The sequence below is a fragment of the Pseudarthrobacter leeuwenhoeki genome (assembly GCF_055412885.1).
This window is the reverse complement of record NZ_JBVAYY010000003.1, coordinates 68,758-271,491: the sequence shown is the minus strand read 5'-3', so window position 1 is coordinate 271,491 and position 202,734 is coordinate 68,758. Positions and strand designations below refer to the sequence as shown.

174 protein-coding genes, 5 tRNA genes and 2 pseudogenes (1 of these 181 only partly in view) are annotated in these 202,734 nt (G+C 67.9%); 50 read left to right on the top strand and 131 right to left on the bottom strand.

Annotated elements, in window-relative coordinates; translation table 11 throughout:
- Positions 1–108: 108 nt before the first annotated feature.
- The 18 genes from ACZYX4_RS04295 to ffh all read right to left on the bottom strand — a co-directional run bounded on the left by ACZYX4_RS04295 (position 109) and on the right by ffh (position 16,096).
- Complete coding sequence (locus tag ACZYX4_RS04295) at positions 109–1,035, bottom strand: tyrosine recombinase XerC (protein WP_463873942.1); 927 nt, start codon at positions 1,033–1,035, stop codon at positions 109–111.
- 113 nt (positions 1,036–1,148) lie between these two features.
- On the bottom strand, positions 1,149–2,339 hold the full coding sequence (dprA, locus tag ACZYX4_RS04290) for a DNA-processing protein DprA (protein WP_463873940.1): 1,191 nt from the start codon (positions 2,337–2,339) through the stop codon (positions 1,149–1,151).
- A gap of 73 nt (positions 2,340–2,412) precedes the next feature.
- Positions 2,413–3,960 (bottom strand): YifB family Mg chelatase-like AAA ATPase, encoded by a 1,548-nt coding sequence (locus ACZYX4_RS04285; RefSeq protein ID WP_463873939.1) that lies wholly within the window; start codon positions 3,958–3,960, stop codon positions 2,413–2,415.
- Positions 3,961–4,317: a YraN family protein gene (locus tag ACZYX4_RS04280; RefSeq protein WP_463873938.1), complete on the bottom strand. Its 357-nt coding sequence runs from the start codon at positions 4,315–4,317 to the stop codon at positions 3,961–3,963.
- A gap of 483 nt (positions 4,318–4,800) precedes the next feature.
- The gene (locus ACZYX4_RS04275; RefSeq protein WP_463873936.1) at positions 4,801–5,127 is read right to left on the bottom strand and encodes a DUF2469 domain-containing protein; all 327 of its coding nucleotides are present in this window, start codon (positions 5,125–5,127) and stop codon (positions 4,801–4,803) included.
- Between the two features lie 96 nt (positions 5,128–5,223).
- Entirely contained in the window at positions 5,224–5,895 is a 672-nt protein-coding gene (locus ACZYX4_RS04270; RefSeq protein ID WP_463873935.1) for a ribonuclease HII, read from the bottom strand.
- An 11-nt stretch (positions 5,896–5,906) separates the two neighbouring features.
- Entirely contained in the window at positions 5,907–6,770 is an 864-nt protein-coding gene (gene lepB / locus ACZYX4_RS04265; protein ID WP_463873934.1) for a signal peptidase I, read from the bottom strand.
- Entirely contained in the window at positions 6,771–7,451 is a 681-nt protein-coding gene (gene lepB, locus ACZYX4_RS04260; RefSeq protein WP_463873933.1) for a signal peptidase I, read from the bottom strand.
- 116 nt (positions 7,452–7,567) lie between these two features.
- Positions 7,568–7,927, bottom strand: a complete 360-nt coding sequence (gene rplS, locus ACZYX4_RS04255; RefSeq protein ID WP_463873931.1) for a 50S ribosomal protein L19 — start codon at positions 7,925–7,927, stop codon at positions 7,568–7,570.
- Positions 7,928–8,156: 229 nt separating this feature from the next.
- Positions 8,157–8,966 (bottom strand): tRNA (guanosine(37)-N1)-methyltransferase TrmD, encoded by an 810-nt coding sequence (gene trmD / locus ACZYX4_RS04250; RefSeq protein WP_463873930.1) that lies wholly within the window; start codon positions 8,964–8,966, stop codon positions 8,157–8,159.
- Entirely contained in the window at positions 8,967–9,626 is a 660-nt protein-coding gene (gene rimM / locus ACZYX4_RS04245; RefSeq protein ID WP_463873928.1) for a ribosome maturation factor RimM, read from the bottom strand.
- Positions 9,627–9,736: 110 nt separating this feature from the next.
- A complete protein-coding gene (locus ACZYX4_RS04240; protein WP_224046810.1) occupies positions 9,737–9,979 on the bottom strand; it encodes an RNA-binding protein in 243 nt (80 codons plus the stop codon).
- Between the two features lies 1 nt (position 9,980).
- A complete protein-coding gene (gene rpsP / locus ACZYX4_RS04235; RefSeq protein ID WP_463873927.1) occupies positions 9,981–10,403 on the bottom strand; it encodes a 30S ribosomal protein S16 in 423 nt (140 codons plus the stop codon).
- Between the two features lie 204 nt (positions 10,404–10,607).
- Entirely contained in the window at positions 10,608–11,045 is a 438-nt protein-coding gene (locus ACZYX4_RS04230; protein ID WP_463873925.1) for a hypothetical protein, read from the bottom strand.
- Between the two features lie 524 nt (positions 11,046–11,569).
- Positions 11,570–12,445 carry a VOC family protein gene (locus tag ACZYX4_RS04225; RefSeq protein ID WP_463873924.1) on the bottom strand — a complete coding sequence of 292 codons (876 nt, stop codon included), beginning with the start codon at positions 12,443–12,445 and terminating at the stop codon, positions 11,570–11,572.
- 98 nt (positions 12,446–12,543) lie between these two features.
- The gene (locus ACZYX4_RS04220) at positions 12,544–13,626 is read right to left on the bottom strand and encodes an amidohydrolase family protein (protein WP_463873923.1); all 1,083 of its coding nucleotides are present in this window, start codon (positions 13,624–13,626) and stop codon (positions 12,544–12,546) included.
- Between the two features lie 74 nt (positions 13,627–13,700).
- Complete coding sequence (locus ACZYX4_RS04215; RefSeq protein ID WP_463873922.1) at positions 13,701–14,450, bottom strand: alpha/beta fold hydrolase; 750 nt, start codon at positions 14,448–14,450, stop codon at positions 13,701–13,703.
- Between the two features lie 59 nt (positions 14,451–14,509).
- Positions 14,510–16,096: a signal recognition particle protein gene (gene ffh, locus ACZYX4_RS04210; RefSeq protein ID WP_463873920.1), complete on the bottom strand. Its 1,587-nt coding sequence runs from the start codon at positions 16,094–16,096 to the stop codon at positions 14,510–14,512.
- A 152-nt stretch (positions 16,097–16,248) separates the two neighbouring features.
- On the opposite strand from ffh, the gene ACZYX4_RS04205 reads away from it, so the two are divergent.
- Positions 16,249–17,637, top strand: coding sequence for a glucose-6-phosphate dehydrogenase (locus tag ACZYX4_RS04205; RefSeq protein ID WP_463873919.1), 1,389 nt, complete (start codon positions 16,249–16,251; stop codon positions 17,635–17,637).
- Between the two features lie 96 nt (positions 17,638–17,733).
- On the opposite strand, the gene ACZYX4_RS04200 is transcribed toward ACZYX4_RS04205, so the two are convergent.
- Entirely contained in the window at positions 17,734–18,072 is a 339-nt protein-coding gene (locus ACZYX4_RS04200; protein WP_463873918.1) for a P-II family nitrogen regulator, read from the bottom strand.
- Positions 18,069–19,433, bottom strand: coding sequence for an ammonium transporter (locus ACZYX4_RS04195; RefSeq protein WP_463873916.1), 1,365 nt, complete (start codon positions 19,431–19,433; stop codon positions 18,069–18,071). The genes ACZYX4_RS04200 and ACZYX4_RS04195 overlap by 4 nt, the downstream gene beginning before the upstream one ends.
- Positions 19,434–19,678: 245 nt before the next feature.
- Here ACZYX4_RS04195 and ACZYX4_RS04190 point away from each other — a divergent pair, with 245 nt between their 5' ends.
- Positions 19,679–20,926 (top strand): MFS transporter, encoded by a 1,248-nt coding sequence (locus ACZYX4_RS04190; RefSeq protein ID WP_463873915.1) that lies wholly within the window; start codon positions 19,679–19,681, stop codon positions 20,924–20,926.
- Between the two features lie 90 nt (positions 20,927–21,016).
- On the opposite strand, the gene ftsY is transcribed toward ACZYX4_RS04190, so the two are convergent.
- Complete coding sequence (ftsY, locus tag ACZYX4_RS04185) at positions 21,017–22,228, bottom strand: signal recognition particle-docking protein FtsY (RefSeq protein ID WP_463873914.1); 1,212 nt, start codon at positions 22,226–22,228, stop codon at positions 21,017–21,019.
- A 74-nt stretch (positions 22,229–22,302) separates the two neighbouring features.
- Positions 22,303–25,908 carry a chromosome segregation protein SMC gene (smc, locus tag ACZYX4_RS04180; protein WP_463873912.1) on the bottom strand — a complete coding sequence of 1,202 codons (3,606 nt, stop codon included), beginning with the start codon at positions 25,906–25,908 and terminating at the stop codon, positions 22,303–22,305.
- A gap of 232 nt (positions 25,909–26,140) precedes the next feature.
- Between smc and ACZYX4_RS04175 the strand changes: the two genes are divergently transcribed.
- The 3 genes from ACZYX4_RS04175 to ACZYX4_RS04165 are packed head-to-tail and all read left to right on the top strand — an operon-like array spanning position 26,141 to position 30,881.
- A complete protein-coding gene (locus ACZYX4_RS04175) occupies positions 26,141–27,163 on the top strand; it encodes a 3-oxoacyl-ACP synthase III (RefSeq protein WP_463873911.1) in 1,023 nt (340 codons plus the stop codon).
- Positions 27,157–29,871 carry an alpha/beta fold hydrolase gene (locus ACZYX4_RS04170; RefSeq protein ID WP_463873909.1) on the top strand — a complete coding sequence of 905 codons (2,715 nt, stop codon included), beginning with the start codon at positions 27,157–27,159 and terminating at the stop codon, positions 29,869–29,871. The genes ACZYX4_RS04175 and ACZYX4_RS04170 overlap by 7 nt, the downstream gene beginning before the upstream one ends.
- A complete protein-coding gene (locus tag ACZYX4_RS04165) occupies positions 29,868–30,881 on the top strand; it encodes an NAD-dependent epimerase/dehydratase family protein (RefSeq protein WP_463873908.1) in 1,014 nt (337 codons plus the stop codon). Before ACZYX4_RS04170 ends, ACZYX4_RS04165 begins: the two co-directional genes overlap by 4 nt.
- On the opposite strand, the gene mutM is transcribed toward ACZYX4_RS04165, so the two are convergent.
- The 5 genes from mutM to coaD form a co-directional block, all read right to left on the bottom strand.
- Positions 30,833–31,804 (bottom strand): bifunctional DNA-formamidopyrimidine glycosylase/DNA-(apurinic or apyrimidinic site) lyase, encoded by a 972-nt coding sequence (mutM, locus tag ACZYX4_RS04160; RefSeq protein WP_463873906.1) that lies wholly within the window; start codon positions 31,802–31,804, stop codon positions 30,833–30,835. The two genes, ACZYX4_RS04165 and mutM, sit on opposite strands and share 49 nt — an antisense overlap.
- Before the next feature lie 9 nt (positions 31,805–31,813).
- Positions 31,814–32,575: a ribonuclease III gene (rnc, locus tag ACZYX4_RS04155; protein WP_463873904.1), complete on the bottom strand. Its 762-nt coding sequence runs from the start codon at positions 32,573–32,575 to the stop codon at positions 31,814–31,816.
- 21 nt (positions 32,576–32,596) lie between these two features.
- Positions 32,597–32,800 carry a 50S ribosomal protein L32 gene (rpmF, locus tag ACZYX4_RS04150; RefSeq protein WP_009356569.1) on the bottom strand — a complete coding sequence of 68 codons (204 nt, stop codon included), beginning with the start codon at positions 32,798–32,800 and terminating at the stop codon, positions 32,597–32,599.
- A 36-nt stretch (positions 32,801–32,836) separates the two neighbouring features.
- Positions 32,837–33,361 carry a YceD family protein gene (locus tag ACZYX4_RS04145; RefSeq protein WP_463873903.1) on the bottom strand — a complete coding sequence of 175 codons (525 nt, stop codon included), beginning with the start codon at positions 33,359–33,361 and terminating at the stop codon, positions 32,837–32,839.
- 174 nt (positions 33,362–33,535) lie between these two features.
- Positions 33,536–34,036: a pantetheine-phosphate adenylyltransferase gene (gene coaD / locus ACZYX4_RS04140; RefSeq protein ID WP_463873901.1), complete on the bottom strand. Its 501-nt coding sequence runs from the start codon at positions 34,034–34,036 to the stop codon at positions 33,536–33,538.
- A 48-nt stretch (positions 34,037–34,084) separates the two neighbouring features.
- Between coaD and ACZYX4_RS04135 the strand changes: the two genes are divergently transcribed.
- The 4 genes from ACZYX4_RS04135 to ACZYX4_RS04120 all read left to right on the top strand — a co-directional run bounded on the left by ACZYX4_RS04135 (position 34,085) and on the right by ACZYX4_RS04120 (position 37,488).
- A complete protein-coding gene (locus tag ACZYX4_RS04135; RefSeq protein WP_463873900.1) occupies positions 34,085–34,942 on the top strand; it encodes an SDR family NAD(P)-dependent oxidoreductase in 858 nt (285 codons plus the stop codon).
- Positions 34,939–36,147 carry an aminotransferase class I/II-fold pyridoxal phosphate-dependent enzyme gene (locus tag ACZYX4_RS04130; RefSeq protein WP_463873898.1) on the top strand — a complete coding sequence of 403 codons (1,209 nt, stop codon included), beginning with the start codon at positions 34,939–34,941 and terminating at the stop codon, positions 36,145–36,147. Before ACZYX4_RS04135 ends, ACZYX4_RS04130 begins: the two co-directional genes overlap by 4 nt.
- Complete coding sequence (locus ACZYX4_RS04125) at positions 36,147–36,938, top strand: spermidine synthase (RefSeq protein ID WP_463873897.1); 792 nt, start codon at positions 36,147–36,149, stop codon at positions 36,936–36,938. Before ACZYX4_RS04130 ends, ACZYX4_RS04125 begins: the two co-directional genes overlap by 1 nt.
- Before the next feature lie 106 nt (positions 36,939–37,044).
- A complete protein-coding gene (locus ACZYX4_RS04120; RefSeq protein WP_463873896.1) occupies positions 37,045–37,488 on the top strand; it encodes a hypothetical protein in 444 nt (147 codons plus the stop codon).
- Positions 37,489–37,594: 106 nt separating this feature from the next.
- Here the strand turns inward: ACZYX4_RS04120 and rsmD are convergent, their stop codons facing one another.
- Genes rsmD through thiL form a run of 4 tightly spaced genes read right to left on the bottom strand, consistent with a single transcriptional unit; the run spans position 37,595 to position 42,681 of the window.
- Complete coding sequence (gene rsmD, locus ACZYX4_RS04115; RefSeq protein ID WP_463873895.1) at positions 37,595–38,242, bottom strand: 16S rRNA (guanine(966)-N(2))-methyltransferase RsmD; 648 nt, start codon at positions 38,240–38,242, stop codon at positions 37,595–37,597.
- 30 nt (positions 38,243–38,272) lie between these two features.
- Positions 38,273–40,540, bottom strand: coding sequence for an ATP-dependent DNA helicase RecG (locus ACZYX4_RS04110; protein ID WP_463873894.1), 2,268 nt, complete (start codon positions 40,538–40,540; stop codon positions 38,273–38,275).
- Complete coding sequence (locus ACZYX4_RS04105) at positions 40,530–41,591, bottom strand: DAK2 domain-containing protein (RefSeq protein WP_463873962.1); 1,062 nt, start codon at positions 41,589–41,591, stop codon at positions 40,530–40,532. Before ACZYX4_RS04105 ends, ACZYX4_RS04110 begins: the two co-directional genes overlap by 11 nt.
- Positions 41,592–41,613: 22 nt before the next feature.
- Positions 41,614–42,681 (bottom strand): thiamine-phosphate kinase, encoded by a 1,068-nt coding sequence (gene thiL, locus ACZYX4_RS04100; protein WP_463873893.1) that lies wholly within the window; start codon positions 42,679–42,681, stop codon positions 41,614–41,616.
- A gap of 96 nt (positions 42,682–42,777) precedes the next feature.
- On the opposite strand from thiL, the gene ACZYX4_RS04095 reads away from it, so the two are divergent.
- Positions 42,778–43,281, top strand: a complete 504-nt coding sequence (locus tag ACZYX4_RS04095; protein WP_463873892.1) for a DUF3515 family protein — start codon at positions 42,778–42,780, stop codon at positions 43,279–43,281.
- Between the two features lie 4 nt (positions 43,282–43,285).
- On the opposite strand, the gene ACZYX4_RS04090 is transcribed toward ACZYX4_RS04095, so the two are convergent.
- The 6 genes from ACZYX4_RS04090 to leuC all read right to left on the bottom strand — a co-directional run bounded on the left by ACZYX4_RS04090 (position 43,286) and on the right by leuC (position 49,911).
- Positions 43,286–44,431: a D-alanine--D-alanine ligase family protein gene (locus tag ACZYX4_RS04090; protein WP_463873891.1), complete on the bottom strand. Its 1,146-nt coding sequence runs from the start codon at positions 44,429–44,431 to the stop codon at positions 43,286–43,288.
- A gap of 2 nt (positions 44,432–44,433) precedes the next feature.
- Complete coding sequence (locus ACZYX4_RS04085; RefSeq protein WP_463873890.1) at positions 44,434–45,486, bottom strand: NAD(P)H-dependent glycerol-3-phosphate dehydrogenase; 1,053 nt, start codon at positions 45,484–45,486, stop codon at positions 44,434–44,436.
- Entirely contained in the window at positions 45,483–46,277 is a 795-nt protein-coding gene (locus ACZYX4_RS04080; protein ID WP_463873889.1) for a lysophospholipid acyltransferase family protein, read from the bottom strand. Before ACZYX4_RS04080 ends, ACZYX4_RS04085 begins: the two co-directional genes overlap by 4 nt.
- A gap of 10 nt (positions 46,278–46,287) precedes the next feature.
- Positions 46,288–47,613, bottom strand: a complete 1,326-nt coding sequence (gene murA, locus ACZYX4_RS04075) for a UDP-N-acetylglucosamine 1-carboxyvinyltransferase (RefSeq protein WP_463873887.1) — start codon at positions 47,611–47,613, stop codon at positions 46,288–46,290.
- Between the two features lie 229 nt (positions 47,614–47,842).
- A complete protein-coding gene (gene leuD / locus ACZYX4_RS04070) occupies positions 47,843–48,445 on the bottom strand; it encodes a 3-isopropylmalate dehydratase small subunit (protein ID WP_463873886.1) in 603 nt (200 codons plus the stop codon).
- Positions 48,446–48,456: 11 nt separating this feature from the next.
- Complete coding sequence (leuC, locus tag ACZYX4_RS04065; RefSeq protein ID WP_463873885.1) at positions 48,457–49,911, bottom strand: 3-isopropylmalate dehydratase large subunit; 1,455 nt, start codon at positions 49,909–49,911, stop codon at positions 48,457–48,459.
- A gap of 124 nt (positions 49,912–50,035) precedes the next feature.
- Between leuC and ACZYX4_RS04060 the strand changes: the two genes are divergently transcribed.
- The gene (locus ACZYX4_RS04060) at positions 50,036–50,755 is read left to right on the top strand and encodes an IclR family transcriptional regulator (protein WP_056426387.1); all 720 of its coding nucleotides are present in this window, start codon (positions 50,036–50,038) and stop codon (positions 50,753–50,755) included.
- Between the two features lie 48 nt (positions 50,756–50,803).
- Here ACZYX4_RS04060 and ACZYX4_RS04055 read toward each other — a convergent pair whose 3' ends face one another.
- Entirely contained in the window at positions 50,804–52,501 is a 1,698-nt protein-coding gene (locus tag ACZYX4_RS04055; protein WP_463873883.1) for an HNH endonuclease signature motif containing protein, read from the bottom strand.
- A gap of 97 nt (positions 52,502–52,598) precedes the next feature.
- Here ACZYX4_RS04055 and ACZYX4_RS04050 point away from each other — a divergent pair, with 97 nt between their 5' ends.
- Entirely contained in the window at positions 52,599–53,135 is a 537-nt protein-coding gene (locus tag ACZYX4_RS04050) for a DUF1697 domain-containing protein (protein WP_463873881.1), read from the top strand.
- Between the two features lie 53 nt (positions 53,136–53,188).
- Here the strand turns inward: ACZYX4_RS04050 and ACZYX4_RS04045 are convergent, their stop codons facing one another.
- The 4 genes from ACZYX4_RS04045 to ACZYX4_RS04030 form a co-directional block, all read right to left on the bottom strand.
- Positions 53,189–54,805 (bottom strand): GTPase, encoded by a 1,617-nt coding sequence (locus ACZYX4_RS04045; RefSeq protein ID WP_463873879.1) that lies wholly within the window; start codon positions 54,803–54,805, stop codon positions 53,189–53,191.
- Complete coding sequence (locus tag ACZYX4_RS04040; RefSeq protein ID WP_463873877.1) at positions 54,802–56,547, bottom strand: dynamin family protein; 1,746 nt, start codon at positions 56,545–56,547, stop codon at positions 54,802–54,804. Before ACZYX4_RS04040 ends, ACZYX4_RS04045 begins: the two co-directional genes overlap by 4 nt.
- 98 nt (positions 56,548–56,645) lie before the next feature.
- Positions 56,646–56,718: transfer RNA gene (locus ACZYX4_RS04035), tRNA-Glu, on the bottom strand.
- 130 nt (positions 56,719–56,848) lie between these two features.
- A tRNA-Gln gene (locus ACZYX4_RS04030) sits at positions 56,849–56,920 on the bottom strand.
- A 365-nt stretch (positions 56,921–57,285) separates the two neighbouring features.
- On the opposite strand from ACZYX4_RS04030, the gene ACZYX4_RS04025 reads away from it, so the two are divergent.
- Positions 57,286–58,953, top strand: coding sequence for a hypothetical protein (locus ACZYX4_RS04025; protein WP_463873875.1), 1,668 nt, complete (start codon positions 57,286–57,288; stop codon positions 58,951–58,953).
- On the opposite strand, the gene ACZYX4_RS04020 is transcribed toward ACZYX4_RS04025, so the two are convergent.
- The 18 genes from ACZYX4_RS04020 to ACZYX4_RS03935 all read right to left on the bottom strand — a co-directional run bounded on the left by ACZYX4_RS04020 (position 58,950) and on the right by ACZYX4_RS03935 (position 81,901).
- On the bottom strand, positions 58,950–59,696 hold the full coding sequence (locus ACZYX4_RS04020) for an HAD family hydrolase (protein WP_463873874.1): 747 nt from the start codon (positions 59,694–59,696) through the stop codon (positions 58,950–58,952). The genes ACZYX4_RS04025 and ACZYX4_RS04020 overlap by 4 nt on opposite strands.
- 2 nt (positions 59,697–59,698) lie before the next feature.
- Entirely contained in the window at positions 59,699–61,231 is a 1,533-nt protein-coding gene (gene gltX, locus ACZYX4_RS04015) for a glutamate--tRNA ligase (protein WP_463873872.1), read from the bottom strand.
- Between the two features lie 130 nt (positions 61,232–61,361).
- Positions 61,362–62,138 (bottom strand): fumarylacetoacetate hydrolase family protein, encoded by a 777-nt coding sequence (locus ACZYX4_RS04010; protein WP_463873869.1) that lies wholly within the window; start codon positions 62,136–62,138, stop codon positions 61,362–61,364.
- A 27-nt stretch (positions 62,139–62,165) separates the two neighbouring features.
- The gene (locus ACZYX4_RS04005) at positions 62,166–62,939 is read right to left on the bottom strand and encodes an MBL fold metallo-hydrolase (protein WP_463873960.1); all 774 of its coding nucleotides are present in this window, start codon (positions 62,937–62,939) and stop codon (positions 62,166–62,168) included.
- A 66-nt stretch (positions 62,940–63,005) separates the two neighbouring features.
- Complete coding sequence (locus ACZYX4_RS04000; RefSeq protein ID WP_463873867.1) at positions 63,006–63,323, bottom strand: DUF1304 family protein; 318 nt, start codon at positions 63,321–63,323, stop codon at positions 63,006–63,008.
- 257 nt (positions 63,324–63,580) lie between these two features.
- On the bottom strand, positions 63,581–64,693 hold the full coding sequence (locus tag ACZYX4_RS03995) for a branched-chain amino acid aminotransferase (RefSeq protein WP_463873864.1): 1,113 nt from the start codon (positions 64,691–64,693) through the stop codon (positions 63,581–63,583).
- A 125-nt stretch (positions 64,694–64,818) separates the two neighbouring features.
- Complete coding sequence (locus ACZYX4_RS03990; RefSeq protein WP_463873862.1) at positions 64,819–65,871, bottom strand: 3-isopropylmalate dehydrogenase; 1,053 nt, start codon at positions 65,869–65,871, stop codon at positions 64,819–64,821.
- 217 nt (positions 65,872–66,088) lie between these two features.
- A complete protein-coding gene (locus ACZYX4_RS03985) occupies positions 66,089–66,853 on the bottom strand; it encodes a class F sortase (protein ID WP_463873860.1) in 765 nt (254 codons plus the stop codon).
- A gap of 96 nt (positions 66,854–66,949) precedes the next feature.
- Positions 66,950–67,702 carry a hypothetical protein gene (locus tag ACZYX4_RS03980; RefSeq protein WP_463873858.1) on the bottom strand — a complete coding sequence of 251 codons (753 nt, stop codon included), beginning with the start codon at positions 67,700–67,702 and terminating at the stop codon, positions 66,950–66,952.
- Between the two features lie 502 nt (positions 67,703–68,204).
- Positions 68,205–69,764 carry a methionine--tRNA ligase gene (metG, locus tag ACZYX4_RS03975; RefSeq protein ID WP_463873855.1) on the bottom strand — a complete coding sequence of 520 codons (1,560 nt, stop codon included), beginning with the start codon at positions 69,762–69,764 and terminating at the stop codon, positions 68,205–68,207.
- 9 nt (positions 69,765–69,773) lie between these two features.
- On the bottom strand, positions 69,774–70,499 hold the full coding sequence (locus ACZYX4_RS03970) for an ABC transporter ATP-binding protein (protein ID WP_463873959.1): 726 nt from the start codon (positions 70,497–70,499) through the stop codon (positions 69,774–69,776).
- A 38-nt stretch (positions 70,500–70,537) separates the two neighbouring features.
- Positions 70,538–73,327 carry an ABC transporter permease gene (locus ACZYX4_RS03965; protein ID WP_463873853.1) on the bottom strand — a complete coding sequence of 930 codons (2,790 nt, stop codon included), beginning with the start codon at positions 73,325–73,327 and terminating at the stop codon, positions 70,538–70,540.
- A 204-nt stretch (positions 73,328–73,531) separates the two neighbouring features.
- Positions 73,532–75,127, bottom strand: a complete 1,596-nt coding sequence (gene serA, locus ACZYX4_RS03960; RefSeq protein ID WP_463873851.1) for a phosphoglycerate dehydrogenase — start codon at positions 75,125–75,127, stop codon at positions 73,532–73,534.
- 126 nt (positions 75,128–75,253) lie between these two features.
- Positions 75,254–76,279 carry a ketol-acid reductoisomerase gene (ilvC, locus tag ACZYX4_RS03955; RefSeq protein ID WP_463873848.1) on the bottom strand — a complete coding sequence of 342 codons (1,026 nt, stop codon included), beginning with the start codon at positions 76,277–76,279 and terminating at the stop codon, positions 75,254–75,256.
- A gap of 64 nt (positions 76,280–76,343) precedes the next feature.
- Positions 76,344–76,856, bottom strand: coding sequence for an acetolactate synthase small subunit (gene ilvN / locus ACZYX4_RS03950; RefSeq protein ID WP_463873846.1), 513 nt, complete (start codon positions 76,854–76,856; stop codon positions 76,344–76,346).
- Positions 76,857–76,858: 2 nt separating this feature from the next.
- The gene (locus ACZYX4_RS03945) at positions 76,859–78,757 is read right to left on the bottom strand and encodes an acetolactate synthase large subunit (protein ID WP_463873844.1); all 1,899 of its coding nucleotides are present in this window, start codon (positions 78,755–78,757) and stop codon (positions 76,859–76,861) included.
- A gap of 354 nt (positions 78,758–79,111) precedes the next feature.
- Positions 79,112–80,833, bottom strand: coding sequence for a dihydroxy-acid dehydratase (gene ilvD, locus ACZYX4_RS03940; protein WP_463873842.1), 1,722 nt, complete (start codon positions 80,831–80,833; stop codon positions 79,112–79,114).
- Between the two features lie 111 nt (positions 80,834–80,944).
- Positions 80,945–81,901, bottom strand: a complete 957-nt coding sequence (locus ACZYX4_RS03935; protein WP_463873839.1) for a LysR family transcriptional regulator — start codon at positions 81,899–81,901, stop codon at positions 80,945–80,947.
- A gap of 104 nt (positions 81,902–82,005) precedes the next feature.
- Between ACZYX4_RS03935 and ACZYX4_RS03930 the strand changes: the two genes are divergently transcribed.
- From ACZYX4_RS03930 to ACZYX4_RS03915, 4 genes are all read left to right on the top strand, one after another.
- Positions 82,006–83,013 (top strand): sunset domain-containing protein, encoded by a 1,008-nt coding sequence (locus ACZYX4_RS03930; RefSeq protein ID WP_463873836.1) that lies wholly within the window; start codon positions 82,006–82,008, stop codon positions 83,011–83,013.
- A 48-nt stretch (positions 83,014–83,061) separates the two neighbouring features.
- A complete protein-coding gene (locus tag ACZYX4_RS03925) occupies positions 83,062–84,225 on the top strand; it encodes a PQQ-dependent sugar dehydrogenase (RefSeq protein WP_463873833.1) in 1,164 nt (387 codons plus the stop codon).
- A gap of 116 nt (positions 84,226–84,341) precedes the next feature.
- Positions 84,342–84,417 (top strand) — tRNA-Lys (locus ACZYX4_RS03920).
- A 250-nt stretch (positions 84,418–84,667) separates the two neighbouring features.
- Complete coding sequence (locus ACZYX4_RS03915; RefSeq protein ID WP_463873830.1) at positions 84,668–84,964, top strand: hypothetical protein; 297 nt, start codon at positions 84,668–84,670, stop codon at positions 84,962–84,964.
- Positions 84,965–85,173: 209 nt separating this feature from the next.
- Here the strand turns inward: ACZYX4_RS03915 and ACZYX4_RS03910 are convergent, their stop codons facing one another.
- Positions 85,174–85,314 carry a hypothetical protein gene (locus ACZYX4_RS03910; RefSeq protein ID WP_463873827.1) on the bottom strand — a complete coding sequence of 47 codons (141 nt, stop codon included), beginning with the start codon at positions 85,312–85,314 and terminating at the stop codon, positions 85,174–85,176.
- Positions 85,315–85,421: 107 nt separating this feature from the next.
- Positions 85,422–85,895 carry a MarR family winged helix-turn-helix transcriptional regulator gene (locus tag ACZYX4_RS03905; RefSeq protein WP_463873957.1) on the bottom strand — a complete coding sequence of 158 codons (474 nt, stop codon included), beginning with the start codon at positions 85,893–85,895 and terminating at the stop codon, positions 85,422–85,424.
- Between the two features lie 127 nt (positions 85,896–86,022).
- On the opposite strand from ACZYX4_RS03905, the gene bcp reads away from it, so the two are divergent.
- From bcp to ACZYX4_RS03875, 6 genes are all read left to right on the top strand, one after another.
- Positions 86,023–86,496: a thioredoxin-dependent thiol peroxidase gene (gene bcp, locus ACZYX4_RS03900; protein WP_463873825.1), complete on the top strand. Its 474-nt coding sequence runs from the start codon at positions 86,023–86,025 to the stop codon at positions 86,494–86,496.
- A 147-nt stretch (positions 86,497–86,643) separates the two neighbouring features.
- Positions 86,644–86,725 (top strand) — tRNA-Leu (locus ACZYX4_RS03895).
- Between the two features lie 309 nt (positions 86,726–87,034).
- Positions 87,035–87,709 carry a fasciclin domain-containing protein gene (locus tag ACZYX4_RS03890; protein WP_463873823.1) on the top strand — a complete coding sequence of 225 codons (675 nt, stop codon included), beginning with the start codon at positions 87,035–87,037 and terminating at the stop codon, positions 87,707–87,709.
- Positions 87,710–88,057: 348 nt separating this feature from the next.
- The gene (locus ACZYX4_RS03885) at positions 88,058–89,695 is read left to right on the top strand and encodes an ABC transporter substrate-binding protein (protein WP_463873956.1); all 1,638 of its coding nucleotides are present in this window, start codon (positions 88,058–88,060) and stop codon (positions 89,693–89,695) included.
- 79 nt (positions 89,696–89,774) lie between these two features.
- A complete protein-coding gene (locus tag ACZYX4_RS03880; protein ID WP_463873821.1) occupies positions 89,775–91,280 on the top strand; it encodes a malate:quinone oxidoreductase in 1,506 nt (501 codons plus the stop codon).
- Positions 91,281–91,350: 70 nt separating this feature from the next.
- Complete coding sequence (locus ACZYX4_RS03875; protein ID WP_463873819.1) at positions 91,351–94,620, top strand: efflux RND transporter permease subunit; 3,270 nt, start codon at positions 91,351–91,353, stop codon at positions 94,618–94,620.
- A 24-nt stretch (positions 94,621–94,644) separates the two neighbouring features.
- Here the strand turns inward: ACZYX4_RS03875 and ACZYX4_RS03870 are convergent, their stop codons facing one another.
- From ACZYX4_RS03870 to ACZYX4_RS03855, 4 genes are all read right to left on the bottom strand, one after another.
- A complete protein-coding gene (locus ACZYX4_RS03870; RefSeq protein WP_463873817.1) occupies positions 94,645–98,883 on the bottom strand; it encodes a Pls/PosA family non-ribosomal peptide synthetase in 4,239 nt (1,412 codons plus the stop codon).
- A gap of 84 nt (positions 98,884–98,967) precedes the next feature.
- Entirely contained in the window at positions 98,968–100,539 is a 1,572-nt protein-coding gene (locus ACZYX4_RS03865; RefSeq protein WP_463873815.1) for an aspartate kinase, read from the bottom strand.
- Between the two features lie 60 nt (positions 100,540–100,599).
- Positions 100,600–101,871 (bottom strand): diaminobutyrate--2-oxoglutarate transaminase, encoded by a 1,272-nt coding sequence (ectB, locus tag ACZYX4_RS03860; protein ID WP_463873813.1) that lies wholly within the window; start codon positions 101,869–101,871, stop codon positions 100,600–100,602.
- Positions 101,872–102,194: 323 nt separating this feature from the next.
- Entirely contained in the window at positions 102,195–103,211 is a 1,017-nt protein-coding gene (locus ACZYX4_RS03855) for a M20/M25/M40 family metallo-hydrolase (protein ID WP_463873811.1), read from the bottom strand.
- A 243-nt stretch (positions 103,212–103,454) separates the two neighbouring features.
- Here ACZYX4_RS03855 and ACZYX4_RS03850 point away from each other — a divergent pair, with 243 nt between their 5' ends.
- Both ACZYX4_RS03850 and ACZYX4_RS03845 read left to right on the top strand, forming a co-directional pair.
- Positions 103,455–104,585 carry an LLM class flavin-dependent oxidoreductase gene (locus ACZYX4_RS03850; RefSeq protein ID WP_463873809.1) on the top strand — a complete coding sequence of 377 codons (1,131 nt, stop codon included), beginning with the start codon at positions 103,455–103,457 and terminating at the stop codon, positions 104,583–104,585.
- Positions 104,585–105,046 carry a MarR family winged helix-turn-helix transcriptional regulator gene (locus ACZYX4_RS03845; RefSeq protein WP_463873808.1) on the top strand — a complete coding sequence of 154 codons (462 nt, stop codon included), beginning with the start codon at positions 104,585–104,587 and terminating at the stop codon, positions 105,044–105,046. The genes ACZYX4_RS03850 and ACZYX4_RS03845 overlap by 1 nt, the downstream gene beginning before the upstream one ends.
- 155 nt (positions 105,047–105,201) lie before the next feature.
- Here ACZYX4_RS03845 and ACZYX4_RS03840 read toward each other — a convergent pair whose 3' ends face one another.
- Positions 105,202–106,008: a transglutaminase-like domain-containing protein gene (locus ACZYX4_RS03840; protein ID WP_463873806.1), complete on the bottom strand. Its 807-nt coding sequence runs from the start codon at positions 106,006–106,008 to the stop codon at positions 105,202–105,204.
- 74 nt (positions 106,009–106,082) lie between these two features.
- Positions 106,083–106,913, bottom strand: coding sequence for a hypothetical protein (locus tag ACZYX4_RS03835; protein ID WP_463873803.1), 831 nt, complete (start codon positions 106,911–106,913; stop codon positions 106,083–106,085).
- Between the two features lie 223 nt (positions 106,914–107,136).
- Between ACZYX4_RS03835 and ACZYX4_RS03830 the strand changes: the two genes are divergently transcribed.
- Entirely contained in the window at positions 107,137–107,811 is a 675-nt protein-coding gene (locus ACZYX4_RS03830; RefSeq protein WP_463873800.1) for a DUF1684 domain-containing protein, read from the top strand.
- 4 nt (positions 107,812–107,815) lie between these two features.
- Positions 107,816–108,358: a GtrA family protein gene (locus tag ACZYX4_RS03825; RefSeq protein ID WP_463873798.1), complete on the top strand. Its 543-nt coding sequence runs from the start codon at positions 107,816–107,818 to the stop codon at positions 108,356–108,358.
- A gap of 112 nt (positions 108,359–108,470) precedes the next feature.
- Here the strand turns inward: ACZYX4_RS03825 and ACZYX4_RS03820 are convergent, their stop codons facing one another.
- The 6 genes and pseudogenes from ACZYX4_RS03820 to ACZYX4_RS03795 all read right to left on the bottom strand — a co-directional run bounded on the left by ACZYX4_RS03820 (position 108,471) and on the right by ACZYX4_RS03795 (position 115,242).
- Positions 108,471–109,628, bottom strand: coding sequence for a cysteine desulfurase family protein (locus tag ACZYX4_RS03820; RefSeq protein WP_463873796.1), 1,158 nt, complete (start codon positions 109,626–109,628; stop codon positions 108,471–108,473).
- 155 nt (positions 109,629–109,783) lie between these two features.
- Positions 109,784–110,698 (bottom strand): annotated as a pseudogene (gene nadC, locus ACZYX4_RS03815) (carboxylating nicotinate-nucleotide diphosphorylase); the annotation flags it as partial.
- Positions 110,695–112,563, bottom strand: a complete 1,869-nt coding sequence (locus ACZYX4_RS03810; RefSeq protein ID WP_463873793.1) for an L-aspartate oxidase — start codon at positions 112,561–112,563, stop codon at positions 110,695–110,697. The pseudogene nadC and the gene ACZYX4_RS03810, both read right to left, overlap by 4 nt.
- Positions 112,560–113,873, bottom strand: coding sequence for a quinolinate synthase NadA (nadA, locus tag ACZYX4_RS03805; protein WP_463873791.1), 1,314 nt, complete (start codon positions 113,871–113,873; stop codon positions 112,560–112,562). The genes ACZYX4_RS03810 and nadA overlap by 4 nt, the downstream gene beginning before the upstream one ends.
- Entirely contained in the window at positions 113,870–114,580 is a 711-nt protein-coding gene (locus ACZYX4_RS03800) for an NUDIX hydrolase (protein WP_463873954.1), read from the bottom strand. Before ACZYX4_RS03800 ends, nadA begins: the two co-directional genes overlap by 4 nt.
- 188 nt (positions 114,581–114,768) lie before the next feature.
- Entirely contained in the window at positions 114,769–115,242 is a 474-nt protein-coding gene (locus ACZYX4_RS03795; RefSeq protein ID WP_463873788.1) for an Lrp/AsnC family transcriptional regulator, read from the bottom strand.
- 177 nt (positions 115,243–115,419) lie between these two features.
- Between ACZYX4_RS03795 and ACZYX4_RS03790 the strand changes: the two genes are divergently transcribed.
- The 5 genes from ACZYX4_RS03790 to ACZYX4_RS03770 all read left to right on the top strand — a co-directional run bounded on the left by ACZYX4_RS03790 (position 115,420) and on the right by ACZYX4_RS03770 (position 120,267).
- On the top strand, positions 115,420–116,802 hold the full coding sequence (locus tag ACZYX4_RS03790) for an amino acid permease (protein ID WP_463873786.1): 1,383 nt from the start codon (positions 115,420–115,422) through the stop codon (positions 116,800–116,802).
- Positions 116,803–117,009: 207 nt separating this feature from the next.
- Positions 117,010–118,065 (top strand): thiamine pyrophosphate-dependent enzyme, encoded by a 1,056-nt coding sequence (locus ACZYX4_RS03785; protein ID WP_463873784.1) that lies wholly within the window; start codon positions 117,010–117,012, stop codon positions 118,063–118,065.
- Entirely contained in the window at positions 118,058–119,113 is a 1,056-nt protein-coding gene (locus ACZYX4_RS03780) for an alpha-ketoacid dehydrogenase subunit beta (RefSeq protein WP_463873781.1), read from the top strand. The genes ACZYX4_RS03785 and ACZYX4_RS03780 overlap by 8 nt, the downstream gene beginning before the upstream one ends.
- Positions 119,106–119,435 (top strand): biotin/lipoyl-containing protein, encoded by a 330-nt coding sequence (locus ACZYX4_RS03775; protein ID WP_463873779.1) that lies wholly within the window; start codon positions 119,106–119,108, stop codon positions 119,433–119,435. Before ACZYX4_RS03780 ends, ACZYX4_RS03775 begins: the two co-directional genes overlap by 8 nt.
- A gap of 4 nt (positions 119,436–119,439) precedes the next feature.
- Entirely contained in the window at positions 119,440–120,267 is an 828-nt protein-coding gene (locus ACZYX4_RS03770) for an alpha/beta fold hydrolase (protein ID WP_463873777.1), read from the top strand.
- Between the two features lie 37 nt (positions 120,268–120,304).
- Here the strand turns inward: ACZYX4_RS03770 and ACZYX4_RS03765 are convergent, their stop codons facing one another.
- Together ACZYX4_RS03765 and ACZYX4_RS03760 are read right to left on the bottom strand one after the other, a co-directional pair.
- Positions 120,305–120,820, bottom strand: a complete 516-nt coding sequence (locus tag ACZYX4_RS03765) for a hypothetical protein (RefSeq protein WP_463873774.1) — start codon at positions 120,818–120,820, stop codon at positions 120,305–120,307.
- The gene (locus ACZYX4_RS03760; RefSeq protein WP_463873772.1) at positions 120,817–122,136 is read right to left on the bottom strand and encodes a WXG100 family type VII secretion target; all 1,320 of its coding nucleotides are present in this window, start codon (positions 122,134–122,136) and stop codon (positions 120,817–120,819) included. Before ACZYX4_RS03760 ends, ACZYX4_RS03765 begins: the two co-directional genes overlap by 4 nt.
- Before the next feature lie 191 nt (positions 122,137–122,327).
- Between ACZYX4_RS03760 and ACZYX4_RS03755 the strand changes: the two genes are divergently transcribed.
- Complete coding sequence (locus tag ACZYX4_RS03755) at positions 122,328–122,948, top strand: hypothetical protein (protein ID WP_463873771.1); 621 nt, start codon at positions 122,328–122,330, stop codon at positions 122,946–122,948.
- A gap of 52 nt (positions 122,949–123,000) precedes the next feature.
- Here ACZYX4_RS03755 and ACZYX4_RS03750 read toward each other — a convergent pair whose 3' ends face one another.
- From ACZYX4_RS03750 to ACZYX4_RS03740, 3 genes are all read right to left on the bottom strand, one after another.
- A complete protein-coding gene (locus ACZYX4_RS03750; RefSeq protein ID WP_463873769.1) occupies positions 123,001–124,356 on the bottom strand; it encodes an MFS transporter in 1,356 nt (451 codons plus the stop codon).
- A gap of 195 nt (positions 124,357–124,551) precedes the next feature.
- Positions 124,552–126,006, bottom strand: a complete 1,455-nt coding sequence (gene hpaB / locus ACZYX4_RS03745) for a 4-hydroxyphenylacetate 3-monooxygenase, oxygenase component (RefSeq protein ID WP_463873768.1) — start codon at positions 126,004–126,006, stop codon at positions 124,552–124,554.
- A gap of 87 nt (positions 126,007–126,093) precedes the next feature.
- Positions 126,094–126,630 (bottom strand): flavin reductase family protein, encoded by a 537-nt coding sequence (locus ACZYX4_RS03740; RefSeq protein WP_463873766.1) that lies wholly within the window; start codon positions 126,628–126,630, stop codon positions 126,094–126,096.
- A gap of 169 nt (positions 126,631–126,799) precedes the next feature.
- Here ACZYX4_RS03740 and ACZYX4_RS03735 point away from each other — a divergent pair, with 169 nt between their 5' ends.
- Positions 126,800–127,516: an IclR family transcriptional regulator gene (locus ACZYX4_RS03735; protein WP_463873765.1), complete on the top strand. Its 717-nt coding sequence runs from the start codon at positions 126,800–126,802 to the stop codon at positions 127,514–127,516.
- Between the two features lie 115 nt (positions 127,517–127,631).
- Complete coding sequence (hpaE, locus tag ACZYX4_RS03730) at positions 127,632–129,125, top strand: 5-carboxymethyl-2-hydroxymuconate semialdehyde dehydrogenase (RefSeq protein WP_463873763.1); 1,494 nt, start codon at positions 127,632–127,634, stop codon at positions 129,123–129,125.
- Between the two features lie 119 nt (positions 129,126–129,244).
- On the opposite strand, the gene ACZYX4_RS03725 is transcribed toward hpaE, so the two are convergent.
- The 4 genes from ACZYX4_RS03725 to ACZYX4_RS03710 form a co-directional block, all read right to left on the bottom strand.
- Positions 129,245–130,648: an MFS transporter gene (locus ACZYX4_RS03725; RefSeq protein WP_463873761.1), complete on the bottom strand. Its 1,404-nt coding sequence runs from the start codon at positions 130,646–130,648 to the stop codon at positions 129,245–129,247.
- A 143-nt stretch (positions 130,649–130,791) separates the two neighbouring features.
- Positions 130,792–133,908 carry an AAA family ATPase gene (locus tag ACZYX4_RS03720; protein WP_463873760.1) on the bottom strand — a complete coding sequence of 1,039 codons (3,117 nt, stop codon included), beginning with the start codon at positions 133,906–133,908 and terminating at the stop codon, positions 130,792–130,794.
- Entirely contained in the window at positions 133,905–135,083 is a 1,179-nt protein-coding gene (locus ACZYX4_RS03715; RefSeq protein ID WP_463873758.1) for an exonuclease SbcCD subunit D, read from the bottom strand. Before ACZYX4_RS03715 ends, ACZYX4_RS03720 begins: the two co-directional genes overlap by 4 nt.
- 156 nt (positions 135,084–135,239) lie before the next feature.
- Entirely contained in the window at positions 135,240–136,160 is a 921-nt protein-coding gene (locus ACZYX4_RS03710; RefSeq protein ID WP_463873757.1) for an MIP/aquaporin family protein, read from the bottom strand.
- A 142-nt stretch (positions 136,161–136,302) separates the two neighbouring features.
- On the opposite strand from ACZYX4_RS03710, the gene ACZYX4_RS03705 reads away from it, so the two are divergent.
- On the top strand, positions 136,303–137,418 hold the full coding sequence (locus ACZYX4_RS03705) for an ADP-ribosylglycohydrolase family protein (RefSeq protein ID WP_463873755.1): 1,116 nt from the start codon (positions 136,303–136,305) through the stop codon (positions 137,416–137,418).
- 53 nt (positions 137,419–137,471) lie between these two features.
- On the opposite strand, the gene ACZYX4_RS03700 is transcribed toward ACZYX4_RS03705, so the two are convergent.
- Positions 137,472–138,074 (bottom strand): DUF4395 domain-containing protein, encoded by a 603-nt coding sequence (locus tag ACZYX4_RS03700; RefSeq protein ID WP_463873753.1) that lies wholly within the window; start codon positions 138,072–138,074, stop codon positions 137,472–137,474.
- A 79-nt stretch (positions 138,075–138,153) separates the two neighbouring features.
- Positions 138,154–139,173, bottom strand: coding sequence for a 3'-5' exonuclease (locus ACZYX4_RS03695; RefSeq protein ID WP_463873752.1), 1,020 nt, complete (start codon positions 139,171–139,173; stop codon positions 138,154–138,156).
- A gap of 166 nt (positions 139,174–139,339) precedes the next feature.
- Here ACZYX4_RS03695 and ACZYX4_RS03690 point away from each other — a divergent pair, with 166 nt between their 5' ends.
- Positions 139,340–140,107, top strand: coding sequence for a VTT domain-containing protein (locus ACZYX4_RS03690; RefSeq protein ID WP_463873953.1), 768 nt, complete (start codon positions 139,340–139,342; stop codon positions 140,105–140,107).
- 102 nt (positions 140,108–140,209) lie between these two features.
- Here ACZYX4_RS03690 and rdgB read toward each other — a convergent pair whose 3' ends face one another.
- The 6 genes from rdgB to clpS form a co-directional block, all read right to left on the bottom strand.
- The gene (gene rdgB / locus ACZYX4_RS03685; protein ID WP_463873751.1) at positions 140,210–140,872 is read right to left on the bottom strand and encodes an RdgB/HAM1 family non-canonical purine NTP pyrophosphatase; all 663 of its coding nucleotides are present in this window, start codon (positions 140,870–140,872) and stop codon (positions 140,210–140,212) included.
- Positions 140,869–141,627, bottom strand: a complete 759-nt coding sequence (rph, locus tag ACZYX4_RS03680; RefSeq protein WP_463873750.1) for a ribonuclease PH — start codon at positions 141,625–141,627, stop codon at positions 140,869–140,871. Before rph ends, rdgB begins: the two co-directional genes overlap by 4 nt.
- 80 nt (positions 141,628–141,707) lie before the next feature.
- Positions 141,708–142,505: an MBL fold metallo-hydrolase gene (locus ACZYX4_RS03675; protein WP_463873748.1), complete on the bottom strand. Its 798-nt coding sequence runs from the start codon at positions 142,503–142,505 to the stop codon at positions 141,708–141,710.
- Positions 142,502–143,512, bottom strand: a complete 1,011-nt coding sequence (gene murI, locus ACZYX4_RS03670; RefSeq protein ID WP_463873951.1) for a glutamate racemase — start codon at positions 143,510–143,512, stop codon at positions 142,502–142,504. Before murI ends, ACZYX4_RS03675 begins: the two co-directional genes overlap by 4 nt.
- A 336-nt stretch (positions 143,513–143,848) precedes the next feature.
- Positions 143,849–144,409, bottom strand: a complete 561-nt coding sequence (locus ACZYX4_RS03665; RefSeq protein ID WP_463873746.1) for a DUF2017 domain-containing protein — start codon at positions 144,407–144,409, stop codon at positions 143,849–143,851.
- On the bottom strand, positions 144,402–144,785 hold the full coding sequence (clpS, locus tag ACZYX4_RS03660; protein WP_463873744.1) for an ATP-dependent Clp protease adapter ClpS: 384 nt from the start codon (positions 144,783–144,785) through the stop codon (positions 144,402–144,404). Before clpS ends, ACZYX4_RS03665 begins: the two co-directional genes overlap by 8 nt.
- A gap of 37 nt (positions 144,786–144,822) precedes the next feature.
- On the opposite strand from clpS, the gene ACZYX4_RS03655 reads away from it, so the two are divergent.
- The 3 genes from ACZYX4_RS03655 to ACZYX4_RS03645 all read left to right on the top strand — a co-directional run bounded on the left by ACZYX4_RS03655 (position 144,823) and on the right by ACZYX4_RS03645 (position 147,268).
- Positions 144,823–146,151, top strand: a complete 1,329-nt coding sequence (locus tag ACZYX4_RS03655; protein ID WP_463873743.1) for a nicotinate phosphoribosyltransferase — start codon at positions 144,823–144,825, stop codon at positions 146,149–146,151.
- Positions 146,151–146,855, top strand: a complete 705-nt coding sequence (locus ACZYX4_RS03650; RefSeq protein WP_463873741.1) for an isochorismatase family protein — start codon at positions 146,151–146,153, stop codon at positions 146,853–146,855. The genes ACZYX4_RS03655 and ACZYX4_RS03650 overlap by 1 nt, the downstream gene beginning before the upstream one ends.
- Before the next feature lie 62 nt (positions 146,856–146,917).
- Entirely contained in the window at positions 146,918–147,268 is a 351-nt protein-coding gene (locus ACZYX4_RS03645; protein ID WP_463873740.1) for a hypothetical protein, read from the top strand.
- 110 nt (positions 147,269–147,378) lie between these two features.
- On the opposite strand, the gene ACZYX4_RS03640 is transcribed toward ACZYX4_RS03645, so the two are convergent.
- The 8 genes from ACZYX4_RS03640 to ACZYX4_RS03605 form a co-directional block, all read right to left on the bottom strand.
- Complete coding sequence (locus tag ACZYX4_RS03640; RefSeq protein ID WP_463873738.1) at positions 147,379–149,181, bottom strand: DEAD/DEAH box helicase; 1,803 nt, start codon at positions 149,179–149,181, stop codon at positions 147,379–147,381.
- 219 nt (positions 149,182–149,400) lie between these two features.
- Complete coding sequence (locus ACZYX4_RS03635) at positions 149,401–149,709, bottom strand: DUF3039 domain-containing protein (RefSeq protein WP_463873950.1); 309 nt, start codon at positions 149,707–149,709, stop codon at positions 149,401–149,403.
- A 90-nt stretch (positions 149,710–149,799) separates the two neighbouring features.
- Positions 149,800–150,582 carry a glucosamine-6-phosphate deaminase gene (gene nagB / locus ACZYX4_RS03630; RefSeq protein ID WP_463873737.1) on the bottom strand — a complete coding sequence of 261 codons (783 nt, stop codon included), beginning with the start codon at positions 150,580–150,582 and terminating at the stop codon, positions 149,800–149,802.
- 96 nt (positions 150,583–150,678) lie between these two features.
- Entirely contained in the window at positions 150,679–152,250 is a 1,572-nt protein-coding gene (locus tag ACZYX4_RS03625) for a transporter (RefSeq protein WP_463873736.1), read from the bottom strand.
- Positions 152,232–153,038 (bottom strand): ABC transporter ATP-binding protein, encoded by an 807-nt coding sequence (locus ACZYX4_RS03620; protein ID WP_463873733.1) that lies wholly within the window; start codon positions 153,036–153,038, stop codon positions 152,232–152,234. The genes ACZYX4_RS03625 and ACZYX4_RS03620 overlap by 19 nt, the downstream gene beginning before the upstream one ends.
- 93 nt (positions 153,039–153,131) lie before the next feature.
- Complete coding sequence (locus tag ACZYX4_RS03615; RefSeq protein WP_463873731.1) at positions 153,132–154,232, bottom strand: NADH:flavin oxidoreductase/NADH oxidase; 1,101 nt, start codon at positions 154,230–154,232, stop codon at positions 153,132–153,134.
- A complete protein-coding gene (locus tag ACZYX4_RS03610) occupies positions 154,232–155,242 on the bottom strand; it encodes a co-chaperone YbbN (RefSeq protein WP_463873729.1) in 1,011 nt (336 codons plus the stop codon). Before ACZYX4_RS03610 ends, ACZYX4_RS03615 begins: the two co-directional genes overlap by 1 nt.
- Positions 155,243–155,386: 144 nt before the next feature.
- Complete coding sequence (locus tag ACZYX4_RS03605) at positions 155,387–157,195, bottom strand: DUF8094 domain-containing protein (protein ID WP_463873727.1); 1,809 nt, start codon at positions 157,193–157,195, stop codon at positions 155,387–155,389.
- 307 nt (positions 157,196–157,502) lie between these two features.
- Here ACZYX4_RS03605 and ACZYX4_RS03600 point away from each other — a divergent pair, with 307 nt between their 5' ends.
- Positions 157,503–158,696 carry an AI-2E family transporter gene (locus ACZYX4_RS03600; protein ID WP_463873948.1) on the top strand — a complete coding sequence of 398 codons (1,194 nt, stop codon included), beginning with the start codon at positions 157,503–157,505 and terminating at the stop codon, positions 158,694–158,696.
- Between the two features lie 25 nt (positions 158,697–158,721).
- Here the strand turns inward: ACZYX4_RS03600 and ACZYX4_RS03595 are convergent, their stop codons facing one another.
- Both ACZYX4_RS03595 and ACZYX4_RS03590 read right to left on the bottom strand, forming a co-directional pair.
- Entirely contained in the window at positions 158,722–159,543 is an 822-nt protein-coding gene (locus ACZYX4_RS03595) for an alpha/beta hydrolase (RefSeq protein ID WP_463873725.1), read from the bottom strand.
- Positions 159,544–159,591: 48 nt separating this feature from the next.
- On the bottom strand, positions 159,592–159,945 hold the full coding sequence (locus tag ACZYX4_RS03590; RefSeq protein ID WP_463873722.1) for an ATP/GTP-binding protein: 354 nt from the start codon (positions 159,943–159,945) through the stop codon (positions 159,592–159,594).
- A gap of 59 nt (positions 159,946–160,004) precedes the next feature.
- On the opposite strand from ACZYX4_RS03590, the gene nucS reads away from it, so the two are divergent.
- Positions 160,005–160,700, top strand: a complete 696-nt coding sequence (gene nucS / locus ACZYX4_RS03585; RefSeq protein ID WP_463873720.1) for an endonuclease NucS — start codon at positions 160,005–160,007, stop codon at positions 160,698–160,700.
- Positions 160,701–161,216: 516 nt separating this feature from the next.
- Positions 161,217–161,420: a cold-shock protein gene (locus ACZYX4_RS03580; RefSeq protein ID WP_024365900.1), complete on the top strand. Its 204-nt coding sequence runs from the start codon at positions 161,217–161,219 to the stop codon at positions 161,418–161,420.
- An 80-nt stretch (positions 161,421–161,500) separates the two neighbouring features.
- Here ACZYX4_RS03580 and ACZYX4_RS03575 read toward each other — a convergent pair whose 3' ends face one another.
- The 27 genes from ACZYX4_RS03575 to ACZYX4_RS03445 all read right to left on the bottom strand — a co-directional run bounded on the left by ACZYX4_RS03575 (position 161,501) and on the right by ACZYX4_RS03445 (position 192,329).
- Positions 161,501–164,053: a bifunctional lysylphosphatidylglycerol flippase/synthetase MprF gene (locus ACZYX4_RS03575; RefSeq protein ID WP_463873717.1), complete on the bottom strand. Its 2,553-nt coding sequence runs from the start codon at positions 164,051–164,053 to the stop codon at positions 161,501–161,503.
- A complete protein-coding gene (locus ACZYX4_RS03570) occupies positions 164,050–165,441 on the bottom strand; it encodes an alpha/beta hydrolase (RefSeq protein ID WP_463873715.1) in 1,392 nt (463 codons plus the stop codon). Before ACZYX4_RS03570 ends, ACZYX4_RS03575 begins: the two co-directional genes overlap by 4 nt.
- A 5-nt stretch (positions 165,442–165,446) precedes the next feature.
- A complete protein-coding gene (locus tag ACZYX4_RS03565; protein WP_463873714.1) occupies positions 165,447–165,878 on the bottom strand; it encodes a DUF2550 domain-containing protein in 432 nt (143 codons plus the stop codon).
- Between the two features lie 10 nt (positions 165,879–165,888).
- Positions 165,889–166,173 carry a F0F1 ATP synthase subunit epsilon gene (locus ACZYX4_RS03560; RefSeq protein ID WP_307459655.1) on the bottom strand — a complete coding sequence of 95 codons (285 nt, stop codon included), beginning with the start codon at positions 166,171–166,173 and terminating at the stop codon, positions 165,889–165,891.
- Position 166,174: 1 nt separating this feature from the next.
- Positions 166,175–167,629: a F0F1 ATP synthase subunit beta gene (gene atpD / locus ACZYX4_RS03555; protein WP_463873712.1), complete on the bottom strand. Its 1,455-nt coding sequence runs from the start codon at positions 167,627–167,629 to the stop codon at positions 166,175–166,177.
- 81 nt (positions 167,630–167,710) lie between these two features.
- Positions 167,711–168,604, bottom strand: a complete 894-nt coding sequence (locus tag ACZYX4_RS03550; RefSeq protein ID WP_463873709.1) for a F0F1 ATP synthase subunit gamma — start codon at positions 168,602–168,604, stop codon at positions 167,711–167,713.
- Between the two features lie 76 nt (positions 168,605–168,680).
- Positions 168,681–170,318 (bottom strand): F0F1 ATP synthase subunit alpha, encoded by a 1,638-nt coding sequence (gene atpA / locus ACZYX4_RS03545; RefSeq protein WP_463873707.1) that lies wholly within the window; start codon positions 170,316–170,318, stop codon positions 168,681–168,683.
- Between the two features lie 87 nt (positions 170,319–170,405).
- Positions 170,406–171,230 carry a F0F1 ATP synthase subunit delta gene (locus ACZYX4_RS03540; RefSeq protein ID WP_463873705.1) on the bottom strand — a complete coding sequence of 275 codons (825 nt, stop codon included), beginning with the start codon at positions 171,228–171,230 and terminating at the stop codon, positions 170,406–170,408.
- On the bottom strand, positions 171,230–171,778 hold the full coding sequence (locus ACZYX4_RS03535; RefSeq protein WP_463873703.1) for a F0F1 ATP synthase subunit B: 549 nt from the start codon (positions 171,776–171,778) through the stop codon (positions 171,230–171,232). The genes ACZYX4_RS03540 and ACZYX4_RS03535 overlap by 1 nt, the downstream gene beginning before the upstream one ends.
- Before the next feature lie 52 nt (positions 171,779–171,830).
- On the bottom strand, positions 171,831–172,049 hold the full coding sequence (gene atpE / locus ACZYX4_RS03530; RefSeq protein ID WP_463873702.1) for an ATP synthase F0 subunit C: 219 nt from the start codon (positions 172,047–172,049) through the stop codon (positions 171,831–171,833).
- A gap of 78 nt (positions 172,050–172,127) precedes the next feature.
- The gene (gene atpB, locus ACZYX4_RS03525) at positions 172,128–172,928 is read right to left on the bottom strand and encodes a F0F1 ATP synthase subunit A (RefSeq protein ID WP_463873701.1); all 801 of its coding nucleotides are present in this window, start codon (positions 172,926–172,928) and stop codon (positions 172,128–172,130) included.
- Positions 172,929–173,019: 91 nt separating this feature from the next.
- Positions 173,020–173,349: a hypothetical protein gene (locus tag ACZYX4_RS03520; protein ID WP_463873699.1), complete on the bottom strand. Its 330-nt coding sequence runs from the start codon at positions 173,347–173,349 to the stop codon at positions 173,020–173,022.
- A complete protein-coding gene (locus ACZYX4_RS03515; RefSeq protein WP_463873698.1) occupies positions 173,342–173,827 on the bottom strand; it encodes a hypothetical protein in 486 nt (161 codons plus the stop codon). Before ACZYX4_RS03515 ends, ACZYX4_RS03520 begins: the two co-directional genes overlap by 8 nt.
- 119 nt (positions 173,828–173,946) lie before the next feature.
- Positions 173,947–174,972: an MraY family glycosyltransferase gene (locus ACZYX4_RS03510; RefSeq protein WP_463873696.1), complete on the bottom strand. Its 1,026-nt coding sequence runs from the start codon at positions 174,970–174,972 to the stop codon at positions 173,947–173,949.
- A complete protein-coding gene (locus ACZYX4_RS03505) occupies positions 174,969–176,843 on the bottom strand; it encodes a polysaccharide biosynthesis protein (protein ID WP_463873695.1) in 1,875 nt (624 codons plus the stop codon). The genes ACZYX4_RS03510 and ACZYX4_RS03505 overlap by 4 nt, the downstream gene beginning before the upstream one ends.
- 173 nt (positions 176,844–177,016) lie before the next feature.
- The gene (locus ACZYX4_RS03500) at positions 177,017–177,973 is read right to left on the bottom strand and encodes a glycosyltransferase (protein ID WP_463873693.1); all 957 of its coding nucleotides are present in this window, start codon (positions 177,971–177,973) and stop codon (positions 177,017–177,019) included.
- A 6-nt stretch (positions 177,974–177,979) separates the two neighbouring features.
- Entirely contained in the window at positions 177,980–178,888 is a 909-nt protein-coding gene (locus tag ACZYX4_RS03495) for a glycosyltransferase (protein ID WP_463873691.1), read from the bottom strand.
- Position 178,889: 1 nt separating this feature from the next.
- Positions 178,890–179,675 carry an L-threonylcarbamoyladenylate synthase gene (locus ACZYX4_RS03490; RefSeq protein WP_463873689.1) on the bottom strand — a complete coding sequence of 262 codons (786 nt, stop codon included), beginning with the start codon at positions 179,673–179,675 and terminating at the stop codon, positions 178,890–178,892.
- 36 nt (positions 179,676–179,711) lie between these two features.
- Positions 179,712–180,584, bottom strand: coding sequence for a peptide chain release factor N(5)-glutamine methyltransferase (gene prmC, locus ACZYX4_RS03485; RefSeq protein WP_463873688.1), 873 nt, complete (start codon positions 180,582–180,584; stop codon positions 179,712–179,714).
- A gap of 17 nt (positions 180,585–180,601) precedes the next feature.
- The gene (prfA, locus tag ACZYX4_RS03480) at positions 180,602–181,675 is read right to left on the bottom strand and encodes a peptide chain release factor 1 (protein ID WP_463873686.1); all 1,074 of its coding nucleotides are present in this window, start codon (positions 181,673–181,675) and stop codon (positions 180,602–180,604) included.
- Positions 181,676–181,868: 193 nt separating this feature from the next.
- Positions 181,869–184,037, bottom strand: coding sequence for a transcription termination factor Rho (gene rho, locus ACZYX4_RS03475; RefSeq protein WP_463873684.1), 2,169 nt, complete (start codon positions 184,035–184,037; stop codon positions 181,869–181,871).
- Positions 184,038–184,390: 353 nt separating this feature from the next.
- Complete coding sequence (thrB, locus tag ACZYX4_RS03470; protein ID WP_463873683.1) at positions 184,391–185,377, bottom strand: homoserine kinase; 987 nt, start codon at positions 185,375–185,377, stop codon at positions 184,391–184,393.
- Positions 185,378–185,379: 2 nt separating this feature from the next.
- A complete protein-coding gene (gene thrC, locus ACZYX4_RS03465) occupies positions 185,380–186,486 on the bottom strand; it encodes a threonine synthase (RefSeq protein ID WP_463873682.1) in 1,107 nt (368 codons plus the stop codon).
- Entirely contained in the window at positions 186,487–187,818 is a 1,332-nt protein-coding gene (locus ACZYX4_RS03460) for a homoserine dehydrogenase (protein WP_463873681.1), read from the bottom strand.
- Positions 187,819–189,300, bottom strand: a complete 1,482-nt coding sequence (gene lysA / locus ACZYX4_RS03455) for a diaminopimelate decarboxylase (protein WP_463873680.1) — start codon at positions 189,298–189,300, stop codon at positions 187,819–187,821.
- 5 nt (positions 189,301–189,305) lie between these two features.
- Entirely contained in the window at positions 189,306–190,970 is a 1,665-nt protein-coding gene (argS, locus tag ACZYX4_RS03450; RefSeq protein ID WP_463873679.1) for an arginine--tRNA ligase, read from the bottom strand.
- A gap of 57 nt (positions 190,971–191,027) precedes the next feature.
- Positions 191,028–192,329, bottom strand: coding sequence for a hemolysin family protein (locus ACZYX4_RS03445; RefSeq protein ID WP_463873677.1), 1,302 nt, complete (start codon positions 192,327–192,329; stop codon positions 191,028–191,030).
- Positions 192,330–192,484: 155 nt separating this feature from the next.
- On the opposite strand from ACZYX4_RS03445, the gene ACZYX4_RS03440 reads away from it, so the two are divergent.
- From ACZYX4_RS03440 to ACZYX4_RS03415, 6 genes are all read left to right on the top strand, one after another.
- Positions 192,485–193,735: an MFS transporter gene (locus ACZYX4_RS03440; RefSeq protein WP_463873675.1), complete on the top strand. Its 1,251-nt coding sequence runs from the start codon at positions 192,485–192,487 to the stop codon at positions 193,733–193,735.
- The gene (locus ACZYX4_RS03435; RefSeq protein ID WP_463873674.1) at positions 193,732–194,109 is read left to right on the top strand and encodes an ArsR/SmtB family transcription factor; all 378 of its coding nucleotides are present in this window, start codon (positions 193,732–193,734) and stop codon (positions 194,107–194,109) included. The genes ACZYX4_RS03440 and ACZYX4_RS03435 overlap by 4 nt, the downstream gene beginning before the upstream one ends.
- 173 nt (positions 194,110–194,282) lie before the next feature.
- Positions 194,283–194,355: transfer RNA gene (locus tag ACZYX4_RS03430), tRNA-Arg, on the top strand.
- Positions 194,356–194,461: 106 nt separating this feature from the next.
- Positions 194,462–195,202 (top strand): membrane protein insertase YidC, encoded by a 741-nt coding sequence (gene yidC / locus ACZYX4_RS03425; protein WP_463873672.1) that lies wholly within the window; start codon positions 194,462–194,464, stop codon positions 195,200–195,202.
- A 196-nt stretch (positions 195,203–195,398) separates the two neighbouring features.
- Entirely contained in the window at positions 195,399–196,457 is a 1,059-nt protein-coding gene (locus tag ACZYX4_RS03420; RefSeq protein WP_463873671.1) for a M4 family metallopeptidase, read from the top strand.
- Between the two features lie 59 nt (positions 196,458–196,516).
- Positions 196,517–196,834: a protealysin inhibitor emfourin gene (locus ACZYX4_RS03415; RefSeq protein WP_463873670.1), complete on the top strand. Its 318-nt coding sequence runs from the start codon at positions 196,517–196,519 to the stop codon at positions 196,832–196,834.
- On the opposite strand, the pseudogene ACZYX4_RS03410 reads toward ACZYX4_RS03415, so the two are convergent.
- Positions 196,831–197,007: pseudogene (locus ACZYX4_RS03410) on the bottom strand (AraC family transcriptional regulator); the annotation flags it as partial. The gene ACZYX4_RS03415 and the pseudogene ACZYX4_RS03410 overlap by 4 nt on opposite strands.
- Before the next feature lie 116 nt (positions 197,008–197,123).
- On the opposite strand from ACZYX4_RS03410, the gene hrpA reads away from it, so the two are divergent.
- The gene (gene hrpA / locus ACZYX4_RS03405; RefSeq protein WP_463873669.1) at positions 197,124–201,170 is read left to right on the top strand and encodes an ATP-dependent RNA helicase HrpA; all 4,047 of its coding nucleotides are present in this window, start codon (positions 197,124–197,126) and stop codon (positions 201,168–201,170) included.
- A gap of 51 nt (positions 201,171–201,221) precedes the next feature.
- Here hrpA and ACZYX4_RS03400 read toward each other — a convergent pair whose 3' ends face one another.
- Together ACZYX4_RS03400 and ACZYX4_RS03395 are read right to left on the bottom strand one after the other, a co-directional pair.
- Positions 201,222–201,650 carry an HIT family protein gene (locus ACZYX4_RS03400; protein ID WP_463873668.1) on the bottom strand — a complete coding sequence of 143 codons (429 nt, stop codon included), beginning with the start codon at positions 201,648–201,650 and terminating at the stop codon, positions 201,222–201,224.
- Positions 201,647–202,734: the 3' portion of an NAD(P)-dependent alcohol dehydrogenase gene (locus ACZYX4_RS03395; protein WP_463873667.1), read on the bottom strand. Its footprint extends 70 nt past the window's final position; 1,088 of the gene's 1,158 nt are visible here — the last part of the coding sequence; the start codon falls outside the window, past its right edge — the gene reads right to left on this strand; its stop codon occupies positions 201,647–201,649. The genes ACZYX4_RS03400 and ACZYX4_RS03395 overlap by 4 nt, the downstream gene beginning before the upstream one ends.

The following is a 202,734-nucleotide window of genomic DNA, read 5'->3' as shown; positions in this document are numbered from 1 at the left end:
AGTGGAACGCTACCGGCAGCGAGGCCGACAACCCGCCATGCCCGCAACCAAAACCACGGCCACCCCCGACAATCAGTCAGGACCAACCGCGGATCGGTGGATCAAGGCTTAGGCCCGGGGATGGGCCTGCTGGTAGCTCTGGCGGAGCCTCTCGACGGAGACATGGGTGTAGATCTGGGTGGTGGCCAGGCTGCTGTGGCCCAGGATTTCCTGCACCGCCCGGAGGTCAGCCCCGCCGTCGAGCAGGTGGGTTGCGGCGGAATGCCGCAGGGCGTGCGGACCGGTGGCGGCGGTGTCCCCCAGGGCTTCCAGCAGATCGTGGACGACACTGCGGACCTGCCGCTGGTCCACGCGCCTGCCGCGGGCACCGAGGAAGAGTGCCGGGCCGGAGGTGTCTGCGGCGAGGGCGGGCCGGCCCCGGCGCAGCCAGTCGTCGACGGCGAGCGCAGCGGGCAGGCCGTAGGGCACGGTGCGTTCCTTGTTGCCCTTTCCGAGCACCCGCAGGGTCCTACGGTCGGGATCGAGGTCGTCCATGTCGAGGCCGGCCAGCTCGCCGACCCGGATCCCGGTGGCGTACAGCAGCTCAACCATGGCGCGGTCCCGCAGCGGCAGGGGACCGCCCTCGGCGGCCGCCGATTCCGCGCCTTCAACGAGCCGAAGAACCTGCTGCTGATGCAGCACTCCGGGCAGCGACTTTTCCCGCTTCGGCGCCTTCAGCCGCAGGGCGGGGTCCGTGTCGAGCAGTTCCTCCCGGATGGCCCAGGCGGTAAAAGCCCGGGCGGTGGCGGAGCGGCGGGCCAGCGTGGCGCGGGACATTCCGCCTTCGCTCTGCGCGCCGAGCCAGCGCCGCAGGGTGCCAAGTTCCAGCCCCGCGAGCTCTTCCACCCCTTCGGTGGCCGCGTACCCCAGGAGGCTTCCGACGTCGGAGAGGTAGGCGCGCACCGTGTGGGGCGATCGCCCGCGTTCCGCCTCCAGGTAGCGGCCGAAACCCTGGGCGGCCGCGGCCAGTGCGGCGGGGATCTGCGGTGTGGACACCCCCTTACTCTCGCAGGAATCGCCCGGCGATCAAGGAGCCCGGCGGCGAGCCGCGGGTCTGGTGCCGGCCCGGGACCTGCCGCCGTCGGCCACCGCCGGAAGCCGGCGGCCGGTCAGCCTGCCGTTCCGGAGCGTTTCCAGCCGCCGCGGTGCGATTCGGCCAGGCCCAGCAGCCCGAGCCGGCCCAGGCCGGCGCGGACGGAATCCGCGGAGAGTCCCGCGACGGTGGTGAGCTTTTCGACCGAGGTGGTGGCCCGCAATGGCAGGGCGTCCAGCAGGATCAGGTCCTCCAGGGTCAGCCCGTCCTGGACTGCCGTCCGGCCGGTCTTGACCTCGGGCAGCGATTCGCCGCTGGGCGAGGCGAGCTCCGCGATCTCCCCCGCGTCGGTGACGCAGACCGCCCCTCCTTCCCGGAGCAGCCGGTGGCAGCCCGCGGAGTTGGCGCTGTGCACTGACCCAGGCACTGCCCCGACGGCTCTGCCCAGCGTTTCCGCGTGATGCGCCGTGTTCAGCGCCCCCGATCTCCATCGTGCCTCCACGACGACCGTGACGGAGGCCAGGGCGGCGATGAGACGGTTGCGCTGCAGAAACCTGTACCGCGTCGGCGCGGAGCCCGGCGGGACTTCGGCCAGGACCGCGCCCTGGTTCGCAACCGTCCTGAGCAGGTCCTCGTTGCCGGACGGGTAGAAGCGGTCCACTCCCCCTGCCATCACGGCGATGGTGGGCATGTTGCCGGAGGAGTTGCCGGCGAGGGCTGCCCGGTGGGCGTGCGCATCGATTCCGTAGGCGCCGCCCGAGATGATCGTGAATCCCCGCTGTGCGAGCGAATACGCCAGGTCGCCAGTGACGGAGGCGCCATAGGAGGTGCTGTCCCTGGAACCAACCAGCGCAATGGATCTGGCGGGCGCAGGCAGCTCCTGCTCGATGCCGCGCCACCACAGGCAGATCGGTTCCTGGAGTCCGAGGTCCGCCAGCTGGCGGGGCCACGCGTCGTCCGAAGGGATGATCAGGCGACCGCCGAGCCGCTGCATCGTGGCGAGGTCCCGTGCCGGAGCCAGATCAGGGACCCTCGGTACCCAGCGCTGCCGGGCTGTCGCCAGGCCCGTCCAGCCGCTGCCCGTGCTGTTCTCGTCCAGCAGCTGGAAGATCTCCCGTTCCAGCTCAGCTCCGGCGGCCAGCTGACCGGTGGCGATCCTCAGCGCGTCCTGCGCCCCGGCAAGGCGGACGAGCGCGAGGGCGGCAGCGTCCTGCGGCTCAAACAGCCGGGAAAGCGCTGCCCGCGCGGTCCGTTCACTCTCTGTCATGGTGTTGTCCTTTCGCAGGCTGGCGGTAAGTGATGGCGCCCCACTCCTGCGGCGGCGTCGGCGGAATGTCCTGCTAGGCGGCGGCTGCTGCCTGCCGAAGACTGAGGGCCAGTCCAATATCGTCCGGCTCCGGGACGTCCCGCAGTCCCAGGTCGGCCAGGGTCCAGGCCAGGCGCAGCACCCGGTCGTAGCCGCGGGCGGTCAGCGCGCCGCGTTCCATGGCGTGGTCCAGGATGCGGGTGGTGGGGGCGCCGAGCCGCAGGACGCCCCGGAGGACGCGCCCCGGGACCTGGGCGTTGGTTTCCATGCCGAAGGGGAGAAGCCGCTCGAGCTGGCGCTGCCGTGCAGCGCGGACGCGGGCCGCAATGGTGGCGGTGTCCTCCTCGGCCCCTGGCAGTCCAAAGTCGGCGAGCGACACCCGCTCAACCTGCAGCTGGATGTCGACCCTGTCCAGCAGCGGGCCGGACAGGCGGGCCAGATACCGCCGTCGCATTGTCGGGGTGCAGATGCAGTCGACGCCTTTGCCCGTGGCCTTGCCACAGGGGCATGGGTTGGCCGCGAGCACGAGCTGGAACCGGGCAGGGTACGCCGCTGTTCCTGCCGCACGGTGCAGCACGAGCTCCCCACTCTCCAGCGGCTGCCGGAGCGCATCCAGGACCCTGCGCTCGTATTCCGGGGCCTCATCGAGGAACAGCACGCCGCGGTGGGCCCGGGATGCGGCGCCGGGCCTCGGCAACCCCGAGCCACCTCCGATGATCGCCGCGGAGGTGGCCGTATGATGCGGGTTCTCGTACGGGGGCCTGCGCACGAGTTGAAGCGAGGCTGAGGTCAGCGAGCAGAGCGAATGGATGGCGGTCACTTCCATGGCCTCTGCGTCACCGAGGTCCGGCAGGAGCCCGGGAAGCCGTTCCGCCAGCATCGTTTTTCCTGCGCCCGGAGGACCTGTCAGCAGCAGATGGTGGGCGCCGGCGGCGGCGACTTCCAGTGCCCGCCGGGCGTCCCCCTGCCCGGAGACGTCGCGCATGTCCGGCGGCGGAAAGGACAGCGCGTCGGCTCCGGCCCCGGGTTCGTCAGGGTCAGGGGCCGGGTCGACGTCGAGGGCCAGGTCCTGCGGATCGGCGCCGAAATCGAAGGCCAGGCGAGCCAGCGTGGAGTATCCCTGTATACGGGCACCGGGCACGAGCCCGGCCTCGGCAGCGTTTGCCTGGGCCACGACGACGTCGGCGTAGCCTGCCCGTACCGCGGCCATGACGGCGGGGAGAACGCCGCGGACCGGGCGCAGCCTGCCGTCCAGGCCCAGCTCGGCGATGAACACCGTCCGGCCGGTGGAGCGGACATCGTTGGAGGCCAGCAGTGCGGCCATGGCGATGGCAAGATCGAACCCGGAGCCGCGTTTGGGCAACGACGCCGGGATGAGGTTGGCTGTGATTTTCCGGCGGCTCAGGGGAATCCCGGAGTTCTGGGCGGCCGAACGGATCCGTTCCCTGGCCTCGTTGAGCGAAGCATCGGGAAGCCCCAGAATGACGAAGGCCGGGAGCGTCTGGCCGATGTCCGCCTCCACCTCGACGATGTAGCCGTTCAGGCCCACAAGGGCTACCGCGTAGGTCCGGCCGAGTGCCATCTACGCCACCCCTTTGAGGTGTTCCACGGCGGGTGCGCCGCCGCCGTCGTCGAGCACGGCGATCACGTCGACCCGGTGCAGCGGCATGCGGAGTTCATGGACACGGCACCATGCGGAGGCCAGCCGGTGGAGCCGGGCCAGCTTGTCCACGCCGACGGCTTCGAACGGATGCCCGTACGCGAGGGACTTGCGTGTCTTCACTTCGGCGATGACCAAGGTGTCGCCGTCGAGCGCGACTATGTCGATTTCACCCTCGGAACACCGCCAGTTGCGGTCCACGATCCGCATGCCCTGGGCTTTCAGGTAACCGGCCGCGAGTTCCTCCCCGCGCCGGCCCAGCACGTCTTTAGCTCTCATGAACCCAGCCTGCGCCGCGGTGAAGGCCTGGCACAGGCGCCGGGGGCGCTATGTGGAAAACTTCCGGCAAGAACCGGCCAATCAGACACCCGGCGTTCCGGGTCAGCGACACGGAACGCCACACATTGTCAGGGCAACGCCCCAGCCAACAGGCTTCGGCAGCCACCAGGGCATCCGGCGGACACCATCACCAGTTCAGGAGGACGAACATAACAACGAAGTCAGCTTGTGGGCCGTGGTGCGACGGGCACAATGACGCCGCTGGCGAGTGCCTGGCCCTGCGGTGCCTGGCCCTGCGGTGCCTGGACTCATACCGGGGGCAACACACATGGCCATCCGGAGATGGTGCTTCGCTTTCGGGACATCAGCAAGGACGCGGACTCGGCCACACTCAGCACGACAACACCCGGCCTCAGGCAACTGCACGCCAGCAGTGGTGAGTTTCTCCGGGAGCTCGAACAGCCGGCCGGCGGGTCAGCCGGGTCAGTTCCCGAGGTCCCCGGTCTTGGGCAGGGCGAGTTCCTCGCTGCGCGGGAGCTCTTCGACGTTGACGTCCTTGAAGGTGATCACGCGGACGCTTTTGACGAAGCGGGCGGAGCGGTAGACGTCCCAGACCCAGGCGTCCTGCAGCGTCAGGTCGAAGTAGACCTCGCCGTCGGCGCTGCGGGCCTGCAGGTCGACGTGGTTGGCCAGATAGAAGCGCCGTTCGGTCTCGACCACATAGCTGAACAGCCCGACAACGTCGCGGTACTCGCGGTAGAGCTGCAGCTCCATGTCGGTCTCATAGTTTTCCAGGTCCTCGGCACTCATGGTTCCATCTTGCACCATCCGGCGCACCCCGTGCGCCACAGTCCGTCCCGCGCCACCCCTGGCGCCGGTGCCGTCCGGGCGGGACGGGCGCGGACGTCAGTCCGCGAGCAGCTGCCAGCTCACGCGGTGGTACGGCGTGGTCCCGGCGGCGCGGAGCGCCTCCTTGTGCACGGCGGTGCCGTAGCCCTTGTTCACGTCCCACCCGAAGGCCGGGTATTCGTGGTGCAGCTCGCGCATCATGGAGTCGCGTTCGACCTTGGCCAGAATGGACGCCGCGGCGACGCTCAGGCACTGCATGTCCGCCTTGACCAGCGTGTGCACCGGCGCGTCGCAGCCGGGCTCCGCCGGGCCGTCGTCGAACAGGGACGGCTGGGCCGCGGGCGAAAGCCAGTTGTGGCTGCCGTCCAGCAGCACGACGTCCGGGATCACCCCGCCGGCCAGGACCGCGAGCCAGGCGCGGTTTCCGGCGAGCCGGAGCGCGGCGATAATGCCGAGGGCGTCGATCTCCTGCGCGGAGGCATGCCCGACGGCCGAGGCTACACTCCAGCTCCGGACGAGCGGAACCAGGCGTTCGCGGTCCGCCACTTTGAGCAGCTTGCTGTCCCGCACGTCGGCCAGCAGCGTCTGCGACTGGAGGTCCACCACGGCGATTCCCACGCTGACGGGCCCCGCGAGGGCGCCGCGGCCCACCTCGTCGACGCCGGCGACGAGCCGGGCGCCGGAGCTGCGGAAGCGCCGCTCGTAGTCGAGAGTGGGGGCCTCGGACATAACGTCAGCCGCTACTTTCCGGCCGGGTCGGGCACGTCACGGAAGACGTCCGGGTAGTTGTCGAGGGCGGTGATGCGGTTCAGCGGCCAGGCGATGACGGCGGCCTTGCCTTCGATGTCGGCGATGTCGACGAAGCCGCCGTTGCTGTCCGTGTGGGCGCGCGAATCGGCGGAATGGTTCCGGTTGTCACCCATGACCCAGACCTTCCCTTCGGGAACCACGATGTCGAAGTCGCGGGCCTGGGGCGCTTCGGCGGGGTTGATGTAGGGCTCCTCCAGGGGGGTGCCGTTGACCGTGAGCCTGCCGCCGGCGTCGCAGCAGGCCACGCGGTCCCCGGGCAGGCCCACGACGCGCTTGACGAGGTGCTGCTGGGAGGTGTCCGGGAGCAGGCCAATGAACGCCAGCCCGCCCTGCACCCAGGTGAAGGGGCCCGTTTCCTTCTCCGCCGTGGGAACCAGCCAGCCCTGGGTGTCCCTGAACACGACGACGTCGCCGTGCTCCAGGGCGAACGGTTCCGGGACCAGGAGGTTCACGAAGATGCGGTCGTTCACGTCCAGGGTGTTGACCATGGACTCCGAGGGGATGTAGAAGGCCCGGAACAGGAAGGTTTTGATCAGGAAGGACAGCACGATGGCGACCAGCACCACGGTGGCCACTTCCTTCGCCCAGAGGAACAGCGGGCTGTGGCGCTCCCGGGACTTCGCCCGGCGCGCTTGCTTCGACCGGGTTTCCGCGTGGGCCCCACTGCCTGTGGACCCATGCTCCGCGCGGCCGTCCGGCACGGCAGGGTGCCCTGCGGCGGGGACGGCTGAGGAGGCGGCCCGGGGCTGGTCCTGCCCCTGCGGATCTGGAGTCCGGGGTCCGGTCTCGGGCATCTACTGTCCGTTCTTCGCTGTTGTTTTGGCGGCCTCCGCGGGCCGTCCTACTGCTGTAAATCTATCAATCGGCCAGATGATCTGGACGGGTCTGCCGATCACCCGGTCCAGCGGCACCATGCCTCCGCCGGGGGCTCCGAGAAGACTGCGGGAGTCGGCCGACAGGGAGCGGTGGTCCCCCATCAGCCAGAGCCGCCCGGCAGGCACGATCACGCTGAATTTCAGCTCGCTTGGGGAGTCACCCTCATAGAGATAGGGTTCCGCAGCTTGCTGGCCGTTGACTGTGAGCCTGCCGCCGGCGTCGCAGCAGACCACGTGGTCACCGGGGAGCCCGATGACGCGCTTGATGTAGGCCGTGTCGGCGCCGGAGAGGCCGGCCCAGTGCCCGACGCCGCTCAGAAAGTCCAGGACCGGGCCGTTGCCGCTGTCCAGCGGGGCGAAGGAGCCGCGGCCGTCGAAGACGACAATGTCGCTGCGGCCCACCGGCTCGGCGCGGAAGTCCGTGCGCGAGACGAGGATCCTGTCGCCCTCGCGGAACATCGGCTCCATCGAGGCGGAGGGGATGTAGTAGACATCGAGCCACAAGGAGCGGACCAGGCCGCTGATGAGCACAGCCAGCACCACGGCCAGCAACACAAAACGCCAGCCGAGTTTCCTGGGCTGGCGTTTTGTGTGTTCCATGATCCGTATCCTCTAACGCTTTTCTCAACTGAACAGCGCTGTTGCGGATGCTCCGGCGCTGGCCGGACACGGTCCGTGGACCCGCGGTGGAAGCCTGCGGTTGAAGTCGGAAAGGACTACTTCTTGGTCTGGAAGTCGCGCTTTTCCTTGATCTTCGCAGCCTTGCCGCGCAGATCGCGCATGTAGTAGAGCTTGGCACGGCGCACGTCACCCTTGGAGACGAGCTCGATCTTCTCGATGATCGGGGAGTGCACCGGGAAGGTACGCTCCACGCCAACACCGAAGGAGACCTTGCGGATGGTGAAGGTTTCGCGCAGGCCGTCGCCGTGGCGGCCCAGGACGAAGCCCTGGAAGACCTGGACGCGGGAGTTCTTGCCTTCGATGATGTTCACGTGAACCTTGAGGGTGTCACCCGCGCGGAAGACGGGAACATCGGTGCGCAGCGAGGCTGCGTCTACTGAATCGAGGATATGCATTGATTCACTCCTGGTGAACGCCACAGGTCCTTCACGTGGGGTCACGGCGGCCAAGCCCGGGCGAAACTGCAACCCGGAAATTCCCGCCGAAAATTTGTGAATCCGGCTCCGCCAGGAATTGACGGGACCGGGGTGCCGCGCTGTTGGTGACGCTCCCCCTGTGGCAGGTTCGCACCCAGCAGGCACAAGGACTAATTTTGCCACATCAGGGGCCGTCCAGCCAATCCGGTCAGGCAGAACCCCCGCCGGCGTCCGCGCGGCGCTCGAGATGGCCGTCGACGATGTCGTAGCCGAGGTCCGCGAAGGCCGTGCGGTCCGCGCGGGGCAGCTTGGCGGCGTCGAAGTGCTCCAGCAGGTCCGGGCGGCGTTCAGCGGTGCGCCGGTACTGCTCGTGCCGGCGCCACTGGGCGACCTTGCCGTGGTTGCCGCTAAGCAGTACCGCGGGGACCTCGCGGTCCCGCCAGCTCGAGGGCTTGGTGTAGACGGGGTACTCCAGCAGCCCGTCCGAGTGCGACTCTTCCACGAGAGACTCAGGGTTGCCCACGACGCCGGGCAGCAGGCGCCCGATGGCCTCCACCATCGCCAGCACGGCCACTTCGCCGCCGTTGAGGACGTAGTCGCCCAGGCTCATGGGCCGCACGGTGAAATGCCCGGCCGCCCATTCCATGACGCGCTCATCGATGCCCTCGTAGCGCCCGCAGGCGAATACCAGCCGCTCTTCCCCGGCGAGTTCGTGGGCGGTGGCCTGGGTGAACCGCTCCCCCGCCGGTGACGGCACAATCAGGACCGGCCCGGCCCCGTCGCCGGGGCGGTCCGCCGCGACGGCGGCCAGGGCCTGGGCCCAGGGCTCGGGTTTCATGACCATGCCGGCGCCGCCGCCGTACGGGGTGTCATCGACGGTCCGATGGCGGTCCGTGGTGAAGGCCCTGAGATCGTGGACGTTGAGCTCCAGCAGACCGTCCTGGCGCGCCTTGCCAATCAGCGACAGTTCCAGCGGCGCCAGGTACTCGGGGAAGATGCTGACGACGTCGACCCTCATTTAGGCCTTGTCCCCGGTGTCGGCGCGGCCTTCGTCGCCCGCACTGTCTTCGTCGCTGGCACGGTCTTCGGCGCCAGCTGCAGCGGACGCCGGCGTGTCGCCGGACGGCATATCCGCAGCCAGCGTATCCCCGGACTTGGCCTCGTCCTCGACATTGACCTCGAAGAGTCCCGGCGGCGGGGTGAGCAGGATGTAGCCTTCCCCCACGTTGACCTCGGGGACGATCTGCTCGACGAAGGGGATCAGGACTTCCCCGCCGTCCGTGGCGGTGACGACCAGCAGGTCCTGGACCGGGAGGGTGCGGAGGCCGGAGACCTTGCCGACCACCTGGTCACCGACGCGGACCTCCAGGCCCTCGAGCTCGTGCTCGTACCAGCCCTCGTCGTCGTCCTCGGCGTCGAGTTCCGCTGTTTCGATGAACAGCTTGGCTCCGCGGACCGTCTCCGCCTCGTTGCGGGTCTCGATCTCCTCGAAGGCGAGCAGCAGGATGTCCTTGTTCCAGCGGGCGCTGAGGATGGTGAGCGGGCCCGCCGACGCCGGCTCCACCACGAACTGGGTGCCCGGAACGAAACGGTCCCCGGGCGCGTCGGTGAGCACCTGGACGGTCACTTCGCCGCGGATGCCGTGGGGCTTGCCGATTCGTGCCACCTGAAGCTGCATCTGTTCCTCTGTTCGGGGTTGGTGTGTGGGGGGTGCGGGGGAAAACAGTCCGGCCCCTCCACCATTATCTGGTGAAGGGGCCGGACTCAAGACAAGTGTTGCTGGAAGCGTTACCGGCGGCGGTCGGTGTCGACGACGTCGACCCTGACCGGCTCGCCATCCGCCAGTGCTGCCACCACAGTGCGCAAAGCGCGTGCGGTGCGGCCCTGGCGGCCGATCACCCGTCCGAGGTCGTCCTGATGAACGCGCACTTCGAGGGTGTCCCCGCGGCGGTTGTTCTTCGCACTGACCTTGACATCGTCAGGACTGTCAACGATCCCGCGGACGAGGTGTTCGAGCGCTTCTGCCAGCAATTTACTTGGCCTCGGTGGTCTCTGCTTCGGCGTCGGCGGGAGCCTCGGCTGCATCGTCCTTCTTGGCCTTCTTGGTGATGGCTTCCGGGATGATCACGGAACCCTTTTCCGGGGTTACGAAGGGAGCCTTGGGAGCCTTGGTCTTCAAGGTGCCCTCCTGGCCCGGGAGACCCTTGAACTTCTGCCAGTCACCGGTGATCTTGAGGATCGCGGCAACCTGCTCGGACGGCTGTGCGCCGACGCCGAGCCAGTACTGGGCACGGTCCGTGTCGACCTCGATGTACGAGGGCTCTTCGGTCGGGTGGTACTTGCCGATCTCTTCGATGGCACGGCCGTCACGCTTGGAGCGTGCGTCCATGACGACGATGCGGTAGTACGGTGCGCGCATCTTGCCAAAGCGCTTAAGGCGAATCTTTACGGCCACTGTTGTGGTCACTCCTGTTTCTGAAACGGGGTCGAGCCCGGCGTTCTGCACCCGTGGGGCGGGCCATACTAGGGGGTTCTAAAAGGACAAGATCCGGACGCGGAGAGAGGGGCCACGCAGATCAAGTACCTGTTTATTGTGCCAGATCAGCGGCAGGAATTCGACTTGACACCCGCAACCGGTCCATTTCGGGGCCGAAGTGGGTCAGGACGTCCAGACGTAGAGGCCGGATTTGCTGGCGGGATCGACCTCGGCGGCCAGATCGGCGAGCTGCCGGACGAAGCGTGCGGCCTGCTCCGCCCCGAAGGGCATGTCCTCTTCGGCGGCCCAGCTTTCGGCGACGTCCTCCAGGACGTTACCCTCGCCCTCGGTCTCATAGCTGAGCAGCTCGGCGAGGGCCCGGACCATCGCCGGCGGCACCCCGAGCAGTGAGTCGCTGGCGACGTCCACCATGGCGAGCTCGTAGTCGGCGCCGGAGGCGTGGACGGCAATGCCTGCCAGGTCGCCCAGGCGCTCGACTTCGAAGTCGGTGATGTCCGTCATCCGGACGGCCCCGGAGGCCGCGGCGGCCCCGCCGTCGAGGGCGGCAGCACGCTTGAGGGCTTCATCGTGGGTGGAAACAAAGACTTCGGTGAATCCCATGGGGCTCGTCCTTAGCTGTCCGGCGGCGCTGGGCCGCTGTTTTTCTGGCGTCACTTCAGCCTAACCGCTCCGGCCCGGCGGGCACTCAGGCTGGACATGCCCTCCCCTGACTGTGACGGGTGGACAGGAAGCCACCATGTCCATCCTTGGCCGGCACCGGCGGACATGCCCCGCGGTCCTGTCAGCGGGGAATGGACATGTCCCCCGCCCTCCCCGTCGCGCCCGTCCCGCCCTCCCCGTCGCGCCCTGCCCGCCTCGCCCCGCCCGCCCCGCCCCGCCGCGGTGGACATGCTCTCCCCGGACCCGCACCAATGGACATACAGCCTCAATGTCCATTCGCTGTCCCCTGCGCTGGACATGTCCCTGGGGCTGGACAGCAGCGGTACGGGGGACCGCCGGGTGAAATAACACGGGCGGGGCAAGAACCCCAGGCCCTGAATGCGGGCAGTTGCGCCTCACGCGGGCTCCACCGGCAGGAGGCGGAACGCGGCGAACCGGGTGCCGGCGCCTGGAGCATCGGGCACTCAGCGAACGGCGACGCGGATGCGGTTGCGCCACGGGTCCTCGAAGCGCAGTTCGGCGCCGGTGTGGTGGGACGGGACCCCGGCGGTCCTAAGACGGTCGGCGAGGGCCCCGACGTCGTCCCCTGCCGGCACCTCGATCAGCACCTCGCCGAGGCCCAGGGTGTCCCGGCGCGGGCCGGCGCCACGGCTGTTCCAGACGTTCATGGCCATGTGGTGGTGGTAGCCGCCGGCCGAGACGAACAGGGCCTGTCCGTGCCAGCCCGCCGTCTTGTCGAACCCGAGTGTTCCAACGTAGAAATCCTGCGCGGACTGGACGTCGCCGACCTGCAGGTGGACGTGCCCGACGCCGGCCCGGGCCTCCCGCTGCCCGGCCACGGATTCCCCGGTGAGGTGCTGCTCGAGGTAGCGCTGCGGCGGCAGGGCCAGGCTGTCCATCACCACGTTTGTGCCCTCCCAGGACCAGGCGTCGCGCGGACGGTCCCAGTAGAGCTCGATGCCGTTGCCCTCCGGATCGGTGAAGTAGAAGGCTTCGCTGACGAGGTGGTCCGCGCTGCCGCTGAAGGACTGCGGCTCGTACCGGGCCGCGCTGGCAACCGTGGCGGCGAGGGACGGCTGGTCCTCGAACAGCAGGGCCGTGTGGAAGAGTCCGGCCTCGCCGCGGGACGGGACGCTGAGCCCGGGCGCCGGCGCGAGGTGCACCAGCGGCTTCTGCCGGCGGCCGAGGTAGAGTCCGCCGTCCTGCTCGGCCACGACGCCAAGGCCCAGGGCGCGCTGGTAGTAGTCCGTCATGAGCTTCATGTTGCCGACCTTGAGCATCACGGTGCCCATGGTGAGGTCGGCGGGAAGAAGATCCTGGGTGCTGGTTTCTGCAGTCATGTGATCGCTCCGGTGCTTCAGTGGCCACCGACCGTCGGTGACTCTCACAGGGTCAACTTACTTGAAGCTTCAATTATTCCTTATGGGCCGGGGTGGTACTAGCGGACCGGTTCCCCGCGCAGCACGATGTTCCGGAGGTCCTGCAGGACGGCCAGGTCGGAGCGGGGGTCCGCGGCGCAGACCAGGACGTCGGCGCTGGCACCGCTGGTGATCCCGTCCGCCCCCAGCCAGTTCCGGGCGGCCCAGGCCCCGGCGTCGAGGGCCGCCGGGGCGGGGAGCCCGGCGGCATGCAGCGCCTGGAGTTCGTCGACGATGCGACCGTGTTTGATCACGCTGCCGGCGTCCGTCCCGGCGTAGATCGTGACGCCGGCCTCGAAGGCTGCCAGGACACGCTCTGCCCGGCGCTCCCAGAGGGACCGCATGTGCGCTGCATACCGCGGGAACCTGGCCTGGGCCTGCGCGGCAATCTCCGGGAACGTGGCGATGTTGATGAGCGTGGGGACGATCGGCACGCCCTGTTCGAGGAAACGCGGCAGGTGTCGAGGCAGCAGGCCCGTGGCGTGTTCGATGCAGTCGATCCCGGCGTCGAGCATGTCATCGAGCGTGTCCTCGGCGAAGCAGTGTGCCGTCACGCGGGCGCCTTCGTCGTGGGCGGCCGCGACGGCGTCTTTCAGCGTCCCGGCAGGGAAGCTCGCAGCGAGGCCGCCGGCGCCGCGGTCGATCCAGTCCCCGACGAGCTTGACCCAGCCGTCGCCGGCGCGGGCCTGCTGGCGCACGGCCTCGACCAGGCCCTCGGGTTCCACCTCGACGGCGAAGCCCCGGAGGTACCGCCTGGTCCTGGCGATGTGCCGGCCCGAGCGGATGATGCGGGGCATGTCGGCGCGCTGGGCGAGCCGGCGGGTGTCGTGGACGGCGCCGGCGTCACGGACGAGCAGCGTTCCGGCGTCGCGGTCGGTCCGGGCCTGCCCCTCCGCCACCGCGGCCGGGACATCCCCGCCGGGGCCGAGGCCGATGTGGCAGTGCGCGTCGACCAGCCCGGGGATGACCCAGCCGTCCAGCACGAGGTCCGGGGCGGCGGCCGGACGGTCGAAGGTCAGCAGGCCGTCCACCGACCAGAGCCCGCGGCGTTCCGTGTCGGGGCCGGTGAGGATGGTGCCGCTGAACTCGATGATGCGGGTCATGGCTTCAAGCCTAAGCCGCAGAGCGGCCCCGGACGGCCGGGCGCCCGGTGCCGGGGCAACCGGTGCTAGGACGCCTAGGACGCCCTGGAGTGCTGCTGCCGGCCGACGCCGGCGATGAACGCCCGGATGACCCGGTTCCCCTCGGCTGAATCCTGGGGCCGGTGCCCTCCCGGCGCGGTGCGGTGCACGGCACCGGTCTCCCGCAGGTAGCCGGCGATCTCTTCATAGAGCGGTTCCCAGCCGCCGGTCAGGACCAGGGTGGGGACGCCGGGGACAATCTGCAGCGGGGCTTCCCAGGGCGGAACCTGCAGGCGCAGGCGGCGCGCCTCGCGCTGGTCTTCCGGGCCGGGGGCGCCCAAAGTCGCCTGGGCCGGGGTGTGCGCGGCGGACACCCGGCGGACGAATTCGCGGTGGAAATCCTCATCGCTGAGGTGGTGGCGGACCTCGAAGAGCGGCTGCATCAGGGCGCGGTGCGCCGCCGTCGCCGGCAGCTCCGCGGTGAGTGAGAGGCAGGCCGGTTCCACCAGGGTCAGCGAGTGCACCAGGTCCGGCCGTTCGACGGCGGCCATCATCGCGGAGATGGCCCCCTGCGAGTGGGCGACGACGTGGCCTCCGGCCTCCCCGCGGCCGTCCTCGGCCAGCGCACGAAGGACGATGGCGGCGTCGGCGGCGAAGTCCGTTTCCAGCGGTTCGGCGGCGGGGTCATACCCATGGCGGCGCAGGAACAGCGCGTCGTAGTCCAGCGCCATTCCGTGCTGTTTCGGCCACGCGGCAGCGCCGAAGCTGCCCGCCCCGTGGACGAAGACTACGCGCTGCTTGTACATGGTCTAACCCTATGACACCGGCCCGGCAACGGGCCCGCGACATCTCGGCCGGCAGGGCCCTATTTACCGCCGCCGAGGAACTTGTCGAAGCCCTTGGGCAGGTTCAGCTGGGAGGGATCGAAGTCCCCGCCCTGCTGGCCGAACGAGGCGCCGGTCGGGAGGGCCTTGGCGCCCTCGGCCCGGCGGGCCTGGGCATCCTTGAGCTCCTGGGCGGCCTTGGCCGGGTTGCCGGAGCGGGCCTTCTTCTTGGGTGCGCTCTTGGCGCCCTTGCGGGCCCCTCCGCCGCCCATGCCGGGCATCCCGGGCATGCCGGGCATCCCGCCGCCGGCAGCCATCTTCTTCATCATCTTCTGGGCCTGGGCGAAGCGCTCCAGCAGGCCGTTGACCTCGGAGACATGAACACCGGAGCCGCGGGCAATCCGGGCCCGGCGGGAACCGTTGATGATTTTCGGGGCGACGCGTTCATGCGGCGTCATGGACCGCACGATCGCCTCGACGCGGTCGATTTCACGCTCGTCGAACTGCTCGAGCTGTTGCCGGATGTTCTGCGCCCCGGGCATCATCATGAGCATTTTCTTCATCGAACCCATGTTGCGGATCTGCTGCATCTGGGCGAGGAAGTCCTCCAGGGTGAAGTCTTCCTGGTCGGCGAACTTCTGCGCCATCCGGGCAGCTTCGTCCTTGTCCCAGGACTTCTCCGCCTGCTCAATCAGGGTGAGCACGTCACCGAGGTCGAGGATGCGCGAGGCCATGCGGTCCGGGTGGAAGAGCTCGAAGTCGTCCAGGCCTTCGCCGGTGGACGCGAACATCACGGGCTTGCCGGTGACCGAGGAGATGGAGAGCGCGGCGCCGCCGCGGGCATCGCCGTCGAGCTTGGAGAGCACGATGCCGGTGAAGTTCACGCCCTCGTCGAAGGCCATGGCCGTGTTGACGGCGTCCTGGCCGATCATCGCGTCGACCACGAACAGCACTTCGTTCGGAACGATGGCGCGGCGGATCTGGCGCGCCTGTTCCATCATCTCCGCGTCCACGCCGGTCCGGCCGGCGGTGTCAACGATCACGACGTCGTGCAGGGTGCGGCGGGCTTCCTCAACGCCGGCCCGGGCGACCGAGACCGGGTCGCCGGCCGGGTGGTCCAGTTCGGTGGAGGTGGCTCCCGGGTGCGGGGCGAAGACGGGCACGCCGGCTCGCTTGCCGACCACCTGGAGCTGGGTCACGGCATTGGGACGCTGCAGGTCGCAGGCCACCAGGAGGGGGCTGTGGCCCTGCGCCTTGAGGTACTTGGACAGCTTGCCGGCCAGGGTGGTCTTGCCGGCGCCCTGGAGGCCGGCAAGCATGATGATGGTGGGCCCGGTCTTTGCGAGGCGGATCCGGCGGGTCTCGCCGCCGAGGATCTCGACGAGCTCCTCGTTGACGATCTTCACGATCTGCTGGCCGGGGTTCAGGGCGGCCGAGACTTCGGCGCCGAGGGCGCGCTCGCGCACCCGGCCGGTGAATTCGCGGACCACGGGCACGGCAACGTCGGCGTCCAGGAGGGCACGCCGGATTTCGCGGACTGTGGCGTCAACGTCCGCCTCGGTCAGGCGGCCCTTGCCACGGAGATTCTTGAAGGTTGCTGTCAACCGGTCAGAGAGTGAATTGAACACGCGCCGTGCACTTCTTTCAGTGGATCTACAGATGGCGGCCGGTCCGGCACGCCAGCGTCGCGACTGATGTTCGCCGGAACGAACTGCCTCGACAACGGGACTCGACTATCTAGGGTACCAAGACGCGCCTTCAAGATGGCATGCTGACGTAGGTGACCAGCCAAACAACCGTAAAAACCCTGCTTATCCTCGGCGCCTCGGGCGACCTCACCGGCAGGCTCCTCCTGCCCGGGCTGGCCCGGATCGTGTCCCGGGGACGCGCCGACGGCCTGACCCTGGTGGGCGCCGGCTCGGATGACTGGGCCCCCGGGCAGTGGCTGGAGCGTGTCGAGGAATCCTTCGCCGACGCCAACTCCCAGGCGGGGGCCTCCGGCCGGCGGGAGCTGAAACGGATCCGCGACACCACCGGATACCACCGGCTCGACGTCACGGCCGACGGGGAGCTGGCCGGCCTGCTGGCCCGGCTGGAGGGCCCGGTGGCCATCTACTTCGCCCTGCCGCCGCGCGTCAGCCAGCTGGCCTGCGAGGCACTGTCCCCTGACCAGGTGCCGGCCGGGACCCGGCTGGTCATGGAGAAACCGTTCGGTTCCAGCGAGGAGTCCGCCCGGCACCTGAATAAAACCCTGTCGGCCCTGGTCCCGGAGGACCATATCCACCGGGTGGACCATTTCCTGGGCAAGGCGACGGTGCTGAACATCCTGGGGCTGCGCTTCGCCAACACCTTCCTGGAGCCGGTGTGGAACCGCGAGCACATCGCAAAGGTCGAGATTGTCTTTGACGAGGACCTCGCGCTGGAGGGACGCGCCCGTTATTACGACGGCGCCGGCGCCCTCCGCGACATGGTCCAGAGCCACCTCCTGCAGATCATGGCCCTGATGGCGCTCGAACCGCCGGCCTCGGTGGACGAGCGGGACCTCCGCGACGCCGTGGCCACGGTGCTGCGGGCCAGCAGCATCAAGGCGCCCTACGCCAGGAGCACCCGCCGCGCCCGGTACACGGCCGGAACCGTCGGCGGCCGGAAGGTCCCGGACTACGCCAGGGAGGACGGCGTCGACCCGGCCCGGGGCACCGAAACGCTCGCCGAGGTGGAAGTGCAGATAAACAACTGGCGCTGGCAGGGAGTGCCCTTCATCCTGCGCTCCGGAAAAGCCCTGGGCATCAAACGCAAGGAGGCCGTGGTGACCTTCCGCCCGGTGCCGCACCTGCCCAGGGGCTTCACCGGGGTGGACTCCCCCAACCAGCTGAGGATCGGCTTCGGTCCGGACACCCTGCAGTTCGACGTCGACGTGAACGGCCCCGGCGATGTGCTCAGCCTGGACCGTGCCACCCTCGAGGCCGAGCTCAGCGCATCCGAGCTGCTGCCGTACGGGGAGGTCCTGGAGGGTGTCCTGACCGGCGATCCGCTGCTCTCCGTCCGCGCCGACACCGCGGAAGACTGCTGGCGGATCCTGGAGCCCGTCCTCAGGGCCTGGGCCAGGGACAGCGCACCGCTGGAGGAATACGCCGCCGGGAGCGCCGGGCCCCAAGGCTGGTGGGCCTGAGCGCCGCCGCCGTCGTTCGAGTCGGTCAGACGCACAAAGCGGGCCGGGAACCCTTTCAGGTACCCGGCCCGCCTGGTTTTTCATGGAAACTGCCGGCTAGATAGCGGACGAGCCGCGTTCTCCGGTGCGGACCCGCACTGCTTCGAACACATCCATCGTCCAGACCTTGCCGTCACCGGCCCGGCCGGTGTTCGAGCTGGCGATGATGACATCGAGGATGTCGTCCGCCTGTTCGTCCGTGGCCAGGACCTCCACCCGGATCTTGGGCAGCAGGTCCACGTTGTACTCGGCGCCGCGGTACACCTCGGTGTAGCCCCGCTGCCGGCCGTAGCCGCTCGCCGCGCTGACGGTAAGGCCCTGCACTCCGTAGGCTTCAAGGCCCTCGCGGATGGTATCGAGCTTTTCGGGCCGGACGATTGCTGTGATCAGTTTCATGCCTCCACACTTTCCTTACCTGTTGCTGCGGCCTTCTTGCCGTTGGACGTCGCGGCCACCGTCCCGGCCGCCCCGGCTGCGCCCTGGGCCTTGCCGGTGATGAGTTCGTGCAGCGGGGTAAAGCTTCCACCGTGGCCGCCGACGCCGAATTCGTAAGCGGTTTCGGCGTGCAGGCTGAGGTCCACGCCCACGACTTCCTGCTCCTGGGAAACCCGGAACCCCATGGTCTTGTGGATGGCGAAGGCAATGATTGCGGTCATCACCGCCGAGTAGGCGATGGCGATACCGGCCGCTGCGAGCTGGGCCCACAGCTGGGTGAGTCCGCCGCCGTAGAACAGGCCGCCGCCGACACCGTCGGCCGGGAGGGCGATGAAGCCCAGGGCCACTGTGCCGATGATGCCGGAAACGAGGTGGACACCGACGACGTCAAGGGAGTCGTCAAAGCCCCAGCGGAACTTGAGGCCGACCGCCAGGGCGGAAGCCGCACCGGCGATCAGGCCGAGTCCCAGTGCGCCGATCGGACTGACGTTGGCGCAGGCCGGGGTGATGGCGACGAGGCCGGCCACCACACCGGAGGCGGCACCGAGCGAGGTCGGGTGACCGTCGCGGATCCGCTCCGTGATGAGCCAGCCGAGCATTGCCGCGGCGGGGGCTGCCAGGGTGTTGACCCAGATCAGGCCGCCCTGTTCTGCCGTCGTCGCTGCGCCGCCGTTGAAGCCGAACCAGCCGAACCACAGGATCGCAGCACCGAGCATGACGAACGGGATGTTGTGCGGGCGGTGGTTGGGGTCCTTGCCGAAGCCCTTGCGGTTGCCGATGATGAGCACGAGGATCAGCGCGGCAACACCGGCGTTGATGTGGACAACCGTGCCGCCGGCGAAGTCAATCGCCGGGCCAAGGGCCTGGCCGATTGCGCCTTCCGGGCCGAACAGCCCGCCGCCCCAGACCATGTAGGCCAGCGGGCAGTACACCAGGGTGACCCAGACCGGGACGAAAACGGACCAGGCGCCGAATTTGGCGCGGTCAGCGATCGCGCCGCTGATCAGGGCGACGGTGATGATGGCGAAGGTGGCCGCGTAGCCGACCTTGATGAGTCCGTCAGCCGTGTCGATGCCCTCCAGTCCGAAGGTGGCGAACGGGTTTCCAACGATCTGCAGAAAGCCCTCGCCGGAGCTCATCGAAGCGCCCCAGAGCACCCAGACCACACCGACCATGCCGATGGAGATGAAACTCATCATCATCATGTTCAGTGCGGCCTTGGCGCGCGTCATGCCGCCGTAGAAAAATGCGAGTCCTGGTGTCATGAACAGCACGAGCGCTGCTGCCACCATCAGCCATACGTGACCTGCGGTAAGTTCCATGGTGCACGTCCTCCCTTGCGTGGATGCGATCTAAAGATGGTGCGGAGTTCTCCGCGTGCCTCAACGCGGTTTGCGTTCTAAGAAGAGTTTGTCGGCGGCGTGTTTCGACGGCGGAGGATTTAGGTTTCCGGGTTGTTACAAGAACCTCCCGGAAGTAAATGGTGCAAATCCTTCTTGTTACGGTTATGTTTCACGCGTTTCACCATCGCCTCTCCCCCCGCCCGTACCGCCAGAAAGCCACCGCCATGAGTAAGACCCCCCGCCCCGAGGGATCCCCGCCGCAGGCCGGTACCCGGACCAGCGGCAAGGCGGTGCTGCCCCGGGACATCAAGGTGATGCTGGTGGCAGCCTTCCTCATCGCCCTCGGCTTCGGCCTCGTGGCGCCGGTCCTCCCCCAGTTCGCCACCACTTTCGACGTCGGTGCGACGGCGGCTGCCGTGATCGTGAGCATCTTCGCGTTCATGCGGCTGGTGTTCGCTCCCGCCGGAGGCGCGCTGATCGTGCGGCTCGGGGAACGGCCGGTCTACGTCGCCGGGCTGTTGATTGTTGCGGCGTCGACGGCGGCGTGTGCCTTCGCCCAGGATTACTGGCAACTGCTGATATTCCGCGGCCTCGGCGGCGCCGGCTCCGTGATGTTTACGGTGGCGTCGATGGCCCTGGTGGTCCGGCTGGCGCCCCCGGAGAGCCGCGGACGGGTCTCCGGGGCCTATGCCTCGGCGTTCCTCATCGGCAGCGTGGGCGGGCCGGTCGTGGGCGGGCTGCTGGCCGGCTTCGGACTGCGCGTGCCGTTCCTCGTCTACGCGGCCGCCCTGGTCCTGGCGGCCCTCGTGGTACAGACCCAGCTGAGCCATGTGCCGGCGGCCTCCCGCCCGGACGGGAGCGCTGCGCCGGCGATGGAACTGCGCGAGGCGCTGCGGGACAGCGCGTACCGGGCGGGGCTGTTCTCCAGCTTCGCCAACGGCTGGGCCACCTTCGGCGTGCGGATGGCCACGGTGCCGCTTTTCGCCGTCGCCGCCCTGAACGCGGGACCGGCTTCGGCGGGCTGGGCTCTGGCCATGTTCGCCGCGGCCAACGCGCTGGCACTGACATTCTCCGGCAAACTCGCGGACAGTCTGGGCCGGAAACCCATGATGGTCTCCGGACTGCTGGTGACCGGAACCGCAACGGCGGCCATCGGCTTCACGCACGATCTGCCCTGGTTCCTCGTGGCGACCGCCGTCGCCGGCATCGGTTCGGGGCTGCTCGGTCCCGCGCAGCAGGCAGCCATGGCCGATGTGATTGGCAACGAGCGCTCCGGCGGGCGGGTCCTGGCCGTCTTCCAGATGACCTCCGACAGCGGTGCGATCATCGGACCGGTCCTGGCCGGGCTCCTCGCCGACCGGCTGGGCTATGGCTGGGCTTTCGGCGTCACCGGCGGCGTCCTGGTCGCGGCCGCTGCGGGCTGGCTGCTGGCCCGGGAGACATTCCACCGGCCGGCGGCCCGCGCCGCCTGAGGACGCCCGGGTTAAATCCCACTGGCTCGCGGCCGCCGTCGCCAGCAGTGATGAAACGACAGCACCGGCGAGCCAGTGGGGCGGAGCAGGTTAGTTCAGGATGGCGTCGACGAAGCTCTCCGCGTCGAACGGGGCGAGGTCGTCCGCCCCTTCGCCGAGGCCGATCAGTTTGACCGGGACGCCGAGGGACTTCTGGATGGCCACCACGATGCCGCCCTTGGCCGTGCCGTCCAGCTTGGTCAGGACGATGCCGGTGACGTTCACAACCTCGGCGAAGACCCGGGCCTGGTTCAGGCCGTTCTGTCCCGTCGTGGCGTCCAGGACCAGGAGTACCTCGTCCACCTCGGCGAGCTTCTCAATGACACGCTTGACCTTGCCGAGCTCGTCCATCAGGCCGGTCTTGTTCTGCAGGCGCCCGGCGGTGTCGATCATCACGACGTCGACTTCCTGGTCGATGCCGGCTTTGACCGCTTCATAGGCGACCGATGCCGGGTCCGCACCGTCGACGTCGGACTTCACGGTGACGACGCCGACGCGCTGGCCCCAGGTGGCGAGCTGCTCGGCGGCGGCGGCGCGGAAGGTGTCCGCCGCGCCCAGCAGCACATCCTTGTCCTCGGCGACGAGCACGCGGGCGAGCTTGCCCACCGTGGTGGTCTTGCCGACGCCGTTGACGCCCACCACCAGCACGACGGCGGGTTTGTCGGCGTGGCGTTCGACCCGCAGGCTGCGGTCCATCGTCGGGTCCACCAGCTTGATGAGTTCCTCGCGCAGCAGTGCCTTGACCTGCTCCGGGGAGCGGGTGCCAAGGACCTTGACGCGTTCCCGGAGCGCGTCCACGAGCTGCATGGTCGGCTCGGTGCCGAGGTCGGCGAGCAGGAGGGTTTCCTCCACCTCGTCCCAGACGTTTTCGTCGATCTTGTCCGCGGACAACAGGGCCAGCAGGCCCTTGCCGAGGATGTTGTTGGACCTGACGAGGCGTTCGCGCAGGCGGATCAGGCGGCCGGCCACCGGCAACGGCGTTTCGACCGGAACGAGTTCGAGACCGGCCACGTCATCCGGGACTTCGACTGTAACCGGCCCCTCGAGGCCGGCGGACTCCGGTGCCTTGCGTTCGCGCGTCGGCGCCGGGCGGTCCTCAAGGAGTGTTCCGCCGCCGGCACGGGGCGCCACGGGATCGTTCTCGTCACGCTTTCCGGGGTAGTTGGTGATGTTCTTCCGGGTCTTCATCAGGACCGGAATGAGTGCACCGAGGACCACCAGGGCGGCGAGAATGGGCAGAAGAATGGAGAGGATGTCGTTCACTCCCCTAGCTTCTCACAATCAGGAAAGCCGGCGCGGAGCCCGGAAAACGCGCGCGGGCGCGCTCAGACTGCGCCTCAGGCCTGGGCGCCGAGACGCTGGCTGATGACGGTGGAGACGCCGTCGCCGCGCATGGTGACCCCGTACAGGGCGTCGGCAATTTCCATGGTGCGTTTCTGGTGCGTGATGATGATGAGCTGGCTGGATTCGCGCAGCTCCTCGAAAATGCTGATGAGCCGGCCCAGGTTGGTGTCGTCCAGGGCTGCTTCCACCTCGTCCATCACATAGAACGGTGAGGGCCGGGCCTTGAAGATCGCGACGAGCAGGGCAACGGCTGTCAGCGACCGTTCCCCGCCCGAGAGCAGCGAGAGCCGCTTGATCTTCTTGCCGGCCGGGCGCGCCTCGACCTCGATGCCGGTGGTGAGCATGTCCGAGGGGTCGGTGAGGACCAGCCGGCCCTCCCCGCCCGGGAACAGCCGGGCGAAGATCCGGACGAACTGCGCGGAGGTGTCCTCGAAGGCTTCGGCGAAGACCTTCTGGACGCGCTCGTCGACTTCCTTGATGATGTCCAGCAGGTCCTTGCGGCTGGATTTGAGGTCTTCGAGCTGCGTGCTGAGGAACTGGTGGCGTTCCTCGAGGGCTGCGAATTCCTCCAGCGCCAGGGGGTTGACCCGGCCCAGCGCAGAGAGGTCCCGTTCGGCCCGCTTGAGCCGTTTCTCCTGCTCCTCGCGGACGAAGGGTCTGCCGGCCACGATTTCCCGGCCGTCATCGTCCACCGGGGCGCGCAGGGCAGCCCATTTGTCCGCCGATTCCGCGGCGGGCACGGGAACAGGCTGGTCCGGGCCAAAATCGGCGACCAGCTGGCCGGCGGTCACCCCCAGCTCCTCGATGCTTCGCAGCTCCAGGGCTTCGATCCGGAGGCGCTGCTGGGTGCGGGCCAGTTCGTCGCGGTGGACGGAGTCGGTCAGTTCGGCCAGTTCGCGGGCGAGGGCATCATTGCTGCCGCGCAGGGCGGCCAGTTCGCTGTCCATCTGCTCCTTGCGTTCCTCGGCGCTGTCCCGTTCCCGGCGGGCGAGTTCCACGGAGGCATCGAGGAACCCGATCACCTGGGCGACGGCGGCGCAGACGGCGGCGGCGCGTTTGGCCTGGAGCCCGCGGCGGCGGGCCCGTTCGGCCGCTTCCTCGCGGGCGCGCCGCTCGGTGGCGGCGGCTCGTTCCAGCGATGACGCCCGGTTGCGGGTGGCCGAGAGCTGTTCCTCGGCGCTGCGCAGGCTGAGCCGGGCCTCCATTTCGGCGCTGCGGGCCAGCGACGCGGCCAGGGCGAGGGCATCCCGGTGTTCCGGGGAGGGTTCCTCCTCCGCCGGCGCTTCCCGGGCGGCGGCGAGCCGTGCCGCCACGGCTTCCAGCGCACCATGGTCGAGGACGATGTTGGCCTCGGCCTTGGCCAGGGAGGCGGCGAGCCGCTCGCTTTCACCGACGGCGCTGCGCAGCACCGAATTCAGGTGGCCCAGGCGTTCAGCGACGGCGGCCAGCCGGGCATCCGAATCGTGGAGTTTCTCCAGGGCAGCATCGGCACGGTCCTGCGCCGCGGCCCGCCGGGCCCGGGCGGCGGCGAGGGCGAAACGCTGGCGTTCCAGCCCGGCGGTCACCGCGGCCAGCCGGGAGGCGGCGTCGTCGACGGCGGCCTGCACTTCGATCAGCGAGGGCGCCTTCGCGGAGCCTCCGCTGACCGTCAGTGCGGTCAGGACGTCGCCGTCCCGGGTCACGGCGGTCAGTTCCGGGCGCGCCGCCACGAGTCCGGCGGCCGCGTCCAGGCCCTCGACGACGGCGATGCCGGCCAGCAGCCGGGACAGCGGCAGCCGGAAGGCAGCATCCCCGGTGCCGGATGCCGTGACGAGTTGCGAGGCCCACCGGGCGCCCGCGGGGAGCTCCCCGCCGGACGCGGGCCCGGCATCGGTTTCGGCGGCACCTGCGGCTGCCAGCAGCAGGGCGGCCCGTCCGGCGTCGTCGTCCTTCAGCCGCTGCACGGCGGTGGCCGCGGCCTCGCTGTCCTGCACCACAATGGCGTCGGAGGCGGCGCCCAGGGCCGCCGAAACGGCGGCTTCGAAACCGGGTACGACCGTGACCAGGGACGCCAGGGACCCGAGCACCCCGGGAATTCCTGAGCCAAGAACGTGGTCCGAGCCGTCCTTGCGGTTCAGTCCGAGCTGGAGGGCGTCGCGGCGGGCAAGGAGGGCACCGCGTTCCCGTTCACCCTCGCGTTCGGCCGCCTTGAGCCCGTCGATTTCGGCGGCGATGGCGTCGAGGGCGGAGCTGGCGTCCTCGTAGTCGGCGTCGAGGCTCTCCTCGCCGTCCTCAGCGCCGGCGACCTGGGTTTCGAGGGCGGTGAACTCGCTGTGCGCCTGCCTGCGGCGTTCCTCCCCTGCCGCGAGGGATTCACGGAGCCGGCCGAGTTCCGCCTGGGCGGACTCGACGCGGGAGCGCGCGGCGCCCACCTGCCCGGCAAGTTTGGCCAGGCCTTCGCGGCGGTCCGCGGCGGCGCGGAGCAGGGACGTGAGCCGCTTGTCCTCGGCGGCGGCGGCGTTTTCGGCGTCCTGTTTGGCGGCGGCGGCGGCGTCCAGGGCACCGCGGCGGTCCACGATCCCGCGTTCCAGCCCGGCTTGTTCCGCACGGACGCGGGCGGCCTGCCGGTCGAGCTGCTCCGGGTCCCGGCCGGAATTGGGAACGTTGTCGGAGGCCCCGAGCAGCCGGCGCCGTTCCTCGGCGAGGGAGCCCAGGGAGCGCAGCCGCTCGCGCCCGGCGGAGAGCTGGTACCAGGTCTCACGGGCGGCGTTGAGCTTCGGCGTGGCTTCGGCGGCGAGCTGTTCGAGGCCGGCCTGCCGCCGCCTGCCGAGCTCGAGTTCCTGCCCGACGACGCCGCGGCGGGCCTTGAGCGCGCTCTCGTCCGCAACGTCCCGGGCCAGCACCGACTGCAGCTGGACCAGGTCGTCAGCCAGGAGGCGGGAGCGGGCGTCGCGGACTTCGAACTGGACGCTCTGGGCACGCCTGGCGACCTCGGCCTGCTTGCCCAGCGGGGTGAGCTGCCGCCGGATTTCGCCGGTGAGGTCGCTGAGCCGTGCCAGATTGGCCTGCATGGCTTCGAGTTTGCGGACCGTCTTTTCCTTGCGGCGCCGGTGCTTGAGGATGCCGGCGGCTTCTTCGATAAAGCCGCGCCGGTCCTCCGGAGTGGCGTGGAGCACCTTGTCCAGCTGCCCCTGCCCCACGATCACGTGCATCTCCCGGCCCAGACCGGAGTCGGAGAGGAGCTCCTGGATGTCCAGGAGCCGGCAGCCGGCGCCGTTGATGGCGTATTCCGAACCGCCGGTGCGGAACAGCGTGCGGGAGATCGTGACTTCGCTGTAGTCGATCGGCAGGGCGCCGTCGCTGTTGTCGATGGTGAGCGAGACGTGGGCGCGCCCCAGCGGCGGGCGTCCGGACGTTCCCGCGAAGATCACGTCCTCCATCTTGCCGCCGCGAAGGGTCTTCGCGCCTTGCTCGCCCATCACCCAGGCCAGAGCGTCCACCACATTGGACTTGCCCGAGCCGTTGGGTCCGACGACGGCGGTGACGCCCGGTTCGAATTCGAAAGTCGTCGCCGAGGCAAAGGACTTAAATCCCCGGACGGTCAGGCTCTTGAGGTGCAAGGTGTTTCGGATCTCCTGCTCGGCGGACGCGGATGGTGGGGACAGCCGCGGATACCTACAATCTACTGCGGGGCAGGGACGTTTCCGCGCAGAACCCCGGCAGAGTCGGTGCAGTTGCACCAATGTGCATATGCAGGAATGGATCGGCACCGGGCATAGTTAAGCTCTTGGGCCTGTGCTTGTTGGTGCGGCCAACCGCGAAGCGCAGGACAGACACGAACAGAGGCTTGATGTGATAGGGAATGCAACATTCCGGCACCGGAACACCGCGTTGCTTTCGGTGAGCAGCGTCGAAGCTCCGAGGATCATCAGTTCCACGGATTTCGACCGCAGGCTGGCTGTGACCCTGCGGCGGCTGAAGGTCCCCCCCAAGCTGCTCGAACGGGTCGCCGGCGTCACCCACCGGCGCTGGTGGGCCCCCGGGACATCGTTCGACGACGCCGCCATCGAGGCGGGCGCCAAGGCCCTCGCCGAGTCCGGCATCGAAGCGTCCGAGGTCGGCCTGCTGATCAACACCTCCGTGACGCGGCGCAACCTCGAACCGTCGGTCGCGGTGAAGATCCACCACGGACTGGGCCTGCCGTCGTCGGCCATGAACTTCGACCTGGCCAACGCCTGCCTCGGGTTCGTCAACGGCATGACCCTGGCGGCCAACATGATCGACTCGGGCCAGATCAAGTACGCAGTGATCGTCAACGGCGAGGATGCCCAGGCAACGCAGGAGGCCACCCTGGCCCGGCTGCAGCGGCCCGAGACGACCCGCGAGGACTTCAACCGCGAGTTCGCCACACTCACCCTCGGCTCCGGAGCCGCTGCTGCCGTCCTGGGCCCGGCGGACCAGCACCCGGGAGGGCACCGGATCCTCGGCGGCGTGATGCGCGCCGGCACCGAGCACCATGAACTGTGTGTGGGCGGCATCGACGGCATGGCCACAGACACCAAAGCCCTGCTTGACGGCGGCCTGCAGCTCGTGGTCGATGCCTGGCACGAGGCCCAGCCGGAGTGGAACTGGGCCTCGATGGACCGCTATGTCACGCACCAGGTAAGCAATGCCTATACCCAGGCCATCATCGACGCCATTGACCTGGACCCGGACAAGGTGCCGATCACGTTCCCGCACTGGGGAAATGTGGGCCCGGCCTCGCTCCCCATGACCCTCGCAGCGGAAGCGCAGAGCCTCGGAGCCGGGGACCGCGTGCTGTGCATGGGCGTCGGCTCAGGCCTCAACACCGCCATGGTGGAAATCGTTTGGTAGCCGCCGACTGGCCCGGCGTCGACCCCGAATGGCCGCGCGAAATCGAGGTGGCGTCCACCTCCGCCGCGGACGGGCCCGGAACCGTGCGCCGCTGGCACCTGCTCGACAACGGCGCCCAGCTCTCCCGCCTGGGCCTGACTCCTGCCGGGACCCTGCTGTGCGTGCACGGCAACCCGACCTGGTCCTATTTGTGGCGGACGCTGCTGGCCGCCGGATCCGACCCCGCCCGTCCCTGGCGCGTGGTGGCGGTGGACCAGCTGGATATGGGCTTCTCCGAGCGGACCGGCACGTTCCGGCGCCTGGCGGACCGGATCAACGACCTGGGTGACCTCACCGCCGCGCTCGGGCTGGCCGGCCCGGTCGTCACAGTCGGCCACGACTGGGGCGGTGTGATCAGCCTCGGCTGGGCCTTGGCGCATCCCCAGCAGCTCGCCGGGGTGGTGCTGACCAACACCGCTGTCCACCAGCCCCCGGGATCCCGCATCCCGCCGGCGCTGCGGCTTGCCCTGCACCCTGCCGTGCACCGCTGGGGAACGACGACGTCGGACGCCTTCCTGCGGGTGACGCATTCCCTGGCCCACCCGCCGCTCGCCCCGGAGGTCCGCCGGGCCTTTATGTCCCCCTACCGCGGTGCCGGCCGCCGCGCCGGCGTGGGAAACTTTGTCGCGGACATCCCCGCCGACGCGTCCCATCCCAGCTTCCCGGCGCTTGGCCGCGTCGCCGAAGGGCTGCGCTCGCTGAGGGTTCCGGCCCTGATGCTCTGGGGACCGCGGGACCCGATCTTCTCCGACCGGTATCTGAAGGACCTCATCAGCCGGCTGCCGGACGCGGACGTGCACCGCTTCGAGGGGGCCGGCCACCTGGTCGCGGAAGACCGTGACGTCGCCACCCCCCTCTTCGCGTGGCTGGCCGGCCGCGACGGGGACAGCCGTGCCGGCCGCCAGCGGGCGGACGCCCTGGGCGAGGGCCCGACGCTGCAGGACGCGGCCGGGCCCGCGGAACCCGGCACCGGGCCTCCGCCGCTGTGGGCGCCGCTCACCAGGGCGGCGGAAGGATCCGCGGGCGGGGACACCGCCGTCGCGGAAATGGCCGCGGACGGCAGCGTTGCCCGCTCGCTCAGCTGGCGGGAGCTGGAACAGCGTATCGCCGCCCTCGCCGCGGGCCTGCAGGAAGCCGGGGTTGGGCCCCGCAGCCGGGTGAGCCTGATGGTTCCGCCGGGCGTGGACCTGACCGTGGTCCTCTACGCCTGCCTCCGGCTCGGCGCGGTGGTGGTCGTGGCCGATGCCGGCCTGGGCACCCGGGGGCTCAGCCGCGCCGTCAAGGGCGCCACCCCGGATTTCCTCATCGGCATCGACAAGGCCCTCGCCGCCGCAGCTGTGCTCGGCTGGCCGGGACGGCGCATCAGTGTCCGTGACCTGCCGGCCGCCCGTCGCCGGCTTCTCGCCGTGGAGACCTCCCTCACCGCGCTCGCCCGCCGGGGAGAACTCCTCGCCGGGACGGCGCCGCGACTGCAGGCGCCGGACCCCGACGCGCCCGCCGCTGTGCTCTTCACCTCCGGATCCACCGGCCCCGCCAAGGGCGTGCTCTACACCCACCGGCGGCTGGCGGCGATGCGGGACACCGTGGCCGCGACGCTGGGGATCCGCCCTGGTGCACGCCTGGTGGCGGGCTTCGCGCCTTTCGCCCTGCTGGGACCGGCACTGGGGGCCGTCTCGGTGACACCCGCCATGGACGTAACCGCGCCGGGCACCCTGACGGCCCGCGCACTGGCGGACGCTGCCGCGGCCATCGATGCCAGCGTGGTCTTCGCCTCGCCCGCGGCGCTGCGCAACGTCCTGGCCACCCGGGGCGGCCTGGGCCGGGCCGGACACGAGGCCCTGGGGCGCGTGGAGCTGCTGCTCTCCGCCGGCGCGCCCGTCCCCGAACCATTGCTCGCGGAGGTCCAGCGGCTGCTGCCCCGGGCTTCGCTGCACACCCCCTACGGGATGACCGAGGCGCTGCCCGCCACCGACGTCAGCCTCGAACAGATCCGCGAAGCGGAGGCCGACGCCGCCGCCGGAACCGTGACCGGGGCCGGCAACGGCGTGTGCGTGGGCCGGCCGGTGCACGGCGCCCGTGTGGCCGTCGTCCCGCTCGCCGCGGACGGCACCGCACCCGGGACCGGCTCGGTCACGGATGCAGTCACGGTGGCCGGAGTGACCGGCGAGATCCTCGTCAGCGCCCCGCACGTGAAGGAAGCCTACGACAGGCTCTGGCTGACCCAGCGTGAGAGCGCCCGCACGGCCGGATGGCACCGCACCGGCGACGTCGGGCACTTCGACGCCGCCGGCCGGCTCTGGGTGGAAGGACGCCTCGCGCACGTCGTCACGGCACCGGGTACCGTGGTCACGCCCGTGGGCGCCGAGCAGGCCATCGAACGGCTGGACGACGTCGGGCTGGCCGCCATCGTCGGGGTCGGCCCGTCCGGGACGCAGGCCGTCGTCGCCGTCGTCGAGACCGTGCCGCCCGCCCGCCGCGCCGGCCCTGCCGCGCCGCAGCTCGCCGGGCGCGTCCGCCAGGCGGCCCGCCAGGCAGGCGTCAGCGTCTCCGCGGTGCTCGTTGTCCCCGCCCAGCCGACCGATATCCGCCACAACGCCAAGATCGACAGGACCCGCCTGGCCCGGTGGGCCTCGGCGGTGCTGGCCGGCGGCCGTCCGGGCACGCCATGAGGGTCCTTGTCACCGGCGCCAGCGGCCTGCTCGGACGGGACGTGGCACGGCTGCTGGTGCGCCAGGGCCACACCGTCACCACGTTCCAGCGCCGTCCCGCGGGCGTCGACGGCGCAGCGGACCTCGCCGGGTCCGTCACGGACGGGAACGCCGTCCGCCGCGCCGTCGCCGGCGCCGAGGGCGTCATCCACCTGGCCGCGAAGGTCTCCTTCACCGGCCGCACCGCGGATTTCAACAAGGTGAACGTCGAGGGCACGCGCCGCCTGCTCCGTGCGGCCCGCGCGGCCGGCGTGCGGGACCTGGTGTTCGTCTCGTCCCCGTCGGTGGCCAACTCCGGGGCTGCCATCGCCGGTCTGGGTGCCGAGCCGGCGGACCCGGCCCGCGCGCACGGCGACTACTCCCGCACCAAGGCCGAGGCCGAAGTACTGGCTTTGGCCGCTGACTCGCCCGAACTCCGCGTCGCGGCGGTGCGCCCGCACATCGTCTGGGGCCCCGGCGACACGCAGCTGGTGGAACGGGTGCTGGAGCGGGCCGGCCGCGGCCGCCTGCCGCTGCTGGACGCCGGGGCGGCCCTGATCGACACTACCTACGTGGACAACGCCGCCTCGGCAATCGTCGCCGGGCTGCACCGCATGGAGCACATCCACGGCCGGGCGCTCGTCGTCAGCAACGGCGAACCCCGCCCGGTCGGCGAACTGCTGGCGGGCATCTGCGCCGCCGCCGGCATCCCTGCGCCGTCGTGGACGGTCCCGGGCTGGCTCGCGCGGGCGGCAGGATCGGTGGTGGAGAAGGCCTGGATTCGGGCCGGCCGGGCCGGGGAACCGCCGATGACCGGATTCCTCGCTGAGCAGCTCTCCACCGCCCACTGGTTCGACCAGCGCGAGACCCGCGAACTCCTCAACTGGACCCCCGCCGTGTCACTTGACGAGGGCCTGGCGAGGCTGTCCGGGCACTACGGTTCCTACCAGCGGCCGTTGCGCGGCCTCGGCTGGCAGACGGGGCAGGTGTAGGAGGAGCGGTTCATGAACCGGTCCCGCCGCATCACACTGGCCAGGCCGGCGGCGGCGCAGCGTGTGCACTCCTTGCCCTCGCGGCCGTAGGCGTTGAGCGAGCGGTCGAAGTACCCGGAGGCCCCGTTGACGTTGACGTAGAGGGAGTCGAAGCTGGTGCCGCCGGCCGCCAGGGCGTCGGTCATGACCTCGCGCGCGGCGTCGAGGACACGCCCGGCCTCCGCCCGCCGGAGCGTGTCCGTCGGGCGGGCGAAGTGCAGCCGGGCCTTCCAGAGTGCCTCGTCGGCGTAGATGTTGCCGATTCCCGAGACGAGCCCCTGATCCAGCAGCGCGCGTTTGAGGCCTGTCTTGCGGGTCCGCAGCCGGCGGTAAAACCCGTCGAAGGAGAAATACGGGTCCAGCGGGTCGCGCGCAATGTGGGCGGCTTCCTCGGCGATCAGCGGCAGCGGCGTTTCGGCGAGTCCGCCGGGAGCGCCGTCGGCCGTGGGAATCAGGGAGGTGAGGAAGAGCCCGCCAAAGATCCGCTGGTCCACGAACCGCAGCTGTTCCGGCATGCCGTCGGCGGGGCTGAGGTGCAGCCGCACTTTCAGGTGCTTCTCGTCCGCCACCGGGGCGTCCTGCATCAGGAGCTGGCCGGACATGCCAAGGTGCGCCATCAGGGCCACCGTGGGGGTGGAGGCGCCGGCCGGGCCGGCGCCGGGACCGCCGGCGGGGGTGCCGGCCAGCGGCAGCCAGAGGAACTTGCCCCGCCGGACCACGTCCAGGATACGGGCGCCCTCCAGGTTGCCGGCGAAGTCCTCCGGGCCGAGCTTGTGCCGGCGGACGGAGCGCGGATCCAGCACCTGGGCAGCGGTGATGGTCCGGCCCAGCGCCCATCTCACCAGGCCGCGGCGGACAACTTCGACCTCGGGCAGTTCAGGCACGGTCCGTGCCTAGGCGCCGGTCTGGGTCTGCAGCTGCTGCGCTTCGGGCCCAGCGGCTGGTGCTGGCCCCTTGGTGTCCGTTGTGGCAGCCGACGGCGCCGACAGCCTGCGCCAGGCGTCCGCGGCGGCTTCCTGCTCGGCTTCCTTTTTGGAGTTGCCCGAGCCGGTGCCGTAGTCGTTGCCGCCGATCCGCAGAATGGCCTCAAACGACCGGGCGTGGTCCGGTCCGGAGCCCTCCACAGCGTAGTTGATCGTCCCGAGCTGCCGGCTGGCCGCCAGCTCCTGGATGGAAGTCTTCCAGTCGGTGCCGGCGCCAAGCGCGGCAGCGTCCGCCAGCAGTGGCCCCACCAGGCGCATGACCAGCTGGCGCGCGGTCTCGATGTCATTGGAGACATAGGTGGCGCCAATGAGCGCCTCCATGGTGTCCGCAAGGATGGACGCCTTGTTTTTGCCCTCGGTGAGCTTTTCGCCCTGCCCGAGGTAAATGTATTCACCAAGACCGATGCTGCGGCCGAGGCCCGCGAGGGCCCGGGTGCTCACGACGGCGGAACGGCGCTTGGCCAGGTCCCCTTCGGGCAGGGTCGGGTTGTCACGGTACAACGCGTCGGTGACCGAGAACCCCAGAATGGAGTCACCCAGGAACTCGAGCCGTTCGTTGGTGGGGATGCCGCCGTTTTCGTAGGCGTAGGAACGGTGTGTGAGCGCAAGACGAAGCGTCCCGGCGTCAATAGTGACACCGAGACGCTTCAGAAGCTCTTCAGTTGAAGACATCTTAGTCAGCCAGTTGGCGGATTAGACGTCTGCGACCTTGCGGCCCTTGTATTCAAGGAACAGCGCGGTGCCAGCCGAGTCGGTAACGACCTTTGCCTGGTGCGGCAGGCTGTACGTAACCTGGCCGTTCTCGACAGTCTTCACCAGGTGGGGGGCGGTTGCCTTCCACTGGGAGCGGCGGGCGCGGGTATTCGAGCGAGACATTTTCCGCTTCGGGACAGCCACGGCTAACTCATTTCTCTCTAGTCCAACACTTACAAATCAGTTTTGCCGGTCAGGCTTAGCCAAGTCAGCTAGGGCAGCCCAGCGAGGATCTACCACCTCGTGGTGATGCCCCGGCTCGTCTTCCAGGCGCACTCCACATTCGGAGCAAAGGCCCTGGCAGTCTTCCCGGCACACCGGCTGGAACGGCAGCATGGTTACAACTGCGTCCCGCAACACCGGCTCAAGATCGATCAGATCGTGCTCGATTCGACGTTGCTCTTCTTCGTCTTCTTCATCGGAGAACTCAGCGTCCTCGTAGAAGAAAAGTTCCTGCACATCGACCTCGAGGTCATACGCAAGGGGATCCAGGCATCGGCCGCACTCGCCAGTAACTTCGACGTGCGCGGTTCCTGATACCAAAATTCCTTCGTGTACGGCCTCCAGCCGCAGATCCAACTCGACATCCGAGCCTTCCTGCACGCCAATGAGTGCCACACCGAGATCACCCGGTGCGGGTACATGTTCCGTCAGCGTCCGCATGCTTCCCGGACTGCGTCCGAGGTCCTTGACGTCAAACACCAAGGGCGAACTAGCATCTCGTTTAATGAGAACTCCTGTTGAACATATGACCGACATACTATCTTAGCCTGAACTTACGGACGGACTCAAACCGGGTGCACGCCTGCGGTTCACACCGCAGGCCGCGTTCGATTCGGGCCGCGCAACCGGCAGCAGGCCGCCGAGTACCGATCAAGCTTACCCTCTGCGCGGCTGGTCCCGGACCGGCTCGCCCGAGTTCAGCCGTTTGAGCACCGAGCGGGGCACAAAATCGTCTACATTGCCGCCGAGCGTGAACACTTCCTTGATCAGGGTGGAGGACAAGTGGAGATAGTGGCTCTCGGCGGGCAGGAAGACCGTCTCGACGCCGGTGAGCTGGCGGTTCATCATCGCCATCGGCAGTTCGTAGTCAAAGTCGGAGGAGGAACGGAGCCCCTTGACAATGGCGGACACGCCCCGCTGCCGGCAGTACTCGGCGAGGAGCCCCTCCCCTACCGGCTCCACCACGATGCCGCGCAGGGAGGCCAGGGTTTCCCGGGCCATGTCGATACGCTCCTCCAGCGGAAAGCGGTATTTCTTGGCGTAGTTCGTGGAAACTCCCACTATGACCTCGTCAAAGAGGCCTGCGGCCCTGGCAATGACTTCCAGGTGGCCGTTGTGGATGGGGTCAAAGGAGCCAGGGCATACGGCGCGTCTCATGCACCGAACCTACCGTATTGCCGGCGCGGGCCGGGATAGCATGGCTGCATGTCAGCATCGAGCATTCCTTTCACCGTGTCCGGAGGCGTGGTTCTCGTAACGGGAGCCGCCATGGGAATGGGCCGCCTTTACGCCCTGCGGGCGGCCCGCGAGGGCGCCGGCGTCGTGATTCTCTGGGACGTCGACGCCGGCGGCCTGGCGAAAACCGCCGCCGAAGTCACCGCCCTCGGGGCGCGCGCGGTGGTCCGCCAGGTGGACCTCGCGGACCGCACTGCCATTGCCGACGCCGCGCAGGCGTGCCGCCAGGAGGGGCCGCTGACGCTGCTGATCAACAACGCCGGCATTGTCCGCGGCGCGCTTTTCTGGGAGCACCGCCCGGAGCAGGACATCGCCCTGACCATGGACATCAACGCGCTGGCGCCCATGTACGTCACCCACGCGTTCCTGCCGGGCATGATGGACGACGCCGGCCGGCCGCGCCGGATCCTCAACATCGCCTCCGCCGCGGGCACCGTGTCCAACCCCCGGATGAGCGTCTATGCGGCGTCCAAATGGGCCGTGATCGGCTGGAGCGACTCGCTGCGGCTCGAACTCGAACAGCAGGGCTACAACCACCTCACCGTGACGACGTTCTGCCCCAGCTACATCTCCACCGGAATGTTCGACGGCGCCCGCGGCCCGCTGATGACGCCGCTGATGACGCCGGAGGACGCCGTGGACCGGGCCTGGCGGGCCACCACCGCCGGACGGCCCCAGCTGATCGCCCCGGCTACCGCGCAGCTCGGGAAGGTGCTGCGCGGCCTCCTGCCGGTGCGGGCCTGGGACTTCGTGGGCGGGAAGGTCTTCGGGATCTACTCCACCATGGACAAGTTCACCGGGCGCGGTGAGAAGGCGGACACCCGATGAGCATCCCGGGGCAGTCCCCGTGGCAGCGGACCGCGACCGGCGCCAACCTGCTCTCCCCGGACGGCACGCTCGGCGTCACCATCTTCGAGGAAATGACCACCCTCGCACTGCAGACCGGCGCCATCAACCTTGGACAGGGCTTCCCGGACGAGGACGGCCCCGTGGAGATCAAGGCCGCCGCGCAGGCGGCCATCGCCGCCGGCGCCAACCAGTACGCACCCGGCAAGGGCATTCTTGAGCTGCGCGAGGCGATATCCCTCCACCAGGAGCGCTTCTACGGCCTGGCACCGGACCCGCAGACGGAGATCATCGTCACCACCGGCGCCACCGAGGCCATCGCCGCCTCGCTGCTCGCGCTTGTCGGGCCCGGGGACGAGGTCCTCACCTTTGAGCCGTTCTACGACTCCTACGGCGCCATCATCGGTCTCTCCGGCGCCCGCCACGTCACCGCCCCGCTGCTGGCCCCTGACTTTATGCCGGACCTGGATGCCCTTGAAGCGGCGTTCAGCAGCCGCACCAGGGTGGTGCTGGTCAACAACCCGCACAACCCCACCGGCGCGGTGTTCCCGCGCGAGGTGCTGGAACGCGTCGTCCAGCTGGCCATCCGGCACGACGCCATCATCATCACCGACGAGGTCTACGAACACCTCACCTTCGGTGCCCGGCACATCCCGGTGGCCACCCTGCCGGGCGCCGCTGACCGCACCCTGACCATTTCCTCGGCGGGGAAGACCTTCTCCTTTACCGGCTGGAAGATCGGCTGGCTCAGCGGGCCGGATCATCTGGTCTCCGCGGCCCGCACGGTCAAACAGTTCCTGAGCTACAGCTCCGGCACCCCGTTCCAGAGCGCCATCGCGGCCGGGCTGGGCCTGCCGGATGAGTTTTATGCCGGCATCGCCGATACCCTCCGGCTCAAACGCGACATCCTCAGCGAGGGACTGCGGGCCGCGGGCCTGGACGTCTTCACGCCGCAGGGCACGTACTTCGTCAACGTGGACGTCGCGCCGCTGGGTATCTCCGACGCCGTCGACCTGGCCCGCAGGCTGCCTGCCCTGGTGGGCGTCGCGGCGATTCCGGTGCCGGTGTTCTGCCACCCGGAAGGCGCCGAACGCACCAGGAGCCTGCTGCGCTTCGCGTTCTGCAAACGGATCGATGTGCTGCAGGAAGCCGCCGAACGGCTCGCAACGCTGCGCGACAGGCTCTGATGGCGGACACACCCGCCGCCGCGCGCTTCCTGCGCACCACCGGCCAACACGCCCTGATCGAACCCGATGCCTTCACCGAGGGCGGCTTTGTACTCAGCATCGGCGGGGCGGAACAGTCGCACGTCAACCTGGCGGAGCCCTCGGACATCTTCTATGAGTACCTGCGCAGGATCGGTCACGTCGTGGATCTCGCGGCACCCTGGGGCGAACCCATCACTGCCCTCCACCTCGGCGCCGGGGCGCTGACCCTGGCCCGCTACATCCAGGCCACCCGCCCGGGCTCGGTGCAGTACGCGGTTGAGCTGGAACGGGAACTGCTGGACTTTGTGCTGCAGCAGCTCCCCCTGCCGGAGGGCACGGAGCTGCACACCCTGATCGGCGACGCCAGGGACGCCCTGGCCGAGCTGCCCCCGGACCTGCGCTTCGACGTCGTGATTCTGGACATCTTTTCCGGGCCGGAGGCGCCGGAGCACATCGCCCGCACCGAGTTCTACCTCGAAGCCGCAGCAAAGCTCAGTGCCCGCGGGGTGCTGATCGTCAACGTGGGCGACGAACCCGGGCTCACGCTGGTCCGCAGCCAGGTGGCTGCGCTGCGCCGGGCGATGGCGGACGTCTCCGCCTTTGCCGAGACCGGCATGTTCAGCGGCCGCTACCCGGGCAACATCATCCTGACCGGGACGCAGGGGCCCTGGCCGGAGGTATGGACAGCGGCCCTGACCGCCCGCGGGCCACACCCCGCGAAGGTGCTCACCGGCGTCGGCCTCGACGAACTTTCGGACCAGGCGGGCTGAGCTCCCACGGCTGCCCCAACTGGCGCAGAGCGACCCCATGAAGGCCAAAGGCATCGCACCAATGACAATGCCGGAACACCTCCAGATACGCCAGAAAGGACCTGCCATGGTCTACGACCGAGAGCGTGAGCGGCGCAACGATGCCGTGTACGCCGAACACAAGAGCGCCGTCGCCGCCGGTGAGAAGCGTGTTCTCCGCAAGACCAGCACTGGCGAGCTGCACAGCTATTCAGGTGATGAGATCGGGTTCAGCCCCGGCCGTGGCCAGGCCCAGGTCAGCACCTGGTGGGGTATGGGGATCCTCATGGTCTTCTCAGGAATCATGTTCATTGGGGGCTGCTGGCTGTTCCAGCTCCCCTTGTGGGAGGGAGAAGGGCCTGAATGGGGCGCACTGTGGGTCATTGGCTTCTCGGGATTCTTCACCCCCTATGCGTATATCCTCGCCCGGGATGAGTACCGGGCCACCCAGCTCCGCAAGCGCCGCGGCTCCCCGAAGCCTGGGACCGGCAACGTCGACATTGATCTCTTGGAGCTGGGCCGGAAGGACTGACTCATGGCCTGGTTCATCGGCATACTCGTGGCCTTTCGCTGCCTGGCGGTGGCCATCAGGGTGAGAGGCAATCCCGCCGCGGCCGGGTCTCCCAGTACGGCATCGATCACGGGCCGGAGGTGACCGGACGGGTCTGGGGACCGTCCGGGCCAGCGCCCGGATCCGTCCCGGCATCCGGGCCCTCTTCCGCGCCGGGTTCGGCGAACCAGAGCTTCGTCTCCCCGTACTTGCGTTCCGCGAACCGCTCCATCCCGTCCGGCCAGGACGGCTCGGGAGTCCGGGATGAGCGCTCCACCACAACGACGGCGCCCTCGGCCAGGTGCGGGAGCAGCTTGGCCAGCACCCCGGCCAGTGCCGGTTCGTCGAGGGGGTAGGGCGGATCCAGAAAGGCGAGGTCCCAGCGGACGGCCCCCTGGGTCCGGTCCAGGAACGAGTCGACCTTGGAGCGGTGCACAGTGACGACCTTGCGCCCCGCCACTGTGTTGACGAGGTCCGCGTTGCGCTGGCAGACCTCGCTGGCCTTGCCGTCGAATTCCACCAGGTCCACGCTGCGCGCACCCCGGCTGGCGCTTTCCACGCCGAGGGAACCGGAGCCCGCGTAGAGGTCCAGCACCCGGGCGTCCGCGATCACCTCGAAGGCGTCCAGCCGGGAGAAGAGCGCTTCCTTGACCCGGTCCGTGGTGGGCCGGGTGAGGGATCCCGGGACGCTGACCAGCGTGGTTCCGCCCGCGGCCCCGGCGATGATGCGGCTCACGGCCGTGCCGCCCTGGATGTATGGATGGTGTTAGCCGCGTTCAAGGAACGCCTCCTTTTCCGGATTGAGGTATTCGTCGATCGCCGCGGCGAGGACGGGGTGGGCGCCCAGTGACGGGTCGCCGCCGACGATCGCCTGCGCGTCCTGCCGGGCCCGGGCGATCACGTCCTCGTGTTCAAGGACCCGCAACAGCTTCAGCGTGGACCGGCCGCCGGACTGGGAGGCGCCCAGGATGTCGCCCTCACGGCGCAGTTTGAGGTCCTCCCGGGAGAGTGCGAAGCCGTCGGTGGTGGCCGCGACGGCGTCGAGCCGGCGGCGGCTCGGGTGGCCGGGTTCCAGGGTGGTGACGAGCAGGCAGGTGCCCGGCAGCCCGCCGCGGCCCACCCGGCCGCGGAGCTGGTGGAGCTGGGAGATGCCGAAGCGGTCCGCGTCCAGGATGACCATCAGGGTGGCGTTGTGGACGTCCACGCCGACTTCGATCACGGTGGTGGAGACCAGGAGCTTGGTCTCGTTGGCGGTGAAGGAGGCCATGGTGTCGGATTTCAGCACCGGGTCCTGCCGCCCGTGCAGCGGCGCCAACGGCACACCGGCCAGGGCGGGCTCGTCCCGCAGGAGTTCGACGACGCCGGTCACGGAGGCCAGCTCGCGCGCCCCGTTCCCACCCTCGAGGTCCGCGGCGGACGGTTCGGCCTCGCCGGGGCTGAAGTCGCCGTCGTCGTCCGAGCCGATCTTGGGGCAGACGATGTACACCTGGTGGCCGGCGTCGATCTCTTCCCGGGCCCGGCTCCAGATGCGAGTGGCCCACGCCGGGTGTTCCGCGAGCCCGACGACATGGGTGGTGATGGGCGCGCGGCCGGCCGGAAGTTCGTCGAGGACGGACGTTTCGAGGTCGCCGAACACGGTCATGGCCACGGTTCTGGGGATAGGGGTGGCGGTCATGACCAGCAGGTGCGGAGGTTTGCTGGCCTTGGACCGGAGCACATCGCGCTGTTCGACGCCGAAGCGGTGCTGCTCGTCGACCACGATCAGGCCCAGGTCGTAGAAGGAGACGTTGTCGCTGAGCAGGGCGTGCGTGCCGATGACGATCCCGGCGGTTCCGGAGGCGGCATCCAGCATGGCCTGTTTCCGGGCCGCGGTGGGCATGGAGCCGGTGAGCAGCGTGACCTGGACCGCGTCGGGGCCGAGCCCGCCGAGCATTCCGTCGCGGGACAGCGGGCCGAGGGTGCGGCGGATCGACTCGAAGTGCTGCGCGGCGAGGACCTCGGTGGGGGCGAGCAGGGCGGCCTGTCCCCCCGCGTCCACCACCTGCAGCATGGCGCGCAGGGCCACGATGGTTTTGCCGGAGCCGACCTCGCCCTGGAGCAGCCGGTGCATGGGCGAGTCCTGGGCGAGTTCCGCGGCCAGGGTCTTGCCCACGGCGGTCTGGCCGGCGGTCAGGGTAAACGGCAGCTGCCGGTCGAAGGCGGTCAGCAGAGCCTCCGCGGCGGGCCGGCGGGCGGTGGCCTCCTCGGCGGCGAGCTGGGCGCGGCGCCGGGCGAGGGCGGACTGGAGCACCAGGGCTTCCTGGTAGCGGAAGCGGTCCCGGGCGCGCTGCCAGTCGACGGGGGTCTGCGGGGTGTGGATGAGCCGGTAGGCATCCGCGACGGCCAGGAACTTCTCCCGTGCGGTGATCTCCGCCGGCAACGGGTCGGCCAGGGAGTCCAGGTCCGCGGTGTCCAGCAGCGTGACGATGACCCTATGGATGGACCAGCTGGTCAGTTTGGCGGTCGCCGGGTACACCGGGATGGGCATGGCGGCGAGCGTCTCCGGATCCTTCGCGGTGTCCGGGTCCTCGTCCAGCAGCAGGAAGTCGGGGTTGGTCAGCCCCAAGGCGCCGCCGTAGCGGGTGATCTTTCCGGAGAACAGGGCGCGGCGGCCCGGCTGCAGCTCGGCCTTGGCCCGGAAACCGTTGAAGAAGCTCACCTTCAGGGTCCCGCCGCCCATCCCGGTGCCCAGGGACCCGGCGTCGTCCGTAATGACGACGTCGGTCAGTACGCCGCGGCGGGCGCGCATGGACCGGGTGCTGCTGGACACCACCCGGGCGATCAGGGTGACTTCCTCATCGAGCGGAACCTCGCTGATGGGGGTGAGTTCGCCGCGGTCCAGGTAGCGGCGGGGGAAGTAGTTCAGCAGGCCGCCGACTGTGGTGATGCCGAGGTGCTTTTCAATGGGCGCCGCGGAACGCTTCCCGATCCGGCGTTCCAGGCCCAGACCCAGTTCGGCGTTGGCCAGTCCGGCGTTGGCCAGGTCAGCGTTCATTTCCGTCGGGGACCTGTCCTGCGGGTTCACGGTCACTGTCGCGGCGGGGTTCGGCGTCGGGCACGGCCAGCTCGCTGACGCTGATGTCCGAGGGTTCGCCGACCGAACGGATCAGGGCCACGGCGGGCCCGGCGTGCGGGACGTGGACGTGGACGCGCCAGCGGTAGGCACCGGAGGCGTCGGCCGCCCCGCCGACCTGGCTCATGATGACAGATTCGCCCATTTCGTCGAGCCGCTGGCGCATCATGGCGGCGTCGAGCGGCGACAGGGTGATGGTGCACATGACTTCAACGCCCTCGTCCCGCGGCATGCCGGCGTGGATATGCGGGTCCTGGACGTCGTAGCCGTGCAGCCCGTCCAGCAACCGGTCCTGGAGTTCCTCGCCGAGGACGGCGGAGCGGAGGCAGTCGAGGATCAGCAGCATCCCGACGCCGCCGGCATCCACCACATGGGCGTTATGCAGGGCCTCGAGCTGGTCCTCTGTGCGCACCACGGCCGCGACGGCGGCGTCCACGGCGGCGTCCAGGGCCAGGCCAAGGGTGTGGTTGCTGTCGTCGCCGTCGTGCGCGGAGTCCACGGCGGCCGCGGCCCGGGCTGCGGCTTCCATCACGGAGAGCATGGTGCCGGGAACCGGGTCGCTCAGCGCGGACCAGGCCCTGATCTGGGCCCGGTTCAGCGCGGCGGCCAGCAGCGGGGCGCTGAGCCGGGAGTGGCCGGCGAGGGGTTCCGCGGCGGCGCACAGGAAAACGGCGAAGAGCGTGCCGGAGTTGCCGCGGGCTTTTTCCATCGCGGCCAGGCCGGCCCGGGCGAGGACGGCGCCGACGTCGTTCAGGGCCGGATCCGGCGGCCCGAAGGCATGAACGGACGGATCACCGCCGATCTGCGGTATCGCGGCGGTGTCCAGGCTGTGGAGCGCCTGGGCGGCGGCGCGCGCCGTGAGGTAGAGGTTGGTGCCGGTGTCGCCGTCGGCGACGGGGAAAATGTTGATGGCGTTCAGGCGGTCGCTGTGGTTTCCAAGCGCTGTTTCTGCCTTGCCCAACCACCGCTTCATCGCTTGCGCGTTGGCGGCAATTTTAGTCTGCAAAGTGATCCCATCCCACAGTGTCAGCGGGCCTGCCCGCTATCTTGACGCCCGCGCTGTCCGTTGGTGCGGGGGCTTCTACCGAGCCTATCGCAGTGAAACCGTGAGGCAGCTGACGACCCGGGGGGAATGTGGCCAGCAGTCCGTGGTCCTCCCCGCCGCCCAGGATCCAGGCCATGGGATCCGTACCGAGCAGTCCGGCGGCGGGCAGGAGCGGAACCGCCAGCTGCTCCAGGACCGACGCGTCCAGGTTCAGGACGGCACCGCTGGCGGCTGCCATCCGGTTGCCGTCGCGGACCAGCCCGTCGGAAATGTCCATCATGGCCGTGGCGCCGGAATCCCGGGCCAGCGGTCCTCCCGCGAGCGGCGGCAGGGGCCGGCACTGGATGTCCATCAGGGCACGCTGGTCCTTGGTCAGGACCTCGACCGGGTTTGCCGATTCCAGCAGCGCCAGACCCGCCGCGGCACGCCCCACGGTGCCGGCCAGCGCCAGGATGTCCCCCGCGCGGGCGCCGGAGCGCAGCACGGGCGGGCCGCCGTCGAGGGTACCGAGAATCGCCACACTGACAGCCAGTTCGCGGCCCCGGCCGAGGTCGCCGCCGGCCACGGCGCAGTCCGGGGCGCCCAGTTCCCTGATGCCGGCACTGAGTCCGTCCGCGAAGTCCTCGACCCAGGCGACCCGGGTGTCCGGGGGCATGGTGAGGCTCACGACCAGGGACGTGGCGCGGGCGCCCATGGCGTTGATGTCGCTGAGGTTTTGCGCGGCGGCCTTCCAGCCGACGTCATAGCCGGTGGTCCGGTAGCCGTTGTTCCATTCGAGCCGGAAGTCCTGGTCGGCCACCTGGGTGTCGATGCTGAGGACTGCCCGGCCGTCCGGGGCTGCCACGATGGCGGCGTCATCTCCCGGGCCCAGGATCAGGGACGGGTTGTGTTCCTGGCCGTAATGCAGGCGCGGGAAGATGCGTTCCAGGAGCTGGGATTCGGAGAGCTCCGCCACGGTCAGCGGCGCTTTGGGCTGCAGGGACGCGTTCCGGGGCGGTTCATTCAGGCGTTCGGGCACAGCCCTACGCTACCGCGGCGGTGTGAGAACGGCCGATGTCGTGCATCGCGGGCCGCGCCGTCCAGGGGTCGTCCCGCACAGGGCTAGGCTTAAACCATGCTGCGCTTCCGTTTCCCAACCTCCGCACGTCCGTTCCGCCTGCTGGCCACGGCGGCGGCCGCAGGCCTCGTGCTGAGTGCCTGCTCTCCGGTGGTCGACGTCACGGCCGCCAAGGACGCGGCGAACGCCGCCTGTGCCCCCATGATGGTGGCGCTGCCGGATGCGATCGGCGAGGCCAAACTGCGCAAGACCAACAGCCAGGGAACCGCGGCCTGGGGCGACCCGTCCCTGGTCATTCTGCGCTGCGGGGTCAATGTTCCGGGGCCGACGACCGACAGCTGCGTCAGCGTGAATGGCGTTGACTGGGTCATCAAGGAAGGCGACCCGGTGTGGACACTGACCACGTACGGGCGCGAGCCCGCCACTGAGATCCTGATGGACCCGGACAAGATCAGTTCCGCCACCGTGCTCGCAGACCTCGCCACCGCCGCCGCGAAGGTACCGGCGGCGCGGAACTGCGTGGGCCAGGCGGATCTGCAGAACCTGCCGCCAAGCCAGTAGGGCCCTACCGCAGGCCGGTCTTGCGGTGCAGCGCCAGGTGGATCAGTTCATCGATCAGCTCCGCGTAGCCCAGGCCGGAGGCCTTCCACATCTGCGGGTACATGCTTTTCGGCGTGAACCCTGGCATGGTGTTGATCTCGTTGATGATCAGCTCACCCTCAGGGGTGTAGAAGAAATCGACCCGGCTCAGGCCCTCGGCTCCGACGGCGTCGAACGCGACGGCGGCCAGCTCGCGGACCCGGGTGATGGCTTCGTCCGGGAGCTCGGCCGGGCAGCTGAGGGCCGCGGCGTCGTCCACATACTTGGCGTTGAAGTCGTAGAACTCGTGCCCGCCGCCGGCCACGGAAATCTCTCCGGGCATGGACGTCCGGGGAGCGTCTGTCCCCCGGCCCTCCAGCACGGCGCATTCGATCTCACGGCCGACGATGCCGGCCTCGATGACGAGTTTCGGATCATGTGCACGGGCGGCCTCGATGGCGGCGTCCAGGCCTTCGAGCGAGTCCACCTTGGAAATCCCCATGGACGAACCCGCCCGCGCGGGCTTGACGAAGACCGGGAAGCCGAGCTGGTCCACGCGTTTGCGGACGGTCTCGGGGTCGTTGCGCCACTGCCGGTCCGTCACGGCGATGTAGGGGCCCACGCGGAGTCCGGCGGATTCAAACACCACCTTCATGAAGTGCTTGTCCATGCCCACGGCCGACGCCAGCACACCTGCGCCCACGTAACGGGTGTCGGACAGTTCCAGGAAGCCCTGGACGGTGCCGTCCTCGCCGAACGGACCGTGCAGCAGCGGGAACACCACGTCCACGGCGCCCAGTTCCTGCGGGACCTCGTTCGGGGAGGCCACGATCAGCTGGTGTTCGCCGCCGATCTCGGTCAGCGCCACGGTCCGGGCAGAGGACGCGACCTCGGGCAGGGATGAGGCCGAGAGTGACCAGTCGTGGGTATCCCCGGAGGCCAGCACCCACTGGCCGGTCTTCGCGATCCCGATCGGGATCACCTCGTATTTCGTCTGGTCGATGGCACCGAGGACCCCGGCGGCCGTCACGCAGCTGACCGCGTGTTCGCTGGAGCGGCCACCGAACAGCACCGCCACCCGGGGCCGCCTGTTGCCGGACCGGCCCGCTGTGCTCACGTTTTCTTCAGCCACGCTCAGTAACCGCCTTCAGGTTTCAGGTCCCGGGACAGCAGGAGCGGCCCCAGTTCGTGGACGGACAGTTTTCCTGCCAGCACGGCGACAACCGCCGCGGTGATGGGCATCTCGACGCCCAGCTTGCCGGCCAGTTCCTGGACGGCCTGGGCGGACTTGATCCCCTCGGCCGTCTGCGTCATTTCGCAGGCGACCTGGTCCAGGGTCAGCCCCTTGCCCAGGAGCCGTCCGGCCGTGTGGTTCCGGGACAGCGGCGAGGAACAGGTGGCGACGAGGTCGCCGAGCCCGGCGAGCCCGGCCATCGTCGGTGCCTCGCCGCCCAGCGCGAGCGACAGCCGGGAGGTCTCCGCAAGGCCGCGCGTAATGACCGATGCCTTGGTGTTGTCACCCATCTGCTTGCCTTCGCAAATGCCGACGGCCAGGGCGATGATGTTCTTGACGATCCCGCCGATTTCGACGCCGACAACGTCGCCCGTGGTGTACGGGCGGAAGTACGGGGCAGTGCAGCTGCGGGCGATCCAGCCGGCCGCGATCGGGTCGGAACAGGCCACGACGGAGGCGGTGGGTTCTTCCCGGGCGATCTCCATGGCCAGGTTGGGTCCGGACACCACAGCGATCCGGTTGGCTGGAATGCCGAGCTCCTCGGAGATCACTTCGCTCATCCGGGCGTCGGAGTGCAGTTCGAGGCCCTTCATGAGGGAAACCACCAGGGCGCCGGGCGCCAGGTGGTTCTTCCACTGGTGCAGTTGCGGCCGCAGGGTCTGGGCCGGAACGGCCAGGATGACGAGTTCAGCGCCGTCGAGGACCTCGGCGACGTCGGTGGAAGCGGTGATGCTGGGCGGAAGGGCAATGTCCTTGAGGTATTGCTCGTTCCGGTGGACCAGGTTAATCTGGTTGACGACTTCACCGCGCCGGCCCCACAGCCGGATGTCGCGTTCGACGCCGGAGGCAGTGGCAGCATCAGCGAGGATCTTCGCAAACGTGGTCCCCCAGGATCCGGCGCCAAGCACAGCAACTTTCGTGGCCGACAGTCCCCGCGTTTGATCGAATGTCATGCGGCGCTGTCCCCGGGTTTCTCTTCTGGTGCTGCAGAACCGCCAGTTTTGCCGCCTTGGTCAATAAAACGGCCGTGGGTGCTCTGGTGGTGGGCCGCAGGGTCCCAGCGGACCAGCGGAGGCTGTCCCCCGCGGAGGGTGGCCAGGAGTTCGGTGATGGCCGCCATGATCACGTTGGTGGCCTCGGTGAGGGTGGCCCTGTCCAGTGGCTGCCCGGCGAAGGCGCTGAGGTCCACCGGATCGCCCACCACCAGTCGCGAGGTCTTCCGCGGAAAGAGGTGGAACCGTTTGGCATAGCGCGGCAATACCTCATGGGCGCCCCAGTGGGCCATCGGCACCACGGGGATTCCGCTTTCGAGCGCCATCCGCGCGGCACCGGTGTGGCCTTTCATCGGCCACAGATCGGGATCCCTGGTCAGCGTGCCCTCGGGGTAGATGATGATGGCACCGCCCCCGTCCACCACTTCCTTGGCGATCTGCAGCGATCGGTTGGCGCCCGCCGTCGAGCGCTCCACCGGGATCTGCTTGGTGGCGCGCAGCACGAATCCCAGCACGGGCACCTTGAAGAGTCCGGCCTTGGCCAGGAAACGCGGCATCCGCTGCTGGTTGTAGAGCATGTGCGCCACCACCAGGGGATCGATTTCGGTGCAGTGGTTGGGTGCTGCGATGAAGCCGCCGGCGGGCAGCTTCTCCAGACCGGTCCATTCCTTCCGCATCAGGAGGTTCAGGACCGGACGGACAATCCCGGCCACAACAACAAAAGTGACGTGGCTCTTGGCCGATTCCTTCACGTGGTACCCGCTACTCGGCTGAAGTGATGTCGAAATCGGCGCCCAGGGCCGCGAGCTTTTCCGTGAATCGCTCGTAGCCGCGGTTGATGATGTCGATCCCGGTGACCCGGGAGGTGCCGTTGGCAGCCAGTGCCGCGATCAGGTGGCTGAATCCGCCGCGCAGATCCGGCACGTCAATGTCGGTGCCGGTCAGCTGGGTGGGGCCGGAAATCACGGCTGAATGCAGGAAGTTGCGCTGGCCGAACCGGCAGGGAACACTGCCGAGGCATTCGCGGTGGACCTGGATGTTGGCGCCCATCCGGATCAGCGCCTCGGTGAAACCAAAGCGGTTCTCGTACACGGTTTCGTGGACGATCGACACACCCTCGGCCTGTGTCAGGGCTACGATGAGCGGCTGCTGCCAGTCCGTCATGAAACCGGGGTGCACGTCCGTCTCGAGGACCAGCGGGTTGAGCTTGCCGCCCTTGTGATAGAAGCGGATGCCGTCGTCGCCGATGTCCATCCCGCCGCCAACCTTGCGGTAGGTATTGAGGAAGGTCATCATGTCCCGCTGGGTGGCGCCCTGGACGAAGATGTCACCTCGTGTCACCAGCGCTGCGGACGCCCATGAGGCCGACTCGTTGCGGTCCGAGAGGGCGCGGTGGTTGTAGCCGCCGAGGTCCGGGACGCCCTCGATCCGGATGGTGCGGTCCGTCTGGACACTGATGATCGCGCCCATTTTTTGCAGCACTGCGATCAGGTCGACGATCTCCGGCTCCGTGGCCGCACCGGAGAGCTCGGTGATGCCTTCGGCCCTCGTGGCGCTCAGCAGGACCTGCTCGGTGGCGCCGACGGACGGGTACGGCAGCGAGATCTTGGCGCCCTTGAGGCCGCCGGGCGCGGAGATGTGAATGCCGCCGGGACGCTTCTCCACCACGGCACCGAACTGCCGCAGCACGTCCAGGTGGTAGTCGATCGGGCGGTCACCGATCTTGCAGCCGCCCAGGTCAGGGATGAACGCCTCGCCGATCGCGTGGATCAGGGGACCGCACAGCAGGATCGGGATCCGGGAATCGCCGGCGTGCGCGTCGATCGCCGTATGGGAGGCCGTCTTCGCGTTGGTCGGGTCGAGGGTCAGGTCCCCGGTGACGGGGTCCTTCTCGACAGTGACGCCGTGGAGCTGGAGCAGGCTGGTGACAACCTCGACGTCCTTGATTTCAGGGACGTTGCGCAGCACTGATGGCTCGTTGCCCAGCAGGGCGGCCACCATGGCCTTCGGGACCAGGTTTTTGGCCCCCCGCACGGTGACGCGGCCAGTCAGCGGGACGCCTCCGCGGATTGTCAGAACACTACTCATATACCGGTTTCCTCACGACTACTCGCCCCCAAATCCTTACAAAGGCACCAGCTAAGCATAGGAGCTTGCGTTACCGAACTGAAATACGCGGTGCGCCGGGTCGCCGCCTGGGCTTCGTCCCAATGTCAGTCCCGGCCGAGAAAAACAAAGCAACGCGGGGTCACTTACGGCCGGTCCCGGGGGTCGGGATGGGCCGTAAGTGACCCCGCGTTGCAGTGAAGCGCGCCGGTCAGGACAGTTTGGCCGGGAGGGTCCTGGGCATAAACGCCGGCCGGGTGGCCTCGAAGGCGGTGATGTCTTCCTCGTGCTTGAGGGTCAGGCCGATGTCGTCCAGGCCCTCGAGCAGGCGCCAGCGGGTGTAGTCGTCAATCTCGAACGGCGCCACGATGGTGCCGCACTGGACCGTCTTGGAGGGAAGGTCCACCGTGACCGCGGTCCCGGGGGCGTTCTCCAGTTCCTTCCAGATGAGTTCGATGTCATCCTGGGCCAGTTCCGCGGCGAGCAGGCCCTGCTTGCCGGAGTTGCCGCGGAAGATGTCGGCGAAGCGTGCGGACAGCACGGTCTTGAAACCGTAGTCCTTGAGCGCCCAGACGGCGTGCTCGCGGGAGGACCCGGTGCCGAAGTCAGGCCCGGCCACCAGGACGGAGCCCGCGTTGAACGGCTCCTGGTTCAGGATGAACGCCGGGTCCTTGCGCCAGGCCGCAAAGAGCGCGTCCTCGAAGCCGGTGCGCGTGATGCGCTTGAGGTAGACGGCCGGGATGATCTGGTCGGTGTCGACGTTGCTTTGGCGCAGCGGGACGCCGATGCCGGTGTGGGTGGTGAACTTTTCCATGGCGGATCCTTCTAAGCTGCGTCGGTGCGGGTAGCGGCGGTCTCAGGTGCAGGATCAAGGTCCGACGGCGAGCTCAACGTTCCGCGGATGGCCGTGGCGGCTGCCACGACGGGCGAAACGAGGTGCGTGCGCCCGCCCTTGCCCTGGCGGCCCTCGAAGTTGCGGTTGGAGGTGGACGCGCAGCGCTCGCCCGGTTCGAGCTGGTCCGGGTTCATGCCCAGGCACATGGAACAGCCGGCGAAGCGCCATTCGGCCCCGAAGTCCTTGAAGACCCTGTCCAGGCCCTCCGCCTCGGCCTCGAGTCGGACGCGGGCGGAGCCGGGAACCACGAGCATCCGGATGTTGGGGTCCTTGGTCCGCCCCCGGATGATGTCCGCGGCAGCGCGGAGGTCCTCCATCCGGGAGTTGGTGCAGGAGCCCAGGAAGACAGTGTCCACGCGGATGTCCTTCATCGGGGTGCCGGCTTCCAGCCCCATGTACTGCAGCGCGCGTTCCGCCGCAGCCTTGGCGTTCTCGTCACCGAAGTCCTCGGGGGAGGGCACCCTGGCGGAGAGGGACACGCCCTGGCCGGGGTTGGTCCCCCAGGTCACGAACGGTTCCAGCGTGCCGGCATCGAGGTCCACCTCGACGTCGAACGTTGCGTCGTCCTCGGAGCGCAGGGTGTTCCAGTACCCGACGGCGGCATCCCAGTCGGCGCCCGCCGGCGCGTGCGGGCGGCCGGACATGTAGTCGTACGTGGTCTGGTCCGGGGCGACGAGACCGGCGCGGGCGCCGGCTTCGATGGACATGTTGCAGATGGTCATCCGGGCTTCCATGGACAGTGCCCGGATCGCGGAGCCCCGGTACTCGAGCACGTAGCCCTGGCCTCCGCCGGTGCCGATCTTGGCGATGACGGCCAGGATGATGTCCTTGGCGGAAACCCCTGGCCGCAGGGTGCCCTCGACGTTGATGGCCATGGTCTTGAAGGGCTTCAGGGACAGCGTCTGGGTGGCCATCACGTGCTCCACCTCGGAGGTTCCGATGCCCATCGCCAGGGCGCCGAACGCCCCGTGCGTGGAGGTGTGCGAGTCCCCGCAGACCACGGTCATGCCGGGCTGGGTGAGGCCCAGCTGCGGGCCGACGACGTGGACGATCCCCTGCTCGGCATCGCCGAGGGAATGCAGGCGGACACCGAACTCCTGGCAGTTGTTGCGCAGGGTCTGGATCTGCGTGCGGCTGGTGAGGTCGGCAATCGGCTTGTCGATGTCCAGCGTGGGGGTGTTGTGGTCCTCGGTGGCGATGGTGAGGTCGGGCCGGCGCAGCGGGCGCCCGGCCAGCCGGAGGCCCTCAAAGGCCTGAGGCGAGGTCACCTCATGCACCAGGTGGAGGTCGATGAAAAGAAGGTCGGGCTGGGCGTTGGCTCCTTCGCCGTCGCCTTTGCGCACCACGTGCGCGTCCCAGACCTTCTCGGCCAGTGTCTTTGCCACGGCCTGCTCCCTTCACTGCGGTGTCCGTACTTTCCGGCTTGCTTTCTCCACTGAATCAGCACTCCCGCGTTCTGCGCCAGCGCATTGACTTGCATCTCAGATAATGAGACGGCAATATCATTACATGGACAATTCTAGTGGAGTCGGTGTCATCGATAAAGCGGCCCATGTGCTTGACGCACTTGAGGCCGGCCCTACCACTCTGGCCCAGCTGGTTGCGGCCACGGGACTGGCCAGGCCCACCGTGCACCGGCTGGCGCTGGCGCTGGTCCATCACCGGCTGGTCAGCCGCGACATTCAGGGCCGCTTTGTCCTGGGCAGCCGCCTCGTGGAGCTCGCGTCCGCCGCCGGCGAGGACCGCCTGATCGCTTCCGCGGGACCGGTCCTGATGCAGCTGCGCGATGCCACGGGCGAAAGCGCCCAGATCTTCCGCCGGCAGGGTGACTGGCGCGTCTGCGTCGCCTCCGCCGAGCGGCCCATCGGCCTGCGCGACACCATTCCGGTCGGCACCCAGTTGTCGATGAAGGCCGGCTCCGCTGCCCAGGTGCTGCTCGCCTGGGAGGACCACGACCGCCTTCTGGAGGGCCTCCAGGCCGCCCGCTTCACCCCCACCGTCCTGGCCGGAGTACGACGCCGGGGCTGGGGCCAGAGCCTGGGCGAACGCGAGCCGGGGGTCGCCTCTGTCTCGGCTCCCGTGCGCGGTCCGTCCGGCCGGGTGATCGCCGCAGTCTCGATCTCGGGGCCGATCGAACGCCTGACCCGCCAGCCGGGCCGGCTGCATGCCGAAGTGGTCTGCAACGCGGCCCGGGTGCTGACCGAGGCGCTGCGCAAGACCAACGACTGAGGCCGTCTCCATCGGACTCACGGACGTGCCCGCACGTCATTGACGCCATCAGCGCCAGGCACTTTGGAACTGTAAGCATTCCGGGTAGAGGTCTTCGAGGGGCGCTGGCCAGGGCAGATCCTCAGGGACCGCTGCAGAGTCTTCATCCAGGGCCGTAACTGGGTACCAGTCCGGGAATAGATCCGGCGGCAGTTCCAGATTGGGATCCCGGCGTGGGTCCAGCGGCATGTCCATGACGGGATCCCATCCTGGATCCCAATCCGGGTCCGGGAGTGTGTCCCTGGCCGGGATGTCGGCTAGCCAGTCGGGTGGTTCCCAGTCCTGCTGTTCGCTGGGATAGTGCCGCCCGGACGGGGAGGTCCACCCGGGCGGTTTGTGTTTGCTGGCCCCGGCCGGTGTCCAGGCCGAGCCGTGTTTGAGCCGGTGGTGTTTCGGGCACGGCTGGCCCAGGTTGGAGATCCCGGTGGTGCCTCCGTTGGCCCAGGCCAGGAGGTGGTCTGCGTCGTTGTCCAACGAGTGGTTGCTGCAGCCCGGGAAGGGACATCGGCCGTCGCGCAGGTGCAGCCAGCGTCGCTGGGCCGTGGTGAGGCGGTAGCTGGTCCGGCCGATTTCCAGCGGGGCCCCGTCGCGGGGGTCGGTCAGGACCCGGTAGAAGGACCCGGCGCCGCCGGCGACCAGGGCCCGGGCCATGGACGGCGGGATCGGCCCGTGCCCGTCCAGGACCGCCGGTTCCTCCCCGGCCCCGAGCAGGGACAGGACCGGGACGGTGATCAGGACCTGCGCCCGCGGCGACGGCACACCCCCGCACGCACCACCACCCATCCCAACGCCGCTGCCGGCCGTTCCGCCCGAAGTGACGGTACCGGTGGCGGTCCCACTGTTGAGGAGCCAGGTGGCGGCCACATCGGCGCGGAGCTGGGACAGGGTCCGGGCCTCGTCCGGGCCCTGGAGGGCGCGGGCGGCGGCGGTGGTCCGTTCCCAGATCCCCGCGGCGGTGCCGGCCGGGAGGTAGGTGTTGAGCCAGGCCATGCCGTCCCGGTCCGGGACGTACTCAACCCGCCGGTCCGCAGCGCACTTGGTGTGGCGTGTTTCGATACTGACCGGGTGATGGCGTTCGCGCCACACACGTGCCTTGGTGCGGAACCGTCCCGGAACGAGCTCCCCGGCCGGGCACCCGCGGGCCGGGTTCGGTGCGTCGGGGTCCAGGAAGTGCGCCTCCAGCGCCGCCGCCCCGTCAGGGTCCAGGTTCGTGGATTCGTCCACGATGATCCGGGCATGGGCCCAGGAGATCGTCCCGGCCTGCAGGGCCCTCAGGGTCAGCGGCAGCGTAGTGGTCAGGGCCTGAGACTCGCAGAGCAGCGCTTCGGCGCTCCGTTCACTGACCGTCAGGACACACGCAACCTCAGCCACCAGGGCCATCTCCTGGACGGTGCGGTCCTGCGGGGACGCCGTTGGGGACGCCAGGGCCCGGGTCGCCTCCACATAGTCGGCGGTCAGCCGCACCTTCAACGCCGCGGACCGGGCGTCCAGCCGCGCCATCTCCGCGAGACCATCCAGGCAGGCACCCGCCAGCTCCCGCAACGGATCAGCCCAGGCCGGACCAGACTCGGCGACCCGCAACGCATCGGCCCCGGGAAGATCAGAGCGCTCCGGACCGGCGCCGGCGAAAACAGCCAGCGCAGCAACCGACGCGGCCACGGCCTCCAGGGCCTCCCTGCTCTCCACACTCCACGCAGTGCTTTCCATGCTTCAATCACATCACGAGGCACCGACAATTAGGACGTCGCCCGCGTTGCAGTGCGACACTGGAACTGACCCGCGGAAGCAGGCATAGGCTGTCCGCATGAGCAGTTATGCGGTGTTCCTGCGCGGGGTCAACGTCGGCGGCATCACCATCAGAATGGCGGAACTGACCGCAGCCCTGAAGTCCTGTCCGTTTGCGGGCGTGAAGACGCTCCTGGCCAGTGGCAATGTTGTCCTCTCGAGCGGGCTCTCCCCCGCCGGGGTCAAGAAGGAATTCGAGGCCTGCCTCCGGGAGTCCTTCGGCTATGACGCCTGGGTGGTGGTTCTGGCCGCGGACCGGGTGGGCGAACTGGTGGCGGCCTGTCCCTATCCCGCAGACGACGCGTCCACGCACACCTACCTCACGCTCGGCTCGGACGCCGACGTTCTTGCCGAGCTGTACGGGGCCGGCAGCGCCCTGGACGGCGCGCAGCTGACCATGCTGGGTCCGGAGGCCCTGGCATGGCTGGCGCCCGCCGGCGGCACGCTGGAGAGCCCGTTCAGCAGGCTGTCCTCAAAGCCGAAGTACAAGGCCTTCACCACCACCCGCAACCTGCGCACCATGATCAAGGTCCGGGACGCCGCGGCGCTGCTGTAAGCGCAGCACAGCAGCAGACGCGGCACGGGCGGCGCGGCAGTGCCGGGAACGGGTCAGCGCGCCGCGGCCTGCAGGGCCCTGTTGAAGGACTGCAGCCGGCTGACCTCGAGTTCCACGGGCTCCACCACAAAATCCTTCGCCACGGCCGCGACGGCCGCCTTGAGCCGCTTGCGGGCCCCTGCGCCCCGTGCCCGGGCAGCAGCCCCCGCGATGACCTTCGCCAGGATGGCCAGGACGATCCCGAGCAGCGCGCCGCCGGCGATCATAACGGTCGGCACGGGCCAGCCCTGTACCAGCGGGACCTCCGGCACGGGAAGCTGCAAATAGCCCAGCGCGGCAAGGACCCCCAGCCAAGCGAACCCGCCGAGGGCGGTCAGCAGCGCCAGCCACTGCACGATGTTGAACGGAGTCCACCACCAGGCCTTGGCCGCAGCCAACAAATCTGTGGATGCGATGGCCTGGTCCAGCGCATCCGGCAGCTGCCCACGTCCCTCACGGGCGGCGCCGCGGATCACGGCCCGCCAGGGGCCGGGGGCGCCGTCGGATGCTGCATCGGCGAATTCCCGGACGGCCGCATCCGTGCGGGCGCGTTCCGGGGCACCGGCAGGCGGCAGCGAGGTGCGGTTCAGTTCGGCCCGGGCGCCCTCCCGGTGCAGGTTGAGCCGCCTCAGCGGGTCGGGCCGGAACCGGACCAGCCAGCGGGTGACGGGCCAGCCGGTGCGCCGGGCCGACTGCAGCCGGTATGACCGGACGACGGCTTCCACCACGAGCGGGACATTGGCCGCAATCGCCAGTTCCTCGGCCAGCCGGGCCTTTGACGCTGCTGTGGCCCCGGCGGCCGTGCCCGCTCCGGACGCCTCGGCAAGGCGGGCGGAGGCCTGCATGACGTCGGCGCCGAGGCGCTGGGACTGGGCCTGCCGCTGCGTGGCCACCTGGCGGATGGCGGCCCGGACCTTGTCCACGCCGGTGCCCGCGACGGCGGAGGCACCAATGACCTGCGCCTTGCCCAGCCCGTCCCGCGCCAGGATGCCTTTCAGCGACTCCAGCACCGGGTGAATGTCCCGGTCCGGGAGCCGGTCGAGCTGGTTCAGCACCACCAGCGTGACGGCCCCGTGGGAGGCCAGCGGGGTGAGGAAATCGTTGTGCACGGCGGCGTCGGCGTATTTTTGCGGATCCAGCACCCAGACGAGGACGTCGACGAGTCCCACCATCCGCTCCACGATCTCCCGGTTGGCGGCACGGGTGGAGTCGAAGTCGGGAAGATCCAGCAGGATCAGGCCCGTGCGGTCGTCGGCGAACCCGGGTACCGGGGTTGCGTGGTGCCGGTTGCGGACGTCCAGCCAGTCCAGCAGCCCGTCGCTGCCCGCGGCGCCCCAGATGCCCGCCAACGGCTCGGAGGTCGTGGGCCGCCGGGCGGCCGCCGTCGCGATTTCCGCGCCGCTGACCGCGTTAAAAAGTGACGACTTTCCGCTGCCGGTGGCCCCGAAGAAGCCGACGACGGTGTGGTCCCCGGAGAGGGAGCGGCGGGAGCTGGCCCGGTCCAGCACCTGCAGCACACCGTCCAGGACGTCGTCCGGGAGCGCCCCGGCGGCCAGTTCACGTGCCTCGTTCAGGGCCTCGAGCCGGCGGTCCAGCCGGGAGGCCTCGACGGCGGCGCCATGGCGGCTCATGCGGAGACCGCCAGCCGGCGCAGCGCCGCGGCGTGGCCGGAGAGCACCGCCGGCGCGACCCCGCCGGAGACCTCGATCCGGGCCAGGAAACGTTCCTGCTCGGCCTCGAGCAGCTTCTGGCACCGCGCGTGGAGGTCCTCGCGGGCCGTTTTGGCGAGCCGGCGCACGGCATCCTCACCGAACACCGCTTCCAGCAGCCGCTGCCCGGCGACCGCGGTGCCGCCGGCGACGCCGACCTCCAGGCCGGTGAGTCCGGCTGTCATGGAAAACACCACGATCATCAGGGCGGCACCGAGGCCGTTGATGCCAAAGGACAGCCAGCGGGCCCGGGTGCGTTTGCCCTGGCCTTCGGTCCGGATCAGCTCCATAAGGCTCCCCTGCCAGGCCCGGATCTCGGCGGCAGCCTTCCCGGCGAAGCCGGCGGAGGTACCGGAGAGGTCGTCGCTGCCCAGCAGCTGGCGGCCGGCCGGGTCGGAGCGCCAGCGCCCGTCCGCATCCTCGGCCGCGTTGGCTGCCTCATCGATAATGACGGCCTGCAGGCCGGATTCAATCGCCGTCTCCACCCGCACCGCCGGCGCCGGTTCGCCCCGGAAGAAGGCACCGAGCCGGTCGCGGGTTCGGCCGATGTTCTGCTCCATGGCCCGGAAGAATTCGCCGGTGCCCACGAAGTCCTGCCAGCGGGCCAGAACTTCCCCGCGCAGCAGGGCGCCGTCCCGGGTGGCCTCCAGGATTCTGGCCACGGCGTCCTGGTAGGCGTCCCGGGCGTCCCCGGCGAGGACGTCGGCAGCGTGTTCCTGCTCTGCGGCGGCCGTCGCCACCGCCTCGACACGGCTCCCCAGGGCCTTGACGGTTCCGTTGAGCGTCCGGCGGGCGATGTCGGCGCGGCCGGCGGCGTCCGCGGCGAGTTCGTGCAACCAGAGCCGCAATGGTTCCACGGCGGCGGGCGGCAGCATCCCCATCCCGTCCAGTGCCGCCTCGGGGACGACGAAGAGGCGGGCCCCGCCCAGGCCCTCCCTGCTGAGCATCGACTGCAGGTCGGCACTGACCTCTGCTTCGGCGGCGGCGGGAACCCGGTCCAGGACCACGGCCACCATGATGTCCCGGGAGGCCGCGTCCAGCAGCAGGCGCCACGGAACGGCGTCGGCATAGCGGTTGGCGGTGGTGACGAACACCCACAAGTCGGCGGCAGCCAGCAACTGCCCCGCGAGCTTGCGGTTGTCGGCGGAAATCGAGTCGACGTCGGGAGCGTCCAGCAGCGCGATTCCCTGCGGCACCGCTGCATCGGCAATCAGCACCAGGGACGTGATCGCGGCGGGGTCAGGGGTGGGTCCGGCCTGGCTGGCGGGCAGTGGGCCGCGGTTCACCGTGCCGCGGATCCGGCTCAGGCTCGGCAGGACCCGATGGTCCTCGAACCAGCGCCCGTCGGCGGGGTGGTGCAGCAGGATGGGCTGGCGCGTGGTGGGCCGGATGGCACCCGCCCGGGTGACGGCGTGCCCGGCGAGTCCGTTGACGAGGGTTGATTTCCCGGCGCCGGTGGAGCCTCCCACGACAGCCAGCAGGGGTGCGTCCAGGCTCCGGTAGCGCGGCAGGATGTAATCCTCGAGCTGGGCAAGGGCGCTTCGGATGTCCCGCCGGGCCTCATCCGTTCCGGGGAGGGCCAGGGGAAGGGCGGTGGCAGCCAGGTCGCGGTGGACGGCTTCCAGCAGTTCAACGGCCTGGCCGGAGGTTTCGTCGGAGCTCACCGCTTCATCATGCCAGTTCCAGGTCGTGCCGGCTCAGCGCGGCGGGGTGCGGATAACGAAAAACGGTCCCGGGCTGATGCCCGGGACCGTTTTATCTGTGACCCCAGCGGGATTCGAACCCGCGTTACCGCCGTGAGAGGGCAGCGTACTAGGCCGCTATACGATGGGGCCGTGTACTCTCCAGAACGGCATTTCTGCCATTCGCGCCAAGCGATTATTTTACCCACTCAGCAAGTGTCCTAAACCGGCGAACCGATCCAAAACCCCTGATCAACCGCGGAATTCCGCGGATTTTTCAGAGCTGGGATACCAGGACTCGAACCTAGAATGACGGTACCAGAAACCGTAGTGTTGCCAATTACACCATATCCCAATGAAACTTTCGGGCCGGATCCGCGGGTCTAAACCCGCGCTCCCGGCGCCTCAGCACGAGTAATTACTTTACCCGAGAGTTTTCGTCTGCACAAATCGAGCCGCGGAACGCCCGGCAATCCGCCCCTTTTGCGCCGCGCCCGGGCGGGCCGGCCCGGCCCGGCTCTGAAACTCGGCACTGAAAGATGGGAAAACCCTTGCCAATCCGGTGCCGACAAGTTTACCCTCGGTAAGTTACCGCCGAGTAACAACGCTCCCCCACATTGCTGCGGGCAGCTTCACGGCCATTTTCGAGTGTTAGCTGCATCACAATGCGGGGGCCGGCAGCAAAGCTGCTGCCGGCACCGCCGCCGAGAGGAAACACCTGTGACACAAAGTCGTGCCGCCACCAACAGGACCCGAACCCGGGCCCAGCAAATCGCCATCGCCGTCCTTGCCCTGCTGTTGATCGCCCTGCTGGGGTTCTACACACTTGTCACCGGACGGATTGTCGACGGTTCCGCCCGGTTGCAGGAGGGCGCCGGGAAGGCGTCGTCGGGCGCCGCACAACTGAAGGATGGTGCCGCCAAGCTGGCCACCGGTGCCGGCGCGGCGGACACGGGCGCCGTGAAGCTCTCGGCCGGTGCCGACAAAGTCCGTGACGGAATCAGCCAGCGGCTGGCCCCCGGGGCCGACAAGCTCCAGTCCGGCGCGGATGAGCTTGCCACCGGAGCTGTGAAAATTGAAACCGATGTCAACAACAAACTCGCCCCGGGCGTCTACCTGGTCGACACCGGTGCACAGAAGCTTGCCGCAGGAGCTTCGCAGCTCTCGGCGGCCTTGACCCGCACGGCCGCCGGCAACGCGAAGAACAACCTGGCCGACGGCGCCACGCAGCTCAACACCGGCGCCGCCAAGCTGGTGGCCGGCACCACCGCCCTGGAGACAGGTACCGGGAAACTGGAAGCCGGCGCCACCGCGCTCAACACCGGCGCCGCCCAGCTTGAAACCGGCGCCACCGCGCTTGAGACCGGCGCCACCGCGCTTGACACCGGCGCCACCGCGCTGAAGGCAGGCACCGTCCAGCTCAAGGGCTACCGGGGGGCGAGCAATAACCCCGAGGCCGGGACCGGAACCGCGGCCCTCGCCCAGTCCCTGGAGCAACTGCACGCCGCGGCCAGCGATCCCGTCACGGGACTCGTCCCGTTGGCAGCGCTCAAGGACAAGATTGCCAAGATCCTTGCAGGTGCACAGAAGCTGGATGCCGGGGCCGCACAGCTCCAGGGCGGGGCCGCCCAGCTCCAGGGCGGGGCCTCCCAGCTCCACACCGGGGCCTCCCAGCTGCGCACCGGGGCATCCCGGCTGCACACCGGAGCCTCCGAGCTCCAAACCGGAACCTCCCAGGTCCATACCGGAGCGGGCCAGGTCCACACCGGAGCAGGCCAGCTGCACGCCGGGACCGAGAAGCTGACAGCCGGTTTCGAGACCTTGGCCAACAAGCTCAACAGCCGGGACCCGAAGAATCCCGGCGTGGTCCTCGGAACCGAACTGCTCGCCGCCGGGACGTCAAAGATCCGGACCGGCATGGACGGGGTTCCGGGCGACCCGGAACGCCCCGGCCTGATCAATGCCACCGCCAGGATGACCGAGGGCAGCTCCCGGCTCGCGGATGGCACCGTCGCACTGAATACGGGCATCACGGGTGATCCTGCTGATCCGGCCAACCCGGGGCTGCTCGGCGGATCCATGGCCCTGGCCTCCGGTGCCACCGAGCTTTCGGCCGGCACCACCAAACTGGCCTCCGGTTCTTCCGATCTTTCCGCCGGTGCGGACAAGCTCGCCGACGGCAACGCCAAGATTGCCGAGGGCACCGACACCCTGTACTCGAGCGCGGCGGCGGTCTCGCCCTCGAACATGGCAGGCCAGTCGGATGCAGGTTTGGCCCTCGGAATCGTCGGTGTCCTGGGCCTCGGCTCGGTCGCTGCTTTTGTGGTGCTGCGGAACCGCCGGGCAAGTGCCGTCACAGCTTGGGCCGGCGGCACGACCGGCAGCTAGGCCAGCAGCTCCAGCAGGGAACCGATCTCGCGGCCGTCAAAGCCCGGGGCCGGTTCCCTGCCGCGGTTCAGCCAGACGCCCAGGAGGCCTGCCGCCGTCGAGCCGTCAGCGTCGAGGAGGCGGTTGTCCCCCACGTAGAGCGTTTCGCCGGCGCCGGTGCCGAGGCGCCGGACGCCCTCCAGGTAGATGGCCGGATCCGGCTTGGCCGCACCGACAGTATCCGTGCCCACCAGCACGCTGATGCGTGCCAGTCCGGCGGCGTCGAGCTTGACCCGCTGGTAGTCGTGGACGTTGTTGCTCACGGCACCGTAGGGGATGCCGGCGGAATCCAGCGCGTTCAGCATCGGGGTGACGTCGTCGAAGGCCCGGATGTAGCCGTGCTGGCGGCTGGCGTAGGAACTCACCCAGTGGTGGGCCTGCTCGCCCTCCTCCAGCTCCACCCCGAAGTGTCCCAGGGCGGCCCGGCCGCGGAGCAGGCGCTGTTCATTGAAGCTCAGTTCACCGGCCAGGTACCGGTCGTAGAAATGGGTCGTCTCCCGGGTGAAGATCCGCCCGAACTTCTCCCACCCGGCCGGGTCCAGGCCGGGCAGGAGGTGTTCGCTGACGTCGCGCAGTGCCGCCGTCATGGCGAACTCGAGGTCCACCAGGGTGTCGTCGATGTCGAACAGCACGCCACGGATGCTGCCCAGGCCGGCGGCCAGGGCGCTGGTCCCGGCGTTGTTCTGCGCTGAGGGCGGGCTCATCATCAGCCGCGGAAGGCGCGCAGCCGGGCCAGGGAGGAGTCCTTGCCCAGGATCACCATGGATTCGAACAGCGGCGGGGAGATCCGGCGGCCGGAGACGGCCGTGCGGACCGGGCCGAACGCCAGCCGCGGCTTGACGCCGAGGCCCTCCACGAGGGCCTCCTTGAGCGCGGCCTGGATGGTCTCGGCATTCCAGTCGGCCAGGGGCTCCAGGGCGGCCAGGGCGGCGTCGAGCACCTCCGTGAGGTTCTCCGGAAGGCCCTTCCGGGCGTCGTCCGCGACGTCGACCGCGTCATCGGCCTTGAACAGGAAGGCGAGCAGCCCGGGGGCCTCGCCCAGCAGCGAGATGCGCTCCTGGATCAGCGGGGCCGCCTCTGCGAGGATCTCCTCCTGGCGCGCGGTCAGGGTGTCGCCGACGAACCCCGCGGTGCGCAGGTACGGGACCAGGCGGCCGCGGAAGTCCTCGGCGTCGAGCATCCGGATGTGCGTGCCGTTGATGGCCTCGGCCTTCTTGATGTCAAAGCGGGCCGGGTTGGCGAGGACGTCGTTGACGTCGAAGTGCTCGATCAGCTGGTCCACCGTGAAAATGTCCTCATCGGCGGAGAGGCTCCAGCCAAGCAGCGAGAGGTAGTTGAGCAGGCCCTCCGGGATGAAGCCGCGGTCCCGGAGCAGGAACAGGTTGGACTGGGGGTCACGCTTGGAAAGCTTCTTGTTGCCCTCGCCCATGACGTACGGAAGGTGGCCGAAGACCGGCAGGTAGCTGGCAACGCCGATGTCCATCAGCGCGCGGATCAGCACCACCTGGCGGGGCGTGGAGGAGAGCAGGTCCTCGCCGCGGAGCACGTGGGTGATGCCCATCAGCGCGTCATCGACCGGGTTGACCAGGGTGTACAGCGGGGATCCGTCGGCGCGGACGATCACGTAGTCCGGGATGCTGCCGGCCTTGAAGGTGATGTCGCCGCGGACCATGTCGGTGAAGGTGACGTCCTCATCGGGCATCCGCACGCGCAGCACGGGCTGGCGGCCCTGGGCCTTGAACGCGGCCAGCTGCTCCCCGGAAAGCTCACGGTCGAAGTTGTCATAGCCGAGCTTGGGGTCGCGGCCGGCGGCGCGGTGGCGCGCCTCGACCTCATCCGGGGAGGAATAGCACTCGTAGGCGTAGCCGGCCTCGATCAGCCTGGCGACGACGTCCTTGTACAGGTCCAGGCGCTGGGACTGGCGGTACGGCTCGTGCGGTCCGCCGACCTCCACGCCTTCCTCCCAGGTGATGCCGAGCCATTTGAGCGCCTCGAGCAGCTGCTGGTAGCTCTCCTCCGAGTCCCGCGCAGCGTCCGTGTCCTCGATGCGGAACACGAAGGTGCCCTTCGTGTGGCGGGCGTGGGCCCAGTTGAACAGGGCCGTGCGGATCAGGCCGACGTGCGGGGTACCGGTGGGCGACGGGCAGAACCGGACACGGACCGGGGTATCGGCAGTGACTTCGCTGGTCACACTGGGGGCGGAGCTGGGGACGGCGTCGGGCGCAGAAGGAGTAGTCATAGTGGTACCAACATTACAACCCCGATCATCGCCCGGCGCCCGGGGTTTCCGCTGCGAAAACGGACAGCCGCACCGTGGATCCACGGTGCGGCTGTCCGAAACCGGCGCTGTTTCTTCCAGGCGGAAGGCTCTAGCGGCGTACAACCGGGTTGGAGAGGCGGCCGATGCCCTCAATCTCGACCTCGATGCGGTCACCGGGCTGGACAAGGCCGACGCCGGCCGGGGTGCCGGTCATAATGACGTCGCCGGGCAGCAGGGTGAAGGCCTGCGAGACGATGGAGACGAGCTCGCGGACGCCGCGGATCATCTGGCTGGTGTTTCCGTCCTGGCGCAGCTCGCCGTTGAGGCGGCCCTGGATCTGCAGGTCCTCAGTGTTCAGTTCGGTCTCGATCCACGGCCCCAGGGGCGCGGAGGTGTCGAAGCCTTTGGCCCGGGCCCACTGCAGGTCCGTCTTCTGGACGTCGCGGGCGGTGAGGTCGTTGCCGCAGGTGTAGCCGAAGATGACGTCGTCGACGCGCTCCTCGGGGACGTCCTTGCAGATCCGGCCGATGACAACACACAGCTCGGCTTCGAAGGACACTTCCTCGGAGAACTCCGGCAGGACGATCGGATCGTTGGGCCCGATCACGGAGGTGTTGGGCTTGAGGAAGAGCAGCGGCTGCTTGGGAACCTCGTTGCCGAGTTCCCGGGCGTGTTCGGCAAAATTGCGGCCGACGCCGATGACCTTGCTGCGCGGGATGATCGGGGCAAGGAGGCGCACATCCTCCAGCTTGTGCCGCACGGCGGTGCGTTCCACGCCGTGGAAGAAGGGATCGCCGTGGATGACAGTGACTTCCTCACTGCCGGGCTCACCTTCAACAATGCCGTAGAGGGGATCAGAATCGACTACAAACCGGGCGATACGCATGGCTCCAAGCGTACTGCCTCCGGCGGGCTAGGACGTGCTGCTGTCCAGGCCCAGGTAGTGCAGCTGGGCCGCCACGGAGAGTTCCGCCGCCGGCCGCACGGAGGGGTCAACGGCGGCGTACACGGCGTTGGCCACCTCGGCCGCCCCGGCCCCGGACCCCAGGCTCTCGAGGGCGGAGCGGATCTGCCCGAGTCGGTCCTCGCGGTGGTCCCGGTAGGCGCGGACGATCGTGTCCAGGGCGGGCAATATTGGTCCGTGGGCCGGGAGGACGGTTGCGGTGCCCAGCCGTTCCAGCCGGTCCAGCGAGGCCAGGTAGTCGCCCAGGGTGCCGTCGGGATAGTCCAGGACCGTGGTTCCCTGGCCGAGGATCGTGTCGCCGGTGAGGACCGAGCCCCGGGCGCCGTCCCGAGGAAGGTGGAAGCAGACCGAGTCAGAGGTGTGGCCCGGCGTCGCCAGTACCCGGATCTCGGCCCCGGCGGCGTGGATGACTTCGCCGTCCACCAGGGGGCTCCCCCCGTGGCAGTGCGCGGGATCCTTGGCGCGCACGGGCGCTCCGGTCAGTTCGGCGAACCTGGCGGCGGCTGCGGTGTGGTCCGCGTGCCGGTGCGTAATCAGGATGAGCTCGACGGCGCCGGCCCCGGCCAGTTCCTGCAGGTGCGGCTCATCGAGGGGACCGGGATCCACCACGACAGTGCCGGCTGCACCGGGGCCCGCAATCACATAGGAATTGGTCCCGCGCAGGGTCATCGGCCCCGGGTTGGGGGCCAGCCTGAAGCGGGTCAGGTCTGTGCTGCGCACCATGGCGCGGGAGTGGTCCGGAATCACTGTCCCATCTTCGCACCCAAGCGGCACCCGCACGAGCGGGGGTCACATGAGCAGCAGCACCGCAATGACCGCCGGCAGGACCGCCTCGGCGATGGCGCTTGCCCACAGCCGCCGCTCCGACAGCACCAGGATGATGCCCAGAAGCACGTGGCCCAGGCTCGTGAAGAGCAGCAGCACCCGCCCGGCAGCCGGCTCCGCCCCTGTCAGCATAACGGCGCCAACGATCGCGCCCACTCCCCAGATCATGTTGTAGAACCCCAGGTTGAACGTCCACATCCGAACGGCGTCCGTGTCCTCGGGCTTGATAAGGAACAGCCGGCGGAAGCGCTGTCCCGGAAGAAGAAGGACTCGAGGATTCACACGAGGATCAGCACCACCCCGAAAATGACTCCCAGAACCTGAATCAGTCCAGTCATGCGCACTATTGTGGCCCTGCGTCCGGTAAGTGACCAGAGGCTTCGGGCCGTTCAAGCCGGCCATTTACCCCCGCCATCCGCCTGGCCATTAACGACGGCGGCGGCCCCGCACCGGAAGGTGGGGGCCGCCGTCGAACGCCGCCTGCAGGCGGGGCGCTGCCGCTTAGGCGGGGTGCTGCCGCTTAGGCGGGGCGCTGCCGCTTAGGCGAGGCGGGTCAGCCAGCCGTGCGTGTCCTCAATGGCACCGGTCTGGATGCCGAGGAGCTGCTCGCGGATGGCCATGGTGGTCTCCCCCGCCTTCGCGTCCTCGGAGCCGATGAACTCGGTGTCGTCCTTGAGCACGCCAATCGGGGTGATCACGGCGGCGGTGCCGCAGGCGAAGACCTCGGCAATTTCGCCGGTGGCGACGCCGTCGCGCCATTCCGCCAGGGTGATCTTGCGTTCGGTGACCTCGCGGCCCATGTCCCTGGCGACCTGGATGACGGACATCCTGGTGATGCCCTCCAGGATGGTTCCGCTCAGCGCGGGGGTGACCAGTGAGCCGTCCTTCATCACGAAGAACACGTTCATGCCGCCGAGCTCTTCCACGGCGTTGTCATTGAACTGGTCCAGGAAGAGAACCTGCTTGCAGCCGTGGGCCTCGGCTTCCTGCTGCGCGATCAGGGAGGCGGCGTAGTTGCCGCCGCACTTCGCGGCGCCGGTGCCGCCGCGGCCCGCACGGGCGTATTCGCGGGAGATCCAGATGGAGACGGGCTTGAGCTCGCCGCCGAAATAGTTCCCGGCCGGGGATGCAATGACGCGGAAGGACACCTCGCGGGCGGCACGGACACCAAGGAACGCCTCGGTGGCGATCATGAACGGCCGCAGGTACAGGGCTTCGCCGTCGCCGGACGGGACCCATTCCCTGTCCGCACAGACGAGTTCGCGGATGGCGCCCAGGAAGTACTCCTCCGGGAGCTCGGGCAGCGCCAGACGGCGGGCCGACTTGTTCAGGCGGGCGGCGTTGGCCTCGGGCCGGAAGGTCCAGATGGAACCGTCGGCATGGCGGTAGGCCTTGAGTCCTTCGAAGATTTCCTGGCCGTAGTGGAGCACCGCGGCGGAGGGGTCCAGCGAAATGGGACCGTAGGCCTCAACACGGGCATCGCGCCAGCCGCCCTTGCCCTCGGCGTCGACGCTGTAGTCGACGATGGCCGTGTGGTCGGTGAAGTAATTGCCGAAACCCGGGTTCGCCAGGATGGCAGCACGTTCTTCAGCGGACTTCGGGGTTGCCGAAAGATGCTGGGTGAATTCGACGCCATGGGCAGTCTGGGTCATGGTTCCTCCACGGTCGGCTGCCTGGTGTGTGAACGTGGTTCAGCGTCGGACCACGGCAGCATGTTGGTGATTCGAAACAAGCTTACGCCCGTTGGCGGAGCCGCCGGCCCCGTGCCCGGGAGGGCCTACAGGGCGGCGGCGATGGCGTCGCCAATCGCGCTGGTGCTGCGGACCGCGGTCCCGCGGCCTGCGACGTCGGCAACCACGGCCGCTTCGATCTTGCGGGCGGCGCCGCTATGGCCCAGGTGGTCCAGAAGGAGCGCGGCGGAGAGAATGGCCGCCGTCGGATCCGCCTTCTGCTGGCCGGCGATGTCCGGCGCCGAGCCATGGACCGGTTCGAACATGGACGGCGCTGTGCGTTCCATGTTGATGTTTCCGGACGCGGCCAGGCCAATGCCTCCGGTGACCGCGGCGGCAAGGTCGGTGATGATGTCGCCGAAGAGGTTGTCCGTGACGATCACGTCGAACCGCGCGGGGTCGGTGACCATAAAGATCGTGGCGGCATCGATGTGCAGGTAGTCGTGGGTGACCTCGGGGAACTCCCGGGCCACAGCCTCCACGGTCCGCTTCCAGAGGTGCCCGGCGAAGACCAGGACGTTGTGCTTATGCACCAGGGTGAGCTTTTTGCGCGGGCGGTCGTTGGCGCGGCGGAAAGCATCGCGGACCACGCGTTCGACGCCGTGGGCCGTGTTGAGCGAAACCTCGGTGGCGACCTCGTGCGGGGTGCCGGCGCGCAGCGTGCCGCCGTTGCCCACGTAGGGGCCCTCGGTGCCTTCGCGGACCACGATGAAGTCGATGTCGCCGGGATTGGCGAGCGGGCTGGCGACGCCGGGGTAGAGGCGGGACGGGCGAAGGTTGACGAAGTGGTCCAGGCTGAAGCGCAGCTTGAGCAGCAGTTCACGCTCGATGATGCCGGACGGGATCCGGGTGTCACCGGGAGCTGCCCCGACCGCGCCGAACAGGATGGCGTCGCGGGTTCGGAGATCGGCGAGGGTTTCCACCGGCAGGGTCTCCCCCGTTTCGAGCCAGTGCTGGGCACCCAGCTTGTAATGCGTCTGCTGCAGGACAATGCCCTCGGCCGCCGCGGCCTTCTCAAGGATCTTCAGGGCTTCTGCCGTGACCTCGGGGCCGATGCCGTCGCCGGGAATAACAGCCAGGTCAATCGTTGATGCGCTCATGTTTTCAGCGTAGCCAAGAGATCCACATGCTGGTCAAGTCGTCTCATTATTCGAACAGCACCTTTCGCCGCTTCCGACGCCTCCGACGCCGAGGTGACACTTCGCGCCCATGCCGCCGCCCGTCATGGGCGCGTAGTCCCACCTCGGCGAAGTGGCGGGGCGCGGTCTGGGCGGTCTGGGCGGTCTGGGCGGTCTGGGCGGTCTGGGCGAGGAACGGTCAGGGGCCGCGGGCCGGAGTGGCGACCACCACAATGTTCTTTCCCCAGGGATCCTCCGTGTAGCAGCTGATCAGTACCAGGCGGTTGGGGACGGCATCCCAGACGGGGCTGTCCTTGAGCGTGGACTTCGTGTAGGTGGTGACCGAGTCCACGGTGTAGGTGAGGACACCCGTTTCCGTGGCGACGGTGAGCATGTCGCCCGGGACGGCCGCCGAACTCAAGTGGTTAAACGGCGCGTCCCGGCCTTCCCAGCTGTGGCCGACGACGTAGGTGGTGTTCTCAGAGCCGACCCCGGGGGTGCCAAACGGAGTGAGCCAGTAGCCATCCATCGTTTCCGGAGGCACGATGCTCCGGCTTTCGGCGTCGCCGCTGTCCAACAACAGGGGGTAAACCACCACATCCATGCCCGCTGCCGGGTAGGTGATGCGTTGCGGAACGGAGGCCGCGGGGCCCTGGGACGTGGACTCCGGAACCACAGCCGGGCCGGGCTCCCCGACCGGAGCCAGCCCGGAACCGCTGCCGGTCGGGCCAGTAGTGGGAGACGACGTCGCCTGTGGCCTGGAGGTTTTGGTCACGGTCTTCGATGCGGCCGCCTCCTGGCCGTGGGCCGGCTGCCCGTTGCCCGAAACGGATGCCGCGTAAAACAGCCAGGCGGTGACGAGCCCCAGCACGCACACGGCCAGCATGAGCATGCCCCTCGCGCTGGGCACCAGACCACGAATACCGGGTACACGGCGCCGGCGGATCTGACGGTGACTGCCCATGAGTGCTCCTGTTGAAATGACTGTGCTTTGGAGGCGGAAATTCGAAGGCGGGTGCTGCGCTGCAGCACCCGCCTCTGTACTTCTACTACCTACTGCTTAGTTTTCGGCGCTCCGGGTGCGCCGCGTGCCCCGCCAAACCACCGTGGCCGCTCCCGCGGTGAGAACTCCGGTCAGTGCCATCAGCCACACGGGGAGGCCGGTGTCCTCGGTCTGACCCACTGCCGTCTGGACGTTGTAGCCGACGTTAGTTTTCTTGGCGGCAGCGGCTGCTGCTTTCGGAGCCACAACTGTTGCTGCCGACGCCGGAGCAGCCGACGCCGGCTCCTCGTCCCCGCCCGACGTGTCGTCGCCCGGGGTTTCCCCGCCCGCCGTGTCGTCGCCCGGGGTTTCCCCGCCCGGCGTGTCGTCGCCCGGGGTTTCCCCGCCCGCCGGGACAGCCGGCGGGACAACCGGGGTGTCGACCGGCGGGACAACCGGGTCGACCGGCGGGACAACCGGGTCGACCGGCGGGACAACCGGGGTGTCGACCGGCGGGACAACCGGGTCGACACCGACGGTCGCGCAGCCGCTGGCCAGGATCGCCAAATTCGCATCAGTCAGGTTCTGGCCCTGCGGCATGATGTCGCCGTCATTGACGGGCACGATGTCCAGGTGCGTGTGCTGGGCGCCTGTGTGGCCGTTCAACGCCTTGAGGTTGATCGTCACCGAAACGAACGGGTTGGTAGCCGAACTCGTCGCGTGGCAGATCGTGATCTTTTTTTCGTTATCCGGAGTTGTCGCGTTGGCGGAGACCGCAGTGGTCATAAGTCCCAGGCCCACTATCCCCAGGGTGGCAATTGTTTTTCTCATAGTCCGTCTATCCGTCTCGTCAGTTAAGTAACTGGCTTGACCGCGCGGAGTAACCATCGTCGAGACCCAAGATGAAAATTCGAGACCTTCACAGCGAATTGATTGGTGACAGTTACTCCCCAGCAGTGTCCACAGTTCGCTTGCTCTATCAGGCTAGGCGGGCAACGCCCCGAGTGTCGTGAGTAGTCGCTACTCGTCTAATCGATGGACTAATACCCAATTTTTCGGGTGGGAGTACTCAGTACCGGGCGATTAACTACTTGCGAGTAACCTGTTGCGGCCGTCGCGGGGCACGGCGGTGTTCAGATCGGGGGTAACTACTCGGGTTGGCGCCAAACCACCCGCCGGGACAACGCAAAACACTCCCCCACCTATCGTCAGGTGGGGGAGTGCCTCGCGGCGGTCCGCAATGTAGGAAGCAGCTTTCGCCGAGGTGAGACTTCGCGCCCATGTCGTTGCCGAACATGGGCGCGAAGTCTCACCTCGGCGAAGTGGCGGGCGGTCAGGCCTCCGCGGGCTCCTCGTACTTCGGGAAGACCGGCGCCGGGGCCGGCAGCGCCGTTCCGGCCTTGATCGGCGTGCCCAGGGCGGCGAACTCGCGCGCGTCCCCTTCCGGCTGGCCCAGGGTGTCCAGGATGGCCGCCGCCGCTGCCGGCATGACCGGCTGGGCGAGGATGGCCACGACCCGCAGAACCTCTAGGGTGACGTAGAGGACGGTGTTCATGCGTTCGACGTCGGTCTTCCGCAGCACCCAGGGCGCCTGCTCGGCGAAGTAGGCGTTGGTGTCCCCCAGGACCGTCCAGATTCCTTCCAGGGCGCGGCTGAACTCCTGCTTTTCGAACGCGGCACGGGCGATGCCCAGCAGCCCGTTGGCCTGGCCCAGCAGTGCGGCGTCCTCGGCGCTGAAACCGCCCGGGACGGGAACGGCGCCGCCGCAGTTTTTCGCGACCATGGACAGCGAACGCTGGGCCAGGTTGCCGAAGTTGTTGGCGAGGTCCGCGTTCATCCGGCCGACGATCGCGTCATGGCTGTAGGAGCCGTCCGCGCCGAAGGGCACCTCGCGGAGCAGGAAGAAGCGCACCTGGTCCAGGCCGTACTGGGCGACCCAGTCCGCCGGCGCCACTACGTTGCCCAGCGACTTGGACATCTTCACGCCCTGGTTGTGCAGGAACCCGTGGATCATGACGCGCCTGGGCAGTTCCAGCCCGGCCGACATGAGGAACGCCGGCCAGTAGACGGCATGGAACCGGGAGATGTCCTTGCCGATCACGTGGAGATCCGCCGGCCAGTACTTCCGGAACAGTTCCGACTCCGTGTCGGGGAAGCCGACGCCGGTCAGGTAGTTGGTCAGCGCGTCCACCCAGACGTACATAACGTGGTCCGGGTTCCCGGGGACGGGGACGCCCCAGTCGAAGGAGGTGCGGCTGATGGACAGGTCCTCGAGCCCGCCCTTAACGAAACTGACGACCTCGTTGAAGCGGTTGTGCGGGGCTCCGAAGGTCGGGTGGTCCGCGTAGAGGGCCAGCAGCCTGTCCTGGTAGGAGGAGAGCTTGAAGAAATAGCTCTCCTCTTCGGTCCAGGTCACCTCGGTGCCGGTTTCGGACGCGTAGCGCAGCCCGTCGGCCTGCACCTCGGTTTCGTCCGCCACGAAATACCGCTCGTCACGGACCGAATACCAGCCGGCGTACTTGGAGAGGTAGATGTCCCCGTTGGCTTCCATCCGCTGCCAGAGCGCACTCGCCGCCGCGTAGTGGTCCGGGTCGGTGGTGCGGATGAAGCGGCTCAGGGAGATGCCGAGGTCATCACTCATCTGGCGGAAGGCTGCGGAGTTGCGGTCGGCAAGCTCCTTGACCGGGATGCCTTCCTTTTCCGCCGTCTGCTGCATCTTCAGGCCGTGCTCATCCGTGCCCGTCATAAAGAAGACGTCGTAGCCGTCCAGCCGCTTGAAGCGCGCCATCGCGTCGGTGGCGATGACCTCGTAGGCGTGGCCGATGTGCGGCACGCCGTTGGGGTAACTAATGGCCGTCGTGATGTAGAACGGGGTCTTTTCAGAAGTTGTCACAGTTTTAACCTAAATCAGTTCGGTGATGGTATCGCTCTGGCGGACAAGTTCGTGGTCATGTGAAGCGACCAGGACAGCGATGCCGTCCGACGTCGTGTCCTTGAGGATGCTGATGATGCGGTTGGCCGAGGCACGGTCGAGGCTGGCGGTCGGCTCGTCGACGATCAGTACGCGGGTGCCGAGGATCAGGGCCCGGGCGATCGCCACGCGCTGGCGTTCACCGCCGGAGAGCTGGGCCGGGCGGTGGCGCATGCGCCGGCCCAGCCCGACGAGGTCCAGGAGGTCCTTGGCCATGTCGCGGCGCTTGTCCACCTCGCCGTCGGGCACGGCGGGCAGCAGCACGTTCTCCAGCGCGCTCATGCCCTCGATCAGGGCACCGCCCTGATCGACGTAGCCGATCAGAGCACGGCGGCGGTCGGCGATTTCGTCGTCGCCCATGGTCTCGAGGGGATCGCCTTCCCAGAACACCCGGCCCGACGTCGGCAGGGTCAGTCCCGCACCGACCGTCAGGATGCTGGTCTTGCCCGAGCCGCTGCGTCCGGCGACACAGTGCATCTCCCCTGCGTGCAGCGTCACGTTGAAGTCATCCACGACATTGACGGCTTCGGCGCCGCCCTTGCCGCCGCCGTAGTGGATCGTGATGTTGCTGAGCTCCAGCGGCGTGGCGTGGTCCGCGGCCTTCACGATCGTGTTGGCGCGCGTCTCGTGGCCACCGAGGCGGGTGCCCGCCGTCATCCGCTCGTGAGCCTCAGGATCAAGGTTCAGGTCGTTGTTCATCGGACCACTTTCGTTGCAATCGGAATCCAGCAAAGTACGGCCACGAGCCCGGCGACGGCGGCCCAGAGCGCGGCATAGGGGGCGAGGATGAGAGCCACGCCCAGGGCGCCCAGCACGCCCAGCGGCAGCGCGACCGCCCCCACCATGGCATTTTCGAAGAACCGGACCTGGCCCAGCATGTCCGGGTTCCAGCCCATGGCCTGCAGCGTGCCGAGGTACTGGCGCTTGGCCTGGAGCTCGAAACGGCCGGTGACCATCGTCAGCAGCAGGCCGACGGCCACCCCGGACAGACCGAGAATGATGCTCGGCAGCGCGATGGACGCGGCAGCCAGTCCGCTGAGCGCGCTCGCTCCCGCGTTCCGGGGGATGTCGATCAGCAGCGCCACCATGCCGCCGACCGAGGCAGCGAAGACGCCGACGGCGACGGCCAGGGAGATGGTGTTGAACTTGTTGGTGCTCAGCTGCCGGTTGGCGAAGGTCAGCGGGGAGTCCACGGCGATGAGCCGTTCTTCGTGCTGCGGTTCCTGGTCCACCACGTCGCGGTGGCGCAGCTGCCGGGCGGCGAAGAAGGCCGCCCCCGCGTAGAGCACCAGGACGGAGGCCGACACGACCGCCGTGGCCGGATTCCAGCTGAGCAGGCTCAGGATGATTCCGGCGACAGCCAGCAGGGCCGCGCCGACACTGAACTCCGCAAGCACCCAGGACCGGATCCGGCCTTGGGTCCAGCCCATGGCGCGCAGGGTCCCGGCCTCGCTGCGGCGGCTGCGGACGTAGCTGACGGTGGAGGCGCCCGTCAGCAGGGCGGCACCGCAGAGCGTGAGGAAGAGCAGGGTCAGGTTGGTGCCGGTGAGGGAACCGGAGACGGCGTCCGCGGCGTCCTGGCGGACCCACGACTGCTGCACGGTGCCGAGCGGGGATTCCTTGCCGGCGTCGTCCTTGGCATAGCCGGGGACAAAGATGCTGGCGTCCTCGCGGGCCGAGCCGGCCACCACGGTTGCCTGCAGCCCCATGTCCCGGATCGCGTCGGCGAGCTTCTCCACTTCGGGCTGCGCCTCTTTCCAGCTGCCGGGCACCTTGGCCCGGACGCGGACGGCGTCGATCACGGAGGCGCTGTCCCCGTAGCCGCGGGCGGCGGCGAGGCCGTAGTAGTCGGTGATGGCGCCCGCGGACTGGCTGGCCAGGCCCGTGGCGCTCAACGAGGGCTTGAGTTCGGTGTTTTCGACGGCCTTGCCGGAGGCTTCCCTGGTGAGCGTGAACGGCGTGGGGTCATAGCCGCCCAGAGGCAGCCGGTTGACGTCGCCGGCCGCTTCCGTGACCTGCCCGGCGTCGAACGTTCCGTAGACCATGGCAAGCGGTGTGGCGAGTTTCTGGCCGGTCTCAAGGTCGCCGCGGTAGGCGCGCTCGTCCACGGGCTTGCGCTGCGTCTGGTCCACGGGGGCGCCGTTGGCGGCTTTCTCCGGGAGGCGGTTCACCGTGACCCAGTCGCCGGGGGTGGCGCTCTTGTCCACGGCGCCGTTGCCCGCGGTCCCGCCGTCCTGGTACGTCGGGGCGGAGGCGAAGCCGGTGCTCCAGGTCGCGGGGTTGTAGAGGCCCTGGCTGAAGCCTCCGGTGTCGCCGAGCAGCTGCGTCAGGTCCTTGGACCCGGGCCAGGCCAGCGCGAACGGGGACTTGGAGACGAACGGAAGATAGTCTTTGTCCAGCGAGCGGGTCACGGTCCCGACGTCCTTGACGACGTTGCCGGAGCCGTCGATTTCCTGGATTTTGACCGAGTATTTGAGGTCAAGGGAGGTGCCGGAGCGGACGATCAGCGGGATTGCCTGCGAGTTCCCGGCCAGCTGGCCGTCGCGTTTGGCCTGCTGGTACTGGCTCATCAGCGGGGCCCAGTACTTGAGCTTCACACCCAGGAAATCGGGGCCTTCCTTGAGTTCGTCCATGCCGATGCCGGTGGTGAAGAGGCTTTCGAAGTGGCGGCCGATCGCGCCGGCGTTGCGGGCGTCGGCGGGCGGTGCCTTCTCCAGCGGGGCGAGGAAGTCCCCGGCAGGCCCGAGCAGGGCACGCTCGGCAACGGGGTCGACGGCGACGACGGATTCCGTCACCTGCGGGGCGAGTGGCAGGGAAACGGAGAGGTTGAAGAGAGTGTGCTCGGAGCCGCCGGCCGGGGCCGGGAACTTGATGCCGGTCTCCCCCTCCGGGGCCGCGATGCGGACGTTCTTGCCGCCGGCGACCTGCTCCTCGAGGAGCCGGGCCTTGCCGAGGGATCCTTCGGCCATGGTGTTGAACAGGGTCTGCTCGGAGCGGCCGTCGGAGCTGACGGCGCTGGCGGTGAGCCGGTAGTTCTTTGGCGTGTCCGACAGGACCGATTCGGCGGCCGGCCAGTTGCCCGGATCAGTGGCGCCGGGGTCCCCGGCGGTGCCGGCGAGTCCGGCGTTGTAGCCGAGGTAGTCGGTGGCGTCCAGGCGCGGGGACTCGAGGTTCTGGGTGACGCGGGAGACGAGGCTGATGGGGGCCGCCACGGAGGTGCCGGAGAGCTTGCGGAGGGAGTCCAGTTGGTCGAAGCTGATGCCGCCCTGGCCGGTGGCGATGTCCGGCTGCATGAGCCCGCCGTTGTCGCCGGCCCGGGCCTGGACAAGAACGTCGTAGAGCCCGCGTGAGTTCTGGTCGACCGTCCGGTTCAACGCGGCCTGCGACTGACCCTGAACGAGGACCGAAAGGCACATGGCCGCGATCAGAATGGACGCGGTCAGCAGAAGTACTCGGCTTCTGATGAACCTTTGGACGGCGTTCATGGGGCTCCTGAAAGCTGGTTTGCATGCGCACACCTCAGGTCATTCCATGCGGAAGTGAAGGCGTCCCATGCCGGGTGCGCAAAAGTAAAGGCCGGGCTGCCGGCCGGATCCGAAACTCGGACGTAGCCATTGTACGCAGACCAGCCATGTGTTCCCGGACACCGGCGGCGGTCCAATCCGCCGCCGGTATCCGCGGTGAAATCATCAGTCCTCGAGGTCGACCTCACGCACCATGTCAGCGCCGATTCCGGCCTTGATGGCGTCCAGGACCTGCTGCGGGACGGAGCTGTCGATGGTCAGCAGGGCGAGCACCTGGCCGCCCTCGTCCTGCCGCGCGACCTGCATGCCGGCGATGTTGATGTTGTTCATGCCCAGGATGTGGCCGATGGTGCCGATCACGCCGGGACGGTCCGAGTAGGCGACCACCACGAGGTGTTCGCTGATCGGGATCTCCACCTCGAAGCCGTTGATCCCGACAAGCTTCTGGATCTGCTTGGGCCCCGTCAGGGTGCCGGCGACGGAGATTTGGCTGCCGTCGCTGAGGGCGCCGCGCAGGGTCAGGACGTTGCGGTAGGACTCGGTGTCCGGCGTCGTGATCAGGCGGACGTTGATGCCGCGCTGCTCGGCGATCACGGGGGCGTTGACGTAGGAGACCTGCTCGGTCACGATGTCGGCGAAGATGCCCTTGAGTGCGGCGAGTTCGAGCACCTTGACGTCGAGGGAGGAAATTTCCCCGGCGACCTCGACGTCGATCTGGGTCAGTGAGGCGTGCGTCATCGCGGTGAAGATACGACCCAGCTTCTCCATCAGCGGGATGCCCGGGCGGACGTCCGGGGCGATGACGCCGCCGGCGACGTTGACCGCGTCGGGAACCAGTTCCCCGGCCAGGGCCAGGCGGACGGACTTGGCGACCGAGACACCGGCCTTTTCCTGCGCTTCGTCCGTGGACGCGCCCAGGTGCGGGGTGACCACAACGTTGTCGAGTTTGAAGAACGGCAGGTCGGTGCTGGGCTCCTTGACGAAGACGTCGACGCCGGCTCCGGCGATTTCGCCGGACTCCAGCGCTGCGTAAAGCGCCTCCTCGTCGACGAGGCCGCCGCGGGCGACGTTGACGACGTACGCGGTGCTCTTCATTTTCTTGAAGGACTCTGCGCCGAGCATGCCGACGGTCTCCGGCGTTTTGGGCATGTGGATGCTGATGAAGTCCGACTGCGCGAGCAGTTCGTCCAGGGTCACCAGCTGCACGCCGAGCTGGGCGGCGCGGGCCGAGGTGATGTAGGGATCGTAGGCGAGGATCTTGGTGTCGAAGCCCTTCAGGCGGGCGGCGACGAGGGCGCCGATCCGGCCCAGGCCGATGATGCCGATCTTCTTTTCGAAGAGTTCGATGCCGGTGTACTTGGAGCGCTTCCACTCGCCGTTCTTGAGCGCGGCGGACGCCTGCGGGATGTGGCGGGCGAGGCTCAGGATGTGGCCGACAGTGAGTTCCGCGGCGGAGACGATGTTCGAGGTGGGGGCGTTCACCACCATGACACCGGCCTGCGTGGCTGCCTTGATGTCGACGTTGTCAAGGCCGACGCCGGCGCGGGCGATCACCTTGAGGTTCTTCGCGGCGGCGAGGGCTTCGGCGTCCAACTGGGTGGCGGAGCGGACCAGGATCGCGTCGACGTCGGCGATCGCTGAGAGCAGCTGGGAACGGTCGGCGCCGTCGGTCTGCCGGATTTCGAAGTCCGGGCCAAGGGCCTCGATCGTGGCGGGCGAAAGTTCCTCAGCGAGGAGTACTACAGGTTTGGTGCTAGTCACCGGTGACCTCTTTAGCTCTCTTGTTTATCAGGTGGGGATTTTGGCGCAACGGGTGATGCGGGTGGTGCTCAACAGCCGGGAAGCCGGACCCCAGTAATGGTGTCCGGCTTCCCGGCCGGTCAGTGCCTAGCGGGCTACTGAGCCTTCGGTGTAGTCGTCTTCGTTCTTGATCCAGGAGAACAGCTTGCGCAGTTCGCGGCCGGTGGCCTCGATCGGGTGGTCCTCACCCTTCTTGCGCAGCGCCTTGAACTCGGGGGCTCCGGCATCCTGGTCGTCAATGAAACGCTTGGCGAAGGTGCCGTCCTGGATGTCCGCCAGGACAGCCTTCATGTTTTCCTTCACGTCCGGGGTGATCACGCGCGGTCCGGAGACGTAGTCGCCGTACTCAGCGGTGTCGGAGACGCTCCAGCGCTGTTTGGCGATGCCGCCTTCGACCATGAGGTCAACGATGAGCTTGAGCTCGTGCAGCACCTCGAAGTAGGCAACCTCGGGCTTGTAGCCGGCTTCGGTGAGGACCTCGAAGCCGTACTGGATCAGCTGGGAGGCGCCGCCGCAGAGGACAGCCTGCTCGCCGAACAGGTCCGTTTCGGTCTCTTCGGTGAAGGTGGTCTCGATGACGCCCGCACGGGTGCCGCCGATGGCCTTGGCGTAGGACAGTGCCAGTTCCTTGGCCTTGCCGGACGGGTTCTGCTCGACGGCGATCAGGTCCGGCACGCCGCGGCCGGCTTCGAACTCGCGGCGGACGATGTGGCCCGGACCCTTGGGGGCAACGAGGGCGACGTCGACATCGGCCGGGGGCAAGATGTAGCCGTAGCGGATGTTGAAGCCGTGGCCGAAGAACAGGGCGTCGCCCGGCTGCAGGTTCGGGGCGATGTCCTCGGCGTACACGTGGCGCTGGACCTGGTCCGGGGTGAGGACCATGATGAGGTCGGCTTCGGCGACGGCGTCCGCGACGTTCAGGACGCGCAGGCCTTCGGCTTCGGCCTTGGCGCGGGACTTGGAGCCTTCCTTGAGGCCGACGCGCACGTCAACACCGGAATCGCGCAGGCTGAGGGCGTGGGCGTGGCCCTGGGAGCCGTAACCGATGACGGCGACGGTGCGGCCCTGGATGATCGACAGGTCGGCGTCGTCGTCGTAAAACATTTCAGTCACTGGGGTGTCTCCTTTTGAGTGGATTCTTGGGTGGTGCTTGTCGGTGAAAAATTTGTCCAAAACCTTACGCGCTGCGCAGGGCCCTGTCGCTCATGGAGCGGGATCCCCGGCCAACGGCCAGGGTGCCGGACTGCACGATTTCGCGGATGCCGAAGGGCTCGAGCACTGAGAGCAGTGCGGTGAGCTTTTCGGGGTGGCCCGTTGCCTCAATGACCACGGACTCTGTGGAGACGTCGACCACCGATGCGCGGAACAGGTCTGCAGCCTGGGTGACCTGCAGCCGGGTCGCGGCATCCGCACGTACCTTGACCAGGATGTGGTCACGCTGTACGGAAAAGTCGGGGGTGAGCTCAACGATTTTGATCACGTTCACCAGCTTGTTCAGCTGCTTGGTGATCTGTTCGATCAGCACACCGTCGGCGTCGACGACGACGGTCATCCGGGACATGCCCGGAACCTCCGTCGGCCCGACGGCCAGGGAGTTGATGTTGAAGGCCCGGCGCGCGAAAAGGCTCGCGACGCGGGTCAGTACACCGGGCTTGTCTTCGACCAGAACGGACAGTGTGTGGCGGGTCATGTTCAGTCCTCCTCTTCCCATTCCGGGGTCATGTTGCGGGCAACCTGGATCTGGTCGTTGCTGACTCCGGAGGGGACCATCGGCCACACCATGGAGTTGGGGCTCACGACGAAGTCAATGACCACGGGGCGGTCGTTGATTTCCAGGGCCTTCTGGATGGTGGCGTCGATGTCCTCGTCGCGGTCGCAGCGGAACGAGGCGCAGCCGTAGGCGTCCGCCAGCTTGACGAAGTCCGGGATCCGGACGGTGTCGTGGCCGGTGTTGAGGTCGGTGTTGGAGTAGCGGCCCTCGTAAAACAGGGTCTGCCACTGCCGCACCATCCCCAGCGAGGAGTTGTTGATGATGGCAACCTTGATCGGGATCTTGTTGATCGCGCAGGTCGCCAGTTCCTGGTTGGTCATCTGGAAGCAGCCGTCACCGTCGATGGCCCACACCACACGGTCCGGGTTGCCCACCTTGGCCCCCATGGCGGCAGGCACGGCGTAGCCCATGGTGCCGGCCCCGCCGGAGTTCAGCCAGGCGTGCGGGCGTTCGTACTTGATGAACTGCGAGGCCCACATCTGGTGCTGTCCCACGCCGGCGACGTACACGCCTTCCGGGCCGGTGAGGGCCCCGATGCGTTCGATCACGCGCTGCGGGGCGCTGAGGCCGTCGTCGGGTTCGGTCCAGCCCAGCGGGTAGGTCTCCTTGAGGTTGTTCAGGAAAGCCCACCAGTTGGTGTAGTCCGGGGCGCCGGAGACGGCGAACAGGGTGCGCAGGGCCTCGCTGAGTTCCGGGATGATCTCCTTGACGGAGCCCACGATCGGCACATCGGCGGTGCGGTTCTTGGAGATTTCAGCCGGGTCGATGTCCGCGTGGATGACCTTGGCGTTCGGGGCGAAGGACTTCAGGACGCCGGTCACCCGGTCATCGAAACGTGCCCCGAGCGTGATCAGGAGGTCCGACTGCTGCAGCGCGGTCACGGCGGAGACGGTGCCATGCATGCCCGGCATCCCGACATGTTGCGGGTGCGAGTCCGGGAAGACACCGCGGGCCATCAGGGTCGTGACCACGGGGGCGCCGGAGAGTTCAGCGAGCTCCAGCAGTTCCGCCGAGGCATGGGCCTTGACGACGCCGCCGCCCACATACAGCACGGGCTTGCTGGCTGCCGCGATGAGCCGGGCCGCCTCGCGGACCTGCTTGCTGTGCCCCCGGAGCACCGGGTGGTAGCCGGGCAGGTCAATCTTCGGCGGCCAGGAAAAGGTCATCTGACCCTGCTGGGCGTCCTTGGCGACGTCGACCAGGACGGGACCCGGGCGGCCGGTCGAGGCCAGGTGGAACGCCTCGGCCATGACGTGCGGGATGTCGTTGGGGTCGGTTACCAGGAAGGAGTGTTTCGTGATCGGCATGGTGATGCCGACGATGTCCGCTTCCTGGAAGGCATCGGTGCCGATGACTGCACTGGAGACCTGGCCCGTGATGGCCACCATCGGCACGGAGTCCATGTGGGCGTCCATGATGGCGGTAACGAGGTTGGTGGCACCCGGACCCGAGGTGGCGATGCAGACGCCCACCCGTCCGGTGACCATGGCGTAGCCTTGCGCGGCGTGGCCGGCTCCCTGTTCGTGACGGACCAGAATGTGGTTCATTCGGGAAGCCATCAAGGGGTCATAGGTGGGCAGGATCGCGCCACCGGGCAAACCAAAAATATCGTCCACGCCGAGTTCTTCGAGCGAGCGGACAATTGCTTGTGAACCGGTCATCACCGTCGGGGGTACGACGTTGTTCGGTCCAAGGACAGGAGAGACGGCAGCAGTGTCGACACCGGCGTCAGCCGGACGCTCGACGCGTTCCGAAGCCTTGGTGGCTCCAGCGGACTTAGCGGCTATCAGCGAGGGGCTGATCGGCGATCCTTTGCTCATCGGACTCTTCCTTTGTGGATCTTCGGTGGGATCTTCAGTGATCGTGGAACTGCTGGTACTCCGTGATGCTGGTGTACCGGTGGTGCGGAAATAAAAAAACCCCTCAGCCGGGCGGCTCTTCGAGGGGTTTGCGCGTGACGGTTCGTTACCAGTGAAGGCTATGGAGCCACGCGCTGGGTAAGGACGACGGAGACACCTGCAGTGGCGCCTGCGGTAACGAATGCGATCATGCATTCAGTTTTCCCTCTTAGTGAGACGCGTGTCAACGAGCCTGCACGCTGTCTCACTATCTGGACTTCATTGTCCACAATCTGGTCCGCAGGAGCGGCTAGGGCCGCCCCTGCGGGGTAGGAATCACCCGCAGTAGGCGCCGGTGGAGGCGCTGTGGACGAGCTTGGCGTACTTGGCGAGCACACCCTTGGTGAATTTGGCCGGGAGAGGCTCCCAGCCGACCTTGCGGGATTCGAGCTCCGCCGCGTCGACCAGGAGGTCGAAGCTGCGGCCGGCGATGTCCACGCGGATCCGGTCGCCGTCCTGGACGAAGGCGATGGGGCCGCCGTCGGCTGCTTCCGGGGCGACGTGGCCAATGCAAAGGCCCGTGGTTCCGCCGGAGAAGCGGCCGTCGGTCAGCAGCAGCACGTCCTTGCCCAGGCCCGCACCCTTGATGGCACCGGTGATGGCGAGCATCTCGCGCATGCCCGGTCCGCCTTTGGGGCCCTCGTAGCGGATGACGACGACGTCGCCGGCCTTGATCTGGCCCTTGTCGAGGGCATCCAGGGCACCCTGCTCGCGCTCGAAGACGCGGGCCGTGCCCTCGAAGACGTCGGCGTCGAAGCCGGCGCTCTTCACCACCGCACCCTCGGGAGCCATCGTGCCGTGCAGGATGGTGATGCCGCCGGTCTTGTGGATCGGGTTGTCCATGGCACGGAGGATCTTGCCGTCCAGGTCCGGGGGGTTGATTGCCGCAAGGTTCTCCGCGACGGTCTTGCCCGTGACGGTGAGGCAGTCACCGTGCAGCAGGCCGGCGTCGAGCAGCGCCCGCATAATGACCGGCACGCCGCCGATCTTGTCGACGTCGGTCATGACGTAGCGGCCGAACGGCTTCAGGTCCCCCAGGTGCGGGATTTTGTCGCCGATGCGGTTGAAGTCTTCCAGCGAGAGGTCCACTTCGGCCTCCCGGGCAATGGCGAGCAGGTGCAGCACGGCGTTGGTGGAGCCGCCGAAGGCCATGGTGACGGCGATCGCGTTTTCGAACGCCTTCTTGGTCATGATGTCGCGGGCGGTGATGCCCTTGCGCAGGAGGTTGACCACCGCTTCGCCGGACTTGTGCGCAAAAGCATCGCGGCGGCGGTCGGCCGAGGGCGGAGCGGCCGAGCCGGGCAGGGACATGCCCAGCGCTTCGCCGATGCAGGCCATGGTGTTGGCGGTGTACATGCCGCCGCAGGCGCCTTCGCCCGGGCAGATCGCCTTTTCGATGCGGGTGAGGTCTTCCATGCTCATCTTGCCGGCGGCGCAGGCGCCGACGGCCTCGAAGGCGTCGATGAGGGTGACTTCCTTTTCGGAGCCGTCCTCCAGCTTGACCCAGCCGGGCATGATGGAGCCGGCGTAGAGGAAGACGGCGGCGAGGTCCAGGCGGGCGGCCGCCATGAGCATGCCGGGCAGGGACTTGTCGCAGCCGGCCAGCAGCACGGAGCCATCGATGCGCTCGGCCTGCATGACGGTTTCCACGGAGTCGGCAATGACCTCGCGGGACACCAGGGAGAAGTGCATGCCCTCATGTCCCATGGAGATGCCGTCCGAGACGGAGATGGTGCCGAACTGCATCGGGAACCCGCCGCCGGCGTGCACGCCTTCCTTGGCGCCCTGGGCAAGCCGGTTCAGGGAGAGGTTGCAGGGGGTGATTTCATTCCAGGAGCTGGCCACACCAATCTGCGGCTTGGCGAAGTCGTCGTCACCCATGCCGACCGCCCGCAGCATCCCGCGCGCGGGCGCAGCGTGGATTCCATCGGTCACGATCCGGCTGCGGGGCTTGATGTCCGGTTTTGTGTCTGTAGCTGTTGGGGTGTCCTCACTCATGGCTCAAAGTCTAGGGCTCTGTTGAGTGGCCCAACGACCCGGAAGGGCGCATTAAGCGCAAAACCGGGAATGTTGCGACCAAATAGTGGACTACTGTCTCACATAATGGACTTATCGCGGCAATGCGGCTGAATGAAGGTGAGCGGCGTCACGCAGTTCCGGTGCTTCGGCGACGGACTGCGCTTCGGCTTTGAGCAGCGTAAGCACCTGCTGGATGGTCGTCCGGGCTGCCACGTCGGGGCGTGCAAGGGCGACTATGCTGCGGCTGGCCTGCACCCCGGCGAGCGGGCGCAGCACGAAACCGCGGCCCTGGTTTTTCAGGGCAGTGTAGCGCGGCAGCAGGCTGAGCCCGTGCCCGGCGCTGACCAGGGCCTCAAGAACCCGCAGGTCCGGGAACAACTGGGCGCGGACCGCCGGGGAATCGGCCTGCACTTCGATCTGGCGGAGCACCGTGTCGAACGGGAACCCCTCGGGGACTCCCATCCACGGGAAGCCAATGACGTCTTCCGCCCGCAGCGATGCCTTCCCCGCGAGCGCATGGCCCTCGGGGATGGCGACGTCAAGGGGCTCGTCGAGGAGCGGCACCACCGTCAGCCCCAGCCGGGCAAAGACGTCGGGCCCATCGACGCTGTGCGCCAGCACGATGTCATAGTCGGAGGTCAGGCCCGCAAATCCAGCCACGTTGGGGTCCTCGAAGTGCGCCTCGAAGCGGAGGCCATCGATGGATTTGACGCGGTGCAGGAGGCCGGGGAGAAACATCTCGGCGGCGCTCGGGAAGAACGCGGCCTTGACATGGGTCTGCCAGCCGCGCCGGTATGTGTCGATGGTGGCCTCTGCGCGGGCCATGGCGGTGGAAACCTCCGCAGCTGCTCCCGCCATCGCAAGTCCGGCCTCGGTGAGGCGCACGCCCCTGCCCGACTTCTCGACCAGGACAACCCCCAGCTCCTCCTGCAGGGTTTTGAGCTGCTGCGAGACGGCGGAGGGCGTCACGTTCATGGCCGCCGCCGTGGCGCCGACCGTGCCGCGGTCGGCGAGCTCGCGGAGAATACGCATTCTCTTGAAATCCATGAGGAGAGGCTACAGGTCGGTGACTTGGAAGCTGGACAGCCGCCTTCGGGCAGACGTACCGTCAAGCGACGGCAACCTTGCCTCATGGACAGAAAGGCTCTGCTATGGATTGGATCATCTGGCTCGTTGTCATCGTGGCGATTGTCGCCGTCGTCTGGTGGCTGCTTAACCGCAACAGCTCCCGCAGCAGCTCCGGCTCCGCCGGCACCGGGACCGCCGCCACCCACGATTCCACCCCTCCCCACCTGCACGACGTCGACCGCGATGCCACCCACCGCGGCGCCCTTTCCGGCGGCGGGCCAGCCCCTTCGGCGCCGGCAGCCGGCCCTGCCGGGATGCCCGCTGCTGCCGGTTTCAACCAGGCCGAGCCCGAAGTTGAGCCCGCACCCACCGCGACCGCGGCCGGAGCGTCAGCCAAACCGGCCGTTGAGGCGGCCCCGGCAGGGGCGGGTCCGGCCGTTGAGGCGGCCCCGGCAGGGGCGGGTCCGGAATGGGAAACCCAATGGTCCGAGACACCCCCGGCCGAGCCGCATGCCGCGCTCCATCAGAAACCGGGCGCCGGCAGCCATGACGACCACACGATGGCCGCCGCGCCCGGCGTGGCGGCGGCTACAAGCGCCCCTGTGCACCACCCTGAATATACCGAGCCCCATGCCCCCACCCTCCCCGGCGCCGAGTCCGCTGCGGCTGAGAGCGAAATCGACACCGAGGCTGCCCCCGACGCTAAGGCCGAAACTGGCCCGACTGCCGTGCCGGCAACGGCTCAGGCGCCGGCGGAGGCCAGCCCTGCCGGGGCCGAGACCCGGCAGACGGTTATGTCCTCGGCTGCGTCCGAAACGGCAGTAGGCCACACCGCCGAACCCACTGGCCAACCCACTGGCCAGCCCGCCGGCCACCTCGCCGTCGACCAGCCGTATGGCGAGGGATCGGCAGCACCGGCGCCGGACGGCAGCGGTCCCGACGGCTTCACGGTCAAGGGCGACGCTTCCTCGATGGTCTACCACGACGAGACCAGCCCCGCCTTCGAGGAAACCCGCGCCGAGGTCTGGTTCCTGTCCGCGGCGCACGCCGAGGCGGCGGGTTTCCGGGCACCGCGACGGACACGGCAGTAGCCCGGTGAAAGGGCTGCTGGGAACCCGGGAACGGAAGCCGGGGCACCGATGCTGAGGACGAGGGCGGGACGGTGGGCGGGCCTTCCGGTTGCCGCCGCAGTTCTGCTGAGCGGATGCACCACGGGCGACGCGGGCGGCAGCACCGCACCCGCCGCCACCGCTCCCGCTCCCACGGCCGGCGGCGGCACCGTGTCCGCAGCCCCGGACGGGTCCTCCCCCGCCGGGACCCCGCCCGGCGTCAACCAGCCGACCGTCGCCGAGAAGATCGACGCCGAGCTGAAGGTGCCGTGGTCCACGGTCTTCCTGCCCGACGGCACAGCCGTCATCTCCGAACGCGAGACCGCCCGGCTCCGGAGCATCGCACCCGGCTCAGGCAACAAGAAGGCCGGCACGATCGGGAAGGTGCCCGACGTCGACGCCGAACGCGAGGGCGGGCTGTTGGGGCTGGCGCTGTCCCCGGACTTCGCGAGGGACCGGTACCTCTACGCCTACTTCACCTCCGCGAGTGACAACCGGATCGTGCGGCTGCGCCTCGAGGAGCGTGCCGGAAAGCTGGAGCTGGGTCCGTCGGAGGTCATCTTCTCCGGAATCCCCAAGGCCGCCACGCACAACGGCGGGCGGATCCGGTTCGGACCGGACGGCCACCTGTATGTCGGCACCGGAGATTCGCAGCGCCGCGGGCAGCCCCAGGACGTAAACGCCCTCGGCGGCAAGATCCTGCGCATCACACCGGAGGGACGCCCTGCGCCGGGCAATCCTTTCCCGGACAACCCGGTCTACAGCCTGGGCCACCGCAACGTCCAGGGGCTCGCCTGGGACAACGCCGGCCGGCTGTGGGCGAGCGAATTCGGGCCCGACGTCGACGACGAGCTGAACCTGATCGTTCCCGGCGGCAACTACGGCTGGCCGGAGGTCACGGGCGCCCCGCGCCGCGCCGGCTTCCTCGACGCGAAGGTGGTGTGGCCATCAACGGCGGAGTCCTCCCCCAGCGGGCTGGAAATCGTCGGAGACACGGCCTACCTGGGCGCGCTTCGCGGCCAGAGGTTGTGGGCGGTTCCCCTGGCCGGCGAATTCGCCGGAGACCCCGTGAGCTATTTCACACGGATGTACGGGAGAATCAGGAACGTTTCGCTGGCCCCGGACGGCCGCCTGTGGGTGCTCAGCAACAACAAGAACCCTGATTTTGTGCTGGTTTTGCAGCTGCCGGAGTAGCTACGGGGCCGCCCGCCGGGCCGATTTCACACTCCGCCCAAAGTCGTGTAGAGTTTCATGTCGTTGCGGAGAACAACGCGGGAACAAAAAGACCGCGGAAAACGAAAACAACAGTTGCACCTCTAGCTCAACTGGCAGAGCAATTGACTCTTAATCAATGGGTTCCGGGTTCGAGTCCCGGGGGGTGCACCACCAAAGAAACCCCGTCTTCACCGGCTTAGCGGCTGGCGAAGGCGGGGTCTTTTTATGCCGCCAAATTCACGCATAACGCCCTTACCGACGGCGACTTCTTCACACGCCTGGCGAGCTCCCAAGGCCGGGCGTTGCCGCCGGCTCCTGGCTTGCCTTCCCTCGATGCCCATCGCAGGAGCTAAGGTCTGCCCGCACAAAGCACCTGTGGTCTTTCGCACGTGCGGATTCGAATCCTCCTAGACTGTCACCTATGGACACCGTCACTCCCGAATACGCCCGCCTCCGAAATGCCATCACCGAGCGCCTGAACGCCCACGACCTGGCCGGCGTCCTGGACCTCGGGGCGCCGGACACCGAGTACGACCCGGAGATGGAAGACTTCGCCGCGCTGATAACCGCCGGCGGGCCCATCAGCCCGGAGGTCATCGCTACGGTCTGGCATAAATGGTCCGGCGAACCCTCCGACGAACGCGACGCCCCGACCTCCGGAATGGAGGCCCTGGCCACTGACCTGCAGGCCATCCAGAACGGCTTCGTGCAGTACTAGCCCGGATTTTTTATGATGGCCGGGTTGGCCGCCAGGCCCCGGGGTGATTCTCGCCCGGGTTGATTTTGTTGTTTTGGGCGTGCTGGCGGGCATCAGCGTCACAGGCCAATGACTTTGGCGACGGGGACTACAGCCCCGGAGGCGACGGTGCAGGAGGAGGAGGAGGAGGCGGCGACGACTAGCACCCGCCTACGGACGGCCCCGACCGTTCAGGATTGACGCCGGACCGCAACGGCCAGCTGGAAATGGATGGGCAGCGTCAGTTGCACCGGCGACACCCCGACGGGCTCGTCAAGCAGCTCGTTGATCGAGGTCTGCCCTTCCAGCTGCACAGTCGGACGCGTATCCATCCCTTGAGCCTATGCGCAGGCCGCGCCCGGTCCGCTGAAGGACACGGGCCTGCCGGGCTCGGAGAAGAGGAGACCCGGGCAAGTCTTGCGTTGGCTGGATCCGTGCCCTAGTTGGCCTCGACCGGCAGGCCCGGTTCCCCGGCGGCGACAATCGTCTTGACGTCAGTCGAGGAAATCCTGGTTGCCAGTTCCCTGACAACAGCCTGGAGTTCCTGCCGCAAGAGATCGGGGTCGATGGAGGCGGCAGCAAGCACGGAGCGTTCCATGTCCGCGGCTTCGGCAACTGCCTCCCGGCCCCGGTCGGTCAGGGACACGACGTGGCTGCGGCGGTCCGAGGCGCTCCGCTGCCGGGAGATGTGGCCGTGTGCTTCGAGCCGGCTTAGGGTCTTTCCCATGGTCTGCGCCTGCACGCGCACCAATTGGGCAAGCTGTGCCTGGGTCATGGGTCCGTTGGCGGAGAGCACTTCCATGGCGATGACCCCGGCATGGGTCAGGCCAATGGCCCCCAATTTTTCGTTCCAGGAGTGTTCAACAAGGCGTGCTGCCGTGGACAATAGGCGCCCAGTGGGCCAGCGATCCATATCAGGCATACCCAAGAGTATAGCGAGCTACGATTCGGCGCTGCCACCAACACTCATTAAGCTTAGTATCCAGCCACCCGGGGACCCCCGGGGGTCCCCGGGGGTCCCCCCCGAGAAGGAGCACAACTTGCCTGAACGACTCATCCCCGGCGATACGGCGCCGGCATTCACGCTGCAGAACCCGGAAGGGCAGGACGTCTCCCTCGAAGACTTCCGCGGCCGCAGCACCGTCGTCTACTTCTACCCTGCTGCCTCCACCCCGGGGTGCACGACGCAGGCCTGCGATTTCCGGGATTCCCTGGCGTCGCTGCAGCAGGCCGGCTACGAGGTCGTAGGCATTTCCCCCGACCCCGTGGACAAGCTCGCCAAATTCGCGGCCGCGGAAGGACTCACCTTCCCCCTGCTGTCAGACCCCGACCACAGCGTCGCCGCGGCTTACGGGGCCTGGGGCGAGAAGAAGAACTACGGCAAGACCTATGAAGGACTGATCCGGTCCACGGTGGTCGTCGGCCCCGACGGGCACGTCGCCGTCGCGCAGTACAACGTCCGGGCCACCGGGCATGTCGCAAAGCTCCGCCGTGACCTCAAGGTGGACGCGTAGGCGCCTGACCCTGGCTGCCCCACCCGCCGCCGGCCGCTGCCCGGCGATGCACGGCGGGACCAGGCGCCGTGGCGTGTCGTGCGAAATGTACAATGGAGGCTGGCATCCGCCGCAACTGTCCCTGGACATGTTCGGCGATGGTGCCCCGCGCGAGTGGTGGAATTGGCAGACACGCAGGATTTAGGTTCCTGTGCCTTCGGGCGTGGGGGTTCAAGTCCCCCCTTGCGCACATCAAGGAGCCCCGGTCTTCGGACCGGGGCTCTTTTTGCGTAAATCTGCCTAATCCGCGTCTAGTTCACACCCGGCCCCCGGCCGGCCGGGCCGCTTTCCTGGTGGCGGAAGCCCCCAAATCCGGGCCGTTCAGTGCCGAATCATGCGCACAAAGAGAATTCGCCATTCTGCACCCATCCGTTTCCCCGGACCCCGCGAATACCCATTGAGACACCACCCAAGGGTCGGTGCCCAACAAGTCGGAACACGGCCAGAGCGGCAGCAATTCGCCGCTGGCAACGATCGGCACAACAAAGGAGAAATTGACATGCAGACCATCAAGCGCACGACTCTTTCCGTTGCAGGAATTGCCGCTGCAGCCATGCTCAGCCTCACCGCCTGCGGCGGAGCCACCACCACGGCACCTGCCTCGTCGGCTCCGGCCGCCACCCCGATGGCATCGTCCATGGCACCGTCGCCGTCCACCAGCTCGGCAGCTGCCATGGACCCGGCAGCCAACCTCGTCGGCGCCGGTTGTGCAGGCTACGCCGCCCAGGTCCCCAGTGGCGCCGGCTCCGTCTCCGGAATGGCCCTCGACCCGGTAGCGGTCGCGGCGTCCAACAACCCGATCCTCACCACCCTGACCGCAGCGGTGTCCGGCAAGCTCAACCCCAAAGTTGACCTGGTAGACACCCTGAACGGGAGCGAGTTCACGGTCTTCGCACCGACGGATGACGCCTTCGCCAAGATCGACGCCGCCACGATCGAAACGCTGAAGACGGACGATGCCCTGCTCAGCAAGATCCTGACCTACCACGTTGTTCCCGGCAAGATCAGCCCTGACAAGATCGTCGGCACGCACGCCACGGTCCAGGGTGGTTCCGTGACGGTCACCGGCACCAAGGACGCCCTCAAGGTCGACGCCGCCAACGTCGTCTGCGGTGGCGTTATGACCGCCAACGCCACTGTCTACATGGTCGACTCCGTCCTGATGCCCAAGTAGGCAGCACGAAACGCTCCTGCTGCGGTTCCAGCCTGACTCACTGGACCAACTAGGAGAATCGAAAGCCCGCACCGGTGGTGCGGGCCTTCGTTTTTTCCCCTCCGGCGAGCCGCCTGGACAACCCTGGGCAGGGCCTGGGCCCTGCCTGGCTCACAGCGGGCGTACGGGCCGGTCAACTACAATGGCCCTGTTCCGCAGCCGGCGGTCCATCCAGTCCCACGAGGTGATACCCGAGTGCCCAAAAGTACAGTGTCCAGCCGTACCGCGCGCCCCAGCAATGCCAGTGAAGCGCGGGCCAACGAAGCGCGGGCCCGTGCAGCGCGCCGCATCGCAGCCGGTTTCGGTGCTGTGCTCCTGCTGCTGCCGCTCGCCGCCTGCACCGGAACCCCGGGGCCAGGCCCCGGCTCCGCCAGCTCCACTGATGCCGCTGCCAGCACCACCGGCGCCGCCCCCGGCGCAGTGTTCACCTTTGGCACCGCCGTCCAGCCCCTCGGGCTGGACCCGGCCCTCGTTTCCGACACCGAGTCCTACCGGATCACCCGCCAGGTCCTGGAAGGACTCGTCGGCGTGGACCAGACCACCGGAGAACCCACGCCGCTGCTGGCCACCGAGTGGTCGTCGAGTGCGGATGGCCACGCCTACACCTTCAAGCTCCGGGATCAGGTGAGCTTCCAGGACGGAACCGCCTTCGACGCCGCGGCCGTCTGCAACAACTTCAACCGCTGGTTCAACTTCCCCGACACGCTGCGGCAACAGGCACCGGGCACGACGTTCAAGGGCGTCTTCAAGGCCCACGCCGATCAGGCGTCGCTCTCCATCTACAAGGGCTGCACCGCTCTGGCCCCGGACAATGTGAGGATCGAACTGACCCAGCCCTTCACCGGGTTCCTGCAGGCCCTCACGCTCCCCGCCTTCGCGATCTCCTCGCCCCAGGCCCTGGCGTCCCAAAACGCCGACCAGCTGAACCAGAGCCGCGAGGGCCAGCCCGTCTCCGCCTACGGGCTCCACCCGGTGGGAACCGGCCCGTACGTCTTCAGCTCCTGGGACCCGGACAGCATCACGCTCGCCAGCAACAAGGATTACTGGGGGGACAAGGGCCAGATCGGCACGATCAACTTCGTCACCTACGATCACACCCAGACCCGGATGCAGGCCCTGCTCGACGGCAAGATCGACGCCTACGACACCGTGACCGTTGGCAACTTCGACCAGCTCGTGAAGCGCGGAAAGCAGATCATCCAGCGTGATCCCTTCTCCGTCATGTACCTGGGCATGAACCAGGACGTGCCCATCCTGCAGAACCTCAAGGTCCGCCAGGCCATCGAAATGGCCGTCGACAAGGACACCCTGATCCGCAGGTTCTTCATCGACAACACCGCACAGGCGACACAGTTCGTCCCGCCCAAGCTCAGCGGCTTCAACAACAATGCCCCGGCCTTGGGCCACAACCCGGCAAAGGCCAAGGAACTGCTCGCCGAGGCCGGATACCAGGGCGAGGAGCTGAAGTTCTACTATCCGCTCAACGTCACCCGGCCCTACCTCCCGACGCCGGAGAAGGTCTATGCGGAAATCAGCAAGCAGCTGACCGCCGTCGGGCTGAACATCAAGCCGGTGCCGGTCGAGTGGTCCGAGGGCTACCTCCAGCAGGTCATCTCCCCCGGCGACCACGCCCTCCATCTGCTGGGCTGGAACGGCTCCTACTCCGACCCGGACAATTTCGTCGGGCCGCTCTTCGGCGAGAACACCGGCGAGTTCGGCTACCAGGACCCGCAGGTCTTTTCCAAGATCGCCCGGGCCCGCGGCCTGCCGGACGGCAAGGAGCGGACGGAACAATACCAGACCATCAACGCACAGATCGCCGCCACGGTCCCCGCTGTGCCGATTGCCTTCCCGATCTCGGCCCTGGCCCTGTCGGAGCGTGTGCTGAAGTACCCGGCGTCGCCCGTGCTGAATGAAGTTTTCACGAAGGTGGAGCTAAAGCCTTGACGGACGACACCAATTTCAGTAAGCGGCGGGTCCCGGGATATTCTGTGACAACCAGACCCGCTGCTATCGGAGACTGATTGTGACTTACATTTCCAAGACCCAACATGCCGACGTCGTCCTGATTGGCGGCGGCATCATGAGCGCCACACTTGGCGCTTTCCTGAAGCAGCTTGAGCCGAACTGGACGATTTCCCTGTTCGAGAAGCTGGATGAGCCGGGCCTGGAGAGCTCCGGCCCCTGGAACAATGCCGGCACCGGACACGCCGCGCTGTGTGAGCTGAATTACTCCCCCGCAGCCAAAGACGGCTCGGTTAGCCCCGCCAAGGCACTCGTCATCAACGAGCAGTACCAGCTGTCCCGCCAGTTCTGGTCCCACCTCGTGACGAACGGCATGATCGGCTCCCCCAAGGGCTTCATCAACACCGTTCCGCACATGAGCTTCGTGATCGGCGAGGACAACACCAAATTCCTCCGCACCCGCTACGAGGCGCTCAAGCCGAACCCGCTGTTCCGCTCGATGGAATACTCCGAGGACCACGCCCAGATCGCCAAGTGGGCCCCGCTGATCGTCAAAGGCCGCGACCCGAAGCAGCGGATCGCCGCCACCCGCGCCGCGGAAGGCACCGACGTCGACTTCGGCGCCCTCACCCAGGAGCTGACCACCTACCTCGGGAACAACGGCGTGGAGGTCAACTACGGCCACAACGTCGCCGGCATCAAACGCGCGGCCGACGGCGGCTGGGACCTCTCGCTCAAGCACCCCCAGTCCGGCGAGCACGGCTCCATCCACGCGAAGTTCGTCTTCGTGGGCGCCGGCGGCGGAGCCCTGCACCTGCTGCAGGCCTCCGGGATTCCGGAAAGCAAGGGCTACGGCGGTTTCCCGGTCTCCGGCCAGTTCTTCCGCTGCACCGACGAGACGCTCGCGGTCCAGCACAGCGCCAAGGTCTACGGCCAGGCCTCGGTGGGCGCCCCGCCTATGTCCGTTCCCCACCTGGACACCCGCTTCGTGAACGGCAAGCGGTCCCTGCTGTTCGGCCCGTACGCCGGCTTCTCCACGAACTTCCTGAAGAACGGCTCCTACCTGGACCTGCCGCTGTCCATCCGGCCCTCCAACATCATCCCGATGCTGGCCGTGGCCAAGGACAACATGGACCTGACCGCCTACCTGGTCAAGGAAGTCGCCAAGCGCCACGGCGCCAAGGTCGAGGCCCTGCGCGAGTACTACCCCGCCGCCCAGGATGGCGACTGGGAACTGATCGCCGCAGGCCAGCGTGTACAGATCATCAAGAAGGACCCGAAGAAGGGCGGGGTGTTGCAGTTCGGCACCGAAGTCATCGCCAGCCGCGACGGAACCATCGGCGCCCTGCTCGGCGCCTCCCCCGGTGCGTCCACGGCGGTGCCGATCATGATTGAACTGCTGCAGAAGTCCTTCCCGAAGCAGTTCAAGGGCTGGCAGCCCAGGTTCAAGGAGATGATGCCCGGTTATGGCGTCAAGCTCAACGAGAACCCGGACCTCGCCGTCCAGCTCGAAGCCGACACGGCCAAGGCACTGCAGTTGGAACCGGTCAGCGCCGAGCACAACTGACGCCCGCTCCGGGTTGCGGCCGGTATGATCCCTCGGAAGCACGTCCGTCCACCCATCAGGAGACCTTGAGATGTTCCGGCTCGCAAAGCTGTCACTGGCCAACCGGGCCCTGATCGCGCTGGTGACCGTCTTCGCGTCGGTCTTCGGCGTGATCACGATGTCCTCGCTCAAGCAGGAGCTCATCCCGTCCATCGAGTTCCCGCAGATCACGGTCCTCACGTCGATGCCGGGCGCCTCCCCCGAGGTCGTGGACAAGCAGATCAGCGGCCCGCTGGAGACGGCGCTCAAGGGCGTGGAAGGGCTGGAATCGACGTCGTCCACCTCGCGCAACGGCGTCTCCCAGATCAGCCTGGCGTTCACCTATGGTTCGAATTTGGACCGCGCCCGGAACCAGATTGACCGTGCCATCTCCAACGCCAAACGGTCGCTGCCGGACGACGTCCAGCCCCAGGCGATCGCCGGCAGCATCAGCGATTTCCCGATTGTGTTCCTCGCCGTCTCCTCGGACAAGCCGCTCAGCGAACTGAACGCCGATCTGGCCCGGCTCACGGTCCCGCGCCTGCAAAAGCTCGACGGCGTCCGCGGCGCCGAGGTGACCGGCGGCGCCACACAGCACATCAGGATCCTCCCCCGCCCCGAGGCTATGGCGGCCTCCGGCGCAAGCGTTCAGTCCATCAGCGAAGCACTGAAGAACAACGGGGCACTGGTTCCGGCCGGCACCATCGAGGAGCAGGGCAAGACGCTGTCGCTGCAGATCGGCAGCCCGGTCGATTCGATCGATGCCATCAAGGCGCTGCCGCTGGGCGGCGCGAAAAACTCTGCGACCATCGGCAGCGTGGCCGACGTCAGCATCACCGAGGACGCCCGCACCTCGATCACCCGGACCAACGGCCAGGAAACCCTGGCCCTCTCTGTCACCAAGAAGCCCGAAGGTGACACCGTGGGCATCTCCCACGCGGTCAAGGACTCCATCGCCGAGCTTGAGGCCGAGCTCGGCTCCAATGCCCGGTTCACACCGATCTTCGACCAGGCGCCGTTCATCGAGAAGTCCATCAAGGACCTCACCACAGAGGGCCTGCTGGGCCTTGGCTTCGCCGTCGGGGTGATCCTGGTGTTCCTGATGTCCGTCCGCGCCACCCTGGTCACGGCCGTGTCCATCCCGCTGTCCCTGCTGATCACGTTCATTGGGCTTTCCGCCACCGGCTACTCGCTGAACATCCTGACCCTGGGCGCGCTTACGATCGCGATCGGCCGCGTCGTGGACGACTCGATTGTGGTCATTGAGAACATCAACCGCCATCTGAGCTATGGCGAGGCGAAGATCACGGCGATCCAGACGTCCATCCGTGAAGTCGCCGGCGCCATCACCGCGTCCACCCTCACCACCGTGGCGGTCTTCCTGCCGATCGCCTTTGTGGCCGGCCTGGCCGGCGAACTGTTCCGGCCGTTCGCGCTGACCGTCACCATCGCCCTGCTGTCCTCGCTGCTTGTCTCCCTGACCATCGTTCCGGTGCTCGCGTACTGGTTCCTGCGGAGCCCCGCCGACAAGGCAGGCACAGGCCGGGAAGCCCCGGCCCAGCAGGCCTCTGCCCGGGAGATTGCCGCGAAAGCCCACGAGGCAGAGCAACGCACCGTCCTGCAGCGCGGTTACCTCCCGGTTCTGACCAAAACCCAGAAGCATCCGGTTGTGACCCTGCTCGCGGCACTGCTGGTCCTCGCCGGCACCGCGGCCATGACCCCGCTGCTGGCCACCGACCTGCTGGGCAGCTCCGGCGAAAACAGCATGACCGTCCGGCAGGCGCTCCCCGCCGGGACCAGCCTGGCCGAGGCCAGCGCCTCGGCCGTCAAGGTTGAGGAGGTGCTGCGGGAGATCGACGGCGTCAAGGACGTCCAGGTCACCACCGGGAACGCCCAGACCGGCTTCTCCGCACTCCTGTCGTCCGGGGCCTCGAACTCCAGCTTCACCGTGGTGACGGAGGAAAAAGCGAAGCAGGGCACACTCAAGGACACCGTCCGCAGCGAACTCGCCAGGATCCCTGATGCCGGCAAGATCACCGTGGGCTCGCAGCAGGGCGGCTTCGGCACGTCCTCGACCGTGGACATTACCCTCAAAGCCGCCACCACCGCCGATCTCCGGACCGCGAGCGATGACATGGTCAAAGCCATGGACGGTGTCCCCGGCTCCTCCGAGGTGGCCACCAACCTGGCCGCCAGCCAGCCGGTGGTGCAGGTCAAAGTGGACCGGGCCAAAGCCGTCGCCGCAGGCCTGAGCGAGGAACAGGTGGCCGGCGTCCTCGCCTCCACCATCAGCCCCATCCCGGCCGGAACGGTGCGCATCGACACGAACGACTACCCGGTCCGCATCGGCGAAGGCACCCGTTTCACCAGCATCGACGCCGTCCGGCAGACCCCGCTGCCGACGCCGGCCGGCCCTGTGCCGCTGGTGAGCATCGCCTCCGTGGAGCAGGCCGACGTCCCCGTCTCCATCACCGCCAGCAACGGCCAGCGGACCGCCCGCGTGTCCATCACGCCGTCGGGTGCCAACCTCGGCGCGCTGAGCACCGAAGTGCAGGCCCGGCTGGACACCGTCCAACTGCCGCCGGGAGTCACGGCAGAGATCGGTGGCGCCACGACCCAGCAGGCCGAATCCTTCGGCCAGCTCGGTCTTGCCCTGCTCGCCGCGATCGCGATTGTCTATGTGATCATGGTGGCCGCGTTCAAGTCGCTGATCCAGCCGCTGATCCTGCTCGTCTCGGTGCCGTTCGCGGCCACCGGTGCCATCGGGCTGCTTCTTATCACCGGCGTGCCGCTGGGCCTGCCCTCACTGATTGGCATGCTGATGCTGGTGGGCATCGTGGTGACGAACGCGATTGTGCTGATCGACCTCATCAACCAGTACCGCGAGCCCCGGAACGGCGAACCCGGGATGAACGTGGCGGACGCAATCACCCACGGCGCCCGCCAGCGACTCCGGCCGATCCTGATGACGGCGCTGGCCACCGTCTTCGCGCTGACGCCGATGGCCCTGGGCCTGACCGGCGGCGGGGGCTTCATCTCGCAACCGCTCGCCATCGTGGTGGTCGGCGGCCTGATCTCCTCCACCGCGCTCACCCTGGTCCTGGTGCCCGTGCTCTACCGCCTCGTGGAGGGCCGGCGTGAGCGGAAGGCCCTGGCCAAAGCCGGGCCCGGTGCCGGTTCCCTTCCGGATGACGGAGCGGGTGCAGGCGCCGGTTCCGCCGGGGCCCGGTCCCGTGGCCGCCGGGCTGCCCCCGGGGCCGTCCCCGATGACTTTCCGGACGACGTTTCCGACGACACACGGGTCCCTTCGGGCTCGCGTTAGGGGTCGCTGGTCCGCGTCATCCCGTCAGACCCGGACCGCCTTGTGGCGGCGTGGGGCGTGGGTGCTGGGGGCCGCCCCGGCCGGTGCCAGGGGCCTTCTGGAGGCTGCCGTCACTGCCCGGTGGCGGGGCCCGCTGGGGACAGGGGCCGGGCGCTGGCCACGTGGTGAGCTGACCTCGCGTGCCGGGTTGCCGACGTAGGTGGAGTTTTCCGGGACGTCTTCGCCTTTCATCAGAAACGCGTCAGCTGCCAGGGTCGAGCCGTCGCCCATGGTCACGCCGTAATGGACGAAGGCTTCGACTCCTACGGTGCAGCGGTTGCCGAGAACAATCCGGCCGGATTTGAAGGTCCCGTCTTCCAGGGAATGGCCCTGGATGACAGTTCCTTCGTTGAGCGCACAATCATCACCGATCGTCACGAGGGTTTTCTCCGGGATGGCGCAGCCCGCGTCGTAGAGCCGCTTGCCGACCTTGATGCCCAGCAGTCGCATGAACATGGACTTGAACGGTGTCCCGCCGAAGGGCGCCGCTGTCAGCAGCTTCCAGAGCCGTTCGTGCTGCCAGAAGTAGTGGTCGTAGATGGAACAGTATTCAGGCTTCAGGCGGCGGAAGCCCATGACGGAGCGCTCCACGAGTATGGAGACCAGGGTGCTGAAGAGCAGGAAGCCGAGCATTGCAGCGGCAATCGCCAGGACGCCGATGTAGCCGTGCGCCGAGACGGCGATAGCGGCGCTGAGTGTCCCGGTGTACAGCAGGAACCAGCGGAAGGCCAGGAAAAGCGCCATGCTCCGGATGTTGTACCGGTTCTTGGCCGGGAGGAGCCGGTCCTTCGCCTCCTCCAGCTTGCTTTCATCGAACTGGGCATCGCGCTGCACTGACCGGGGAATTTCGAACGGGGGTGATCCCAGCAGGCCTACGTCTGATCGGGTGGGACCGTCGATCGGAACCATCACCTTGGTGCCCAGCAGGCAGTTCTCCCCCACGCGGGCTCCAATCGGGAAGGTGATGTCGTTGCCCAGGAAGTTGCGGCCGGCGACGCTGACACGTGAGAGCCGGAATGAGGTGTTCGTGAAGTCGGCGTTCATCATGTTCAGGCCGTCCGAGGCCATGGTTCCCGATCCTATGCTGCTCAGGAACGGCGACTCGTGGCCAACGGCCGGGCCGAAGTTCGATCCGGTCTGCACCACTTTGCCCAGGTCATAGCCCAGGGCTTGCAGGTAGTGCACAATATAGGAGCTGTCGCCGAAGAGGTTTTTGTAGATGCCGGCGTTGGAGATCCCCGCCATCATCCGCTGCAGTGAATAGTGCACCCCGTACAGCGGATAGACCTTGTCGGGCGTAAGGACGAGGTTCAGCAGCCGCGGAACGGTAAGGACAAAGATGCCCCCGCCGATCAGTCCGCCGATGAAGAGAAGCATCGTCACGGCCGCTGTTTCCACAAAGAACCCGGCGGCGCCCAGCTGCAGGTGTTTGGTGTCCAGGTAGGACGGCAGCAGGGCGGCCAGCCCGAGGACACCGGCCGGGAGGACGAGGACAAGGCGGTTGAACAGCTGGAGCAGGCTGAAGATGACCCGCCGGCGGGTGCTGCAGTCCGCGGCGGGAACCCGCCGGTAGGCGGTGGTGGTGCGTTCGGCGGGGGAGCCATGCCAGCTTTGTCCGGCGGGCACTGCCTGCCCTGTTTGAAGGGCCGAGGCATGCCCCAACTGGCTGTCATCCCCCATCGCGGTGCCGATGTCGAAAGTGGTCTTCTCCGAGACCAGCACGTTCCTGCCGAAAGTCACCGGGCCCTTTTCGAGGACGCCCGGGCGTGCCCGGTAGCAGAGGAAGAAGGAGTTTTTGTGGATGACGGTGTTGTCGCCGATGGTCAGGAGATCTGTGCACGCCGGCACCGTCCGGGAGAAGATGACCACACCCTTGCCGATTTTTGCCCCGAGGAGCCGCAGGTACAGCACGTAGATCGGTGAGCCTGCGAACAGTGCCAGCGGGTTGGCCCGGGTCAGGGTCCTGACGACCCAGAACCGGATATAGGCCATGCTCCAGATGGGAATCAGCCCGGGCTTCCACCTCCCCACGAGAACCCATTTCACGAGGATCGGCGTGAGGGACAGGATCAGGAAAGTGGCGATCCCGAAGCCCACGGATCGCACCCACATCTCAAGCGGCGTGGTTCCCCCGGACACCCATTCGAAACCGAAGACTAACAGCCAGGCGGCGTACATGGTGTAGCCCAGGAAGACCAACAGCTGGATGGCCCCGCAGAGGAAGTATTGGAAGGAGCTGGCGCGGGGCAACGTTGCCGGGGGTGCCAGGTCAACGGCCGGCGCGGCCTGGATCAATTCAGCTTCGATGTTCCTTCTCTGGAGGCACTCGGCCAGCTGCCGCACCGTTGGGTGCTGATAGATGTCCTGCATTGCCGCGTGCGGCAGTTCCGTGGCTTTTCTGACACGGGCGCAGAAGTGCGCCATGAGCAAGGAGTCGGCGCCCAGGTCGTTGAAGAAATGCGCGTCCGTCGACACCTTCTCCAGGCCCAGCACGGCACCAAGCTGTTCCGCCAGTGCCTGCTCGGACTCCGTGACCGGGGCAGTGTAGGACCCGTCGCCTGCCAGGCTGAGCCGGTGCGTCGGTTGGGGCAGACGCTTCCGGTCCACCTTGCCGCTGGCCATCATGGGCATGGACTCCAGCTGTTCAAAATAGCCGGGAACCATGTAGCCGGGAAGCCTGGTGCGCAGCATCTGCCGGATGTCACGGGCATCGATGCTTGAGACGTCCTGGCGGAGGGTGTAGTAGGCGGCGAGCTCAACCGATCCGCCCTCCGGTTCAAAGGTCTCAACCACGGCCTGGGCGATCCCCGGAAGCTGCAGCAGGAATGAGTCGATTTCCGACAGCTCGATGCGGTACCCGCGTATTTTGACCTGTGTGTCGATCCGCCCAAAGTATTCAATTTCCCCCGCGACGTTTATCCGGCCCAGGTCCCCGGTGCGGTAAATCCGGCCGGAGGGATTGTTCCCGATCCCGAGGAAATCCGGAATGAACGCCCGCTCGGTCAGGTCCGGCCGGTTGACGTAGCCACGTGCCAGGCCCACCCCGGCAAGTCCGATTTCCCCCGATTCACCGGCCGGCAATGCCCGGGATTCGTGAGGGTCCAGGATGACAGCCGAGTAGGTGGGCAGGGGTACCCCCAGCGACACCGGCCTGTCGGGGTCAAGGAGAGCCCACGTGGCAGTCACCGTCGCCTCGGTAGGCCCGTAGACATTCAGGAAGCGGCGGCCGGGGCGGTGCCAGCGGGTGACGAGATCCCGGGGGCACGCCTCACCGGAGACCAGCAGGAACCGCAGGCCGGGCAGGTCCTCGTCAAGGGTCGCCAGGAGGGTCGGAACACAGCACATGGCTGTGATGCTCTTCTCCCCCAGGAATTCGGCCAGCTCGGCCCCCAGCAGGTTCGGTCCGCCCGGCTTGGGTACCAGGGTGGCCCCTGCCATCCAGGAAACCCAGATTTCCTCCACCGAAAAATCAAAGGCGATCGTCATTCCCTGGTAGACCCGGTCCGTGGACTCGATGCCGTAATGCGCGGACGCCACACGGACGAAATTGCAGATGCTGGCCTGCTCCACCGCCACGCCCTTCGGCCGTCCGGTCGAACCCGAGGTGTAGATAATGTAAGCCAGTTCATCTTTTTCCCCGCCCATCTCCACCCCGTTCAGCCGGGAGGAGTCTTCCACGTCGACGTGCGCCTGCACATGGTCCAGGCACACCGTCTGGGCGGCGACTTCAGGCAGCAGGTCCTTGAGATGCGACAGGGACAGAACCAGGGCCACATCAGCGTCCTCAACAATGTACTTGAGGCGGTCAGGGGGGAACCCCGGGTCCAAGGGCACATAGGCCGCGTGGATCTTCAGCGCCGCCAGCATGGCCACGTAGGCGCGCCACGGCTCGTCGAACAGCAGCGCGATACGGTCCCCGGGCCGGGCTCCACAGGCCAGGAGGTGGCGGGCAAGCTGATTCGCCCGTTCGTCCAGCTCCAGGTAGCTCAAGACCACGTCCCCCGCGTCCACGGCAATCTGGGCACCCAGTCCTTCATCACGCAACCGGTCGCAGCGATCCTCGAACAGCTGGCCCAGCCTCTCCCCCGTTTGCCAGCGGGCGGACTGGTCCGGAGCGGCCGACGTCAGGACCGTTCCCTCCACCGCACCGCCATCAGTGAAGATCTTGCCCCGCAGCTCAGCGGGGGCGGTGACGTCACTCTGGACCTTCACCTTTTTACTCATGGATTGCCTCTTTCACACATGGAGCGTCGTGTCGCGGACAAATTGCTGGTTCGCTCTGAAACTCAGACCTGACGGCTGCGCCGTTCACCGGATGATCTGCCGTGCTGTCAGCGGCCCCCGCAATGCCGGGCTGGCCGCCCAACCCCGGAGGTCATAGCCCCAGCGGATATCGCCGTCCAAGGACCGGTCGGGGGCCGACGGTGGGCCCGGCGGTGCCGTCTGCTCCGTCACCGGGGCTACGCCAAACGCCAGCCGGACGGCGCGCTCAGCGTCACCAAGGCACTCGGCGCCGGTGATGGCCGCTATATAGGTCTCCGATATTTCGACGAGATCGACGTCGATACCCGCTTCCGACAGGGTCCACAGGAAGGTGCAGACGACGTCCGGCGAGGACCGCATACCCACGCCCGTGACTGACACCCTGCCCACTTCACCCCGGTGCTGCAGTCCCTCGAAGCCTATGGTTCCTTGGGCAGCACCGAGCACGGCGAGGGCGGGAGAGGCGTCAATCGCCGGGACTATCAAGGCAACGTCGGAACGCCTGGAACCTGAGTGTGCCGCGCTTTGCACGATTGTCTGGACATTCACCCCTGAACGCGAGAGCACCTGGAACAGCCGCGCCATGCTGTCCGGTTCGTCCGGAACTCCGACAACGATGACTTGCGCCGCGGAATTGACTCGGCCAACTCCGGTCACGACGGATTGCTCCCTCACCGGCCTGCGGAAAGGGCGGCGGTCAAGGCCGGGCAGGATCAGCGTTCCCGGCGCCGGCACAAACGAGGATCGTACGTGGATGGGAATACCGAACCGGCGGGCGTATTCCACACACCTCAGGTGCAGAACCTTGCAGCCGGAGGCCGCGAACTCAAGCATTATCTCGCTTGAGAGCACACCGATCTTGCGGGCATTCGGAACAATGCGCGGGTCCGCGGTGTAGACGCCGTCGACATCCGTGTAAATCTCGCAGATCCCGGCACCCAGCGCTGCGGCCAGCGCTACGGCGGTCAAATCCGAACCACCCCGGCCGAGAGTGGTGACCTTTTTCCCTTTTTTCGTTCGGCCCTGGAATCCAGCAACGATCGGCACTTCCCCGCGGGCCAGGCTGGTGCGGAGGCGGTCAGGTCTCACGTCAGTTATCTGCGCTTTGCCGTGAACGCTGTCAGTGATAACGCCTGCCATGCTGCCCGTAAAGGTGACGGGGGCCTGACCAAGATCTGCCAACGCGATGGCAAGCAGGGCCGACGACACAAGTTCGCCGGTGCTCAGCAGGGCATCGAGGTCGCTGGGACGCGGCCGAGCGGAAACTCCGGCAGCGAGGTCGCCCAACTCATCGGTGGTGTCCCCCATGGCGGATACCACTGCCACGACTTGGTATCCCTGCTCCCGGGTTCTGGCAATTCTCTGGGCAGCCCGGAGAATGCCGGCAGGATCCGCCAGCGAGGAACCCCCGAACTTCTGTACGACGACGCACCCCAGGGGGATCGTCTTGTCCCATTCGTCTAACATGAGCTGAGGACCAACGGTCCAGCCGGTGACGCCGGCCGTTGCCCCGGGGCGTCCCGGTGCCGTCGTCGGGCGAGCTGAGGAATGCCGCAACTCTGCGGCGGGTGCTGTGCTGAGTCCAGCCTGCTTAGCCGCTGCTTCTTGGGTGCTCATTGTGCCGTTCCTAAAATCTGATCGGTCGGTTGTAGCTGTTACATTCCCTCTGCAACATGGCTAGGCAAGGGACGTCACCGCGACCTTCCCGCCCGTCACAGATTCAGCGGCTTCGGCAAGAATGTCGAGTCCCCTCAACAACTCTTCGGTGTCGATGGTCAACGCAGGCATCGTCTTGATGACCTCGCCCTCGGGCCCGGAGGTTTCCACCAGCAGCCCGCGGGCGAACGCTTCGGCCGCAATCTTCCCTGCCATTTGGTGGTCGGGGTAGTAGATTCCCGCGAGCAGGCCCCGTCCCCGAACGTGGGCACCTTCGGTTCCCACTGCGATGCGCGTCAGCCCCTCGTGCAGCTGCGAAGCAAGTCCCTCGATTTTCGCTTCCAGGGTCCGGTCCCCCCAGTAACGTTCCAGGGCGGCGGTCCCCGTGACGAACGCAGGGTTGTGTCCGCGGAAGGTTCCGTTGTGCTCGCCCGGCTTCCAGATGTCATGCTCCGGTTTGAAGAGCGTCAGGGACAATGGCAGCCCGAAGCCCGAAATGGACTTCGACAGGCAGACGATGTCGGGCGTTATGCCGGCATCCTCAAAACTGAAAAACGTGCCGGTGCGTCCGCATCCGGCCTGGACGTCGTCGACAATGAGCAGGATGCCGTGCTGGCGGCACAGTTCCGCCAGGCCCCGGAGCCAGGAGGCACGGGCCGCTCTGAGCCCGCCCTCCCCCTGTACGGTTTCCACGATGACGGCGGCGGGTTTGTCGACGCCTGATCCGCTGTCCTCCAGGGCGTGGCGGAGCCACAGGAAGTCCGCCGTCTGGCCGTCAAGGAATCCGTCATAGGGCATGCTGGATGCGTTCGTCAGCGGAACCCCGGCGCCCGCCCGCTTCATGGAATTGCCTGTCACTGCAAGGGATCCAAGAGTCATCCCGTGGAATGCATTCGTGAAGCTCAGGATATGGGGCCTGCCGGTGACTTTTCGAGCGAGCTTCAAAGCCGCTTCAACTGAGTTTGTCCCCGTGGGCCCGGGGAACATGACTTTATAGTCATAGTTCCGGGGCTTCAGAATCAGCTCGTGGAACGTTTCCAGAAAGCGCCGTTTGGCAACTGTTTTCATGTCGAGGGAGTGAACGATTGATCCGGAGAGGAGATATTCGACGAGCGGCCGAAGCAACTCAGGATTGTTGTGACCGTAGTTCAGAGCTCCGGCTCCGGAAAAGAAATCAAGATAATCCCTGCCGTCCTCACTGTAGAGCGTGCTGCCGGACGCGCGGTCGAAGATCGTGTCCCAGGTGCGGCAGTACGAGCGGACTTCTGACTCAAGGGCCTCAAAAATGTCCATGGCTAGCTTTCCTTCGTTCTATTCCCCGGCCTAGATACGGCTCAGAAATCCGGAAATCGGCCACGGAACAACAAGCTGCTGCGGCCCCATGCCGCAGTCAGGAAGCGTGACCGGTACTGACTCAAAGCTATGGAATGCCGCTAAGTTAGGGATCCGTAAGCCGTACTCGAATCCTTGATCAATATCCGGCCCGGTCTACTTAGCTGTACTCACACGTCAAGACGCCCGAATCAAGTAGTCCAGGATCCGACTCAACGCGCAGCGTCACCCGGGCAATCTGCAGAAGCGGAGTGGGGCCGCATCTGTTGTCCTGGGGCCGGATGTCAGTCCCGTGGGGCCAGGGCGTAGGTGGCGGTGGCGTAGGCCAGGGCCCCGGACATTTCCTTGAGCAGGTCCGCGTTGGTGTTGCTGATAGTGTCGCAGGCTTTGTGGTAGCAGGAATCGAGTTTCTTGCCGGCGGCCCCGCCGTAGGCCTGCACCTGGACTCCGGTCTTGTTTTTCACGTCGCCGCTGAACAGCCCGCCGACGGGAATGCCGGCCTGCAGGAAAGCCTCGTAATCGGACCCGCCGTCAAAGGGCGTGGTCTCAGCCGGCAGCGAGTTCTCCTCGAAGAACCGGAAGAAGACATCCTCGATCTCCCGGGAGCCCTTCGGCCCTGCCTGCTTGAAATCCGATCCGTCGCCGTCGTGGATGGACCGCACCCCGTTCGGGGAGGCCAGCATGTCCACGTTCAGGTTCGCCGCGGTCTGCGCCTTCTCGGCCCGGCTCAGCTCATCGACGTAGTGCTGGGAACCGTAGAGGCCGTCCTCCTCCGCGCCCCAGAACGCAAACCGGACCCGGTTCACCGGGGTGATCCCGATTTCCTTCAGCCACGTGGCGATCTCAAGCATCGCCGCAACCCCGCTGGCGTTGTCGTTAATCCCCGGCCCCTTACGCACAGAGTCCAGGTGACCGCCCACCACCACGGTGTTCTCGGCGCTGCCGCCGGTGTCGGCGAGGATGTTGAAGCTCTTCACCTTTTTGCGGTTCTTGCCCTCGCCCCGGAAAGTGAAGGCCTGCCGGACCGGGGTGTACCCGGCCGCGCGCAGCTGGTGCTCGACGTAGCGGGCGGATTCCTCATAGCCGGAGGTGCCCGAAGCGCGGTTGCCGTCATTGTCATCAGCGATGCGCTGCAGCGCCTCCATGTGCTCCACCATGCCCCCGCCTTTGAAATCCTCCAGCACCGCGCGGGCGTCCACCCCACCCGCAGGATCCAGCCGTGAAGCAGTGCATCCCGAGAGCACCAGACCGGTTGCGAGCAAGATGGCGGCGGCCGCAGCCGCTCGGGGCCTTTTCATCATGTGGGTATCCTCCAGGCTACGAAGATAACGCCCAGACCGTTCCAGAGAAAGACTTTGCCCGGGTAGCAACTGCTCGCGTCCATCATTGAGGTGGCCTCCGGCCCGCCCGCGACGCCGGTCCGCGCCGGCACAGCGGGGAATATTCCGACGCGGCGGACGTTGTACCGGCCGATAGATGCATATGCATGTATCGGCTATAGTTAGAACAGCTCCCGGAAGTCTCCGGCCACGGAAAGGCACATCATGCAGATCGGCGTCTTCAGCGTCAGCGATATCACCACCGACCCCACCACAGGCCGCACGCCCACGGAGCACGAGCGCATCAAGGCGTCCGTGGCGATCGCCAGGAAGGTCGAGGAAATCGGCATGGATGTCTACGCCATCGGCGAGCACCACAACCGGCCTTTCTTCTCCTCCTCCCCCACCACCACACTGGCCTACATCGCCGCCCAGACAGAGCGCATCATCCTGTCCACGGCCACCACGCTGATCACCACGAATGACCCGGTAAAAATCGCCGAGGACTTCGCCATGCTCCAGCACCTGGCCGACGGCCGCGTGGACCTGGTCCTGGGCCGCGGCAACACCGCCCCCGTCTACCCCTGGTTCGGCAAAAACATCCAGGACGGGATTGAACTCGCGATCGAGAACTACTCCCTGCTGCGCAGCCTCTGGGACGAGGACACCGTCAACTGGTCCGGCAAGCACCGCACGCCGCTGCAGAACTTCACCTCCACCCCGCGCCCGCTCGACGGCGTCGCTCCCTTCGTGTGGCACGGTTCGATCCGCACACCGCAGATCGCGGAGGTCGCTGCCTACTATGGCGACGGCTTCTTCGCGAATAACATCTTCTGGCCCAAGGAGCACTACCAGCAGCTGATCGGCCTCTATCGAGAACGCTACGAGCACTACGGCCACGGCAAGGCGGACCAGGCGATCGTGGGCCTGGGCGGACAGTTCTTCATGCGGAAGAACTCGCAGGACGCCGTCAAGGAGTTCCGTCCCTACTTCGACAGCGCCCCGGTGTACGGCCACGGCCCGTCGCTTGAGGACTTCACGTCGCAGACCCCGCTGACCGTCGGCAGCCCGCAGGAAGTCATCGAGAAGACGCTGACCTTCCGTGAGTACTTTGGCGACTACCAACGACAGCTGTTCCTGATCGACCACGCCGGCCTGCCGCTGAAGACCGTGCTGGAACAGCTGGACCTGTTCGGCGAAGAGGTCCTGCCGGTCCTGCGCAAGGAATACGCCGCCACGACCCCGGGCCACGTCCCCGAACCCCCTACCCACGCGGGCCGTGTCGCCGCATCCCTGGCCGCTGCCGGCCAGTCCGCCAGCGACGCCGCCAGCCACGCCGGCAGGCAGAGCGTGTGATGTCCACCAAAACACCCGAGTCGCCGGTGCGCCTGGCCGCGGAAACCTGGGAATCCCTGTTCCGCGCCCAGGTGGCGGTGATGCGCCGGCTGCAGGCCGGGCCCGCCTTCAAAACCCTGGCACTGAACGAGTACGACGTGCTGTTCACGCTCTCGCGCTGTCCGTCGGGCTGGCTGCGCCAGAACGAGCTCAATGACCACGTGCTGCTGAGCCAGTCCAGCCTGAGCCGGCTGGTGGAGCGCCTTGAAAAGCGCGGCCTGGTGGAGCGCATGCCGGCTCCCGACGACGGCCGCGGCGTCCTGGTCAAGCTCACCGAAGCGGGCTGGGAGCTCCAGAAGCAGATCGGCCGGGAGCACGTCCGCGACATTGCCTCCCTGGTGGCTCCGGCGCTGACGGCGGCCGAGCAGCAGGAGCTGCTGCGACTGACAGAGAAGCTGCGGGCCTCGGTGGCGACCCGCTGACCCGCGAAGCTTCCGGCGGCGGTCCGTCAATCGCCAACGATTTCGATGGTCACTTCACGGTCGTTGCCCAGGCCTCTGAGTTCCCGGATATCTGAGTCGATGCCTCCGAGCTTGACCAATCCCGGGGAGTAGTGGGGAGCCCGCCGGGAGCATCCCTACTGGAGGGTGACCAGCTTCGCCGGATCCTCATCCGGCAGGTCGCCGTCGACGATGGCGGTGACCGTGAGCTGCGTCAGCGACAGGCTGCCACCAACGGTCGACAGGAACGCGGTATCCGAGGAATCCCGGCCGGCGGTGATCCGCAACATGCTCCCGCGCGGTGCCAGGCCTGTGGGGTCGATGACGTACCAGGCACCGTTGATGTGGGCCTCGGCCACCGCGTGGAAGTCCATGGGGCTCAGTCCCGGGGCGTACACCGCGGCCAGCCGGGCGGGAACGTCCTTGGCGCGCAGCAGGGAGATCGCCAGGTGGGCAAAGTCGCGACAGACCCCGCGGCGGTGCAGCAGAGTCTCGACGGCCCCGTCGGTCCCCCGGGAGGATCCGCTGATGTAGCGCAACTCGCTGAACACCCAGTTGCGCACCGCGTGCACCAGCTCAGCACCCTGCAGGCCGCCGAATTCCGCGTAGGCCGTCGGCAGGAGCCGGTCGGACTCGGCATAGCGGCTCGGCCGGACGTAGCGGATGAGTTCCATCAGCCGGGGTTCCTCCGGCAGCGCGAAGCCGGTGACGGTGGCCGTGTACTCCACGAGCACTTCGGTGGGTTCAGCGAATTCCATGTAGTGGAAGCGCCCGCCGTGGTGGTCCGGGAGTTCGGTAAGCGGGACATGCTCGCCGCCGGAGGTCACGGACAGGGTCTCCACGAAGCCGCTGTAGCCGGAGTTGTGTGCCACGGATACCGCCAGGGCGACCTTCGTGTCGGCCACGGTCTTGAAGGCCATGCGGGCGGCTACAGAGCGTTCCATGTTTCTCCGGGGTGTGAGGGCAACGGCGGGTGAAGTCACCGCTCCCGGTCCGGATGTGTGCGGGCGGTGCGGGACTAGTTTTTGATCTCCAGAGACATTAGCATCCGCTGGACGTTGGCGAATTCCGAGCCCTCGTTGACGTATTTGGCCGCCTGGTCGAGGGTGTCAAAAGCCCGGGCAGGCGCGACCTTCTGGTCCGGGGAGAACGCTTTCAGCTCCGTCAGGTCAGCGAAAGAGTAGTCCCCCTTGCCCTCGGGCCCGCGGACCAGGTTCTGCAGCACGCAGGACTTTCCTTCCCTGCCGCCGACGACGTTGGTGATGCCGTAGGAGCCGAAGTACTTGTAGCCCTGGATCACCCGGTACACCACCCGCGGGTCGATGGTCCCTTCGCCGCCGCGGTGTGGCAGTTCCACCGGGACACTGCTGACGACGGTGTACGGTTTCGCGGCGCCGTCCGCACAGGCGGGGGCGGGCCGTGGCTGCAGTCCGGTCTGCAGGGTAGCGAGGTAGCCGCCCGCGGCGTCCTTGACCTCGATCTTGAGGGCTCCGGGCAGGGTTCCCTGGTCCGGGGTCACCGACTGGGCGATCCACTCCTGCGGGAGCTCGAAACTGACGGTCTTCGCCGGATCGGTGAACACCTTCCAGGCCGCCGCCGCCGAGCCGGGTTCCGCCGCGCCGGAGGCTGTGGACCCCGGGGACGTGCCCGGCGTCGTGCTGCCCGTGGACAGATCGGTCGGGGACCCTGCCCCGCTGGCGCCGGCGCTCGGGGTGCCGCCGGCCGTCCAGGCAGGGGCGCCCTTGCCGTCGCTGCTGCAGCCGGCCAGCGCGGCGCCGGCGAGCACGAGGGCAGCAGCGATGCTGACGCCGCGGGCCGTCGTCCGCCGGAAAGTATCCGTCCCAGTCATAATGCCAGCGTAACGGGGCTTCCGGCCGCCCGGAGTTCCCTGATCAGCGTTTCGTGGAACCTGACCCCGCGGTCCAGTCTCTGCAGCATGATCCTTTCCCGCCGGCGCGGCTGACGGGGCGTGCGGGGGTGGTCTGCGTGCGCTGAAGTCCAGGCCGGGGCGGGCCCGGGACCCGCCGCCGGAGGCGCGGTTCGCCGCAGGGAAAGCGGGTTACGCTGGGGACATGGCGGATCAGGATTTAGGCCCGACGGATTTCGGAGCCCAGGGCGGCGAGGCGGACATCTCCCCCGTCGACATCGCGGACTGGCGGCTCAGGACCTTTGCGCTGTACGCCAACGTGCGGAAGATCGCGGCCGAGGATCCGGCCGAGGCTCATTCCTACTGGCGCCAGGAGCGGGACCGGATGTTCGGCACGCACCCCGCGTCGCCGCTCACGGCGGCCGCCAAGTCGAGCTTCGGAGGGCTGAAGACGGCCGACTACGATCCGATCTACCGCTTCCACATCCCGCTGACGAGCGAGGGCGCCGGACTGGAAGTGAACGTCGAGACCGGCACCGACGGCCTGGTCCGGTTTGTCCGGCTGGGCACGTTCGACCTGCCGGAACTGGGCCAGCTCGGCGTGTGGAAGATCCATGGCTACGCCGGCGGCATCTTCGTGCCGTTCCGCGATGCCACCGCCGGGCAGCCCGGCGGCAGCTACGGTGCGGGCCGCTACCTGCTGGACACGATCAAGGGCGCCTTCCACGGCATGCAGGGGTCCGGGCCCGGGGCCGAGTTCGTCGTTGACTTCAACTTCGCCTACAACCCGTCCTGCGCCTACAACGAGGCGTGGGCATGCCCCCTCGCCGGCCCCTCCAACCGCCTGGCCGTGGAGATCCCTGTCGGCGAGCTGTCCTGAGCGGATGGATGCCCAGCTCGAGCAGCACTCCGCTGCCCCCGCCACTGCCCCTGCCCCTGCCAGTGACACTGCCAGTGACACTGCCACTGCCAGTGACACTGCCACCGGCCGGCGTCCTTCCCTCCGCCACCGCGGTGTCCTCCGCTACCCGCTGGTCCGGCAACTGCTGAGGTTCACCGCCGTCGGCATTGTGTGCACGGCAACATCACTGGCGCTCTACGCTTTCCTCCGTCCGCACCTCGGCTCGCAGCCGGCCAACGCGACGGCACTCATCCTCACGTCACTGATGAACACGGCCCTGAACCGGCGGCTGACCTTCAGGATCACCGAACGCCACCGGATGAAGCGCGACCATCTCAACGGACTGATCGTGATCCTCGTGGCGCTGCTGATCACCGGCGGAAGCCTCGGCGTCCTGCACTGGATCAACCCCGCTGCCACCGTCGCCGACGAGCTGTGGACCACCACGCTCTCCGGCTTCGCGGCCACGGCTGTGCGCTTCACCCTGCTGCGGCACTGGATTTTCCGCCGCGCGCGGCACCGCTAAGCTTTCCGCACCGCCCCCTCCGGAACCCCGGCTTGCGCTATCAGATAACGTGCCCTGGAGGGCCCCGGAGCAGCATTAAGTGATAGGGCAACCGGGTCAGGGGGGACGGGTGTCAGGTTGCGCCGAGGGCCTGGACGCTGCCGACGGCGGTGCGGACCGCGGCCGCCGCCTCCTGCAGCTCCGCCGCCGTGATGGTGGAGTCGAAGCTGAAGCGGACCGCCGTCTGGGCAATGTCTGCCTCGATGCCCATCGCGCGCAGCACCGGGGAGGGCTCGTCCGAACCCGCCGCGCAGGCCGAGCCGCTGGAGCAGATGACTCCCAGCCGTTCGAGCTCCAGCAGCACGGATTCGCCGCTGGTCCCCGGGAAGCAGAACGAGGCGACCGAGGGCAGCCGCTCGCTCGGATGGCCGGTGAGGACCGCGCCCGGAACCTGGGCCTGCACCGAGCGGATGAAGCCATCACGCAGCGCGGCAACGTGTGCCGCACGGTCTCCCGGCGTGTTCCGGGCGAGGGTGAGCGCCGTCGCGAGGGCTACGGCCCCGGCCACGTTCTCGGTCCCCGACCGGCGCCCGCGTTCCTGCCCCCCGCCGTGGATCACCGGTTCCAGCCGGATCCGGCTGCGCACGAACAGGGCTCCGTTTCCTTTTGGCGCCCCCAGTTTGTGTCCGGAGATGCTCAGGGCGTCCACGCCCAGTGCTGCGGTGTCGAGCTGAAGCCAGACGGCGGCCTGGACGGCGTCGGTGTGGAACGGGATTCCCTGCGCGCGGGCCAGCGCGGCCAGCCGGGTGATCGGCTGCACCGTGCCCACCTCGTTGTTGGCGTACATGATGCTGACCAGGGCGGTCTCCGGCCGGAGCGCGGCGGCGAGGGCCTCCCCGGTGACGCGGCCGTACGGGTCCACCGGCACGACGTCGACGGCGAAGCCGTGCACGCGTTCCAGGTAGCGGGCCGACTCCTCCACGGCTGGATGTTCGACGGCGCTGATCACCACCCGGTCCAGCCGCGGGTCCGCCGCGCGGCGGGCCAGGGCGATGCCCTTGACGGCCAGGTTGTCCGCCTCCGTGCCCCCGGAGGTGAAGACCACCTCGCCCGGGCGGCAGCCCAGCGCCCGGGCCGTGGTTGCCCGTGCCCCGGCGAGCGCCGTGGCGGCCGCGTCGCCGAGCGAATGGTGGCTCGAGGGGTTCCCGAACTCCCCGGAGAGGAACGGCCACATGGCTTCGAGCACCTCGCGGCGGACCGGGGTGGTGGCCGCGGCGTCGAGGAAGATCATGGCGCCGCCGCCCCGGCCGTCTGTCCGCTGTTCCGCCCGGTCCCGGGTGCACGGCCCTGTCCGGTGCCGAACCCCGGGTCAGTGCCGAACCCCGGGTCAGTGCCGAACCCCGGGTCAGTGCCGAACCCCGGGTCAGTGCCGAACCCTGGGTCAGTGCCCGGCCCCAGCTCAATGTCCAGGCCCAGGTCCAGGGCGGCGACGCTGTGGGTGAGTCCGCCGATCGAGATGACGTCCACCCCGGTGCCGGCGATGCCCGCCACGGTGGCCAAATTGACGTTGCCGCTGGCCTCGACCCGGGCGCGGCCGGCCACCAGGGCCACCCCGGCTCCCAGTTCGGCCAGGCTGAAGTTGTCCAGCATGATGGTGTCCACCCCGGCGGCCAGCACCGGTCCGATCTGGTCCATGCTGTCCACCTCCACTTCGAAGTGCGTGGTGTGCCCGAGCCGGGCCTTGGCTTCCCGCAGCACCGCGGTGAGCTTTGACGGGTCTCCCCCGGTCAGGACGGCCAGATGGTTGTCCTTGGCCAGCACCGCGTCGGAGAGGCCAAAGCGGTGGTTGGCTCCGCCGCCGCAGCGGACGGCGTACCGCTCCAGCACCCGCAGGCCCGGCGTCGTCTTCCGGGTGTCGGTGATGCGCGCCCCGGTGCCGTCCACAAGGGCGACGAACTCGGCTGTCCTGGTGGCGATGGCGCTCATCCTCTGGACCAGGTTCAGGGCCACACGCTCGGCGAGCAGCACGGCCCGGGCGTTCGCGCTGACCCTCGCGAGCGCCGTGCCGGCGGCAAAGGCGGCACCGTCGGCCACCAGGAGTTCGACGGCGGCGTCCGGGTCTGTGAGCTTCATCGCCGCGGCGAACACTTCCCCGCCGCTGAGCACGCCGGGCACGCGGGCGGCCAGGACCGCCGTCGCACGCGCGTCCGCCGGGATGAGCGTCTGCGAAGTGATGTCACCGTACGGCGCATCCTCGTCCAGGGCCGCCCGCAGCACGGCGTCAACGGCGGCGGCGGGCAGGGTTCCGGCAAGCGCCGTCGCCGGGAGGGCGACCGGGCGGGCTGCGGCGGGAGCTGTCATGAGGAGATCCTTTGTTTCGGACGGGAGGCGGTGGCATGGCGGTGGCCGTGCGCGCCGGCCGGCGGGGTTGCGCGGGCGGGGGCCGCGGGCAGGGCAGGGCGGGCGGCAGCGGGCTCCGCGTCGACCGGGTTCGCGTCATCCGGGTTCGATTCATCCGGGGCTGCGTCGGCACGGTAGTGGGCGCCCACCGAACCGGTCCGCTTCCGCGCCGCTGCCACGAGCAGCTGGGCGGCCAGCAGCAGGTTCCGGTCCTCGTGCTCCCCCGGGTCCGCTGCGTCCGTCACGTCCTCGGGACGGACAACTGCGGCCCACGAAGCAAGCACTGACTCCGCCTCCCGCAGTTGCTCCCCACTGCGGAGGACTCCGGCGTCAGCAGTCATCAACCGCCGTAGAGCATCGCGCGAGAAAACCCCGCGCACGGGAGCAGACGTCACAACGTTCCCGGGCGCGCACGTTGAAGTTCCCTCCCCCCGTCCTAAGTCGCGCGACAGCGCTGCGGAAGCGTGCGTCAAGGGGAGGCCGCCCGCGGCCGAGGCAGCACGCGGAGCAGTGGTGTCGTGCGACGGGTCAGCGCCCAGGAACGCCTCCACCGCGCGGCGGCCGAAGACCAGAGCTTCCAGGAGTGAATTGCTCGCCAGCCGGTTGGCGCCCTGCGCGCCCGTGCACGCGACTTCACCGGCTGCGTACAGTCCCGGCACGGAGGTTCGCCCCCAGAGGTCGGTGGACACACCTCCCATCCAGTAGTGGGCCGCCGGGGATACCGGGAGCGTCTGGACGGTCCAGTCGTAGCCGGCGGCGCGGGTGGCCGCGGTGATGGTGGGGAAACGCCGGGACAGGAATCCGGGGCCGCGGGCGGCCTCGATTCCCCGGGCGTCCAGGAAGACGGGGCTGTCCGCCGGTGCGCCGGTCGCGGCGAGGTGCAGTGCGATGCTGCGGGAGACGACGTCGCGCGGGGCAAGCTCGGCGTCCGGGTGGTAGTCCGGCAGAAACCGGTAGCCGGCGGCGTCGAGCAGGACAGCACCCTCGCCGCGGACCGCCTCGGAAATGAGCAGCGCCGGCGGACCTCCGGGAATTTCGTCCGCCGCGAGCGTGGTGGGGTGGAACTGGAAGAATTCCAGGTCCCGGACGGCCGCCCCCGCCCGCCAGGCCAGGGCCAGGCCGTCGGCAGTGGCGACGGCCGGGTTGCTGGTCCGGGCGAAGAGCCGACCGGCACCGCCGGTGGCCAGGAGCACCGCGTCGGCGTCCAGTTCCCGGGGCTGTCCGTGGGCGAGGTAGGCGACGCCGGCGACCCGGACCGCGCCCGCCCGGCCCCGGCTCGGGTGTTCGGTGAGCAGGTCCGTGACGAAGGCGCCTGTCTCGACCCGCAACCGGGCAGGGACTGTTCGGTCCGGGACGGCGCGGTCCAGGACGGCGGCGGCGAGGGCGCGGGCGATGCGGGCCCCCGTCGCGTCCCCGCCGGCGTGCAGGATACGGGCGGCGGAGTGTGCCGCCTCGAGGCCGAGGGCCGGGCCTCCGCCGGGTCCGGCGTCGAAGTGCACGCCGTAGCGGCCCAGGCCGGCGATGTCCCGGACGGCCTCGGTGCACAGGACACGTACGGCCTCCGGGTCGTTGAGCCCGGCGCCGGCGGCGAGGGTGTCGGCGACGTGGGCCGCCACCGAATCTCCCGGCGCCGCCTCACCCGGCGTGAGCACGGCCGAGACGCCGCCCTGGGCGTAGAAGGTGTTGCTCTCCTCGAGGGTTCCCTTGCTCAGGAGCACCACCTCGCAGGCCGGCCCGCCGTCCCGGACCGCGTCGGCTGCAAGCAGCGCGGCGTACAGTCCGGCAATGCCGCTGCCCACCACCACCAAACGCGGCGGCCTGGTCACGGCCGCGCCGCCAGCATCCGCTCGAGGGCGACCCGTGCCGGGGCGGCGACGGCGTCCTCCACCGTGATCCGGTTGACCACTTCGCCCCGGACCAGCGCTTCCAGGACCCAGGCGAGGTAGCCGGGGTGGATGCGGTACATCGTGGAGCAGGGGCAGACCACCGGGTCCAGGCAGAAGATGGTGTGCTGCGGGTTCTCCGCGGCCAGCCGGTTGACGAGGTTAATCTCGGTGCCGACGGCGAAGGTGGTGGGCCCGGTCGCGGCGGCGATGGCCTTGCGGATGAAGTCCGTGGAGCCGGCGGAATCGGCGGCGTCCACCACTTCCATGGGGCACTCCGGGTGCACGATCACCTGGACGCCCGGGAACTCGGCGCGGGCCTTCTCGATCTGGCCCACGTTGAAGCGCTTGTGGACCGAGCAGAAGCCGTGCCAGAGGATGACCCGGGAGTCCTTGAGGGTCTGCCCGGCGTTGCCGCCGAGGTCCTTGCGCGGGTTCCACATCGGCATCTGCTCCAGCGGCACCCCCAGGGCCTTGGCCGTGTTGCGGCCCAGGTGCTGGTCCGGGAAGAACAGCACCCGCTGGCCGCGCTCGAACGCCCATTCCAGGACCGTGGCGGCGTTGGAGGAGGTGCAGACGATGCCGCCGTGCTCGCCGCAGAACCCCTTGAGGGCGGCGGAGGAGTTCATGTAGGTGACCGGGATGACCGGGACCCGGCCCCCGGCGTCGGGCTCGGTGCCGAACAGTTCCTCGAGCTGCTCCCAGCACTCGGTCACGGAGTCGATGTCCGCCATGTCCGCCATCGAACAGCCTGCGGCGAGGTTGGGCAGGATTACGGCCTGGTCCGGCCTGGACAGGATGTCCGCGGTCTCGGCCATGAAGTGCACGCCGCAGAAGATGATGGCCTCGGCATCCGGGCGGGTCAGCGCGGCGTTGGCCAGCTGGAAGGAGTCACCCACGAAGTCGGCGTACTCCACTATCTCGTCACGCTGGTAGAAGTGGGCCAGCACCACGGCGCGGTCCCCGAGCGCCGCCTTGGCGGCCCGGATCCGGGCGTCGAGTTCGGCGTCGCTCGCGAGCGTGTACTCCTGGGGAAGCCGGCCCTGCCGGGGGGTCGACGCCGGGGCGGCATCCCCGGCGGAGGCGCCGGGTCCGTAGGCGGGCACGCCGGCAAGGGCCTCGGCGAGGTCGTAGTCCCAGGGCCCGCGGGCGAGCGCCGGGCTGCAGGTGGAGGCCGCTGCTGCAATGCCCTTGGCGCTGCGGATGGCCTGTTCGCGCGTGATCAGCTGGATGGCCGTGTTGACGCTGCTCATGGTGTGCTCCTGTTGTCTGGGTCAAGGCCCGGGCGGCCGGTGAAGCGGTAGAGGCGGGGCGGGCGGTGTTTGCCGCCCTGCAGGTACTGGTCGGTTTCTTCGATTTCGGGTGTGGCCTTGACCTGCCGGCGGAAGTTTGCCGGGTCCAGCTCGCAGTCCAGGACGGCCTCGTAGACTTCCCGGACCTGGGCCAGGGTGAAGTACTCCCCTAGCAGGTGGTACGCGATGGAGCCGTAGGCCATCTTGTTGCGCAGCCGCCAGAGCGCGTAGTCGATGATCGCGTTGTGGTCGAAGGCCAGCTCGCCCAGCCGGTCCGCTCGGAACCACCGGACGTTTTCGGACTCGTCCGCGAGCGCGGCCTCGGTGGGCTGCACCAGCGCCCAGTACACAATCGAGACGACGCGCTGGGTGGGCGAGCGGTGCAGGCCGCCAAAGGCGTAGAGCTGTTCGAGGTAGCTGGGCGCCAGGCCGGTGGTCTCCTGCAGATTCCGCGAGGCGGCATCCTGCAGGGAATCGGAGTGGGTCAGCGGCCCCCCGGGCAGGGCCCACATTCCCTTGAACGGTTCGCGGATCCGGCGCACCAGCGGGATCCAGAGGGTGGGGCGTCCGGAACGCTCACTGGGGCGGAGGGCAAAAATCACCGTGGAGATGGCCAGCGTCGGCGGCGCGAGCTGGCGCTCGGAGACGTTGGCAGCTGTCGTGTAGATGGCAGACTCACCCCGCGATCCTCGGCTCCGGGCGGCCCCCTGGGACTGCACGGACGGTCCGGCCCGACCGCCGGAGTAGTTATAGTCAACTTGACTAGAACTAATTCTACGACGCCGGCCGCCGGGCGCAAAATGTTGTTTCAGCCCGCCGCGCTGGTCCGGTGCGTCGGGCAGCCGCGCGGGCCCGCTTACCGTGGCCCGGCGGCGGCTTCCAGGAGCGGCAGGGTGCGGTCCTGGAAGTGGGTGTTCAGGACAATCACCGAGGACGCGCGAAGCACCGTCCGGGTGGCGATCATGGCATCCAGAACGCGCTGCAGGTCCGGGTTGGAGCGGGCCGCGATGCGGGCCATCAGATCCGAACTGCCGGAGACAGTGTGGATTTCGATCAGTTCCGGAATCGCCGCGAGGGCCTCGACCACCGCGTCGTGCCCCAGGTCCTGGTTGATCGTCAGGGAGCAGAAGGCGACGACGGGAAACCCGAAGCGGGCCGGGTCCGGCTGCGGCACCCACGAGCCGATGACGCCGCTGTCCTGCATCCGGTCCAGCCGTGACTGCACGGTGGCGCGGGCCACCCTGAGCACGCGGGAGGCCTCCAGCACCGAGGCCCGGGGTGAATCGGTGAAGAATCGGACAATCTTCGCGTCCAGGGCATCAACATCCATCAAATATTCCTCCCACTGAGGCAATCGCCTCACAAAAAGGCGTGGAAACTTCGTTATGGACCAACAATCTGTCACCATGTTCTCACGGCCGGCGCTCGAAGACCCCGCTTCGTAGCGGTAAATTCAATAGGTCCCATAAGGACCAAAAGATCAAAAACCACACGAAGGTTCGCCAGCATGACAATGAAGTCCACCGCGGAGCGCCCCGGCCTGAAACTCGGGCACAGCATGAAGCCACGCCAACTCACCATGATGGGCCTCGGCAGCGCCATCGGCGCCGGCCTGTTCCTTGGCTCGGGGGCCGGAGTCCAGGCCGCCGGGCCCGCCGTCCTCATTTCCTACGTCGTCGCCGGCACCCTGATCATCCTCGTGATGTGGGCCCTGGGCGAGATGGCCGCGGCCAACCCCAACAGCGGCGCGTTTTCCGTCTACGCCGCCAAGGCCATGGGCCGGACCGCCGGAGCCACGGTGGGCTGGCTCTGGTGGCTGCAGCTGGTGGTGGTGATCGCCGCCGAGGCCCTCGGTGCCGCCGCCCTGCTGTTCACGGTCTGGCCGGTCATTCCCGTCTGGGCCCTGTCACTGATCTTTATGGTCGTGTTCACGGCGATCAACCTCGCCGGGGTGAAAAACTTCGGCGAGTTCGAGTTCTGGTTCGCCATCCTCAAGGTGGCAGCCATCCTGCTGTTCCTGGGCATCGGCACCGCCCTGCTGCTGGGCTGGCTGCCGGACGTCGAGTCCCCGGGTCTGTCCAACTTCACCGCCGACTTCGCCCCGGCCGGCCTGGGCGGCATCGCCACCGCGCTCTTCGTGGTCATCTTCGCGTTCGGCGGCACGGAGATTGTCAGTGTGGCCGCCGCCGAAACTGAGAACCCCCAGCACAGCGTGGCCCTGGCGATCCGCACCGTCGTGTGGCGGATCCTGGTCTTCTACATCGGCTCGGTGTTCGTCATCGCCGCGGTCCTTCCCTACACTTCGGAAGCCCTGGCCTCGCCGTTCGCCGGCGTCCTGGACGTCGCGCGCATTCCCGGCGCCGGCGCCGCCATTACCCTGGTGGCCGTCGTCGCGCTGCTCTCGGCCCTGAATGCGAACCTTTACGGCGCGTCCCGGATGGTCTTCTCGCTGTCCGAACGCGGCGAGGCCCCCCGCTTCCTGTCCAGGATCAACAAGGCGCGGGTACCGATGCTCGCCGTCGGCGTTTCCGTGGCGTTCGGCTTCCTGGCCGCCGTGATGGAGCTGCTCTTCCCGGAGAAGATCCTTCCGGCGCTGTTCCAGCTGGTCGGCTCGACCTGCCTGATGGTCTGGGGATCCGCGCTGGTGTCCCAGCTGATCCTCCGCCGCCGCGCCGACCGCGACGGCACCGTCCTGCCGCTGCGGATGAAGGGCTTCCCGGGACTGACGATCTTCGGACTGGTGCTCCTGGCCCTGATCTTCGCCGTGGGCTTCAGCAGCCCGGACAGCAGCAAACAGCTTCTCAGCACCCTGGTCCTGGTCGCCGGCATTGCCGCGGCCTGCTGGATCGGCGCCCGGCTCACCCGCAACCGCGCGGACCTGCCCCAGTAACCCGCCCCTGCGCCAGTACCCCGCGGCAGGGGACGTTGTGGACGCTCAAAACGGTCCCTGCCGCTGGCCAGCCGGGCGTGAGGCACGCGCCCTCGAAGTGTACAAATTGCCGCGTGTTGACGCCTCCGGACCGGCACTCTTGTGCAGTCTGGTCAGTGATCTAGCGGCTGATTGCACAGCGCCACGCGGGTGACTAGGGTCACAGCCATGGACACACTTCCCGTGGCTTCCGGCGACGCCGCCGAACCGCTCTCTCCCGCCCAGCTCCGCGAGCTTTATTCGCTGATGGTGGCGGTCCGGCACCTCGACACCTCGGCCATCGCCTGGCAGCGCCAGGGCATCATCCCCGGCTACGCGCCCGAGCTCGGCCAGGAGGCGGCCCAGGTGGGCAGCGGCTACGCCGTGGACACCACCCGGGACTTTGTCTTCCCCACCTACCGCGAAATGGGGGTGGCCCGCACCATGGGCGTGGACATGGTGGCCTACATGTCCACCCACAAGGCCACCTGGCACGGCGGCCTCTACGACCCGATGGAGTCCCGGCTCGCCCCGATCCAGGCCGTGGTGGCCGGCTCGGTGCTGCATGCCGTCGGCTGGGCCCACGGCCAGACGCTGGCCGCCGACGCTGCACACGCCGAGGGCGAGCTCGGCGTCGCACTCACCTACTTCGGCGACGGCGCATCCTCCCAGGGCGATGTCCACGAGGCCCTGAACTTCGCCGCCGTCATGAAGGCCCCCGTGGTGTTCTTCGTCCAGAACAACGGCTGGGCGATCTCGGTTCCCACCGAACGCCAGGTGGCCGGCGGCTCCGTCGCCGCCCGCGCCGCCGGTTACGGCATGCCGGCCCTGCAGATCGACGGCGACGACGTCGTCGCCGTCGTCGAGGCCACCCGCCGCGCCTTCGCGCACGCCCGGGCCGGGAACGGCCCCGTGCTCATCGAGGCCATGACCTACCGCCGCGGCCCGCACTCGACCTCGGATGATCCGGGACGCTACCGCTCGCTCGATGAGGAGCGCGACGGCGCCGGCACCGACCCGCTGGAGCGCTTCCGGCAGCGGTTGCTCGCCGGCGGCATCGCCGACGAGGCCTTCTTCGCCGCGGCCCTCGCCGCAGCCAAGGCCGAGGAGGAACAGATCCGCGCCGGCATCCAGGCGCTCGGCTCCCGCCCCGGCACCGAAATGTTTGACCTGGTCTTCCAGGAAACCACCCCTGCCCTGCAGGCCCAGGCCGCCAACTGGCGCGAGGAGTCCGAACATGTCTAACTCGATTCTCGAAGGCGCACCTTTGTCAGGCAAGAGCGCTGCAAGCCCCGCAGCCCCCACCGTGATGTCCATGCAGCAGGCCCTCAACCGGGCGCTCGACGAGGTGCTCGCGGAGAATCCGAAGACCCTGATCTTCGGGGAGGACTGCGGCCGGCTCGGCGGTGTATTCCGGATCACCGACGGCCTGCAGGCCAAGCACGGCGAACAGCGGGTGTTCGACACGCCGCTGGCCGAATCCGGCATCCTCGGCATGTCGGTGGGCCTGGCGATGGCCGGCTTCCACCCCATCCCGGAGGTCCAGTTCGACGGCTTCGCCTACCCGGCCATCAATCAGATCGTCTGCCAGATCGCCCGGATGAACTACCGCAGCCGCGGCACCATGCCGATGCCCATCACGCTGCGGGTTCCCAGCTTCGGCGGCATCCGCGCCCCCGAACACCACGGCGAAAGCCTCGAGGCGCTCTTCGCGCACGTGCCCGGGCTCAAGGTGGTCTCGCCGTCGAACCCGCACGAGGCGTACCACCTGCTCAAGTACGCCGCGACGCGGCCGGATCCGGTGATCTTCATGGAGCCGAAGTCGCGCTACTGGCAAAAGGGCGAGGTGGACGTCGCCAGCCACGATGCATCCGGAGGCTCCCCCACCGGCGCGAAGGTTCTGCGCGAAGGCCGGCACCTGACCCTCGTCGCCTGGGGCGCCATGGTGGCCCGCTGCCTCCAGGTGGCCGAACTCGCCGCCGAGGACGGGATCGACATCGAGGTCCTTGACCTGCGCTGGCTCAAGCCGATCGACGCCGCCGCCCTGGCCGCCTCCGTGGGCAAGACGCGCCGCGCCGTCGTCGTCCACGAAGCGCCGCTCACCTCCGGGCTGGGCGCCGAGGTGGCCCAGCTGATCACCCGGAGCTGCTTCGACACGCTCAGGGCCCCGGTGGAGCGGGTCACCGGCTTCGATGTCCCGTACCCCTCCGGAGACCTGGAAGACGAATACATCCCGAACATTGACCGGATCCTCTTCGGGATCCAGCGAGTATTGGAGTACAAACGTGGCTGAAATTTCCTTCCCGCTCCCGGACCTCGGCGAGGGCCTGATCGAGGCAACCGTGCTGGAATGGCTTGTGGCCCCGGGCGACCAGGTGGAGCGCAACCAGCCCCTCGTCGAGGTGGAAACCACCAAGTCAGCTGTTGAATTGCCCAGTCCGCAGGCGGGTAAGGTGGTGCGTATCCACGGCGGGCCCGGTGACAACATCACTGTCGGCGAGCCCCTGATTGTGTTTGAGGTGCCGGACAACACCGCCGGCATCGTGGGCACGGTCCCGAAGGAAGAGGCACCGAAGCGCCGGGTCCGCCTGAGCGCCGTACTTGATGAGGACTGACACCATGAGCGGCAGACACACCGGCGAACAGCATTCCCATACCGTCGAGGGCACCGACCCCCAGCTGTACGTCGGGGTGCACGAGCCCGGGTCCGACGCCGGGCTCCGCCCGGTGCTGCTGCTGCACGGTTTCTCCTCCTCCTCCAAGCTCAACTGGGAGGACACCGGCTGGCTCGCGGCGCTGCTGGAGGCCGGCCGCCGCGTCATCACGGTGGATCTGCCCGGCCACGGACGCAGCGGCGCCCCCGAGGACATGGACTCCTATACGCCCAGCAGGATCCGCGCGGATCTGCTGCAGATCGCGTCCGACGCCGGCGTCCGCCCCCTGCGCGATGGCGACCCGTCCAGCGGGCTGGACCTGATCGGCTACTCGCTCGGCTCCCGGCTCGCCTGGGAGTTCGGCGCCACCCAGCACGAGATGGTGCACCGGCTGGTCCTGGGCGGACCCAACGCCTCCGATCCGCTGGCCGACTTCGACCTCGTTGCCGCTCAGCGCTACCTGGCCGACGGCACCCCGATCGCCGACGCGTCCACCGCCGGGCTGCTGAAGTTGGCCCAGATGCTGCCGAGCAACAACATCTTCTCGCTGCTCTCCCTCGTGGAAGCCGTCAAGAGCGAGCCGTTCGACCCTGCCGAGGCCGTGCCGCAAGTGCCGATGCTGCTGGTGGCCGGGGAGAAGGACGCCCGCGCCGCGTCAATGCCGGAACTCGCAGCGCTGGGCGCCAGGGCGGGCGCCATGGTCGAGCAACTGGTCCTGCCGGGCCGGAACCACACCAACGCCATCACCAGCCGCGCGTTCAAGCAGGGGGCCATCAGCTTCCTGGGCGTCTGATCTCCCGCTGCCTCCAACGGGGACCTGGGTCCGGGGTCTAGTAGTCGACGCCGGGCTCGGGCTTACCTTCCATCTGGAAGCATGCGGAGGAGGACAAAACGTGGAGCGCGTGCCGCTCCGGGTTGAACTCGATCGAGTGCCGGTAGCCTTCCTCACTCACGATCACCAGTTCCGGGTCGCCGTTGACGCTCGTCTTGTCCCTGACGGTCCAGCCGCTCTTGGCCGACCATTCGGCCTTGATCTGCTCCAGCAGGGCCGGGCCGTCGGCGTCCGCACTGAGGACAACATTCATCGTCCCCGGCCAGTAGTAGCCGCCGGTCTCGCATTCAAAGAGGGCGCGGGACGTGGCGGTCTGTCTCGTCGTCGACACGGCTGCCGGCGGGACCACCGACAGCAGTTCGTCCTGCTGGCTGCGGGTGGACTGTTTCGCGGTGTCAAGATCCATGTTGGGGCTCCGGGTTTCGGTGGCGGGTGCACAGGCTGCCAGTGCGGCGGCGAGGCACGTGAGGGCTACGGCTGCAGAGAGCCGGGTGAGCAATGTGGCAGCGTTCATCGGCTGCTCCCAAAGATGACGTAAGCAATGTCCTCGCGGGCCGCACGGTTCTTCGCATCCTGTGCGCTGGCGATCAGGGTGTGGTTGTCTTTTTTGGCCATCAGGTCCGTCGTGATCTTCACCGGGCCCACCTGAAAGTTCCTGGCGGGGTCATCGTAGATATGCTTCGTAAACGCCGGATCCTCCAGGGGATAGTTGCCGCCCACCAGGCCCAGCCGCTGCGCGGTGGCCAGCGCGTCAAAGTCATAGGCGAAATGGTGGTACTCGGTCTCCGGATCGGCCTCCCAGCCCTCCGGCATCCAGGCACCGGAAAGGGAGACCTGTTTGTCGTAATGTGTCCCGTACATTTCAGACGACGCTACCGCAGCTTCACCCCAGCTGTGGGACACCGCCACCGTTTGGGCGCCGGTCGGGTTCTGCACCGCGAGACCTTCTTCGAAATCCGCAAGCTTCCGGCCGGCCTGCTCCCCGAAGCTCTTGTCCGCTGACTGCACGAACGTCTGGTCCTGCGGGAACTCACTGTTCTTGTAGACAAAGGCCGCCGTGCTTCCCTCCGGATCCGACTGCTGCAGAAACGCTGCCATTCTCTGGGCATCTCCGGCGTAAAATCCGTCCGCTGAGGCAAAAGTGCCCGGAACATAGGTCAGAACAGTCGTGGTGTTTGAGTCGTAGTCGCCGATCATCTCAACGAGATTACCCTTCGCGGGATCGTAGGCCACGACGCTGATGCTCCCGTCCACCGTGCGCTTCAGGTACTTGGCTTCCTCCGTCGAGCCTTTTCCGTCGTGCTCCAGCATGGCCAGGCGGGTTTCGGCGGCCACGCGGTTCGCTTCGATCCTGGCCGCGACAGGAAGCCCGTCGGTGTTGCCGGCTGCAAAGGGATGGAGCCGGGCAAACTCCGCCTGCTGGTCTGCTCCGAGGCCGTCCCACCACTCGTGGATTTGCCGGGGGGACATCGCCCCCAGCGCGTCCGGTGTGGCGAGCCCTGCCGTCGGGGCGGCAACACCGAGGGAAGAGGACGGACCGCCGGCGGCTCCGCTGGCACCTTCCTGCTGGTCAGCGTTGGCCGTCAGCTCCCGCTGCATCTTCTCCAGGAGCTGGACGGCCAGGATCATGGAACGCGAGTGGCTGGTCTCCCAGTCCGTTCTGAACGCTCTGGCATCATTCCCCTGCCAGTGCCCCGACGCGGCCAGCTCCGATGCCAGGCGGCGGTGAAGGCCGCTGAGCGTCAGGGCGCTGCTTCCAGCCTGCGACGCCAGAATGCGAAGCTGGGCCACATCCGCGCCATAAAAAGTTCCGGCCACTGATTCCCCCATGTCATTGCCCCGTCGGCGGTTGGGCCGGTCTGGCTCGCCCTGAGACATGCTACAGGCGTTATTCCATTCGCTGGATGGGTAGAACTTCCCGCCGGAAGGACGCCGGCGCTTCCCTCGTGCAGCTGCCCCGCCGGACGTAGGCTGGCCGCAGCAGAACGGGCCGGAACCGCCGGAAGAGGGTCTCCATGGGCATGCGCTTTACCGACCGCGGGCAGGCAGGCTCCTGGCCGCCGCCCTCCCCCAGTTCCGCGAACGCCCGGACACCGTGGTGCTGGGCCTCTCCCGCGGCGGTGTCCCGGTGGCCGCCGCAGCGCTCCGGCTGGACTGGGACGTGTTTCCGGTCCGGAAGCTGGATTCCCGGGCATGGGGAAACGGCCTTCGGTGCGCTGGCCGCGGTCGACGGCCGGGTGGTGCGGGTCCTGAACCGGCCTTTTGTGGACGAGCTGCTCAAGCCGGGGATCCCACAGTCGGCCCTCGATGAGGTGGTGGGGATCGAGCAGGCGGAACTGGAGCGCCGGGCAGGAGCGTATCCGGGGCCGCGGCTGCCGCTGGCAGGCAGAACCGTGATCGTTGCCGACGACGGGATGGCCACCGGGGCGAGCATGCGGGCTGCCGCCGACGCCGTCGTCAGCCTGTTCATCCCGGGCAGTTCCGCGCCGTGGGCAGCTATTACCGCACCTTCCGGCAGGTGCGGGACGGCGACGTCGTCCGGCACCTGCCGGGTGCCCGGCCCGCCTGAACAGCAACGCGGGGTCAGATACGGCCCATGCGGAGCCGCTTTATGGGCGCGTAGTGACCCCGCGTTGGATTAACGACAAGAGGGGCACAGACCTTGCGGCCCGTACCCCTCTGGTTTGGCTGTTGCTAGTGCCTTGCCGCTTCATCCTTTGCGCCGTGGCTGACGCCGAGCGGGCGGCCCCTGGTTTCCCCGGCCAGCAGGACGCCGACTGCGGAGATGACACAGAGGATCATGATGTAGATGCCGATGGAACCGGTCCACCCGGTGCCCTGCAGCAGGGCCTCCGCGATGGTGGCCGCGAACGCACCGCCCAGGATGGCACCGAAGGCGTAGCCGATCGAGATGCCCGAGTAGCGCACGTTCGCCGGGAACATCTCGGCGTACATTGCGGACATCGGGCCGTAGGACAGGCCCAGGCCGATGGTCAGGACGAACAGCGCGACGCCGTAGAGGACGATGTTCTTGGTGTCGATCAGGGCGAACATCGGGATCATCCAGGCGAAGACGATGCTGTAGCCGATCAGGAAGGTCTTGACTCGGCCGATCTTGTCCGAGAGCCAGCCGCCGACCAGGGTGAAGATCAGCCAGCCGAAGGACGCCAGCGTGGTGGCCAGCAGGATCTGCGCGACGGGCATCTTCAGGGACTTGGTGGCGTAGGAGATGAAGAACGCGATCAGCAGGTAGCCGGCAGCGTTGTTGCCGATGAAGATCATCGTCGAGTAGAGGACGGCCTTCTTGTGCTTGCGGATGAGCTCTCCGAGCGGGGCCTTGCTCTCTTCCTTGCGGTCCTGCATCTCCTTGAAGACCGGGCTCTCGGCCACGGCGCGGCGGATCAGGTAGCCGACGACGATCAGCACGATGGAGAGCAGGAACGGCACACGCCAGCCCCAGGAGGCGAAGTCTTCCTTGGACATGCTGGTGTTCAGGAAGTACAGCAGGCCCGTGGCGAGGATCATACCGACCGGAACGCCGATCTGCGGGTACGCGCCGAACAGTCCGCGCTTGCTCTTGGGAGCGTGCTCGACAGCCATCAGGGCGGCGCCGCCCCATTCGCCGCCGGCGGAGAAGCCCTGGATGATGCGGAGCAGGATCAGCAGGACGGGAGCCCAGACGCCGATTTGGGCGTAAGTCGGCAGCATGCCGATCAGCGCCGTGGCGGCACCCATCATGATGAGAGTGAAGACCAGCATGGCCTTGCGGCCGAGTTGGTCACCCAGGTGGCCGGCGACGATGGCGCCGAGCGGGCGGAACAGGAAGCTGATGCCGATGAGGGCAAAGGACAGGATCTGTGCCAGGCCCGGGTTGGAAGCGTTCAGCGGCGCCAGGAACAGCGGGGACAGCAGCGTTGCCGTCAGCTGGGCGAAGATGAAGAAGTCGTACCACTCGATGGTGGTCCCGACCAGGGTGCCCGCGAGGACTTTGCGTTCCTCATGCTTGCTGCTGGGGCCCGCCTCGGAATCGACACTTGAAGTTGCGGTCATTGGAACTCCGTTGCTGGGGGCAGAGGTACTGCCCGGGGTGGGTGCGATGCGACTAACTGAATGCCTCTTGCATTTACTGATCGAACGGTCAGTTGGTATTCAGAATACTACTATAAATTGTGTGATAGGACACACCTCTCGGGGAAATAAGCTTTGCCGCCCCCGAAAAATGACGGAAATTTACCTCGCCGGCGGTCAGTCGGTGCGGTTCAGGAACCCCCTGACTCTGGCCCGGACGGGCCCGCGGTCGTAGCCATTCACCATGGCGCCGGCCATCCGGACCGGATCTCCGAAGAAGAAGTATTCGTAGAGCGACTGCCGGCCGGAGAAGCCGGAGACCGAGGCGTCGAAGGCCAGTTTGAACAGCCGGACGCGCTCCGGTCCGGTCAGCGCCTTGCCCTGCAGGTACATCTCGATGTCGGCCCGGGCGTCGCTGTTGACGTCCGCTTCGCCGGGGAGCGCCATCAGCCCGGAAGCGCAGAACTTGCGGATGATCTGCGGGAAACGCTGGGCGACCTTCGGGTACCAGTTGCGCGCAGCATTCAGTGTGGACCACTTCGGCAGCATGACGCCGGCGGCGTTGAGCTCCGCATCCGCCTCGGAGGCCCGGACCAGCGCCCAGCCGATTTCGACGTCGATGATCAGTTCGGCGATGTCCTCCTGGATGTGCTGGAAACCGTCGATGCCGATCGAGTCGGCGAGTTCGGAGGCCAGGCCCAGGAAGAACTCGCTTTTGGCGATGGTGCGGGTGACCACCTGGTGGGTCATGAGGGCCCCGGCGCCGGTTTCGGAGTAGAAGCCGTTGCACAGCTGCGGGTTGCCGAGCATGAAGATGCGCTCGGTGGGAACGAAGACATGGTCGAAGACCGCGACGGCGTCCATTTCCTCATAGCGGGACGCGAGCGGCTCGTCGTGGGTGCTGCCGCCGTTGTACAGCGAGGTGCGGCACAGGTAGCGCAGGCCCGGCGCGTCGTTGGGGATGGCGAAGGCGTAGGAGTACGGGGCGTCCTCCGGCGTGCCGCGGAGCACCGTGGAGGGGAAGACGAGCAGCTCGTCCGCGATCGGGGCGATGGTGGCCAGCATCCGGGCGCCGTGGATGACGATGCCGTCCCCGCGCTCCTCGACAATCCGGGCCGCCAACTGGCCGCCGAGCTGCTCGGAGCCGGAGACGGAGCGGTTGACCTGCGGCGCGATCACCGTGTGCGTGGCGAGGACATCGTTTTCCCGTGCCCACTCGTAGTAGTTGCGGATGTTCTCACCGAACGCGGGACCGGCCTGGGAAAACCACTTCCCGGCGGTGCTGAGTGCGGTGAGCGAGGAGTTCATGTAGTCCCCGGAACGGCCCAGGAAGCCATTGGAGGACTCGGCCCAGGTCGAAATGGCACGGCGGCGGCGCTCAAGGTCCTCAACGGTCTTCGGCACCAGGAAGGAGGCGTTGACGAGGCCGCCACTGGTGGGCGAGGTGTACGTCAGCGCATCCTGGTGTTTCGGGTCATGCTGCATGTCGAAGAGCCTCGCGTAGGAGCGCGCCACGTTGCGGAACGCGGGGTGTCCGGCGATCTTTTCGCTGACAACCTCACCGTCGATCACCACGTGGGGAGTCATGGCATTGAGTTTGTCCAGGTACTGCTGTCCGGTACGGATACCCATTGCTGTTTGTCCAGTCGTCGTTGAGCTGAATCGAAGAGGCCGAGGGGTCGTGGGGGCGGGCCGCTGTAGGGCCGGGCGCCACGGGCGTCAGAGCAGGTCTTCCATGCCCAGCTGGCTCTCCGGGATGGTGGTGAACGTACTGTTCGCGTAGGCCAGGGCATCGCCGTTGCGGTAGTTGAAGTCCACGACCTCACCGAGGTAGAGCGTGTGGTCGCCGCCGTCGTACGCCGCCCAGGGCTTGCACTCAAAGTAGGCCAGCACATGGGAGAGCCGCGGAGCCGTATCGCCCTCCACCCAGAGCGGCTCCGGTCCGGGACTGCCGGCAAAGTGCATCGCGAGGTGCCGCTGCTCCGCACCCAGGACGTTGACCGCGAAGGACCGGCCGGCGAGCTCGTCGTGGGCCTTCGCGGTGCGGGCGATGCTGACGAGCACCAGCGGCGGCTCCATGGACACGGAGGTGAAGGAATTCACGGTGATGCCGTGGCGTTTCGTGGCGCCGTCAAAGGTCACAATCGCCACCCCGGTGGCGTACCGGCCCAGGCTGCCGCGGAAGTGGTGGGTCCGCGCGCCGGACGTGCGGTCCGGGACAACCGGGACGGGCTCGGTGCGGGGCTTGGCAATCATCTGTGATTCCTTGCGTTGCGTGATGGCCGCATGGAGGTGCGCTTCGTCGATGAAAGTTCTATAATCGAACGGGTAGTTCCCATATAGAACGCTAACGCACCTTGGGGCGGAGCACAAGGGCCGAACGGCGCAGCCGGGCTTCGCCGCCGACCGCATCTAGGATGGACAAATGACCCCGACCGCCGGCAGCGCCCAGGCTTCACCGTCCCAGACGTTGTCGCGCGGCATCCGCGCCCTCGAAATCCTGGCCGACGCCCAGCACCCGCTCACCATCGCCGAACTGGCCGACGCCATGGGAGTGCACCGCTCCGTGGCCTACCGCATCCTGCGCACCCTTGAAGACCACTCCTTGCTGGTGCGCGACGACGGCGGCCGGGTCCAGCCCGGCCCCGGCCTTGCTGTTCTGGCCCGGGGGGTGTCGCGGAACCTGCAGACGGCGGCACTGCCGGAGCTCACCCAGCTCGCCAATGCGCTGATGATGAGCGCCTTCGTTGCCGTCTGGGACCAGGCGGAATGCGTCACGCTAGTCACCGTGGATCCGCGCCATACCGGTGCCACCGTCGTCCAGCATCCAGGCTCCCGGCATCCGATCAGCGCCGGCGCCCCCGGCATCGCGATCCAGTCGGCGTTGTCTGACGAGGAATGGGCCGCCGCAGCCCCAGGCATCCCGTACCGGGCCGAAGCGGCCGAGGCGCGCCGCCGGGGTTATGCCGCCAGCCATGACGAGGTCATCTCCGGCGTCTCCTCGCTGGCCGTACCGATCCGGGTTCCGGGCGGGCGTCCGGCGGCTCTCGCCGTTGTGTATATCCGCGCCGCGCAGGACCCCGAGGAGGTCGCCGCGGCCCTGGCCGCCAGCGCCCGTCGCATCGAGAGCCAGCTGGGCTGACAGCCGGCGGGCACTCCACTGCGGCCGAGGAAGCTCCTGCCGGGAATGCTTGACAAGTCGCCCCGTCTCGGGCAGTTTGTATCGTATACGATTTCATACTCAATGAGGAGATGTGATGGCTGAGCACTACATTCCGGACGACCTTCCGACGCGTATCCAGCACTACATCGACGGCGAGTTCGTCGACTCGGTCAGCGGCAGGACCTTCGACGTGCTGGACCCGGTGTCCAACACCACCTACGCCACCGCCGCCGCCGGCCAGAAAGAGGACATCGACCTCGCCGTCGCGGCCGCCCGCAAGGCCTTCACCACCGGGCCGTGGCCGGGGATGAAGCCGCGCGAACGCGCCCGGATCCTGAACAGGATCGCCGACGCCGTCGAGGCCCAGGAGTCACGCCTCGCCGAGCTGGAGACCTTCGACACCGGCCTGCCGATCACCCAGGCCAGGGGCCAGGCCCTGCGCGCGGCGGAGAACTTCCGCTTCTTCGCGGACCTCATTGTCGCCCAGTTCGACGACGCCATGAAGGTCCCCGGCGCCCAGATCAACTACGTGAACCGCAAGCCGATCGGGGTCGCCGGCCTCATCACACCCTGGAACACCCCGTTCATGCTCGAGTCCTGGAAGCTGGCCCCCGCCCTGGCGACCGGCAACACCGTGGTCCTCAAACCCGCCGAATTCACCCCGCTCTCCGCCTCGCTCTGGGCACAGATCTTCAAGGACGCCGGCCTGCCCGACGGGGTGTTCAACCTCGTCAACGGCCTCGGCGAGGAAGCCGGCGACGCCCTGGTCAAGCACCCGGACGTCCCGCTGATCTCCTTCACCGGCGAAACCACCACCGGGCAGACCATCTTCCGCAACGCCGCGGAGAACCTCAAGGCCCTGTCCATGGAACTCGGCGGCAAGAGCCCGTGCGTGGTGTTCGCCGACGCCGACCTCGACGCCGCGATCGACTCGGCCCTGTTCGGGGTCTTCTCCCTCAACGGCGAACGCTGCACCGCCGGGTCCCGGATCCTGGTGGAGCGCGCCGTGTACGAGGAATTCTGCGACAAATACGCCGCCCGCGCCAAGAACATCGTGGTCGGTGACCCGCACGACCCCACAACCGAGGTCGGCGCCCTGGTCCACCCCGAGCACTACGCCAAGGTGGCCTCCTACGTGGAGATCGGCAAGTCCGAGGGCCGGCTGCTCGCCGGCGGCGGCCGCCCGGAGCACCTCCCCGAGGGCAACTACATCGCGCCCACCGTGTTCGCCGACGTCGCCCCGGACGCCCGGATCTTCCAGGAGGAGATCTTCGGACCCGTCGTCGCGATCACCCCGTTCGATTCCGACGCCGAAGCCCTCGCCCTGGCGAACAACACCAAGTACGGCCTGGCCGCCTACATCTGGACCCAGAACCTCACCCGGGCGCACAACTTCGCCCAAAGCGTCGAGGCCGGCATGGTCTGGCTCAACAGCCACAACGTCCGGGACCTGCGCACCCCGTTCGGCGGGGTCAAGTCCTCCGGCCTCGGCCACGAGGGCGGCTACCGCTCCATCGACTTCTACACCGACCAGCAGGCCGTCCACATCACCCTCGGCACCGTCCACACCCCGAAATTCGGTGCCTAGCCGACGCAGCCGCGCATCGGCGATTCCGTCCGGTTGGCCCCCGTTGCCCTATCACTTACAGTCCTTCTCAGGCGGTCAAAGCAACCACAAGTGACAGGGCATCAGCGGGTGCTTCAGGGTCAGCCGGCGGCCGCCGTCCTGTTCCGCCGGTGGAGGACGACGGCGGCTGCCGCTCCCAGCAGGAACAGGGCCGCGGCGGCGCACACCGGCACGAGGAACGCCGTGGAGTAGCCCTGGTGCTGCGCCAGCTGCCCCGCGATGGACGAGCCGATCGCGGTGCCGGCCACGATGCCGCTCGCCAGCGCGGTCATGACCGTGCCGAGTTTCCCGGCCGGGGCGGCAAGTCCGCCGATCGCGAAGACCGTGACCATCAGCGGCCCCACCGGGAGGCCCAGGACCAGGAGCACGAGGACCATGGGAAGCGCCGTTGAGGGCAGCAACAGCAACAGCGCCAGTCCTGCCATCAGCGCCGCGCAGGCCAGCCAGCGGGCATTGGCCGTGAACCGCCGGGACCAGTACGCCACCGACAGGGCCGCCGCAGCGGAGCTCAGCCCCATCACCGCGTAGAGCAGCCCGGCCACCTCGGAGGTGGCGAAGCTGGCCGAAAAGGCACTCAGCGATGTCTGGGTGGCGCCGAAGAACGTGCCCATGCAGACCATGGCCAGCACGGGAAGGGCGACGGCGGCGAAGGCGCCCGCGCGCTGGCCGGCCGGGAGGGACGCCCGGCGCTGTTTTTCACGGGCGGCACCGGCCACTGTCCGCGCTGGCGTCCGGACCACCGCATGATGCGTAGGGTGCACGGCAAAGGCCGGAACGAGCGTGATGGTCAGGGCCGCGGCGAGGGCCAGCGGCAGCCACGGCGCGATCAGGCTGGCGAGAATTCCCACCAGGGCCGGGCCCAGCACGAAGGTCAGTTCGTCGGCGGTGCTTTCGTAGGACAGGGCCGTGTCCAGGTCCGCGGGGTGGGCGTTGCTCCCGCCGCGGGAAGTCAGTGCCATCCAGCGGACCCGCGCCAGCGGTCCCACCTGCGGGCAGCTGGCACCGGCCACGAAGGCGGCCGCCAGGACCGGGAGATTGGCCGCAGGGTCCTGTCCACCGCGGACCAGGTAGGCGGCGAGGATCAGTGCGATAACCGCAGCGGTGTTGAAGACGGCGGCGAAGACCAGCACGGGGCGTTGGCCACGCCGGTCCGCCAGTGCGCCGAGGATCGGGGCGCCGAGCGCCGAGCCGATGCCTACCGCGCCGGCCGACATGCCGCCGGCTGCGTAGGAGCCGGTGACGGCGGTGACCAGGGTGAGGGCCCCGACGGTGAGCATTGCGAGCGGGAGCCGGGCGAAGATCCCAATCGGGATGAAGCTGCGGCCGGCCAGCACCGGCAGCCGGGCGTACCGCCCGTGGGTGCGCCGTTCCGGCGGAGCGGGAGCGGGTCCCGGCGCAGCGGCGGGCCCGGCAAGGGCTGCACCGCTTTGAGGACAGTGGGGCACCGCGGAAGCGGGTGCCGGGGAGGGCGTTGAAGAGGTCATGATTCCGGGTTCGTTCAAGGGTGCGCATCGTCCCTCCTCCCGATGCGCGCGACCCGGTAACTCCCTCATTGTAGCCGCCGATGTACCCGTTGGCGCGGGCCCCGGCGGCCGCGCCGGCCGCGCCTGCCGCGCCTGCCCGCGGGTCAGACCGGGGCGTCGTCGGAAATGTGCAGGGTGGAACCGTTCCGTCCCTTGACCACCTGGAGCTGGGTGCTGATGCGCTGTTTCATTTCCCCGACATGGCTCACCAGGCCGACGACGCGCCCGCCGTCCCGGAGCCCCTCCAGGGCGTCCATCACCTGTTCGAGGGCCTGTTCGTCGAGGCTGCCGAAGCCCTCGTCCACGAACAGCGTCTCGATGTCCACACCGCCGGATTCCTGCTGCACCACATCCGCCAGCCCCAAGGCCAGCGCGAGCGAAGCCATAAAGGACTCGCCGCCGGACAGCGTTGCGGTGTCGCGCCGCTGCCCGGTCCACTGGTCCACCACCTCCAGGCCGAGGCCGGATTTCGCGTTGCGGGCCGCCCTGGCGTCGGTGTGCTGCAGGGTATAGCGGCCGTCGCTCATCCCGATCAGCCGTTCCGAGGCCGCCACAGCCACCTGTTCGAGCCTTGCGGCGAGCACATAGCTGTTCAGGCTCATGCGGTAGTTGTTCTCCCCCGCGCCGCGGGCCGCATCGGCGACGGCGGTCAGCAGCTGCGCCCGTTCGCGCGGTTTCCGGCCGGATGCCGCACGCTGCGCGTAGTCGGCGGCGATGGCGCCCAGGGTTTGCACGGTTTTTTCCACCAGGCCGGCTGCGAGGTCCGCGTCCCGGGCTGAGCGTTCCGCCGCAGCGGCGTCTGCGCGAAGCTGTTCCACGAGCCCCTCGACGAGGGGCCCTTCCGTTTCCAGCTCCTGTGCCGCGAGCACAAGTTCCTCGCTGGCGAAGAGTTCCTCGATCCGGGCCGCTTCGTCCTGTCCGGCGCGGACGGCGGCTTGCAGTGCCGCGGCGTCCGCGGCCGGAAGCAGCACCGCCCGGGCCGCGTCCCCGGACTCGAAGCCGGTGCCCGGAAGCGCCAGCTCCAGCTGCAGCCGGGCCTCCGCGGACCGGGCCGTGGCCTGTTCCAGCCGTGACCTCGCCGCATCAGCGCGTTCCAGTACGGCGGCGGTGCCATCCAGCGCCGCGATGCGATCGGCCAGGACCGGGTGGCCCGCCCGGAGTTTGTCGAGGGCCAGTTCGAGGGAGCCGGCCTGCTCCCGGACTTCCGTGAGGGTGGATCCGGTCTGGGCGATGCCTGCCGCCGCGGCCGCCTGGTCCCGTTCGGCGCCGGCCATCTCCTCTTCCAGTTCGGTGTGCCGTGCGCGGCTGGCGGCAAGTTCCGCGGCCCCGCGGCGCGCCTCGGCGGCACGTTCCCTGGCGAGGGAGGCCTCAAGGGCGGCGTCCTCGGGCGCGGTGTTGCCGCCCTGGGCCGCCAGCACGGCGACGGCCTGCTGGGCCTCGGAGAGTTCGCGGTCAAGCGCCGCCAGCGCGGCTTCCGCCACCTCGCAGGCCTGCTGCGCGGCTTCCTCGGCCTCGGCCACGGTCAGGGCGGAGGCCGCGGCCGGGGCAGGCGCCGGGTGTTCGGGGCTGCCGCACACGGCACACGGGACGCCGGGCTGCAGCTGGGACGCGAGTTCGGCGGCAGCGTTGGCCAGCCGTTCCTCGCGGAGATCGAGCCAGCGCTGGCGGCGGTCCTGGTAGTCCTCCCGGGCGTGGCCGTGGCGTTCGGCGACGGCTCCGCAATCCGTCTCTGCAGCGGCGTAGCGCCGGACCAGGATCAGCAGTTCCTCCGCGGCGGCTGCTTCTTTCGTCCGTAACTGCACTTCGGCGGCGAGTTCTTCGAGCGGACGCAACCCGGCGATCAGTGCGTCGGATTCCTGGCGCAGGGCGGCCAGGGCAGCAGCCCCGGAGGTCAGTCCCTCCTGCAGCTGCGCCTGGTTGAGGCGCAGTTCGGTCGTGCGGCTCCGAAGTCCGGTGAGCCTGGCTTCGTCGGGCAGCCGCTCGTCCAGCACCGCGCGCAGTGATCGCAGTCCGCGCAGCGCAGAGCGCAAGTCGTCCCCGTCGTCGGTGGAGCCGTCGCAGGTGGAGCTCCCAGCGCCGCCGGCGCTGCTGAGGGAGCCTCCGGACTCTGGGCCCGGGACACCGTCCGGGGTGTCGTTCCGAAGCGCGGCGAGTTCAGGGTCGGTGAGGGCGGCGGTGCGCAGTTCTTCCGCGGCAGCGGCCATGGCAGCCGCGGCCAGGCCCTCGGCCGTGCCCGCGCTCTCCACCGCATGCAGTTGGCCGCTGAGGACTTCGGCCCGGCGGTGCAGCCCCAGCTGTCCGCTCCTGGCGGCCGCCGGGGCTGCGGCCTCAGCCCCGGAGCGCCGGCGTTCGGCTGCGGCCAGCTTGGCCTGGCGGGCGGCACGGGCTGTCGCGGTGTCCCGGGCGGCCAGGCGGCCGGCGCGCAGCCCCTCGGCCTCCAGCGCGGCGGCGCGGCGCTGCCCCGCGGCGGTGCCGGCCTGCACCTGGAGCCAGGAGAGGAAGGTGTCCGGGTCGGCCCGGTCCGGGGCAGCTGCTGTGTCGAGCTCCAGCGTGGCCGTTTCGGCTTCCGCCTGGGCGAGCAGGAGCTCGAGCTGATTGTTGAGGCCGGCGACCTCGGCGCGGGCAGCCTGGGCCTTCCGGCCGAGTTCCTGTTCCACAGCCTCGAAACGCTGGGTGCCGAAGAGGCTCTGCAGCAGCTCAAGGCGGTCGGCGGCCTTGGAGCGAAGGAAGGCGGCGAATTCGCCCTGCGGGAGCATCACCACGCGGGTGAACTGGTCCCGGTTCATGCCGAGGACGTCGGTGATCTCGGCGCCGGCTTCATCGTTGCGGCCGGACTTTTCGATCCATTCGCCGTCGACCCGTTCGCGGAGCAGTGTGTTGGCCTGTTGCACGGTGAACCCGTTCCGGCCCCTTGCGCTGGGTTTGTCCCAGGCGGGGGAACGGGAGACTTCGAAGTGCCGACCGCGGGCGGAGAACTCGCACGTGACGCGGGGCTCGGCCGCGGCCTCGGCGTGGTCGCTGCGCAGCCGTTTGCCGTCCTGCCGCGCCCCGGGCACGGAACCATAGAGCGCGAAGCAGATGGCGTCCAGGACGCTGGTCTTGCCGGCCCCCGTGGGACCGTTCAGCAGGAACAGCCCGTGGGCGCTCAGCCGGTCGAAATCGATGTGTTCGGTGGCGGCGAACGGTCCGAACGCGGAAATCTCGAGACGGTGGATCCTCACAGCGACATTCCTTCCAGGCGCACGGATTCCAGGGCTTCGGCGAGGACCGCGGCCTCACCGTCGTCGGCGGACCGGCCCCGGACATGTTCCAGGAAACCGCAGCAGACGGACAGGTCGTCCCCGGCCTCGGCAAGCCTGCTGCTGTAGCTGGTTTTGGCGGCGGCACCGGCACCTTCCGGGTCGAACCCCAGGACCAGGGTGTCGGGGAACCGCGAGCGCAGCCGTTCCATCGCCTGCGCCGGGCGCTGGGCGTCGGTCAGGGTGATCTGGCAGTACGCGGATTCGGCCCAGGCGTGGTCCCCGGCCAGGAGCAGCTCCTCCAGTTTTCCGCGCAGCACGGCCAGGGTCCGGGGTGCCTCCCACAGCACCTCGCGGACCCCGCCGACGCCGGCCGCATCGACGTCCACGAGCCAGCTGCCTTTTTTGTGCTGCGCTTCGGAGAAGGAGTACGCGAGCGGCGAACCGGAGTAGCGGACGGCGGGAGTGAGTTCCTGCCGGCCGTGCAGGTGGCCCAGCGCCGTGTAGCCGAAGCCGTCGAAGAGGTCCAGGGGGACAGCGCCGACGCCGCCGATGCTGAGGTCCCGCTCGCTGTCGGAACTGATGCCGCCGCTGGCAAAGGTATGCGCGAGCACCACGGAATGGACGGTCCGGGTTCCGGCCCGGGCTGCAAGGTCGGCGCGGATCCGGGCGGTGGCGGCCCGGGTCACCTCGAAGTGGCTGGCGGTGTCCACGCCGAGCTGTTCGGCCACTAGCCGCGGTTCCAGCCAGGGAATGCCGTAGACGGCGAGCACCGGTCCGGCGTCCGGATCAGCGGCGTCGAGCGGGAACAGCACGGGCTGGTCCAGCTCGGTGAGCCGGGTGCGCAGGTGCACTCCCCCGCGCTCCAGCAGCCGGGAGGCGAAACCGAGCCGGACGGCCGAGTCGTGGTTGCCGCTGGTCAGGACCACCTGGGCTCCGGCGCCGGTCAGGCCCACCAGGGCGTCGTCGAGCAGGCGGACGACGTCGACTCCGGGCAGGGCGCGGTCGTAGACGTCGCCGGCGATCAGGACGACGTCGACCGCCTCGTCCCGGACGAAGGTGACGAGCTGGTCGATGAACGCGCGCTGGGCATCAAGCATCCCGACGCCGTGGAACGACCGGCCCAGATGCCAGTCCGAAGTGTGCAATAACCGCATGTTCCTACGGTATCGGCTGGCACCGACAGGATTGCGCCACCGCACCGGGACAGCCACCGGGACAGCAACGCGGGGTCACTTCCGGCCGGTCCCGCGGCGTGGGATGGGCCGGAAGTGACCCCGCGTTGCTGTTTGGGACCCGGCGCGGGATGCGGACTATTCGCCGCGCTTGTCGAAGAAGTCGCGGGCCTCGGACCCGGCCGCGTCGGAATTCGCCGGGAGGGCGTCCTTACCGTCCCTGCCCACCTTTCCCGCCGCATCAGCAGTGTCGGCCGCGTCGGCCGCATCAGCCGTGTCCGGCACCGGAACCACGGCCGGCGTCGAGAGTGCGAAGCCGCGGAACACCAGTCCCGCCAGGGCCGCGCCCACCAGCGGGGCAACCCAGAACAGCCACAGCTGCCCGAGCGCGTCGGGGCTGCTGAAGAGTGCCGATGCGGTGGCGCGCGCCGGGTTGAAGGGCGTGTTGCCGGGCGCCTGGCCGAGCTGCAGGAGCACCGCCATGGTCAGGCCGACGGCGAACGGGGCCGCGAGCCGGGACGGATTCCGGGCCGAGCTGGCGCCCAGGAAGACGGCCACCAGCAGGGCGCCGCCGAGCACCTCAATGAGGAACACCCCGGCCAGCGGGACCTGGATAATGGAATTCTCGCCGAACCCGGCGGCCACCGTGTCAAAGGCGGTCCTGGTGTCGGCGATGTTGGGGACGGTGCGGAGAAGCGCGAAGAGCGTCACCCCGGCGAGCAGTGCGCCCGCCAGCTGGGCGCCCACGTACGCCGCGGCGTCAGCGAGCCGGAGGCGGCCCGCGATGGCGTTTCCTGCCGTTACCGCGGGATTGAAGTGCCCGCCCGAGAGGTACCCGAATGCCAGCATCGCGGCCGTGATCCCCAGCCCTGCGGCCAGTGAGGCGGAGAGCGGGTTCGACTGCGGAATGGTGAACAGCGGAACGCCCAGGCCGGCAACCACCACGAAGAAGGTCCCGAGGGCCTCGGCCGACAACCGGCCCAGCAGCCCGGGTGGCGCCGGTTCGGGGGTGGCGGCCGGCCGGCCGGGTGACTCGGGGACTGACGCAGGCGTGATCATGTGCAGGAATTCCTTTGCTTGGGGTCAGCGAGCAGTCTGCCAGCGGAGTCTGGACGTTGGCTGGAACCGCGCTCAGCGTCCCGGCCGGGCACCCCGGGGGTCAGGGCGCGGCGGTGGGGGCCGGGGGGTAAAATTCTAAGTCATGAGCACCGAGCCCGTCCCTGCCCCCGGACCATCCCCGACCCCGTCGCACGAATCCCGGATCCACGGGTGCCTGCTGGGCGGCGCGCTGGGTGATTCGCTGGGGTACGCCGTCGAATTCGACCACATCTCCGCCATCCGGGGGCGGTTCGGCCCGGACGGGCTGCAGGACTTTTCAGCGCTCGACGGCGGCAGCCACTTTTCGGACGACACGCAGCTCACGCTCTACACCGTGGACGGGCTGCTGGAGGCACTGGAGTGGGCCAACTCGGGCGTGGCCGCGGACACCAACGCCTGCCTGTGGCTCGCGTACCTGCGCTGGCTCGCCACCCAGGATGTTCCGGTCCCGGAGGCGGCGCCGTTCCAGCCGCCCCGCTGGATCGATTCCCACGGCGTCCTCAAGCATCGCCGCGCCCCCGGCAACGCCTGCCTGAGCGGACTGGCCACCGGTGCGATGGGAACGTTCTTCCGCCCGGTCAACCCGGACTCCAAGGGATGCGGCACTGTGATGCGTTCTGCCCCGTTCGGCCTCATCCCCTACATCGCCGCCGACGCCATCTATAAGCTCAGCGCCGACGCGGCCTCGCTGACCCACGGGCACCCCGCGGCCCGGCAGAGCGCGGGGATCTTCAGCCTGCTCATCCATGCCCTGACCGCCGGGCAGGGCCTGCGCGAGGCGGCGGACTACGCCCTCGGACAGCTGAACGCAGGCCACCTGCGCATAGGCGAAGAACCCGATCCGGATGTCATCGCCCGGCTGGAGGCCGCCCTCCGGCTTGGCGCCGCCGGCGTGGTGCTCGAGCCCGAGGACCTGGTCCGCGAGCTCGGCGAAGGGTGGGTGGCGGAGGAGGCACTCGCCGTCGCGCTGTACGCGGTCCTGGCCACGGAACCGGATCCGACGGCGGCTGCCGGGCACCCGGAGGGCCACTTCCGCGCAGCCATTGCCGTCGCGGTGAACCACAGCGGCGACAGCGACTCCACCGCGTCGATTGCCGGCAACATCCTGGGCACGTTTTACGGGGAGGACTGTCTTCCGGCCCAGTGGCTCGAAGCGCTGGAGGCCCCGGAGGTCATCCGGGGCATGGCGTCGCAGCTGGCGGCCGTCACCGGCGCCTGAGCCGGTACCGGCCGGCGCACGGGGCGAGTGGCCCCGGCGGGTTGACCCACGGCTCAGGCGCGGCGGAGCGGGATGTTGTTGCAGGCTTCGCACACGTCCCCGGGGATCAGGCCGCGGCGCTGCAGGAAGCCGAAGATGGTGCAGCCGAGGCAGAAGCCCGCGAACGCTTCCAGCGACGCGGCGACGATCAGGACTGTAAGCAGGATCCAGGCGGCCGGCGCCTGCCCCGCGGCGAGCAGGAGGGCGGCGGCGGTTGATACCGCGGCGCCGATGCCCTGGGCGAAGCGCTTCGGCGGGCCCGGGACCAGCCGGGTCTTCCCCAGCAGCGGCGTCAAAACCTTAACGGACAGCTGGGCGAGCGGCGAGATCCGCGGGCCGAACAGGACGCGCAGCCAGAACCCAGCGGCAATGACGGCCAGGCCCCAGCCGATGCCGGCCAGCAGCGTCGCCACGGACAGCAGCACCACCAGTCCGGCCGTGATGCGGGCCGCGTACTCGTTGACGGGGTTCGGGAACGCAAAGACCGTCCGCCAGCTGATTCCGCCGCTGGGTGCAGGTGAAAATGCAGTTGCAGGTGCCGCAGTTGCAGGTGCCGCAGTTGCAGGTGCCGCAGTTGCGGGTGCCGCAGTTGCGGGTGCCGGGGTCAGTTTGCTCATCGTTCAAGGCTAGGAGCGGGCCTGCCCCGGGCCGAATGTTTGTTGCGCAGTATGACCACGGACGCCCCGGCCGGCAGGGTCAGGCAACCGCGGCGGAGGCGACGTGGCCACCCACCATCTGCAGGAATTCGCCCTCCGAGAGGACCTCGATCCGCTGGCCGCGCTCGTGCAGCTCCAGCACGCGCCGGGCCTTGCCGGTGAGGCGGCCGGAGCGCAGGTCGGCGGCCACGAACCCGTCGCCCACCACCAGGACGGTGGTGCGGGCCGTGACCCGGCTCTCCGGCCTGGCGCCGAGCTCGGCGGAGCGGGTCTTCGCCTCGGGACGGGGTATGGCGAGTTCGCCGGTGAACACCACGGTCTGGCCGTACAACGGGTGGCCGGGCTCGGCGAGGGCGTTCGGCAGCGGGTTGGCGCCTTCTTCCGGCCAGCCCGGCTGGTAGGCCCGCACCGGAGCCGCCGCGGCGCCTCCGCCGGCGAGTGCGTCCAGGGCTGACTGGCTGGCCTTGGACAGCGGGTCGCGCAGCGGGTCGAACGCCGGCTGGCGGGACACCGTCAGTCCCAGGGACAGGAAAAGCTCCGCGATGCTGCCGGCTCCGTTGCGCGCGGCAATGTCGATGAGGATCCCGGCGCAGGCCCGCGCGTCCTCGGCGGCGTCGTGGTGGTTGACCAGCGGAACGCCGGCTTCCTCGGCAGCGTACGGCAGGGAATTGGACACCAGGGAGTAGCAGCGGCGGGAGAGCATCACCGTGCAGACGTAGTCATAGGCCGGGCCCGGGAGTCCCGAAACCTCAAGGCCGGAGCGGATCACGCCGAGGTCGAAGGCGGCATTGTGGGCGGCGAGCACGTCGCCGCCGATGAAAGCGCCGATCTCCGGGAAGAGCTCACCGAAGCGCGGCAGCCCGGCCACCTGCTCAGGCCTGATGCCGTGGATCCGGACGTTGTGGTGGTCGAAGCGGTCGTGGTTTTCCGGCGGCCGCATCAGCCATGAGGCCTCCTCGACCACTACGCCGCCGCGCACCTTGCTCAGGCCAACAGCGCACGGTGAACCGCGGAAGCCGTTCGCGGTCTCAAAGTCGATCGCCGTAAAGTCCAAACCCACGCTCCAACTTTACCGCCGGATTCCGCCCCGCCCCGCACGGCCGCGCCCGTGCCCGTGCCGCGCACATGAGACCGTCCGCGCCGCGGCCATAACGTGCCCTGCGCCCACCCGCCGGGAGCGCCCGACGGCGGCCGTCAAGTACCCTTGACGGGTGAACCTTTTAGCTTTGAGCGTCTTTGCCGTGTCCACGATCGGCGGCGCAGGCCCGGTCCAGCCTCAGCTGGCCTCCTTCCTGCCCGACTGGCTGAACCCTCAGGTCTTCCTGGCCAATCCCGCCCTCGCGCCCTGGGTGGTGCTGTTAGTCTGCGGCATCATCTTCGCTGAGACCGGCCTGCTGATCGGCTTCTTCCTGCCGGGCGACTCGATGCTGTTCACGGCCGGACTTCTCGTCGCCACCGGGACCATCAAGTTCAACATCTGGGCCTTCGTCGGCCTGATCATCGTCGCGGCCATCATCGGGAACCAGGTCGGCTACCTGATCGGGTCCAAAGCCGGCCCGGCCATCTTTAACAAGCCGAATTCCCGGCTCTTCAAGCGTGAAAACGTGGAGAGCGCCCACGCCTTTTTCGAGAAGCACGGCGGCAAGGCCCTGATCCTTGCCCGTTTCGTGCCGATCATCCGGACCTTTGTCCCGGTGATCGTGGGTGTCGCGCAGATGGACAAGCGCAAGTTCTTCGTTTTCAACGTCATTGGCGCCGTGCTGTGGGGCGGCGGCGTCACCCTGCTGGGCTACCTGCTGGGCGATACCTTCCCGTGGGTCCGCGAAAACCTGGACATCATCTTCATCATGATCGTCCTGGTCTCCGTGATCCCGATTGGCGTTGAGGTCGCCCGCGGCTTCATCGCCAAGAGCCAGTCCGAGAAGTACGGCACGGACATTGTCGAGGAGTTCATCGAGGAGCACGAACCCGAAGAGGAACGCAAGACCCCGTAACTCCCGTTCCGGACGGGCTGTCCGGACACAACAGCCCAACGGAAGGCGCCCCACAGTGCGGGGCGCCTTCCGTTGTTGACGCACGTGTTGCCGCGGACCGGGCTACCTCCCGGACAGCGCCTCCACGATCGCCGGGAGCAGCGCCCGGAATGCGTGCCCCCGGTGGCTGATGGCGTTCTTCTCCGCCGGGCTCAGTTCCGCGCAGCTGCGGTCCAGACCGCTGGGTTGCAGCACCGGGTCGTAGCCGAAGCCGCCGGCCCCGCGCGGTTCGCGCAGCAGCGTCCCTTCGAGCTGCCCGTACTCCACGGCTTCCCGGCCCTCGCCGGGGGCAGAACCAGGGACTGACAGCGCCGCGGCGCAGACAAACGCGGCGCCGCGGTACTCGTCGGGAACGTCTGCCAACTGGTCCAGCAGCAGCCTCAGGTTGGCGGCGTCGTCCCCGTGGCGGCCGGCCCAGCGGGCCGAAAAAATGCCGGGCGCCCCGCCGAGAACATCCACGGCGAGGCCGGAGTCGTCGGCGATCGCCACGAGCCCGGTCGCCTGCGCCACCGCGCGCGCCTTGAGCAGCGAATTCTCGGCGAAGGTCACGCCGGTTTCGGCGACGTCGGGGGCGCCCACCGCACCCGCATCCACCACCTGGGTGTCGACGTCGAGCCCGGGAACCTGACCGCGCAGCAGTTCACGAAGTTCCCGGAGCTTGCCCTGGTTGTGGGTGGCGAGCACCAGCACGGGTGTGGCGCCCTGCTGGGATGCGCCCCCTGTCACGGGGCTTCCGCCAGGGTTTCGCGCTGGATGGCGGCGAGCTGCCCGGTGCCCATCAGCGCGAGGTCCAGCAGTTTGTTGAGCTCATCGCGGTCAAAGGGGGCGCCCTCGGCGGTGCCCTGGACTTCGACGAATTTCCCGGAACCGGTGACGACGACGTTCATGTCGGTCTCGGCCCGGACGTCCTCCACGTAGGGCAGGTCCAGCATCGGGACGCCGTCGATGATGCCCACGGAGACGGCGGCGATCGTGTCGACCAGGGGCTGGGCGTTGCGGGGGATCATCTTGTTCTCGCGGGCGAAGCGGATGGCATCGGCCAGCGCCACGTAGGCGCCCGTGATGGCGGCGGTGCGGGTTCCGCCGTCGGCCTGCAGGACATCGCAGTCCAGCACGATGGTGATTTCGCCGAGGGCCTTGGTGTCGATGATCGAACGCAGCGAGCGGCCGATCAGCCGGGAGATCTCGTGGGTGCGGCCGCCGATTTTGCCCTTGACGGACTCGCGGTCGGAGCGGGTGTTGGTGGCGCGCGGGAGCATGGCGTATTCGGCCGTGACCCAGCCGCGGCCCTCGCCCTTGAGCCAGCGCGGGACGCCCTCGGTGAGGGACGCGGTGCACAGCACCCGGGTGTTGCCGAACTCGATCAGGGCCGATCCTTCGGCCTGCTTGGACCAGCCGCGGGTGATGCTGATCGGACGGAGCTGATCGGGGGTACGGCCATCGGCACGGATGAGGGGGGCAGTCAGGGCTTCGGAAGTCATGCCACCAGCTTATCGACCCTTACCGGGCCGGCAGAGCACACCCGGCCCGTCCGGAGCCGTCCCGTACCAAAGGCGTCGGCTCAAACCGTGTAGTGCACGCCTGCCACGGCCACGGCCACGTGCTGGCCGAAGACACCCTTGGCTTCGGCCATAACGGTGGTCGGGGACGTCCAGACCGGGATGTGGGTCAACAGCAACCGCCGGGCACCGGCGGCGAGGGCGGCCTCCCCGGCCCGTTTGCCGGTCATGTGCACGTCCTTGATGCCGTCGTCGCGGCCTTCCTCGAACGCCGCCTCGCAGAGGAACAGGTCAGCGCCGCGGGCCGCGTCCTCGAGCCCGCTGCAGGAGTCGGTGTCGCCCGAATAGCTCAGCACCCGGGTGACGGGGTTGCCGTCCCTGTCCGGTTCCGTGACCTCCACGCGGAGCGCATACGCCTCCTCCACCGGGTGGTTCACGGCGTACGGGGTCACCGTGAACGGGCCCATGGTCACCGGTTTGCGCTCGGACCAGTTGCTGAAGTCGAATTCCTCATGCATGCCCGGGTCCAGTTCCAGGCCGTAGGCGGTGGCCATCCGGTCGGCGGTGGCGGCGGGCCCCCAGACCGGGATCCTGCCCCGTCCCCAGCCGCCGGGCTTCCAGCGCACCGCGACGTGGAGCCCGCACAGGTCCATGCAGTGGTCCGGATGCAGGTGGGTGAGGAAGATCGCGTCAATGTCCTCAAGGTCCGTGTACCGCTGGATGGCGCCGAGTGCCCCGCTGCCAAGGTCCAGGACGATCTTCCAGTTCCGCCCGCCGTCGCTGCCGGTCAGCAGATAGCACGACGCCGGCGAGCCCGGCCCCGGAAAGGATCCGGTACAGCCCACGATGGTCAGCTTCACAGCAGTGGTCCCCCGCCTGCGGATCCGCCCACGAAGTTGGAGATCCGGGGGCGGACCGCGCCGGCCTGCGCGGCGGCGATCATTTCCGGCGTGATCCGGGCCAGGCTGCCCGTGGGGTACTGGGCCGCGACGTGGTCCACGTGGCGGACGCTGAGCACCTCGGGTCCGAGGAAGCGCCGGGCGAGGTGCTCGAACTGTGCGGCGTCCCCCGTAGCGATGAAGTCGTGGGACGGCGCCGTGGCGTCGGTCCGTTCCAGGCCGCGGGAGGCCAGAGCCCGGTAGACGTCCTTGGCTGTCTCCTCGGCGCTGGAGACGAGCGTGACGTCCTCCCCCAGCACGAAAGAAATGACGCCGGTGAGCAGCGGATAGTGCGTGCAGCCCAGCACCACAGTGTCCACCCCGGCGGCCCGGAGCGGCTCCAGGTATTCGCGGGCGACGGCGAGCAGTTCCGGCCCGGTGGTGATGCCGGCCTCGACGTAGGGAACGAAGGCGGGGCAGGCCGCGGAGGTGATGCGCAGGTCCGGGGCGGCGGCGAAGGTGTCCTCGTAGGCGCGGGAGCCGATGGTGGCCGAGGTGCCGATCACCCCGACCCGGCCGCTGCGGGTGGCGGCGACGGCGCGGCGCACGGCCGGCTGGATCACTTCGATGACGGGGATCCCGTAGCGGGCCGTGTAGCGTTCCCGGGCGTCGCGCAGCACAGCGGCGGACGCCGAGTTGCACGCGATGGTCAGCAGCTTCACGCCGGAGTCCACCAGCTCGTCCATCACGCCCAGGGCATTGGCCCGGACCTCGGCGATGGGGAGCGGACCGTAGGGGCCGTTGGCCGTGTCGCCGACGTAGAGGATGGATTCGTTTGGCAGCTGGTCGATGATGGACCGGGCCACGGTGAGTCCGCCGACGCCGGAATCAAACACACCGATGGGACGCGATCCCATCCGTGTGGCGGTCTGTCTGCTGGCGCGGTTGCTCGCTGGGGAATCCGCAACAGCTCCCGCTGCCGGATCCATGCGTGATACTGAAGTCATGATTATTCGAGGATAGGGCTTTGCCGGGGGTGCGGCCATCCCATTGTGACCTCGGACGCATGTCGAATGTGTCACACGCCGCCCCGGGGTCCTGCCATCTCCCGCAGGGCGGCACCGAAGCTACACGGCTATAACGATCCTCAAGGCCCGGCGGGCGTCCGGGCCGCTGCCGGGGTTCATCGCCCCCGTGCGGCCCCGGATTCGCCGGCATCAACTACAAAGAAACCAACCAGCTGTCACCAACAGCTTGATATATACCGACCTTCCGGCGATTCGCCACGTTACCGGCGATTTCGGGGCAGATACGGTTCCCCCGGTTTACGTCTCCAGCGACTGCAGCATCGCCTGGACCAGGGACTCCTGCAGCCAGGTGGTGAAGTTGTAGACCAGGGCCAGGTAACTGTCGACGTCCTCGGCCTGGGACCAGTCCTGCATGAGGTGCACGTGACCGGCGTCCTCGTCGTCGCGGATGTCCAGGCGTTCGGCCAGCACCAGCCGGACATCGTTGAGCGCCATGGACCAGTGCCGCGCGTCGGCGGCGGTCAGGACCAGCTCGTCCTTGTCCAGCCCCAGGGACGCGGCCTTCAACGCGCCGATCTTGCTTTCACGCAGCGACCGCTCGGTGTACCGGCGGAACTCCAGCGAGGCGGCGTCGTCGGTCTTCGAGACGTTCGGGAGCAGCCGGCGCAGGGCACGGTCCGAGGGTTCGCGGGCCTCGGCGTCGAGTCCGACGAGCGCGGCGAGGGGGTCCTGGTTGGCGCGTTCCTCCGGCTCGAGCATGGACACGACGTCGTCGAAGAGGCTGCGCAGCAGTTCCCGTTCGGCCGGTTCCAGGTAGCCGGTGATGCCCTTGATGCCGTTCTTGAATGCCTTAGCCACGTTTTCCTTTGCCCTTGCCTGATCCTCCGCTTGATCCGGCGCCGCCGGAGCCGCCGCCGGTGGCCTTTTCCACCGTGGCCCAGAGGCCGTAGCCGTGCATCGCGACCGCGTGCTGCTCCACCTGCTCCTTGCTGCCGTGCGCCACGATGGAGCGCCCCTTCTTGTGGACTTCGAGCATGAGTTTGTTCGCCTTGGACTCGGAATAGCCGAAGTAGCTGCGGAACACGTAGCTCACGTAGCTCATCAGGTTCACCGGATCGTTCCAGATCACGAGGTTCCAAGGGATGTCCGGGGCGGACAGGACATCTGTCGACGTCACTGTTCCGGTCTGGGTGCTCTCCCGGGTGTCAGGGCCGAGCGCAATGCTGAGGGTCATCTGTCCATTCTATGGGGATGCGCACTAGAGTGAATTTGTGAGTTCATCAGCTGGCTGGGACCGTCCCCGCACGTCCCTGTACACCGATCATTACGAGCTGACCATGCTGCAGGCCGCGCTGCATTCCGGCGCCGCCCACCGCAAGTCAGTGTTCGAGGCCTTCGCCCGGCGCCTGCCGGACGGGCGCCGCTACGGCATTGTGGGCGGCACCGGCCGGCTGCTGGAGGGCATCGCGGACTTCCGTTTTGGCGACATCGAAATCGATTTCCTCCGCCGCACCAACGTGGTCAACGAGGAGACCCTGGACTATCTGGCCGGATTCTCCTTCTCCGGCGATATCTGGGGCTATGCGGAGGGCGAAGCGTACTTCCCTAACTCCCCTATCCTCATCGTCGAATCCACCTTCGCCGAGGCCTGCATCCTCGAGACCTACATCCTTTCGATCCTCAACCACGACAGCGCCATCGCCTCGGCGGCCTCGCGCATGATCACCGCGGCCGGCAGCCGCCCCTGCGTGGAGATGGGTTCGCGCCGCACCCAGGAGGAATCCGCCGTGTCCGCCGCCCGCGCCGCCATCATCGCCGGCTTCGACAGCACCTCGAACCTGGAGGCAGGCCTGCGCTACGGGCTCAAGACCGTGGGCACGGCCGCGCACTCCTTCACCCTGCTGCACGACACCGAGCGCGAGGCCTTCGAGGCGCAGATCGCCTCGATGGGCGCCGGCACCGCGCTGCTGGTGGACACCTACGACGTCGAGACGGCGGTGCGCACCGCCGTCGAACTCGCCGGCGGCAAGCTCGGTGCGGTGCGTCTGGATTCCGGCGACCTGGTGGCACAGGCACAGTGGGTGCGCCGGCTCCTGGACGAGCTGGGCAACGAGCGGACCCGCATCATCGTGACCTCCGACCTCGACGAGTTCGCCATCGCCGCCCTGCAGTCCGCCCCGGTGGACTCCTATGGTGTCGGCACCTCCCTCGTGACCGGTTCCGGCGCCCCGACGGCCAGCATGGTCTACAAGCTGGTCAGCCGGACGGACGACGGCGGCGACTTCGTTTCCGTTGCCAAGGCCGCCAAGAACAAGACCAGCAAGGGCGGGCGCAAGTTCGCGCTCCGCAAGCTCAATGAGCGCGGCACGGCCACGCAGGAGATCGTCGGCGTCGGACACCGCCCGGACGACGACGGCAATGACCGGCCGCTGCTGCAGCAGTTCGTCAAGAACGGCGAACTCCTGCCCGGCTGGACCGGTGCGGAGGGTGTGCTCCGCGCACGCCAGCGCCACGCGGACACCATGAAGGAGCTTCCCGCTGTCGTCAACCGGCTGCAGCGCGGCGAAGCAGCCATCCCCACCATCTACGAGGAGAACTGATGTCCCGCGCCCTGATCATCGTCGACGTCCAGAACGATTTCTGCGAAGGCGGCTCCCTGGCCGTTGAGGGCGGGGCGGAGCTCGCCGGAGCCATCAGCGAGTACGTTGACGCCCACCACGGACAGTTTGACCACATTGTGGCCACCCAGGACTGGCATATCGATCCGGGCGCGCACTTCTCGGGCGACCCGGACTTCGTCGAGCGCTGGCCGAAGCACTGCGTGGCCGGAACCCGCGGGGCCGAGCTCCACCCGGACCTCGACACCGAATACATCCAGGCCTACTTCCGCAAGGGCCAGTACACCGCTGCCTACTCGGGCTTTGAGGGGCTGCTCGCGCCGGAAGACGCCGTTCCCTCCGGGGAGCGGAAGCCCGGCGCCATGCCGGTGGCCGGAGGTTCTCCCGGCAGCGCGGCCAGCGACGCCGACACCGACACCGACACCGACACCGACAGTGATTTTGCCGGCAGTGATGTCGCCGCTGGCGAGGATGCGATCGGGCTTGACGACTGGCTGCAGAGCCACGACGTCGAGGAGGTTGTGGTCGTCGGGATCGCCACCGACCATTGTGTCAAGGCGACCGCGCTGGACGGGGTGCAGGCCGGCTACTCCGTGACCGTGCTGCGGGATCTCACGGCGGGGGTCGCCGAGGATCTTGACGACGCAATCGCGGAGATGGAATTCGGTGGGGTCGACATCGCCTGAGCGTCTGTAGACTCGAAATCCCTGCCAGTATCGTCTGACCCGTAAGAACCCCGGAGTACACCATGAAGAAGACCCTGACCGTCCTGATCGTTGCCGGGGCCCTGCTCGGCGCTGCCGGCTGCTCGCCTGCCCCGCAAGACACCACTGCCGAAACCTGCGCCCGGATCCAGACCGTCGGCGCGGGTCCGACGTCCCAAGAGGACAAGGCGGGGATGGTCCGCCTTGCCAACCGGCTCCGGCCCATTGAGGCCGCCGCGCCCGAGGAACTGCAGGCTCCGCTGCTCTCCATCATCGAATTCCTGGACGAGTCGGCCAAGGAAACTCCGGACTCCGCCAAGCTCGAGGGGATGCGGGGCAGCTACACCGCTGCCGGCCAGACCCTCACCGAACTCTGCGGCGCGGGCGGCCAGTAAGGCACGCCTGCGGCTGCGACAGTCCTGCACCTAGGGACCGGAGCCTGGACCGGAACAGTCCAGGCTCCGGTCCCTTTAGTGTCCCGTAGTGTCCCGTAGTGTCCCGGCAGCTACTTCCGGCCGATGAACCAGTCCTGAAGTTTCCGCAACCGGGTCTGCAGCTGCTCCTCGTTGGCCTGGGCCACCGCCGGGCCGCCGCAGACCGTCCTGAGCTTGGTGTGGATGACGCCGTGCGGCGTGCCCGTGCGCGCGGACCAGGCGGCGACGTTCTTCGCCAGTTCGGTGCGCAGGTCCATCAGCATGCGGTGGTCCGGCACGGCCGGCACCGCAGCAGCAGCTGCAGCTGCAGCAGCCGCCGCACCCTGCGGGGCGCGCGCGTTCTTGCGGCTGAGCTGCTCGTGCTGTCGCTGGCGCAGCAGCGTGCCGACCTGTTCGGCGTCAAGCAGGCCGGGAATCCCGAGGAAGTCCAGCTCGTCCTCGGAGCCCACCTCGCCGCCGGTGCCGAACTCGCCGCCGTCGAACAGCACGCGGTCAAAGGAGGCCTGCGAATCCAGGGCCTCAAACTTGCCCTTCGTCAGCGAATCGGAAGCTTTCTCCTCGCGGTTCGCCTCGTCCATGAGCGAGTCCTCCGGGTTGAAGAGGCCGTCAGCGTCCTCCTTCTCCGGGCGGTCCAGGGCGTGGTCCCGCTCGGCCTCCATGGAGTTCGCCAGCGCCATCAGCTGCGGCACGGAGGGCAGGAAGACCGACGCCGTCTCGCCGCGTTTCCGGGCACGCACAAAACGCCCGACGGCCTGGGCGAAGAACAGCGGAGTGGCGATAGAGGTCGCATACACACCAACGGAGAGCCGGGGCACGTCCACACCTTCGGAGACCATCCGCACGGCCACCATCCAGCGCTTCTCGCTGGCGGTGAACTCCTCGATCTTGCTGGAGGCCTTCGCATCGTCGGAGAGAATCACCGTGGGCGACTCGCCCGTGATCCTCTTCAGCTGGCCGGCGTAGGCGCGCGCGTCGTCGTGGTCGGTCGCGATGACCAGCCCGCCGGCGTCGGGGACGGTCCGGCGCACCTCGCTGAGGCGCTTGTCCGCCCCGGCAAGGACCGCCGGGATCCATGCACCCGTGGGGTTCAGCGCGGTCCGCCAGGCCTGCGAGGTGACGTCCTTGGTGACCGCCGATTCGCCGAGCGAGGCCGCCATCTCCTCGCCGGCGCTGGTGCGCCAGCGCATCTGGCCGGAGTAGGCCATGAACATGACGGGACGGACCACGTGGTCCCGGAGCGCATTGCCGTAGCCGTAGGTGTAGTCCGCCTTGGACCGGCGGATTCCGTCCCGGTCCTGCGCGTATTCCACGAAAGGGATCGGTGAGGTGTCGGAACGGAACGGCGTACCCGTCAGCGAGAGCCTGCGTGCCGCGGGTTCGAAGGCTTCGCGGAGCCCGTCACCCCACGACAGGGCCTCGCCGCCGTGGTGGATTTCGTCGAGGATGACCAGGGTGCGGGCGGCCTCGGTCTTGGCCCGGTGCAGCATCGGCTTGCTCGCCACCTGCGCGTAGGTGACCGCGACGCCGATGAAGCCGCGGCCGTGCTGGCCGTCGGCGTTCTTGAAGTTCGGATCGATGGCGATGCCCACCTTGGCGGCGGCGTCGGCCCACTGCCGCTTCAGGTGGTCCGTGGGCGCCACGATGGTGATGCGGTTAACGATGTTGGCCTCGATCAGCATGGAGGCCACCCGGAGCGCGAAGGTGGTTTTGCCGGCGCCGGGCGTGGCTACCGCAAGGAAGTCCTTGGGGTGGGAGGTGAAGTAACTGTCCAGGGCTTCCTGCTGCCAGGCACGGAGCTTCGGCGCGGTGCCCCAGGCTGCCCGCTCGGGATACGCGGGAGGAAGCACGGGTCCGCCAAAGAGTGTCTCTGTCACTTAGGTGCCCCCATTCCGTGCACTGCTGCCGCTGCCGGAGAAACCCAATTAAGCACAAAAACACCAATCTTTTCGGATGAACCGTAAGCAATCACCGGCCAGCATGGGCCGGGCATCATTCACCGGGAGAACAGGAGTCCCCGGCGCACCGCGGCACGCGGGAAAGACGGGGCGCGGGAACGCGCAGGGGCCCGGGCGTCGCCGCTGTGCCTGGCCGCGCTATTTGTCGCCGGAGCCCTTGCCGCCGTCGCCGCCGGCTCGGAGGCCCTCATAGACCTCTTTGCATTCCGGGCAGACGGGGAACTTCTTCGGATCGCGGCCCGGAGTCCAGACCTTGCCGCACAGGGCGATGACAGGATCGCCGGACAGCGCCGATTCCATGATCTTTTCCTTGCGGACATAGTGCGAGAAGCGTTCCCGGTCACCGGGTTCGACTTCCTGGCGCAGCTCCTCGCGCTCGATCGTGGCCGTCGACGTCCCGGCTCCGGAGAGCTCGCGCATCGGGTCGTTTTCGAGGGGATCGGTCATGCTGTTCATGAGACCCATCTTAGCCGCTGGATCGGACGGCGGTGCGACGGACGGGCGGCGGCATGGCAGCGAAGCGGCAAAAAAGGTGACCTACAGCCCCTGCCACGACGGCTTGTTCTCGTAGCTGTGCCGGTAGTAGTCGGCGAGCCGCAGCGACGAAGCCGCCGCCTCGTCGAGCAGGATCGTGGCGTGCGGGTGCAGCTGCAGCACGGAAGCCGGACAGATGGCGGCGACCGGTCCTTCCACGAGGTCGCGGACCGCCTGTGCCTTCTGCGCGCCGGTGGCGATGAGGATCACATGGCGGGCCTCCAGGATGGTTCCCAGTCCCTGCGTAAGGACGTGGTGCGGAACCTTGGCCAGGCTCCCGAAGAACCGTGTGTTGTCCCGGCGTGTCTGCTCGATCAGGGTCTTGATCCGGGTCCGGGAGGCAAGGGACGAACCGGGCTCGTTGAATCCGATGTGGCCGTCGGTGCCGACGCCCAGCAGCTGCAGGTCCACTCCCCCGGCCCCGCGCAGGGCGTCCTCGAAGGACCGGCAGGCGGCAGGGATGTCCGCCGCCGAGCCGTCCGGCCCACGGACATTCGCCGGACCGATATTCACGCGCTCGGTGAATTCACGCCTGAGCACCTCACGGTAGGACTCCGGGTGGCCGGGCGGCAGGCCCACATACTCGTCGAGGGCGAAGCCGCGCACCTGGCTGAAGTCCAGGCCGTCCCGTTCGTGCCGCAGCGCCAGTTCGTCGTAGAGCGGCAGCGGGGATGAACCGGTTGCCAGGCCCAGGACGGTCCCGGGCCTGCGCCGGAGCAGCACCTCGATTGCATCCGCCGCGAGGGCGGCAACCGGCTTGCTGCCGGAGAGAATGACGACTTCCATGGCCCTGCCTTTGCCTTTGCGTTGCCCGTTGCCCGTTGCCCGTTGCCTGATGTGCCTTAGGGGCAGGGTATCCCAGTCCCGGCCACAGCGTGCGGGTCAGCGGTTGACGGCCAGCTGGGCCAGCAGTTCCGGCCCCCGGGCGTCGAGCCATTTACCGCCCAGCCGGACCCCGGCGGTAAACAACGCCAGCCCCAGGAGCGGGCCGAGGACCAGGTTGATCCAGCCGGGCAGGGCGCTGCCCGTGACGAACTGTGCCACCAGCAGCGCCGTTTCGGGGACCACAAGCAGCAGGAGTACCCCCATGCCGCCGAACTGCACCGCCATGGTCTGTGCCACATTGCCGGGCGGCTTCTTGAAGGGGCTGTCCCCGGGCAGCGGCACCGCGGCGGTGTAGCGCGCCGATAGCACCGAGGACAGCCCCATCCCGCTGAACAGCACACCGAGGGACAGCCCGAGCACACCGGGCAACAGCTGCCAGTCCGCGCCGAGCAGGAACGGCAGGACGGACAGCGCCAGCACCACCGGCAGGGCAAAGACCAGGCACGCCACGGCACGGCCCAGCCGGTCGTGGACCCCCCTCACTCCCGTGGAGAGGTGCAGCGCGAAGGCGGTGTTGTCGTAGGAGACATCTGTTGAGATCGACCAGGCAAGCAGGAACGCGGTGAGCGGACCGACGAAGAGGAGCATTCCGTAGGACCCGGTCTGGGTGGCCTGGAACAGGAACAGCACGGGCAGCAGCGGCACGACGACGAGGGAACCCGAGTACCGGGGATCCCGGAGCCAGTAACTCAGGCACCGAGCCGCGACCGCGCCCGTCGGTGTCGCCGGGAACAGTCCGAAGAAGCCCAGCCCGCCGGCTCTCTTCCTGGACGCGCCGGCATAGGGCGCCGTCACGAGCGCCCGCTGCAGCAGGAGCTTCCAGCACAGCACGAGCCCTGCCAGCGTGGCAAGCGCGATCAGGAATTTGATGGCCGCGGCGCCGTAGCTCCCCGCGGCAAGGTCGCCGCCAAGGGACCACGCGGCACCGGCCGGGGTCCAGGACAGCGTCCGGGCAAGTCCGGCCAGGAAGTCCCCGGAGCTTGCAATCCCTTCGGACACACCCGCAACAATCGGTCCCATCAGGACCAGCGGAATCAGGAAAATGACGGCGCTGGCATCCTTGAACCGGCGGGAACTCGCCAGCCCCGCGGTGGCCGTGGTGACCACTTTGGACAGCACAATGCAGCTCAGCACCCCGAGGACCGCCCCTGCCAGGGCGCCCGCCGCGCCGGGAAGGCTCCGGGACCAGGTCCCGACGGTGCCCAGTGCCACCAGTGTGGTCGCCGTGCCCGGGATTCCGATCAGCCCGCCGAGGGCCAGCCCGGCCAGCAACTGCGGCATCGGCACGGCGAAGGTGGTGAACCGTGCCGGGTCCAGGGTCAGGTCGGCGGCGGAGGCAGCGACCGGGACGACGGCCCAGCCCAGCAGCGCCGCGGCACCGCCGAGCACGACGACGGTCTGCGCCACGCCGGCATCCGCTCCGCGGAGGAACACCAGCCCGGTGATGCCGAGCGCCACGAGCCCCAGCGCGTACAGCGTGCCGATGCCAAGGCCCACCAGCTGCCACGGACTGCGCCGGACGCTGTTGCGCAGCAGTGCCAGCTTGAGCCTCAGAAGGTGCGCAACCATTCCAGCCCCTCCGTGTGGTTGCGGCCGCCGACCAGCTGGACGAAGCGGTCCTCGAGGGTCTCTCCCGCGCGGACGGCGTCCACCGTGCCGGCGGCGAGGACCCGCCCGGCGGCGACGACGGCGACGTGGTCGCACATCCGCTGGACCAGGTCCATGACGTGGCTGGAGACAATGACGGTGCCGCCGGAGGCCACATAACGGTCCAGGATGTCCCGGATGTTGGCGGCCGAGACGGGGTCCACGGACTCGAATGGCTCGTCCAGCACCAGCAGCCGGGGCGCGTGGATCAGCGCCGAGGCGAGGGCGATTTTCTTGGTCATGCCGGCGGAGTAGTCCACCACCAGCGTTCCGCCATCCGGGCCCAGGTCCAGGGCGGCGAGCAGTTCCCTGACGCGTGTGGCCACCACGTCCTTGTCCATGCCGCGCAGCAGGCCGGCGTAGCTGACCAGTTGCTCGCCGGTCAGCCGGTCGAAGAGCCGGACGCCGTCCGGGAGGATGCCCATCAGCTTCTTGGCCTCCAGCGGCTGCTTCCAGACATCCACGCCGTGCACGAACGCCGCGCCGAAATCGGGCCGCAGCAGTCCGGTGGCCATCGAGAGCATGGTGGTTTTGCCGGCGCCGTTCGGGCCGACGATCCCGTAGAAGGAACCCGCCGGAACGTCCAGGCTGATGCCGTCGACGGCGATCTTGTCGCCGAAGCGCTTGGCGAGCCCGCGCAGTGACAGGGCAGGAACAGCCTGGCCCGCCTGGTTTTCGTCGGCAGGCGGATGCGGTTGCTGGAAAGTCATGTCGTTAGACTAACGGCCCGGGTGGGCGGAAGGGATCGTCCGCAAGGCGTACCTCTGCCGGCGGATGTACAACTGCCGGCGGATACTGTCCTGTTAGAAGGAGTGGCGGGGAATGGCCCGCTCGTACTGCGGCGGCCATGCCATCTCATGGCCCAGCTCGAAGGCGGCCCGCAGCCACCAGTGCGGATCCCGGAGGGCGGCCCGGGCGATGAAGACCCCGTCAGCCTGGCCGGTGGCGACGGCATGCTCCGCCTGGCCGGCAGAGGTCAACAGCCCGACGGTGCCGGTCTTGACTCCGGTTTCGCGCCGGATCCGGGCGGCGAAGCCGGTCTGGTAGCCCGGTCCCAGCGGGATCTTCTGGTAGGCAACGGCGCCACCGCTGGAAACGTCCACGAGGTCCACGCCGTGGTCAGCGGCCGCCCTGGCCATCCGTACCGAGGCCTCGACGTCGACGCCGCCCTCGGCCCAGTCGGAGGCCGAGATCCGGAGCAGCAGCGGCATGGAGTCGGGAATGACGTTGCGTACGGCATCGACCACGGCGAGGGTCAGCCGGTTCCGGCCTGTCTCGTCACCGCCCCAGCGGTCGGTGCGGTCGTTGACGAGCGGGCTCTGGAACTGGTGCAGGAGGTAGCCGTGCGCGCCGTGGATTTCGATCGTGTCGAAGCCGGCTCCGACGGCCCGGACGGCAGCGGCAGCGAAATCCGCGATGACTCCGTCGATCTGCCCTTCCGTCATCGCCGAGGGAGCCTCGTAGCCGTCAAAGGCACCCGCGCCGGGACCAACGGTGGGCCAGCCGCCGTCGTCGGCAGGAACGGTGCCCTGCTTGCCGGAAAAGGGCCAGTACGAGGAGGCCTTCCGGCCGGCATGCGCCAGCTGGGTGCCGATCTTGGTCTCTGCCGGGCCGTGACGGTGCACGAAGGAGGTGATCCGTTCCCATGCTGCCGCCTGGTCGTCGTTGTAGAGCCCGGCGTCCCGGGGGCTGATCCGCCCGGCGGCGTTCACGGCCGCGGCCTCGGTGAGGATCAGGGCTGCCCCGCCGGTGGCGAAGGAACCCAGATGCATCAGGTGCCAGTCGTTGGGGACACCTTCCCCGGTTTCCGGCCCGCAGCTGTACTGGCACATGGGAGACACCCAGCCGCGGTGCTGCAGGTGCAGGGAGCGCAGTTCCAGCGGCGCGAAGAGGGCAGAACCCACTAGAAGAGCACCCGGGCAAGGTTCTGGCGCGCCTTCGCCACCCGGTCATCGCCCGTGCCGACGACGTCGAAGAGTTCCAGCAGCCGGACCCGTGCCGTTTCGCGCTCCGGGCCGAAGTTCCTGCCGATGAACGCAACGATCCGGCCGAGGCCGTCCTCCACGTGTCCCCCGGCGATGTCCACGTCGGCCACGCTGAGCTGGGCCTGAAGGTTGTCCGGCTCGGTGGCGGCCTGCTGGCGCAGCGCCTCGGTGTCCGCGGCGGCGAGCGGTGAGAGCCTGCCCATCAGCTCCACCTGCGCGAGCCCGGCCTTGGCCTCGGCGTCGGCGGGCATCTCAAGGAGTGCCTGGCGGTAGGCGTCCGCGGCGGCAGCGTAGTCCCCGGCCTCGATGGCGTCGAACGCCTTCTGGTGCAGGGGCGGCAGCGGCGGAGCCTCAGGCTCGGCAGCGCCGGGTCCGCCCGTGCCGATTTGTCCGGCCACGCCGTTGGCGGCGGCGACCTTGAGCAGTTCGTCCAGCAGGCTGCGGACCTGCGGTTCCTCGGCGCCGCCCTCGAAGAGCGGGACGGGCTGGCCGTTGACGAGGGCCACGGCGGTGGGAACGGCCTGCACCTGGAAGGCCTGGGCCAGTTGCGGGAACACTTCGACGTCGGCGGCGCCGAGGACCAGCCGGCCTTCATAGCCGTCCACGATCCGCTCGAGGACATCGACCACTCCGGCGGAACCGGGCGAGTAGGCCGCCCACAGCGCGACGACGACCGGGACCTGGGCCGACAGCTCCACGAGTTCCTGGAAATTGGCTTCGGTGATGTCAACCCGGAGCGGACGGCGGGGTTGCTCCGCGTCACCATGGCCGGCGGCAGGCGCCCCGGGCCTCCCGGGTGCGCCGGTGGCGCCGGGCGCGGCCGGCGGCGCCGCGGGGCGCTGTTTGAGGGAGGACAGGTCGACCGCACCCCGCAGGTTGAGCGGGTTGGCGGCAGCTGGCGGGACCGGGCGTGAAGCTGGCGAAGTCATGGCTCCACTCTAGCCATATCGGCCCGGGCCGGTGCCACTTGACGGAGCCCGGGCAACAGAAAAGACCCGGCCCTCGGGCCGGGTCTGTTCTGTCGGCACTGGTTCTGCCGGTGCCCCGGGTATCTGCAGCTGCTGTGGCCGGGCCTACTTGAAGGTGGCCCCCACGAGGCCACGGGTGGCGGCCACGAGCTTCATCGGGTCCTGGGATCCGGCCGGCGGGATGTAGACGGCCACGGACTCGGCGAACTTCAGCACCATGCCGGTGCTGGTCTCCTTGCCGCCGGCCAGGGCCGCGGCGTCGTCACCGATCGTCAGCTTGTCGCCGGCTGCTTTGGGGGTGCCATCGAACGCGAAGTCCAGGCGGCCCATGGCCAGTGCCCCTCCGTCGGCCGTCCGGAACACCACAACGCTCTCCGGGGCCATCTTGTGGGTGAAGGAGAAGGTACCGTTGACGCCCGATTTCACGACATCGGTCTGGTAGGCCAGCGTGTCCGCAATGTACGGGGAGGACGCGCCCTCCACGAGCTTGTCCTTGAACGCGGAGTCGGCGGAGTTCAGCCGGTCGCCCAGGCTCCCCATCGCTTCCTCGCCGCTGTACAGCAGACCGGTCTTATCTGCCGGTGCCAGCGTCTCGGTCCCGCCGCGGGCGATCCCGGGGAACGTCGTTCCCGGCTGCAGCGGCGTGGTGAGGACCAGTTTGAAGTTCTCCCGCGGCGACGCCTGGGTCAGGGTGAGCAGCTGCGGCACGACGTTCCCCTCGCCCTGGGTGACCGCCATAACAGTGCGCGGCCAGCTGCGCTGCTCGGTGATCACGGTGGTGAGCAGCTTCGTGGCACGGACCGGCATCCGGGGCTCATACGAGCCGACCTGGGAGCGGATCTTGTAGTTCTGCGTGCGGATCTCAAGTTCGGGTCCGGCCACGCGCGGCGCCAGCTTGCTGGCGTCCTTGGCCGCGTCCCCGGCGTCGACCGCGCCGGCAACCTGCTCGAGGATGCGGCGGAACTGGGCATCAACCAGGACCGGCGAAGCCGGAGCCTGCTCCGCCGCGGCGGAGGAAGTTTCCGGTGACGGGGCCGGCGTCTGGCTGGCCTGGGCCGCCACGCCGCTGCCGGCGACGGCAGCGGCTGTCAGCACGGCTACGACCGCTCCGGAGCGCCGCAGGCGCTGTGCCGCGGTGCCCGGCGCAGCGGTGAGCTGCCCGGCGGCTTTCGTCGTGGCGACGTTGGCTTCGGAGCCCCGGGGAGCAGGGCCCTTGGAATCAGCGGCCGGTCCCCCGCTCCCGGAACTGGCACTCCCGGAACTGGCGCTGCCGGCATCGCCGTTGCCGGTCCCGGCCCGGGTGCTGGACTTGGGCTTCAGCACCAGCAGCGCGGCGCCGGCCAGGATCAGCAGGCCGCCGATCACCATCAGGGGAACCGCCCACGGAGTGGAGGTGTCGTTCGGGAACGTCATGGTGATGGACGTGGGGGCCGGCTTGGTGCCGTCCGTCGCGAGCAGCAGCGTCCAGTCGCCGTCGGCCGGCGGGGTCCAGTTGTACTTCAGCTCGCCGCTGGCGTTCTCCGTGCTGACCCAGAGGTCCGAGCCGGCCGGCGAGGGCGCGGTGGCCTCCCCGTCAGCATGGGTCAACTGCAGCGCCTTGCCGTCCTCGGAGACGCCGGTGACGGTGTTGTGCGCGGTGGCGCCAACCCAGGCATCGACGTCGTCAGGGCGGCCGGCGGCCAGCATGAAGCTGCCTTCAGCCTTGACATTGATCGTCACTGTGCCCTCGTGCAGCGTGCGGAGCTTCTCGTCAAAAACGGTCAGCGGCGCGGCGGTGGCACCTGAGGGGGCGGTGGCGGTCACGGTCTCCGGCGGAGCCCAGAATGTCTTCTGGCCGATTCCGGCCAGCAGTGTCAGGAGGCCCAGCAGCACTAGTGCAACTGCAGTCTTGAAACGCAAAATATTACCTATCATCAGCGGACACGTAGCTTCAATAGTAACCGTTTTGTTACCACCGAGTCAGATAGGACTGGATGTCAACCCCTCCCGGGTCCCGGCGGAAGCTCCAGAAAGAGCGCCTTGACAAGCCTGCTGATAGTGTTTGCGGTGATCATCACACTGGCGCCGCGCACCGTCTTCGCCGGGGATATACAGAGAATAAAGGGCTTTCAACGCAGTGACTGAACACAAGGACCCGTCCCCCCCAGGACCGGAAGAAACCCAGGAATCCGGCAGCACGGTGGACAGTCCGCAGGAGCAGGTTTCCCCCCGCCGCGTGGCCATGGCCGGAGTCCTGAACTCGATGGCACACCGCCTGCGCCAGCCCCTGCCGGGAGCCCAGCCGCGGCTCCGTTTCGAGATGCCTCCGGAGCATGAGGACGACGAGACGACGCCCGGGACCGAGCCGGGCACCCGTTTCGGTAATCCCGGCCCGCAGATGTCCTCCCAGCACCCCCTCTACGTCGGGTTCATGGGGACTGTCGGCGTCGGCGTGGCCCTGCTCGTCTACTGGATCGGCTCCAACACGACCCAGCTGATCCTTTGGATCGTGGCGGCGCTCTTCATCGCCATGGGCCTGGACCCGGTGGTGCGCTGGCTTGAGGGGAAAAAGCTCCCCCGCGCCGCGGGCATTGTGGTCGCCGTTTCCACCCTGGCACTGGGTGTCGCAGCCTTCTTTGCCACGCTGATCCCCACGATCGTCCAGCAGGTCACCCAGATCGTCGAAGAGGCGCCGCGCTGGATCACGGACTTCATCAACTCCGACTTCTTCCGCAGCATCGACAATCAGTACGGGGTGCGCGAACGCATCACCCAGGAGCTGGAGAAGTTCGTCAACGACCCGCAGGCGATGGGCGGCATCTTCGGCGGTGTCCTCGGTTTCGGCTCCACCCTGGCCAACGGACTCTTCGGCGCCCTGATTGTGCTGGTGCTGAGCCTTTACTTCCTCGCCGCCCTGCCGGCCATGAAGAAATGGGGCTACCGGCTTGCCCCGCGGTCCCGCCGTGCCAGGGTCGAGGCCCTGTCCGAGGAAATCACCGGGTCGGTGGGCAACTACGTGATCGGCCAGGCCGTCGTCGCCCTTGTGAACGCAACCTTCGCGTTCATTGTGATGACAATCGTCGGCGTCCCGTTCGCCGTCCTCCTGGCTTTCGTCGTGGCCCTGCTGGCCTTCATTCCCCTGGTTGGCGGCCTGATTGCCGGTGTCATTGTCACGCTGATCGCCCTCACGGCGGGCTGGCAGACCGCCGTGCTCTATGCCATCTGCTACTTCGCCTACCTGCAGTTCGAGGCCTACTTCATCTCCCCGCGCATCATGCAGAAGGCCGTCGCGGTGCCCGGCGCCGTCGCCGTCATCTCGGTGATCGCCGGAGGCAGCCTGCTCGGTGTCCTGGGCGCGCTGATCGCCATCCCCACGGCGGCCGCCATCATGCTCCTGGTCAAGGAACTCTTCATCGTCCGCCAGGATAAGCGCTAACAGGCACTGACAAGGCGCGAGGCCCTCAGGCGTGCGCCGCGGCCACCGGACCGGCCCATTCCTGCGGCAGTCCAGTGCGGGTGTTGCCGGCACCGGCACCGCCGGATCCGCCCGGCAGCACTTCCTCGACAATCTCATTGAGCACCCGGCCGGCGTACTTCTCCCCCACCCACAGGTGCTTGGCGCCGTCCACGCCCACGACGCGGGCCTGCGGCACCACCCCGAAGCGCTCCGTCGCCTCGGCCGGCTGCAGGTAATCGTCAAGCTCGGGAACAAGGACCTTGAGCGGCTTGCCGGAGGCTGCCCATTCCTTCAGGTGCACTTCGGTGGCCCGGTGCAGCGGGGGCGAGAGCAGGATGGCACCTTCCACCTCGGAGGCCACCGGTTCCGAGGCCCCGTACATCAACGCGAGCTCGGTGCCGAAGGACCAGCCCACGAGCCAGCGGTTCGGCAGGCCGCGGTCGACGGCGAACTTCACGGCTGCCTCGACGTCGAGGCGTTCGCCGATTCCCTCCTCGAACGCTCCACCGGAAGTTCCCCGCGGTGATCCGGTGCCGCGTGTATTGAACCGGAGCACCGCGATTCCGGCCAGGGCGGGCAGCCGGTAGGAGGCTTTCCGGTAGAGATGCGAATCCATGAAGCCGCCGTGGGTGGGCAGCGGATGGAGCGTGATCAGGGTGGCCTCCACCTCGCCGGACTCCGGGAGCGCCAGCTCGCCGACGAGCCGGTGTCCGTCGCTGGTGCGGAGCTCCACGTTCTCCCGGCGGGCCGGGAGAACGGTGGAGGCGCGGATCGCGGTCGGTGCGGAAGGCTGGCTGAAGACGTACGACGCCGGGTCAAAACTCATACGTCCAGCTTAGCGAAGGCGCCCTGGCGAAACAGCCCGTGCCGGCATTCAGCGGTACCGGTAGCTGCGCGAGGTCCAGCAGTTCGTATGCCAGTGCCGGCGCTCCGCCAGGCCCGCGGCAGCCCCGAACAGATGGGATTCGGACCACACGACCAGATGCGCCACGCCGGGCAGCACCGCCGTCGAACAGCCCGGACAGATATAGGTCTTCTCCGCCCGGCCGGCGGTCACGGGCCGGACCGACCACTCGCCGTCCGGCGCACTCTCCCGCCGCGCAAAGCCCGAGCGCGCACGTTCCAGGTCCAGCCCCGGCGCGGGTCCGCCCTTGACTCCGGGCTTGGCGGCCTTGCCGGAGCCGGCGCGTCCTGGCACGGCTCGGCGGGGGCGGTTGGAACGGGGCATGGTTCCATTCTGCCCCAGTCCGGGTGCCCGTTGTCCCTGCAGACGGTATTGTTGACCGGGTGCGTTTAGTCATAGCCCGTTGCTCCGTTGATTATGTCGGCCGGCTCAAAGCCCATCTCCCGCTCGCCACCCGGCTCCTGTTGGTCAAGGCCGACGGTTCCGTCTTGGTCCACTCCGACGGCGGATCCTACAAGCCGCTGAACTGGATGAGTCCCCCGGCGTCCCTGCGGGTCTCCACCCCGGACGAGGTCGACGTCGAAATCGGCGTGATCGAGCAGTGGACCGTCCAGTCGGCCAAAACCGACGACCGCCTGATCATCAACATCCATGAGCAGCTGCATGACACGTCCCATGAGCTGGGCCAGGACCCCGGTCTGATCAAGGACGGTGTGGAGGCGGACCTGCAGCGGCTGCTGGCCGACCAGATCGAACTCCTCGGCGCCGGGTTCTCCCTTATCCGCCGCGAGTACTTCACCGCCATCGGCCCGGTGGACATCCTCGCCAGGGACGCCAAGGGCGCCACAGTGGCCATAGAGCTCAAGCGCCGCGGCGACATCGACGGCGTCGAACAGCTCACGCGCTACCTCGAACTGCTCAACCGGGACCCCCGCCTGGCTCCGGTCCGCGGCATCTTCGCCGCCCAGCAGATCAAGCCACAGGCCAAGGTCCTGGCGAACGACCGCGGCATCGACTGCGTCACCCTCGACTACGACGCCATGCGCGGCGTCGACGACGTCGAATCCCGGCTCTTCTAAGGGTCCCCGCACCGGCCTTCGAACCGGTGTCGGGTCAATCCTGGCCACGGCCGGCATGACCTTCAGCACGTCCTTTAAGATGACCGGCATGGACCATGCCTCACCCAGGTGCCGGCTGTACTAAATAAGGGAAGTGGCCACAGTCGATTGTGGCGTCATAAGGGAAGTGGCAATAGTCCATTGTGGCGTCAGACCAGGAGCGCTGCTGATAAGCGGCTGTCCAATATGGGCAAAAGGGGCGCCTGCATTCCGCGGCGAAATCGTTAGTCCATACTTCGTACAAATTTTATGCCAATTGTGCGCCGGGCCCGTTGACCTGACGCAAATGGCATGAAATTCTTAGACCAGTCTTTGTGTAGGTGTTTTTTCATGCTCGCAAGACATGTTGCGAGCGTGAAGCTCCTGCCGCCGAAGTCCGGTTGATCCGGTCCCACAGCCAGAGTTCTTCTCGCGGAGTGACCAAGTCCGGCACGAAGTGTGCCGGCCTTACCCAGGATCCACAATGAGGAGAAATACATGGCACAGGGAACCGTCAAGTGGTTCAACGCTGAAAAGGGCTTCGGCTTCATCACCCCGGATGACTCCGATGGCGATGTCTTCGTTCACTACTCTGAAATCCAGACCGGTGGGTTCAAGACCCTCGACGAGAACGCTCGCGTTCAGTTCGAAATCGGCCAGGGCGCCAAGGGCCCCCAGGCTACCGGCGTGACGCTGGTCTAGTACCCCGCAGCGGAACTGCCAGCGGCAGTCTCCGCGCAGAAATGGTCCCCGCCCTCCGTGCCGGGGACCATTTTTTTGCTTCAGCGCACGAGGGTCCTGAGCAGCCGCGCACTTTGCCGCACGGACAATCCGGGCAGATAGGCCCGGCTCAGTGCCCTGCCCATGGCGGGCAGTTGCAGAGGGTCCTGGTAATAGAGGTACAACGTCCGGTAGTCGGGCTTGAACCGGGCCTTGAAAGTAGCCAGTGAACGGAAACCGTACACGGGCTCGAGCGCTTTTCCGACGACGTCGAGGATTCTGGCCAGCGCCTCGGGCCCGGCCTTGTCGCCGGCATCCGTTAAGGTGTCAGCTTCTTTCGCCAGCGGGGATCCGGACAACGAGATGACCTCCACCGAGCTCCGGAGCTCCTGCACCGCCGAGGAAATCAGGAACTCCATGACGCCGGGGAAGGCATCGCCGCGCCGGCGCATGAAGTCCAGCGTCCAGCTCACCAGGCGGCCGTCCGCGTACACCGGCAGCCAGCTGGTGACGCCCTGGACCTGCCCCTCGGCGTCCACCGCAAGGCAGCAGAGCACCTCCGGGTCCTCCAGCTCATCGATGCCACCGAGCGTGAAGCCCATCTCCGGAACGGACTTCCGGGCGGCCCACTCCTCCGAGACCTCGATCAGCTGGGCGCGCACCGCCGGCGCGAAGTCAGCGTAGCGGCCCCACACCGCGCGCACCCCGGTCTTCCTGGCCCGGTTCAGGGCGGTCCGGACGTTCTGCCAGTCCTTGCCCTTGAACTCGAGCGAGCGCACGGCCAGCCGTGTCTCCTGTGCCACCGCCACCCGACGGAACCCGCGGCCTTTCAGCAGCGGCCACAGCTCGTCGGTGCAGGAGTAGAAGCAGGGAATGAGGGCATGCTCGGCGCAGTACCGGATGAAGCCCGCCGCGGTCTCCTCGCGGAACGCCGCCGGGCCGAAGGGTCCCGCCAGCGTCAGCGCGACGTTGCCATGCAGCTGGTAGGCCACTCCCCCGCGGCCGTCCGGCGCGAACCAGTACTTGTTGGGCTCCCACAGCGCCATCCAGGACAGGGAATCGCCGCCCTGGCGGATCAGGCTGCGGGCCACGTCGCGGTCGCCCGCCCCTGCGTCGCTGTGGTGCAGCCGGCGCTGCAGGACCAGCCAGACGGCGGCCAGGGCAATGGTCCAGAAAATAATGCCGGAGGCGGCGAAGAGAAAACCCTCGACCGCGTCGCGGCCCTCGAAGATGCGGCTGTAGATTCCGGGGATGGGCAGCGGCAGGTACTGGCGGGAGAGCTCGGCAGCAAGGCCCAGCAGGCCGCCGTCGCGGTCCATGCCGCCGGCGGCCAGCCAGACTGCGGTATAGCCGGACGCCAGTACGAGCCAGGTGCCGCCGACCACCGCGGCGAGGGCCCGGCGGGCCCGGGGACTTGTCTCGACGCGGAACTGGCGGCGGTTCGCCGCGAGCAGGACAACGAGCACGAGCGGAACCATAACAAGGGGCAGCACGTGCACGAACCCTGACCCCATCACGCCGGTGTGCGGCCGGTTGGCGTACTGCGGAATCCTGGCGAACAGGGAGAGGTAGACGGCCGCCATGGCGGTCACGGCGAGTTGGAGGGTGATCGCGATCCGCAGGGCGAGCCGGCGGCCGTGCCGCATGCCGTCGGCGCAGATGAGCAGGAGCACCACGGGCACCACAGCCAGGGCGAGGCCCAGCGGCCCGGCGAAACCGGCGCGCCCGGCCTCCAGGCAGGTGGTGTCGATGGTGCCGCCGCAGTTCTGCTCCAGTTGGTTCAGCGTGGGCAGCGGGTTAAGCACGATGTCCCGCAGCAGCGCCAGCGGCCCGGTGGGGGTCCGGACGGTGGCCGTCAGGATGGGTCCGACGGCGAAGATCGCCACGGTGAGTGCGAGCAGGTTGCGGGTTTCCCTTCCGGTGGAGCGGTGCCGGTGCAGGGTGCCTTTGTCGCCCTGGATCCACCATCCGGCCGCCAGCCCCGCGAGTGCACCGGCGAACCCGACGACGGTCTCCGCATGCCCCACGTAGAGTACGAGCATCAGGGAGACGGAGACGACGGCGGTGCGCAGCCGCCGCTGCCACAGCGTGGGCAGCAGCCCGCTGGACGCCAGCGAGACGGCCAGGACGGCCGCGTACGGGCCCATGAGCCGCGCATCCACCATCACGCCGAGCCAGCCGTCGTCAGCGTAGCGGGCGAGTTGTGTCACCAGCAGGAACAGCGTCACAGCGGCGAACTGGGCGGCGAAGTAGAACACAGCCGTGCGCCGCGTACCGAGCTGCCGCTCGGCGAGACCCAGCAGCAGGAGGATCATCAGCACGGCCGAGGCGTAGGCCAGCAGGTTCGTGGCGAAGAACATCGAACTGAACAGCGGCCACCAGCTCCCGGCCTTCAGCCCGGGGGCACTGACGGACGCCACGTCCAGCAATGATTGCGGCGGCCCGGAGAGGAAGCTTCCGGTGGCCGCGCCGGTGATCAGGAAAGCCGCGAGGACACCGAGGGTGAACGGTGTGGCCCGCAGGTGGCCCAGCGACTGCCGCAGGCCCTCGCGGCCCAGGCCCAGGAGGGAGCCGGCGCCGGTCCCGCGCTGCCCTGCCGTTGCTGCCGGGCTCACTGCGGGATGCCCCAGCGGGACGCCAGGAAGTCGAGCCCGGCGGGCAGCCCCTTGGACCCGGTGTCCCAGGAGTGTCCCGCACCGGGTACCAGCCGCGCTTCCACGGTGAACCCGGCGGCGCGCGCAGCGCCGGACAGAACCTCCAGGTAGCCGACGAATTCAGGGTCCCGTTCGCCCGCGGCGAAGTAGATGGCGTGGCCCTCAAAGCGGTGCTCCCGCATGAGACGCAACGGTGTCTGCCGGTCGAAGGCTTCGGTGTCGCCGCCATAGGCGGCTGCAATGGTCTTCTCCCGCTCCTTGGCGAGGGCGGGCTCCTGTTCGCTCGAAAAGGCCAGGGCGGAGCTGTAGATCTCCGGATGACGGGTCACCATCTGCAGGGCGCAGGTCGCACCGAAGGAGAATCCACCGGCCGCCCACTGCTTGGGGTCCGGATCCACGTCCAGCGTCCGGTTGATCCACGCCGGCACGTCCGCGGCGAGGAACGTGTCGGCGCGGGCGATCCTGCTGTCCAGGCAGAGGGTGTTGCCCGCGGCGGAACCGTTCGGGTCCACGACGACCACTACCGGAGCCACGCCCCGGTGTGCGGCTGCATACCTGTCCATGCGGCTGCGCAGTGCCCCGCCGGTGAGCCAGTCTGCCGGGGCGCCCGGCTGGCCGGCGAAGAGGACCAGGACGGGAAGGGCCGGACGGGGCGAGGCCTGGTAGGCCGGCGGCAGATAGACATACGCGTCCCGGCTTTCAAAGCCCGAGGTGGTGCCGGGGATTCCGGCCCGCCGCAGCACGCCGCCCCCGGGCAGGTCAGCCGGCGGGTTCCACCCGGCCAGGGGAACGGAGGTGGAGGGCCCCGGGCCGCGTTTCAGCGTCTCTTCCAGTGGCTGGATCCGGGCCAGGGCGGTGCCCGTCAGGTCACTCACCGTGTGGTTGAGGCCAAAGTAGCCGTTGATCTGGACGGCGGAGAGCAGGACGACGCCGAGCAGGGCGGCCGTGGACACCGCCGTCGTCCGGGCCGGGCGCCGGGGGCCGTCGCGGCCAGTGGCCCGCGCGCCGGTGGGCCGCCAGGTGCCCCACAGGCGCGTCAGCCAGAGCAGCAGCGCCGCGACGGCCGGAAGGGACCAGGCCAGGACCTCGCGCGGCAACTCCCCGGGGAAAACGGAAAAAACATAGATCATCGCCCAGTGCGCCACGGCCAGCAGCGCGGCGGCCGCCAGGGCCGCGGCGGCGGGGGGAAGCAGGACAGCCAGCCAGCGGGCGGCCGCTTCACGTCCGGTGGCAGCACGGGCGGCACGTCGTCCGCCCCACAGCAGGTAGAGCAGGCCCGCGGTGCCCGCAGTCCAGGCAATCCAAAGCACCGGCCCGTCGACGATCCGGAGGTCTTCGAGAAAGTCCATCAGGCCTAGCGCCAGGTACCGACGCCGACGACGGGCCCGGCCTCAAGCCAGGATGACAGCCCCGCGTAGGCGTCGAAGCGCATGGCCAGCAGCACTTCCTGCCCTTCGTACCGGAGTTCGACTATCACGGCGTCGGGCTGGACATTGACAAGTTCGGATTCGGTGGGTTTGCGCCGGCCGGTCAGCACAAGCGAACTCCGGCGGAAGGTGTGCTTCGGCCGCATGCTCAGCGAGGCAAGGCGGAACCACTCAAGGTCGTTGTCCTGATAACGACAAACCCCCATCTGCCAGCTGTTTCCAGCCATGCAAATGGAGGCGTCCACCGTGCCCAGGGCGCGCCGCAGATTGAAGCGGCGCACCCCGGAAAGGCACAGTGCAAGTACCAGCAACGCAAAGACCGTTGCCAGGACGATGAACGGAAAAGCAGTATCGTTCATCAAGGTCGTGCTAGCGGATCCCCGCAGTAGCCGCGTCGCCCATTTGGGCGTTGTCAGCAACAATGACGACCCGGTTGTTGTCGACGGAGAAGAACCCGCCGTCGACAACTACGGCAATGCGGTCACCGGAGACCGGCTGGATTGCCAGCTCACCTTCGGCCAGAATCGCCAGCAGGGGCGCGTGGCCGGGCAGGATTCCGATTTCACCATCGCTGGTGCGGGCCTTGACCATCGTGGCCGCTCCGGACCACACGAAGTGGTCCGCTGCGACAATCTCAACCTCAAGCTCAGCCATATTACTTGGTCTGTTCCTGGATCTTGGCCCACTGGCGCTCAACGTCATCCAGGCCGCCGACGTTGAAGAACGCCTGCTCTGCAATGTGGTCGAGTTCGCCGTCACAGATCGCGGTGAAGCCTTCAACGGTGTCCTTGATGCCCACAGTGGAACCCTCGACGCCGGTGAACTGCTTGGCGGTGTAGGTGTTCTGCGACAGGAACTGCTGGATGCGGCGTGCACGCGACACGACGATCTTGTCTTCTTCAGAGAGTTCGTCAACGCCGAGGATGGCGATGATGTCCTGAAGTTCCTTGTTCTTCTGCAGGATCTGCTTCACGCGGACGGCCGTGTTGTAGTGGTCGTTGCCGATGTACTGCGGATCCAGGATGCGGGAAGTCGACGTCAGCGGGTCAACGGCCGGGTACAGACCACGGGAAGCGATTTCACGGGAAAGTTCCGTGGTCGCGTCGAGGTGTGCGAAGGTCGTGGCCGGGGCCGGGTCGGTGTAGTCATCTGCGGGAACGTAGATGGCCTGCATCGAGGTGATCGAGTGGCCCTTGGTGGACGTGATGCGCTCCTGCAGGAGTCCCATCTCATCAGCCAGGTTGGGCTGGTAGCCCACGGCCGACGGCATGCGGCCGAGGAGGGTGGAAACCTCGGAGCCTGCCTGGGTGAAGCGGAAGATGTTGTCGATGAAGAGCAGCACGTCCTGGTTCTGCACATCGCGGAAGTACTCCGCCATGGTCAGGGCCGACAGGGCCACGCGCAGACGCGTTCCCGGCGGTTCATCCATCTGGCCGAAGACAAGGGCGGTGTCCTTGAGGACGCCTGCCTCTTCCATTTCAACCCAGAGGTCGTTACCTTCACGGGTACGCTCGCCGACACCGGCGAACACCGAGGTGCCGCCGAAGTTGCGGGCAACACGGGTGATCATTTCCTGGATCAGCACGGTCTTGCCGACGCCGGCACCACCGAACAGACCAATCTTGCCACCCTTGATGTACGGGGTGAGAAGGTCGATGACCTTGATGCCGGTTTCCATCATCTCGGTGGAACCCTCAAGCGTCGCAAAGGCCGGAGCCTTGCGGTGGATGGGCCAGCGCTCGGTAATTCCGAGTTCCGACTCAGTCACGTCCAGCGGCTGCCCGAGGACGTTGAAGATGTGTCCCTTGACGACGTCGCCGACAGGAACGGAGATGGGGGCACCCGAGTCCACTACAGCGGTTCCGCGGACGAGGCCGTCGGTTGCCTGCAGGGAGATGGCGCGAATGACGTTGTCGCCGAGGTGCAGGGCAACCTCGAACGTGATGGTCTTGGTCTCACCGTTGAGAGTAATCTCGGTGGTGAGTGCGTTGTAAATCGAGGGGATTGCGTCAGCCGGGAATTCGACGTCGACAACCGGGCCAATAACACGTGCAATACGGCCGGTAGCACCGGTCGTCGCGGCTACGTGTTCGGTAGCAGTGGCAGTCATCTCTCTCACTTCACTCAGTAGATGGCGTTGGGGTTAAGTTTACTTTGGTGCAGGTACAGCAGGATCTCAAAACCGGGGTGGCTAGGACGCGTTCAACGCGTCGGCACCAGCCACGATTTCAGAAAGCTCCTGCGTAATTTCAGCCTGGCGGGCAGTGTTGCGCAGACGCGTGAACTTCTTGATGAGGTCCGTGGCGTTGTCGCCGGCGGACTTCATCGCCCGCTGGCGGGCAGCGAGCTCCGAAGCTGCTGCCTGCAGCATTGCGGCGAAGATGCGTGATTCGATGTAGCGCGGCAGCAGGGCGTCTAGAACCTGCTCCGTTTCCGGTTCGAATTCGTAGAGCGGCAGGAGGTCCGATTCGGACGCAGCCTGCTCTTCGACAACCTCAAGCGGGAGAAGACGGATAACCGTCGGCTCCTGCGTGACCATGGACTTGAAGCGGGTGTAGACGACATGGATCTCGTCGACGCCGCCCTCTGCATAGTCCGTCGCAAAGTCAGACAGCAATGCGTCGCCGATTTCCTGTGCGGTGGCAAACTCCGGCGCATCCGTGCCGCCGGTCCAAACGCGCCCGTAAGGACGGTTCCGGAAGTCGAAGTAGGCCTGCGCCTTGCGGCCCACCAGGTAAAACTTGACTTCCTTGCCCTCCTCGACGAGCAGCTCGTTGAGGCCTTCCGCCTGCTTGAGCACGCTCGCTGAGTACGATCCTGCAAGGCCACGGTCCGAGGTGATTACCAGGACGGCGGCCCGGCGGATCTGCTCCGGTTCGGTGGTCAGCGGGTGGTCGATTTCGCTCTGGCTTGCGACAGCAGAAACGGCACGCGTGATGGCGTTTGCGTAAGGCAGTGAAGCTGCTACGCGTGCTCGGGCCTTCCCGATGCGCGAGGTAGCGATCAGTTCCATCGCCTTGAAGATCTTGCGCATCGACGTCGTCGAGCTGATCTTCTGGCGGTAGACCCGGATCTGGGCTCCCATACTTATCCTTTCCTAAGATCCCGATGGCCGGGACTGCCGGAACCTAAGTGGGCTCCGGCAGTCCCTGCCAGCGAAACTAGCGCTTCTGCTTGACGATTTTTTCCTGGTCGACCTGTGCCTCATCGATGGGGGCATATTCTTCGTGCCCCGCACCAACCAGGAGGTTGTCTCCCTCGCCGAAGAAGCCCTTCTTGAAGTCCACGATCGCGGTCTTCAGAGCTTCTGCAGTGTCATCGCTCATGACGTTGGTCTGGGCCAGCGTCGTCAGGATGGAGGATTTGTGCTTGAGGTGCTCCAGGAACTCGGTCTCGAAACGGCTGATGTCCTCAACCGGAACGTCGTCGAGGTACCCCTTGGTGCCGGCCCAGATGGAGACGACCTGGTTCTCAACCGGGAACGGCGAGTACTGGCCCTGCTTGAGCAGTTCCATCAGGCGTGCGCCACGGGTCAGCTGCTGGCGCGATGCGGCGTCGAGGTCCGACGCGAACATTGCGAACGCCTGCATGTCGCGGTACTGAGCCAGTTCCAGCTTCAGGGTACCGGAGACCTTCTTCATGGACTTGACCTGGGCGGCGCCGCCCACGCGGGAAACGGAGACACCCACGTCGACGGCCGGACGCTGGTTGGCGTTGAAGAGATCCGACTGCAGGAAGATCTGGCCATCGGTGATGGAGATCACGTTGGTCGGGATGTAGGCGGAGACGTCGTTTGCCTTCGTCTCGATGAGCGGCAGGCCGGTCATCGAACCTGCACCGAGCTCGTCGGAGAGCTTGGCGCAACGCTCCAGCAGGCGGGAGTGCAAGTAGAACACGTCACCCGGGTAGGCTTCGCGTCCCGGCGGGCGGCGGAGCAGCAGCGACACTGCACGGTAGGCCTCGGCCTGCTTGGAGAGGTCATCGAACACGATGAGGACGTGCTTGCCGCCGTACATCCAGTGCTGGCCGATGGCCGAACCGGCGTACGGTGCCAGGTACTTGAAGCCTGCGGGGTCAGACGCGGGGGAAGCCACGATGGTCGTGTACTCCAGTGCGCCGTTGTCCTCAAGGGTCTGACGGACAGCCGCAATCGTGGATGCCTTCTGGCCGATGGCTACATAGATGCAGCGCACCTGCTTGTTGACATCCCCGGAGGCCCAGTTGGCCTTCTGGTTGATGATCGTGTCGATGGCAATAGCCGACTTGCCGGTCTGACGGTCACCAATGATCAGCTGGCGCTGGCCGCGGCCGATCGGGATCATGGCGTCAATAGCCTTCAGGCCGGTCTGCATCGGTTCGTGAACCGACTTGCGCTGGGTCACGCCGGGCGCCTGGAGTTCCAGTGCACGGGTGGTTTCGGCCTTGATCTCGCCAAGGTCATCGATGGGCTCACCCAGCGGGTCGACAACGCGGCCGAGGAAGGCGTCGCCCACCGGTACGGACAGAACCTGTCCGGTGCGGTGAACTTCCTGGCCTTCTTCGATACCGGTGAAGTCACCGAGGATGATGACGCCGATCTCGCGGACGTCGAGGTTCTGGGCCAGGCCCAGGGTGCCGTCTTCGAAGCGAAGCAGCTCGTTCGCCATGACCGAGGGAAGGCCCTCAACACGGGCGATGCCGTCACCTGCGGTTGTTACACGGCCGACCTCTACGCGCTCTGCGTTTCCGGGTTCGTAGGACGCCGCGAACTCGTTCAACGCATTACGGACGTCGTCGGCGTTGATGGTCAATTCGGCCATCTGCAGTCCCTGCTCTCCTGTTTTCGTGATCATCGTTGCTCACGATGACCGGGGTTTCGTTTCGTTTGGTTGTGCTGGTCCGGCTGGCTAGGCAAGCTGGCGGTGGAGCTGGCCCAGGCGGGCGAGGAGCGAAGCGTCTACCACTTCGTCACCAACCTGGATCCGGATGCCACCGATCAGTGCCGGGTCAACGTTCATGTTGATCTTCAGCTCGCGCCCGTAAAGGGCATTCAGCCCCGCCTGCAGACGGCTGGTCTGTGTCTCCGTCAAAGGACGGGTGACGCTGACCGTTGCAATCCAGCGCTGCTGGCGCTTGGCTGCAAGCTCCGCGAAACGACGGACGAGCTTGGTTGCCTTGAGGCCACGGGGCTGCGAGACTGCCTGTCCGATAAGGACCTTCGCTTCCTCGCTTGCACTGGGTACGAGCTTTTCGGCGAGGGCAATCTTGGCGGCCGAGCCAGCCTGCGGCTCGGACACAGCACGCTGTACCTCGTGGTTGGACTCGACGGCCTGGTTGAAGGAAAACAGATCGTTCTCCAGTGTTTCCAGGCCGGTGATCCCCGAGGCAGAGACGGCAGACTTGTTCTCAGCAACGGCAATTACCACCGAAGCGGCAAGAGTCTCGAGTGCATCGCCGATATCCCGGGCCGACGCCCAGCGTGAGCTGGCCAGTCCGCCCGCGATATCCACAGCATCCGCGGAGACTTTCCCGCCGAAGAGCTGCTTGATAAGCGCCGACTTTTCGTCACCGCTGCGGGACGGGTCAGTCAGTGCGCGGCGCAAGCCAGCCGAGCTGTCCACCGTTCCCAGGATTCCGAAGAGTTCCTTAGCCAACTGCAGCGAGGCGAAAGGAAGCTTGGCTTCCAGCGCCACCAAGGCCGCGGTGAGCGATTCGCTCGATACACCTGCCATTACTTAGCAGCACCTGCGTTCTGGTTCTCCAGATCTGCCAGGAAGCGGTCAACCACACGGGCTGAGCGCGCGTCGTCCTCAAGGGACTCGCCAACAATGCGCCCTGCCAGGGTGGTGGCCAGCGTGCCAACTTCCGTGCGCAGCGCCACAACGGCCGCCTGGCGCTCGGACTGGATCGCCGCGTGCGCCTGGGCCGAGATGCGGGCAGACTCGACAGCTGCCTTCTCCTTCAGGTCCGCAAGGATCTGAGCGCCTTCGGCACGTGCTTCCTCGCGGATGCGGTTGGCCTCGGCGCGGGAATCGTTGAGCTGCTGCTTGTACTCTTCGAGAGCAGCGGAAGCCTCTGCCTGGGCCTTTTCAGCCTTGGCAATGCCACCTTCAATGGCCTCGGCACGCTCTGCGAAGGTCTTCTCGAACATCGGGACAACGTACTTGACCACGATGAACATGAGGACAGCAAAGCCGGCGAAGACGACAAGCATTTCCCAAGGATTGGGAACGAGAGGGTTGGCGCCCTCTGTGGCGGCTGAGATGATCAGCTGATTCATAATTCACCCGTCCTTATCTACTCGGTTCTGGATGTTCGCTCAGTTCTAACGGTTAGTTGAGAACGAACGCGAAGACCAGGCCGAGGATGGCGAGGGCTTCAGTCAGCGCAAGGCCGAGGAATGCGATCGGCTGGAGCACACGCTGTGCCTCCGGCTGACGTGCGACGCCGTTGATGTAAGCGGCGAACACGAGACCAACACCGATACCACCACCGATGGCCGAGAGGCCGTATCCGATGAGGTTGAGGGAGCCGTTAATGGTGCCTTCCATTATTTTCCTTTCAAGATGCCATCTATGTGGCAGGTTGTTTGGTGTACTTCATCCCCGTGGGGGGAAGATTTTGGGTGCCTAGTGGCTGTCCGCGTGCAGCGCGCCTTCAATGTAGATGGCGGTCAGCAGGGTGAACACGTAGGCCTGCAGCGCCATGATCAGCGCTTCGAGCATGTACATCGCAATCGCTCCGCCGAGGACGAGGACCGAGGTGCCCTTCAGGAGGATGTTCTCCTGCATGACGAGGAACTCGATGCCCGAACCGGCGATCATGACGATCAGGTGTCCGGCCAGCATGGTCGCGAACAGACGGAGGCTGTGCGTGACAGGGCGGACCAGGAACGTGGAGATGATCTCGATCGGAATGATGATCGGAAGAATGTAGACCGGGACTCCGGCCGGCATGGTGACCAGCTTGAAGTACTTCAGGCCGTTCTTCTTGATGCCGATGCTGATCCAGGTGAAGTACACGATTCCGGCGAGCACGTATGCGCCGCCGACGTGCGAGAAGCTCGGAAGCTGGATCACCGGAATGGCGCCGTAGATGTTGTTCACCAGGACGAAGAAGAACAGGCTGAACAGCAGCGGGACATACTTCATGAAGTCTTTGCCGCCGATGATGTCCTTGGCAATGCCGTTGCGGACAAAGCCATAGGCGGCCTCGCCGGCGAACTGCAGCTTGCCGGGAACAAGCTGGCCTTTACGGGCAGCTAGCAGAAAGAATGTGGCGATAATAACGACCGAAAGGATTACCAGCAGCATCTGCTTGGAGAATCCGTCGGCCGCCCCCCACGGCACGATTGCCGGCAGGTGGATTTCTTCAATTCCAGGAGGCGTAAAAGTTCCTGAATCTTGGGCCGGGAGCGCAAGCGCGATCAACGCGTTTCCTCTCTGCAGTGTCCATCATTGGGCGTTGGTCGGGGAAAGGCAACGTTGTTGTCGCACTCTCCCCGTGTGAAATTATTTGGCATTACTGATCCTCGTCCATGGACGGGCCACGTGCAGCATTGTCCCCGCCGGCCGATTTATCCGGGCTGGTGAGGCCGTGCATATGAGAAAGATAGAACCCTCCCGCGGCTCCCAACAGGGCGCCTGCGAGAACAATCCAGCGGGTTCCCCACAGATTATCCAGACCCCACCCTATCAAACTCCAGACGAGGATCCCGCCAATAATGTAGCTGAAGACGGCGATGCCGGCGTTGTATCCGCCGTCGCGTCCGTTGTCCGATACACCAGGGGCTCCGGACATTTTCTCCGGGGTGCGGGGCTTCTTCGCGGGGCGCTCTTTGCGGCTAAACATCAGTGCCGCCTTCCGGGGCCTCGGGGTCGTTGTAGAGCTGGAGACGGGCCTTGCTGAAACCGTAGATTTCAGCGGCCTGCCACAAGACCACAGTCACGACAGCGCCGGCCAGGAACCAGCGCGCGTTCAGCCACTCAGGACTGCCGATGGCAAACAGCACCACGGCAAAGCCGACGACCTTGATGAAATACGTGGCCGCGAACAGCCCAATGGCCCCGGAGGAGTGGTTGCGGCCGCCGAAATGGCCGACCAGGAGGCTGATCGAAAAGAAGGCGATCACCAGCACCCCGCCGAACAGGGACGACAGCGCCGCAGCCGTGCTGTCGAGAAGGAGCGCCGCCAGGCTGGTGAGGAGCAGGGCGCCGCCGGCAACGGCCGAACTGATGGCCAGCAGCCGCAGCCACAATGATTTTGTGGGACCTGAGACACCAACTGCTCCGGCGCCGGACGTTCGTCCGGGTTCGGCGTTGGAGGTCATGCGATCCCAATCGTCGAGGGGTGGTTTGCTGGTCAAGGGGCGCGGCGTCAACCCGCTCCTGAATTCTACACGAGATAGAACATGGCACGGCCCCGACCGGGATCTGCGGCCAATCCGGCCTAGGCCACCGGCACCCGGGTGACCTTCCGCCGTCGCCGGAAGTGCCGGATCAGGTCCGGGGAGGCAAGATAGAGCCCCAGCACCGCCATGCTTCCGGAGACGCAGAGCACCACTGTAGGCAGCGGCGCCGTCGCGGCGATGAACCCGAGGACAATCACCGCTGCGGTGCAGGCAGCGACTGTGCCGGCCGATTGCAGGTGCGAGAAGCCGACATCGGTCAGCCTCTGGTAGACGTGCTCACGGTGGGACGCGTACCACCGTTCGCCCGCCTTGATCCTGCGCAGCAGGGTATAGCCTGTGTCGGCCAGGTAAACCAGGATCGGCGTGAGGACGTATTCCACGTAGACCCCGCTCAGGAACCCTGCGACCGCCAGGGCCGCCACCGAAGCGCCGAGCAGGTAGCTTCCGACGTCGCCCAGGAAAACCGAACCCCTGGACAGGTTCCAAGGCAGGAACCCCAGAAAGGCCATGGCGAGCACCGCACCGCCAGCGGTGAGCCACGGCTGCCCGGACAGCGCTCCGGCCACAGCGTAGGCCGTGCCTGCAAGGATTCCATGGAAACCGGAAATACCGTTGATGCCGTCCATGAAGTTGGCAATGTTGATATAGGCCCCAATGGCCACCGCGGCCAGCGGCAGCCACCAGAAGGACTGGCCGGTGAGGACAAGCAGGGCCGAAGAACCGGCCGCACCGATCCCCAGTTGCGCGGCGGCGCGGCCTTGGATGGAAAGACCGCGGAGGTCTTCGATCCAGCCCACGGCCGCGCTCGCGACGATCACCGAGAGAACCACGAGGAAGACGGACCGGTCCACCGTCACCGCCCCGAGAAGGACGGCGGCGGCGTAACCGACGGCGGTGGCCAGGGAAACGGCCACCCCCATGCCACGGATGGTGGTCCGGGAGTGTGAGGATCTGGCCGACGGAACGTCGACGACGCCCATCCTGACCAGCCACGGCTTCACCGCAAACGGAAGCAGGACGCTGGCCAGCAGGGTGATGCCGGCAGCAAGGAACAGAGGCATCATGACGCCACCATCATGCTCTCGCCCGGTTCATCCGCCTCGTCGTCGGGGATGGACGCGATGTCGATGCCCTGCTCGGCCTCGCAGCGGGCGAGCCAGACACCGAGGTCCAGCCCGGCCGGGTCCTGTTCGTGTGCCCGGGTGTGCGAAATCTTGGGATGCAGGGGGCGTTCGCCCAGCTCGCCGATGCCGACGAGTTCCTCGTGGAGCTTCTCGCCGGGCCGGAGGCCGGTGTAGACGATGTCGACTTTCTTGCCGGACATAGCAATCATGCGCTGGGCGACGTCAAGGATCTTGACCGGTTCCCCCATGTCCAGGATCATGACTTCGCCGCCGCGTCCGATCGCGCCGGCCTGGATCACGAGCTGGCAGGCCTCCGGAATCGTCATAAAGAAACGGGTGACCTCGGGGTCCGTCACCGTCACTGGCCCGCCGACCCGGATCTGTTCAGTGAATAGCGGCAGCATCGAGCCCCGGCTGCCCATCACATTGCCGAACCGGACGGAGACGAACTTGCGGCCGGTCTGGCCTGCCATCCAGGCGGCAAGCTTTTCGGCGACGCGCTTGGAATGGCCAAGCGCCGTCGTCGGGTTCGCTGCCTTGTCCGTGGAGATGTTCACGAAGTGGGAAACGCCGCTGCGCTCGGCCGCGCGCAGCACGTTCAGGGTGCCGAGAACGTTGGTCTTCCAGGCCTCGATCGGATACTGCTGCAGCAGCGGGGCGTGTTTGAGGGCGGCAGCATGGAACACTACCTCCGGGCGGCGGTCTTCGAAGATCTCCTCGAGGGCGCCCCCGTCCCGGATGCTGGCCAGGACCGTGTCGCGGCCGGAGAGCAGCCCCCGGCCGGTGATGGAGATCTGGGTGTGCTGCAGCCCGGTTTCGTCATGGTCAAGCATGATCAGTTCCGCCGGAAAGAACTGGACGATCTGCCGGCACAGCTCGGATCCGATGGAGCCGCCGGCGCCTGTGACCAGGACGCGCTTGCCCTTGATGTAGCCCGCAATCTCGTCGACCTGGATATCGACCGGACGCCGGCCGATCAGGTCCTCGACCGCAACGTCACGGAAATCGGAGAAGCCCTGGGGCGCACCGCCGCCGAGCATGTCCCGGAGCGGGGGAAGGACCAGCACCCTGACGTTCAGTCCGGCGACAGCGTCTGAAATACGCCGGACGACGGAGGCCTCGACGTTGGCGAAGGCCAGTACCAGCACGGTGGCCCGGGTACGCCGGATGATGGCCGGCAGGTCGTCGCCGCGCCCCAGGACCTGGACACCGGTCAGCCGCAGGTGCTTTTTGGTGGGGTCGTCATCAATCAGCCCCACCGGGAAATACGGCGAATCGGCATCCTGGAGCATGCGCGTCAGCAGGGAGTTGCCGAGGAATCCGGCACCGTAGATCAGGGTGTTCTGGGCGCCGTCGCCCGGACGGTTCTTGCCTTCCACATAGAGCCTCTTGGCGTAGCGGGCGGCCCCCATAAAGAGGCAGGCGAACGGGAAGGCGATGAGTCCGACACTGCGGCCGATCCCGATTTCCGCATAAAGCACCAGCAGGGTCACCGTGATGGAGGCGGCCACAATCACGGTAACGAAGACGAGCGCCCTGGCTTCCTGGAAGCTGCCAAAAGGATACCTGCCGCGGTACAGCGCCAGTGCATAGCCGGCCAGGGCCTGCACCACGATGGCAACCGCCATGATGATCATGGCATTGACAAGCTGCTCTTCGCGGACGCCCGTTTCGTAGCGCAGCAGCAGCGCCAGGACGATCGCCACGACCCACGACATCGAGTCGAGGAACAGCTGGATCCAGATCCAGAGCGGGGGCTTCTTCTCGTCCAGTGCTGCGGCGGGTTCGCGCGCTTTAGAATTAGTACTCAACAGAGATTGCAACCGACTTCCACTACCACGGCGGCCATGCGCCTGTTTCGAAAATTGCCCGCCGGCCACTGCCGGACGGCACCCGGGTCTCCCACGATACTAATCGGTATCGCGCCGGAAACCCGGGTCCGCGCCAGTCGCGAAGGGGTGGTTCACCCGGATCTGTGCCTGAATCAGCCCTGTTCCCGGTCCGCCGCAGCAGGCACGGACGGCATCGGCTGCCAGTTGCGGTCGGCGAGGATGCCGCGTGATTCGCGCCATCCCCGCCACAGGGCCCCGGCCCCCCTGATGGTCCGTTCAACCAACACCAGGCGCGCGATTTCTTTCAGATACGTCAGGGCCGTCCCGGCACCGAATCCGAACCGGTTGTACTTGCCGTGCACGCGCAGGTACTGCGCCACGTGGCCCCGGTTCCGCATCACATAGCGGCGGCTCAAGTCGGAAGAATCGTTGAGGTGGCGCACGCCCAGATCCACCTGGCGCTGGGCCCGGACCTTCTTGATGACAAAGGCGTTGACGTAGACCACCGGCGTCTGCTGCGCTGCCAGCCATCCGTAGATGAGGTCGTCCCAGGTGATGAAGAACCTCGGGTCCGGCAGCCCGATGTTCCGTGCCACGGACGCCTTGATCAGCATGCCCTCAAAATTCCCCACATTGGTGGGGAAAACCTCGGACTTGCGGAAGACATCGCCCGAGACGGGCAGGAAGACGCCGAGCGCCTCCACAAAACGGTGTTGCCAGAAGAACGGCTTGCCGGCGGCGTCGTAGCGGCGGCCGACCATGCAGGAGTAGTCCGGCGTGAACTTCTCCAACGCCTCGACCGCTCCCGGGAGCACTTCGACGTCGTCGTCCATGAGCCAGAGCCACTCGGCGCCGGCGCCGAGGGCGAGGTCAACGCCGCGGGAGAAGCCGCCGGAGCCGCCGACATTGGCGGATAGGCGTTCGTACTGGATCGGCAGCCCGCCCGCAGCAATGGCGCGGGAGACAACCTCAGCGGTGTGATCGCTGCTGGCGTTGTCCACCACCACGATCCGGTCCGGCCGGGTGGTCAGGCGGCTGAAGGATTCGAGCAGGTTCTGCAGGAAATCGGCACGGTTGTAGGTGACGACGACGGCAAACAGGTTCTTCATGCCGGCCTAGCTGAGGGCGGACATCAGTTGGGCGGGCGAACCGAAGCCCTTTCCGCGGAAGCCGGCGGAATAGGCCCGGAACCAGTGCGCGAAACCCTTGAGGTCACCGGTCTTCAGGAAGTAGTACGGGAAGCCGACGATGTCCGCGCCGAACCAGCGCAGGTTCCGGTACTTCCGGGTGAGGTAGCCGCGGTTGCGGAAGTAGCAGTACCGTTTGAAATTGCCCTCGGGGATGACGGGGGTGATGAAGCCGCCGAAGACCGGCTTCATCTCGGTCCAGGTGGCGGGGTGCTGGACGGCGACTGTGGCCAGGGTGCCGTACTTGAGGCCGGCCTTTTTGACCCGGGACAGGAAGTCGACTTCGTCGCCCCGGATGAAGAACTTCACGTCCGGAATGCCGATCTTGTAGAAGACCTCGGTGCGGATCAGTGCGCCGTTGAAGAAGTGCACCATATCCGGAAGGTAGCCCATCGGAGCCAGCCGGGAGCGGTCGTTGGTCAATAGTCCGTTGATCCGGAAGTTGAACGAGAGCCGGTTGGGGTCGGCCGTGGCGGCGACGAGCGGGCTCACGATATCGAGCTGGTGCTCTTCGGCGGTCTTGAGCAGTTCGGCGAGGCAGGTCGCATCCTCGGGGTGGCCGTCATCGTCCATCATCCAGATCCACTCCGCGCCGCTGGCCATCGCTGCCAGGATCGCGTAGGCGAAACCCCCGGCGCCGCCGAGGTTCGCCTCGGAGCGCAGGTAGTTGATGTTGTCCCCGCCGGCCTTAACGACCGCGGTAGCCGGGACAGTGCCCGAGTCGACGAGCGCGATCGAGTGGATCGGGGCGGTCTGTTCGGCCAACCCCTTGAGGAGGAGGGTGAGTTCCTCATGGCGGTCGAAGGTCACTGCCGCGACGGCGACTTTGGGCTGCATGTCAGTTCCTTGGGGAATCGTCGGGGACGGGTGCGCCGCTGCTGTCAGGGTTGCTGCCTGAGGGGGTTTCGGTCGCGGTGTCGGGGGTTTCGGTCGTGGTTTCCGGGGGTTCGACGGCGGAGGGTTCCTCTCCTATTCCAAGCACTGCCGGGACAACCTCGCGGAGCCGTGCCAGGCTGATGGCGCCCTGGCGGACCACCCGCAGCGGCACGGCGGTGGCATCAACGATGGTGGACGGCAGGGCGTCGGCGCCCTCGGCCGGACGTGGCCCGCCTTCGAGGTAGACCTCCACTGACTCTGCGAGCTGGGCTTCGGCCTCGGCGGCGGTCAGCGCCGCCGCCTGGCCCGTGCGGTTCGCCGAGGAGACGGCCAGTGGCCCGGTGAGCGTCAGCAGGTCCTGGGCGACGTCGTCGGCGGGGATCCGCAGGGCGACGGTGCCCTTGGTTTCGCCGAGATCCCAGTCCAGGGACGGCTGGGCATGCAGGATCAGCGTGAGTCCGCCCGGCCAGAACGCCTCGGCCAGGCGCCGGGCCTCGGGCGGAACGTCCGTGGCGAGTCCGTCAAGGGCATTGAGCCTAGGGATGAGGACCGGCGGCGGCATTTTCCGGCTGCGGCCTTTCGACGCCAGCAGCATGGTCACCGCGAGGGGCGAGAACGCATCGGCGGCGATCCCGTACACGGTGTCCGTCGGGAAGACCACGCACTTGTGGTCCCGGATCGCCCGCTGGGCATGTTCAAGTCCGGCAGCTCGTTGCTCAGCTGCCGCGCAATCGTAGCTAGTCGTCACTGGCCCATTCTTTCATCACTTTGTGCGTTGCCCGGTTCACCGGGAGGCGGCCGGGTCGGCAAGGACGGCGCTGGTGGCCCGGTCCCTGCCGTTGAGGTCACGATGGGTGGCCACCGCGGCCCACACCCCGGAGCGTTCCAGCATCGCGGCGATCCAGCCGGCCTGCACTTCGGCGTGTTCCATCACGAAGTAGCCGCCGGGAACCAGCAGCCGGGCCGCGGAGGCCGCGGCCGCCGTCGGAAGTTCCATGCCGTCCGCTCCCCCGCCGTACAGTGCCTCGGGGGGATCGTGCAGTGCCACTTCGGGTTCGTTGGGGACCGCATCGGCGGGAATGTACGGCGGATTGGAGACGACGGCGTCGAACGTCCCGTTGTGCTCCGGCAGGGCATCGCGCAGATCCCCGCGGATCAGGTGGACGCCGAGCGGCAGCAGGTTCCGTACAGCCCAGGCGTGGGCAAACTCGCTGAATTCGACGGCGTGAACCTCCGCGCCGGGAACCTCGCGCGCGATCGAGCCGGCGATGGCCCCGGACCCGGTGCCAAGATCCACCACCTTGGGATGTGCCAGGCCCTGCAGCCTGTCAATCACAAGCTGCACGACGGATTCGGTTTCCGGCCGGGGAATGAACACTCCCGGGCCGACGGCCAGCTCGAGGTAGCGGAAATGCGCGACGCCGGTGATGTGCTGCAGCGGAATGCGCCGTGCGCGCTCGTCGATGAGCTCCTGGTAACCGTTCGGGGCCGGGGTGTCTCCGAGCATCAGGGCGCGGAGCCGGCCGAGCCCGACGCCGAGCAAGTGTTCGGCGAGGAGTTCGGCGTCGGCCCGGGGACTCGGGACGCCCGCGGCGGCCAGGACGGCGGTGGCCTCGCGGACCGCTTCCGCAAGGCTCAGCCCGGCTCCTTCTGTCATCACTGTGCGGGCCGGGATCAGTCGCCGATGGCGTCGAGGCGGGCCTGTTCGTCCATCTCGATGGCCGATTGGATGACCGGTTCCAGGTCGCCGTTCATGACCTGGTCCAGGTTGTAGGCCTTGTAGCCGGTGCGGTGGTCCGCGATCCGGTTTTCCGGGTAGTTGTAGGTCCGGATGCGCTCCGAGCGGTCCATGGTGCGGATCTGCGACTTGCGCTGGGCCGAGTTCTCGGCGTCGATCTGCTCCTGCTGGTGCGCCAGGATGCGGGCGCGGAGGACGCGCATGCCGGCTTCGCGGTTCTGCAGCTGCGACTTCTCGTTCTGCATGGCCACCACGATTCCGGTGGGAAGGTGGGTGATCCGGACGGCGGAGTCGGTGGTGTTCACGGACTGGCCGCCGGGGCCGGAGGAACGGTAGACGTCGATCTTGAGGTCGTTCTGGTTGATCTCAAGTTCTTCGGGCTCGTCAACTTCCGGGAGCACCAGCACGCCGGCCGCGGAGGTGTGGATGCGGCCCTGGGATTCCGTCACGGGAACGCGCTGCACACGGTGCACGCCGCCTTCGAACTTGAGCCGCGCATAGACGCCCTCGGCCGGATCGTTCGAGTTGCCCTTGATGGCCACCTGGACGTCCTTGTAACCGCCCAGGTCCGATTCGTTGGCGGAGATCATCTCGGTCTTCCAGCCGCGGGATTCCGCGTACCGGGTGTACATCCGCAGCAGGTCGGCCGCGAACAGGGCAGCCTCGTCGCCGCCTTCGCCGCCCTTGACTTCGAGGATCACGTTGCGGGCATCGTCCGGGTCGCGCGGGATCAGCAGCCGGCGCAGCTTGGCCGCAGCCGTCTCCAGGGCAGCCTCAAGCTCGGGCACCTCGGCCGCAAACTCGGGGTCCTCCCCCGCCATTTCCCTGGCAGCCGCAAGGTCGTCCTCGATGCCGTGCCAGGCATGGTATGCCTCGACAATGCCGTTCAGCTGAGCAGAACGCCGCCCCAGCTTCCGGGCCAGCTTCTGGTCAGCATAAACAGCAGGATCTCCAAGCTGTGCCTGGATAGCGTCATGCTCATCCAACAGGCCCTGTACGGACTCAAACATTTTCAAAACCTCTTTCGACTCTTCCAAGTCTAGTTACTGCAACGCGGGGTCACTTACCGCCCATGCCAAGGGCCCTCATGGGCTCCAGGTGACCCCGCGTTGTTTTCTGACGCGGGGTACCCGGTTAACGCAACAACCGCCCGGGACAGTGGCGGCCCTGAAGGCCCGCCACTGTCCGAGCGGTTACGCGTCGCTACTTGTCGTTATCGGACTTCGCACCAAGCGTCGTCTTCTGCACCTGCATGAGGAACTCGACGTTGCTCTGGGTCTCCCGGATCTTATTGGTCAGCAGCTCAAGGCTCTGCTGTGTTTCGAGTCCGGAAAGGACGCGGCGCAGCTTCCACATGATCTTGACTTCCTCGGGGGACAGCAGGTTTTCCTCACGGCGGGTACCGGACGCGTTGACGTCCACGGCCGGGAAGATGCGCTTGTCCGCAAGCTGGCGGGACAGGCGCAGTTCCATGTTGCCCGTGCCCTTGAACTCTTCGAAGATGACCTCGTCCATCTTGGAACCGGTCTCGACGAGCGCGGTGGCCAGGATGGTCAGTGATCCACCGTTTTCGATGTTGCGGGCTGCACCGAAGAAACGCTTCGGCGGGTACAGCGCTGCGGAGTCGACGCCGCCGGAGAGGATACGGCCGGATGCCGGCGCCGCCAGGTTGTAGGCACGGCCCAGGCGGGTCATCGAATCGAGGAGAACCACCACGTCCATGCCCATTTCCACGAGGCGCTTGGCACGCTCGATGGAGAGCTCGGCCACGGTGGTGTGGTCGTCGGCGGGACGGTCGAAGGTGGAGGCAATGACCTCACCCTTGACGGTGCGCTGCATGTCAGTGACTTCTTCAGGGCGTTCGTCAACGAGCACCATCATGAGGTGGACCTCAGGATTGTTGATGGTGATGGCGTTGGCGATGGACTGGAGAATGAGCGTCTTGCCGGCCTTCGGCGGCGAAACGATCAGGCCGCGCTGGCCCTTGCCGATCGGGGCAACCAGGTCGATGACGCGGGGGCCGATCTTCTTCGGGTCCGTCTCGAGGCGCAGGCGCTCGGAGGGGTACAGCGGGACGAGCTTCGCAAATTCGACGCGGTCCTTGAGTTCCTCGGGGGTCTTGCCGTTGACCGAGGTGACGCGGACCAGGGCGTTGAACTTCTGCCGCGCGGTCTGCTGCTGGTTCGACGGCTGGGCCTCACCTTCACGCGGTGCACGGATGGCACCGACGACGGCGTCACCCTTGCGCAGGTTGGACTTCTTGACCTGGGCGAGCGAGACGTAGACGTCGTTCGGGCCCGGCAGGTAGCCGGAGGTGCGGATGAACGCGTAGTTCTCCAGCACGTCCAGGATGCCGGCGACGGGCAGCAGGACGTCGTCCTCGGTGACCTCGACGTCGTCGACGTCCGGTCCCTGCACGCGTCCCCGACGGCGGTCGTTGCGGTCGCGGAAGCGGTCGTTGCGCGAGGTGTTGTCGCGGCTGTCCTGCCCGCCGGAGCGCTCGGAGCGCTCGGGACGGTCGTTGCGGTCACGCCGGTTCCGGCGGTTCCGGCGGCTGCCGCCGTCGCTGTCGTCACTGTCGCGGTTGTTGTCGCGGGTGTCGCGGGCGTTGTCGCGGGTGCCTGCAGCCTCGTCGCGGCCGCCGCGGGTGCGGGTGCCGTCCCGGCGCTGGCCGTCTTCGCTGCCCTGCTCCGCCTGGCGCTGTTCAGTGCGCTGTTCCGTGCGCGGCTCAGCCTGACGCTGTTCGGCCGGGGCCTCGACAGCGGTCGGGGCTGCGCCCTGACCGGCAGACTGTTCCGGAACCTGGCCTCCGGCCTGCGCGGCGGCTTCGCCGCGGCGGCGGTTGCGGGTGCGCGGCTGGCGGGTGCGGTCCCCGCCTTCAGCCGAAGCGGCAGAACCAGCAGCGGCAGAGCCGTTCTCGGCCGAACCAGCCTCTGCGGACGCCGCGGGGGCCTCCACGGACGGAGCGGCTGCGGGTGCCTCGGCGGCGGGAGTCGTGATGACGCCGTCGCTGCCGGCGCGGCGGCTGCGGCCACGCCCGCGGGCACGCGGGTTCTCCTGGGCCGGGGCCTCGGAGTCGGCGGCAGCAGGCGCCGCAGCCTGGGCGACGGTACGGTTGTCGGTCGCCTTTTCAGCAGCGCGGGCCGGAGCCTTGCTCACCGGGGTACCGGCACGGTGGGCGGAAATGGCCGACACAAGGTCGCCCTTCCGCATCCGCGAACCGCCGGAAATCCCCAGCTGGCTGGCAAGAGCCTGGAGCTGGGCGAGCTTGAGGCCGGCGAGGCCGCTGCTCTTAGCGGGTGCTGCCGTAGACGATCCGGCAGCAGAAGATGATGTTTCCACAGCTGAAGACAGCTCAGTGGTTTCGGTCACGAAGGATCCTTCCCCCTCGACGGCGTCCAGGCTAGGAGCTGGACGCGATGATTTGATCTGGGCTGCAGTTCAGATCTGCAGCCGGGATTTCGGCCTTGCCGGATGGATATTGGCCAGCACGGCCGGATACAGCTCCACCTGGCGCGTTCCGGACGATAAGGAACGGCGGGCTGACTTTTCAGGGGTGCAGAGATTGTTTCTGCGGATTCCTGCGTCAGACCAAAAGCAGGTGGCACCGGACAATATTGCGCAGTGAAAGATGAGAGCGGGAACTGGGCCAACATCGCGGTCTTTTGAACAGTGACTGAGCTACTGACAGGTTAGTGACAATGACTGAATTACTGCCTGCGTGATTACCGCCGGTGCACTTCCACTTTAGCACCTTCAACGTCCACAGCCAGCTTCATCACACGCCAGCCCACGTCCGGCGTGTTGCCGGACGTGAAGGTGCCGATGAACCCGACGGCGGCCTCGGCCTGGGCCTCCCCGTTGGCGAGGACCAGCACGGTCGGTCCGGCGCCGGAGACGACGGCGGCAAAACCCGCCCGCCGCAGCGCCGCGATCAGGTCCGCGCTGGGGCGCATGGCCTCGGCGCGGTAGCTCTGGTGCAGGTAGTCCTCGGTGCCGGCCAGCAGAAATTCCGGCTTTTGCGTCAGGGCGTGGATCAGCAGGGCCGCGCGGCCGGAGTTCATCGCCGCGGCGTGGTGGCCCACCGAGGCAGGCAGCAGCGCCCGTGCGGTGTCGGTGGAGAGTTCAAAGTCCGGCACGGCAACCACCGGAATGACCGCGGAGGCGACCGCCGCGCAGGTGCTGCTGTACTGGTCACTGTCCTGCCATGACAGCGCCAGACCGCCGAATATCGCGGGTGCGACGTTGTCCGGGTGCCCTTCCATCTCACTGGTGAGCTGCAGGACCCAGTCCTTGCCCCGGCGCGCCGCCTCCGGAACCAGGGCATTGGCGGCGGTCACCGCGGCGACGACGGCACAGGCGGAGGAGCCCAGGCCGCGGCCGTGCGGATTGATATTGTCGGCCGTGATCCGAAGGCCGTCGTGCCGGAAGCCCAGGCGGTGCAGGGCCTCTGTAATGGCCCTGACCACCAAATGGCTGGCATCGCGGGGCAGGGATTCCGCCCCTTCACCGCTGAGCTCGAATTCCAACTCGCCGCTGTCCAGGGTTTCCACCGTCAGCGTGTCGAACAGCGTCAGCGCCAGGCCGAGGCTGTCATACCCGGGGCCGAGGTTCGCGCTGGTGGCCGGCACGCGGACGGTGACGAGCTGCCCGGCCGGAACCGCCGGCGTGTCGGCGGCGGACTCGGCCGGGATGGTGAGGGTGGTTTCCACGGTTACTTTTCTTCCAGTCCCAGGGCCGTGGCCACGGTGACCACGTCGTTCGAGACCTTGACGGGCTGCACCTCGCTGCCGTCCTCGGTGCGGAGCGCCCACTGCGGGTCCTTGAGTCCGTGGCCGGTGACCGTGATGACGATGGTCTTGCCGGCCGGCACTTCGCCGGCAGCGTGCTTCTTGATCAGGCCGGCGACGCCGGCGGCGGAGCCCGGCTCGACGAAAACGCCTTCACGGGCGGACAGCCAGCGGTGGGCGGACAGGATTTCCTCGTCCGTCACCGCTTCGATCACGCCGCCGGACTCGTCGCGCGCGGCGATGGCGAAGTCCCATGATGCGGGGTTGCCGATCCGGATGGCGGTCGCAATCGTGTCAGGTTCCGTGATCGGGTGGCCGGCGACGAACGGTGCCGCGCCGGCGGCCTGGAAGCCCCACATGACCGGGGTCCTGGTGGAGACTGCGGCCAGTGTTCCGGCGGTGGCGGACTCGAACGGCGCGCAGTATTCCTTGTAGCCCTTCCAGTACGCGGTAATGTTGCCGGCGTTGCCCACCGGGAGCACGTGGTAGTCCGGGGCGTCGCCGAGCCAGTCGACCACCTCGAAGGCGCCGGTTTTCTGGCCCTCGATCCGGGCCGGGTTGACCGAGTTGACCAGGAACACCGGGTAGGACTCCCCCAGCTTGCGGGCAATGTCGAGGCAGTTGTCGAAGTTGCCGTCGACCTGCAGCAGGGTTGCGCCGTGCGCGATCGCCTGGCTCAGCTTCCCCATCGAGATCTTGCCTTCGGGCACCAGCACCACGCAGGTGAGTCCGGCCGCGGTGGCATACGCGGCAGCAGAGGCCGAGGTGTTTCCCGTGGAGGCGCAGACCACGGCCTTGGCCCCGGAGGCAACCGCAGCCGTCATGGCCATGGTCATGCCGCGGTCCTTAAAGGAGCCGGTCGGGTTCATCCCCTCGACCTTGAGGTACACCTCACTGCCGGTGAGCGCGGAAAGCTGCTGCGCGTAAACCAGCGGGGTCCCGCCCTCCCCCAGAGTGATGACCTTGGTCGCCTCGGTGACCGGCAGTCGTTCAGCGTATTCGCGGATAACGCCGCGCCATTGGTGAGCCACTTAGACTCCTTCTACCCGCAGTACGGATGTAACGGAATTGATGACGTCCAGGCCCTTGACGGCCTCGACGGTGGCTGCCAGTGCAGCCTCGCTTGCGCGGTGGGTCACGATCCGGAGTTCCGCCGATTCGGTATTGGAATCAGCATCCCGGTGGATCGTCTGCCGCATGATTTCAATGGAAACGCCGTGCTCGGCGAAGAGCTGGGCGATCCTGGCCAGCACACCGGGCTGGTCCGCAACATCGAGGCCGATGTAGTAGCTGGTGACAGCGGCGGTGATGGGAAGCGCGGGCACCTGGCCCGTTGTGGTCTCTGCGCGGCCGGGACCGCCCAGGACGATGCTGCGGGCAGCGGAGATGAGGTCGCCCATCACGGCGGAGGCGGTCGGTTTGCCGCCGGCGCCCTGGCCGTAGAACATCAGCTCACCGGCGTTTTCGGCCTCGATGAAGACGGCGTTGAACGCTCCGCGCACCGCTGCCAGCGGGTGTTCGCGCGGCAGCAGGGTCGGGTGCACGCGGACGGACACGCCGGCGCTCCCGTCGGCTGTTTCCGTGCCTGCGGCGGGGAGCTTCTCGGCGATCGCCAGCAGCTTGATCACGAACCCGGCGTCCTTCGCCGCGGCGATGTCGGCGGCCGTGACGGAGCTGATGCCCTCGCAGTACACGTCGTCCAGGGAGAAGCGGGTGTGGAAGGACAGCGAGGCAAGGATCGCGGCCTTGGAGGCGGCATCGTGGCCCTCGACGTCGGCGGTGGGGTCGGCTTCCGCGTAGCCCAGGCGCTGGGCCTGGTCCAGGGCGTCAGCGAACTGCGCCCCGGTGGAATCCATCTGGTCCAGGATGAAATTGGTGGTTCCGTTGACGATGCCGAGCACCCGGGTGATCCGGTCGCCGGAGAGGCTGTCCCGGATGGGCCGCAGGATGGGGATCGCGCCGGCAACGGCGGCCTCGTAGGACAGCTGCACACCGGCCTTGTCCGCTTCCTCGTGGAGCGTCGGACCATCTTTGGCTACCAGGGCCTTGTTGCCGGTGACCACGCAGGCGCCGCTGCGCATGGCGGTCAGGATCAGGGTCCGCGCGGGTTCGATCCCGCCCATCAGCTCGATCACCAGATCGGCGTCCTTGACCAGGGCCTCGGCGTCGGTGGTGAACAGTCCGCGGGGCAGTTCAACGTCACGGGGTGCGTCGAGGTTTCGCACGGCGATGCCGGCCAGCTCCAGGCGGGCGCCGGCGCGCGAGGCCAGCATGTCGGCATCGTCCAGGAGAATCCGCGCAACCTGGGCCCCGACGTTGCCACAGCCCAGCAGGGCTACTTTCAGGGTTCGCAATTCAGTCATTCAGACTCCCATGTCGCGGTTGAGCAGATCTTCTTCGGTTTCCCCGCGGACAATGAGCCGGGCAGATCCGTCGCGCACAGCGACAACGCCCGGCCGGGCCAGATAGTTGTAGTTGCTTGACAGGGCCCAGCAGTAAGCGCCGGTGCCCGGTACAGCGAGCAGATCACCGGCTGCCACGTCCTCGGGCAGGTATACATCTCTAACAACTATGTCGCCGCTCTCGCAATGTTTGCCCACAACCCGGGAAAGCTGCGGGGCTGCGTCCGACGCCCGGGAGGCCAGAATCGCCGAGTAATCCGCGTCGTACAGCACGGGACGCGGGTTATCGCTCATGCCGCCGTCCACCGACACATACCGGCGCGGGTACGTAACGTTTTCGCCGGGTTCTCCGCTGCCGGCGGCCGGCGCATCGACCCGGACCGTCTTCAGGGTGCCTACTTCGTAGAGCGTGAAGGTGGTGCTGCCGACGATCGCACGGCCCGGCTCGATCGAAATGCGCGGGGCGGAAATCCCCAGCTCAGCGCATTTGGAGCGGACGACGGCGGCCATCGCCTGGGCGATTTCGGCGGCCGGGCGCGGGGTGTCCACGGCCGTGTAGGCGATGCCGTAGCCGCCGCCGAGGTCAAGCTCGGGGAGCTCGATCGAGTACTTGGCCTGCATCGCGGCGAGGAAGTCCAGCAGCTTCTCCGCGGCGAGGGCGAAGCCGTCGGGTTCGAAGATCTGCGATCCGATGTGGCAGTGCAGGCCCAGCAGTTCGATGCTGGGGTGGCCCGACGCCGCGGCCACGGCTTCCTCGGCTGCGGACAGCCCGGCCTGCTCGGTGGAGTCCCCGGCCATGGAGAGGCCGAATTTCTGGTCCTCGTGGGCCGTGGCGATGAATTCGTGGGTGTGCGCGTGCACGCCCGGGGTCAGCCGCAGCATGACCTTCGCGGTTTCACCGCGGGCGCCGGCAATCTTCGCGACGCGCTCGAGTTCGGCGAGGCTGTCGACCACGATCCGCCCCAGTTTCAGATCCAGCGCCCGGTGGATCTCGCCGTCGGACTTGTTGTTGCCGTGGAGCGCGACGTCAGGGCCGGGGATCCCGGCGCGGACGGCGACGGCAAGTTCGCCGCCGGAGGCCGTATCCAGCCGCAGCCCCTCTTCCTCCACCCAGCGGACCACTGCCGTGCACAGGAAGGACTTGCCGGCGTAGTAGACGTCCACACCCCCGCAGATGTCAGCGAAGGCGTCGTTGAAGGCGTCGGAAAAGGCGCGGGCACGGGCCCGGAAGTCGTTCTCGCTCATCACGAACAGGGGCGTGCCGAACTGGCGCTGGAGCTCGCTGACGGTGATGCCGTCAATGGCCAGTTCGCCGGTGTCGTTCCGGGCGGCCCCGGCGGCCCACAGCGGCTCGTGCAGGGCATTGAGGTCAGCGGGGACGGCCAGCCATTCCGGCGCGAGCGGGGACGCCGCGCCGCCGGTGGTGGACGGGTTCGTGGTCATGGCGGTTACATCCGTTCCGGCGCCGAGACGCCCAGTAGTTCCAGCCCGTTGGCCAGCACCTGGCTCGTGGCGTCGTTGAGCCACAGACGGGTGCGGTTGAGATCGGTGATCGGCTCGTCGCCGAGCGGCGCGACACGGCAGGCGTCGTACCAGCGGTGGTAGGCGCCGGCGACGACCTCGAGGTGGCGGGCCACGCGGTGCGGCTCGCGCAGTTCGGCGGCCTTGGCCACAATCGAGGGGTAGCTGCCGAGGTAGGAGAGCAGCTCGTTCTCGGTCGCGTGCTCGAGCAGGGATGCTTCAAAGCAGTCTTTGCCGTCCACACGGCGCTGCACCCCGGCGGCAACGGCATTGCGGGCCGTGCCGCGGGAACGGGCGTGCGCGTACTGGACGTAGAACACCGGGTTCTCGTTGCTGTGCTTCTTGAGCAGTTCCGGGTCCAGGGTCAGCGGCGAATCAGCCGGGAAACGTGCCAGCGAGTAGCGGACCGCGTCCTTGCCCAGCCAGGAGATGAGGTCCTTGAGCTCGATGATGTTTCCGGCACGCTTGGAGAGCTTGGCGCCGTTGACGGAGACCAGCTGGCCGATCAGGACCTCGATGTTGACCTCGGGGTCGTCCCCGGCGGCGGCCGCAATGGCCTTGAGCCGGTTGATGTAGCCGTGGTGGTCCGCGCCGAGCAGGTAGATTTTCTCGGTGTAACCGCGGTCCTTTTTTGACAGGTAGTAGGCGGCGTCGGCGGCGAAGTACGTCGGCTCGCCGTTCGCGCGGATCATCACGCGGTCCTTGTCGTCACCGAAGTCCGTGGTGCGCAGCCAGACTGCGCCGCCGTCGTCGTACACGTGTCCCTGCTCCCGGAGCCGCGCGACGGCGTCCTCGATCGCGCCGCCGTCGTGGAGTTCCTGCTCGGAGAAGTAGACATCGAAGGCGACGCCGAACTCGGCCAGGGTGCGCTTGATGTCATGCAGCTGGGCCTTGTAGGCCGCGCCGCGGATCACCGGCAGCGCGGCGACGTCGGTCAGTTCGCGGATGTCCGGGTGCCGGGTCAGCACCTCGTGGCCAAGATCGGCGATGTACTCGCCGGGGTAGCCGCCCTCCGGGACCCCGCGGCCGTGGAGCCGGGACAGGACCGAGTGGGCGAAGACGTCCATCTGCGACCCGGCGTCATTGATGTAGTACTCGGCCGTGACGTCGGCGCCGGAGGCCCGGAGGACCCTGGCAATCGCGTCGCCCAGGGCCGCCCAGCGGGTGTGGCCGATGTGCAGCGGGCCGGTGGGGTTGGCGGAGACGAATTCCATGTTGACCGTGTGGCCTGCGAGCGCGGTGTTGGTTCCATACTCCGGCCCGGCCTCGACGATGGCCTTGGCCAGGGCACCGGCGGCGGCAGCGTCCACGGTGATGTTCAGGAACCCCGGACCGGCGATGTCGACGGCGGAGACCCCGTCGATGGACTTCAGCCGGGCACTCAGGACGGAGGCAAACTCCCGGGGGTTGGTGCCCGCCGTTTTGGCCAGCTGAAGGGCAATGTTGGTGGCCCAGTCGCCGTGGTCCCGGTTCTTCGGACGCTCAACGCGCACCTCATCCGGGACATCGGATGCGGAGAGGGCAATGTCACCGGCAGCGACGGCGTCCTTCAGGCAGGCGGATATGGCGAGGGAGAGTTCTTCAGGGGTCACGGCTCCAGCCTACCGGTGGCCTGCAGTGTCGCGGAATTTGGCGCCGGTAGTGACAGCTCAAGGTTCCAGCGGGTTGCCGGTCACGGGCGCGACCCGGATCCGCCCAATGCGCAAGCCGTCCATCGCGACCACCGTCAACACGTGCTCTGCCACTTCCATCTGGTCCCCGTTCCGGGGCAGGCGGCCGAGACGATCCATGACAAATCCGGCGACTGTTTCGTAATGCCCGTCAGGCAGTGCCATGCCGGTCGCTGACTCAAACTCCTGCAGAATCAGGCCGCCGTCGACGTCGACAGAACCGTTGGTTACGCTCACGCGATCCTCGTGGTCGGCTCCGGTGTCGAACTCATCGTAGATTTCACCCACCAGTTCCTCGACCAGATCCTCCAAGGTGACGATGCCGTCCGTGCCCCCATACTCGTCAACCACCAGCGCGATGTGATGACCCTGTCTGCGCATTCTGGCCAGCGAAGGCAGCACCCTGTTCGTTCCCGGCAGCGGAAGAATCTCACGAACAATGCTCTTCACTGTCCCCTCGTCATACTCGCCGCCGCGGGGCATCAGGTCACGAAGGTGGACGAATCCGAGCACGTCATCCGGGGTCCGGCCAATCACGGGATAGCGCGAGTACGGGCCATCCCTGACGATGCTGCGGGCGGCCGCAATACTCAGTGCACCGTCGATGAATGCCACCTCAGTGCGGGGGCGCATGACTTCGTGGAGGGAGCGGTCCCCGGCCCCAAACACGTCACTGAGGATGTTTCGGCTGTGTTCTTCCAGCATGTCGCTCTCCGCGACCATGTCCCACAGTTCCTCGGAGCTGACGCTCTGCTGTTTGGCGTGCGGGTCGCCGCCCAAGAGCTTGACCAGGGCATTGGTTGAGACAGACAGCCCCCAGATGACGGGTCGCATGATTTCCGCAAGGGTGTTCAGCGGAGGGGCCAGAACCTTCGTGAAGCCAACCGCGTTCTGCATCGCCAGCCTCTTGGGCACCAGCTCACCCAGCACCAGGGACAGATATGCCACCAGCAACGTCATTCCGATAAAGGACACCGGTTCTGCCGCGGGGCCCAACCCCAGTCCTTCCAGGAGGGGTTCCACGTCGGGTGCAATCGTGGAAGCACCATAAGCGGCTGAGAAGAAGCCCGACAGCGTCACACCAATCTGGACAGTTGAGAGGAATCGATTGGGATTCCGGGCCAAAGCGGCAGTCCTGGCCCCGCCCTTCCCCAGCTTCTCTATCTGACGCACCTGGCTCTCGCGAAGGGACACCAACGCCATTTCCGTACCGGCGAAGACCCCTCCCAACAGCACAAAAAAGAGAACCAGCAAGAAGTTGAGCAAAGTGCCGCTGTCCATGAACCGACACTACCGAACCCCGACGCAGCGCCGGCAGCCGGATGGGCAACCCAAACCGGCAATCTGCGGCCCGTCTGCCTCCGGTGCAGGATCAAAAAACAACCCTCTATTATGAGTGCATAGACATGCACGTATGTACCTAAGGGGTTTGGCTGATGTTGTCTGTTCTGCGGAATGGGACCTACCGGCGGCTGTTCGCCGCGCAGATCGTGGCCCTGATTGGCACTGGACTGCTGACCGTTGCGCTGGGGCTGCTGGCGTACGACCTGGCCGGCAGCAATGCCGGCGCCGTGCTCGGCACCGCGCTGACGATCAAGATGCTTGCCTATGTGGGCCTGGCTCCGGTGATCAATGCCCTCGTGGCGCGGTGGCCGAAGAAACGGGTCCTGATCGGGGCGGACCTGATCCGTGCCGCGATGGCGATGTGCCTGCCGTTCATCACCGACGTGTGGCACATCTACGTCGTGATCTTCCTGCTCCAGTCCGCGTCGGCGACGTTTACCCCGGCGTTCCAGTCCCTGATCCCGTCCATCCTTACCCAGGAGAAGGACTACACCCGGGCGCTGTCACTGTCCCGGCTGGCCTATGACATGGAGGCCCTGGTCAGTCCGGCCATCGCCGCGCTGCTGCTGACCCTGGTCAGCTACAACAACCTTTTCGTGGGCACCGTTGGCGGGTTCGTCTTTTCGGCCTTAATGGTCGCGATCACTGTCCTGCCGCGGGCCGCCGTCTCCGGGCCCCCGCAGACGTCTTTGTGGCACCGGACGACCCTGGGTGCCCGGATTTTCTGGCGGAAACCCCGGCTCCGGTCCCTGCTGGCCCTGAACCTTGTCGTCGCGGCGCCGACGGCGCTGGTGCTGGTCAACACGGTGGTCTACGTCCGGGACGTCCTGCACCGGCCCGACACGGATCTCGCCCTGGCTCTGGCATGCTTCGGTGTCGGGTCCATGATCGTGGCCTTGTCTGCGCCACGGGTCCTGGACCGGTTCGGTGACCGGGCCGTGATGCTCTCCGGAGCCGCCGTTATTCCGCTCGTCCTGGCCGGCGCGGCGGCGCTGACGCTGCTGGGCGTCCCCGGGTCTGGCTGGTGGCTGCTGCTGGGCTTGTGGTTCGTACTGGGAGCCGCGAACTCCACCATCCTCACACCCTCCTCACGGCTGCTGCGGGACGCGTCGACGGAAGAGACCCGGCCGTACGTGTTCACGGCCCAGTTCTCCCTCTCGCACGCATGCTACATCCTGACGTATCCGCTGGCCGGGTGGGTCGGGGCGATGGCCGGTTTGGGCTGGGCCGCCGTGGCGCTGACAATTATTGCGATGATAGGCAGTGCAGGTGCCTTCCTGTCCTGGCCGCCGCACCACCCCGCAGCAGGCAAGGAACTGGCGAGGGAAGGAGCAGAACGTTGAGCAGTCACGCGGACAGCGCACCCGTCCCCGCCCCTGACATTCCGTCCCTGGCCCATCCGGTCACCCCGGGACCGCGACTGCTGGAATCCGCCGCCGGCACGTTGCGGATGCTCGCGGAACCGACCCGCCTGCACCTGCTCTGGCAGCTCGCCGAAGGTCCCAAGACCGTCACCGAGCTCACCGCCGCAGCCGGGGTGCCGCGGACCGTGGCCAGCCAGCACCTGGCCAAACTCCGTCTCAGCGGACTCGTGGACACCCGCAAAGACGGACGCCACGTCATCTACTCCCTGCACGACGGACACCTCGTCCGGCTCATCCGCGAAACCATCAACCACGCCGACCACCGGATCACCGGCGAACCCACCCACGGCTGACCTCCGGGTCGACGGCGCCGCGCTGAAGGAACTTGTCCAGGACATCGCGGGCCGGGGCACGGAGGATCCATGTGGACTCCTTCGCGGGCTACTGAGCGCGCCGATTTTCCCTTCGAGCCCACCTTCCTGCTAAGCTCTAGGACGTCCCGCCGGTAACGGCAGGAACCCTGACTGCCCTCGTAGCTCAGGGGATAGAGCGTCTGCCTCCGGAGCAGAAGGTCGTTGGTTCGATTCCAATCGAGGGCACACACAAGAACCCCTAGGATCCAATGGATTCTGGGGGTTCTTTCGTGTTGGCTGACAGGGTGCAGGGTCAAAGGCCGCGCTGCGGCCCTACGAATGGGGGCATCGGATGGACGTCGGTGCAGCGCTGCTGTTTCCGTTCCAGTGGCTGGTGTCGGCCATCATGGTGGGGCTCCATGACGGCCTGAGCGCCCCCGGCATGCCCGCCGCCAGCGGCTGGACGTGGACGCTGTCCATCATTGGGCTGGTGCTGGCCATCCGCGCCGCCCTGATTCCCGTGTTCGTCAAGCAGATCAAGGCCCGGCGCGGCATGCGGCTGCTGCAGCCGGATTTGAAGAAGCTCCAGGACACGTACAAGGGCAGGACGGACCATCTCTCCCGCCAGGCCATGGTGCAGGAACAGATGGCCCTCTACAGGACGCACGGCACCAACCCGCTCTCGGCCTGCCTGCCCCTGCTGATCCAGGTGCCGTTCTTCTTTGCGCTCTTCACCGTGTTGTCCGGCATTACGACGGCGGCCACCAGCGGTGCGGGCATCGGCGCGATGAGCCACGAGCAGGTGGTTCAGTTCGACGAGTCCAGCATCTTCGGTGTCCCGCTCTCCGCGTTCCTGCTCCATGGCACGCCCGGGGGCGGCGACGTGGTCACGGCGTGGGCTGTCTCCGCGGAGTCGACGGCCGGCCCGTTCATGCGCCAGCAGAAAGCGGTGCTCTCCGGGTTGCCAATCGTCTTCGGCGCGGGCGGCATCTTCTTCCCCGTGGGTGTCCTGATCTACTGGACCACCACGAATCTATGGACCATGCTGCAAGAGTTCGTCCTTAACCCGGGGGCACCCCGGGCGGCCGGGTAGAAGGTACGGGCCGGAGCCGGGGAGGCCGGCACCAGACGCGCTGTTGCGGAAGAATGAGGCGCGCCACCCTGCCAATTGTCGGTGCACGCTCGTAGGCTGTCTGCATCGGCAGCGGGGTTCCGGCGGCCGGGTGGCTGGACTGGGTGCCGGTTGCCGCACCACCACGGGATCCCGCCGAAGCACTAAGGGGTCTCACATGCACTGTTCCATCATTCCTCCATACATGCTCCGCCGTCTGGCAGCCCAGCGCGAACCGGAGTTCTCCGACGCCGCCCGTGCGGCGAAGGAAGCCCTGCACCACGTCCCGGGCTTCCACGCGACCCGCGCCGTGCCAAGGCCCGGCAGCCATCCGGGAATGCGCGAACCCCAGCCGGCCCCGCCGGAACGGACGGTCTACGACGCCGAGTTCGCCGAGCAACTCCCCGGCAGCGTGGTCCGCAAAGAGGGGGAACCGCCCACCGGCGATCCCGCCGCCGACGAGGCCTATGACGGGCTGGGGCACACCCACCGCCTCTATGCCGAAGCCTTCGGCCGGAACTCGATCGACGGCAACGGCCTCCACCTTGAGGCCACGGTCCACTACGGCCGACTGTACGACAACGCGTTCTGGGACGGCCGGCAGATGGTATTCGGCGACGGCGACGGACAGGTGTTCCAGCGGTTCACGAAGTCGTTGAGCGTGATCGGCCACGAGCTCGCCCACGGCGTCACCCAGTATTCCGCGGGGCTGGTCTACCGCCACCAGGCCGGAGCGCTGAACGAATCGATGTCAGATGTATTTGGGGCACTCGTTGAGCAGCATGTCCGGCAGCAGTCGACGGCGGAAGCCAGTTGGCTGATCGGCGAGGGCCTCTTCACGGACCAGGTGCAGGGGACCGCTTTGCGTTCCCTGAAGGCTCCGGGCACGGCGTACGACGACGACGTACTCGGCAAGGATCCGCAGCCGGACTCCATGGACGGCTACGTTCACACGAGCGCTGACAACGGCGGGGTGCACCTCAACTCAGGGATCCCCAACCGGGCGTTCTTCCTGGCTGCCACCGCGCTTGGCGGCAATGCGTGGGACGCGCCGGGCCGGATCTGGTACGACACGCTGACCGGCGGCACGCTGTCCCCGACCGCCACCTTCGGGGCGTTCGCCAAGGCCACGGCCGCCTCCGCCAGGGAGCAGTTCGGGGCGGATTCCCCGGAGCATGACGCCGTGCGGTCCGCGTGGGAAACTGTGAAGGTAAAGTTCCCTGGAGCCAGACGGTAACCCGGCTCACGGCGTTCCGAGAGCCATGAACGTTACTGTCTCCTGACGATCCGAGACCGATGAAAATCACTGTCCAGCGCAGCGGCGGCATGGCAGGCATGAAGCGGACGTGGACGGTGCAGCCCACGCCGCCGGAGGATACGGACCTCTGGCAGCCCCTCATTGAGGCCTGCCCGTGGGACGCCGTCCCCAAGTCCGGCCGGAGTGCCGCCGCCGGCCAGCCGGACCGGTTCCAGTACAGCATCCGGGCCGGACAGCACCGTGCCACCCTGCCCGAACAGGCCGTCACCGGACCCTGGCGGGATCTCGTCGAGACAGCCAAAGCGGCGGCCGAGCCCCTGCCGCCGTCGGACGGGCTGCCCGGCTGCCTGCCCTAGACTGCGGCGGCCAGGTGTCCGCGGAAGGTGCGGCGGTAGGACTGCGGACTGGTGTCCAGCACCTTGGCGTAGTGGTGCCGTAACAGCACCGAGTGGCCGAACCCGGATTCGCGGGCGCTTTCGTCGATGGTCAGGTCGGTGGTCTCGAGCAGTTCCTGGGCCCGCAGCACCCGCACCACCATCCCGACCGGCGCCCGTCCACCACCCGCTGCCCGGCCCCGACAGGGACCGGGCACTTCTTTGACCCGGAACCGCCGCGCCGGCAGTTCCCAGTAGACTGTGTGCAGCCATGACACTGCATATCTCCTACCCCGCCGAGCTGCCGGTCTCCGAGCGCCGCGAGGACCTGATGGCCGCTATTGCGGCCAACCAGGTGACCATCATCGCCGGCGAGACCGGTTCCGGTAAGACGACCCAGATTCCGAAGATGTGCCTGGAGCTTGGCCTGGGCGAGAACGGGCTGATCGGCCACACGCAGCCGCGCCGGCTGGCCGCCCGCACGGTCGCAGAGCGCATCGCGGAGGAACTCGGCGTCGAGATCGGACAGGAAGTCGGCTTCCAGGTCCGCTTCACCGGGGAGGTCGGACGCAACACCAAGGTCAAGCTCATGACCGACGGCATCCTGCTGGCCGAGATCCGGCGCGACAAGCTGCTGCGCCGGTACAACGCCATCATCATCGACGAGGCCCATGAACGCAGCCTCAACATCGACTTCATCCTCGGGTACCTCAAGCGGATCCTGCCGCAGCGGCCGGACCTGAAGATCATCATCACCTCGGCCACCATCGATCCGCAGCGCTTCGCCAAGCACTTCGGCAGCGAAGAGGAGCCCTCGCCCATCATCGAGGTCTCCGGGCGCACCTATCCGGTCGAGATCCGCTACCGTCCGCTGTCCCAGCCTGCCGGCGGGGCCGCCGGTGACAGCGCCGACGACGCTGCAGCTGCCGCCTCCGACGACGAACTCGAAGAGGACCGCGATCCGCTGGACGCCGTCTGCGACGCCGTCGACGAACTCGCGCAGGAGGCGCCCGGCGACATCCTGATCTTCTTCTCCGGCGAACGCGAAATCCGTGACGCCGCCGAGGCGCTCAACGGCAGGATCCAGTCGAACCGGAAGCTGGCCGGCACCGAGGTGCTCCCGCTCTTCGCGCGGCTGAGCCTGCAGGAACAGCACAAGGTGTTCCATCCCGGCAGCAAACGCAGGATCGTGCTCGCCACCAACGTCGCCGAGACCTCCCTGACGGTTCCGGGCATCAAGTACGTCATTGACACCGGCACCGCCCGCATCTCGCGGTACTCGCACCGCACCAAGGTCCAGCGCCTGCCGATCGAGCGGGTCTCGCAGGCCTCCGCCAGCCAGCGCTCCGGCCGCTGCGGGCGCGTCTCCGACGGCATCGCCATCCGGCTCTACTCGGAGGAGGACTTCGAGTCCCGGCCGCCGTTCACCGACCCCGAAATCCTGCGCACCAACCTCGCCGCGGTTATCCTCCAGATGACCGCGATGGGCGTCGCCCGCGGGCCGAAGGATGTCGAGAACTTCCCGTTCGTGGAGCCGCCGGACTCCCGGGCCATCAACGACGGCGTCACCCTGCTGCGCGAGCTGGGCGCCCTGAGCGCCGCGCGTCCGCAGGAGGAGACGGGCGACGGCGACGGCCACCCCGGCCGCCGGCCGGCCGGCGGCAGTAATGGCGGACGAAACAGCGGCGGGCTGACCGCCGTCGGGCAGCAGCTCGCCCAGCTTCCCGTGGACCCGAGGCTCGGCCGGATGATCGTCGAGTCCGGCAAGCGCGGCTGCGTCCGCGAGGTCATGATCCTCGCCGCCGCGCTCACCATCCAGGACCCGCGCGAGCGCCCAACCGACAAGCAGCAGCTCGCCGCGGAGAAGCACGCACGATTCCGGGACGAGAACTCGGACTTCACCGGCTTCCTGAACCTCTGGAACTACATCCAGGAGAAGCAGCAGGAGCTCTCCTCCACGGCCTTCCGCCGTCTCTGCCGCGCCGAGTTCATCAACTACCTGCGGGTCCGCGAGTGGCAGGACCTGTTCGCGCAGCTGCGCCAGCTGGCCCGGCCGCTCGGCATCAGCCTGGACAACAAGCGCCTGGCCGATCCGGTGGGCAACCATGAAGGTATCCACATCAGCCTGCTCTCCGGCCTGCTGAGCCATGTGGGCATCCTCGATGAGCGCAAGCGCGAGTACGCCGGCGCCCGCGGCAGCCGCTTCGCGATCTTCCCGGGCTCGGCCCTGTTCAAGAAGTCCCCCACCTTCGTGATGGCCGCGGAACTCGTCGAGACGAGCCGGCTGTGGGCCCGGGTGGCGGCGAAATTCGATCCGCTCTGGGTCGAGCAGGTGGCACCGGACCTGGTCAAGCGCAGCTACAGCGAACCGCACTGGTCCAAGAAGATGGGCTCGGTGATGGCCCATGAGAAGGTCACACTGTACGGCGTGCCCATCATCCCGAGCCGCCGGATCAACTACGGCAGGGTGGATCCGGAGCTCTGCCGGGAGCTGTTCATCCGGCACGCCCTGGTCGAGGGCGACTGGCAGACCCACCACAAGTTCTTCCACCGCAACCGGGCACTGCTGCTTGAGGTCGAGGAGCTTGAGGCCCGGATGCGGCGCCGGGACATCCTGGTGGACGACGAGACTCTCTTCGAGTTCTACGATGCCCGGCTCGGCAAAGACGTCGTGTCCGAGCGGCACTTCGACAAGTGGTGGAAGGACGCGCGGCAGCAGGACCCCGCGCTGCTGGACTTCGACCAGGCGCTGCTGATCAGCGAAGACGCCGATGCCCTGGATGACTCGGCCTACCCGAAGACCCTGCTGCACAAGGGCTTTGAGCTGCCGCTGAGCTACGAGTTCCACCCGGTGGCCCCCGGATCGCCGCCCAATCCGTCCGACGGCGTCACCGCCGAGGTGCCCGTGCTGTTCCTGAACCAGCTCGACGACGCGGCGTTCCGCTGGCTGATCCCCGGCCAGCGGGTGGAGCTCGTCACGGCCCTGATCAAGTCGCTCCCCAAGCAGGTGCGCAAGAACTTCGTGCCGGCCCCGGACGTCGCCCGGCAGGCCGTTGCGGCCCTCGAGGCGGGCTTCGATCCGGCCACCGACGAGCTGGAGGCTTCCCTGGAGCTCGTCCTGCGCCGGCTCCGCGGCCAGGTCATCCCACCGAAGTCCTGGAACTGGGATGCCGTTCCGCCGCACCTTCGGGTCAGTTTCCGTGTGGTGGACCCGCAGGGCAAGGTCCTGGACGAGGGCAAGGACCTCGGGGTGCTGCAGGAACGGCTGGCACCGGCCACCCGCCGGGCGATCGCCGAGTCGCTGGGTGCCACGCCCGCGACGACGGCACCCTCCTCGAACGGCAGGTCCAGCGGGATCTCCAGCGGCAAAGCGACCGGGAAGGCGGCAGCCCAGGCCCCCGGCGCGGCACCCGGGACCGCAGCTTCCGCTGTATCCGCGGCCGGTTTCGCCGAGCAGGCCGGGCTCACCTCCTGGTCCATCGGAACACTGCAGCGCCAGGTCCAGGGCACGGTGAAGGGGCATACCGTGACCGGCTACCCTGCGCTCGTGGATGAGGGTGAGTCCGTGGCCCTGCGGCTCTTCCAGACACGTTCCGAACAGGAGCAGGCCATGCGCGGCGGCGTCATCCGCCTGCTCGCCCTCAGGGTGCCGCCGCCGGACCGCTACGTCCTGGAACACCTGAACAACACCGAGAAGCTCACGTTCAGCCAGAACCCGCACGGTTCCGTCACGGCACTGATTGCCGACTGCGCCCTCGCCGCCATCGACAAGCTCACCCCGGCCGAGCTGCCCTGGGACGAGGCGTCCTTCAACGCACTGTACGAGAGGGTCCGCGCCGAGCTGATCGACACGGTCTTCACAGTCACCGCTGTCGTGGAGCGGATCCTGGCCAGCACCCGGCGGATCGAGAAGGCGCTCAGGGGCACCACAAGCCTGGCCCTGATCAGCGCCCTCAACGACGTCAAGAGCCAGTTGGAGCAGCTCGTGTTTCCCGGTTTTGTGGCACGCACGGGCTACAGCCAGCTCAGCCAGCTGCCCCGCTATCTTGCCGCGATCGAGAAGCGCCTCGAGAAACTCCCCACCAACGTCCAGCGGGACGCCCAGCACATGGCCGCGGTCCAGGCCCTGGAGGACGACTACGACGACGCCGTGTCGGCGCTGCTCCCGGGCCGGCGGACCGGCGCGGAGTTAACCCAGGTGCGCTGGATGATTGAGGAGCTTCGGGTGAGCCTCTTCGCCGTCGAACTTGGGACCGCCTATTCGGTCTCCGAGAAGCGGATCCGGGCCGTACTCAATAAGGCGCTGGCGCCGGCCTGACGCCCCGGTGGGGACAGCCAGGTCCGCGCCCGCGGGTGCCCGGAGCAGCCCCTAGGCCTCCGGGACCTGGGCCGCGTGTCCGGCTTTCCGGAGACCTCCGCGGAGCTTCTCGGCGTTGGCGTCCAGCTGCGCGGGATCAGGGTTCTGGTCCACCGAGCCGAAGTCAAAGTCCGCCATGGTGTTGGACGGCCATACGTGGACGTGCAGATGGTTGACCTCGTAACCGGCCACGATGAGGCCGGCGCGTGCCGCGTCGAATACCTCAACCTGAACGGCGCCGATCTTCTGGGCCACCTGCATCACGCGGGCCAGCAGCTCCGGCGGCGCGTCCGTCCAGCGGTCCACTTCCGCGGTCGGCACCACGAGGGTGTGGCCGTCGGCGAGCGGACCCACCGTCAGGAATGCCACGACGTCGTCCTCCCGCCAGACGAAGCGGCCGGGGATCTCGCCGTTGATGATTCTGGTGAAGAGAGTGCTCATGTGTCTGCCCTTTCCGAGGGTGTTCCGAGGGTACTGGTGTCCAGGACAAAACGGTACTTCACTTCTCCTGCCACCATGCGGTCGTAGGCGTCATTGAGCTGGTCGGCACGGACCACCTCAACGTCGGCGGTGACACCGTGCTCGGCGCAGAAGTCCAGCATCTCCTGGGTCTCGGCAAGGCTGCCGATCATCGACCCGGCGTACGCGATCCGGCGCCGGATCAGCGCAGCGGGGTTTACCGGGGGCATGTCCTCCGAGGGGAGACCCAGCTGGAAGAGAACCCCGTCAACGCGGAGGGTGCGGAAGTACGGGTTGAGGTCGTGGGGCGCGGCGACGGTGTCGATGATGACGTCGATGCTCCGGTTCGCGGCGTCCATCGCGGCCTCATCGCGGGAAAGGATGACCTCGTCCGCGCCGAGTGCGGCGGCGGCCGCGATTTTGGACTCTGATGTGGTGAAGACCTTCACTTCGGCGCCCATGGCCTTGGCCAGCTTGACGGCCATGTGGCCCAGTCCGCCCAGGCCAACGACGCCAACGACGTCCCCCTCTTCGACGTCGAAATGGCGGAGCGGGGAGTAGGTGGTGACCCCGGCGCAGAGCAACGGCGCGGCCGCGGCAGGGTCGAGGCTCTCCGGGACATGCAGCACATAACGGCGGTCCACGACGACAGAGGTGGCGTAGCCCCCCTGCGTGATGGCGTCCCCGTTACGGCGGTCCTTCGAGCCGTAGGTCCCTGTCGCGCCGTTTTCGCAGTACTGCTCAAGGCCGTCGAGGCAGCTGTCGCATTCACGGCAGGAATCGACCAGGCAGCCGACGCCGACCAGCTCGCCGGGGGTGAAGTCCTCGACAGCGGAGCCGACGCGGCTGACCCGGCCCACGATTTCATGGCCGGGGACCAGCGGGTAGTTCTGGTGTCCCCATTCGCCCCGGGAGGCGTGGACGTCCGAATGGCAGAGTCCGCAGAAGTCGATGGCAATCTCGACGTCGTCTTCCTTCGGCGCGCGGCGGGCCACCGTCAGGGGTACCAGGCCGCTGTCGCTGGCTGTCACACCGTAGGCCGCGGCAAGGCGCGGGCCGTCGGTGA

Excerpts from the sequence above, each read along its gene's own strand:
- ACZYX4_RS04020 (WP_463873874.1), bottom strand. The coding sequence starts at position 59,696 with ATGAGCCCGCCCTCAGCGCAGAACAACGCCGGGACCAGCGCCCTGGCC.
- ACZYX4_RS04215 (WP_463873922.1), bottom strand. The coding sequence starts at position 14,450 with ATGTACAAGCAGCGCGTAGTCTTCGTCCACGGGGCGGGCAGCTTCGGC.
- ACZYX4_RS03595 (WP_463873725.1), bottom strand. The coding sequence starts at position 159,543 with ATGAGTTTTGACCCGGCGTCGTACGTCTTCAGCCAGCCTTCCGCACCG.
- ACZYX4_RS03650 (WP_463873741.1), top strand. The coding sequence starts at position 146,151 with ATGTCCCGCGCCCTGATCATCGTCGACGTCCAGAACGATTTCTGCGAA.
- ACZYX4_RS03785 (WP_463873784.1), top strand. The coding sequence starts at position 117,010 with ATGGACACACTTCCCGTGGCTTCCGGCGACGCCGCCGAACCGCTCTCT.
- hrpA (WP_463873669.1), top strand. The coding sequence starts at position 197,124 with ATGACACTGCATATCTCCTACCCCGCCGAGCTGCCGGTCTCCGAGCGC.
- ACZYX4_RS03870 (WP_463873817.1), bottom strand. The coding sequence starts at position 98,883 with ATGAGTAAAAAGGTGAAGGTCCAGAGTGACGTCACCGCCCCCGCTGAG.
- ACZYX4_RS03915 (WP_463873830.1), top strand. The coding sequence starts at position 84,668 with ATGGACACCGTCACTCCCGAATACGCCCGCCTCCGAAATGCCATCACC.
- ACZYX4_RS04045 (WP_463873879.1), bottom strand. The coding sequence starts at position 54,805 with ATGAGCCGCCATGGCGCCGCCGTCGAGGCCTCCCGGCTGGACCGCCGG.
- ACZYX4_RS03995 (WP_463873864.1), bottom strand. The coding sequence starts at position 64,693 with ATGACCCAGACTGCCCATGGCGTCGAATTCACCCAGCATCTTTCGGCA.
- ACZYX4_RS03495 (WP_463873691.1), bottom strand. The coding sequence starts at position 178,888 with ATGCAGCCCAAAGTCGCCGTCGCGGCAGTGACCTTCGACCGCCATGAG.
- ACZYX4_RS04110 (WP_463873894.1), bottom strand. The coding sequence starts at position 40,540 with ATGAACGCTGACCTGGCCAACGCCGGACTGGCCAACGCCGAACTGGGT.
- ACZYX4_RS03910 (WP_463873827.1), bottom strand. The coding sequence starts at position 85,314 with ATGGATACGCGTCCGACTGTGCAGCTGGAAGGGCAGACCTCGATCAAC.
- ACZYX4_RS03600 (WP_463873948.1), top strand. The coding sequence starts at position 157,503 with ATGGCCGGAGTCCTGAACTCGATGGCACACCGCCTGCGCCAGCCCCTG.
- ACZYX4_RS03985 (WP_463873860.1), bottom strand. The coding sequence starts at position 66,853 with ATGGGCAGTCACCGTCAGATCCGCCGGCGCCGTGTACCCGGTATTCGT.
- ACZYX4_RS03635 (WP_463873950.1), bottom strand. The coding sequence starts at position 149,709 with ATGACCGATCCCCTCGAAAACGACCCGATGCGCGAGCTCTCCGGAGCC.
- ACZYX4_RS03420 (WP_463873671.1), top strand. The coding sequence starts at position 195,399 with ATGCACTGTTCCATCATTCCTCCATACATGCTCCGCCGTCTGGCAGCC.
- hpaE (WP_463873763.1), top strand. The coding sequence starts at position 127,632 with ATGGCTGAGCACTACATTCCGGACGACCTTCCGACGCGTATCCAGCAC.
- ilvD (WP_463873842.1), bottom strand. The coding sequence starts at position 80,833 with ATGAGTGAGGACACCCCAACAGCTACAGACACAAAACCGGACATCAAG.
- ACZYX4_RS04085 (WP_463873890.1), bottom strand. The coding sequence starts at position 45,486 with ATGACATTCGATCAAACGCGGGGACTGTCGGCCACGAAAGTTGCTGTG.
- hpaB (WP_463873768.1), bottom strand. The coding sequence starts at position 126,006 with ATGGGTATCCGTACCGGACAGCAGTACCTGGACAAACTCAATGCCATG.
- ACZYX4_RS03765 (WP_463873774.1), bottom strand. The coding sequence starts at position 120,820 with ATGAACGCTGCCACATTGCTCACCCGGCTCTCTGCAGCCGTAGCCCTC.
- ACZYX4_RS03610 (WP_463873729.1), bottom strand. The coding sequence starts at position 155,242 with ATGACTTCGCCAGCTTCACGCCCGGTCCCGCCAGCTGCCGCCAACCCG.
- ACZYX4_RS04130 (WP_463873898.1), top strand. The coding sequence starts at position 34,939 with ATGAGCATCCCGGGGCAGTCCCCGTGGCAGCGGACCGCGACCGGCGCC.
- ACZYX4_RS03570 (WP_463873715.1), bottom strand. The coding sequence starts at position 165,441 with ATGGACTTTCTCGAAGACCTCCGGATCGTCGACGGGCCGGTGCTTTGG.
- ACZYX4_RS03930 (WP_463873836.1), top strand. The coding sequence starts at position 82,006 with ATGGATTGGATCATCTGGCTCGTTGTCATCGTGGCGATTGTCGCCGTC.
- ACZYX4_RS03755 (WP_463873771.1), top strand. The coding sequence starts at position 122,328 with ATGCGCTTTACCGACCGCGGGCAGGCAGGCTCCTGGCCGCCGCCCTCC.
- ACZYX4_RS03965 (WP_463873853.1), bottom strand. The coding sequence starts at position 73,327 with ATGAACGCCGTCCAAAGGTTCATCAGAAGCCGAGTACTTCTGCTGACC.
- ACZYX4_RS03935 (WP_463873839.1), bottom strand. The coding sequence starts at position 81,901 with ATGGATTTCAAGAGAATGCGTATTCTCCGCGAGCTCGCCGACCGCGGC.
- rph (WP_463873750.1), bottom strand. The coding sequence starts at position 141,627 with ATGACTTCCGAAGCCCTGACTGCCCCCCTCATCCGTGCCGATGGCCGT.
- ACZYX4_RS04005 (WP_463873960.1), bottom strand. The coding sequence starts at position 62,939 with ATGGTGCGCAGCACAGACCTGACCCGCTTCAGGCTGGCCCCCAACCCG.
- ACZYX4_RS03445 (WP_463873677.1), bottom strand. The coding sequence starts at position 192,329 with ATGGACAGCGGCACTTTGCTCAACTTCTTGCTGGTTCTCTTTTTTGTG.
- atpD (WP_463873712.1), bottom strand. The coding sequence starts at position 167,629 with ATGACTGCCACTGCTACCGAACACGTAGCCGCGACGACCGGTGCTACC.
- trmD (WP_463873930.1), bottom strand. The coding sequence starts at position 8,966 with ATGAGGGTCGACGTCGTCAGCATCTTCCCCGAGTACCTGGCGCCGCTG.
- ACZYX4_RS03550 (WP_463873709.1), bottom strand. The coding sequence starts at position 168,604 with ATGGGAGCCCAGATCCGGGTCTACCGCCAGAAGATCAGCTCGACGACG.
- ACZYX4_RS03855 (WP_463873811.1), bottom strand. The coding sequence starts at position 103,211 with ATGATGAAAAGGCCCCGAGCGGCTGCGGCCGCCGCCATCTTGCTCGCA.
- lepB (WP_463873934.1), bottom strand. The coding sequence starts at position 6,770 with ATGCCCGAGACCGGACCCCGGACTCCAGATCCGCAGGGGCAGGACCAG.
- ACZYX4_RS03825 (WP_463873798.1), top strand. The coding sequence starts at position 107,816 with ATGGATGCCCAGCTCGAGCAGCACTCCGCTGCCCCCGCCACTGCCCCT.
- murI (WP_463873951.1), bottom strand. The coding sequence starts at position 143,512 with ATGGATCCGGCAGCGGGAGCTGTTGCGGATTCCCCAGCGAGCAACCGC.
- ACZYX4_RS04165 (WP_463873908.1), top strand. The coding sequence starts at position 29,868 with ATGAGGGTCCTTGTCACCGGCGCCAGCGGCCTGCTCGGACGGGACGTG.
- ACZYX4_RS03725 (WP_463873761.1), bottom strand. The coding sequence starts at position 130,648 with ATGACCTCTTCAACGCCCTCCCCGGCACCCGCTTCCGCGGTGCCCCAC.
- ACZYX4_RS03565 (WP_463873714.1), bottom strand. The coding sequence starts at position 165,878 with ATGAACGATACTGCTTTTCCGTTCATCGTCCTGGCAACGGTCTTTGCG.
- dprA (WP_463873940.1), bottom strand. The coding sequence starts at position 2,339 with ATGACAGAGAGTGAACGGACCGCGCGGGCAGCGCTTTCCCGGCTGTTT.
- ACZYX4_RS03850 (WP_463873809.1), top strand. The coding sequence starts at position 103,455 with ATGCAGATCGGCGTCTTCAGCGTCAGCGATATCACCACCGACCCCACC.
- ACZYX4_RS03715 (WP_463873758.1), bottom strand. The coding sequence starts at position 135,083 with ATGCGGTTATTGCACACTTCGGACTGGCATCTGGGCCGGTCGTTCCAC.
- ACZYX4_RS03750 (WP_463873769.1), bottom strand. The coding sequence starts at position 124,356 with ATGACCGCAACTTCAAGTGTCGATTCCGAGGCGGGCCCCAGCAGCAAG.
- atpA (WP_463873707.1), bottom strand. The coding sequence starts at position 170,318 with ATGGCCGAATTGACCATCAACGCCGACGACGTCCGTAATGCGTTGAAC.
- ACZYX4_RS03740 (WP_463873766.1), bottom strand. The coding sequence starts at position 126,630 with ATGATTGCCAAGCCCCGCACCGAGCCCGTCCCGGTTGTCCCGGACCGC.
- ACZYX4_RS03645 (WP_463873740.1), top strand. The coding sequence starts at position 146,918 with ATGAAGAAGACCCTGACCGTCCTGATCGTTGCCGGGGCCCTGCTCGGC.
- ACZYX4_RS03865 (WP_463873815.1), bottom strand. The coding sequence starts at position 100,539 with ATGAGCACCCAAGAAGCAGCGGCTAAGCAGGCTGGACTCAGCACAGCA.
- ACZYX4_RS03735 (WP_463873765.1), top strand. The coding sequence starts at position 126,800 with ATGACCCCGACCGCCGGCAGCGCCCAGGCTTCACCGTCCCAGACGTTG.
- ACZYX4_RS03925 (WP_463873833.1), top strand. The coding sequence starts at position 83,062 with ATGCTGAGGACGAGGGCGGGACGGTGGGCGGGCCTTCCGGTTGCCGCC.
- ACZYX4_RS03905 (WP_463873957.1), bottom strand. The coding sequence starts at position 85,895 with ATGGATCGCTGGCCCACTGGGCGCCTATTGTCCACGGCAGCACGCCTT.
- prmC (WP_463873688.1), bottom strand. The coding sequence starts at position 180,584 with ATGACAGAAGGAGCCGGGCTGAGCCTTGCGGAAGCGGTCCGCGAGGCC.
- ACZYX4_RS04055 (WP_463873883.1), bottom strand. The coding sequence starts at position 52,501 with ATGGAAAGCACTGCGTGGAGTGTGGAGAGCAGGGAGGCCCTGGAGGCC.
- ACZYX4_RS03520 (WP_463873699.1), bottom strand. The coding sequence starts at position 173,349 with ATGTTTAGCCGCAAAGAGCGCCCCGCGAAGAAGCCCCGCACCCCGGAG.
- ACZYX4_RS03760 (WP_463873772.1), bottom strand. The coding sequence starts at position 122,136 with ATGGGGGAATCAGTGGCCGGAACTTTTTATGGCGCGGATGTGGCCCAG.
- ACZYX4_RS03605 (WP_463873727.1), bottom strand. The coding sequence starts at position 157,195 with ATGATAGGTAATATTTTGCGTTTCAAGACTGCAGTTGCACTAGTGCTG.
- ACZYX4_RS04220 (WP_463873923.1), bottom strand. The coding sequence starts at position 13,626 with ATGACCCGCATCATCGAGTTCAGCGGCACCATCCTCACCGGCCCCGAC.
- ACZYX4_RS04195 (WP_463873916.1), bottom strand. The coding sequence starts at position 19,433 with ATGGAACTTACCGCAGGTCACGTATGGCTGATGGTGGCAGCAGCGCTC.
- rnc (WP_463873904.1), bottom strand. The coding sequence starts at position 32,575 with ATGTCTTCAACTGAAGAGCTTCTGAAGCGTCTCGGTGTCACTATTGAC.
- ACZYX4_RS04230 (WP_463873925.1), bottom strand. The coding sequence starts at position 11,045 with ATGGGATTCACCGAAGTCTTTGTTTCCACCCACGATGAAGCCCTCAAG.
- murA (WP_463873887.1), bottom strand. The coding sequence starts at position 47,613 with ATGAGTAGTGTTCTGACAATCCGCGGAGGCGTCCCGCTGACTGGCCGC.
- ACZYX4_RS03890 (WP_463873823.1), top strand. The coding sequence starts at position 87,035 with ATGCAGACCATCAAGCGCACGACTCTTTCCGTTGCAGGAATTGCCGCT.
- ACZYX4_RS03830 (WP_463873800.1), top strand. The coding sequence starts at position 107,137 with ATGGCGGATCAGGATTTAGGCCCGACGGATTTCGGAGCCCAGGGCGGC.
- ACZYX4_RS03590 (WP_463873722.1), bottom strand. The coding sequence starts at position 159,945 with ATGCCCCGTTCCAACCGCCCCCGCCGAGCCGTGCCAGGACGCGCCGGC.
- ACZYX4_RS03945 (WP_463873844.1), bottom strand. The coding sequence starts at position 78,757 with ATGAGCAAAGGATCGCCGATCAGCCCCTCGCTGATAGCCGCTAAGTCC.
- ACZYX4_RS03790 (WP_463873786.1), top strand. The coding sequence starts at position 115,420 with ATGACAATGAAGTCCACCGCGGAGCGCCCCGGCCTGAAACTCGGGCAC.
- atpE (WP_463873702.1), bottom strand. The coding sequence starts at position 172,049 with ATGGAAGGCACCATTAACGGCTCCCTCAACCTCATCGGATACGGCCTC.
- ACZYX4_RS03795 (WP_463873788.1), bottom strand. The coding sequence starts at position 115,242 with ATGGATGTTGATGCCCTGGACGCGAAGATTGTCCGATTCTTCACCGAT.
- ACZYX4_RS03510 (WP_463873696.1), bottom strand. The coding sequence starts at position 174,972 with ATGATGCCTCTGTTCCTTGCTGCCGGCATCACCCTGCTGGCCAGCGTC.
- ACZYX4_RS04225 (WP_463873924.1), bottom strand. The coding sequence starts at position 12,445 with ATGACTGCAGAAACCAGCACCCAGGATCTTCTTCCCGCCGACCTCACC.
- ACZYX4_RS03780 (WP_463873781.1), top strand. The coding sequence starts at position 118,058 with ATGTCTAACTCGATTCTCGAAGGCGCACCTTTGTCAGGCAAGAGCGCT.
- lysA (WP_463873680.1), bottom strand. The coding sequence starts at position 189,300 with ATGACCACGAACCCGTCCACCACCGGCGGCGCGGCGTCCCCGCTCGCG.
- ACZYX4_RS03845 (WP_463873808.1), top strand. The coding sequence starts at position 104,585 with ATGTCCACCAAAACACCCGAGTCGCCGGTGCGCCTGGCCGCGGAAACC.
- ACZYX4_RS03515 (WP_463873698.1), bottom strand. The coding sequence starts at position 173,827 with ATGACCTCCAACGCCGAACCCGGACGAACGTCCGGCGCCGGAGCAGTT.
- ACZYX4_RS03770 (WP_463873777.1), top strand. The coding sequence starts at position 119,440 with ATGAGCGGCAGACACACCGGCGAACAGCATTCCCATACCGTCGAGGGC.
- ACZYX4_RS04010 (WP_463873869.1), bottom strand. The coding sequence starts at position 62,138 with ATGCGTATCGCCCGGTTTGTAGTCGATTCTGATCCCCTCTACGGCATT.
- ACZYX4_RS03500 (WP_463873693.1), bottom strand. The coding sequence starts at position 177,973 with ATGAAGAACCTGTTTGCCGTCGTCGTCACCTACAACCGTGCCGATTTC.
- ACZYX4_RS03700 (WP_463873753.1), bottom strand. The coding sequence starts at position 138,074 with ATGAGCAAACTGACCCCGGCACCCGCAACTGCGGCACCCGCAACTGCG.
- ACZYX4_RS04285 (WP_463873939.1), bottom strand. The coding sequence starts at position 3,960 with ATGGCACTCGGCCGGACCTACGCGGTAGCCCTTGTGGGCCTGAACGGC.
- yidC (WP_463873672.1), top strand. The coding sequence starts at position 194,462 with ATGGACGTCGGTGCAGCGCTGCTGTTTCCGTTCCAGTGGCTGGTGTCG.
- nadA (WP_463873791.1), bottom strand. The coding sequence starts at position 113,873 with ATGAGCAGCGTCAACACGGCCATCCAGCTGATCACGCGCGAACAGGCC.
- ACZYX4_RS03875 (WP_463873819.1), top strand. The coding sequence starts at position 91,351 with ATGTTCCGGCTCGCAAAGCTGTCACTGGCCAACCGGGCCCTGATCGCG.
- ACZYX4_RS03440 (WP_463873675.1), top strand. The coding sequence starts at position 192,485 with ATGTTGTCTGTTCTGCGGAATGGGACCTACCGGCGGCTGTTCGCCGCG.
- ACZYX4_RS03400 (WP_463873668.1), bottom strand. The coding sequence starts at position 201,650 with ATGAGCACTCTCTTCACCAGAATCATCAACGGCGAGATCCCCGGCCGC.
- ACZYX4_RS04105 (WP_463873962.1), bottom strand. The coding sequence starts at position 41,591 with ATGAAGCGGTGGTTGGGCAAGGCAGAAACAGCGCTTGGAAACCACAGC.
- ACZYX4_RS03990 (WP_463873862.1), bottom strand. The coding sequence starts at position 65,871 with ATGAGCGCATCAACGATTGACCTGGCTGTTATTCCCGGCGACGGCATC.
- rplS (WP_463873931.1), bottom strand. The coding sequence starts at position 7,927 with ATGCATATCCTCGATTCAGTAGACGCAGCCTCGCTGCGCACCGATGTT.
- ACZYX4_RS03970 (WP_463873959.1), bottom strand. The coding sequence starts at position 70,499 with ATGACGGCGGGCACCCGCCTCGGTGGCCACGAGACGCGCGCCAACACG.
- leuD (WP_463873886.1), bottom strand. The coding sequence starts at position 48,445 with ATGGAAAAGTTCACCACCCACACCGGCATCGGCGTCCCGCTGCGCCAA.
- ACZYX4_RS03560 (WP_307459655.1), bottom strand. The coding sequence starts at position 166,173 with ATGGCTGAGCTTGAGGTTGAGATTGTCGCAGCGGACCACTTCGTGTGG.
- ACZYX4_RS03540 (WP_463873705.1), bottom strand. The coding sequence starts at position 171,230 with ATGGCAGGTGTATCGAGCGAATCGCTCACCGCGGCCTTGGTGGCGCTG.
- ACZYX4_RS03580 (WP_024365900.1), top strand. The coding sequence starts at position 161,217 with ATGGCACAGGGAACCGTCAAGTGGTTCAACGCTGAAAAGGGCTTCGGC.
- ACZYX4_RS04135 (WP_463873900.1), top strand. The coding sequence starts at position 34,085 with ATGTCAGCATCGAGCATTCCTTTCACCGTGTCCGGAGGCGTGGTTCTC.
- rimM (WP_463873928.1), bottom strand. The coding sequence starts at position 9,626 with ATGCAGCTTCAGGTGGCACGAATCGGCAAGCCCCACGGCATCCGCGGC.
- ACZYX4_RS03460 (WP_463873681.1), bottom strand. The coding sequence starts at position 187,818 with ATGACTGAATTGCGAACCCTGAAAGTAGCCCTGCTGGGCTGTGGCAAC.
- ACZYX4_RS03835 (WP_463873803.1), bottom strand. The coding sequence starts at position 106,913 with ATGACTGGGACGGATACTTTCCGGCGGACGACGGCCCGCGGCGTCAGC.
- ACZYX4_RS03710 (WP_463873757.1), bottom strand. The coding sequence starts at position 136,160 with ATGATCACGCCTGCGTCAGTCCCCGAGTCACCCGGCCGGCCGGCCGCC.
- ACZYX4_RS03535 (WP_463873703.1), bottom strand. The coding sequence starts at position 171,778 with ATGAATCAGCTGATCATCTCAGCCGCCACAGAGGGCGCCAACCCTCTC.
- ACZYX4_RS03620 (WP_463873733.1), bottom strand. The coding sequence starts at position 153,038 with ATGACTTTCCAGCAACCGCATCCGCCTGCCGACGAAAACCAGGCGGGC.
- ectB (WP_463873813.1), bottom strand. The coding sequence starts at position 101,871 with ATGGACATTTTTGAGGCCCTTGAGTCAGAAGTCCGCTCGTACTGCCGC.
- ACZYX4_RS04200 (WP_463873918.1), bottom strand. The coding sequence starts at position 18,072 with ATGAAACTGATCACAGCAATCGTCCGGCCCGAAAAGCTCGATACCATC.
- ACZYX4_RS04095 (WP_463873892.1), top strand. The coding sequence starts at position 42,778 with ATGCTGCGCTTCCGTTTCCCAACCTCCGCACGTCCGTTCCGCCTGCTG.
- lepB (WP_463873933.1), bottom strand. The coding sequence starts at position 7,451 with ATGGAACACACAAAACGCCAGCCCAGGAAACTCGGCTGGCGTTTTGTG.
- ACZYX4_RS04275 (WP_463873936.1), bottom strand. The coding sequence starts at position 5,127 with ATGAGTGCCGAGGACCTGGAAAACTATGAGACCGACATGGAGCTGCAG.
- gltX (WP_463873872.1), bottom strand. The coding sequence starts at position 61,231 with ATGACTACTCCTTCTGCGCCCGACGCCGTCCCCAGCTCCGCCCCCAGT.
- ACZYX4_RS03840 (WP_463873806.1), bottom strand. The coding sequence starts at position 106,008 with ATGGAACGCTCTGTAGCCGCCCGCATGGCCTTCAAGACCGTGGCCGAC.
- ACZYX4_RS04280 (WP_463873938.1), bottom strand. The coding sequence starts at position 4,317 with ATGAGAGCTAAAGACGTGCTGGGCCGGCGCGGGGAGGAACTCGCGGCC.
- ACZYX4_RS04125 (WP_463873897.1), top strand. The coding sequence starts at position 36,147 with ATGGCGGACACACCCGCCGCCGCGCGCTTCCTGCGCACCACCGGCCAA.
- ACZYX4_RS03980 (WP_463873858.1), bottom strand. The coding sequence starts at position 67,702 with ATGAGAAAAACAATTGCCACCCTGGGGATAGTGGGCCTGGGACTTATG.
- ACZYX4_RS03705 (WP_463873755.1), top strand. The coding sequence starts at position 136,303 with ATGAGCACCGAGCCCGTCCCTGCCCCCGGACCATCCCCGACCCCGTCG.
- ACZYX4_RS04190 (WP_463873915.1), top strand. The coding sequence starts at position 19,679 with ATGAGTAAGACCCCCCGCCCCGAGGGATCCCCGCCGCAGGCCGGTACC.
- ACZYX4_RS04050 (WP_463873881.1), top strand. The coding sequence starts at position 52,599 with ATGAGCAGTTATGCGGTGTTCCTGCGCGGGGTCAACGTCGGCGGCATC.
- ACZYX4_RS03625 (WP_463873736.1), bottom strand. The coding sequence starts at position 152,250 with ATGGTTGCGCACCTTCTGAGGCTCAAGCTGGCACTGCTGCGCAACAGC.
- coaD (WP_463873901.1), bottom strand. The coding sequence starts at position 34,036 with ATGAGACGCGCCGTATGCCCTGGCTCCTTTGACCCCATCCACAACGGC.
- ACZYX4_RS04060 (WP_056426387.1), top strand. The coding sequence starts at position 50,036 with ATGGACAATTCTAGTGGAGTCGGTGTCATCGATAAAGCGGCCCATGTG.
- nagB (WP_463873737.1), bottom strand. The coding sequence starts at position 150,582 with ATGGAAGTCGTCATTCTCTCCGGCAGCAAGCCGGTTGCCGCCCTCGCG.
- ilvN (WP_463873846.1), bottom strand. The coding sequence starts at position 76,856 with ATGACCCGCCACACACTGTCCGTTCTGGTCGAAGACAAGCCCGGTGTA.
- ACZYX4_RS03415 (WP_463873670.1), top strand. The coding sequence starts at position 196,517 with ATGAAAATCACTGTCCAGCGCAGCGGCGGCATGGCAGGCATGAAGCGG.
- ACZYX4_RS04120 (WP_463873896.1), top strand. The coding sequence starts at position 37,045 with ATGGTCTACGACCGAGAGCGTGAGCGGCGCAACGATGCCGTGTACGCC.
- clpS (WP_463873744.1), bottom strand. The coding sequence starts at position 144,785 with ATGACCCTCAGCATTGCGCTCGGCCCTGACACCCGGGAGAGCACCCAG.
- prfA (WP_463873686.1), bottom strand. The coding sequence starts at position 181,675 with ATGTTTGAGTCCGTACAGGGCCTGTTGGATGAGCATGACGCTATCCAG.
- ACZYX4_RS03820 (WP_463873796.1), bottom strand. The coding sequence starts at position 109,628 with ATGATCTTCCTCGACGCCGCGGCCACCACCCCGGTCCGCCGCGAGGTG.
- ACZYX4_RS04270 (WP_463873935.1), bottom strand. The coding sequence starts at position 5,895 with ATGTCCGAGGCCCCCACTCTCGACTACGAGCGGCGCTTCCGCAGCTCC.